The organism is Streptomyces justiciae, from assembly GCF_015163075.1.
GTDB lineage: Bacteria > Actinomycetota > Actinomycetes > Streptomycetales > Streptomycetaceae > Streptomyces > Streptomyces justiciae.
On record NZ_JADDXU010000002.1, the window covers coordinates 170,371 to 400,439 of the forward strand.

Sequence of the window (230,069 nt, forward strand, 5' to 3'; positions counted from 1 at the left end):
CCCATTGGTCCGGACCATTAGCTCGGGAGGCGGACTCGTGCGACGCCTTGCCGCCCTCTGCGCGGCGCTCCTGCTGCTCGCGGGCTGCGGCTGGGGCGGCGCCGAGGCCGACGAGGGCAGGCTCCCCGGCGCGCCGACGGGCGTCACGGCCGCGGCCGGCAGCGCGACCAGCGTGCATGTGATGTGGAGCGCGGTGTCGGCGGCGGACGGCATCGACGGCTACGAGGTGTATCGCGGCACCACGAAGGTGCGGGACGTGCCGGGTTCCGAGCACATGGTGGACGTCTCCAGGCTCAGGCCGTCCACCAGCTATGTGTTCACCGTGCGGGCCCGGGACACCGCCGGACGGCTCGGCCCGCCCAGCCGCGAGGTCCGGGCCACGACCCCGGCGGCCACCCGGGCGGACGCCTCGGCACCGACCCGTCCGGGCCAGGTGACGGGCCGGGTGGTCGGCGGCCGGGCGGTGCAGCTGTCCTGGTCCGCGGCCTCGGACGACGTGGGTGTGGTGTCGTACGACATCCATCAGGGCGGCACGAAGATCCACAGTGTGGGCGGGAACCAGACGGCGACCGTGGTGACGGGGCTGCGCCCCGGCGTCCGCTACTCCTTCACCGTGCGGGCCCGCGACGCGGCCGACAACGTCTCCCCCGCGAGCGCCGTCGTCCGCCTCACCACCGCCCCTGGCACCGACGACGGGCGGGGCACGGCCCCCACCGACTTCCGCGCGGCGACCCGGCGGGCCGACGACGGGGCGTACTACTTCGACCTCTCCTGGGTGCCGCCGCGCGCGGACGGTGTGATCACCGAGTACCAGATCCGGCTGGACGGACGTCCGGCGACCTCGCTGGTGTACGGCGGGACGGCGCCCACCGGGCGGGCGACGTACAGCTTCTACGCGGGGCGGGACGCGGGTGCCCTCCACCGGTTGCGGGTGCGGGCCAGGCTGCCCGACGGCACCTGGGGCGGCTGGTCGCCGGAGCGGTCGGTCACCACCGGCGCCGGGCCCTGACGAGACGGCGTGCTTGCGCCGGACGAAGTAATCCGTCACCTGCCCGGGGGCGGTCCGCATGCGGGGCGGGCCGGGGGGACGTTGGCTGCCCCTGAGGCGCACGGGCCTTTTCCGATCCTCGGCGGCGCATGGGACGTACCGCCAACCGTGCCGCCGGAGGGCAGTCCATGCGTACAAGTCAGTTTCTCCTCCGCTCCGGCCCGATCGCGGCTGCCGTCGCGGCGCTGGCCGCCACGCCGGCGGTCGCGGCCTCGGGCATCTCCGTGAGCACCACCGGGTCCACGGTCTCGGTGACGACCAGTGCCTGCACCCAGGTCAACGGCAGCTGGGGCACCGCCTCGCTGCTCAACAGCAGCCAGGCGAACTTCGCCCAGGGCCGTCAGGTGACGCTGTCGGGGACGAACTCCCTGCAGTCGGCCGCCTGGTCGAACGTGAGCCCCGGGACCTACACGGTCGTCGTCATGTGCTCCAACAACGCCACCGCGGGCACCCAGTCGGTCATCGTCTCGACGGCCTCCACGCCGACCATCTCCGCGACCGCCTCACCCTCCCGGGGCGTGATGGGCGGCCTCGGCGGCGGCATCAAGGACTACGGTCCGCTCACCCTGGGCGCCGGTGCCGCGCTCGTCGGGATCGGCGGTATCGCGGCGGCCTGGTTCCTGCGCCGCCGTTCCAAGCCCTACCGGCTCTGATCGGGGAGTTCCGCGAACTCCTCCAGCGCGTGGGTGAGCCACCGCGTCCAGAAGGTCTCCAGATCGATCCCCGCCCGCAGGATCAGGTGCTGCAACCGGTCCTGCGGGCTGTCCTTGCCCGGCGGGAAGTCACGCTGCTCGATCTCCTCGTACTCCGACAGCTGCCGCCGGTGCAGCTCCAGATGGCGGCGCAGATCGGCCTCGATGCCCGCGACGCCCTCGGTGCCGATGGCGGCCGCCGCCCGCAGCCGCAGGAACAGCGTCTCGCGGTACGGCTTGGGGTCCTGGGAGGCGGCCGTCCAGCGGGCCAGTTCGGCGCGGCCCGCGGGCAGGACCTCGTAGCTCTTCTTCTGCCCGCGCGCCGGCTGCTGTGACGGCAGCGCCCTGATGTGTCCCTCGGCCTCCAGTTTTCCCAGCTCGCGATAGATCTGCTGGTGCGTCGCCGACCAGAAGTAGCCGATCGACTTGTCGAAACGCCGGGTCAGCTCGAGGCCGGAGGACGGCTTTTCCAGCAGGGCGGTCAGGATCGCGTGCGGGAGTGACATGGGGTCATCCTAGGGACGCCCCTACAGGGCGGCCGCGACCTCGGTGCCCTGCTTGATCGCCCGCTTCGCGTCCAGTTCGGCGGCCACGTCGGCGCCACCGATCAGGTGGGCCTTCACACCCGCGGCGACCAGCTCCTCGTACAGGTCGCGGCGCGGCTCCTGCCCGGTGCACAGCACGACGGTGTCGACCTCCAGGACCGTGCTCTCCTCCCCGACCGTGACATGCAGACCGGCGTCGTCGATCCGGTCGTAGCGCACGCCCGGGACCATGGTGACGCCGCGGTGCTTGAGCTCGGTGCGGTGGATCCAGCCGGTGGTCTTGCCGAGCCCGGCGCCGACCTTGCTGGTCTTGCGCTGGAGCAGGTGGACGGTACGGGGCGGGGCGGGACGCTCGGGGGCGGCGAGACCGCCGGGGCCGGCGTACTCCATGTCGACGCCCCAGTGGCGGAAGTACGTCGCGGGGTCCTCGTTGGCCTTGTCGCCGGTGTCGGTGAGGAACTCGGCGACGTCGAAGCCGATGCCGCCGGCGCCGAGGATGGCGACGCGGTCACCGACGGGGACCTTGTCGCGCAGGACGTCGAGGTAGCCGACGACGCTCGGGTGGTCGACGCCGGGGATGTCGGGGGTGCGCGGGGTGACGCCGGTGGCGACGACGACCTCGTCGTAGCCGTCCAGGTCGGCCGCCGTCACGGGGGTGTTGAGGCGTACGTCGACGTCGTGGGCGTCGAGCTGGTGGCGGAAGTAGCGCAGGGTCTCGTCGAACTCCTGCTTGCCGGGGACCTGGCGGGCGACGTTGAGCTGGCCGCCGATCTCGCTCGCGGCGTCGAAGAGGGTGACGTCATGGCCGCGTTCGGCGGCGGAGACGGAGCAGGCGAGGCCCGCCGGGCCCGCGCCGACGACCGCGACGCGCTTCTTCAGGCGGGTCGGGGACAGCACCAGCTCGGTCTCATGGCAGGCGCGCGGGTTCACCAGGCAGGAGGTGATCTTGCCGCTGAAGGTGTGGTCGAGGCAGGCCTGGTTGCAGCCGATGCAGGTGTTGATGGCCTCGGGGGTGCCGGCCGCGGCCTTGTTCACGAAGTCGGGGTCGGCGAGCATCGGGCGGGCCATGGAGACCATGTCCGCGTAGCCCTCGGCGAGCAACTCCTCCGCGACCTCCGGGGTGTTGATGCGGTTGGTGGTGACGAGGGGGATGCCGACCGCGCCCATGAGCTTCTTGGTGACCCAGGTGTACGCGCCGCGCGGCACCGAGGTGGCGATGGTGGGGATACGGGCCTCGTGCCAGCCGATGCCGGTGTTGATGATGGTGGCGCCGGCCGCCTCGACGGCCTTGGCGAGGGTGACCACCTCGTCGTGCGTGGAGCCGCCGGGGACCAGGTCCAGCATGGACAGCCGGTAGATGATGATGAAGTCCTCGCCGACCGCCTCGCGGACGCGCTTCACGATCTCCACCGGGAACCGCATCCGGTTCTCGTACGACCCGCCCCAGCGGTCGGTCCGCCGGTTGGTCTGGGCGGCGATGAACTCGTTGATCAGGTAGCCCTCGGAGCCCATGATCTCCACGCCGTCGTAGCCGGCCCGCCGGGCGAGGCGGGCGGCGCGGGCGTAGTCGTCGATGGTCTGCTCGACCTCGGCGTCGGTGAGCTCGCGGGGCGGGAAGGGGCTGATCGGCGCCTGGAGGGGGCTCGGGGCGACGAGGTCCTGGTGGTAGGCGTACCGGCCGAAGTGCAGGATCTGCATCGCGATCCGGCCGCCCTCGCGGTGCACGGCCTCGGTGATGGCCCGGTGCTGGTCGGCCTCCGCCTCGGTGGTGAGCTTCGCGCCGCCTTCGTAGGGCCGCCCGGCGTCGTTGGGCGCGATGCCGCCGGTGACGATGAGGCCCACTCCCCCGCGGGCGCGCTCGGCGTAGAAGGCCGCCATGCGCTCGAAGCCGCGCTCGGCCTCCTCCAGGCCGACGTGCATGGAGCCCATCAGGACGCGGTTGGGCAGCATGGTGAAGCCCAGGTCCAGCGGGCTCAGCAGATGGGGGTAACGGCTCATGGCAGGCCTCCGTGCGCGGTGTCGTCCCTCCTGTTGTAGAGGACCGCGCACGGTTTATGCAACTAGTTGCAGAACCAGGCCGGGGGTGATGTGCCGCAGGTCACCTGCTCTCGAGCAGAACGTGCAGTTCCCGCTCCTGGTCCCCGGAGGCCGAGGAGAGGTCGCGGACCGCGAACAGGGAGTCGAGGGTGGAGCGCAGCCGTTCGATGGCCCAGTAGCCGCCCTGCGCGTCGGCCTCGACGGAGGACGAGAGCCGGGGCGGGGCCGCGCACTCGTGGGCGTCGGTGACCTCGAAGGTGCCGAGCCACACCATGGGACGAGTCTCGTGGAGCTGCTGGGGCACGTCCTCGGCGGACCGGTCGGACTCGAAGCACTGGCAGAGCACGTCGAACACGATCCGGGCGTCCTCCTTGCTGCACCCGCTGATCTCCAAGGAGACGGGTTCCTCGTGCATGCGCACACGATCCATCGTGATCGCTCCTCTCATGGCGACGGCGCGGTCGCACGAGTTCCCCCGTGCACCGCGCCACACCTTCAGAAAAGCACCACTGCCGGGCCGCGACCAGTGGCGGCCTCAGCTCTTGGTGAACCGGTACGTCTTGCTGTCGGTCAGCACGCAGAACCCGGGCGAGACGACGATCACCCGCAGGGTGCCGGTGCGCCGGTCGTAGTCGATGCCCTCGGCCTCGAAGGTGCCCGAGCAGGAGCTGCGCAGCGGGAGCTGGCGGAGCGCCGTGACATGGCCGGTGACATTGCTCGCGCCCGGCTCGGCGGACAGGTCGATCTGGAGCAGCGGCTTGGTGATGCCGAATAGGGTGCCCGCCGGGTCGTCGGAGGAGCAGAGCAGCCGCGTCGCGGTGACGAAGTCGCAGCCCTGTACGTCGCGTACGGCGTGGTCGAGGGTGACGGTGGACGCCTGCGGGAGGTTCGCCGAGGGCGAGGTGCTCGCGTTGACGCCGGGGGTCGGGAAGACCAGGAAGCGGGTCATGGTGCCGTACTCGCCGGACAGCATCCACTGGCCCGACGGGGCGATGGCGACCCAGGAGTTGTTGAGCGCCTCCCCGCTGCTGAGCGTGTGGACGTACTCCGACCACGCGCCGCTCGGGGACTGCACCCGGTACATCTTCGCGGTGCCCGAGTCCGCCTGGTAGGGCTCGATGTAGTGGCCGTCGTAGGAGGCGTCGGGATCGCCGACGTGGTTCCAGCCGCGGCTGGACACGCTCACCGGGATGGTGCCGATGCCCGTGTAGCGGTTGGCGCTGTTCGCCGGGACCTCGACCGAGGTCAGGCCCTGGCTCTCGGTGAGCGGGTCGGCGCGGTCGGAGCCGACCTCGCTCCAGGTGTCGGCGGCGGTCGCGGGCGTGGCGGTCGACAGGACGGCGGCGGCGGCGAGGGCGACGAGTCCAGTCAGGGCGGCTCGACAACGTTGCCGGGTGTGCAGGGGCATGGCGGGCGGCTCCTCGGAGGGGGGTGGGTGCGCTCGGCGGACAGTGTGGCGTTCCTGAGTGGTCATGTACAGACCAATAGAGGAAAGGAGAATCGAACTTCTGGCCTCGCAGGACGCGCTCCCCCGTGTTGAGGGATGGTGGAGGAGGACGCCGATGGCGCCCCAGAGACGGTTGGACGCGGTAGAACAGGGGAGTCGGCACGGGGGACGACGTGCCGTGTGGACGGTCGAAGGCGGTGCGTGCGATGAGTGCAGCCCGGTCTCCCGTCGCCGAGGGCGACGAACCGGTGCGCGGGGCGGTACGGCCCAGCGGGCTGCTCGATGTGCTGGGTGTGGCGTCGGTGGTGCTGGACGCCCAGGGCCGCATCGTGCTGTGGAGCCCGCAGGCGGAGGAGCTGTTCGGTTACTCGGCCCGGGAGGCGCTCGGCCAGTTCGCCGCCAGGATCATGGTCCACGAGCGCTACCTCGACCTCGTCGTGAAGCTGTTCGCCGACGTCATGGCCACCGGGCAGAGCTGGGCGGGCGCCTTCCCGATCCGGCGCAAGGACGGCACCACGCGCCTGGTGGAGTTCCGCAACATGCGGCTCCTCGACGACCACGGGGACGTGTTCGCCCTGGGCCTGGCGGCCGACCAGTCCACCGTGCGCAGCCTGGAGCGGGACGTGGCGCTGTCGACCCGGGTGGTGGCGCACTCCCCCATCGGCCTGGCCGTCCTGGACACCGATCTGCGGTACGTCTCCGTCAACCCGGCACTCGAACGGCTCAACGGCGTCCCGGCCGAGGACCACCTCGGCCGGACGATCCACGAGGTGCTGCCCCACATAGACGCCGGCGCCCTGGAGGCCGCGGCGCGGGACGTGCTCAAGACCGGCCGCCCGCTCGTCGACCGCGAGACCGTCGGGCACACCCCCGCCGACCCGGACGAGGAGCACGCCTGGTCGATCTCGCTGTACCGGCTGGAGGACGCCTTCGGCACCGTTCTCGGGGTGGCCGCCTCGGTCGTGGACGTCACCGAGGAGCACCGGGCGGCCGTCGAGGCGGAGTCCGCGCGGCGCCGGCTCGCCGTCATCGCGGACGCCTCCGCCCGGATCGGCACCACCCTGGAACTGGACCGCACGGCCCGCGAGCTGGCCGACGTGGCCGTGCCCGAGCTCGCCGACATAGCGGCCGTGGATCTGCTGGAGGCGGTGGTGGACGGCAGACGCAGCAGCCTCGGCCCCACCGAGCCGGCCGTGATCCGCGCCCTGGCCGTCAAGGCGGACGACGAGACCTCGGCGGCGCTCGGCGCGGCCGACCCGCCCGGGCAGGTCGCGCGGTACGGACCCGACCGCCTCGTCACCGAGTGCGTGCGCACCGGCGATCCGGTGCTGGTGGCCGAGGTCGAGGAGGGCGACCTGCCGCGCATCGCCCGTTCCCCTGAGGCGGCGGAGCTGCTGGCCCGGGCGGGCGTGCACTCGTATCTGGCGGTGCCGTTGATCGCGCGCGGGGAAGTGCTGGGCGCCCTCGACCTCAAACGCACCCGCAATCCGCTGCCGTTCAGCGCGGACGACCTGCTGCTGGCCCGGGAGCTGGCGGCGCGGGCTGCCGTGCAGATCGACAACGCCCGCTGGTACCAGAACGCCCGCGACACCGCGCTGACCCTCCAGCGCAGTCTGCTGCCCAGCCATCCGCCGGTCACGGGCGGCCTGGAGGTCGCCTCCCGCTACCAGCCGGCCGGGGCCACGGCGGAGGTCGGCGGCGACTGGTTCGACGTGATCCCGCTCGACGGGTGCAAGACCGCGCTCGTCGTCGGCGACGTGATGGGCAGCGGCATCAACGCCGCGGCCACCATGGGCCGGTTGCGCACCGCGACCAACACCCTGGCCTCCCTGGACCTCGAACCGGCCCGGCTGCTGGAGCACCTCGACCGGATCACGCAGGACCTGGACCACTCCATCGCGACCTGTGTCTACGCCGTCCACGACCCGCATCTGCGGCAGTGCCGGATCGCCAACGCCGGTCATCTGCCGCCGGTCCGGCTGCGCGCCGGACGCAAGCCGGAGCTTCTCGAACTGCCCACCGGGGCGCCGCTGGGCGTGGGCGGGGTGGCGTTCTCCACCACGACCGTCGACCTCGACCCCGGCGACCGGCTGGTCTTCTACACGGACGGCCTCGTCGAGACCCGCCAGCACCCGCTGGACGAACGCCTCGACGCGCTCCTGGAACTCCTCGACGGCCCCGACCGCGCCCTGGAGGAGGTCTGCGACCTGCTCGTCCGCACCCTGCACCAGCCGGACAACTCCGACGACGTGGCGCTGCTCATCGCCCGTGCGCAGGCGCCGAGTTGATCTTCGCGGACGCGCGCGAGGATTCACAGGCAGGCATTACCCGCTTCTTATCGGCCGCCCACGACAATCACAGCAAGGCAGGGTATGGGGCCAGAACGCCGGTGGGAGCGAGCCATGACGGACGATCCGGATCAGGAAGCGACGCGGCCCGAGGTGCTCGTCGGCCCCGGCGGGGCCGAGGAACCCACTCCGCTGCGGGACCGGTGGCGGCGCCAGTCCGTCCGCGCGCGGGCGGTGACGGCCGCGGCCGCGGCGGCCGCCCTCACGCTCGGCGGCGCGGCCCTCGCGTACGCGGCGACCTCGTCGGGCTCGGACGGCGGGGCGACACCCTCCGCGTCGGGTTCGGCGTCACCGTCACTGGGCGAGCGCGGGCCCGGGCACCCGCACGGCTGGTGGCTGGGCGGCGAGGGGGTGCACGGGGAGTCGACGGTGAAGGACCGCGACACCGGCAAGTGGGTCGTACGGGTGTGGCAGCGCGGCACCGTCGAGAAGGTGGACGGCGACCAGGTGACCGTCAAGAGCGAGGACGGTGCCCGGTGGACGTGGACCGTGCCGTCCGACGCCACGGTGCTGCGGGACGGCGACAAGGGTTCAGGGGCGGGCACCCTCACGAACGGCGACACGGTCTACGTCTCCGGCACCCGCTCCGGCGACGGCACCAGGACCGCCGACCACGCCTTCGCGGGCACCTGGGAGAAGCCCGACCCCGGCAAGTGGCGGGACAGGATGCCGGGCCCGGAGAACTGGCGTGACGGTTTCCCGGGACACGGCCGCGGCGGCATGCCGACACCGTCGCCCTCGGAGAGCGGCGCCACCACCTGACGCCGCAACCCCGCCCGCCGCCTGTGCACCGCCGACCGGTTGTCTAGGTCCTGACGCCGATCACGACGTTGGCGTACAGCTCCTCCGACCCGAGCAGACGGGTCGTCAGACCGCTGCGGGTGAAGGCGTCGACGGCCGCCGGCGCCTGGCGTTCGCTGGTCTCGACGAGCAGGCAGCCGCCGGGGGCGAGCCAGTCGGGCGCCCCGGCGGCCACCCGGCGCAGCACGTCGAGGCCGTCCGAACCGCCGTCCAGGGCGACCAGCGGCTCGTGGTCGCGGGCCTCCGCGGGCAGCAGTCCGACCTCTTCGGTGGGGACGTACGGCACGTTCGCCGCGAGGATGTCCACGCGCCCCCGGAGCCGCTCGGGCAGTGCCTCGAAGAGGTCGCCCGCGTGGACGTGACCGCCGTAGGCGGCGACATTGCGGCGGGCGCAGCGCACGGCCGCCGGGTCGATGTCGGCGGCGTGCAGTTCGGCTCCGCCGAGCGCGTCGGCCAGGGCCGCGCCGACCGCGCCCGAGCCACAGCACAGGTCCACGACCACCGACGCGGCCGGGGCGTGGGCGAGGGCCCGCTCGACCAGGAACTCGGTGCGGCGCCGGGGCACGAACACGCCGGGTTCGACGGTGATGCGCAGACCGCGGAACTCGGCCCAGCCGACGACGAGTTCGAGGGGGGCGCCGGTCGCGCGGCGCTCCACCATGGCCGCCAGCTCGTCCGGGGTGCGGGCGGCGGCGAGGATCAACTCCGCCTCGTCCTCGGCGAAGACACAGCCGGCGGAGCGCAGCGCGGCCACGACGGAGTCACGGGACGCGGAAGCGGAGGAGGAAGAGGGAGAAAAGGGAGGCATGGAAGCCGAGGGCCTTTCGGTAGCCGAAGGGCGCTCTCGCGGTCACCTACTGCCGGTGATCCGCGCCGACTCGGGGAGAGAGCACCCGACCTGACACAGCGGTAATGGGTCTCACCTCCTCGGTCCTGCGGCCGGGACCATCCTCGACCGGACGGCCACCTTACCCGAAGGATCACACCCCGACCGTCTCCTCGATCTCTTCCTCCGTCTCCTCCACCTCACGGGCCTCCTGGACCACCGGCTCGGGCTCCTTGTTCCGCTCGTAGGCGGCGGCGACCGCCGTGATGGCGAGCCCGAGCAGCAGCCAGATCACCAGCGTCCAGATGTCGCGGGCCAGACCGTCGCCGCCGAAGTACAGGAGGCTGCGGGCGCCCTCGACGAATCCGGCGCCGTTCCAGAAGGCGTGCAGGGTGCCGAAGAAGCCGTTCTGGAGCTCGGGGCGGTACAGGCCGCCAGAACTGGTGAAGTTGAGCATCACGAACAGGACCATCATCGCGAGAGTGGTCCAGCGCCTGAGGAAGGTGTGCAGGCCGACGCCGATCAGCAGGATGCCCGCGGAGTAGAGCCACGCCATGCCCCACAGACCGGCGAGGTCGTGGTGGGCGAGGTGGAAGACGGGTCCGGCGAGCAGCGCGCCGATGCCGCTGACGACCGCGGAGACGCCGACCGCGAGCAGTGCCCGCACCTTCAGGGGCAGCGTGGCGCCCGCGGCGCCGAGCGCGGCGACCGAGGCGTACGAGCCGATGCTCAGCGCGATCAGCAGGAAGAACAGGCCCTGTCCGGTGGGGTCGTCGTCGACGGGTGCGGCCACGTCGGTCACCTTCAGCGGCACGCCCTGCCCGGCGGCGACGGGCGTGAAGACCTTCTCCACGGCCAGCGCGTCCATGTCGGAGGCGGCACTGGCGATCACGAGCTCGGGCGTCCTCGCGCTCGGCACGTAGGCGCCGGTTATGTCGCGGGACGTGAGCAGATCGACGGCCTCGGCACGTGTCGCCACCGTACGGACGTCGAGGGCCTCCCCCGCCTTGTCCTTGACGGTCTGGGCGAACACCTTCGCCTCCGGCCCGGAGCCGACGACGGCAACCGGCAGATGGTGGGGCTCCGGGGTCACGAACGCCCCCATGTACGCGAGCCCCATGCCGATGCACATCAGCAGCGGGGTGACAAGGTGGGTGAGCACATGGCGCAGCGCGGGCGGCCTCATCGTGCGCGACCTCCGAGTTCAACGGTTGGCCAAGAAACGGGTTGGCCAATAGATGGTTGGCTTATACAACTCTCACTTCAAGTTGTACTATACAACCAGAACTGGAAGAGGGTCCGGAGGAGGGTTTCCGTGGACGCCATCGAGGCCGTCGAGAGCATCCAGCGCGAGATGACGGCCTTCGCCCGTCGCGCCCGGGCCTCAGCGGGGCGCATGCACCCCGAGCTGTCGCTGGTCTCGTACACCCTGCTCGGGCATCTGGAGGAGCGCGACGGCTGCCGGGCGACCGACCTGGCCGCGCACTACGCCCTCGACAAGTCCACGGTCAGCCGGCAGGTGGCCGCCCTGGAGCGGGCCGCGCTGGTCGAGCGGCGGGTGGACCCGGACGACCACCGTGTGCAGGTGCTGCATCTGACGGAGGCCGGCCGGGAGATCCTCGCCCAGGTCACGGAGAGCCGCCGGGCCGCCTTCCAGGAGCGGCTGGCGGACTGGCCGGAGGAGGATCTCGTGCGGTTCGCCGGTTATCTCGTGCGGTACAACTCCCCCGGCACGGACCGCCCCTAGGACACCGCCACCAGCCGTTGCGGGGCGCGGGCCGCCGCGAACGCGGTCGTGCGGCGCAGCCGGAAGCCAAGGGCCTCGTAGAGCCGGATGGCATTGGTGTTCTGGGCGCTCGTGTGCAGGAACGGGGTCTCGCCGCGCTCCCTGATGCCGTGCGCGACGGCGAGGATCAGCCGGGTCGCCAGGCCCTCGCCACGGAAGGCGGGGTCGGTGCAGACCGCGCTGATCTCGGTCCACCCGGGCGGGTGCAGCCGCTCCCCCGCCATGGCGACGAGGGCGCCGTCCCGTCGTATGCCCAGGTAGGTGCCCAGCTCGATGGTGCGGGGCAGGAAGGGGCCGGGGCGGGTGCGGGCGATCAGGTCGAGGATCTCGGGGACGTCGGCGGGCCCGAGGCGGACCGCCTCCGGTTCGGGGGCGGCGGCGAGGCCGTCGTCCACGAACTGCACGCCCTCCATCCGGAACGTGACCTCCCAGCCCTCCGGCACCTCGCCGCGGAAGCCCGGCAGCGGCACTTCGGCGCCGGGCCCGGCGAGCGCCGCGAGGTCCGCCCAGTCGTCCGGGGTCGGGTCCTCGGGGAGGGCCAGCCACGGGGAGACGTCGACGGGGTAGCGCAGGACGCGGCCCCGTCGTTCGGCGAAGTGGGCGTGCGGGCCGGTGAGGGCGGCGAGGGCGGGGTTGTCGAGGACGTGAGGCGCGTCCACTCGCGGGATGCCGAGCTCGCTCATCGGGCGACCTCGATGACGACCTTGCCGCGGGCGTGACCTTCCTCGACGGTGCGCAGGGCCTCGCCGGCCTCGTCGAGGGGGAAGCGCAGGATGACGTGCGGGTCGAGGCCGCCGTTCACCACGAGCCGCGCGACCGCGTCCAGGACGGCCGCCGTGCGGGCCCGGGCCACGCGTGCGCCGCCGAGTTCGGCCACCACCTCGGGCGGCGCCCCCGCGGTGATGAGCTTCGTCCGGTCGGTGAGCAGTTCGGCCGCCTCGGTCAGCACCTCGCCGCCGACCAGGTCGTAGACCCCGTCGACGCCGTCCGGCGCGGCCGCCGCGGCGCGCTCGGTCCAGCCCGGTCCGGAGGGGACGTGCACGGCCCCGAGCGACTCGACGAAGTCCTTCTTGCCCTCGCTCGCGAGCGCGAGCACCCGCATGCCGTCCGCCCGGGCGATCTGCGCGGCGGCCGAACCGACCCCGCCGCCCGCGCCGGTGACCAGCAGCGTCGACCCGCTCGGCAGGTCGAGCTGGCGGACCCCGTCGTACGCGGTAGCGGCGGCGACGGGCAGGGTCGCGGCGTCGGCGAAGGACAGCCCGGCGGGCTTGTGCGCGGTGAGCGCGGCGGGCAGCAGCGCGTACTCGGCGTAGCCACCGGCCGCGGTGTTGCCGAACACCTCGTCGCCCACGGCGAACCCGTCGACGTCCGCGCCGATCTCCTCGACGACGCCCGAGACCTCGCTGCCGAGAACGGCCGGGAAGACAGGCTCGCCGGAGTCCGTGGGACGGCGATAGCCGGTGCGGAGCTTCCAGTCGACGGGGTTCACGCCCGCGACGCGCACCGCGACCAGGATCTGACCGGGGCCGGGGACAGGCCGGTCGACCTCGACGAGGGCCTCCGTCTCCGGTCCGCCGTACCGCGTGAACACGTACGCCTTGGGCATGGCTCCCACTCTCCTTCGCTCGCGCCGGGCATCAGACGGCAAGGAAGATCGGCGGACGGCTATTCCCAGGGCGATGGAGAGTTCATACGCGCTTAATGAACGCCGCGGTGTTCATGCTGCCGCCATGATCAGGCCCGCTGACCAGGGGCGGAGCACGGGTGACGACAGCGTACGGTTGAACCATGAACGTCACCCGAGGCTTCACCGGACGTGCCCGCGTCCACAACGCCGGGCTGCCACCCGGCCAGTACGACGCGGGCGACGACTGGCCCGTGCTGTCCGCGGAGGTCACGCCGGAGCTGTCGCCGGCCGACTGGACCTTCCGCGTCGACGGGCTGGTCGAGGAACCCCGCACCTGGGACTGGAAGGAGGCGCACGCGCTGCCCGGCTCGGTGTACGAGGGTGACATCCACTGCGTGACGAGCTGGTCGAAGTTCGGCGTCCGGTTCGGAGGCGTGTCCCTGGACGCGTTTCTGGACGTCGTACGCCCGCAGGCGGCCGCCACCCATGTCGTCGCGTACTCGCACACCGGGTACACCACGAACCTGCCGCTGGCGGACCTGACCGGTGGACGGGCGTGGATCGCCTGGGAGTTCGACGGGAAGCCGCTGTCTTCCGAGCACGGCGGCCCGGCGCGGCTGCTGGTGCCGCATCTGTACTTCTGGAAGAGCGCCAAGTGGATCGCGGGGCTGCGCATCCTCGACCACGACGAGCCCGGGTTCTGGGAGCAGAACGGCTATCACGCGCGGGGCAACCCGTGGGAGGAGCAGCGGTACTCCGGTGACTGACACCCTCGCGACCTTCACTCCGCCCACGCGGTTCGCCGTGCCCGGGCGCATCGCCGTGAGCAACCGGGCCGCCGCGCTGTGGCAGACGGCGACGCTCACCGAGATCCGCCGGGAGACCCCGCACGCCGCCACCTACCGGTTCGCGGTGCCCGCCTGGGCCGGTCATCTGCCCGGCCAGCACCTGATGCTGCGGCTCACGGCCGAGGACGGCTATGTGGCCCAGCGCCACTACTCGATCGCCTCCGCGCCCGACGACGAGGGGTACATCGAACTGACCCTGGACCATGTCGAGGGCGGTGAGGTGTCGGGCTGGTTCCACACCGTGGCCAGGCCCGGCGACCAGGTCGAGGTGCGCGGCCCGCTGAGCGGCTTCTTCGCCTGGCCCGGCGACCGGCCCGCCCTGCTGATCGGCGCCGGCTCCGGCGTCGTACCGCTGATGTCGATGGTGCGGCACCACCGGGCGCGGCGGTCGGACGTCCCGCTGCGGCTCCTGGTGTCCGCGCGCAGCCCCGAGGAGCTCATCTACGCGAGCGAGTTGGGTGCCGAGACGACGCCCGTGTTCACGCGGAGCGCGCCCCCGGGGGTACCGGTGGGACGTATGGCCGCCGCACATGTGGCGCCGCTCCTGGCCGAGCAGCCCGAGGGTGGGTGGGAGGCCTATGTGTGCGGGTCCAACGCCTTCGCCGAGCACGCGTCGCGGCTGCTGGTGGCGGCCGGGCAGCCGGTGGACCGGATCCGGATCGAGCGCTTCGGCTGACCCCTCCCGAGGCCGTGCGCAGCCACGGCCTCCGGGTGGACAATGTCCTGCATACGGGGTATCGGAGAACGATGTGGGCACTCGCACAAGTGCGAGGAGGTCGACATGCGAACCCGGGTCCGCGGCTGGCGCTGGCGGCACAATCCGCTGCGGCGCCGGTCGGACGTCGTCGAGGCGTGGACAACGCTGGTCGTCGTCCTGCTGCTGCTCCTGCTCGCGCCCCTCGCCGGGGCCCTGACGGCCCGGTGGGCGCACTCCGAGGCGCAGGCGGCTGCGGTGTCCCAGCGCGCCGACCGCCACAGCGTGCGCGCCGAGGTCGTCGGCAAGATTCCGGACGAACTGCCCACGGTGCAGGGCAGCCGGGCGCACACCTTCCGTACGACGGTCACCTGGACCGAGCCGGGCGAGGGACGCAAGACGGCGACGGCCCGGGTGCCGGCCGGGTCGCGCCACGGTGACATGGTCACGGTGTGGTTCGACAGCCGGGGCCGCAATGTCGCCGAACCGACGGACGCCGTCTCCGTGTGGCAGCACACCGTCACCATGGGCGTCTGCGCGACCGCCGGGACGGTCGGCGTGATCCTCCTCGGCCGGGTCGCCGTACGCCATGTCGCCACCCGCCACCGCCTCGCCGAGTGGGAGGCGGAGTGGGCCCGCACGGAACCGGAGTGGACGCGCCGCCGGCCGGCGTGACGAAACCGGAGTGGAAGCGCCGCCGACCGGCGTGACGAAACCGGAGTGGAAGCGCCGCCGGCCGGCGTGAACGACTCCCCAGCTCCCGCCTGCTACCCGCCGACGCCCTGCATCCGCCGCGCCACCCGCCCATGGTCGCGCAACGCGCCCCGCAGTCCCGGCAACACCGGTTCGCCCCGGTCCACCAGCACCCGGCCCGCGACCACCGTCGTCCACGCGCGAGCCGGTCCGCAGCGCAGCCACGCCTCCACGGGGTCGGTCAACGCGCCCGCGAGGGCGATCTCATGGAGGTCCCAGACGACCAGGTCGGCGCAGGCGCCGGGGCGGAGGTGGCCGATCTCGTCGGCGCGGCCGAGGCAGCGGGCCGAACCGCGGGTGGCCATGTCGAGGGCGTCCCGGGCGGTCATGGCGCCGGGGCCGCCCCGGTAGCGGCCGAGCAGCAGGGCGTTGCGGGTCTCCATCCAGAGGGAGGCGTGGTCGGTGGAGGCGGAGCCGTCGCAGCCGATGCCGACAGGCAGGCCGAGTTCGCGCATCTCCCGCACCCGGGCCGTGCCGCCGCCGATCAGCATGTTGGAGCTGGGGCAGTGGGCCACCCCGACGCCCGCGTCCGCCAGGCGGCGCAACTCGGTGTCGTTCGGGTAGATGCAGTGCGCCACCCAGGTGCGGTCGCTCATCCAGCCGCAGTCCTCGAAGTACTCGACAGGCCGGCAGCCGTACGTCTCCAGACAGTACGTGTCCTCGTCGTGGTCCTCGGCGAGGTGGGTGTGGAGGCGGACGTCGTACCGCTCGGCGAGTTCGGCGGTGGCCGTCATGACCTCCTTGGTCACCGAGAACGGCGAGCAGGGCGCGAGCGCGACCCGGATCAGGGCGCCCGGTTCGGGGTCGTGATGGGCCTTGATCAGGCGCTCGCTGTCGGCGAGCACCTCGTCCGTCGACTGTGTGACGCTCCTCGGCGGCAGTCCCCCGTCCTCGACGGACCGCGTCATCGAGCCGCGGGTGGCGTGGAAGCGGAAGCCGATGTCGCGGGCGGCGCGGATCTCGGCGTCGACCAGGCGCGGGCGCGGGTGGACATAGAGGTGGTCGGAGGACGTGGTGCAGCCGCCCATGAGGAGTTCGGCCATGCCGACGTACGCCGACACGTATGCGGCCTCCTCGTCGAGGCCGGCCCACAGCGGATACAGCGTGGTCAGCCAGTCGAAGAGGGAGCCGTTCACGGCGGGGGCGTAGGAGCGGGTGAGGTTCTGGTAGATGTGGTGGTGGGTGTTGACCAGGCCGGGCGTGACCAGCCGTCCGGCGGCCGACACCGTCGTGTCGGCCTCGGGTTCGCTCCCCGCCGTACCGACTCCGGTGACCCGACCACCTGCGATGGCCACCCAGCCGCCCCGGATCTCCCGCTCCCCGTCGACGACGAGCAGGTCGGCATCCCTGACCAGCAGTTCGGCATTCCGAACAGGCACTTCGGAGGCAGCTGACATGGCGCCATCGTAGGCCCGTGACCGGGCAAAGGCCTGGCGATTCGTCGGACCACCGACGTACGGTGTGATCATCCGCACCCGTCATGCGCACTCCACATCCGCACCTCATCCCAAAGGCGGTCCTACATGGCCCTGTTCGACCTTCCCCTCGATGAGCTCCGCACGTACCGCAGCACTTCGCCGGAGCCCGAGGACTTCGACGCGTTCTGGTCGAAGACGCTCCAGGAGGCCCGGGAGCACGAGCTGGACGCCCGTTTCGAGCCCGTGGACACGGGGCTGTCCACGGTGCGGGTGTACGACGTGACGTTCGCCGGGTTCGGCGGCCACCCGGTGAAGGGCTGGCTGACCCTGCCCGCCGGAGCGGAGGAACCCCTCCCGGTCATAGTGGAGTTCATGGGGTACGGCCTCGGCCGCGGGCTGCCGCACGAGCACCTGCTGTGGGCCTCCACGGGCCGGGCGCACTTCGTGATGGACACCCGCGGTCAGGGCAGCGGCAACGGCGGTGGCGGCGCCACGGCCGATCCGGTCGGTGCGGGGCCCGCCTACCCCGGTTACATGACCCGGGGCATCGAGTCGCCCGAGACCTACTACTACCGCCGTCTGTTCACCGACGCCGTGCGTGCCGTCGAGGCGGCCCGTTCGCATCCGCTCGTCGACCCCGCGCGGACCGCCGTCACCGGCATCAGCCAGGGCGGCGGCATCACGCTCGCGGTGGGCGGGCTGGTGCCGGACCTGGTGGCGGTCGCGCCGGACGTGCCGTTCCTGTGCCACTTCCCGCGCGCGGCGACCGTGACGGACCGTCACCCGTACCGCGAGATCCGCCTGTTCCTCAGGACGCACCGCGGCCGCGCCGAGGACACCCTGCGCACCCTCTCCTACTTCGACGGCGTCCACTTCGCCGCCCGCGGCAGCGCCCCGGCCCTCTTCTCGACGGCCCTGGAGGACCTGACCTGCCCGCCCTCCACCGTCTTCGCCGCCTTCAACAACTGGGCGCACGACGACCGGGAGATCGAGGTGTACGACTTCAACGACCATGAGGGCGGCGGCCCTTACCAGGAGGCGGTCAAGCTGCGCTGGCTGCGCTCGCGCCTCTGACGGACGTCGCACACCTTCCCTCCAGTCCGACCAGTCGGTACGTTCAAGGGGCCCGGGTCGCGGCGTCGCGGCCCGGTTTCCGGTGTGCGACACGGAGGCGGCCCATGTCCGAGCACGACCCCTTGATCCAAGGCCACTGCGACGCGCGGTTCGCGGCCGTCCGCACGGCGTTCGAGGAGAACTTCCGCGACCGGGGCGAACTCGGCGCCGCCGTGACCGTGACGGTCGACGGCCGGACCGTGGTGGATCTGTGGGGCGGCTGGGCCGACGCGGCACGCACCCGTCCGTGGCAGCGGGACACGCTGGTCAACGTGTGGTCGACGTCGAAGGGGCCGACGGCCCTGTGCGCCCACATCCTCGCCGACCGGGGACTGCTCGACCTCGACGCGCCGGTGGCCGCGTACTGGCCGGAGTTCGCGGCGGCGGGCAAGGAGAAGGTGCTCGTACGGCATCTGCTGTCGCACCGGGCCGGACTGTCCGGGCTGCGGGAGCCGCACTCCCTCCAGGAGCTCTACGACTGGGAGTTCACCACGCGCCGACTCGCGGCGAGCGAGCCCTGGTGGGAGCCCGGGACACAGTCGGGGTACCACGCTCTGACGTACGGCTTCCTGGTCGGGGAAGTGGTGCGGCGGGTGTCGGGACTGCTGCCGGGGGCCTTCCTGCGCCGGGAGGTGACCGGGCCGCTGGGCATCGACTTCAGCATCGGCCTGCCGGAGAAGGAGTACGGCCGGGCGGCGGAGCTGGAGCACCTGGCACCCGCGGCGAACAGTCAACAGGGCGCGGCGGCCGTGCAGTTGCCGCCCCTGGCGCTGGCCGCGCTGGCCAACCCGCTGATGGGCGCTGCGGACGCCAACTCGCCCGGGTGGCGGGCCGCGGAGATTCCCGCCGCCAACGGACACGGCACCGCGCGTGCGGTGGCCCAGCTGTACGGGATCTTCGCGGGCCGAGGGATGTGGGACGGCCGTCGCGTCCTGTCCCCCGAGGCGGCCGAGCGGGTGCGCGAGGGACAGGGCGGCTGCCGTGACCTGGTGCTGGGCGCCGGCCTCGGCCGGGACACCGAGGTGGCGCTCGGGCTGTGGCTGAGCGGGGACGGCGGGTCGTACGGGCCGAACCCGCGCGCTTTCGGACACGACGGCTTCGGAGGTTCCTGCGGCCTCGCGGACCCCGAGGCGGGGGTGTCGCTCGGGTACGTCATGAACCGCATGGGGCCTCAGATCGCCGACGATCCGCGGAAGATGACCCTCGTCGACGCCCTGTACAGCGCCCTGTGACGGGCGGTCCGGTTTCGGCCGAACCGGCGGGCCGCTCTTCCCAGGTGGTTTAGACCAATGCTAGATCTGGTGGCGCAATGAGCCCGCACGGCTACGGCACGTCACTACAGGAGGCGCGGCATGGCCCGCACCACCCCGCACCAGGTCCAGGACCCACCGCTGTACCGGAGGATCGCCACGCAACTCCTCGGGGAACTGCGCGACGGCACCGTCCCGCCCGGTGAACGGCTGCCGGGCGAGCGGCGGTTGGCCGAGCACTACGGCGTCAGCAGGGAGACCGTACGGCAGGCTTTGGAGGTGCTGCGCCGCGAGGGCATGGTCGCCACCGACCGGCGCGGCAGCCATGCCGCCCTGCCCGGGGAGCCGGTCCGGGCCCCGTCCGGGCTCGCGTTCCCGGTCGGCGCCGCCACCGCCGTCGCCGCCGACCGGGCCACCGTCGCCTGGGAGACTCCCCCGCCGGAGCACGCCGAGGCGCTCGGACTCGCCCCGCACCGGCCGACGCTGGTGCACCGCTACGAGTCGGCGGGCGCGGGAGGCGGCCGTACGGCCGTGACGTCCTTCTCGGCGGTGGCGCTCGCCGAGGTCGAGGAGCTGGCCCGGTACCGGGACCGGGCCGACGGAACCGCCTCGGCGCAGCTGTGGCGGGCGTACGACTGGATGCGCAGGGCGGGCCTGACCCTGCACCACCGCGACTCCATCACCCCGCTCGCGGACTCGCCGGCGGTACGGGTGACCCGGCGGGTGCACGACCAGTACGCCCGGCCGCTGGAGATCACCGACCTGGTGCTCGACGACCAACAGGGGGCTCTGGTCTACGAGTTCACGCTGCCGGCCGACGGAAGTACAGCCGCACCACGGAGCCCGCGGGATCCAGCCGCTCCGTGACGAGGTCGGTCAACTGCCGTACCAGCCACAGGCCGTGGCCGTTCGGAGCGCGCGGCTCGGGCGGCAGATGGCCGGGGAAGTCCGGGAGCGGCGACGAGGTGTGCGCTCCCTCGTCACTGATCTCGCAGATCAGGTGATCCTGGTCGCCGTGCAGGCGTACGACACCCCGTCCGCCGCCGTGCCGCAGCACGTTGACCACGGTCTCGTGGGCCGCGGCCACCAGGTCGTACGTCCGCTGCTCGGGCAGGCCCGCCCGGCGGGCGTACGCGGCGACGGCTCGACGCACGGCGGCAGAGCCGTCCCGGGTGATCGGGATGCGGTCCGCGGCCCCGGGTACTTGGTCGGGGCAGTGCGCGTCGCATTCCGCGTAGAAGTGGGCCGGGTCGGCATAGACCGAGCTGATGCTGCCGTCGTCGAGTTCGGGATGGGTGCGGGCCGCGGTCTCCACGACCAGAGCGGGCAGTCGGCGGGTGTCGTACGGGCACAGGATCCAGTGCGGGCTGTCGGCGAAGGCGACGTTCAGGAGGGACTCGTAGCGCATCCACTCCCGGGTCTCGAAACCGCTGCGGCCCGCCCAGACGGGTTCGCCGATCACCCGCACCCTGCGGTTCGGGCCGTGGCGGTCGCAGTAGGCGTGGTAGCGGCCCAGGGTGCGGGAGGGGTAGTCGTACCAGTCGTCGGCCGCTACGAACTCCACCTGGCGGGAGCGGTCGCCGAGCGCCTCGCGCAGCAGCGGGATGTTGCGGGCGGCTACGACGGCGAGGACCGCGTCCCCCGCGGCGAGGCCGTCGGTGGCGAAGTCGACGGTCCCGCCGAGGAGTTCGACGTCGGAGCCGTAGCGCAGGGCCTGGTGGACGAAGCCGGTGCGGCTCATGAGGTCGGCCTGTCTGGCTGAAGGTGCCGGTTCATGGCGTCGGCCCGGCCGGTTCGAGGCGCAGGCCGGGGACGCGGTCCCAGCCGGCCACCCGCATCACCCGCTGGACGTGCGGGGCCACGCCGCACAGCACGAGGGTGCCGCCGGCGGCGGACAGGGCGAGCGCGGAGAAGACCAGCAGGCGCAGGGCGCCGACGTCGATGAAGAGCAGGTCGCGCAGGTCGAGGCGGGTGCGCGGGCCGTCCGGGGTGCGGGAGTGCGGGCGGGCCCGTTCGGCGTGCAGAGCGCGGGCGACGGCGGTGACGTTGGTGTCGTCGACCTCGCCGGCGAGCGCGAGGCCCGGGGGCGCGAAGGTGCGGGTGATGGAGAGCAGGTCGTCGTGCCACACCTGGTCGGCGCCGACCCGGCCGTGGTGGAGTCCGGCGAGGGGCGCCAGTTCGGACTCGTCGAAGACCCGGCGGTCGTACTGGCAGATGCCGAGCACGGGCAGGGACGCGAAGACGGGATCGAGGAGCAGTTCGCTGTCGTGGAGGCTCTTCAGACCCCGGCCGGCCTGGGCGCGCAGCACCTCCGTGGCCACGCGCAGACCGAGGTAGCCGTCGCCGACCGCGCGGCGGGCCTCGCGGCGGATCACCTCGTCGAGGTCCCAGAGGCCTTCGGGCTGCGCGAGATGGGCGTCCACGCAGAGCCGGCCGGCCGCGAGCTCCTCGTCGACCCGGCAGCCGTACGCCTCCAGGAAGGACAGGGCGACACCGGCCGGGATGTCCGCAGGCGGCAGCAGGAGCCCGCGGTGGCCGCAGGCCAGGCCGTCGAGCAGGAACGCGGCGAGTACGGTCTCCCGCTCCTCGTCGGTGTCGTAGCCGAGGAGCAGATGGTCGCCCTGGCGCATCCGTCCCACAGTGGTCCGGGTGGGTGATACAGCCATTCCCGCACCTCCGTCGGTGTGGTGGAGCACATCCACGCTACGCCGGAATCGGGCCTGCCGTGAGGGGTTAGGGTGACCTCCCGTCGGAACCGGTGAGGGGGGACGATGGCGGCTTCTGTGCACGGTGGCAGGATCGGCAACCTTCCCGCCGAGGCGAACGCGTTCATCGGACGTGGCCTTGAACTCGCCGAGATCGCGGGCCTGTTGGGGACGTCGAGACTGGTGACGCTGACGGGGCCGGGGGGTGTCGGGAAGTCCCGCCTCGCGCTGCGCGCCGCGCATGCCGCGAAGGCCGGGTTCCGCGGCGGGGTCTGGCTGGTGGAGCTGTCGGAGTTGCGGGACCCCGACCTGCTGACGAACGCGGTGGCGCAGGCGACCCGGCTCACCGAGCAGACGCTGCGGCCGCTCCTGGAGGCCGTCTGCGAGCATCTCGCGGGGGCGCCGCTGCTGCTCGTGCTCGACACCTGCGAGCATGTGCTCGGCGAGTGCGCGCGGGTCGTCCGGGAACTCCTCGCGAACGTACCGGAGTTGCGGGTGCTAGCCACCAGTCGGCAGGCCCTGGGGGTGCCGGGCGAGCAGTTGCTGACGGTGGTGCCGCTGCCGTTGGGCGAACACGACGACGCGGTGCAGCTGTTCGCCGCGCGGGCCGCGGCCGCGGTGCCGTCGTTCGCGCTCACGGAGGACAACCGGGCGCGGGTCGCCGCCGTTTGCACCCGCCTGGACGGGATACCGCTGGCCCTGGAGCTCGCCGCCGTACGCCTGCGGGGCCTGCCGCTGGAGCGGCTCCTCGAAGGGCTCGACTCCCGCTTCGATCTGCTGGTCTCCCCGGCCCGGCCGCGCACCGCCCGGCATCAGACCCTGCGGACGGCCATCGGCTGGAGCCACGAACTGTGCACGCCGCTGGAGCGGTTGCTGTGGGCACGGCTGTCCGTGTTCGCGGGCGGCTGGGACGTCGAGGCGGCCGAATTCGTGTGCCACGGCGGCCCGTTGGACCCGGAGCAGGTCTTCCCGCTGCTCGTCTCGCTCACCGAGAAGTCCATCGTGACCCGGGACGTCGAGGGACTGGTGGTCCGGTACCGGATGCTCGACACCGTGCGCTCCTTCGGGGCCGAGTGGCTCGCGGGGCTCGGTGAGGCGGCGGCGGTACGGCGGCGGCACCGGGACTACTTCCGGTGGATCGCCCGCCAGGGTGAGGCGGAGTGGCTGGGGCCGGGCCAGCGGATGTGGGCCGAGCGGCTCACCGCGGAGCACGCGAATCTGCGGCTGGCGGTGGAGGAGTGCCTGGCGGCTCCCGAGCCGGAGACGGCGCTCGAACTCACCGGCAGCCTCTGGTTCTTCTGGTTCGCCTGCGGATTCGCGGAGGAGGGGCGGGGATATCTGGAGCGGGCGTTGGGGCGCGCCCCCGCCGACGGCGGCCCGGAGCACGGCCTCGCGGTGTGGGCGCACCGGTTGGTCACCGTCGTAGCCGAGGATCTGGAGGCCGCCGAGTCGGTGAGCGCCGCCTATGTGTGGCTGGCCGAGGAGCGTCGACTGCCGGTGCCCGCGCTGCCGTTGACCGGGGCGAGTCTCGCGGTGCGGGGTGAGTCGGCGCGCTCGGCCGTGCTGTACGGGCCCGGTGGGCAGGCTCCGGTGGGGGACGGAGGTGCCGAGTTCTTCCAGCTGATGACGCTCGCCCTCCAGGCGTATCTCCTCGCCGGGCAGGCCGCGTTCGAGCGCTGCGCGGCGGTCGCCGAGCGGCTGCGTCAGGACTGCGCCAAGCGGGGCGAGGTGTGGATGCGGGCCTGGGGCGACTTCTTCGTGGCGCTGGCCGGGATCGGGCTGGGGCACGCCGACGAGGCCGTGGCGTCGGCGCGGGAGGCGCTGACCGCGAAGTGGCGGGTGCACGACCGGATCGGCGCCGCCGCGGTCGCCGACCTCCTGGTGGCGGCGCAGGCGGCACGGGGCGAGGACGAGCCGGCCGCCCGCCTCATGGGCATCAGCAGACACCTGTGGCGCACGGCGGGCCTGCCGCAACTGGGCAGACCCGACACCACGGTCTTCCACCGCGAGTACGAACGCCGCCTACGCGCCTCCCTGGGTGACGCCCGCTTCACGGAGGCGGTGCGCGAGGGAGGGGAGCTGGGGGTGGAGGCGGGGATCGGGGTGGCGCTGGGTGGGGAGGGCGGCAGTGCGTAGCCGCGGGAGGCGGCTGTTCAGGTGGGCGGGGAGGCGGCACTGCGTAGCGGCAGGAAAGGGCCGTTCAGCTGGGCGGGGAGGGCGGCACTCCGTAGCCGCAGGAGACGGCCGTTCAGTCGGGCGGGAGGGCGACGCACCGTAGTCACCGGAAGCGAGGCCTCAGCCGGGCGGAGGACGGCACACCCAAGACACAGGAGGCGGCCCTTCAGTCGGGCGGGAGGGCGACGCGCCGTAGTCACCGGAAGCGGTGCTTCAGCCGGACAGGCGGGCGGTACGCCGTTGGCGCAGGAGGCGGACTTCAGCCGGGGTGGTGGGCGGCACTCCGTAGCCGCCGGAGGGGCTGTTCAGCCGGGCAGGCTCGCCACGATCATGCGTACCCGTGGGCTGCCGTCGTCGCGCCGGCCGAACTCGGGGAGGGCTTCGAGGTCGACGTGGAAGCCCGCGGCCTCCAGTTGCCGGTGGACGTCTGTCAGCCGGAAGGCCCGGTAGTACATGACGAACGGTGGGCGCCAGACGGCGTTCCGTACCCGCATGACCAGGTCGAAGCCGAGGAGCATCCAGTAGCCGAGGGACCCCGGGCGGGGCGGCGCGACGACGGGGAACGCGAAGCAGCCGCCCGGTCGCAGCACGGAGCGGACCTGGCCGAACAGCCCGGGCAGCTCGCACGGCAGGAAGTGCCCGAACGCCCCGAAGCTGACGACGAGGTCGAAGGCGGGGCCGAACGGCAGGGCCCGGGCGTCGGCGCGGACCCAGTCCACGCGTGGCCCGGCGGGTCGTACCTGCTCTCGGGCCACGGCGAGCATGCCTTGGCTGAAGTCCACGCCGGTGACGCTCCCCCGGCACACCCGCGCGAGCACCCCGGCTCCGGCACCGGTCCCGCAGCACAGGTCCAGGCCGGCTTCGAAGGGCCCCCTGCGGGCCAGTGCCCGGCCTACGGAGTTCAGCACGGAGTCGGGGGTACGGAAGGGCGTGTGGTCGAACTTCGGGGCGAGCAGGTCGTAGCCGCGCTCCACGGACGACAGGGCCTGGACGGCGAGTTCGCGGAGGCTCGGGCCTTCGGGGCTGAACATCGCGTCAGCTTAGGGGAGCACCCGCCCACCCCCGTGGACATCCGGTCACCCACGGTCTACCCTCAAACGCACTTACTCAACTAATTGACTATGAGGTGAGGTCGGATGCGTGCTTTCCGCGAGGCCGTCGAGGCCTGGGACTTCGACGCCGTCGAGGCGCTGCTGGCGCAGGACGTCGTCTTCACCAGCCCGGTCGTCTTCAAGCCGTACCCCGGAAAGGCGATCACTGCCGCGATCCTGCGCGGCGTGTCCCGGGTCTTCGAGGACTTCCGCTATGTGCGGGAGATCGAGGGCACGGACGGCGAGAACCACGCCCTGGTCTTCGAGGCGCGGGTGGGCGACCGCAAGATCACCGGCTGCGATTTCCTGCACGTCAACGGCGACGGTCTGATCGACGAGTTCATGGTCATGGTCCGCCCGCTGTCGGGCGCCCAGGCCCTGGCGGAGGCGATGGGCGCCCAGTTCGCGCGGATCGAGGAGGACGCGCGGGCGCGGCTCGCGTGAGACAGCCGCGCCCGCACCCGCCTACGCGACGGTCAGCGTGATCGCCCCGGTGTAGCTCTGGCCCGGCGTGACGGTCGTCTCGGTGCCGTCGACGGTCACGGTCAGGGTCTTGCCGCGCGGCGCCTTGACCGCGGCGTCGTCGGCGAGGGCGAGCGAGGTGACGTACGACGTCCCCGTGACCGTCCAGGAGGAGCCGCTGCCGAGCGACACCACGACGCCGTTGTTGACGGCGGCCTGCACGGTGTTGGTCACGATGCCCAGCTCGTAGAAGGTGGACGCGTCGATGGTCGACACCCGGTGCTTGGCCTGCGTGGCGGAGATGACGCCCTCGACGGTGGCGTCCTCGAAGGTGAGGACCATGTTCTTGCCCTTGCGCATGCCGTTGTAGAAGTCGCCCTTCAGCTTGATGGAGGTGAAGGTGGCGGCGCCGTCGGTGGTGTGGGCGGTGGTGACGTCGAAGGTGGCGTCCTTGGTGGGGTCGCCGGTCGGCTCGGTGTAGACACCCGTGTTGAGCATCTTGCCGTCGACGTTGACCGGTCCCGGGTCGTCCAGCTCGATCATCTGGAGGATGATCCCGTCCCGCGGGTTGAGCCGGGCGCCCTGCGAGCCGTCGACGGTGATCGCGGTCTGCTGGCCCTTGTTGAGGAAGGTGGCCCGCTCGGAGTTGATCACCGTGCCGCCGTCGAGGGTCAGGGTGCCGGCGCCGAAGAACATGTAGCCGAAGTGGCCGGAGTTCACGACGGTGTTGCGGACCGGCAGCGCCTTCAACTCGGTGTCGGTCAGGCCGAGTTCCAGCTCGGTGTTGAGTGCGGCCACGGCGGCCCTGGTGCTGTCGCCGTAGTGCACGACCGCGGCCGGGCCCGCGATGATGGTGGCGTAGCTGCCGACGTCGAACCGGGAGCCGAGGACACGGACGGTGGCGTCGCCGATGGCGTAGGTGCCGTAGCCGTACGTGCCGGTGTTGCCGACGTGACTGTTGACGGCCGTGAGCTTCAGCCCGCTGCCGCCCTCGACGGACAGCGCGCCCCAAGTCTCCGAGAAGACGGTCGAGTTCAGGTAGGTCGCCTTCGTGTTCTTGCCGATGAGGTTGGTGGCGCGGACGTTGCCGTCGAGGCCGAGCATCCAGGGTACGGACTCCATGTACGGAGTCTCGACGGTGGCCTGGTAGTCGTCGGGCAGGACCCCGTTGCGGGCGCGCAGCACGGAGTTCTTGACGACGACGTTCGCGCCGTCGTTCGCGATGACGGTCGTACGGACGACGCCCTTGGTGGCGATGCGGGCGCCGTCGACCACCAGCTTGGTGGCCGAGCCGTCGCCGACGACCGCGGCGCCGTAGCCGGCGAAGTCGCAACGGCCGTTGCCCGTCAGGGAGATGGTGGGCTTCTCCAGCGTGTAGGTGGCGTCCTGCACGAACACGCCGTCGAAGCACTCGCCCGTCGAGGTGATCGAGACGTTCCGGGCGAGGGTGTCGGTGAGCTTGCCGCCGAGCACCGCCGTCAGGACGGACTTGTCGCGGTCGACGCCGTCGGCGTCCACGTACACCGCCTGCCGGAAGGGGAAGGTGAGGGTCTCGTAGGTCACCGCGTTGGCCTCGGCGACCGTGAGGACGACGTCGCCCCGGTAGGTGCCGGCCTGGATCAGGGTGGCGGTGCCGCCCGTCTCGGTCAGCAGCTGGCCGGTCTCCACGCCGTCGACGGTGAGGGAGAGGCTGTAGCCGTCGGGGGCGGCGATGATGCCGCCCTCGGCGATGGACAGCTCGCTGACGCGGGTGGTGCTGGAGAGTTCGTACGTCTCCCCCGCGGCGACCGCGATCTTCTTGCCGGTCGTCCGCGTACCGGCCGTGGCGGTGGCCGCCGGGAGGAGGACGGCGCCGGCGGTGGCCGTACCTGCGATCAGGACCGAGCGTCGGGTGATCAGCGTCATTGCTTGCCTTCCGAGGGTTCGAGTGCGCCGTCGCGCAGCGTGATGGCCCACCGTCGGCAGATGGTCACGACGGCCCGGGCGAGGGCACCTTGCGGTGCGCTGGAAGGAGTGAAGCAGCCTGCCCCAACAGGCAATAGGGGCCGTGCGGAGACATCCTGGAACCCGATGCCTCGGATCGCACGGCCCACTTCATGGCGATCACACAGGGTGGCGACAGACGTCGGCTAGGCGGGTGCGACCATCCCCGCCGACAGGTCGATGTCGGCTCCGCAGAGGCCGGGCATGGCCAGCATCGCCACCAGGGCCTGCGCGACCTCGTGCTCCTCCACCAGTCGGCCGAGCGCGGCACGGGAGGCGAAGTCGCGTTCGGCCTCCTCGACCGTGCAGCCGGTGAGTTCGGCGGTGAGGCGGAAGTTGCGGTCCATGCGCGGGCCCCGAACCGGCCCCGGGGACAGGGAGTTGACGGCGACGCCGAGCGGGCCGACCTCCCCGGCCAGGGTTCGGGTGAGACCGAGCAGCGCCATCTTGGAGGCGGTGTACGGGGTGCGGTTGAGGAGGGGCCGTTTTCCGCTGACCGAGGCGACGTTGACGATGTCGCCCCGGCCTGCCTCGATCATCGGTGGCAGGAAGGCGCGGCACATGAGGTAGACGCCGCGGACGTTGGCGGCGAACACGTCGTCCCACTCACCTGGTTCGATGTCGACGAGCGGTTTGACCGGGCCCGCGACGCCGGCGTTGTTGACGAGCAACGACACGTTCTCGTCGGCGAGTTCGACGGCCAGGTCGCGCACGGATTCCGGGTCGGAGACATCGCACACGGCCGTCCGCACGGAATCCGGGGCAGGGTCGTCGTCAGACACGGCGGTCCGCGCGGCCTCGCCCACCTGTTCCGCCGCCTCCTTCAGCGCCCGTTGGTTGCGCCCGACCAGCACGACCCGGGCCCCTTCCGCCGCGAGGGCGCGCGCGAACGCCCGCCCCAACGGCCCTCCCCCGCCCGTGACGAGGGCGGTGCGCCCGTGCAGGCTCACTCGGTGTTCCACGGCAGCGCGTCACCGGCGGCCTTCGCGGCCCGTACGTCGCCGGAGCGGGCGTGCCCCTCGAACAGCTCCACGCGGGAGGCGCGCCCGCACAGCCGCCCGAGCAGCGCCTGCGACTCGGTGTCGGTGACCTCCTGGTACGTCACCGTCTTGAGGTACTTCCCCACCCACAGCCCACCGGTGTATCGGGCGGCGCCCCGGGTGGGCAGGACGTGGTTCGTGCCGATGACCTTGTCGCCGAAGGAGACGCAGGTGCCCTCGCCGAGGAACAGGGCGCCGTACTGGGTCATGCGCGCCAAAGCCTCGCGCGGCTCGGCCGTCAGCACCTCGACGTGCTCGAACGCGAACTCGTCGGCCAGCGCGTACATTTCGTCGACCGAGTCGACGACGTGCACCTGCCCGTGGTCGCGCCAGGCCGGCTCGGCGTAGTCGCGGGTCGGCATGCCGGGCAGGATGCGTTCGACCTCGGCGATCGTCCGCTCGGCGACCTCGCGGGAGGTGGTGATGAGGACGGCCGGGGAGTCGGGGCCGTGCTCGGCCTGGGAGAGCAGGTCGACCGCGCAGACGAACGGGTCGGCGTCGTCGTCCGCGAGCACGAGGATCTCGGTGGGCCCGGCGAACAGGTCGATGCCGATCTCCCCGAACAACTGACGCTTGGCCTCCGCGACATAGGCGTTGCCGGGCCCGGCGATCAGGCTCACGGGCTGCATGGAGTCGGTCCCGACGGCCATCGCGGCGACGGCCTGGACCCCGCCGAGGAGCCAGATCTCGTCCGCGCCGGCGAGATGCATCGCGGCGACCGTGGCGGCCGGTATCTCCCCGCGGATCGGCGGCGTACAGGCGACGACCCGGGGCACGCCCGCGACCTTGGCGGTGACGATGGTCATGTGGGCGGAAGCAGTGAGCGGGTAGCGGCCGCCCGGGATGTAGGCACCGGCCGCCTGCACGGGGATGTGCTTCTGCCCGAGCCGCACGCCCGGCAGCGTCTCCACCTCGAACTCCCCCATGGAGTCGAGCTGATGACGGGCGAAGGCGCGCACCTGGTCCTGCACGAACCGGATGTCGGCGATGACCTGTTCCGGCACCGACGCGACGATCTTCTCCACCCCCTCGGCTGAGAGGCGGAAGGAGCCGGGGCTCCAGTTGTCGAACTTCTCGGAGTACTCCCGCACGGCCTCGTCACCGCGCTCGCGGATGTCGGCGATGACGCCGGCGACGGTCTCGCGCACCTGGTCGAGGGAGGCGGTCACCTCGGCCTTGGGGACGGCGTGCTTCAGGATCTCTGCCACAACTGCGGCCTTTCTGCTGTCGGTTGCTCAGACGGGCGGGGCCACGAAGAGCACGTCGGGGTCGTTGAACTGCTCCTTGGCCACCGACTCGCTCATCGGGTCGGCGGTGCCCCACTGGTCCTGGGTGATCGGGTCGTCGACGTCATGGCGGCCGGGGTGCCACAGGTCCTCTTCGAGGACGGCCAGTTCGGTGGTGTACTCCACGGTGTTGCCGTGCGGGTCGTGGAAGTACGAGAAGGTGTTGTCGCCCGCGAGATGCCGCCCCGGCCCCCACGTGAGCCGGGTCCCGGCGCGCAGCGCGCGTCCGGTGCCGCGCATGTACTCCTCGACGCCGCGCATCTCGAACGAGGCGTGGTGCAGGGAGACATGGGGGCCGCGGGCGATGGCGAAGGAGTGGTGCAGGGGGCTGCACCGCAGGAAGTACATGAGGTCGCCCATGTGCGTGGAGTACAGGGTGTCCGTCAACCGGAAGCCCAGGTGCGTCACATAGAAGTCCCTGAGCCCTTCCGGGTCCTGGGAGTTGACCACGCAGTGCGAGAGCCGGACGGGGATCGCCTCGCGCTCCTCGATCTTGCGGTGGGTGCGAGTGGCGACGTCGGCCGACACCTCGACGACGCGGCCGTCCGGGTCGAAGAAGCGGAAGCCGTAGCCGCCGCCGGGTGTGTCCAACGCCCCCGGTTCGCTGATGAGTTGGACGTCAGCCCGGCCGAGCCGCACATGAAGCTCGTCCACGGCGGCAGGTGACACGGCCCCGAAGGCGACCAGGTCCATCCGCTTCCGCTCGTCCTCGCGGATGCGGACGATGTACTGCTCGGGGCTGCCCTCGGCGGCGAAGAAGGCGATGCCGCTGTCGTTGGCGACCTCGGTCAGCCCCCAGGTGCCGCCGTAGAAGGCACGCTGTTTCTCGAAGTCCGGTACGGCCAGGTCGACATGGCGCAGATGGGTGATGGGCTGGAAGCTCATGCGTGGCTCCTGACGGTGTTGCGCTGGTGGCCGAGGCCGGTGATCTCCGCCTCGACCACGTCCCCTGGTGCGAGGAAGACGCCCCAGTGCGCGCCGTTGCCGGCCGGGGAGCCGGTGAGCAGCAGGTCGCCGGGGCGCAGGGTGGTGGTCGTGGAGACGTAGGCGATCAGCCGGGGGACGTCGAAGATCATGTCCTTGGTCGACTCGTCCTGCCGGACGACTCCGTTGTGCCGGAGGGTGATCCGCAGATCGCCCGGGTCGCCGACGAAGGCGGCCGGGACCAGGAAGGGGCCGGTCGGCAGGAAGGTGTCGGCGTTCTTGGCGGTGAACCAGTCGGTGCCGATGGCCTTGAGGTCGGGCCGGTAGAGGCGGTCACGGGTGGTGAGGTCGTTGCAGATGGTGTACGCGGCGACGTACGACATGGCCTCGTCCGCGGGAATGTTCCGGCCCGACTTGCCGAAGACGAGGGCGAGTTCGAGCTCCCAGTCGTGCTGCTCGCCGAGTTCGGGCAGGACGATGTCGTCGTACGGGCCGCACATCGCGCGCGGCGAGCCGAGGAAGACGTACGGCACACCGTTGCGTATCCGCTCGTCCATCATCTTCTCGGCGTCGGCGCGGGCCTCGTCGGGCGTCGCGCCGTGCACGCTCTCCTTCTCGGCGGCGACCAGATCCACCACGTGCTTGCGGTAGTTGGCGCCGCTCTGCAGGATCTGGCCGGGCTCGATCGGGGCGAGCACCTCTAGGTCGGCGAGGTCGTGCCAGATGCCGTCGGTGAGCGAGTCGAGCCTCGGGAACCACCGGTCCCAGTCCTCGACCAGCGCCCGGACGGAAGGCACCAGGTCGGACAGGTCGCGCACTCGGGCGCCGGTGACCAGGCCGGGAAAGGGCTCGGCATCGAAGCGGAACGTGCCGAGGGCGAACGGTCCGGCGTGGGTGGGCAGGGGATCGGGCACGGGCGCTCTCCTGGTCGGGACGGGAGCCGTGGGAACGGTGACGGCTCGGCTTCGACGCTAGGCATGTCGCAGGCGGGGCGGAAATGGCCGTTCACGATGCCTGCCATCACCGGCCCGCCTCCGCGCTGAGCTGCGCCTCCATCGCCGTACGACATGCATGACGTCCCCCTTGCCGATGCCTCGATCCGTTGACCGCGCACACCCCGCCGACCAGGCTCGGAGCACCCCCGAAGCAAGGAGATCGCCGTGGTCGTCGAGCATGCCCAACTCACCGTCGAGGCCGGTCGGGAGGAGGAGTTCCAGGAGGTCTTCGGCAAGGCGCGGCAGGTGCTCGCCGAGGCCGACGGCTTCCAATGGGCCGAGCTGCTGCGCTGCGAGGAGCGCCCGCGGGTGTTCCTGCTGCTCGTCGGCTGGGAGTCCGTCGAGGCCCATATGACGGGCTTCCGGGAGTCCGAGCGGTTCCAGCGGTGGCGGGCCCTGGTCGGCCCGTTCTTCGCCGAGCCACCGGCGGTCGAGCACTACCACCAAGTCAGCCCGCGCTGACGCCGTTCTTCCGGCGCCGAGTCGTCCCGCGCCGGGCCCCTGGCTTCTCCGTCCCTTCCTACGTTCGCAAGGATCCCCCATGCCCGTACACAAGGTGCTCGTCGTCGGCGGCGGCATCACCGGAAGCGTGCTGTCCCTGGCGCTCGCCCAGCGCGGCGCCGACGTCGAGCTCGTCGAGATCTCGCCCCAGTGGTTCGGGGTGGGACACGGCATCACCGTGCAGGGCAACGCGCTCAAGGCGCTGCGCTCGGTGGGGGTGCTGGACCGGGTGCTGCGGCGGGCGGTGCCGTTCGACATCATGCGGCTGCGCCGCGCCGACGGCGGGCTGATCGTCGAGCTGGACACCCCGCACACAGGCGGCCCGGACCTGCCGTCGACGGCGGGCGCCCTGCGCTCCGACCTCCAGAACGCGCTGTGCGACGCCGTGTACGACCATGGCGTCACCGTCCGCCTGGGCCTGAGCGTCGAGCGCCTCGACCAGTCCGCCGACCACGTGGACGTCACCTTCACGGACGGCTCCACCGGGCGCTACGACCTGGTGGTGGGCGCCGACGGCATCAACTCGGCGATGCGCGGCCTCATCGGCATCGCGACGAAGCCGCATCCCGTCGGGATGTCGATCTTCCGGGTCGTCGGTCACCGCCCGCCGGAGATGGACTGCGCCGAGGTCTACTACGGCGGCCCCCGCTTCAAGGCCGGCTACAGCCCCATCTCCCCCGACCAGTGCTACGCCTACCTCCTCGACGAGAACCTGGACGCCTCCCTGGTCGGCCCGCGCGCCCCGCTGGCGCTGCTGCGCGAGCGCGGTGCCGGGTACGGCGGCCTGTGGGGCGAGGTCATCGCCTCGCTGCCCGCCGACACGGCGGTGGACTACCGCTGGATTGAGGCCGTCCTCGTCGACGAGCCCTGGCACCGCGGCCGCGTGATGGTCGTCGGCGACGCCGCCCACGCCTGCCCGCCGTTGATCGCGCAGGGCGCGGCGATGTGCATGGAGGACGCGGTGCTGCTGGCGGAGCTGGTCACCGGGGACGAGCCGGTGGAGAAGGCGCTCGGCGACTTCATGACCCGGCGGCTGCCGCGGGTGCGGATGGTGCTGGAGAACTCGCTGCGCCTCGCCGAGTGGGAGATCCACCCGGGCACACCGGGCGCCGACCCCGCCCGCATCATGTCGGAGACCCTCCAGTCGCTGACGGCGGCCGCATGAGCGCCCCGGTCGTCGACTTCCACGGCCATCTCGCGGCCCCCGCGGCCGACGCCCTGGTCGCCGGCACACCGGGCCTGGCCGCAGAGCTGGCGGCGGAGCAGCGCGCCCACTCCCCCGAGTCACTGGCCGTGAACCGGGCCCAACTCCAGGGCCTCGCAAGCCGGTTGACGGGCGTCGGGGCCCGCCTCGCCGACCTCGACGCGATGGGCGTCGACGTCCAGGTGGTCGGCCCGATGCCCATGCACCACTACTGGGCCGACCCGGACCTGGCCCTGGACCTCGCCCGCACCACCAACGAGGCCGTAGCCGCGCACTGCGCGCAGGCCCCCGACCGCCTCTACGGACTCGGCACCATCCCCCTGCAACACCCGGACCTCGCGGTCGCCCTCCTAGACCGGGCCGTCACCGAGCACGGCCTGTACGGCGTCAGCGTCTCCACGACCGTCGACGGCCGCGAACTCGCCGACCCGGTCCACGATCCCGTGTGGCACAAGGCCGAGGAACTCGGCGCGATCGTCTTCGTGCACCCGTGGGGCTGCTCCCTCGGCGCCCGGCTCGCCACCCGCTACCTGGGCAACACGGTCGGCCAGCCGGTCGAGACCGCGGTCGCCCTCTCCCATCTGATCTTCACCGGCGTCCTGGACCGCTTCCCCCGGCTGAAGCTGGTCGCCGCGCACGGCGGCGGCTATCTGCCGACGTACATCGGCCGCTCCGACCACGCCTGGCGGGTACGGCAGGACGCGCGCGGCTGTGCCGAGCCGCCCAGCGCGTATCTGCGCCGCATCTGGTTCGACGCCCTCGTCTACACCCCGCGCGCCCTGCGCCACCTCGTCGAGGAGGTGGGCGCCGACCGGGTCGTCCTCGGCACCGACCACCCCTTCGACATGGGCGTCGACGATCCGGTGGCCCGCCTGGACGCCGCCGGACTCGCCCCGGCCGACCGTGCCGCCGTCGCCGGGGGCAACGCCCTCGATCTGCTGCTGAAAGGACGTACACGATGACCCTGGGACCGATCGAGGAGGAGCTCGCCAAAGCCCGTTCCGCTTACCGGAATTGGGGGCGCTGGGGCGAGGACGACGTGCTCGGCACGCTCAACTTCATCGACGACGCGATCCGCGCCCACGCGGCCGGTCTGGTCCGGCGCGGTCGGCCCTTCTCCCTGTCGCTGGAGTTCAACGAGGACGGTCCGCAGCGCGGTTTCCGCGGCCGGATCAACCCGGTCCACTACATGAAGGACACCGGCTCCGACGCGGCGGCCGGGACGCAGGGCTTCCCGCACGGCTTCGGCGGCGCCGACGACCACGTCGTGATGCCCCTTCAGGCCTCCACGCAGTGGGACGGGTTGGGCCACATCTACGACAACAAACAGGCCTGGAACGGCCGTCCGTGCACGATCGTCAACGGCAACGGCGACTCGGTCACCGGCATCGAGCACATGCGGGACGCCTTCACCGGACGCGGTGTCCTGCTCGACGTGGGCCGCGCGGTCGGCGACGCGAACGGTGAACTCCCGGACGGTTTCCCCATCTTGGAGGAGCATCTGCGGGCCACCATCGAGGCGCAGGGCGCCACTTCCACCGTCCGCCGCGGCGACCTGGTCCTCGTGCGCACGGGTCAGATCGGCCGGGTACGGCGACAGGGCGGCTGGGGCACGTACGCGGCCGGTGACGCGCCCGGCCTGTCCTTCACCACGCTCGGCTGGCTGCACCGCACCGAGATCGCCGCGATCGCCTCCGACACCTGGGGCCTCGAGGTACGTCCGTACGAGTTCGCCGAGCCGGCGATGTCCCCGCTGCACCAGATCGCCATCCCCAACATGGGCCTGCCGCTGGGCGAGATGTGGGACCTGGAGGCGCTCGCCGAGGACTGCGCGGCCGACGGCGTCTACGAGTTCCTGCTGGTCGCCGCCCCGCTGCCGGTGACCGGCGCGGTCGGCGCGCCCGTCAACCCGATCGCCGTGAAGTGAGGACGAACATGTTCACCGGGACGCTCCACCTCCCCGACGACCCCGACTTCGAGGAGGCCTGCCTAGGCCGCGTCTTCAACGCCCGCCGCCCCGCCGACCGGCTGCCCGCCGCCGTCCTCGAAGCCCACACCGAGCAGGATGTCGTCGAGGGCGTACGACTCGCCCTGGAACGCGGCTGGCAGGTCGCCGTCCGCTCCGGCGGCCACAGCTGGGCCGCATGGTCGGTGCGCCGGGACGCCCTGCTCATCGACCTCGGGCACTTCCGCGAGATGGCGTACGACCCCCACACCGGGATCGTGACCGCGACGCCCAGCATCAAGGGCGGCGACGAACTCAACCCGTACCTGGGCGAGTTCGGCCGCTTCTTCAACGGCGGGCACTGCCCCTCCGTCGGCATCGGCGGCTTCCTGCTCCAGGGCGGGCAGGGCTGGAACGCGCGCGGCTGGGGCTGGGCGGCGGAGAACATCGTCGCGATCGACGTCGTCACCGCCGAGGGCGAGCTGGTACGCGCCGACGAGACGCGGAACAGCGACCTGTACTGGGCGGCACGCGGCGCCGGGCCGGGCTTCTTCGGCGTGGTGACCCGCTTCCATCTGCGCACCCGACCCCTGCCAAGGCATCTGGCCCATACCGTGCACGCCTACTCCCTGGACCTCTTCGACGAGGTCATGACCTGGCTGCACGGCATGCACCACACGGTCTCCGACCTGGTCGAGATCGTCGCCCTCACCCAGACCCCGCCCGACCTGGACGAGCCGGTGCTGCTGGTGACGGGCGTGTCGATGACCGACACCCCGGAGGAGGCCGCCGAGACGCTCGCCCCGCTGCACGCCAACCCGTACGCGGACCGCGCACTGTTCCGCGTCGAGGCTCAACCCACCACACTCGCCGAGCAGTTGGACGGCCAGCGCACCGCCAACCCCGAGGGCCACCGCTACCTCGTCGACAACGCCTGGCTGACCGGACCGGCGGAGGACGTCGTCCCGGCGATCCGCAAGGCCTTCACCGAGCACCCCACCCGACAGACCTTCACCATCTGGTTCTCCATGGCCCCGCTCCGCCAACTCCCCGACATGGCCTTCTCGTTGCAGTCGGAGATCTACTGCGCCACCTACGTCGTCCACGACGAGCCCGAGCGCGACGCAGAACTGCGTAGCTGGCTGGACGAGGCGATGGCGGCCATGCAGCCGGTGACCGCGGGCCAGTATCTCGGCGACTCCGACTTCACCGTGCGGCAGTTGAGGTTCATGGGCGACGCCCAGTGGCGGCGGCTCCAGGAGATCCGGGCCATCCGCGACCCGAAGGGCCTTTTCGCCGGCTACCTCAGCGCCGGGACCGTCACCAACACCAACCACTGGGAGCAGTGAGCGATGCGTTTCGCGACATACGAGTACGAGGGCGTGGAGCACGCCGGTGTGGTGCGGGACGGGGTCGTGCATCCGCTGCCGGTGAGCGTGCTGGAGCTGATCGAGGGCGAGGCCCTGCACAGCGCGGGCGCTGAAGCCCTGCGAGGAACAAGTGATTTGACGGTGGATCAGGTGAGGCTGCTGCCTCCGCTCAAGCCCCCGTCCATCCGTGACTTCGTCGGCTTCGAGGCGCACATCGAGGGTGTGTCGAAGTCGCTGGACGGGCTTGAGCACGTGCCCGAGGAGTGGTACCGGGCACCCGCGTTCTACTTCACCAACCCGCACGCCGGTTACGGTCCGAACGACGACGTGCCGATCCCTGCCGGGTGCTCGGTGCTCGACTTCGAGCTGGAGGTCGGCGCGGTGATCGGCCGCGGTGGGCGTGATCTCACGCCGGAGCAGGCCCGGGAGCACATCGTGGGCTACCTGGTCTTCAACGACTGGTCGGCGCGGGATCTCCAGAAGCCGGAGAAGAACCTGGGGCTGGGCTTCTCCAAGGGCAAGGACTTCGCCAACACGCTCGGCCCGTACCTGGTCACGGCCGACGAGGTGGCGGACCGGCGGGACGCCGACGGGTTCCTCGACCTGGAGATGACGGTCACCCTCAACGGGGAGCTCATCGGCCGGGACACCCTCGCCAACATGTCCTGGACCTTCGAGGAGATGGTCGCCTACGCCTCCCGGGACGCCTGGGTGCGCCCCGGGGACGTTCTCGGGTCCGGCACCTGCGGCTGGGGCGCGCTCGCGGAGTTCTGGGGGCGCCTCGGGGAGCGGACTCCGCCACCTTTGAAGCCGGGCGACGAGGTGACGCTGACCGTGGAGCGGCTGGGCACGCTCAGCAACCGGATCGTGCCCGGCCGCTGTGACGTGTATCTGCCGCGGGCCCGCAAGCGCGGCCGGACGCCTCGCCCCTAGCTGTTGGCTGACCTGCACGTATTCACCGCTCACATGGTTCTTATCGCATCCCTGTGAGTTCGCCCCCGAGCTCTTCCTCGGGGGCGGAGCGTTGTTTACGCTCCGGAAACCAGGCTTCAAAGACGCGGCCGGAAGGGGCATCCGTGGGACTCGGAGCGATCGATCTCAATCTTCTGGTGGCACTGGAAGCACTCCTGGAGGAGAAGAACGTCACGCACGCCGGTGTACGCCTGTCGACCAGCCAGTCCGCGATGAGCGGCTCGCTGGCCCGGCTGCGCCGGCACTTCAACGACGAGCTGCTGGTGCGGGTGGGCCGTGAGTACGAGCTGACCCCGCTGGCGGAGCGGCTGCTGCCCGTCGTGCAGTCCTCCCTGCACAAGGCGGAGGAGGCCCTGTCGCTGACCAGGCACTTCGACCCGACCCGCAGCCGTCAGCGGTTCTCGGTGGTGATGTCCGACTACGTGATGACGGTGCTCGTCGAGCCGCTGCTGCGGGTGATCGCGGAGGAGGCGCCGGGGGTCCGTATCGACTTCCATCCGATCGTCGTCGGGCAGCTGGAGACCGAGACGCATCTGCGCTGCCACGACCTGATGATCGTGCCGCTCGGCTACCAGCTGCCGGGGGTCAGCGAGACCGTGATGCACGACCGGTTCGTGTGTCTGGTGGACCCGGACAATCCGCGGCTCGTGGACGGCCGACTCACCCTGCGCGACCTGGCGGAGATGCCGCACGCGGCCTGCGCCATCGGCAAGCTCACGCCCGCCGACCGCCAGCTGGAGACCCTCGGCATCACGCCGAAGGTGCAGGTCAGCACACCCGGCTTCAATGTGCTGCCGTTCCTGGTCGGCGGCACCGACCTGGTCACCCTCGTACCCGAGCGGCTGGCACGGCGCTACGAGTCCTTCGCCCGCTGTGCCGTCGTACCGACGCCGTTCCCGGACGTACCCTTGGTGGAGGCCATGTACTGGCACCACAACCGGCACTCCGACCCGGCCCATCGCTGGCTGCGGGAGACGGTCCGGCGGATCGGCGCCTCGCTCGGGGAGGAGATCGCCGGCGCGGATGACAGCCATGGCGAAGACGCGTTTCCGGAGCTGACCGTGGCTTCCTAGCGTGGACGGGAGACATCCCGCACCCACTCCCAGGAGGAGCCGTGAGCCGTACGCGTCTTCAGGGCCGTACCGTCGTCGTCACCGGAGCCGCGCAGGGCCAAGGAGCCGCGGAGGTGGCGGCGGCCGCCCGTGAGGGCGCGACGGTGATCGCGACCGACGTCCTGGACGAGCCGGGCGAGAAGCTCGCCGCTGCCCTGCGCGCCGACGGCCTAGACGTCCGCTACCGGCGTCTGGACGTGTCCTCGCCGGACGACTGGGCCGCCCTCGCGGGCGGGCTGGAGGTCGTGCACGGCCTCGTCAACAACGCGGGCATCCCGATGCGGGCCCGCCTGGGCGAGGTCGAACTCGCCGACTGGAACCGGGCGTTCGCGGTCAACACGACCGGTGCCCTGCTCGGCATCCAGGCCCTCGCACCGCTGATGCCGCCGGGTTCGTCGATCGTCAACGTCGGTTCCGTGGCGGGCCTCACCGCTCATCACGCGGTCGCCTACACGACCAGCAAGTGGGCGCTGCGGGGCCTGTCGAAGGTGGCCGCGCTGGAGCTGGCGCCGCGCGGCATCCGTACGAACGTGATCCATCCCGGGTACATCGAGACGCCGCTGATGGCGTCCGCGAACCCGGTGTTCGTCGGGGCCCATCTCGCGCTGACGCCCCAGGGCCGGGCGGGGACGGTCGACGAGGTGGCGCCACTGGTGGTGTATCTGCTGTCGGACGAGGCGTCGTACGTGAACGGCGCCGAGATCACCGTCGACGGCGGGTACGCGGCACACGGCGGGGTGAAGGCGATCACCAACGCCCTCGATCAGCCCGCCACCGGCCAGAACTGAAGCAGGAACCGCTCGACGCCGTGCGGGACCGCCTCCGGGTCGTCCCGCAGCAGCGCGTCGACCTGCTCGCCGCCGGTGCGGTGGGCCCGTACCGCGTACCGGCCGGGCGGCCCCACCACCAGCGGCTCCCCGGCGACCTCGCCGCCGCCGAACGGCAGGATGCCGACGGTTCCACCGCTCAGCCGCAGCACGGCCTCACCCGTGTTGGTCCAGCCCTCGTCCGCCGCCGGTGCGCGGTCCCACGCCTCCACCCGCACGGCCGGGTACTGCAACAGCGCGTCCGAGGCGCTGACCAGGATCACGATGTCGTCCGCGGTCAGCAGCCAGGGCGCCCCGGCCGAGGGCCCGGCGGCGACGGCCCAGCCGCCCGCCAGGTCCTCGACCGTGAGCCGGCCCTCGTCGATGACGACCTCGGCCTCGGTGGAACGCGGGTGGGTCACGGCACGATGTTGACGTAGAACTCGTCGTGGTCGCCCATCAGGATGCGGTCCCTCTTGTAGAAGTCCTTCAGCTGGTTCCCGCCGGCGATGTTCTGCGCCGAGTCGACCCAGGCGACCGAGCCGTTGCCGAGGAGGTTGCCCTGGGCGTCCTTGGCGCCGAGTCCCTCGCGGGTGGAGGCGAAGGGGAACTCGTCGGCCTGGACGTCGGCCGGCGGCTTCACCGGCAGGTCGTCGGGGCCGTTGTACGGGGCGCTGCGGTCCCTGATCCTGCGTTGCTCGGCGCGGTTCGCCACGTACTCCGGCGAGCCGACGGCGATGCGGTGCAGGCCGGGGTCGTCCGGGTTCCCTGTGTACTTGCCGGGGATGGTCTTCGGGGTGCCCCGGTTGGGATAGGTGTCGGCGGGCCGGTTCAGCGCCGTCTCGATGTGCTGGGCGACGCCGGCCGCCGGCCCTGACTTGCTGTAGGTGATGTACGGCAGCACGTCGTCGTTGATGCACGCCTTGGCGGTCCAGCCGCCGTAGCCGGGCACGGTCCCGGCGGAGTCGCAGCGGATGTGGTGGTCGAGGCCGACACCGGGGACGGTCGCCTGGCCGTACGAGGTGACGAGCTGGCCGGAGAAGTTCCAGCGGTGCCGGGCGATGCGTTCGGCGCCCACGCCGTCGTCCTGCGAGGTGATGTCCCAGGAGACGAAGCCGGTGAAGTCCCGCCAGGTGAGCAGCATGTTGTCCTTGTCGCTGTCGTCGTTGCCGCTGACGTCGCACAAGGCCTGGCAGCCCACGCTGATGCGCATGTCGGTGAAGGAGTTGATGACTCCGTAGTTGGTGTCGAAGTCGTCGACCTGGAAGAAGATCCGCACCTTCCGGTCGGCCTGGTCGGCGTAGGCGAGGGCGGTGTAGGTGATGTCCGCTCTGCTGGTCTGGCCGTTGACGATGATCTCGCCGTAGCTGGTGGTGTGCTGGCACCAGGTGGTGCGGTCCCAGACCCTGCCCTGTTCGCTGTTCGACTCGGGGTCGTTCTGGCACTGTTCGACGAAGTCGTCGTCCGGTTCGTCCGGGAGGGCGGCGACCGCCGTGGGTGCGGGTGTCTCGGCGGCCGTGGCGGGTGGGCCGGTGGGCAGTGTCAGTAACGCTGCTGCAAGGACGGCGAGTAAGCCTGAGGTGCGTCGCATGGTTCCCCCTTGGAATCCATCGCGTGCTGTGGTGGCCTTCCTGTCGCCCGACCCTGGTGCGAACTCCCTCTCGCCTCCTGTGCTTTCGCATCCCTTTCACGACAGCGTTGCGGTGTGGTCATGGGTGCGCACAAAGGGCCGGGACTCGTGAGTCCCGGCCCTTTTCTGGGGTGGTGTCGGTCAGACGGACGCCGGCTGCACCGCCGCCTCGACCGTCGCGCGGGCGGTGTTCTTGCGGACCAGCAGCAGCGTGACCACCGCGCCGAGCAGGGAGGCGCAGCCGCAGATGACCACGCCGACGGCCATGCCGTGGGCGAGGGCGTCCTGGGCGGCGGCGCGGGCGCTGTCGCTGCCGGCGTTGACGACGGCGAGCGGACCGGCCGCCGCCTCCATGCCCGCGTCGGCGCCCGACAGCTTGCCGACCAGGGCGGAGGACGCGAGGCTCATCGCGACCGTGCTGATCACGGCCGGGCCGAGGCCCTGCCCGAACTCGCGGACCAGGCTGGTGGCGCCCGAGGCCATGCCGGTCATGTTGAGCGGTACGGCGTTGACGGCGGCGGAGGTCAGTGAGGACACCACGCAGATGAAGCCGACGCCGAGCAGCAGCACCGGGCCGATGAAGGCGGCCAGGGAGGTGGTGGTGATGGGCAGGGCGGCGATCCAGAACTGCCCGGCGGCCATCGGCAGCAGTCCGCCGACCAGCAGCCATCGCGGCTCGACGCGGGTGAGCATCTTGCTCAGCACGGGCGCCAGGAGCAGCGGGATGAGCTGAAGGATCACGAACGGCATGCCGGCCTTGAGCGCGCTGAGGTGCATGACGGCGCCGAGGCGGATGGAGACGCAGTAGGCGGTGCCGATGAAGCCGAACATGCCGGCCAGTGCGACGACGGCCGCCGCGGCGAAGGACGGGATCTTCAGCAGGTCCAGGTTGAACATCGGGGACGCGGCGCGCTTCTCGGCGACGACGAAGGCGGCCAGGGCCACGGCGGCGAGGGAGAGGGTGCCGACGATCGCCGGGCTGCCCCAGCCGCGCTCGCCGCCCTCGATGATGCCCCAGAGCAGGGCGGTGAGGCCGACGGCGACGGTGATCTGGCCGGGCCAGTCGAGGGCGCGGCCCTCGGGGGCCTTGGAGTCGGTGACCAGGAACCAGCTGGCGACGCCGACGACCAGACCGAGGACGATCGGCGGCACGAACGCCCAGCGGAAGTCGGCGACGGTGGCGAGCACGCCGGAGGACAGCGGGCCCACGGCCGAGGCGAGGGAAATGCTCAGCGCCCAGGTGGAGACGGCCTTCGCCCGGTCCTTCTCGTCCGGGGTGGCGGCCGCGATCACCGCGAGGGAGCTCGGGAAGAGGGCGGCGGCGCCGATACCGGCGAGTGCCTGGCCGATCCACAGCATTTCGATGTTCTGCGAGGTCGCGTTCAGCAGTTCACCGAGCGCGAGGACGAATCCGCCGAGCACCAGCAGCCTTTTACGGCCGAACAGATCACCCACCACACCGAAATTCAGCTCGAGAATGGCGGTGGGCAGAATGAAGGCGGACGTCACCCACGCCACCTGAGATCCGGAGGCGCCGAATGCGGCCTGGATCTCGCCGTTGATGGGCGAGGGCACGGTAATGCACAGCTGCGCGGCGGCCACGGCCAGACAGCAGGCTATGAGGGTTCCCCTGTCGAGTCTTTTCAGCACGCTTGTCATTCCGTACTCCGTCGCTCTATGAGTTCGATGAGATTTCCCTCGGGGTCGGTGACCCAGGCCATGCGCACACCGGGTTCGGGGGACGGTCCCGGTGCTACGGCCTCGCCCGCTCCATGGGCCACCAGGGCCGCGTGGACGGGGTCGAGTTCAGGGGTGGTGACCGCGAAGTGGCCGTATCCCTCGGTGCGGGCGGCGGTGATCGGGTCGGGGGCCTTCAGGCCCGGGGTGGAGCCGGGGCGGGCCAGCAGTTCGAGGCGCCAGCCGTGCGGATGCTCCAGCACGACGCCGCGCAGGCCGGGTTCTTCTAGGTGGAACTCGAAGACGGTCCGCAGCCCGAACGCGGCTCGGTACCAGGTGGTTTGGGCGTCGAGATCGCGTACGTTGACGCCGACGTGGTCGAGTCGCAGGTCCACGTCAGCCCGCCATGGCGCTGTCGCCGCCGTCGACCATGAGGTTCGCGCCGTTGACGAAGGCCGCCTCGTCGGAACAGAGGAAGGCGGCGGCCCGCGCGATGTCCTCCGGCTCGCCGACCCGCCCGACCGGGATGCGCGCCTCCAGCTGGGCCTTCGGGCCGTCGGGGTCGTCGAGGAAGGGGGCGGTGGCCGAGGTGCGGGTCATGCCGGGAGCGATGGTGTTGACGCGGATGCGGTGCGGGGCGCCAGCCGCGCACAGGTGCTTGCTCATCGCCAGGACCCCGCCCTTGGCGGCACCGTGCGGCACCATCGGCAGGAACGGGGCACCGCGTACGGCGGCCACCGAGGCCACGTTGAGGACGGCGCCGCCGCCGCGGGCGATCAGGTGCGGCCAGGCGGCCTGCGTGCAGAAGTACGGGATGTCGAGCTCGTTCTTGATGGTGAAGTACCAGTCGTCGGCCGGCATCGTCTCGAACGGCCCGTTCCGCAGCGCGGAGGCGTTGTTGTAGAGGATGTCGATTCCGCCGAAGGCCGCGATCCCGGCGTCGATCCATTCGCGCGCCCCGGCCTGCGTGGAAAGGTCGACGGGGGCGAGGGAGCGCATGACTCCCCCGGCCTTCTCGACCATTTCCACGGTTTCGGCCGCGCTGTCCTCGTCAATGTCACAGCCGAATACCAGCGCACCCTCAGCCGCGAATACCTGAGCGGCCGCGCGGCCGATTCCGGCTCCCGTCCCACTGATGAAGGCGATTTTTCCCGCCAGTCGACCCATGATTGTCCAAGCCCCTTGTTCCGTCCCGCCGAAGTGCGGTGGTGGCAGCGTAGGGAGGGGATTTGGCCAGAACAAGAAATGCGTCGGCGAACCGCCATCGGGGGTTCGTATGGCTGGTATGCGGCACAGCCGGCCGGGCCGCGTTGCCGGGCGGCTCAGCTGACGTCCAGCACCGCCTTCCCCCGCAGCCGGCGCTCGCTCAACGCCGCGACGGCGTCCGCGATCTTGTCCCACGGGCCTCGCCAGCCGACCGGCACCCGCAGCTTCCCGGCGGCGACCAGGGCGAGCAGACGATCCAACTGCGCGCGGCGGTCGGTGACTCCGCCACCGTTGTACACCGAGACGATCGACCGGGGTGCGGGGCTGCCCAGTGTGGAGCCGACCGGCAGCACCGCGTCCCCGCCGGACGCCCAGCCGACGCTCTGCAGGTTGCCGCCGGACGCCAACAGGCCGTATGCGGCGACGAGTTGGGCGCCACCCACGTTGTCGATGACGACGTCGACCGGCTTCGTCACCTGCTCGGGTCCGGACACCACCTCGTCGGCCCCGAGTTCCCCGACCCACCGGCGCCCGTCCTCGGAACCGGCCACGCCGATGACGTACGCCCCGCCGAGCGCCGCGAGCTGCACCGCGAAGCCGCCCACCCCGCCGGACGCCCCGGTGACCAGGACCCGCCGGCCGAGCAGCGGTCCCGCCTGTTCCAGCGCGCGCAGGGCGGTGCCCGCGGCGACGGGCAGGGCAGCGGCCTCGCCGAGGTCGACGCCGTCCGGGACCACAGCCAGGTCGGCCACGTCCAGGGCACGCGACGCGGCGAATCCGCCGCCCTCCCCGAACCCCACGACCCGGGTGCCCACCGCGGGCCCCGTGCCGTCGGCGGCGGCACGCACGACGACGCCGGACGAGTCGAAGCCGATCACCTCGCCCGGTGCGCCGCGCTCCGCGAAGTACAGTTCGGCAGCGTTCAGGGAGCTGTGCCGTACTTCCACCAGGACCTGCCCCGGCCCGGGTGCCGGTTCCGGCGCCTCCCCCGGGCTCAGTCGTCCGGGTGCCTCCGGGTCCACGATCAATGCGCGCATTGCCTGTCCCTCCGGTCGCCATCGGCCATTCGCCGACCCCAACCGTGGCCGATCCGGGCTTCTTCCCACCACCCCACCGCCGTTGCCGCTTGGATGGCCTCATGACCACCGACGAGCACGCGCGGTTCATGCGGGCCAACCAGGCGAACTGGGACGCCCGCACGCCCGTCCACCTCGCCAGCCGCTTCTACGGGCTCGACGAGGACCTGGACCCGGCCCGCTGGTTCGCCGGCTTCGAGTGGGACGACCTCGGCGATCTGTCCGGCCGCGACGTGCTCCACCTCCAGTGCCATCTGGGCACGGAGACCATCGCCTTCGCCCACCGCGGCGCCCGCGCGACCGGCCTCGACTTCTCGGCGGCCTCGGTGGCGGCGGCGCGGGACATCGCGGCGAAGGCGGGCGTCGACGTCGACTACGTCCAGGCCAATGTGTACGACGCCGAAGCGGCCCTGGGCGGGCGGCGGTTCGACGTCGTCTACACGGGCAAGGGCGCGCTGTGCTACCTGCCCGACCTGGAGCGATGGGCGGGCGTCGTCGCTCAACTCCTCCGCCCGGGCGGACAGTTGTACGTCGTGGAGTTCCATCCGCTCCTCAACTCCCTCGGCCCCAAGCCCGCCCCGGGAGAGGGGCCGGAACTGCTGCTGCGCCACGACTACCTCGGCGGCGCGGGGGCCGTGCGCCGGGACGCGACCCACACGTACACCGACGGGCCGGCCGTCGAGGGGGCCACGGACAGTTACGAGTGGATGCACGGAATAAGCGAGGTCCTCAACGCGTTGGTGCAGGCAGGACTGACCGTCCGGCGCCTCACCGAGAGCGACGAGCTGCCGTGGCCGCGCTGGCCGCACATGGTCCGCACCCCGTCCGGCTGGTGGCGGCTCCCCGAGCCGCGCATCCCGCTCCTCTACGGACTCCTCGCCACCCGCTGAACCGGCGTGGTACGGTCCTGCTAGCACTTGTGTACGCCCAGTCGTGGGCGCCGGTGCCAGTTCTCTCCACAGTTCGCCGATCGGCGTACAAGCCGTACCGGCTTCTTCTCACCACCTCGTGACCAACGGGTCCGATGGCTGGTTTCCCGCCGCTCGAAGGCGCTGTGTCCGCCTTCCCTCTCGTTCGCGGCCTCCCTCCCTTCCGCATGCCTCATGCCGTACGTCCGTGAAAGGACCCACCACCATGACCACCACACTCGAACACCCCCCGATCCAGCAGGAACCCCCGGTCCGCGCCGTCACCGGCGTCCTCGACATCGACGCCGGCGGCAAGGGCCACCTGCGCTCCGCCGACCTGCTGCCGCAGCCCACCGACCTCCAGGTCTCCCCCGCGCTGATCCGCCGCCACGGCCTGCGCAAGGGCGACCTCGTCGACGGTGTCCGCGGCACCCAGCGCGCCCTCACCGAGGTCGCCCGGGTCAACGGCCGCACCCCCGACAGGAACCGTCGCCGCTTCGGCGACCTGACCCCGCTCCACCCGCGGGAGCGCATCCGCCTCGAACACCCCGCGTCCGGTCTGACCGGCCGCGTCACCGACCTCCTCGCCCCCGTCGGCAAGGGGCAGCGCGGGCTGATCGTGGCCCCGCCCAAGACCGGCAAGACGGTGCTGCTCCAGCAGATCGCGGCGGCCGTCGCCGGCAACCACCCCGAGTGCCGCCTGATGGTGGTGCTGCTCGACGAGCGGCCGGAGGAGGTCACCGACATGCGGCGCTCCGTGCGCGGCGAGGTGTACGCCTCCACGTTCGACCGCACGCCCAAGCAGCACATCGCGCTCGCCGAGCTCGTCATCGAGCGGGCCAAGCGGCTCGTCGAGGCCGGCGAGGACGTCGTGATCCTGCTCGACTCGCTCACCCGGCTGTGCCGGGCCCACAACAACGCGGCCGCCGCGGGTGGCCGCACGCTCAGCGGTGGCGTGGACGCGACCGCGCTGATCGGCCCCAAGCGCTTCTTCGGCGCCGCCCGACTGGCCGAGGAGGGCGGCTCGCTCACCATCCTCGCCACCGCGCTGGTGGAGACCGGCTCCCGTGCCGACGACTTCTTCTTCGAGGAGCTCAAGAGCACCGGCAACATGGAACTCCGCCTCGACCGCGAACTCGCCGCCCGCCGCGTCTTCCCGGCCGTCTCCCTCAACCCCTCCGGCACCCGCCGCGAGGAACTCCTCCTGCCCCCGGCCGAGTTGACGGCCTCAAGGGGGCTGCGCCGGGCCCTCCGCGACAAGGATGGCCTGGAAACCCTCCTGGAGCGCATGCGCGAAACCCCGGACAACGCGACGTTCGTACGCCGCATCCAGCCGACGCTGCCCACGACCTGACGCGCCGTCGACTCATCCCGGCCGAGGCCGCCCCTGATCCGCCGGCCCATCCCCCGTCCGGGTGCTCGCGCGTCCCGTACGGCCCGGGCAGCACCGCGTAGAGCAGGTCCGTTTCTAGTTTTGCGGTATGACCATCGGATTTCCTTCCCGGGCTGTCGCGTCGGCCTGTGGGCTGTGCACGGCGGGTCTGCTCGTGCTCGCCCCCGCCGCGGCCGTCGCGTCCACCGGCTCCGACCCCGACGCGCCCGGCGGGCCGCAGGCCTCCGCCCCGCAGCCGCGGCTGCTGTACCGGTCCGGCACCCAGGTGCGGCCGCTCACGAAGGCACCGCGTCTCCCGGACGTCTCCGCGCTGTCGTGGGTCGTGGCGGACGCGGACAGCGGGGAGGTGCTCGCCGCGCACGACGCGCATCGCAAGCTGCCGCCGGCCAGCACGCTCAAGACGTTGTTCGCGCTGACCGTGCTGCCGCTCCTGCCCGCCGGCATCCGGCATCGGGTCGGGGACGACGAACTGGCCGACGTCGGTGACGGCAGCAGTCTGGTCGGGGTGCGGGAAGGACAGACGTACAAGGTCGCCGATCTGTGGCGCGGCGTCTTCCTCAACTCCGGCAACGACGCCGTGCACGTCCTCGCCGGGCTCAGCGGCGGCTGGCGCTCCACGGCCGTCCGGATGCAGGCCAAGGCCCGGGCGCTCGGCGCCCTCGACACCCATGTGCGGTCCCCGGACGGATACGACACGCCGGGTCAGGTCTCGTCTGCCTACGACCTCGCCGTCTTCGGGCGGGCGGGGCTGCGCAACCCCGACTTCGCGCGGTACTGCGGCACGGCCGAGGCACAGTTCCCCGGGGGCGGCGGCTGGTCGTACGGCATCCAGAACACCAACCGGCTGCTCACCGGCGCCGACGGCGTCGAGCCGTACGACGGGCTGGTCGGCATCAAGAACGGCTACACCAGCCACGCCGGCAACACCCTCGTCGCCGCCGCGAAGCGGGGCGGGCGCACCCTCGTCGTCACCGTCATGAACCCTCAGGCGGGCGGCGGTTTCGCCGTGTACGAGGAGGCGCGGGAGCTGCTCGACTGGGGGTTCGGCGCGGCCGGTCGCGTCGCGGCCGTGGGCTCGCTGGACGCGCTGCGCGGCCGACCGCGGCCGGGCCCGGCCGCGGTGCCCGTGGCCGCCGCGACCGTGTCGGAACGCGGGCCCGACTGGACCCGGGCCGGGGTGATCGTCGGCGTGTCCGCACTCGGCGCGGGCGCGGTCGCCTTCGCCCTGCGCGCCAGGAACGGGCGGGCCGGGCGCGGCTGACCGGTCGGCAGCCACAGCAGCAGGCCGAGCGTGATCCAGGTGTACGTGTTGCTGCCGAGGAACCCGTCGACGCCGGACGCGTCGTCGAACCACAGCCACACCACGCTGGTGCACAGCACCGCGTACAGGGCGCCCGCCACGCGCGCGTGCCCGGCGCGCACCAGCACGGCGAAGGCCGGCAGCAGCCACACCAGATGGTGCACCCAGGTGATCGGGCTGATCAGACAGGCGGTCAGCCCGGTCAGCGCGAACGCCGCCGTCCAGTCACCCGCGGCGGCCGCCGCACGCGCGCGGACCGCCCAGACGCCGAGGGCCAGCAGGACCGCCACCGCCCAGGCCGCTCGGTCCGTCTCCCCCAGCCGCGCCAGAATCCCTTGCAGCGACTGGTTCGAGACGTAGTCCAGGCGCCCCACCCTCGTCGTGTCCCACATCGCCTGGGTCCAGTAGAAGCGGGAGGCCTCCGGGGCCACCCACACGGCCAGGGCAGTGGCCCCAGCGGCCACGGCCGTCGCGACGGCGGCGGCCCGGCGGCGCCCGGCCAGCAGCAGAAGGCCGATGAAGAGGGCGGGCGTGAGTTTGACGGCCGCCGCCAGACCGATGCCCCAACCCGCCCACCGGCCCCGGCCGCCCGCGAGCAGCCAGGCGTCCGTCAGCACCAGGGCCAGCAGCAGGAGGTTCACCTGGCCGAAGCTGAACGTGTCCCGCAGCGGTTCGAACAGGGCCAGCGCGCAGACGGCGAGGGCACAGCCGTACCAGCCGAAGCGCCTGAGCGGCCGTCCGCTCAGCACCCGCGCGACGACAGCCGTCGCCGTCGCGTTCAGCAGCACGGAACCCGCGATCGCGGCGGACAGCGGCAGCAACGCCATCGGCAGCATGGCGACGGCGGCGAAGGGCGGGTAGGTGAAGCCGTACGTCGTGCCGGGCATCCGGTAGTCGTAGATCCGCCCGCCGTGATGGACCCAGCTGTCCACGGTCCCGTAGTAGACGCGCAGGTCGAACCAGTCGCGCAGCAGCGGCACGGTCGCGGTGAACACGGTGACGGCGGTGGCGAGCGCGAGGAGCAGCAGCAGTCGGCCGCGGTCCGTGCGGGGCGGGTTCATGCCGTACGACCCCACGCCGGCGCCCGGTCCGTCTGGTGGGCCTGCCACAGGACGACCACGGCCAGGACGCCCCCGGAGACGGCCAGCACCAACTGGCCGGCGTCGGCGGGACCGCCGCTGGGCAGGGTGGCGAGCGCGAGGACACCGGTCACGGCCGCCACCCGGTGCCGTACCGAGGCGGTGGGTGCCGCGGCGGCGATGAGGAACAGGCCCCACAGGGCGTACCAGGGGCGTATCGCGGGGCCGAGGGCGGCCACGGTGGCGAGGCTCAGGCCGAGCGCGTACACCGGGCGTGGGCGCAGCCGCCACCATATGGCCGCCACGAGACCCGCGGTGAGGGCGATGCCGAGCGCGTGCCAGGCGGGGACGGCCAGAGGTGCCAGGTCGCTGCCGAGGTGTTCCAGGAGGGCGCCGGTGGCGCGGCCGAGGAGGCTGGTGAGGGCCCAGTTCTGGGGCGACACCGGTGTGCTGAGGGCGCGTATCCAGCCGTAGCCCGTCCCGGCGGCCGCCGTCGCGACGACCGTGGTGGCCGCCGCGGCGAGAGCGGTGGTCAGGACGGCCTTCGCCGGTCGGCGGCCGGCCCGGGTCTGGAGGACGACGACCGCGACCAGCCCGAGCACGGCGGGCGCCTTGACCAGCGCGGCGAGGGTGACGAGCACGGCGCCCACGACCGGCCACCGGCCCAGCGCCGCGACCAGGCCCGCGCCGAGCAGTCCGAGCATGATCGCGTCGTTGTGGGCGCCGGCGACCAGATGGAGCAGGACGAGCGGGTTGAGGGCGCCGAGCCAGAGCGCCGCGGCCGGGTCGGCGCCGCTGTGCCGGGCGAGCCGGGGCAGTGCCGCCGCCATCAGGGCCACGCCGGACAGCGCGACGAGCCGCATGCCGAAGAGGCCGGCGGGGAGTTCGCCGCGGGTGAGGCCGGCCAGCGCGGAGGCGACGGCGAGGAAGACCGGGCCGTACGGCGCCCCGGTGTGCCGCCAGATCGGGGCGACCTCGTCGGCGAGCGGACCGCCGAGCTGCGCGGGGCCGTGGGCGTACACGTCCATGTGGGCGTCGACCATGGCGCCCTGGGCGAGGTAGCTGTAGACGTCGCGGCTGAAGAGGGGCGGGGCGAGGAGGAGGGGTGCCGCCCAGAGCGCCAGGACGAGGAGCAGTTCGCGCGGAGTGGGCGACTCGGGGGTCCTGATCAGCCGGCCCAGCAAGGCCCAGGCCGCGATGAGCAGGACGACGCCGAAGTAGACGCCGATGAGGCCGACGGCGGCGTGTACGGAGGCCGGGCTGAGGAGGTCCCGCACGGGGAGGGCGCCGGCCGTTTCACCGCCTGCCGCGAGGACGGTGGTTCCGGCCAGGCCGAGTATTTGGCAGCGGCGTAGGTCGACCACGCTGGGAGCGTTTCGCTGCCAGGTGGCCGGAAATTGACGGGGGTGTGGCACACCTGTGTCAAGAAGACGCCCTAGAACACCGACAGGCCCGTCAGCGTCGTGAACCGGTCCAGCGCCGCCACTCCCGCCACCGAGTTGCCGCGTTCGTCGAGCCCCGGACTCCACACGCACAGCGTGCACCGCCCCGGCACCACCGCGATGATGCCGCCGCCGACTCCGCTCTTGCCCGGCAGGCCGACGCGGTAGGCGAAGTCGCCCGCCGCGTCGTACGTCCCGCAGGTCAGCATCACCGCGTTGACCTGCTTGGCCTGGCTGCGGGTGAGCAGCCGGGTGCCGTCGGCACGGATGCCGTGCCGGGCCAGGAAGCTGGTCGCCAGGGCCAGGTCGGCGCAGGAGGCCAGGAGGGAGCACTGCCGGAAGTACTGGTCGAGCAGGCCGGGCACGGGGTTGTCGATGTTGCCGTACGACGCCATGAAGTGGGCGAGGGCGGCGTTGCGGTCGCCGTGGGCCGACTCGGAGGCGGCGACCTCCTCGTCGAACTCCAGCCCGGGGTTGCCGCTCTCCGCGCGGAGGAACGCCAGCAGTTCGCCCGCCGCGTCTCCGGTACGGGTCAGCAGCCGGTCGGTGACGACGAGGGCGCCCGCGTTGATGAACGGGTTGCGCGGGATGCCGTTCTCGTACTCCAGCTGGACCAGGGAGTTGAAGGGGTTGCCGGAGGGCTCGCGGCCCACGTGCTCCCAGAGTTCGTCGCCCTCGCGGGCCAGGTCGAGGGCGAGGGTGAAGACCTTGGTGATGGACTGCGTGGAGAACGGCTGCCGCCAGTCCCCCACGCCGTACACCGTGCCGTCGAGCTCCGCGACGGCCATGCCGAAGCTGCGCGGGTCGCAGGCCGCGAGCGCCGGGATGTAGTCGGCGGGGCGGCCTCGTCCCGGGGTGCGCTCGATCTCCTCGGCGATGCGCTCCAGGACCGGCTCGAAGGTCAGGGACGAACTCATGATCACCATTGTGCCTCCGGGCCGGTCGGGACGCGCATCCGCACTGTTGTGGCTGATCAGGCCAGGGCCTGCCCGCTGCCCGCGACGACCTCGGGCCGCAGCAGATCGGCAAGGGTCTCGGCGGGCAACAGCCCCTTCTCCAGCACCAGTTCGGCCACGCCGCGGCCGGTGACGAGGGCCTCCTTGGCGATGTCGGTGGCGGCCTCGTACCCGATGTGCGGGTTGAGGGCGGTGACCAGACCGATGGAGTTCTCGACGCTCGCGCGCAGTTTCTCGGTGTTGGCGGTGATCCCGTCGACGCAGCGCTCGGCGAGGGTGCGGCAGGCGGCGCCCAGGTGCGTGATGCTCTCCGACAGGGAGTGCAGGATGATCGGCTCGAAGGCGTTGAGCTGGAGCTGTCCCGCCTCGGCGGCCATGGTGATGGCCACGTCGTTGCCGATCACCTCGAAGGCGACCTGGTTGACGACCTCGGGGATCACCGGGTTGACCTTGCCGGGCATGATCGACGAACCGGCCTGCACGGGCGGCAGGTTGATCTCCCCGAGCCCCGCACGCGGCCCCGACGACAGCAGCCGCAGATCATTGCAGCTCTTGCTCAGCTTGACGGCGATCCGCTTGAGTACACCGGACATCTGGACGAACGCCCCGCAGTCCTGGGTGGCTTCGACCAGGTTGGCGGCGGTGACGAGGGGCAGCCCGGTGAGGGCGGAGAGATGCCGCCGCGCGGCCTCGGCGTACCCGGCGGGAGCATTGAGCCCGGTCCCGATGGCAGTGGCACCCAAGTTGATCTCATGGATCAACTGGACGGCCTCGTCAAGACGGTTGCGATCCTCGTCAATCATGACGGCATACGCGGAGAACTCTTGACCGAGCGTCATGGGCACCGCGTCCTGCAACTGTGTACGGCCCATCTTGAGCACGTCACGGAACTCGACCGCCTTACGGGCGAACGAGTCCTGCAGTACAGCCATCGACTTGAGCAGTCCACGCACCGCGAAGACCGTCGCGATCTTGACTGCGGTCGGGTAGACGTCATTGGTGGACTGCCCCAGGTTGACGTCCTCGTTGGGGTGCAGGTGCTGGTACTCGCCCTTCGCGTACCCCAGCAGCTCCAACGCCCGGTTGGCCACGACCTCGTTGGCGTTCATGTTGGTCGAGGTCCCGGCCCCGCCCTGGATCACGTCGACGACGAACTGGTCGTGCAGCTTCCCGTCCCGGATCTCCCGGCAGGCCTCGACAATGGCAGCGGCCTTGCGCGGCTCCAGCAGCCCCAGCTCCTCATTGGCAAGAGCGGCGGCCTCCTTGACGGCGGCGAGGGCGTCGATGAGATGCGGGTAGCTGGAGATGGGCGTCCCGGTGATGGGAAAGTTCTCGGTGGCCCGCAGGGTGTGCACACCCCAGTAGGCATCGGCGGGGATGTCCCGGTACCCGAGGAGATCGTGCTCGGTGCGGGCGACGACGGAGGTCATGAGGTTCGGTTCCTCTTTCTGAGAGGGGTGAGGGTGAGTGTCTTGGGGGCGCGGGGAACTGCGCGACCAGCCACAACCGGCCCGCAGTCGCGATTCAACGAACGAGGCACATCCCTAGGCGCAGGCCGAAACCACAACGGGCTCCAGCGACCGAACCGGCCGCACACACCCCACCGGCTCCCCGCCCCCAAGAAGCGCCTCGCCCTGAAACTCGGTGAGCAGCTCCGGAGACACCCCGGCCCACGCCAACGCCGCCGCCGCCACAGGAACCCGCGCCCGATTCGCCCCGTCCGCGATCTTCACGGCAACCGCCCGCCCATCAGGCAACGCGGCAACCTGAACACCCTCGAACCCGTCCTTGGCGAGCAGCCCCGGCACGGCCCGCATCAGCGCGGCGACATCCCGCCCGGCCCCGGACGCCATCTCCGGATGCGCACGCATCGCCTCGGCGACCCGCGCCTCCGGCGTACCGGGCACGGCGGAGGCGATCCGCGAGACGGCACGGGCCAGCCCGTTCAGGGACACGGAGAACAGCGGAGCCCCGCACCCGTCCACCGTCACGCGTGCGATCCGCTGCCCGGTGAGGTCCTCGACGATCTCGGCGATGGCCTGCTGCAGCGGATGGGAGGGGTCGAGGTACCCGTCGAGCGGCCACCCGTTCAGCACGCAGGTGTACAGCATCGCCGCGTGCTTGCCGGAGCAGTTCTGGGCGAGCCGCGAGGCCGTACGCCCTTCCCGCACCCATGCGTCCCGCACGGCGGGACCGAAGGGCATGTCGGGAACGTTGCGCAGGGCGTCCTCGCCGACACCGGCCAGTTCGAGAATCCGCCGCGTCCCGGCGAGGTGCCGCTCCTCGCCGGAGTGGCTCGCGGCGGCCAGTGACAGCAGTTCGCCGTCGAGCGGCAGCCCCGCCCGCACCATGGCGACCGCCTGCACCGGCTTGAGCGCCGAGCGCGGATAGAACGCGGCCTCGATGTCGCCGAGCTGGAACTCGACGCGGCCGTCGGCACCGAGGACGACGACGGAACCGTAGTGGATGCCCTCCACGACCCCGCCGCGTATGAGGTGGGCGACGGGAGCGTGGAGGGGCTCGCGGATCAGGGGTGCGTCCGCGACGGAACTGCTGAACATAACTGCCTTCTCGGGAAGCGCCCCGCGGATCACGCGTGGCCGCCGGTGGAGGGGATGTCGCCGCTCACGTGAGGGGTCACGTGGCCGCGCGGGTGAGGTGGGTCTCGGCGCTCACGTGCGTGGTCACGCGTCGGCGCCTGCGGATTCGGATGTGGTCGCCGTACGGGCGACCCGGCCGCGGACGGCGAACCAGCCGGCGACCAGCGCCCCGACGATCAGCGGCAGACACAGCACGGTGGTGCGTCCGGCGCCGCCGTCGGCGTACATGAGGACCAGGACGGAGGCGAGGAAGGCCAGCGTCACGAGTTCGGTCCAGGGCGAGCCCGGCAGTCGGTAGCCGGGGCGGGACAGGTCGCCGCGCTGGGTCTTCTGCCAGAACACCAGGTGACAGATCATGATCATGCCCCAGGTGGCGAGGATGCCGATCGCGGCGAAGTTCAGCACGATCTCGAACGCGTCGGCGGGGACCACGAAGTTGAGGCCGACGCCGAGGACGCAGATGCCGCTGGTGAGCAGGATGCCGCCGTAGGGAACCTGGGTGCGGCTCATCACGCCGGTGAACTTGGGCGCGGAGCCGGACTTGGCCATGGAGCGCAGGATGCGGCCGGTGGAGTACAGGCCGGAGTTGAGCGAGGACATGGCCGCGGTGAGGACGACGAGGTTCATCACGCCGCCGGCCGCCGGGACGCCGATGTTGGAGAGCACGGTCACGAAAGGGCTCTCGCCGGAGGTGTACTTGTTCCACGGCAGCAGCATCGACAGCAGGACCACCGAGCCGACGTAGAACAGGCCGACGCGCCACATGATCGAGTTGATCGCCTTCGGCATGATCTTCTCGGGGTTCTCGGTCTCACCCGCGGCGACGCCGACGAGTTCGACGGAGGCGTAGGCGAAGACGACGCCCTGGATGATCAGCAGCATGGGCAGCAGGCCGTTGGGGAAGACGCCGCCGTTGTCGGTGATCAGGGACGGGCCGGGGGTGGAGCCGGCGACGTCGTGCTGGGTGACCAGCAGGAAGATGCCGATGCACATGAAGATCACCAGCGCGCTGACCTTGACGATCGCGAACCAGAACTCCAGCTCGCCGAAGATCTTGACGGAGATCAGGTTGACGGTCAGCACGACCGCCAGGGCGATCAACGCGATCACCCATTGCGGGATGTCGGAGAACATCCCCCAGTAGTGGGTGTAAGTAGCAACCGCGGTGATGTCGGCGATGCCGGTGGTGGCCCAGTTCAGGAAGTACATCCAGCCCGCGGTGTACGCGCCCTTCTCGCCCAGGAACTCCCTGGCGTACGACACGAAGGCGCCGGAGGACGGGCGGTACAGGACGAGTTCGCCGAGGGCGCGGACCACCAGGAAGGCGAAGATGCCGCAGACCGCGTAGGCGATGAACAGGGAGGGGCCGGCGTCGGCGAGGCGGCCGCCGGCGCCGAGGAAGAGGCCGGTGCCGATGGCACCGCCGATGGCGATCATGTTGACGTGCCGGTGCTTGAGGGACTTGCTGTATCCCTCGTCTCCCGCGTCGACATGGCCGGAACGTTTCTGCACACCATCGTGCAGGATCTGCTCGCTCACGCCTGGGGGTCGCCTTCCGTGGGGGTGTCCGTGCCCTTGCCAGGGGGACGCACGATGTCGGTGAGGGTGGTCTCGACGCGGTCGAGGTGGTGGGACATGGCCTCCACCGCGTCGTGTTCGGAACCGTCCAGCAGCGCTTCGACGATCGCCCGGTGCTCGCGGTTGGACTGCTCGCGGCGCCCGCCCAGCTCGTTGAGGAAGGCCGACTGACGCGCCAGTGCGTCCCGGATCTCCTCGATGACCCGGCGGAACACCGGATTCTGGGCGGCCTCGGCGACGGCCAGATGGAACAGTGTGTCCATCGCGACCCACGCGGTGGTGTCCGTCTCCCGCTCCATGCGGTCGAGCAGGTGCGCGAGGTGGTCGAGGTTCTCCGGGGTACGGCGCAGGGCCGCGTACCCGGCGACGGGGATCTCGACGTGCCGGCGCACCTCCAGCAGGTCGCTGGCCGCGTAGTCGCCGAAGGTGGGGTCCTCCACGGCGCTGGCGACCACGAAGGTGCCCTTGCCGGTCTTGGAGACGGTCAGCCCCATGGTCTGCAGCGCCCGCAGGGCTTCGCGCAGCACGGGGCGACTGATCTCCAGGGTGCGGCAGAGCTCGGCCTCGGAGGGGAGCTTGTCGCCGATGGCGTAGTCACCGCGCTCGATGGCGGCGCGCAGATGCGCCAGCACCGCTTCCATGGCGCTGACGCGCCGCGGGGGCTGTCCGGCTGTCCGGCTGTCTGACAGGTTCACGGGAGAGATACTCCGGGCGGCGGGAGGGTGCTGTCAAGGCGCCTGAAAGGAGATTTTCACGGGGCGTGTGAGGTGAATGCCCTCTCACGCCCCGTCGGGGCCGGTCAGCTGTCGAGAACGCCCGTGGCCAGCAGGCCGAAGAGCAGCACGCCGACGACGATCCGGTAGATCACGAACGCGTTGAAGGAGTGCTTCGCCACGAACTTCAGCAGCCAGGCGATGGAGGCGTAGGCGACGACGAAGGAGACGGCCGTGCCGACGGCCAGCGGGGCGGCGCCCGCGCCGGTGCCGAGGGCGTCCTTGAGCTCGTAGATGCCGGCGCCGGTCAGGGCGGGAATGCCGAGGAAGAAGGAGAGGCGGGTAGCGGCCACGCGGTCCAGGTCGAGCATGAGCGCGGTGGACATGGTGGCGCCGGAGCGGGAGAAGCCGGGGAAGAGCAGGGCGAGGATCTGGGAGCTGCCGACGAGCATCGCGTCCTTGAGCGTGGTGTCGTCCTCCCCACGCTTGTGGCGGCCCATCTGATCCGCCGCCCACATCACACCGCTGCCGACGAGCAGGGAGCCGGCGACCACCCACAGCGAGGCGAGCGGCCCCTCGATGAGCGGCTTGGCGGCGAGTCCCACCGCGACGATCGGGATGGTCGCGTAGATCACCCACCAGGCGAACTTGTAGTCGTGGTGGTACCGCTCCTCCTTGTCGCGCAGTCCGCGGAACCAGGCGGAGACGATCCGCACGATGTCCTTGCGGAAGTACACGAGCACCGCGGCGATCGCGCCGACCTGGATGACGGCCGAGAACCCGACGACGGCGTCGTCGTCGACGGGGATGTTCATGAGCCCCTCGGTGATCTTCAGATGACCGGTGGAGGAGACGGGCAGGAACTCGGTCACCCCCTCGACGGCTCCGAGGACGACGGCCTGACCGACGCTGATGACGCTCATGGGATCCAGTTCTTCCGGCGGGGAGGACGAGACAAGGCGGGCACAGTTTTACACCGCCTGGGCAAGCTCCACGCCCACGTAAGCCGCCCCCAGACCGGCGACCAGACTCGCGCCGACATTGGCGAGGGCGTACAGCCCCGCCCCGGTCTCGGCCAGCCGCAGGGTCTCGTACGAGAAGGTCGAGTACGTCGTCAGCGCCCCGCACAGTCCCGTGCCGAGCAGCAGCTGCACGTGCGCCCCCGCCGCTCCGGTGATCAGGCCCAGCAGCAGACAGCCGGTGACGTTGACGGCGAAGGTGCCCCAGGGGAAGACCGAGTCGTGGCGGGACTGGACCGCGCGGTCGGTGAGATAGCGCAGCGGGGCGCCGACCATGGCACCCGCGACGACCAGCAGCCAGTTCACAACGACCTCTTACCCTTCGTGCCCGTTTTGCCGGATTCTGGGCCCGGGTCGGCGCCGGCGTCGCGGCCGACGTACCGGATGACCTCGCAGTCGTCGAGGATGACCAGGCCCTCGGTGACGAGTTCGTCGAGCTGGGGCAGGAAGGCGCGGACCCGGTCCTCGGTGTCGACGATGACGACCGCGACGGGCAGGTCCTCGCTCAGGGACAGCAGCCGCGAGGTGTGGATCAGGGACGAGGCGCCGAAGCCCTCGATGCCGCGGAAGACGCTGGCGCCCGCGAGGCCCGCGGTGTGGGCGCGGTGCACGATCTCGCTGTAGAGGGGCTTGCGGTGCCAGGTGTCGTTCTCGCCGACGAACACGGTCACACGCAGGGCACTTCCGGTCAGCCTCGTCATGGCTGCCTCCGCTTCAGGACGCGGCGGGTGGCGGTCGCGGCGAGCCACACCGCGGTGAGGGCCGCGAGGAGGGTCGCGGCGAGGTAGGCCAGCCCCGTGCCGGGGTGGCCGGAGTCGACCAGTTTCCGGATGTCGACGGCGTACGTGGAGAAGGTCGTGAAGCCGCCGAGGACGCCGGTGCCGAAGAACGGGCGGACCAGCTTGCGGGCGGCCCATATGTCGGTGATGACGACCATGAACACGCCTATGACCGCGCAGCCGATCACATTGGTCCAGAAGGTCGCCCAGGGGAACCCGCCCGGCTGGTGGGGCCACCACAGGGAGAGCGCGTAGCGGGCCGTGGCGCCGAGGGCGCCGCCGAGCGCGACCACGGCCACGACGGACGCCTGGCCGCGCAGCACCGGCGGTCGTCGCGGGGTGGGAACGCGGAGGCTGTCGGTCTCCGGGGCTGTCATGGTCGTACGTCTCCCTGCCTGGCCGGCCTGATCATGGCCGGTCAACAGGGTAACGCCGGGGTCACTTACCGCTGGGCGGCTCGCACAGGGCGATGCCCCGCTCCCAGAGGCTGCCCAGGACCAGGTGGCCGGCCGCCTCGCAGACGCTGGTGACCATGCGGAAGCCGGAGTGGCGGCGGGCGAGGTGGTGGACGATCCCGCCGTGTTCGTCGACGGCGAGGACGCCGATCGTGCCGGAGGGGCGGAAAGGGGCGTGGACCGCCAGGCGGGCGGCGGAGCGGCGGGCGGCCGGGCCGGCGCGGTGCAGGAGGTCGAGCGGGGGGACGCGGGGGCCGGCCAGGGAGACCCAGATCGGTCCGTCGGGGCCGGCGCGCCAGAGGTTGTCGGGCATACCGGGGAGGTTCTCGGCGAAGGGTTCGGTGCGCCCCGCGTGCGGTCCGGTGAGCCAGTGGCGGGTGAGGCGGCGGGCGCCGGTCTCGGCGACGACGAGAAACGATTCGTCGGCGCTCAGGGCCAGTCCGTTGGCGAACTGGAGTCCCTCCGCGAGGACTTCGGGCCTTTCGCTGCCGGGCCCGAGGCGCAGCAGCCGGCCCGTGGCGGTGTGCTCGACGATGTCGCCGATCCACTGGTCGAGGGGGTAGCGGCGGCTGGAGACGGTGAAGCAGATGCTGCCGTCGGACAGGGCGACGGTGTTGCTGCAGAACCGCAGCCGCTCCCCCGCCACCGAGTCGGCGAGGATGCGTACGAGGCCGTCGGTGAGGTCGACGCGGAGCAGGCCGAGTTCGGCGTCGCACACCAACAGGTCGTCGTCGGCGAGGAGTTCGAGGCCGAGCGGCCTGCCGCCGGTCTCGGCGAGCACCTCGACGCGGGTCGTGGCCGGATCGGCGAGGCCGTCCAGGCGCAGGATGCGGCCGTCCGCCACACCGGTCAGCACGCGGCCCCGGCTGTCGGCGACGACGTCCTCGGGGCCCTGGCCGCCGATGGCGACGTACCGGTGCGGGACCAGCTTCTGTGCACGCTCCACGAACTACCGCCTCTCTCGCGCTGCTCTGTCTACCAGCCTTTCTCGAACATGCGGGCCACCTCGGCTATCCGCACCTCGTCGCGCCGGTAGTAGACCCGGCGGCGGATCCGCTTGGTGCGCAGCAGGCCGATGTCGGCGAGCAACTCCAGGTGGGTGTCGGCGACTTGGCGGCGCACGCCGAGTTTGGCGGCGACGGCCTCCGCGGTGACGCCGTCCTCGGCCGGGCAGCCGTGGTGCCGGCCCGGGAAGTGCGCGACCGGGTCCTTCAGCCACTCCAGGATGTCCAGCCGCCGCTGACTGACGGGAGTCCTCAGCATGTCGTCCCCCTCCGTTCGACCTCCTCGTACCGCGTGTTCCCACTGTCCCGCAGTCGACGCCGTCATGGATGGACTTCTCACACCTTGTCCGGTACCGAACGCACTTGCGAGAAAAGGCAGTTCGGAACTCACACAGCACAACACAGGGGCCCGGCCGCGTCTGCGCGGCCGGGCCCCTGTCGTACGGGGGACTACCGGTGGCTGAACCACGCCATCGCGGGCTGCGCCTTGTTGTCGTAGTCGAACAGGGCCTGGTTCTCCCAGCCGTTGCCGGAGGAGGAGTCGGTCGGGTCCCAGCCGTTGCCGGTGACCGCGGTCCAGGTCGACTCCCAGTAGAAGACGCCGAGGCCACGGCCGTTGGGGACGGCCTCCACGATGCTGGCGACGTCGTTCATCCAGCGGGTCTGGCCGGCGGTGGTGGCGGGGTAGCCGGAGACCAGCTCGCTGGAGAGGTCGATGATGTTCTCGTAGGAGTCGTCGCTGTCGAGACGGAAGGGGTAGGCCGTCTCGGCGACGAAGACCGGCTTGCCGTAGCGGGAGGCCGCGTCGTCCAGGGTCGTCTGGAAGTCGTAGAGCGAGCCGTGCCAGTAGCCGTAGTAGGACAGGCCGATGACGTCGAAGTTGACGCCGTTGGCGACCGCGTTGTCGAACCACCAGCGGGTGCCGGTCAGGTCGCCGCCCTTGGCGAGGTGCAGCGCCACCTGGGTGGAGGAGCTGACCGCCTTGACCGCGCTGTAGCCGGAGTTGAGCAGCCCGGCGAGCTGCGACCAGTTGTCGGTGGAGCCCGCGGACCACAGCATGCCGCCGTTGATCTCGTTGCCCACCTGGACCATGTCGGCCGTGGTGCCCTGCGCCTTCAGCGCGTTGAGGACGTCGTAGGTGTGGTTGTAGACGTCCGTCTTCAACTGGCTGTAGCTGTGGCCCGACCAGGCGGACGGCACGGTCTGGGCGCCCGGGTCGGCCCAGGTGTCTGAGTAGTGGAAGTCGACCAGCAGCTTCATGCCCTGCGCCTTGATGCGCTTGGCCATCGCCAGGACCTGGGTCTTGCCGTTGTAGCCGTCGGCCGCGTTGACCCAGACCTTGACGCGCGCGTAGTTCTGTCCGGCGGACTTGAGGATGGCGAGCGCGTCTCCGGTGGTGCCGGAGCTGGTCTTGTAGATGCCGCCCTTGGCCTCGCTCTTGGCGAGGGAGGAGACGTCTGAACCCTTGATCGACGTACTGGACGTACCGGACGCGAAGGTCAGGTCGTCAACATTGATCCAGTTGCCGGCGTTCGCGTCACTGTTGATGCTGATCGTGCACTGGTTGTTGGTCACGTTGACCGGCACGACGATGTGGAGCCAGCCGCTCGGGGAGACCGGCAGGTCGGTGCGCTGGTCGGTGCCGCCGCAGTTCTTCAGGGCTATGTAGGCGGAGTTCTGGCCGCCGCCGGAGCGGACCCACGCGGTGAGCTTGTAGTTCCCGTTGGTCAGCCCGGACAGGTACTGGTAGGTCTCCACCTTGTAGGCGGAGGACGAGTAGTGGGTGAGGCGGTAACTGCCGCCGTGGCCGCCGGACTCGGTGTAGGAGGCGGCGGTCGTGCCGTACTCGGACCAGCCGGTGGGGGCCGCCACGCCCGCGCCGTCGGACTCGAACCCGCCGTTGGTCAGCGTGCTCGCCGCCTGGGCGGTCTGTGCGGGCAGGGCGGTGAGGGCGAGCCCCGCGGTGAGCGGGAGGAGCAGGGCTCGCAGGGTGCGTCTGGGATGGAACATCTTCGTCCGTCGTCCCTTCGACATATGGGGTTGGGGGTGCCTTCGCCGGGGCGACGAAGGGGCCCCTCCACCCGCGGCTCGCGGCTCGCACGGGCGGAGGGGAGTCGATGGGGCCCCAGGGGCCCGCGCTCAGCCGTCGAGTCGTACGACCCGCACGGCGCCCGCCGGGACCTCGAGGCGGCCCGCGGCGCGTTCACCGGTCAGCAGCTCGGTGCCGGAGACCTCCAGCGGCACCTTGGCGTCCGCCCCGGTGTGGTTGATCGCGAAGACGTACGTGCCCGTCTCGCCGGTGCGGCGCACCACTTCGACGTCGCGGGGCAGGTCGGCGCGCGGCGCGATCCGGGCGTCCTCGGTGGCCCAGCCCAGCAGGGCGTCGAGGCCCTCGGCGCCGAGGCGGGTGGAGACGTACCAGGCGGAGCCCTGGCCGTAGCGGTGCCGGGTGACAGCCGGGTGGCCGGCGGTGAGGCCGTCGGCGTAGGTCCAGACGGTCTCGGCGCCGCGGGGGACGACGAACTCCGTCCAGACGTCGCCGCTGAGCTCGGAGCCGTCGGGGCCGGTGAGCCGCACCGACTGGTCCTTCAGCAGCGGCGAGAACTCCTCGATCGTCAGGCCGAGGACGTCGCGCAGCGGGCCGGGGTAGGCGCCCTCGTGCACGGCGTCGTGCTCGTCGACGATGCCGGAGAAGTACGACACGACGAGGGTGCCGCCGTTCTCGACGTACTCCCGGACGTTGTTCCCGGCCGCCTCGGTCATCAGGTAGAGGGCCGGTACGACGACAAGGGGATACCTCGACAAGTCGGCTTCGGGGTGGGCGAAGTCGACCGTGAGGTGGCGGTCGTAGAGCGTCTCGTAGAAGGCGTCGGCGCGTTCGCGGGCGTCGTGGTCCTCGCTGGGGCGCCAGTCCAGGCTCTGCGCCCACCAGGAGTGCCAGTCCCACAGGACGGCGACGTCGGCCTCGGTGCGGGTGCCGCGGATCGTGCTCAACGAGTCGAGGGAGGCGCCGAGTTCGACGACCTCGCGCCACACGCGCGTGTCGGTGCCGCCGTGCGGGAGCATCGAGGAGTGGAACTTCTCGGCGCCGCGCCGGGACTGGCGCCACTGGAAGAACATGGCTCCCTCGGAGCCGCGGGCCACGTGGGCGAGGGAGTTGCGGGCCATCTGGCCGGGTGCCTTGGCGGGGTTGCGGGCCTGCCAGTTGACGCCCGAGGTGGAGTGCTCCAGGAGGATCCAGTGCGCTCCCCCGGCGACCGAGCGGGTGAGGTCGGCGGCCATCGCGAGGTTGACGTGGGTGCGGCGGCCGTCGGTGATCAGGTAGTGGTCGTTGGTGACGATGTCGACCTCGCGGCCCCAGGCCCAGTAGTCGACGGAGTCGCACTGGCTGAGGGCGGTCATGAAGTTGGTCGTCACCGGGATGCCGGGGGCGAGGCGGTGCAGGATGTCCCGCTCCATACGGAAGTTCTCGCGCATGGTGGCGTCGGCGAAGCGCTTGTAGTCCAGTGCCTGGGCCGGGTTGCCGACGGTGGGGCTCAGGCGCGGCGGGTTGATGTCCTCGAAACCGCCGTAGCGCTGGCCCCAGAACGCCGTGCCCCAGGCCTCGTTGACGGCGTCGACCGTGCCGTACGTCGACTCCAGCCAGCGGCGGAAGTGGGCGGCGCAGGAGTCGCAGTAGCAGGCCGAGACGGGGACGCCGTACTCGTTGTGGACGTGCCACATCGCGAGCGCCGGGTGGTCGGCGTACCGCTCGGCGAGCCGGGTGGTGATGTTCGCGGCGGCGGCGCGGTAGTCGGCGTTGCTGTGGCAGATCGCGCCCCGGGAGCCGAACTCGTAGCGCACGCCCTCCGCGGTCACCGGCAGCGCGTCGGGGTGGGCCCGGTAGAACCAGACCGGGGGCACCACGGTGGGGGTGCCGAGGTCGACGCGGATGCCGTTCTCGTGCAGCAGATCGAACAGGCGATCGAGCCAGCCGAAGTCGTACACCCCGGGTGAGGGCTCCAGGAGCGCCCAGGAGAAAATTCCGGCACTCACCATGGTGACGCCGGCCTCGCGCATCAGGCGGACGTCCTCCTGCCAGACGCTTTCCGGCCACTGCTCGGGGTTGTAGTCCCCACCGAAGGCGAGCCTGGCGAGGCCCTTGGGGCTGGTCTCCGGCATGGATCTCTCCCGTTAAATCGATCATTTGGGAACGTGCACACACTTGATCAGTGGTGCGAGCCCAACATAACCGCACAGCAACAACCATTGACAAGTGTCCGGGATGTTTCTCTACTGTGAACGCTCACAGAAGCACCGCGAGCGAGCCGAAGGGGCGCGCCGCGAAAAAGAAGGTGCAGGTTCTCGCACCAGGCGGGAACCCAGGTCAGGGGAGAGATCCATGCCCATCACGAAGCGCAGCCGGCTCAGCAGAGTGGCAGCATCCACCGTCGCCGTCGCCCTCGGCGCCACCGCGCTCGCCGCCTGTGGTTCGGACGACGACGACGCGAAGACCGAATCAGGGCCGGTCTCGCTGACGTACTGGACCTGGACCCCCGGTATGGACAAGGTCGTCGACCTCTGGAACAAGGGCCAGGGCAAGAAGGACCAGATCACCGTCACGGTGAAGAAGCAGGCGTCCGGCGACACGCTGGTCACCAAGATCCTCACCGCGCACAAGGCCGGCAAGGCGCCCGACCTGGTCCAGGCCGAGTACCAGGCGCTGCCCACGCTGGTCAGCAACGACGCCCTCGCCGACATCTCGAAGAACGTCGGCGACGCGAAGGGCAAGTTCGCCGAGGGCGTCTGGCAGCAGACCACGCTCGGCACGGACGCCGTGTACGCGGTCCCGCAGGACATCGGCCCGATGATGTTCTACTACCGCGAGGACCTCTTCAAGAAGTACGGCCTGACCGTCCCGACCACCTGGGACGAGTTCGCCGAGACGGCCCGCGCGCTGAAGAAGAAGTCCCCCGACACGGACCTCACGACCTTCTCCGCCAACGACTCCGGCCTCTTCGCGGGCCTGGCCCAGCAGGCCGGCGCCAAGTGGTGGACCACCGAGGGCGACAAGTGGAAGGTCGGCATCAACGACGCGGCCACCAAGAAGGTCGCCGACTTCTGGGGCGGCCTCGTCAAGGAGGGCGCCGTCGACAACCAGCCGATGTACACGCCGGCCTGGAACAAGGCGCTCAACACCGGCAAGCAGATCGCCTGGGTCTCCGCCGTGTGGGCGCCGGGCACGCTGACCACGGCCGCGCCCGACACCAAGGGCAAGTGGGCCATGGCCCCGCTCCCCCAGTGGACCGCGGGTGAGAACAAGACCGGCAGCTGGGGCGGCTCCTCCACCGGCGTCACCACGGACTCCAAGCACCAGGAGGCCGCCGCGAAGTTCGCCGCCTGGCTGAACACCGACGACCAGGCCCTGACCGCGCTGGCCAAGGAGAGCGGCATCTACCCGGCCGCCACCAACGCCCAGACCTCGGGCGCCTTCGCGCAGGCCCCGGAGTACTTCTCGAACCAGGCCGACTTCTACACCAAGGCCGCCGAGATCGCGAAGACCACGGCGCCCTCCGCCTGGGGCCCGAACGTGAACGTGGCCTACACGGCCTTCAACGACGCCTTCGGTGCCGCCGCCAAGAACAAGTCGGACTTCGCCGCCGCCCTGGACAAGATGCAGGACGCCACCGTCGCCGACCTCAAGAAGCAGGGCTTCGGGGTCTCCGAGTGACGAGCGCACGCCGGAAGTCGTACGGGGTCAAGGGGGCCCCGTACGCTTTCCTCATCCCCGCCACGGTCCTGTTCCTCGTCTTCTTCGCGCTGCCCATCGGATACGCGGTCTGGCTCAGCTTCCGCAAGGTGCACGTCTCCGGCCTCGGCCTCGGGAAGGGCGCCCGCGAGGAGGTCTGGGCCGGCCTGTCCAACTACACGGCCGCCCTCCAGGACAGCGAGTTGCTGCACGGCGCCCTGCGCGTCCTCGGCTACGGCTGCATCGTCGTCCCCGTGATGCTGGGCCTCGCCCTGCTCTTCGCGCTGATGCTCGACAGCGACAAGGTCCGGTTCACCCCCTTCACCCGCCTCGCGATCTTCCTGCCGTACGCCATCCCCGGCGTCGTGGCGGCCATGCTGTGGGGCTTCCTGTACCTGCCGGACGTCAGCCCGTTCTACTACGTGCTGGACAAGCTCGGTCTGCCGCAGCCGGACCTGCTCAGCGGCGGTCCGCTCTACCTCGCCCTGTCGAACATCGCGGTGTGGGGCGGCACCGGCTTCAACATGATCGTCATCTACACCGCGCTCCAGGCCATCCCGGCCGAGGTGTACGAGGCGGCGAAGCTGGACGGGGCCACCCCGAGCCAGATCGCACTGAGGATCAAGATCCCGATGGTGGCGCCCTCGCTGGTGCTGACCTTCTTCTTCTCGATCATCGCCACGCTCCAGGTGTACAACGAGCCGACCACCCTCAAGCCCCTCACCAACTCGGTGTCCACGACGTGGAGCCCGTTGATGAAGGTCTACCGGGACGCGTTCGGCACCAACGACATCTACGCGGCGGCCGCCCAGGCCGTGATCATCGCGCTCGCCACACTGCTGCTGTCCTTCGGGTTCCTGCGGGCCGCGAACCGTCGTCAGAAGCAGGAGGCAGCACGATGAGTTCTCTTGCCGTCCGCAAGACCGAGCCGGCGGCGGGCACCACGCCCGGCGCCGCCCAGGGCCCGCCCCTGCGCCGCCGGATCGCGCTCGTCCCGACGCTCACCCTGCTGATCGGCGCGCTGTACACGCTGCTGCCGGTCGCCTGGGTGGTCATCGCGTCGACCAAGTCCGGCGAGGAGCTGTTCTCGACCTTCACCTTCCTGCCGGGCTCGGGCTTCGTCGACAACCTCAAGGACCTCAACGCCTACCGCGACGGCGTCTACTGGCAGTGGATGGGCAACTCCGCCTTCTACGCCGGGCTGGGCGCGCTGCTGTCCACGGTGGTGTCGGCGTTCAGCGGCTACGCGTTGGCGATCTACCGCTTCCGCGGCCGCGAGACGATGTTCAACGTGCTGCTCGCGGGTGTGCTGATGCCGCCGGTCATCCTGGCCGTGCCGCAGTATCTGCTGCTGGCGCAGGCCGACTTGACGGACTCGTACCTGTCCGTGCTGCTGCCGCAGATCCTCTCGCCGTACGGCGTCTACCTCGCCCGTATCTACGCCCAGGCCGCGGTGCCCGCGGACGTGGTGGAGGCCGGGCGGATGGACGGGGCGAGCGAGTGGCGGATCTTCAGCCGGGTCGCGCTGCCGATGATGGTCCCGGGCATGGTCACGGTGTTCCTGTTCCAGTTCGTGGCGATCTGGAACAACTTCCTTCTGCCGTACATCATGCTGAGCGACGACGAGAAGTTCCCGATCACGCTCGGTCTGTACACGCTCCTGGAGCAGGGCGCCAACACCCCGGCCCTGTACACCCTGGTGATCACCGGAGCGTTCCTCGCGGTGTTCCCGCTGATCGCGCTCTTCCTGGTCATCCAGCGGTTCTGGAGCCTCGATCTGCTGTCCGGGGCCGTAAAGTCATGACCATGAACAATGCGGGGGGTCGGCGCAAACCGCCGACGATCCACGACGTGGCGCGCGAGGCGGGGGTCTCACGAGGCACCGTCTCGCGGGTGCTCAACGGCGGGCACTACGTCAGCCCGGCCGCCCAGGAAGCGGTCAACGCCGCGATCCGCAAGACGGGTTACGTCGTCAACCGCCACGCCCGCTCGCTGATCACCGGACGCTCGGACTCCATCGGCTTCCTGCTGACGGAGCCTCAGGAGCGGTTCTTCGAGGACCCGAACTTCAACGTCCTGCTCAGCAGCTGCACCCAGGCGCTGGCGGCGCACGACATCCCGCTGCTGCTGATGCTGGCGGGCACGAAAGACGAACGGCGGCGCATAACGCGGTACATCACCGCCGGTCACGTCGACGGGGTGCTGCTGGTCTCCAGCCACTCCGGCGACCCGGTCGCCGAGGAGCTGCGCGAGGCGGGCGTACCGCTCGTGCAGTGCGGCAAGCCGATGGGGCCCGGCGCCAGGGTGAGTTACGTGGCCGCGGACGACCGGGACGGTGCCCGTGACATGGTGCGCCATCTGCTGTCGCTGGGGCGGCGCCGGATCGCCATGGTCAGCGGCCCGCTGGACACCCCGGGCGGTGTGGACCGGCTCGCCGGGTACAAGGAGGTGCTCACGGACGCGGGGATCGCGATCGACGAGCGGCTCATCGTCTCCGGCGACTACAGCCGGGCGAGCGGTGAGGCGGGGGCCGAGCGGCTGCTGGCGCAGGCCCCCGACCTGGACGCCGTGTTCGTGGCCTCCGACCTGATGGCCCAGGGCGCGCTGGCCGCGCTGGCCAGGGCGGGCCGCCGGGTCCCCGAGGACGTGTCCGTGGGCGGCTTCGACGACTCCGTCGCCGCGCTGGAGGCCACCCCGGCCCTCACCACGATCCGCCAGCCCTACGACCGGATCAGCGCCGAGATGGTGCGGGTGCTGTTGGCGCAGATCAACGGCGAGGACCCGATGGCGGTGATCCTTCCGACCGAGCTGGTGAAGCGCGACTCGACCTGAGGGTGTTCGCCTCGGGCACGGGCGCGTCGCCGGCTTTCGGCCGGGGGCGCGCCCTTCGTCGTACGGCCGCCCGTGCCGTCCCGGGAAGCGGTCAGGATCGGAGAAGCGGTTCCCCCTCCCCCGCCCTACGGTGAAACCACCGACGAGAACCCAACGGAGGAGCACACCATGACCGCCGGACTGAAGACCATCATCTACCCCGTCAAGGACGTCGCCCGCGCCAAGGCTGTGTTCAGCGCCCTGCTCCAGACCGAGCCGTATGCCGACGAGGCGTACTACGTCGGCTTCAAGGACGCCGGTCAGGACGTGGGCCTCGACCCCAACGGGCACGCGCGGGGCATGACCGGCCCGGTCCCGTACTGGCACGTGGACGACATCCGGGCCCGGCTCGCGGCGCTGCTCGACGCGGGCGCCGAGCTGCTCCAGGACGTCACCGACGTCGGCGGCGGCAAGCTGATCGCCTCCGTGAAGGACCCGGACGGCAACCTCGTCGGGATCACCCAGGACAGCTGAGAGCACCCCCGCCCCGATATGGATGCATGCGCATTAACATGGGGTCATGGCAGTGAACGCGGCCGGCGCCCGGCTCGAGGAACAGTGGCGGGACATCCTTGCGGTCCACGCCCGCACGATGTGCGAGATCGACCGGGTGCTGCACCCGCACGGGCTGGGCGCGAGCGACTTCGAGGTGCTCGACCTCCTCGCCGCCGAGGCCCCGGCGGAGGGTGACCTGTGCCGGGTGCAGAACCTGGTCGGGCGGGTCCATCTCAGCCAGAGCGCGCTCTCCCGGCTGATCGGCCGGCTGGAGAAGGACGGTCTGGTGGAGCGCTCCGTGTGCGTGGAGGACCGGCGTGGCGTGTGGGTGGCGCTGACCCGCAAGGGGCGCGAGCTGCATGCCGAGGTCCTGCCGCTTCAGCGGGAGGCCCTGGGGCGGACGCTGGGCGGCTGAGGCTCAGCTCCGGGCGCGGATGCGGAAGACCGGGTGGTCGGCCGGGTCGGGGAGCGCCGCGAGGACATCCTTGACCGTCGGCATCCCGCCGTACTGCTCCTGGTAGGCCGCCATCAGGGGTGGGCGCTCGGACTCGGGCACCTCCTCCGCGGTGATCTCCTCGGTGCGGCCGCGGACGGTCAGCCTGCAGTCGGGCGCCGCCCGCAGGTTCAGGGCCCAGTCGCTCAGCCCCCGGTAGGACACGAGGTAGCGCTCGCCCTCGTGGTCCAGGACGGCGACGGGCACCGTACGCCACTGTCCGCTCCGGCGCCCGCGCACCGACAGCCGGGACACGACGGACCTGCCGAACAGCGGCGCCAGCCGGTTGCCGACGTGCCGCTGCATCCACGGGGGTTTCAGGTAGGTGCGGTTCGTCATGGACGACTCCCAGGTCATGGCCAGTCGAACGCTCACGGAATGCTAGGGTAACCCTAATTTTCTGGTCACCCCAAACAGGAGTGGTGCGTGAGCCTGCGGGAGCTGAAGAAGCAGCAGACGCGCGAGCGGATCGGCGACACCGCGTGGCGGCTGTTCGCCGAGCGCGGCTTCGACCGGGTCACGGTCGTGGAGGTGGCCCGCGCCGCGCAGGTCTCCGAGGCCACGGTGTTCAACTACTTCCCGGCCAAGGAGGACCTCTTCTTCTCCCGCTTCGAGGCCTTCGGGGAGCGCCTCGTCGAGGCCGTGCGCACCCGCCCGCCCGGCGAGTCGGTCCTCTCCGCCTTCCGGCGCCGGCTCCTGCGGCCGGAAGGGCTGCTGGCGCAGATGGAGGCAGGCGACACGGAGGCGCTGCAACAGCTGCGCACGGTCAACCGGCTGATCGCCGACAGTCCCGCACTGCGCGCCCGCGAGCAGCGGGCCCACGCCGCGTGCGTCGACGCCCTCGCCGCCGCGCTCGACGACGACGTCACCGCCCGGGTGACCGCGAGCGCCCTCTTCGGCGTGCACCGCGCCCTCGTCGATCATGTCCGGCACCGGGTCCTGACGGACGACACCCCGACCGCGCTCCCCGCCGAGGTGCGCCGGCTCGCCACCGAGGCCTTCGCCCTGCTGGAGAACGGCATGCGCGACTACGGCGCCGTCGCCGCATCGGCAGCTGCCGAGTCCCCGGAAGGGCGCTGAATCCCCGCGTAATCCCCGATGCTGAGAAGAGGCTGTGAAAACCGGAAACGGGCGGGGTGTATCCGGTCACGCGCGTGGCCATGCTGAACGGAGTACTGCGCGCGCAGATCGGAGAATCGGCAGTGACCGTGGTACCGGGCCGGGCGGCCGACTTCAGCTCGTACGCGACGCGCTCCGTGGCGGAGGCGCACGATGTGATCGCCGCCCACTACTACGACATGGACCTGCAGGTCGTGGGCCCCACCGAGGACTTCGCGACCAGGCTGAGCGTGCTCGGCCTCGGCTCGCTCACGGTCGGCGACATCTGTTTCGGCACCGAGATCCGCAGCGGTTTCGCCGCGCCCGGCGCCTATCACGTGGCCGTTCCGGTGCGGGGCTGCTTCAGCATCCAACAGGGGCGCGGCGACGTCGTGTTCGCGACGACGGGCAGCGCCGTCTTCTTCGATCCGTCCCGGCACATCCGGATCGACGCCTGGTCGCCGGACTGCCAGGCGCTCACCGTGAAGATCGACAAACAGGCCCTCCACGACTCCTTGGAGTCCCTGCTCGACCGGCCGTTGTCCCGCCCGCCGGTCTTCGGGCCGTCGGTCGACGTGCGGGACGGACCCGGCCGCAGCTGGGCGCAGTTGGCCACCTGGGCCCTGCTGGAGAAGGACACCTCGCTCGGGCTGCTGGAGCGGCCGCTGATCCGGTCGCGTATCGAACAGACCCTGCTCGAAGGGGTGTTGCTGGCGGCCGAGCACAGCTACCGGGAGGAACTGGAGGCTCCCTCGCCGCCGATGCGGCCCGCCTCGGTCAAGCGGGTGATGGACGCCGTGCAGGAGCGGCCGGCCGAGGCGTACGACGCCGCCCGGCTGGCGCGGATCGCACAGGTCAGTGTGCGCACGCTCCAGGAGGCGTTCCGCAGGCACGTCGGGATGTCGCCGATGGCGTACGTGTACGACGTGCGCCTGCAGCGGGTGTGCGCCGAGCTGCGGGCCTCCGGGCCGGGGGCGACGACCGTGTCGGACGTGGCGCACCGGTGGGGGTTCGTGCATCTGGGCCGGTTCGCGTCGCGCTACCGGGAGCGGTTCGGTGAGACGCCCTCGCACACGCTGCGCGGCGCGTGACCTGTCTGCCGTAATCCGCCGCGTTTTGCGGACAGGGGCCGCGCATCCCGGAGCGACGCCACCACCGCCGTGGTCATATCGTCACATCACGTCGATCGTGGGCGTCCGGGGAGGAGCGGAGTCGGCGCCGTTCCTCCCCCAGCGGTGCCTCACCGTCGTCCGGAGCGCGGCAGCGGGAGGCGGCCGTGCTCCGTCCACCGGGCCCGGCCGCTCCCCCTCCGTCACCGGTGGCCGGGCCCCTCACCGGGTCAGCCGTGCGAGCGGCCCAGCAGGGTGCGCACGCCCTCCGAGGTGAGCGTCAGCGGATGCGCGGACGCGGCGTCGATGGTCAGGGCCAGATCGTCCGTCGGCCATTCCGCGGCCAGCGCGCCCAGTGGGACCAGCCGGTAGCGGGAGACGAAGGGCAGCAGCCCGGCCATCTCGTCCTCCGAGGTGAACACCGGCACCACCGGGTCGCCACCGGGCTGCTCGATGACCGGCAGGGCCACCGCCGAGGGGTTGTCGACGTCCTCCTCACTGGCGTCGTCCGGCACGGGCACGAGGACATCACTGCTCACGAGCGTGTCCAGCGCCACCGTGTCCTCGGTGTTCTCGGCCAGCGCGTCCAGCGCCCGCCGGGCCGGTGTGGTGTGGTCGTGCGCGGGTGTGTCCATGGTGAATCCCCTGGTAGCGGTGGTCGTACGGCTCGCCCGGGGCGCTCGGCCCCGGGCGCGGTCCTGCTCACGTACCCGATCCGGACTGCGGCATTCCCCCGCGGATCAGGGAATCAGCGGGATGTGGTCCGAGGGCAGGCCGAGGCGGTCGCAGCCGACCCTGCGGAAGAGGGGTTCGGCCATGCTGGGGCCGACGTGCGTCCAGTACGTGGCGGCGTTCCGGAAGTAGCGCTGCATGCGCTCGCCGTCCCGGGCGTGCCGGGAGCCGGCCGTGCGGAAGAGGATGTTCTGCAGGGCGTCCCAGGCCAGGCGGCCTGCGTTGAGGAACATCAGGGCGAGCCGGTTGTCCTCCGCCATGGTGAAGGGTGCCTCGCCCGCGACACCTCGGCGGCAGGTCTCCATCCAGTCGGCGGCCGTGTGCTGGAGCGCCGCCTCGGCCGTGCGGATCAGCCCGAGTGCCTCGCCGAGGTGACGCTGGTAGTCGTGCAGGTCGGCGCGGGTGCGGTCGGGCTCCAGGTGGAGGGGGCGGCCGGACAGGACGCGCACGTATTCGTCCGCCGCCGCGTATCCGATGCCGGTCATGATCGCGGCCAGTTCGCCGTGGTAGAAACTCGGCGCCCGGTGGGCGTACATCGGGTTGCCGTGCAGTTTCGAGCCGACGCTGCCGCCTTCGATGGGCAGGTCGAGGAGGCTGGCCTCGCGGGTGAAGTACGCGGGGATGCGGGCGTTCTCCATGTGGACGCTGTGGGAACCGCTGCCGCGCAGGCCGAGGACGCCGTGCCAGTCGTCGAGCACGGTGAACTCCGAGCGCGGAACGACGAACAGCAGCACGGGGCCGGGAGGATCGCCGGCCGCCAGGGTCTGGCCGAGGTAGTGGGTGGAGTAGGGGGCACCGGAGGAGTACGGCCAGGTGCCGTCGAGGACGAGATGGCCCTCGCCGTCGGGACGGGCGACGCCGACGGGGGCGACGGTCGAGGCCGCCCTGAAGTCGCCGTCGGCGCCGAAGATCTCGTCCTGGGCCCGCTCCTCGAAGAACCCGGCGACCTGGAGGACGTGGGCCGAGGTGAGCGACAGGGCCCAGCCGGTGGAGGGGCAGCCGCGGGCGATCTCGGTGACCACGCGGTAGAAGACGGGCAGGCCGAACTCGTAGCCGCCGTACCGGCGTGGCTGGAGCATCCGGTAGAACCCGGCCCGCAGGAAGTCGTCGTGGGTGTCCTTCGGATAGTGCGTCAGCCGCTCTGTCTCCGGCTGGCGTTCGAGCAGCACGGGCCGCAGCCGCACGGCCCGTTCGATGACGTCTTCCGCGGTGAGTTCCGGTTCGGGAGCGGCGATCACGGTGCCTCCTGACGTGTGGGGACGTCCGAACCTGTCGCGACAGGAATGATTGAACACGGCAACCGCCGCTCCTGTACCCACCGGATAACGCCAACTACTTCAGGTACGGACCGTCCGTCCCGATCTTGCCGGGTCCGTTGAGGACGTACACCCGCAGGTTGCCCTTGCCCGGTGCCGACACGGCGAGGGTGCCGTTGGTGACGGTCTTCGTGTCACCTGTGACGGCGTCCTTGTAGGTGCCGTTCGGGATGCCGGTGTAGGTCGCTTCGCCGGTGACGGTGACGAGCGCGAAGCTGTCCGTGCTGCCGCTGGTGTAGCGGCGCTTGAAGGCCATCGAGCCGCTGATGCCGTCGGTGGAGTACTGGCCCATCTGGAGGGCCGGGACGGCCCGGCGGATCTGGTTGAGCCGCTGGAGGTGCTTGACGAGCGGCTGGGACAGGGTGGTGGCGACCTCGCCGCTCGCCGAGTCCGCCTTGCCGAACTCCGAGGCGGTGACGGTGCCTTCGAGGTGGTCGCCGTAGTACGCCCGGCCCGTGGACGCCAGCGGGCAGGTGGGCCCGCAGTCGATCTGCTTGCCCTTCTGGAACTCGATCTCCGAGCCGTAGTACAGGGTCGGGATGCCACGGAAGGTCCACATCAGCGACATGTTCTCGGCCCAGGCGTCGGTGCCGCCGCTGTAGCGGGTGCTCGACTTGTTGGGGCCGTAGTCGTGGCTGTCCACGTAGACGACGTTGTACGTCGCGTCGTTGACGCTGTCGTCGGAGTCCTTGCCGTTGCTGTAGGCGTTCTGCGCATCACTGAAGTTCATGTGCATGCGCATGTCGATGATGTTCATGCCGCTGAACTGGCTGTGATCCGGGGTGTGGTAACTGTTGCCGTTCAGGAAGGCGTTGGTCGAGGTCGGCTGGTTGCCGGTGCCGAGGTTGTTCTCGTAGTTGAACTGCTCCATGGCGGCGGTCTCGTCGTCGGCGCTGTACTCCTTGCGCTCCTTCCACGTGAAGAACTGCGCGGAGTGGTTCACCGAGCCGCGGTTCCACTTGTCGTTGACGAAGGCACCGACCTCGCCGAAGACATAGAAGTTCTGGGCAGCGGTGGTGCCGAACTTCTGGGTGACGCGGTCGTAGATCGCCGGCAGGAAACGGCGGTTCCAGGTGACGCGCGGGATGTGGACGGCCGTGTCGATGCGAAAACCGTCGACGCCCATGTCGATGTACTTGTTGTAAGCGCCGATCAGGTAGTTCTGCACGGGTGTCGACTCTGTGTTGAAGTCGGCCAGGTCCTCGTGCAGCCAGCAGGAACGGGAGTCCTCGCCCTCCCAGTTGCCGATCCAGCACTGGTGGTAGTACGCCTTCGGAAACATGCCCGAAGTGGGGCTCGGCCACTGGCAGTTGTAGAGGGTGTAGCCCTCGGCGCTCTTGCCGCCGGTGGGCTTGCCCCAGTTGACGCAGGTGTTGCCGGTGGGTTCGGCGGTCGACCACAGGTCGCCGTTGTAGTACGACTTCCCGGACTTGGGCTCGACGGTGAGGCCGTCGTACTCGAAGCCCTCGTTCTTCTCGTCGTAGTACCAGCTCCACTGGGAGTCACGGACGCCGTACACGGTGGGTGTGTACAGGCCCTTGGCGCCCCAGCGGGAGCTGTGGTTGTAGACGACGTCCTGGTAGATCTTCATGCCCTTGGCATGGGCGGCGTTGATCAGGTCCTGGTAGGTGGCGCCGGCCGACTCCAGGCGCGGGTCGACCTTGTAGAAGTCGTAGCCGTGGTAGCCGTGGTAGTCGTAGTCCGAGCGGTTGAGGACGACCGGGGTGATCCAGACCGCGGAGAAGCCGAGCGCCTTGATGTAGTCGAGCTTGTTCACCAGGCCCTTGAAGTCGCCCCGGAACATGGGGTCGTTGTTGGCCGCGTTTCCGGACTTGGTGTGCTGGCTGCCGCCGCGGTCATTGGAGGTGTCGCCGTCGTAGAAGCGGGCGGTGAGGACGAAGTAGATGGGGTCCTTGCGGGGGTCGGTGCCGAGCGGGGTGCCGGCGGCGGGAGCGGGGGCCGCGGTGCCGGTCGTCGCGGTCGCCTCGGCGGAGGCGGGCGAGGTGTTGCCGGCCGCGTCGACCGCCTTCACGGTGTAGGTGTAGGCGGTCTTCTCCTCAAGTCCCGTGTCGGAGGAGACGGTTGAGCCGACGTCGGTGACGACCGTGCCCTTCGAGCCGCCGGCGCGCATGACCTGATACTTCGTCACCGCCTTGTTGTCGGTGGCGGCTTCCCAACTCACCACGACGGAGGTGTCGGTGGCGCTGGCGGTGACCTTGGTGGGGGCGGTGGGAGCCTCGGTGTCGGGGGCCTCGGTGGCACACGGGTCGGCGGCGGACGTGGTGACCGTCCTGTCCTTCACGGTCGTCGTACCGGTCGGGATCGTGTAGTCGGAGCTGTTGTTGTTGTCCCAGACGCCGTTGCCGTTGTTGAACGCCGCCTTCAGGGAGGTGGCGGTGCCGATGTCGAGGGTCTTCTTCCACCAGCCCGTGCACGCGGATTCCATGCCGAGGCCGGGGACGGCCGTCCACGAACCGCCGCTCGGCGCGTAGTGGATGTTGGCGATGGTCCAGCCGGAGGTGGCGGTGGAGTAGTAGACGGTGGCCTGGTTGCCGCTGCCGGTGCCGGTGTCGGCGCACGGGTCGCTGTGGGCTATGACGCCGTCCTTGACGGTGATGGTGCCGGTGCCCAGCGCGTAGTTGTTGCCGCCGTTGTTGTCCCAGGTGCCGCTGCCGTTGTTGAAGGTGGCCTGGAGGCCGGCGGCGGAGCCGAGGTCGACGGTCTTCTTCACCCAGTCCGTGCAGGCGCTCTCCATCTGCACGCCGGGGACGGTGGTCCAGGAGCCGCCGTCCGGGGCGTAGTGCAGATAGGTCGACGACCAGTTCTTGGTCTTCGTGTAGTAGAAGACGGTCGCCGTGTTGGTGCTGTCTGCAACGGTTTGCAAGGGGATCGAGGTGCTCGTGTCCGGTACCGCGGACAGCAGTCCGAGCAGCCCGGACGCCGCCACGAACGCCACCAGGGGGCGTCGCGGCAGGCGTGGGGGTGCGGATCTCATGGCGGCTCCCATAAGGGTCGAGGCCCCACCGGTTCGCCTCCGCCCCGCAAGAAGCACCGGCAAGTTCCTGAAAGTTCTTGCGACGCTCGGGAAGCTACAGGGACATGACAGCCGCGTAAAGGGTCGTGCACAGGCAGATCACTGAGGGCGGAGGCGCTGCCAGGTGGGAGTGAAGGTGAAGGACTCCTGGAAGGGGCGGTCACCCAACCGGACGGCCCACAGGACGGGTTGCTCGTACGACGGCTTCCACGCGGGGGACGCCTCGTCCAGGTCACCGTTCCAGAGGTGGAAGAAGACCAACGGGTGCCCGGGGTCCTCGCTGACGTAGGCGAGGGTCTTGCCGTACCTGGGGTTGGTGCCGCCGAACAGGATCGAGGGTTCGCCGAACTCGGCGACGACGTCGGGCCATTGCCTGTCCTGGCCGGCCCACTCGGGGGCTCGGTCCATGAGGGACTCGTGGGTACGGGCGTCGAGGAGCCGGTCTGCGTGGAGCCAGCGGCGCTGGTGGGCGAACTCGGCGTACACCGAGGCCACGTCATGCTCGTCGCGGCCCCGGATCAGCTCGCGGAACACGCCCTTGACCCCGATGGCCGTGGACGCGCCCCGTTCACGGAAAGGTTCTCTCACCGCCTCCCACCGGCACTCGGGCTGCCCCTCCATGAACAGGAGGTGGTCGAGCAGCATCAGGATGGCGATCTCTCCGCCGAACATCCCGGGACGTCTCAGTGCTTGGTTCAACTGGTCGACGAGGTACGCGTGCATCTCGTCGGCGGACACGACAGGTCGGCCTTGGGCCTCGCTCACGCCCCCGCCCCCTTCAGCACGTCCGCGACCGTGCTCACCCGCACCAACGGTCGGTACAGGTCCAGCAGTTGCAACGCCTTGGCGTGGGAGTCGTCGTCCGCTCCCGCGCACGCGTCCGCGATGACCACCACCTCCACGCCGGCGTCCGCCGCCGGGAGGGCCGTGGAGAGCACGCAGCAGTCGGTGCTGACGCCGGCGAGGTACAGGGGGCCTTGCGGGCCTACCCGTTCGGCCAGTTGTGGGGTCCACTTGCCGAACGTCGGGGCGTCGATGACGTGTTGGGCCATGGGAGCGAAGTCGTCCGTGAGGTGCCACAGGGGGGCGTCCGGGGGTTGCAGGGCGAACGGCCACTGTGCGTAGTAGGCCTGCCACGCGCCGGTCGGGTGTTCCGGGGCCACGAAGCGGGTGAACGTCACCCGGTCGCCGAAGGCCGGCAGCAGGCGTCGTACGCCCTCCTCGGCCTCGGCGAAACGTGGGGTGGCCCAGGGGCTGTCCTGGTCGGCGAAGACGCGCTGCATGTCGATGACCGTCAGGTGGCCGGTGGTCATACGGCACCCACCTCCGCCTCCTGCTCACGTACCCTTCCTCGGCGCAGGGTGAGCGTGCCGAGGAAGCCGAGCGCCAGTGCCGCGAGGACGCCCAGGTTGGCGTAGGCCCAGGCGCCCGACTTGCCGCCCAGGCCCAGCGGTTCGAGGAGATAGCCCTGCCATGTGAGCCAGTCTGCCGTCGAGTTGGTGACCAGGCCCCAGCCGACGGCGGTCGCGACGAGTGTGAGGAGCAGGGGCGTCAGGGGGACGTCGCCGTAGCGGCCGTCAGGGCGGTAGAGGTCGGGCTCGGCGTAGTCGCGGCGGCGGAGCAGGATGTCCGCGAGCATGATGCCGCACCACGCGGCGATCGGGACGCCGAGGGTGGTCAGGAAGCCCATGAACGGTCCCAGGAAGTCGTCGGCGAAGAAGACGATGTAGACGGCGCCCGCGATCATCAGGACGCCGTCGACGAGGGCGGCCAGCGGGCGCGGGATGCGGATGCCCGCCGACAGCAGCGCCAGGCCGGACGAGTAGATGTCCAGGACGGCGCCGCCGACCAGGCCCAGCACCGCCACCACGGCGAACGGGACCAGGAACCACGTCGGCAGGATCGTGGTCAGCGCGCCGATGGGGTCGGCGGCCACGGCCGCATTCAGACCGGTCGACGAACCCGCGAGGAGCAGCCCGAACACCAGCAGGAGCAGCGGCGCCACCGACGCGCCGAACGTCGTCCAGCCGATCACGCCCCGGCTCGACGAGGTGCGCGGCAGATAGCGGGAGTAGTCCGCGGCGGCGTTGACCCAGCCGAGGCCGAACCCGGTCATCATGAACACCAGCGCACCGATGAACTCCTGCGCGGAGCCCGCCGGGATGTCGCTGACGGCGCTCCAGTGGATGTGGTCGGCGACGAGACACACGTACACGACCGTCAGCACGCCCGTGACCACGGTGATCAGGGTCTGCAACCGCATGATCACGTCGAAGCCCATGACCCCGCCGACGACGGTGAGCCCGGCGACGACGATCAGGGCGACCACCTGGGTGCCGGTGCCGCCGCCCCAGCCGAGCCGGTCGAAGACGGTCGCGGTGGCCAGGGTGGCGAGGGCGCACAGGACCGTCTCCCAGCCGACCGTGAGGACCCAGGAGATCACCGACGGCAGCCGGTTGCCGCGGACGCCGTACGCGGCCCGGCTGAGCACCATCGTCGGGGCGGAGCCGCGTTTGCCCGCGACCGCGACGAAGCCGCACAGCAGGAAGGAGAAGACGATGCCGATGACGCCGGCGATCAGGGCCTGCCAGAAGGAGATGCCGAAGCCGAGCGCGAAGGCGCCGTAGCTCAGTCCCAGGATGGAGACATTGGCGCCGAACCACGGCCAGAACAGCGTCCGCGGGGTGCCCTTGCGTTCGGCGTCGCCGATCACGTCGAGGCCGTGCGTCTCCACCTGGAGCTGTCTCGGGCTGTTGTCGAGGGAATCCCGGGCGTCCGTCATCAGCGACCTACCTGTCCACTTGAGGCTGAGTGGACCTTACCCAGCTGACTCAGTCCCCCGCGGTCGCCGCCTTCTTGATCGCCTCCCGGATACGGGAGTACGTCCCGCAGCGGCACACGTTCTCGATCTTGTCGATGTCGGCGTCCGTCGGCTCGGGCGTCGTCTTCAGCAGGGCGACCGCGGCCATGATCTGGCCCGGCTGACAGAACCCGCACTGGGAGACGTCGCAGTCGAGCCAGGCCTGCTGCACGGGGTGCAGGGTGTCGCCGTCGGCGAGGCCCTCGATGGTGGTGACCTCGCGCCGCGCGCAGTCGGCGACGGGGACGACACAGGGCTGTATCTCGGCGCCGTCGAGATGGCTCGTACAGGCGCGGCAAACGCCCACGCCGCAGCCGTACTTGGGGCCGGTGACGTCCAGCAGGTCGCGCAGCACCCACAGCAGCGGCATGTCGTCAGGGGCGTCGACAGTGACCGGTTTGCCGTTGAGGACGAAGGTGTGACGGGGCATCAGAGGCCTTCCGGGGGTCAGAAGTTGAGGGGGAAGCGGCGGGGCTTGGTGCCGGTGGCGCGGGCGTAGGCGTTGGCGACGGCTCCGGCCGCTGCCGGGACGCCGAGCTCGCCGGCGCCGCCCGGCTCTCCGCCCGTGGGAAGGATGTGCGCCTCGAAGTGGAGGGGGGCGTGGCGCTGGCGGGCCCACCGGAAGTCGGCGTAGCTGCCCTCGCGGACGGCGCCCCGGTCGATGTGGAGGCCGGCCCGCAGGATCGTGGAGATGCCGTCGACCGCCGTGCCCATGAGCTGGGCCTCCAGTCCGCGCGGGTTGACGGCCGTACCGACGTCGGCCGCCATCACGACCTTGGTCACCCGGGGGTTCTTCGGGTCGGCGGCGTCGATCTCGACCAGGCAGGCCACGCAGGACCCGTACTCCTCGTGGACGGCGACGCCCTGGGCCTGCCCCGCGGGCATCGTCCGGCCCCACTGTCCGGCGGTGGCGACCTTGTCGAGGACGGCTCTGACGGACTTGCCACGCAGGGTCGTACGGCGGAACGCCACCGGGTCCTTGCCCAGGGTCCGGGCGATCTCGTCGACGACGATCTCCTCGGCCGTCCGCACGGTCCCGGAGTCGACCGACCGCCAGGCGCCGAGCGGCATCGCCAGCTCGACGGAGCCCGAATCCCCGGACAGTTTCCCGAAGTTGTAGAGACCGCTGTCGCTGGGCAGCGGGGATGACGCGGCCGAGGCGGCGATCCCACCTTGGGCAGCGGCCCCCTCCCACGCCTCGCTCACCGAGGCCGTCGCGATGGCGAAGGCGACGACCCGACCCTGGGCGTGACTGACCCGTATGCGGTGCTGGAAGGCGGGGCGCATCCGGCCGTGCTTGATGTCGTCGGCGCGGCTCCACATCAGCTTCACCGGGAGGCGTGCCTTCTTGGAGATGAGGGCCGCCTCCATGGCCGCGTCGTGGTTCAGCCGGCGCCCGAACGAACCGCCGCCGCGCACGACATGGACGCGTACGGCGGACGACGGCAGCCCGACCGCCGAGGCGATGTCCTCCCGCGCGCCCATCGGCGACTGGGAGGAGAACCAGATCTCGGCACGCCGGGCGCGTACGTCCGCGACGGCGGTGAGGACCTCCATCGGGGCGTGGCCGACGAAGGCGAACTCGAACCGCTCCTCCAACTGGGCCGATCCGCGCGGCGGTCGGCCGAGCGCCGGGACCGCGGCCCGCAGCCGTGAGCGGATGGCCGCGTCGGACAGCTCCGCCAGCGGTCCCGGCGACCAGGTGATCTTCAGGGCGTCCCGTGCCTCGAAGGCGTAGTGGAAGGACTCGGCGACGACGGCAACTCCCCCGGGAATCCTGACCACTTCCAGCACGCCGGGCAGGGCTCGGGCCGCACGGTCGTCCACCGAGGCGACCTTGCCGCCGAGCGTGGGCGGGCGGGCCACCACGGTCGGCTTCGCCGCGGCCGCCGACAGGTCACCGGTGTAGCGCACGCGGCCGGTGACGATGTCGCGGGCGTCGATGCGGGTCGTCGGGTGGCCGATCACCTGATGCCTGGACGCCGGTTTGGGCTTGCTGGACACGCGGGGGCGACGGACCCGGGCGGCGGTCTCGGTGAGGGAGCCGAAGGTGGCGGTGCGGCCGTCCGGGGCGACGACCATGGTGTCCCGGGTGCGCAGCACGCGCGCGGGCAGCCGCCAGCGCTGCGCCGCGGCGGTGACGAGACGGGCGCGGGCCGTCGCGGCGAGGTTGCGGGCCGGGCCGTACAGCGAACTGACCGAGTTGGAGCCGCCGGTGAACTGGTTGCCCCTGGTCCGGGCCTCGGCCAGCGGGATGTCGACGTCGGTGAGCCGGGCGTCGAGTTCCTCGGCGATCATCATGGCGACGGCGGTGGTGACGCCCTGGCCGACCTCGACGCGCGGCAGTCGTACGACGACCTTGTTGTCCCGGGTGATCTCCAGGACCAGCATCTCGTCGTCGGTGCCGGTCACGACGACGTCGGACCGCCGGGCGGTCGCGCCCTCGGCCGCCGGCGCGTCGCAGCCGAGCGGGGCCGCGACGGTCAGCGTGGACGCCGCCAGCGTGTAGACCACGAACTGGCGACGGGACAGCTCTGGCACGGCGCACTCCCCCTGTGAACGTCCTGTGTCTGCGGTTGGTTCAGCAGATAGGAGGGTTCTCAACGGGCGCGGGTTGCGTCACGGGCCGATCTCCCTCTCCCGACCAGCCGGGAAAGCGCTTACCGTGCTGATCATGACTCATGAACACCACCCGTCCGACCGGCACTTCGACCACTGTCCGTGGCTGTTCGCGGCGGAGGCCTCCGCGGAACAACGAGCGGCGCAGGACGAGCGGCGGGCGGCGATCGGCGGGGACAGCGAGTTCGGCGAGCGGTGTTTCGTCGCCGGGTCGGCCGCGGTGTTCCCGGACCGGCTGCGGCTCGGCGACGACTCGTACATCGCCGCGCACGCCTATGTGACCGGGGAGTTGACGACCGGAGCGGACTGCACGCTGAACCCGTACACCACCGTGCGGGGTACGGTCGCGCTCGGTGACGGGGTGCGGATCGGCGCGCACACCTCGCTGCTCGGCTTCAACCACGCCATGGCCCCCGACCGGCCGGTCTTCCGCCAGCCGCTCACCAGCCGGGGGATCACGGTGGGCGACGACGTGTGGATCGGCTCGCATGTGGTCGTGGTGGACGGCGTCACCATCGGGGACCACTGTGTGATCGGTGCCGGGGCGGTGGTCACGCGGGATCTGCCGGCTTGGACGGTGGCGGCGGGGAATCCGGCGCGGGCGGTGCGGGATCGGCGGGATGTCGGGGGGTCGTCGTCGGGCCGGCGGGATGCCGGGGGGTCGTCATCGGGCCGGCGGGACGCCGGGAGGTCGTCATCGGACCGGCGGGACGCCGGGAGGTCGTCATCGGACCGGCGGGACGCCGGGAGGTCGTCATCGGACCGGCGGGACGCCGGGAGGTCGTCATCGGACCGGCGGGCCGCCGAGGGGGGTTCGGTGTCTCTCGTACGGTTCACCGAGACCGTACGGGCGCAGGCCGCGGGGTTGCTCGCGCGGTGCTGGGACGGAGAACGGTACGTCGACCGTCCCGGCGCGGCGCCGACCGTGCGGGCACATTGCGATGCCGTGGAGATCGCCGACCTGGTGCTCGGGGCCGTGCCGGAGCAGTTGACCGCCGACGCGCACGTCGAGCGGCTCGCGTCGGCGCAGGACGCGGCGAGCGGTCTGGTGCCGGAGGTGGGTGAGCCGGTTCCGGAGGCGGAGGCGGACGGTTCATCGGGGAGGGGGCCGCGCTCTACCACGTCCTGTCGGTGGGCTACGCGCTCGACCTGCTGGGCGCCTCCTTCCCTCATCCGGTGCGCGGGGTAAGGGACATGACGGCGAATCAACTCATCGCGCGGCTCAACGGGTTGCCGTGGCGGTCGGGGGCGTGGGAGGCCGGTGCGTGGATCGACGCGTGGGCGACGGCCGCGCACTGGAACGGGGTGCGGGAGCACGGTTCCGTCGAGGCGTTGTTCGGCTGGTTGCTGACCCGGGCCGACCCGTGGACGGGTATGTGGGGCGAACCGTCCCCGGAACAGGGGCGGTTGCAGGTGGTCAACGGCTACTACCGGCTGACGCGCGGCTCGTTCGCCCAGTACGGGGTGCCGGTGCCGCATCCGGAACGGGTGGTGGACGCCGTACTGGACCATGCTCGCGATGGCCGGTACTTCGGTTCGGGGCAGGAGAACGCCTGCAATGTGCTGGACGTCGCCCATCCGCTGTGGCTGTGCGGGCGGCAGTTGGGGGCGGGGACGGGCGGTGACGGATACCGGGCAGCCGAGATCCGCGCCTGGGCGGAACGCCAACTGTCGGCCGCCCTCCCCCGCTGGCGAAACGGCGAGGGCTTCACCTTCGGCCCGGGCACACCGGCCGGCCTCCAGGGCACGGAAATGTGGCTGGCGATCATCTGGTACCTCGCCGATCTGACGGGTCGGTCGGGGGAACTGGGGTATCGGCCGCGGGGGGTGCATCGGCCGGAGGCGGCGGGGGCACGGTGAGGAGACCGAGGGCGCGCGTGGTTTGCCGGGCGTCCGGCACGGGGGCTTGGCGCGGGTGAGTGTCGTCCACCCGCGCCGGCGGGGTGCCGCTTCATTGGGGCGGGTGCCGCCCGAGCGGTACGACTACCCGCAGCGGGGGCGGGTGACGGGGCTCAGGGTAGGTGGCGGGTGAACGGGGGCTCGGCGTGGGCAGCCGGCCTAGTGCCACCACCGCCCGCAACGGACGCGGGTGAACGGGGGCTCGGCGTGGGCAGCCGGCCTAGTGCCACCACCGCCCGCAACGGACGCGGGTGAACGAGGCTCGGGGCGGGCGGGTGAACAAGGGCTCCGCGTGGCAGCCGGCCTGGCGCCACAACCGCCCGCAGCGGACGCGGGTGAACGAGGCTCGAGGCGGGCGGGTGAACAAGGGCTAGGCATGCGCAGCCGACCTGGCGCCACCACCGCCCGCAGCGGACGCGAGTGTACGAGGCTCGGGGCGGGCGGGTGAACGAGGGCTCGGCATGCGCAGCCGGCCTGGTGCCACCACCGCCCGTAGCGGACGCGATGGACGAGGGCTCGGCGTGGGCAGTCGGCCTGGTGCCGCCCCTGCCCGCAGCGGACGCGGGTGAACAAGGGCTCGGGGCGGGCGGGTGAACGAGGGCTCGGCATGCGCAGCCGGCCTGGTGCCACCACCGCCCGCAGCGGACGCGGGTGAACGAGGCTCGGGGCGGACAGCCGCTCCGGCCGCCACCCCGCCCGCAGCGGACGCGGCGGACGAGGGCTCGGGGCGGGCGGCCGCCCTGGCGCCGCAACCGCCCGCAGCGGCGGCGGATGCGCAGAGGACGCTGATGGGGTGGCCGGGCGGGCCGGGCGGGTGGTGTTCGGGCTGCGTTGGCCTGCGTCGAAGTGCGGCAGGGGTTGTCGTCAGTTCGTCGTCTCCGGGCGGCCCGGTGCGGCCCAGTGGGTGTGGAATGTGCCCGGGCGGTCCACGCGCGCGTAGGTGTGGGCGCCGAAGTAGTCGCGTTGGGCCTGGAGGAGGGCGGCGGGGAGGCGTTCGGCGCGCAGGGTGTCGTAGTGGGCCAGGGCCGCGGAGATGGCCGATACGGGGATGCCTCGGCGGGCCGCGGAGGCGACCGTCTCCCGCCAGGGGACCTGGGCGTCGGTGATCTCCATGGCGAACTCCATCTCGCCGAGCAGGCTGACCAGGTCCCGGTCGGCGGCGTAGGCCGCGCGGATGCGGTCCAGGAAGGCGGCCCGGATGATGCAGCCGCCGCGCCAGATGCGGGCGACGGTGCCGAGGTCGATCTTCCAGCCGTACTCCGCGGCGGCGTCCTGGATCATCGTCCAGCCCTGGTCGTAGGCGATGACCTTGGAGGCGTACAGGGCGTGTTCCACCTGGGAGGTGAAGCGCTCGGCCTCGGTGCGGCTCAGCGGCGGGGTGGTGCCGCCCGGCAGACCCCGGTACGCGGCGCGCAGGTCGGCCTGTCCGGAGGCCGCGCGGGCGAAGGTGGCCTGGGCCACCGCGGTGACCGGGGAGGCGAGGTCGAGGGCCGTCTGGACCGTCCAGCGGCCGGTGCCCTTCTGGCCCGCGGCGTCCGCGACGACGTCGACGAAGGGCGCGCCGGTGGCCTGGTCGGTGTGGGCGAGGACCTCGGCGGTGATCTCGACCAGGTACGAGCCGAGGCGGCCCGCGTTCCAGCGGCGGAAGACGGCAGCGATCTCGGCCGGCGTGTATCCGGCGACCTGGCGCAGCAGGTCGTACGCCTCGGCGATGAGCTGCATGTCGGCGTACTCGATGCCGTTGTGGACCATCTTGACGAAGTGCCCGGCGCCGTCGGTGCCGATGTGGGCGGCGCAGGGCTCGCCGTCGACGTGCGCGCTGATGCTCTCGAAGAGGGGGCCGAGTACGGCGTACGACTCCGTGGACCCGCCGACCATCACGGACGGACCGTTGAGCGCGCCCTCCTCGCCGCCGGAGATGCCGGTGCCGACGAAGTGCAGGCCGCGCTCCCGCAGCGCGGCCTCGCGACGGCGGGTGTCGGCGAAGTGGGCGTTGCCGCCGTCGACGACGATGTCGCCGGCGTCGAGGAGCGGGACGAACTCCTCGATGACCGCGTCGGTGGCGGGACCGGCCTGCACCATGATGATCAGCTTCCGGGGGCGTTCGAGCGCGGCGACGAACTCCTCGGCCGACTCCGCGGCCACGAACGTGCCCTCGTGCCCGAACTCCTCGACCAGCGCGCGGGTCCGTCCGGCCGAGCGGTTGTGGACGGCGACCGTGGCCCCGTGGCGGGCGAAGTTCCGCGCCAGGTTGCGGCCCATCACGCCCAGTCCGGTGACGCCGATGGTTGCGCTTGCGTTCATGTGGTCCGTCCCTTGGATCGGTGGCGTGGTCTGGCCGGGCACGCGGCCCTGTGCCCGCTGGTACGGGCGGCGGGCCGGTTCTTCTCGATGCCCTGCGAGGAAACCGCCGGCCGCTCGCGGGACCTTCGACCCCACCCCGTTCGAGGGGCCAAACGAACATGTGGTTAACATATGAGCGCTGCCTAGCTCGAAAGATGGATCTTGTGACTGTCAACGAGGACTCGTTCACCAACTGGAAGACCCGCGAGGAGATCGCGGAGTCGATGATCCCGATCATCGGGAAGCTGCACCGCGAGCGGGACGTCACCGTCCTGCTGCACAGCCGCTCCCTGGTGAACAAGTCGGTGGTCAGCATCCTCAAGACCCACCGCTTCGCCCGCCAGATCGCCGGCGAGGAGCTGTCGGTCACCGAGACGCTGCCCTTCCTCGAGGCGCTCACCACCCTGGACCTCGGCCCGTCCCAGATCGACATCGGCATGCTCGCCGCGACCTACCGCGCCGACGACCGCGGCCTGACGGTCGAGGCCTTCACCGCCGAGGCCGTCGCCGGTGCCACCGGCGCTAACAAGATCGAGCGCGGCGAGGGCCGCGACGTCGTCCTGTACGGCTTCGGCCGCATCGGCCGCCTCGTCGCCCGCCTGCTGATCGAGAAGTCCGGCTCGGGCAACGGTCTGCGGCTGCGCGCCATCGTCGTCCGCGGCGGTGGCGACCAGGACCTCGTCAAGCGCGCCTCGCTGCTGCGCCGCGACTCGATCCACGGCCAGTTCCAGGGCACGATCACCGTCGACGAGGCGAACGACACGATCACCGCCAACGGCAACGCGATCAAGGTGATCTACGCCAACGACCCGTCCGAGGTCGACTACACGGCGTACGGCATCAAGAACGCGATCCTCATCGACAACACCGGCAAGTGGCGCGACCGCGAGGGCCTCTCGCAGCACCTGCGTCCCGGCATCGACAAGGTCGTGCTCACCGCGCCCGGCAAGGGCGACGTCCCGAACATCGTGCACGGCGTCAACCACGACACCGTCAAGCCGGACGAGCAGATCCTGTCCTGCGCGTCCTGCACCACCAACGCGATCGTGCCGCCGCTGAAGGCGATGGACGACGAGTACGGCGTGCTGCGCGGCCATGTCGAGACGGTCCACTCGTTCACCAACGACCAGAACCTGCTGGACAACTACCACAAGGCCGACCGCCGCGGCCGTTCCGCGCCGCTCAACATGGTGATCACCGAGACGGGTGCCGCGTCGGCCGTCGCCAAGGCGCTGCCCGACCTCAAGGCCCCGATCACCGGCAGCTCCATCCGCGTGCCGGTGCCGGACGTGTCGATCGCCATCCTCAGCCTGCGCCTGGGCCGCGAGACCACCCGCGAGGAGGTCCTCGGTTACCTGCGCGACGTCTCGCTGAACTCGCCGCTGAAGCGCCAGATCGACTTCACCACCGCCCCCGACGCCGTCTCCATGGACTTCGTCGGCTCGCGCCACGCGTCGATCGTCGACGCCGGCGCGACGAAGGTCGACGGTGACAACGCGATCCTCTACCTCTGGTACGACAACGAGTTCGGCTACTCCTGCCAGGTGATCCGGGTCGTCCAGCACGTCTCCGGGGTGGAGTACCCGACGTTCCCGTCGACGGCGGTCTGATCCACGTTCCTCGCGAAGCGGCCTCAGGTTTTCCTGGGGCCGCTTTCGTGTGCCTCAACTCGCTGTCAGCGCGCATCCGTTGACCGGGGCGAGAGGTGACAGCAGAATGAGCGCGCCATCTGAGAGCGCTCTCAATCGCGAGGAGACCCATGACCGGCACGCTCAGTCGTCGCGCACTCATCGGGACCGGACTCGGCGCGGGCGCCGCGGTCCTCACCGCGGCCGGCGGGGGTACGGCGGGAGCGGCGCCGCAGCGCCCGGCCGCCGCCCGGCATCGCGCGCAGGCCTTCCTCGCCGCCGCCATGGACGCCTATCCGGAGCACGGCACGATCCGGCTGGCGCAGAGCTACACCGATCAAGCCGGCCTGTTCAGCACGGCGTTCACCTACGACAACGCGCTGACGATCCTGGCGCTGCTCGCGAGCCGGTCAGCGGACGGCACGTCCCGGGCCACGGTGCTCGGCGACGCGCTCCTGTACGCGCAGGCCAATGACCCCGACCACGACGACGGTCGGCTGCGGCAGGCGTACAACGTGGGCCCGTACACCTTCTACGACGGCTCCCCGCAGCCGGACGGGTTCGTCCGGGCGGACGGCAAGGCCAACGTCGGTTGGCAGTTCGGCTTCACGGGTACGGCCGTGGGCGACATGGCCTGGGCCGGGATCGCGCTGGCCGCGCTGGCCCGGTGCACCGGGGAGCGCCGGTTCCTGGCGGGCGCGGTCCGGATCGGCGAGTGGATCGACCGGGTGGGCCGCACCGACGAGCCGCTCGGCGGCTTCAAGTTCGGCGTCGACGGGGCGAACGCGAGGCTGCCGTTCACCTCGACCGAGCACAACACCGACCTGGTCGGTCTGTTCGGGCAGCTCGCGCGGCTGACCGGGGACCGGGTGTGGCGGGAACGGCGGGCGGTGGCGCGGGAGTTCGTGGCGAGGATGTGGGAGCCGGACGGCGGTTTCTTCTACACCGGCACCAACGACGGGGTGACGATCAACAAGTCCCCGATTCCCGAGGACACCCAGACCTGGACGCACCTGGCCCTCAACACACCGGGGTATTCGGGGTCGTTGGACTGGGCCGCGCGTGAACTCGCCGTCCTGGACTCGGCCGACCGCCCCAACAGCACGGTGCCCGCGGGTCAGTCGTACGCGGGAGTGACCTTCAGCTCCGCCAGTCTGCTGGCGAACGAGGACGCCCCGATCGCCTCCGGCCAGCCCAAGCCGGACCGCAACGGCGTGTGGTTCGAGGGGACGGCCCACCTGGCTCTCGCCCTGCGCGACCGCCGCGCCGCCGGGGACGAGAAGCGCGCCCGGAGTCTGCTCGCCTCCATCGAGCGGGCGCAGGAACTGCTGGGCGGCGGGCAGACGTTGGGCTCACGTCCCGTGGCCGCCGGGTCCGGTGTCGTCTCGGCGAGCAGCCCGCTCGACACCGGTTTCGGGTTCGGCTACTACCCGTACCGGCACACGGGCGCGACCGCCTGGTACCTGCTGGCGGCGACCGGGACGAACCCGCTGCGCGCCTAGGCGGAGACCAGCCCGGCGATATGAGCGGTGACGGTGTCGAGGATGTCGGTCCAGGCGTCCTCGTCACCGAGGACCAGGTAGTTGAGGGTCAGGCCGTCGGTCATGGCGGCGAGATAGCGGGCCAACGCCGGGACGGGTATGGCGAGTTGGAAGCCCATGGTCTTGGACAGCTGCTCGATGATGTCGGTGTAGAGCTCGCCGTAGAGCTCGTACTGACGTCGTGCCAGATGCTCGAACCCCGGTTGCCGCAGGGCGTACTGGGTGAGTTCGTAGGTGAGCATGTGCTCGTCGGGGTGGGCGCGCACATGGTCCCAGTACGCCTGGAAGCCGGCCCGGACGGTCTCCTCCAGGGAGGCCCTGGGTTTCAGGGCCTCCTTCACTATGCCGACGTAGTGGTCGGTGATGGTCGTGATGACCGACTCGACCAGCTCCTGCTTGGAGTCGAAGCAGTAGTGGAAGACGCTCAGGGAGACGCCCGCCTCGGCGGCGATGGACCGGGTCGTGGTCCGGGCCACGCCGTCCCGGGCCATCGCCCTGATCGCCGCCTCGGTGAGCTGCCGACGCCGTTCTGCCGACGGCATGCGTGCCATGTGCGCGTCCCCTGTCCCCCGTGGTCGTGTCAGGCGCTGTGGACGCCGACTTCGTAGAGCGAGTATCCCCAGTCGGTGCCGCGGTCGAGTCCGTGGACGCGGACGTAACGGGCGGGCGTCCCGGTGAACTTCGCGGTGTCCAGGCCGCCGTCGCCGGAGGTGGTGGACCAGGCGGTCGTCCAGTTCGTGCCGTCGGTGGACAGTTCGATGCGGTACGACTTGCCGTACGCCCGCTCCCAGTCGAGCGTGACGCGGGAGACCAGGTGGGTGGCGCCCAGGTCCACCTGCCACGACTGGTCGTCGCTCCAGTCGCTGGCCCAGCGGGTGTCGTCGTCGCCGTCGACAGCGCGGCCCGGCTGGTAGCTGGTGAACGGGTTGGACTCCGAGGAACTGGCCGTGGCGGTACGCCCCTTGGCGAGGTTGACGCCGGCCTGATGCTGTTCGGTGGCGCCCCAGGTGTCGAGGTAGGACTCGGCACCGCGGAAGAGGTCGTTGACGACGTCCTGGCCGCCGACCTGCCGGATGTCCTCGATCCAGTCCGGGATCATGCCGACGTGGGCGCCGCCGTCGGTGTTGTAGTCGAAGGTGCGTTGGCCGGTGGTCTGTTTGTCGATGACGGAGCCGCCGTCGACGCTCTTGAACGGGTACTTCACGGGGTTGGAGGTGTTCGCGCCGCGCGGCGCGGGGTGGTCTCCGACGCCGTTGAAGTCGGTGCCGAAGCCGTAGCCGACGCCGTACTTCTCGCGCAGTGCGTCGGTGCGGGCGGCCTCGGCGACGAAGCCCTCGGAGCCGTGCATGTACTGGGCGACGAACCCGCCGAGGGAGTAGACGCGTTCGGTCCAGTCGATGTCCATCCAGCTGTGCGAGGAGAGCACGCCGGGGTAGTCGGCGGCCTCGAAGAGGTCGAGGGCCTGGCCGGTGGCCTTGACGCTCATGTGGTCGATCTCGAGCATCATCTTGCGCTGCATCATGCCCTTCACGGCGTACTCACCGAGGTCGGTGAGGCCGCGGACGTTGCACTGCGCGTCGTCGTCGTACGTCGGCACCTCGGTGCCTGCGGGCAGGTCCGCCTCCGCGGCGGAGGAGGCGGTGCCGATGGGGTTGTCGTGTTGGGGGCCGGTGCACTTCTCGGTCTTCCAGAAGGTGCCGGTGGAGAGGAACTGCCCGACGTTGATGGCGGTTCCGAGCCCGCCCTCGTCGAAGCGGACGCCGCACAGCGCGTTGTCGAACTTGTGGCACAGGAACATGCTGCGCACGCCGAGGTCGTAGAGCTCGTCTAGTCCCTTGTCGATGTCCGCCTTGCTGCACTGCGGGATGTCGAGGATCTGCTTGCAGCCGAAGGGCTCGGAGGTCTCGACGCCGAGGATGACGGCGAGCTTGCCCTCCTTGATCACCTGCCGGGCCTGGGCGGTGCCGGTGACGATCCGGAACCAGCCCTTGCCGGTGCCGCCGTACATCGCGTCGATGTAGTCCTGGAGCTGGTACGTCAACTTGGCCTGGAGCCGGATCGAGGTCATCTCGTCACAACTGCGGTCCTTGAAGGGGTAGACCGAGCAGATCACGCCGTTGGTGACGAGGTCGTTGACGAGCACCCGCTGCCCGCCGCGCCAGGCGCGCTCGATCCAGGCGTAGTAGTTGGCCTGGTGCGTCATCGAGTCGTACGCCGGCCAGTCCTTGAACGTCGGCCAGCCGACCGGGTCGTGCCGGCCGTCCCCGCCGTGGGTGATGTAGTCGAAGATCGCGAGGGTGCCGTCGGGGTAGTGCTCGGGACAGTCCTTGAGCGCGTCGGCGACGCCCTGTGTGGAGAAGACCTTGCCGCAGATGAGCCGGCCGCCGAAGGCCTCGTTGGAGAAGAGGTGGTTGTGCGCGTCGACGAACCCCCGTACCTCTCCTGCCGAGTTGGTGCCGGTGAACGGCTCGCCGGTGACGTTGATCTGCGAGTCCGGCGCGGGGCGTGCGGTCGGGTTCCACCAGTCGCTCGCCGCCGCGGAGCTCGGGGTGGGGCCGAGGATCACGGCGAGTGCGAGGAGGAGGAGCGACACGACGGTGACGTGTTTCCGTCTGCCGTACGGGCGTCGAGGCTTGGTCATGACCCACGTCCCTCGGTCGGCGGCCATGCATCTTTGTCATGACCGGCGCAAATCGGTGGGACGAGGATGGCTACTGGCGAGTTATGAGTCAAGGGTCCGGGACAGTTGACCTGATGAGCGGGCAGGAGCATCGACTGTTCACGCTGTCTTGACGTGTTCACTTCCGTCGCTAAGCATGCTGGAGAACTGATCGCTTCTGGTCGATTCTGTGTCTCCCCGTGCCTCGTGTCCCTTGCCCCGGAAGGGAGTTCCATGCCCCCGCGTCGACGCCGCACCGTCCGAGCGCTGGCCCCCACGATCCCTCTCGCACTCGCCACAGCCCTCCTCGCCACCCCCACCCCCGCCACAGCCGAGACCGCGCCCCTCCCCTCGGTGACCGTCCACATCGACCCCTCCTACCAGCAACAGAAGTTCGAGGGCTGGGGCACCAGCCTCGTCTGGTTCGCCAACGCCACCGGCGGCTACCCGGAGCCCATCCGAAGACGGCTCGTCGACATGCTGTTCGGTGAGGACGGGCTGAACCTCAACATCGCGCGCTACAACATCGGCGGCGGCAACGCCCCGGACGTCCGCAAGGACTACATGAAGGCCGGCGCGACGATGGAGGGCTTCTGGAAGGCGCCCGAGGGGATCACCCAGAAGGACATGGACTGGTGGAACCCGGATGATCCCGAGCACTGGGACTGGGACGCCGACGCGAATCAGCGCTGGTGGGTGGACCAGATCAAGGACAAGGTCACCACGTGGGAGGCGTTCAGCAACTCGCCGCCCTGGTTCCAGACGGTGAGCGGCTACGTCTCCGGCGGATTCAACTCCAGTGCCGACCAGATCCGCACCGACACCGTCGACGACTTCGCCACCTACCTCGTGCGCGTCGCCGAGCGGATCGAGCAGGAGCACGGGATCGACTTCGACACCATCGACCCGCTCAACGAACCCAACACCTCCTACTGGGGCACCCAGTTGGGTGCCGACGGACAGCCCACCGGGGGTCGGCAGGAAGGGGCCCACGCCGGGCCCGGACTCCAGCAGAAGGTCGTCCTCGCGCTCGACAAGACCCTGCAAGGGGCGACCACCGACGCCCGCGTGTCCGCCATGGACGAGACCAACCCCGGTATCTTCACCACCAATTGGAACGCCTACGGTGCCGACGCCCGCGCCGCCGTCGACCAGCTCAACGTGCACACGTACGGCACCGGCCAGCGCACCAGCGCCCGTGACATCGCCAAAGGCTCGGACAAACCCCTCTGGATGAGTGAGGTCGAGGGCACCTGGGGCACCGGTACCGACTTCACCGGCATGGAGCCGGGGCTCGGCATCGCCACCCGCATGGTCGACGACATGCGTGAACTGGAGCCCTCCGCCTGGGTGTTCTGGCAGCCGATCGAGGACTCCGTCCCGCAGGCCGCCGCCGGGAAGAACTGGGGCAGCATCCACGTCCCGTTCAACTGCACCGCCGACGACACCCTGGAGACCTGCCCGATCAAGGCCAACTCCAAGTTCCACACGATCCGAAACTTCACGCACTACATCCGGCCCGGCGACCACTTCGTCAAGGTCGACGACACGTCGAGTGTCGCCGCCGTCGCGGCCTCCGGCCGCTCCGCGACCGTCGTGCACGTCAACAGCGGTACGACCGCCCGCTCCGTGACCCTCGATCTCTCCCGATTCGGCAAGGTGAAGCCCGGAGCCACCGTCACGCCCGTCGTGACCAGCGCCGACGGCGCCCTCGTCGAAGGCGACCCCGTCCGTGTCACCGAGCGCTCCGCCACCCTCACCGTTCCCGCCAAGTCCGTCACCTCCTTCCTGATCGGAGGCGTCAGCGGTGTCGCCAAGGACGCGGCACTCGTGCAGCCGGACCACGTCTACCGGCTCCAGGGCGCCCAGAGCGGCAAGTCGCTCACCCCGGCGGACGACGGCAGCGGGGTCGTGCTCCGTACCACCGACGCAGGCAGTGCCCAACAGCTCTGGTCCGCCGAGAAGTTGACGCCCGGCACCGGCAACCGCACGCGCTACGCCCTCACCAGCCCCACCAACGGAAAGCAACTCGCCGTACGCGACAACCAGGCCGTCCTGGAGGAGCCGTCCGAAGACGACGCCGCCGCGCAGTGGATCATGTCGACCACCGGCGACGGCACCTGGACCTTCGTCAACGCCGCCACCGGCCGACTCCTCGACGTCACCGGGCAGTCGACGGCGGACGGCGCCAAGGTGTCGACGTACACGCCGACTTCGGCGGCGAACCAACGGTGGAACGTGACAGACGAAACCGTGCTGCGCACTGACAAGGCGAAGGTCTTCACCGTGCCGGGGCTTGCGCCGGTGCTTCCGGAGACTGTGACGCCCGTGTACCGGGACGGCAGCCGTGGATCGCTCCCGGTGGTGTGGGACGTACCCTCCGAGCGGGCCTGGCGGCATCCCGGCACCGTACGGGTGAGCGGTACCGCCACCGACCCGCTCGGCCGCGAGATCCCCGCCAAGGCGGTCGTCACCGTCGACACCATCGCCGCCACCCTTCCCGGACGCGCCAAGACCTACGTCGGCGGCAGCCCCACACTGCCGGACACCGTCGTCGGTGTCGGAACCCACGGCGGGCGGACCGATCTCCCGGTGGACTGGGACCCGGCGTCCGAAGGGGCGTACGACGCGACCGGCGTCGTCACTCTCCACGGCACCGCACACATCGTGGACGGCAGTACCGCGGCCGCCACCGTGCGCGTACAGGTCACCGAGCCGACGCGGGTCGACATCGCACCCGACGCCGATGTCTCGGCCACCTACACCGAGAGCGGCTACTCACCCGAACGGCTGCGCAACGGCGACACCACCGACAAGGCCTGGTCCAACTGGAGGTCGGGCACCAAGAACCCGTCCGACACGATCACTTTCACGCTGCCCGCGGCACGCGACCTGGACCGGGTCGTGGCGCACTTCTACAAGGACGGAGCCAACATCTCGTTCCCGGCGAGCCTCAAGGCTCAGGTGCGTGGCGCGGCAGACGGGACGTGGAGCGACGCGAGCGAAGAGATCGCCGTGGGGAGCGAGGGCACTCCGGTGGTCGAGGTGCCACTCCGGGCCGGTCCGGCCACCGGGGTGCGGCTGGTGATGACCGCCCGCTCCGGCGGCTACATCACGATGAGCGAGGTCGAGGTGTACGCCAAGGCTCCCGGCGTCTCCTCGGACGCCGCCGCCACGTCCGTGAAGGTCGGCGGGGTGCCGGTCGCCTCCTTCGATCCCGGCACGACCGACTACCGAGTGGTGACGGACGATCCCGCCCGGGCCGCTGTGACCGTGACCGCCCGCGATCCCTATGCGCGCGTGACGGTCGAGCGGGTCCGGGAGGGGCACCGGTACGTCGCGCTCGCCACCGTGACCAGTGAGGACGGGACGCGGACGACGACGTACCGGATCGAACTCGTGCGGCGCGGCTAGTCGAGCGTCGGCAGCCACACCCGCATCGTCGAAGGTCCGCGGTTCGCCCAGGAGTGGTACGGGACCAGCACGATGCGGGTGGGGTCACCGCCGGTCGCCCGGGCGCCGTCGAGTGGGTGGTACGGCCAGGGCGCGTCGGGCTGCGCGGTGATCTCGCCGGCGACCGCCACGGACCCGTCCTCGCCGTCCTCCGGGGCGGCCGACGGGTCCACCCGTATCGCGTCGACCTCTTGCTCGCCCGGGAGGTCCGTGGACTCGGCGCAGTACACCAGCGGGCCGCGTTGGACGGCGACCGTGCCCCGGATCGCGTCGATGCGCGGATCGGGGGTCAACCAGCGGGCCAAGACGGGGAGTTCGAGCCGGACCTCGTCGCCGGGGCGGAAGACACGAGTCACTTCGGCCGTGCCCGGCGCGACGGCCCGTCGGCTCCCGTCCGGGGCGGTCAGCCAGGTCTCCGTGCCCTGTGCCCACGCGGGGACTCGCAGCGAGAGGGTCCAGGGGTGGGCGGGCGCGCGGTCGATCCGGATCGTCACCCGTCCGTCGTACGGGTAGTCGGTGATGACGCGGAGCGCGATGCCGCCTGTGGTGATCTCCGCGTCGGCGTACTGGTGCAGTTGGATGCCGGAGCCGTCCGTCGTCGCCAGGTACGCGGGCAGCACCGCGAGCGTGCGCGCCACGTTGGTCGGGCAGCAGGACACCGCGAACCAGGGTGCGCGCAGGCTCGATTCGGCGCGCGGGCTGTCCGTGTCCGGCGGCGGGACGGTGCCGCGGCGCCGTCGGTGGAGGGTGTTGGCGTAGAAGAAGGAACGGCCGTCCTCGGACGGGGAGGCGGCGACGACGTTGAAGAGGGTGCGCTCGGCGAGGTCGGCGAAGCGGGGCTCGCCGGTGGCGAGGAGCAGGCGCCAGCTGAGCATCACGGAGGCGACACCGGCGCAGGTCTCCGAGTAGGCGCGGTCGGGCGGGAGGACGAAGTCGTCGCCGAAGGACTCGTCGCGGTGGTGCGAGCCCATGCCTCCCGTGAGATACGTGCGGCGGGCGACGGTGCTCTCCCACTGGCGTACGACCGCCGCGAGCAGTTCCTCGTCCCCGTTCTCCACGGCTACGTCGACGGCTCCCGAGGCGAGGTAGAGGGCGCGTACGGCGTGGCCGCGCAGGACCGTCGCGTCGCGTACGGGGATGTCGTCCTGGTAGTAGGCGCGGCCGAACTCGCCATCCGCCAGGGTGCCTTGGCCGCGACGGGCGATGAACAGGGCCGCCTGGTCCAGGTAGCGCTGCTCCCCCGTCAGCCGGGCGAGTTCGACCAGGGCCGTCTCGATCACCGGGTGTCCGCAGACGCTCTCGATGCCGCCCTTGCCGAACATCGCGCAGACGTGGTCGGCGGCCCGGCGGGCGGTCTTCGCCAGTTCGGCCTCGCCGCGGGCGCGGGCCTGGGCCACGCCCGCCTGGATCAAGTGGCCGTAGCAGTACAGCTCGTGGCCCCATTCGAGGTCGCTGTAGCGGGGCTGCTGACCGGGGCGGCCGTAGGCGGTGTTCAGGTAGCCGTCGGGTTCCTGGGCCGCGGCGATGGTGTCCTCGAGGGCCGGGTCAGCGGGGTGCCCGCGCTCCCAGGCCATCGCCTCCAGCAGCTTGTAGACGTCGGAGTCGGCGAACTCCCGTCCCCGCCGGTCGTGTTGGATGCGACCCTCGACGGCGGCCTTGAAGTTGCCGGTCCAGCCGACGCGTTCCTCCCAGTCTCGGCAGTGGTCGAGGGTGGCGGTGGCGTTCACGTGCCGGCGCCGGGCCCAGAAGCCGCCGCTGATCCTGACCTCGCCGAGGCCGAGCGGCCGCAGGCGTCCCCGGGTCGGTGCCACCGGCAGTACCGATGACGCCGTGGTGTTCTCCTTCACCCCATCATCCCTTCAGCGCACCCGACATGAACCCTCGTACGTAGTGCCGTTGCAGGAGCAGGAACACGAGGAGACAGGGCACGGCGAGGACCACCACGCCCGCCTCGGTGGCCCCGTAGTCGACGGCGCCCATGCTCTGTTGCCGCAGGTTGGCGACGGCGAGGGGCAGGGGCGCCTTCTCGCTGTCGGAGATGAGGATCAGGGGCGCGATGAAGTCGTTCCACGCGGCGAGGAAGGCGAACAGCCCGACCGTGATCAGCCCCGGCCGTACCGCCGGGAGCAGGACCCGGCGGAGCGCGCCCGCCGTGCCGCAGCCGTCGACGAGCGCCGACTCCTCCAGTTCGCGCGGGACCGCCTCGAAGGAGATCCGCATCATGAAGGTGGCGAAGGGGAGTTGGAACATGGCGAGGACGAGGCTCAGCCCGATCAGCGAGTTCTGCAGGTGCAGCCGCCCCAGCAGCACGTAGAGCGGGATGAGGAGGGTGGCGTACGGGACCATGAGGATGGCCAGCGTCAGCAGGAACAGGGCGTTCCTGCCGGGGAACCGGAAGCGGGCGAAGGCGTAGCCGCCGAGGAGGGAGACGCCGAGGGTCAGGGCTACGGTGAGGCCCGAGACGACGGTGCTGTTGAGGAGGTACCGCCACAGGCCGGCGTCGTAGTCCAGCAGGGTGCGGTAGTTGCCGAGACCGTAGCCGGAGTCCTGGGCAGTGCCGGGCTGTTCGCTGACCGAGGCCCAGGTGTTCCACAGCAAGGGGAACAGGAAGATGACGGCCAGGCCACCCGCGACGACGTGATAGGGGGTGCGGCCGAGCGTGGTGCGCATGCTGGAGTCCCTCCTCATGACTCGTCGGCGCGGTGAAGTCCGCGGAACTGGAGGACGTTGAGCAGGAGCAGCGCGGCCAGGACGAGGATGGACAGGGCCGCCGCGGTGCCGAGGTTCAGCCGCTGGAACGCCTCGCGGTAGATCAACTGCACGACGGTGACGGTGCTGTTGTCCGGTCCGCCCTTGGTGAGGACGAAGAACTGGTCGAAGGCGAGCAGCGATCCGGTCACGCACAGCAGCAACGACAGCGCCAGGGAGGGGCGGAGGAGCGGCAGCGTGATGCCGCGGAAGATCTGGCCCCGGCTCGCTCCGTCCATGCGGGCGGCCTCGTACAGCTCGTGCGGGACGCGTTGCAGGCCGACCAGCAGGATCAGCATGTAGAAGCCGGCGAACTTCCAGACGACCAGGAACACCGTGGAGAGCAGGGCGGAGGTCGGCGTGCCGAGGAAGGACACCGGGTCGTCGACCAGGCCGAGCTTTTCGAGGGTGCGGCTGAGCGGGCCGGTGGTGGGGCTGTAGAGGCCCCAGAAGAGCAGGGACGCGGAGGCCAGTCCGAGGGCGCCGGGCAGGAAGTAGACCGTGCGGAAGAACCCGGCGCCCGGGCGCGACTCCTGCACCAACAGGGCCAGCAGGAGCGCGAGTCCGAGGAGTACGACCGTGACGATCGCGGTGTAGAGGAGCGTGAAGCGGACGGCAGGCCAGAACAGCGTGCTGTCGGTGACATCGGTGAAGTTCTCGGGGGCGTTGCGGCCCTGGTCGCCCGCTATCAACGGCCAGTCGCTCAGGGACATCTGACCGACCAGCAGCAACGGCAGGACGAAGAAGACGGCTACGTACACGGCGGTCGGGGCCGCGTATCCGATCCCCTGGAGCGTGCGGGAGCGCCACAGGGGTCCGGTCGTACGAGGTCGGCGGGCCGGGCGGTCCTCCGGCCCGGCCCGGTGTGCGGCGGCCGTGCGGTCGGGCGCCTTCACCTGCATGGCTCTCCTTTCGGTAAGCCCGTCTGGTGTGCCCAGCTGGGCAGTTCGGTCGGCAAGCCCGTCAGCGGCGCTCAGTCGGCGAGTGACGCGCTGACCGCCTCGTTGTCCTTCTTCACGTTCGCCCCGTCGCCGAAGACGGCGTCGCGCATCAGCGTCAGCCAGGGCCCGTTGGGGTCGTTGAAGGTCTGGCCGAACTTCAGGGCGTACGGTGTGTGTCCGTCGGACACGAGCTGGTTGATGGTGACCAGGCGCGGGTCGGCGTCGGAGTACTTGTTGGACGCGAGGTCGGTGCGCGCCACCACGTCCTTGTGCGCGGCGACCACGTCGACCTGGGCCTTGTCGCCCACGGACCAGGCGAGGAAGTTCCAGGCCTGGTCGGTCTTCTTGCTGGTGGCGGCGATGCCGATGGAGTCCCCGCCGACGAAGGTTGCCTTGCCGCCGTCCGGTCCGGGGATCGGCGCCACCCCGAGGTCGAGGTCCTTGGGCATCAGGCCGAGGGTGGTGGACGGCATGGGCATCACGCCGACCTTGCCCTTGGGGAAGACGCCGGTCCAGGTCGCGCCGGTCTCGTCGCGGGCGCCGGGGGCGACGATGTCGTCGTCGACCCAGCGTCGGTAGGTGTCGTAGACCTTCCGCGCGGTGGGCGAGTCGAGGGTCGCCGCGGTGCCGTCCTTGTTCAGTACGTCCTCGCCCGCGGCCCAGATGGACGGCCACCAGGTGAAGACCCCGCAGCCGCCGCAATTGCCGCCGAAGAAGGTGCCGTTGACGTCCCCGCCGAGCGCGTCCACGGCCCGCGCCTGCCGGTCCCACTCGGCGAGGGTGGTGGGCGGCTTCTCGGGGTCGAGTTCCGCCTTGCGGTACAGGTCCTTGTTGTAGAACAGCACCGACAGATCGAGGGTGTGCGGGACGACGTACTTCTTGCCCTCGTACGTACCGGCCTTGATGTGCGACTGGGCCAGCTTGTCGGCGAAGGGGAGGCCGTCGATACGGTCGGTGAGGTCGGCGAAGAGCCCGCTGGAGGTGTAGTTCGGCACGAACACGACGTCCGAGGCGAACAGGTCCGGCAGGTCGCGGGAGCCGGCCGCGGCGCCGACCTTGGCCTGGTAGTCGTCGGTGGGGATGACGGTGAGTTCGACCTTGTTCTTGTGGCTGTCGTTGTATGCCTTGACCAGCGCCTCGCTCTGCGGACGGGTCGCCGCCCGGGTCCACATGGTGAGCGTGGACCCGTCGTCGACGCCGTTCGCGTTCGCGGCGGAGCCGCCGCCCCCTCCCCCGTCGTCCTTGCCGTCCTCCCCCGACCCGCAGGCGGTCAGCAGGCCGGCCGTGGCCAGCAACGCGACGGCCGTGGTGACGAGGCGGCGAACGGGCCCGTGCGATCCAGTCGGGCTCCCCATGACGATCTCCCTCCGTGACACGCACCGGGAAGAAACAGGCCGAAAAGGCTTTCGTCAAGCTAGAGCCGAGCTGAAAGCCCGTCAATCCCCCGCGCAGGAACAGAGTTTCAGGTGTGCACCGAAAGTTGTCGCGTACGGTTTAGGGACGCGACGTGAGACAGGAGACCCTCATGACACCTGCCCCCGGCCCGGCCCGCTCGCACACCGCCACGCTCTCCGACGTCGCCCGGCTGGCAGGCGTGTCCGTCGCCACCGCCTCCAAGGCCCTCAACGGGCGCAGCCAGGTGCGCGCCGAGACCCGGCAGCGGGTGATCGAGGCGGCCGAGCGGCTGTCGTTCCGCCCCAACCAGCTGGCCCGGGGCCTGCTCGCGGGGCGGACCGGCACGGTCGGGCTGCTCACCAGCGACCTGGAGGGCCGGTTCAGCATCCCGATCCTCATGGGCGCCGAGGACGCGTTCGGCGCGGGCGAGGTGGCGGTGTTCCTGTGTGACGCCCGCGGTGACGCGATCCGTGAACAGCACCATGTGCGGGCCCTGTTGGGGCGCCGGGTAGACGGTCTGATCGTGGTGGGCAGCCGGACCGATCCGCGGCCGTCGCTGGGCCGGGGCCTGGGGGTGCCGGTCGTGTACGCCTACGCGCCGTCGGACGATCCGGAGGATCTGTCGATCGTGCCGGACAACGTGGACGCCGGGCGGATCGCGGTGGAGCATCTGCTGGCCTGCGGCCGGACGCGGATCGCGCACATCACCGGCGACCCCGGGTACGCGGCGGCGCACGACCGGGTCACGGGGGCGCGGGCCGCGCTCGCCGACGACGGGCTCTCCCTGGTCGGCGAACCCCGGTTCGGGGACTGGTCGGAGGGGTGGGGGCGGGCCGCGGTCACGCTGCTGCTCGACCAGCACCCCGAGGTCGACGCCGTGCTGTGCGGCAACGACCAGATCGCCCGGGGCGCGGTGGACGTGCTGCGCGAACGCGGACTGCGGGTGCCGGAGGACGTGGCGGTCATGGGCTTCGACAACTGGCAGGTGATGACGTCCGGTTGCCGGCCACTGCTCACCAGCGTGGACATGAATCTGGAGCAGGTGGGGCGGGCCGCGGCGAAGGCCCTGTTCGGCGCGATCGCCGGCGCCCCGCGCCCGGCGGTGGAGGCGCTGCCCTGCCGGGTGGTGATCCGGGGGTCCACGGCCCACCTGTCGTGAATCGCCCGCTGCGCGAACTCACCTCCCATCCACCGCCCTTGACACCCCATCAGCTCGCTCCTACGTTGCGAAAACCTTTTAGGTTCGTTTCAGAGCCGTCGTTTCAGCAAAGGGGAGCCCGATGCGAAGACGAACAGAGTCCGGCTTACAGCGCCTCCTGGTGGTCCTGGCCCTCCTGATCGGTTCCGTCCTCACCGCGACGCCGGCGGCGCAGGCCGCGCAGACCATCGGTTTCCCCACCTTCAGCGGCCCCGCGATCCCCGCGCCGCCGGTCGCGCAGACGCCGGGCGACATGATGCGCGCGATCTACGACGCCGAGAGCTCGGGCACCGACTTCTGGATGGACCGTCTGCTCGCCCGCACCGGCAACGACCCGGCCGGCAGCTGGTTGATGAGCCGTGGGCGGGCGTTGTTCATGAAGACCCATGACCCGGCGGTGCTCGGCTTCGGCGGCCATGTCGCCTACTCGGAGAGCGTCAACGACAACAACGCCTACACGGTGGCGATCTCCCCGGGCACCTTCACCGAACAGGTCGCCCAGCGGCGGCAGACGCCCAGCCACTGGAAGAGCGTCCACACCAGCGGCATCATCTCGGTCGAGCAGACCAAGTTCATCACCGACAACAACGTGGCGGTCACCAACCTGGCGATCAAGAACAACGGCAGCAGCTCGACCACCCTGCAACTCCGGGCCACTTCGCCGTACGCCACGACCGGCAGCGGCAGCGAGCTGACCGGCCAGGTGAACGCGTACAACAACCTCACCACCCTCCGCCCCCGGCTCACCGGCGACGGCTTCTCGGTCACCAACGGCGGCCTGAACCGGTCCGTGACCATCGCGGCCGGAGCGACCGTGACGACCAAGGTGGTGATGGGCTTCGTCACCAACGAGATCCCCGCGTCGCTCACCGAGTACAACGCCTACGCCGGCTACTCCCCCGCGACCGCGTTCGCCACCCACGTGCGGGCGTACAACCTGTGGTGGGCGCAGAACGTGCCCTACATCGACGTGCCCGAGCCGGCGATCAAGAAGAACATCTACTACCGCTGGTGGCTGATGCGCTTCAACAACCTCGACGCGGACATCCCGGGGCAGACCTTCCAGTTCCCGACCTCCGTCGAGGGCGCCCTCGGCTACAACAACGCGATCGCGCTGACCCAGCCGATGCACATCGACGACCTCAAGTACCTGCGCAACCCGGCCTACGCGTACGGCGACTGGCTGAGCGTCGGCCAGACGTCCAAGGGTGCCCGGTTCCTCGACAACCCCGGCGATCCGGAGAACTGGTCCAACAGCTACACCCAGTACATCGCCGAGGCGGCCTGGAGGAGCTACCAGATCCACGGCGGCCAACCCGCCATCGCCGGCCAGCTGGCGCACTACGCCGAGGGCGATGTGAAGGGCCAACTCGCCTACTACGACCACGACAACAACAAGCTCATCGAGTACGACTGGGGCGCGCTGACCGGCAACGACGCCGACGCCGTCTCCTTCCACTGGAAACCCGGCACCATGGACCGCGCCGAGTCCGCCTACCAGTACAGCGGCGCGCTCGCCGCCGCGCAGGCCTACGAGGCGACCGGCAACACCGCCAAGGCCACGGAGATGCGCACGCTGGCGACACAGATCAAGGACGCCATCGTCAACGTCCTGTGGAACCCGAACCGGCAGTTGTTCGAGCACCGGCTCAAGTCGACCAACGAATGGGTGCCTTGGAAGGAGATCAACAACTACTACCCGTTCTCGGTCGGCGCGATCCCCGACACCGACACCTACAAGCAGGCGTTGCGGCTGTACGACGACCCGGCGCAGTACCCGGTGTTCCCGTTCTACACCGCCAACCAGGTCGACAAGCAGGCGGCGGCCGACGCCGGGAACCCCGGCTCCAACAACTTCTCGACCATCAACTCCACGGTCCAGTTCCGGCTGTACTCCTCGGTGCTGCGCAACTACCCCAACTCCTGGATGAGCGCGACCGACTACAAGAAGCTCCTGTACTGGAACACCTGGGCGCAGTACATCGGCGGCAACACGCAGTGGCCGGACGCCAACGAGTTCTGGGCGGACTGGAACGGCAGCTCGATCGATTACCGCTCCTGGATCCACCACAACATCCTGGGCAGCAGCAACTGGACGGTCATCGAGGACGTGGCGGGGCTCAGGCCGCGCAACGACGCCAAGGTGGAGCTCTCCCCGATCAACATCGGCTGGGACCACTTCACCGTCAACAACCTGCGCTACCGGGGCGCCGACCTGTCGATCGTCTGGGACGACCCGGCCGACGGCGTGGTCCGCTACCCGGGCATCCCCGAGGGCTACTCGATCTACGTCAACGGCAACCGCGTCGCCACCGTCAACTCGCTGGTCCCCCTGACCTGGGACCCGGCCACGGGTGACGTCACCACCAGCGGCACGGTCACGCACCACATCGCGGTGCCCGGCCTCAAGGCCCCCAACCAGGTCGTGCAGGACAGTCCCCGCATGGTCGACATGCTCGCGAAGGCCGGCGTCGACCTGACCGCCGACCTGACCGACCTGGCCGCCGGCGCGACCGTGTCCGCGTCCTACACCGGCTCCGGCAGCAGCGCGGCCGGAGCGGTCGACGGCTATCCCACCAACGAACCGTTCTGGGGTGCGGGCGGCTCCGCCAACAGCCAGGACTGGTACGAGCTGAACCTCGGCAGTGCCCGGACACTCAACGAGGTGCGCCTGTACTTCAAGGACAGCCGCCCCGCGAGCACCACCTACCGGGCCCCTTCCTCATACACCATCCAGTACTACAACGGCAGTTCATGGGTGAGCGTGCCGAGCCAGACCAAGAGTCCGGCCGTGCCGCGCGCCAACTACAACCTGGTGCAGTTCCCGGCGATCAGCGCGCAGCGGGTCCGGGTCCTCGCCACCAACGCCTCCGGCGCCAAGACGGGCCTGACCGAGGTGAAGATCTACAACCGGGGCGGGGTGCAGCCACCGGCCAACCAGGCGACGTCCGCGACGCCGTCCGCCTCGTACACCTCCCCCTGGGAGGCCGTCACCGCGATCAACGACGGCATCGATCCGCCCTCGTCCAACGACACCGTCAACCCGCGCTGGGGCACCTGGCCGGAAACGGGCCAGCAGTGGGCGGAGTTGACCTGGCCGACCGCCAGGACGCTGAACAAGGCCGACGTCTACTTCTTCGACGACGACCAGGGCATCGACATGCCGTCCGCCTGGAAACTCCAGTACTGGAACGGCAGTTCCTACGTCGACGTCCCGGGCGCGAGCGCGTACTCGCTCACCAAGAACCAGTACAACAGCGTCACGTTCACCGCGACGAGCACCACCCGGCTACGGGTGCTGCTCACCAGCAACGGCTCGAACTCCGTCGGCCTCCTGGAAGCAAAGGTGTACGGCCCGTGACCCGTTCCCGCTGTCTCTCCGCGCTCATCGCCCTGCTCACGCTCGCGGTCGCCTTCCTGGTGGCGCCGCCGACCGCTGCCGCCGCCGTCGCGTTCACGTCGACCGGGGTGAACCAGAACGGCGGCAACTGCCTGGACCTGCCCGGCGGTTCGACCACGGCCGGGGCACAGCTCCGCGCCTTCACCTGCGGTTCCGGCGCCAACCAGAGCTTCGGCTTCACGCCGGTCTCCGGGACGACCGACGTCTACACGATCACCACCCAGTCCGGCCAGTGCGTCGACGTGTACGGCGCCTCGACCGCCGACAACGCCGCGATCATCCAGTGGCCCTGCCACGGCGGCACCAACCAGCAGTGGCGGCTGGCGCCGGTCTCGGTGAGCGGCACCGACAGGACCTTCAACCTGGTCGCCGTCAGCTCGGGCAAGTGCGCGACGCCGAGCGGGGGTTCGTCGGCGTCGAACACCAACCTGGTGCAGCTGCCGTGCAGTTCGACGAACGGCAGGGTGTGGCGGCTGCCCGCGTTCACCGGCGACGCGGCGAAGACGTACACCAACCCACTCTCCCAGCACGGCCCCGACCCCTGGCTGACGTACTACGACGGCTACTACTACCTCGCCACGACCACCTGGAACTCCACGATCACCATGCGCAAGTCGAGCACCCTCGCCGGGCTCGCGACCGCCACCGACCAGGTGATCTTCAACCTGACCCGGCCCAACGGGGCGGGCACCATGTGGGCGCCGGAATTCCATCTGCTGGACGGGCCGAACGGCAAGCGGTGGTACTTCTACTACACGGCCGGGCGGGAGCCGTACGACCTCGGCACCCAGCGCATCCACGTGCTGGAGAGCGCGGGCCTGGACCCGATGGGCCCCTACAGCTTCAAGGCCGACCTGCTCGACCCGACGCAGGACAACACCTGGGAGCTGGACCCGAGCATCCTCCAGATCAACGGGCAGCTGTATCTGCTGGGCACCTTCTACAACGGCTCGCAGCCGATGTTCATCCGTCCGCTGTCCAACCCGTGGACCGCGAGCGGCACCCGGCGCGTCCTGTCCACGCCGACGTACAGCTGGGAGACGGTGGGCGGCGCGGTCAACGAGGGGGCGGAGGTGCTCCAGCGCAACGGGAAGACGTTCATCGTCTACTCGGCCAGCCACTGCTCCACGCCCGACTACAAGCTGGGCATGCTCACCTACAACGGCGGTGACCCGCTCAGCTCCTCGTCCTGGGTGAAGTCGCCGAACCCGGTGTTCCAGCGGTCCAACGCCAACGGCGTGTACGGGCCCGGCCACAACGGCTTCTTCAAGTCGCCGGACGGAACGGAGGACTGGATCGTCTACCACGCCAACAACTCCACCAGCGGCGGCTGCGACATGAACCGGACGACCAGGGCGCAGAAGTTCACCTGGAACGCGGACGGCACGCCGAACTTCGGCACACCGGTGGCCCTGGGCGTCCCGTTGGCCGCGCCGTCCGGGGAGTAGGTTCGGGCGGACTCCTGAACGCGCTCACCGAGGGACGTGATGTCAGCCATGACCACCACGCCGGAACAGCCAGTTGTCGTCACCGGCGCCACAGGTCGCCTCGGTGGGCGCGTCGCCCGCCTCCTGGCCGAGCGGGGCACGGCCCAGCGGCTCCTGGTGCGCAGCCCGGACCGGGCACCCGCGCTCCCCGGTGCCACCGCGGTCCGGGCCGAGTACGCCGATCACGACGCGGTCGTCCGCGGGCTCGACGGTGCCGGCACCGTGTTCATGGTGTCGGCGTCGGAGAGCGCGGACCGGCTCGCACAGCACAAGGCGTTCGTGGACGCCGCCGTCGCGGCCGGAGTACGGCACCTGGTCTACGTCTCCTTCTTCGGCGCGGCCCCCGACGCCACGTTCACGCTGGCCCGCGACCACTTCCACACCGAGGAGCACATCCGCACGACCGGGCTGGCGTACACGTTCCTGCGGGACAACATGTACGCCGACTTCGTGCCGGCCCTGGTCGGCGAGGACGGCGTCATCCGGGGCCCGGCCGGTGACGGGCGGGCGGCGTTCGTCTCCCAGGACGACATCGCGGAGGCCGCCGCGGCGATCCTGGCCCGGCCGGACGACCACGCCGGTGCCGTGTACGACCTCACGGGTCCGGAGTCCCTGTCGCTGGCGGAGGCCGCGGCGATCCTCACCGAGGTCCGGGGCCGCGCGGTCACCTATCACCCCGAGACGGTCGAGGAGGCGTACGCCTCCCGCGCCTCCTACGGCGCCCCGCCCTGGCAGCTCGACGCCTGGGTGTCGACGTACACGGCGATCGCGGCCGGTGAACTCGACGGGGTCGGCGACGCCGTGCCCCGCCTCACCGGCCGGCCCGCCACGACTCTCGCGGACGTCGTCCGGTCGGCGGAGGGCTGAACTCCGCCGCTGGCGGGAAATGGCCGGATCTGCCGTCGTGACGCGACGGAACCCTTCAACCCGTAGCCAGAGCGCGATCGGTGATCGATGATGAGCGCTCCGTGCGACTTGAAGAAGGGTTCCGCCCGATGAACGTCAGAATCCAGCCCACCGCCCAGGTCGACGAGACGGCCACGATCGGCGACGGGACGACGGTCTGGGACCTGGCCCAGATCCGGGAGGACGCCCGGCTGGGCGGCGGATGCATCGTGGGCCGGGGCGCGTACGTCGGCCCGGGCGTACGGATCGGCGACAACGTCAAGCTGCAGAACTACGCGTTGGTGTACGAACCGGCGGTGCTCGCGGACGGGGTGTTCGTCGGCCCGGCGGCCGTGTTCACCAACGACTACTTCCCCCGTTCCGTGGACACCGAGGGGAAGCTGAAGCGCGGCGGTGACTGGGAGGCCGTGGCAGTCACCGTGGCCGAAGGGGCGTCCATCGGGGCGCGTTCGGTCTGTGTCGCACCGGTCCACATCGGTCGTTGGGCGTTGGTCGCGGCGGGGGCCGTGGTGACCAAGGACGTCCCCGACTTCGCACTCGTGGCGGGTGTGCCGGCGCGCCGGATCGGCTGGGTCGGGCGGGCCGGCGTACGCCTGGCGGAGCGCGAACCGGGCACGTGGGAGTGCCCGGAGACGGGCTCGCTGTACGACGAGAAGGACGGCGAACTCGTCGAGCGCGCATGACTCCTGTTTCCAGCCGTTCCCAACTGTTTCCCTCAAAGGCCAAATCCTCGAACATCTACAGGCATAACATGTGTGCGAAGTGTGCAGACCATGCACAATGACCGCACAAGCCAGTAGTGCCCAGGGGGGGTTACGGGGTGGTGGGGACACCTGTGTCCGCGTCCAGGAGTGACAGCCGCTCCGGCGCCTGACGTCTGCCTTCCGTCGTAGGCCGATTTTGGCCCGACGTTTCACCAGTCTGTCCACAACAGGGCCCACAGGGGGGTTGGTGTGTCCCAAAGATGACCATGTCACGTCTGGCCGCGCTCGGTCGTGAGGAACCGTCGCTGCTCGCACTCGCCCAACGGCTGCTCACCGTGGCGGAGTTGGGCCTGCCGGCGATGCTGCTGCCCGGCAAGGAGGCCTTCGCCTTCACCATGGCCGGGCGACGGGCACCGGACGGTTCCTGGGCCCTGGACCGGCGCGGGACCAGCACCCGGTACGCGGCCATCACCGCGCTCGGCGTGCGATTCCTGCCCGAGGACCGGCAGCGGGCGGCGCTCGGCGGGCGCACCGCCCAGGAGTTCACGGGCCTGCTCGTGGAGTCCCTGCCCGGGGTGACCAACCTCGGGGACGCGGCGCTCATCGCCTGGGCCGCCGCCGAGACCGGGCACCCGAAGCTGTCCGACGCGCTCGCGCGGGTCGAGGCGCTGGACGCGTACGACAAGCCGCAGTACACCGTCGAGGCGGCCTGGGTGCTCTCCGCCTACGCGGCGGCCCGTGACACGGTCGATGTGGAGAGACGTTTCACCTCCGCGCGTGACCGGCTGCTGAAGGCCCGCATCGGCACCGGTCCGCTGTTCCCGCACGCGACCGCGCCAGGGCTGCTGCCCTGGTACCGGGCGCATGTCAGCTGCTTCGCCGACCAGACGTATCCGCTCCAGGCCCTGGCCCTCGCGCACGCGAGCGGCGACGGGGACGCCGAGGCGCTCGCCGCGTCCGAGGCCTGTGCGCAGCGGATCTGCGCACTGCAGGGTGACGGCGGGCAGTGGTGGTGGCACTACGACGCGCGCACCGGCGGTGTCATCGAGGGCTACCCGGTCTACAGCGTCCACCAGCACGCGATGGCGCCGACCGCGCTGTTCGATCTCACCGACGCGGGCGGCAGCGACTTCGGCGCGGCGATCCGCAAGGGTCTGCGCTGGATGACGGAGGTGTCCGAGTTCTCCGAACACCCGGACGTCCGCGAGCCGTTGATCCTCGACGAGCTCGGTGTGACCTGGCGCAAGGTCTACCGGGGTGATCCGAAGAAGGCCGTCCGTGCCGTCCGGGGACTGACCACCCGGGCCCTTCCCGGGCTGCGGCTCGCGTCCCTGGACCGGGTGTACCGGCCGCTGTCGGTGGACCGCGAGTGCCGGCCGTACGAGTTCGGCTGGATGCTCCACGCCTGGCAGGGGGGCCGGATATGAGCGGGCGTCAGACGCTGTTCGGGGTCGAGCTGGACCCGTTGACCATGGACCAGACCGTCGAGCGCTGCCTCGAAGCGGTGCGGGACGGCAGGCAGTTGGAGATCGGCGTGGTCAACGCCGCGAAGCTGGTCAACATGCGGCGGGACGAGCGGCTCGCCACGGCGGTGTCCGGCTGCGATCTGGTCCTCGCCGACGGACAGGCCGTGGTCTGGGCCGGGCGGGTGCTGAAGGCCCCGCTGCCGGAGCGGGTGGCGGGGATCGACCTGTTCCTGCGGCTGCTGGCCGAGGCGGAGACGGCGGGCATGTCGGTGTACTTCCTCGGCGCCAAGGAGGAGGTGCTGGAGGAGATGGTGCGCCGGGTGGCCGCACGTTTCCCCGGCCTGAAGGTGGCCGGCCGGCGCAACGGCTACTTCGACGACTCCGAGCAGGCGGCGATCGCCGATGCGATCGCCGAGAGCGGCGCCCAGATGCTCTTCCTTGGCATGACCTCGCCGAAGAAGGAGATCTTCACCGCCGCGTACGGCGAACGCACCGGCGCCCGTGTGGTGCACGGCGTCGGCGGCTCCTTCGACATCCTGGCCGGGATCACCAAGCGGGCCCCGGCCGCCTGGCAGCGCTGGGGCCTGGAATGGCTCTACCGCGTGCTGCAAGAGCCGCGTCGTCTGGGCCGGCGCTACCTCACCACCAATGCTGCCTTCCTTCTCATGACGGCGCGCGAGCGTTTCCGGCTCACCCCGTCGACCGCTCCCGCGAACAGGAGTCACTGATGCGTGTCGTCGTGGTGGGACAGGGATACGTCGGACTGCCGCTGGCCATCCGGGCCGCCGAGGTCGGACACGAGGTGATCGGGTACGACGTCGACGCGCGCCGGATCAAGAGCCTTGCCGCCGGTGAGTCCTTCGTGGAGGACGTCTCCTCCGAGCGCATCCGCGCGGCGCTGGACAACGGCACCTACCGCGCGAGCGAGTCGGCCCGCGACTGCGGCGGTTTCGACGTCGCCGTCGTGACGGTGCCGACCCCGCTGCACGAGGGCACCCCCGACCTGCGGTACATCAAGGAGTCGGCGGTCACCCTCGGCCGCTATCTGCGCCCCGGCGCCACGGTGATCCTGGAGTCGACCACCTATCCCGGCACCACCCAGGAGCTGTTCGCGCCGCTCCTGGAGGAGGGTTCGGGCCTCGCCGCGGGCACCGACTTCCATCTGGGGTACAGCCCGGAGCGGATCGACCCGGGCAACACGGTGTGGGGCTTCAAGGAGACGCCGAAGGTCGTCTCCGGCGTGAACGAGGCCTCCCTGAAGGCGGTCGAGGGCTTCTACGCCCAACTCGTCGACACCACCGTGCCGGTGAGCTCGCCGAAGGAGGCCGAGCTCGCCAAGCTCCTTGAGAACACCTTCCGGCATGTGAACATCGCGCTGGTCAACGAGATCGCGATGTTCGCGCACCATCTGGACATCGACGTGTGGCAGGCCATCGAGGCCGCGTCCAGCAAGCCGTTCGGCTTCATGAAGTTCACGCCGGGACCGGGAGTCGGCGGGCACTGCCTGCCCATCGACCCGTCCTATCTGTCCTGGCGGGTGCAGCGCGAACTCGGCCAGAGCTTCCGGTTCGTGGAGCTGGCCAACGACATCAACAGCCACATGCCGGAGTACGTGACCCGGCGCATCACCGACCTGTTCAACGCCAGACGAAGATCCGTCAACGGCTCGCGCATCCTGCTGCTCGGTCTGGCCTACAAGAAGAACACCGGTGACGCCCGCGAGTCGCCCGCCCTGCGCATCTCCCAACTCCTCCTCGACATGGGGGCCCAGGTCCGAGCCGCCGACCCGCATGTCGTCGAGAGCCTCCCGGTGGACGCCCGGCTGGTCCGGGTCGAACCGGACGCGGAGGAGCTGGCCGCCGCCGACGTGGTGGTCCTGCTCACCGACCACGACGGCTTCGACTACGAACTCGTCGCCGAACAGGCCCCGTTCGTCCTCGACTGCCGTCGCCGCCTGACCCCCGGACCCACGATCGAGGTGCTCTGAACCATGCCGCGGATCGTCTGCGTCGCCGGGGCCCGCCCCAACTACATGAAGATCAAACCGGTGATGGACGCCCTGGAGCGCCGCGGCGCCGAGGTGCTCCTCGTCCACACCGGCCAGCACTACGACCCGGCCATGAACGACGTGTTCTTCGCCGACCTCGGCATCCGGCCGCCCGACCGCTTCCTCGGCGTCGGCTCCGGCAGCCACGCCGAGCAGACCGGACGCGTGATGACCGCGTTCGAGCCGCTGCTGGAGGAGGTCTCCCCGGACATCGTCGTCGTGGTCGGCGACATCAACTCCACGCTCGCCTGCGCCCTGGTCACCGCCAAGGCGGGACCGCTGCTCGCGCATGTCGAGTCCGGGCTGCGCAGCCGGGACTGGAGCATGCCGGAGGAGGTCAACCGGGTCGCCACCGACCGGGTCAGCGACTATCTGCTGGCCCCCTCCCCCGACGCCGTAGACAACCTGCGGGCGGAGGGGTACCGGGAGGACCAGATCCATCTCGTCGGCAACGTCATGATCGACACGCTGCTGGCCAACCTGGAGCGGGCCCGCGCCTCCGACGTCCTGGACCGATTCGGCCTGACCCGGGGCGAGTTCGGCCTGGTGACCCTGCACCGCCCGGCCAACGTGGACGACCCCGAAGTGCTCGCGGGGCTCCTCAAGGCTCTCGGCGAGATCGCCGGCCGCTGCCCGCTGGTGCTGCCCGTGCATCCCCGCGCGGCCGGCAAGCTGGCCGAGCTCGGTGTTCCCGGTGGCATCCAACTCGTACCGCCTGCCGGGTACTTGGACTTCATCGCGTTGCAGGACGCGGCCCGTGTCGTACTCACGGACTCGGGCGGTGTGCAGGAGGAGACCACCGCACTCGGGGTGCCGTGTGTGACGCTGCGGGACAACACCGAGCGGCCCATCACCGTCGAGCAGGGCACCAATGTGCTGGCCGGGCGCGATCCCGCGCGGATCGTGGCCACCGTGAACGGCGTCCTGGACGCCCCGCCCGCACCGCGCCGGCCCGAACTCTGGGACGGCAGGGCCAGCGAACGCATCGCCGAGGTGCTGGTGAAGGGAGGCTCCTCGAGCACCCGGCCGAGACCCACCGATCAACCGAGACCCACGGACCGAACGCTCCCCATATGATCCGCTTGCAACATATGCTCGTCGAACATCTGGTCACTAGGGGGGACCATGGATCTCGCGGAGATCTTCCGTGTCATGCGCAGGCGTTGGTACGTCCTGCTGCCGGGGCTGTTGCTGACCGCAGGCCTGGTCTTCGGTGTGACCCGGGTGGTTCACGTGACCTACCAGTCGCAGAGCACGGTGGTGCTGCTGAACTCGCAGAAGGCGACGCTGGCTTACGACGGCAACCCCTTCCTCAGCACCCAGACCTCGCTCACCGGCATGGCCGACAGTCTGGCGCGCAACCTCAACTCCGACGACTCGCTCCGGGAGCTCAAGTCCCGTGGCGCGAAGGGGACGTTCGAGGCGAAGCTCGCCGACAACGCGCAGGGGCCGCTGCTCTGGCTGACCGTCACCGGCACCGACAAGGCGTCCGTCCTGTCCTCGGACAAGATCCTCACGGCCTACGCCAAGGAGCGGCTGGAGGAGTTCCAGCAGGACCAGTCGGTCGCCTCGAAGGCCATGATCCGCATGACGACGATCGTGGCCCCGCAGACCCCGGTGGCGCAGACCAAGACCCGGCTCGAGTACATGATCATGGCGGGCGGCGCGGGGCTGGTGCTCAGCCTGGTCGCCGTCTTCTACGTGGAGGCGCGCAGGCGGCCGCGGCAGCCCGACGCACCGGCGGAAGAAGAGCCGGAGTCCGCGATCGACGTGCCGGTCGTGGAGGAGACGCTCGCCATCCGCAGGCCGCCGAGCTGGTCGCAGTCCACCGGGAACGAGCGGACCGCCGCCCAGCCCGAAGAACCACGGCCCGTGATGGCCGGTGCATCCGCCGCAGAGCCGCGCGACGAGGAGTCGACCCATGGACATCGCCCGCGCACCGGACAGCGCGACCGGTGAGACGAGCGACGCGCCGGCTCCCCCAGCTCCCTCCCTCGGCCGCAAGGTCCGTTCGGCGGCCCGCTGGAGCCTGATCAACACCGTCGTCCTGCGGCTGGGCAACTTCGCGACCGGTATCGTCCTGGCCCGCTTCGCCCTCGGCCCCGCCGAGTGGGGCGTGTACGGCATCGCCCAGACTGTGCTGCTGGTCCTGCTGTCCGCGAACGAACTGGGCGTGGGCCTGGCCATCGTGCGCTGGGAGGGCGACGCGCGCCGGTTCGCGCCGACCGTGCTGACCCTGAGCACCCTCTCCAGCGGTCTGCTGTACGTGGCCCTGTTCGCGTCCGCACCCACGGTGGCCGGTCTGCTGGACTCGCCGGACGCGACGGGCGTGCTGCGGGTGATGTGCCTGTGCGTGCTCATCGACGGCGTGGCCCAGGTGCCGGGCGGCTTCCTCACCCGTGAGTTCGCCCAGGGCAAGCGGATGATCATCGACGGCCTCAACTTCGTCGTCGCCACCGGCGTGACCCTGGCCCTGGCCTTCGCGGACTGGGGCGCGATGAGCTTCGCCGTGGGGGCCGTCGCCGGGAACGTGGTGACGCTCATCGGCTGCGCGCTGGCCGCGCCGGGCACCCTGAAGTACGGCTGGAACCCCGAACAGGCCCGGGCGCTCCTGCGGTTCGGGCTGCCGCTCGCCGGGGCGAGCATGCTGGCGCTCGCGGTCGTCAACGTCGACACCATGGTGGTCGGCGCGACACTGGGCAACATCTCGCTGGGTTTCTACGTGCTCGCCTTCAACATCTCCGGCTGGCCCGTGCGGATCATCTCCGAGGCCGCCCGCCGGGTCTCCTTCGCCGGCTTCTCCCGCCTCGCCGACTCACCACAGGCCCTCGCCCAGGGCTTCAGCCGCGCCCTCGGCGTCCTGATGACCGGCACCGTCCCGCTGTGCGTCCTGCTGGCCGGCCTCGCGGAACCCGTCATCCGGCTGATCTACGGCGACCAGTGGGCGCCCGCCGCCGCGGCCCTGCCGTGGCTGATGGCCCTCGGCCTGATCCGCATCGGCAGCGAACTCGCCTACGACTGTCTCGTCGCGGTCGGCCAGCGCCGCTCGCTCTTCCTGGTGCAGGGCCTGTGGCTGGTCGCCCTCATCCCCGTACTGCTCGTCGCCGCCCGTCTGAACGGCACCGCCGGGGTCGCCCAGGGCCATGTCCTGGTCGCCGGCGGCCTGGTGGCGCCCGTGTTCCTGATCGCCCTCGGCCGGGGCGGCATCGGCGTCGCCCTGATCGCCCGGGCCTGCGCGTGGCCCTTCCTCGGCGGGGCCGTCATGGCGGCGGTCATCCTCGGCCTGGAGCCCCGGCTCGGGGACGGCCGGCTCGCCCTTCTCGCCATCGGCACGATCGCCCTGGCCGGCTACACGGTGTGCGTCCTGCCCAGCCGCGGCTTCCTGCGCGGCGTCGACCCCGGCGACCGGCCCCACCGCGGCCGGCACCGGGCGACCGCACCGGTCCGGTCTCCCCAACAGGACTTGAGGTGACCCGGATGTCACGGCCCACCAGCCGACGCTCACTCCAGGGGCTGCTGCTCGCGGCCTTACTGACGGTCGCGAGCGCGGCCTGCTCGGGATCGGACGAGCCCACGTCGGCGGGCTGCCCGAAAGACAGTCCGTCCTGCCGTACGAGCGCCTCCCCCACGGCGTCGAGCGCCACGCCCTCGGCCGAGATCGGCGAGGCGACGGGAACCCCGGCCGCCTCGTCGCCGCCGTCCTCCGCTTCCGCCTCCACCTCCGCGACACCCTCGGAGACAGGCTCCGGGACCGGCACGCCCGCGGCGCGGACCGGCTGCGCCTCCCCCGGCGCCTGCGGCTTCCCCGACGCCCGCACCACCGGCCCCCGCACCCGCCTGACCCCCAAGAAGACCGGCTACAAGACCATCCGCACCGACGGCACGGTCATCCGGGGCCAGGACATCACCGGCTCCCTCGACATCTACGCGAACAACGTCACCATCATCGACACCAAGATCACCTCGGACAGCTGGTGGGGCATCAACCTGCGCCCGGGCTTCAGCGGGCTGCGGGTCCTGCACTCCACCATCACCGCCGTACCCGGCACCGGCCCGGACAACGGGGGTGTGGACTACGCGGTGTCGAACATGGGCGGCAGCTCCATCGAGGTCGGCTGGTGCAACATATCGGTGTTCGGGGACGCCCTGTCCATGGGGCAGGGCAACATCCATGACAACTACGTCCACGACATCGAGCCGTTCGTGAACCTCGGCGGCGAGTGGCAGCACACCAACGCGGTGATCAGCGGCGGCGGCAACACCGGGCACCTCACCATCCGCCACAACACGCTGCTGAACGAGACCAGCCTCAAGCAGGGCGCCTCGGGCAGCATCGGCCTGTTCGCGGACGTCGGCGTGGTCCGCAACGTCACCGTCGACGACAACTGGATCGCCGGCGGCGCGTACGCCCTCTACGGCGGTTCCACGGGCGCCACGGGGATCAAGGTCACCGACAACATCTTCTCGACGGAGTTCCATCCCGCCTCGGGCGGCTACGGCGTCGTCGCGCACTGGAACGAGAAGGGTGCGGGGAACGTGTGGCGCAACAACCGGCTGTCCGACGGCCGTCTGGTCACCCCGGAGCCCGCCTCGTGAGGCGCGTCGCGCGGATGCCGTGGACGCTGCTCAAGGCGGTGTTCGGCTGGCTGGTGCTCTTCGAGGCCAGGAACAAGGTCCTGCTGGCGCCTTCCGCGGTGCGGCTGCGCCGGATCGAGGACGCCGAGGTGCGGCGGCTGTCGGCCGACCTGCCGTCACCGCCCTCCGCGCTGGTCGCCACCGTGATCGCCACCCACCGGCGCCCCGACGCCCTGCGCGCCGCCGTCCGCTCCGCCCTGGACCAGACCGTGCGCGACCACGTCGTGATCGTGGTCGACGACGGCGCCGGACTCCCCGAACTCCCGGACGACCCACGGCTGTTCGCCGTCTCCCTGTCCCGCAACACGGGCGTGGCCGGCGTCGTGCGCAACGTCGGCATCCGGCTCACGCGTTCGCGGTACGTCGCCTTCCTCGACGACGACAACCTGTGGGAACCCGACCATCTGGAACGCGCGTTGGCGGCCCTGGAGTCCGCCGACGCGCCCGCCGGCGTCTACACGGCACTGCGCCGCGTCCTGCCGGACGGCAGCGAGAAGGACATCCTGTCGGTCCCGTACGACCGACACCGCGCCGCCCGCGAATCCTTCCTCGACACCAACGCCTTCGTCGCCCGCCGCACCCGCTCCCTGCACTTCAGCCGCCTGCGCCGCACCCCGGAGGTGCTGCCCCGGGAGGACTGGGAGCTCATCCACCGGTACGCCCGACGACACCGGGTGCGCCATGTGCCGCACCCGACCGTGCGGTACCTCGTGAACCCCGCCAGCTTCTACACGGACTGGTGACGGCCCGTGCCCTCCACTCCTCCTACCGTTCCGCTCCGACCTCAGGTGGTTGCCCCGATGCCCCGATCCCGCGCCCTCAGAAACAAGTTCGTCGACGCACCCGGCTCGCTGGGCGAACGGATGCGTGTCGCCCGCTGGGAGCGGTTCCGGCGCTGCTTCCCCGGCATCGAGGGCATGCGGGTCGTGGATCTCGGCGGCACGGCCGAGATGTGGCTGCGGGCGCCGGTGCGGGCCAAGCACGTCCACCTGATCAACCTGGAGGCACATCCCGCCGACCTGCCCGGCTGGATCACCGCGGAGAACGCCGACGTCACCGACCCGGAGGTCGCCGCCGAGCTGAGCGCCCAGGGCGGCTACGACCTGGTGTTCTCCAACTCGACCATCGAGCACGTCGGCGGCCACAGCCAGCGGCAGAAGTTCGTCGCCGCGGTCGAGCAACTCGCCCCGCTGCACTGGATCCAGACGCCGTACCGCTACTTCCCCGTCGAGCCGCACTTCGTGGCACCCGGCTTCCAGTTCCTGCCGCTGGCCGCCCGGGCCCGCCTCGTCCGGCGCTGGCCGCTGGTCCACAGCCGCCCCGACAGCCCCGAGTCGGCCATGAACGCCGTGATCAACATCGAGCTGCTGACCCGCACCGAGATGCGCTACCTGTTCCCCCGGTCGGTGCTGCTCAGCGAGCGGGTGCTCGGCGCCCCCAAGTCGCTCATCGCCGTGAGAACGGAGACCGCATGCTGAACAACCTGGTCAACAGACATGACGCGGACCGGCTCCTGCGCAAGGTGCGCAAACTCGAACTCAACCCCGTACTGGCCAAATTGCGGGTACGGGGCGGAGCCCGGGTCGTCCAGCACTGGTCCCAGGTCGACCCGTCACTGACCGAGTGGTGGGCGATCCCCTCGGTGATCAAGCGGTGGAACCTGCTGATGACCGGGGACGCGGAGGTGCCCTTCCCGCAGTACGTCGCCGCCAAGCACTTCGCGCCGCGCACCGATCTGCGGGGGCTGTCGCTGGGCTGCGGGACCGGCGGCAACGAGCTGCTGTGGGCGAAGACCGGCGCGTTCTCCCTGCTGGAGGGGGTGGACGTGGCGCCGGAACGGATCGGGTTCGCGACCCGGACCGCCGCGGAGGAGGGGCTGGCCGACGTCCTGCGCTTCCGGGTCACCGACGTCAATCAGATGACCGCGGACGGCGAACGCTTCGACGTGCTGCTCGGGTTGCAGTCCCTGCACCACTTCGACAACCTCGACGAGACGCTGCCCCGTCTTGCTCAGCTCATCGAGCCGGACGGGCTGTTCGTGATCGACGAGTTCGTGGGACCGACGCGCTTCCAGTGGACCGACGCGCAGCTCGACGCGGCGAACGCGCTTCTCGCGCGCCTTCCCGAGGAGCGGCGGCGGTTGGCGGACGGGCGGATCAAGCGGCGGGTCGTGCGGCCCAGTCGGATGTCGATGGTGCTGGACGATCCGTCGGAGGCGGTGGACGCGGCGGCGTTGCTGCCGGGGTTGCGGCGGGAGTTCGAGGTCGTGGAGGAACGGCCGTACGGGGGGACGGTGTTGCACATCGCGTTCTCCGGGATCGCCCACAACTTCCGGGATGGGGCGCCGGAGACGTTGGAGTTGCTGGAGCGGTGTTTTGCTGCGGAGGACGCTGCGCTTCCTGAGGTGGGGCATGACTTCGTTGCGATGGTGTGCCGACGTCGGCCGTAGTCGTCTGCGGGTGGGTGGGGGCTGGTCGCGCAGTTCCCCGCGCCCCTTACCGGCGTCACGGTCCTGGTGTCTTGTGCAGTGCACCCCGCCGGACCAAGGCTGCGGCCGCCGCTCTGCTCGCGGGACGGCCCAGTACCGCGCGGGAAGTTTCCCTGAGGAGGACCGCCGTACGGAAGGCTGTCGTCGACACGCGGCCGTGTCTACGACCGTACAGGCGGACCCGGTTCAGGGTGAGCAGTGTCCAGAGGCGAGGTGATACCTGGGAGTCGCCTCCCAGGTGTACCGCCTCTGCGCTGGGTTCCAGCTGGGTCACGTACCCCAAGCCCCTTGCCCGGAGGCAGAATTCCGTCTCCTCCGAGTAGAGGAAGAAGGACTCGTCCCACTTGCCGCACGCGGCCATGCACTCCCCGGAGATGGCCATCAGCGCGCCCGTCGCCCAATCCGCGCGCGTGGGACGCTCGTACGCGGCCGGGTCCGTGACCAGCTCGCTCAGGGCCGGGAAGCGGCCCGCGCGGGTGTTGCCGATGACCGCCTCGCCGAGTGCCCGGAGCACGGTCGACTCGCGGCGCAGGGAGCGATGAGGCGTGTCCCTGCCTTCCTCGTACAGCAGAGGTACGGCGATCCCGACACCGCCCCCGAGACTGTCCACCAGGCGTTTGGCGCAGCCCTGCCGCATCCGGACGTCGGGGTTGCAGATGAGGGCGACCCCGTACTCCCCCGCCGCGTCCAGCGCCGCGTTGATCCCGGCCGCGTACCCGGCGTTGCGGCCCGTCTGGACCACCGTCGCCTCGGGGGCGAGGGTCCGGAGCACCTCCACCGTGTCGTCGGCCGAGTCGTTGTCGGCGACCACCAGCCGCCAGTCGAGCCCCGCCATGCCGTCGGGCAGTGCGGCGAGGAACCCGGGGAGCACCGCGGCGCTGTTCCAGGTGACGACGATGACGGCGACGGTGCTCATCGGGACTCCACGAGTTGGGGGAGCTTGGTTTCGGTCGGCGTACGCGGGACGGGCACTTCGAGGACCGCCTTCGCCTCGCGGCGCACGAAGCCCAGATAGCTGCCGCCCGCCCCCAGGACCAGGAAGAACATCCCCGCGTACATCGGGAAGCTCAGCGCGTCGAAGGTGGCGCTGATGACCAGGGCGACCAGGGCCGAGGCGAGGAAGGCCTGGCCGAGTTCGCGGTCGGACTCGGTGCGGGCGAGGCGGCGGATGGCGCCGCCGGTGTGCATCCCGGTGATGAAGAGGGCGAACAGAGCGATCAGGCCCAGGATGCCCATCTCGGCGAGGGTGAGCATGTACTGGTTGTCCGTGAAGAAGTAGAGGTCCGGGGTGAAGGTGCCGAAGCCCCTGCCGAACCAAGGGTGTTCGTCGAAGTACGGCACGATCGCGCTGTACTTCACCGTGCGGGCCTGCGTGCTGCTGTCGGAGTTGGACAGGAAGCTGGCGAACAGGTTGGTGATCGTTCCGATGAGGCCCGGGATGATCACCTTGAAGCCGGCCACCGAGCCCAGGATCAGCCCGATCGCGGCCCAGCGACGCTGCGGCTTCCAGCGGGGCACCATCACCAGGATGACGATGAAGGCACCGATGATGGACGTCCGCGACACCGTCAGCGGAAGGGCGCCCGCCATGATGGCCACCGGCGCCCAGCGGCGCCACGCGCGCACGTGTCGTCGTACCGGATCGAAGGCCTGGTGCACGGCGAAGGGGACCAGGATGGCCAGCATGCCGCCGAACTCCAGGGGGTGGGCGGTGGTGGAGCGGGGCCGGGTGAAGGAGCCGCGGTCCATCGCACTGATCCCGGCGGTGCTGGACTGGAGGCCGGGGATGTGGATGGAGTCGGCGATGTTGGTGGCGGCGAAGAAGTCGTAGTAGCCGATCAGCGCGACGACCGTGCCCATGACGACGAGGCGGCGCATCAGGGTCTCCAGGCGGCTGCGTTCCTGGATGCCTGCCGAGGCCAGCACCACCAGCGCCACCCAGACCCCGAGTCCGATGAGTCCGCGGTCGGCGCCGAGGACCTCCTCGTGGGTGCTCTCCCGGGTCGCGTTCGCGAGGTAGGAGAGGAGTACGGCCGCGGCGAGCAGGCACATCACCACACGCACCAGCCTCGTGCCCCGGGCGGGCAGGATGCGGCCGCCGAGCCAGGTCGCGAGGTACCAGAGGAGGCCGAGGAGGGCGAAGACGTTGGCCGGCGTACCGACGCCGCCCAGCGCGGGCAGGGTGAGGTTCGAGGGGACGAAGAAGGCCAGGGCCAGATAGCCGGTGAGGATCGTCGTGGCGTCCAGGCGCCGGGCCAGCAGGCCCTTGGGGCGCTCGGGGGGACTGGCCCGGTGGCGCCGGGGGACGTATCCAGGCTGGGCGCGGCCTCGGCGGCGTACCACCGCGACGCCCTCGGCCAGGATGGACAGCAGGAACGCCGCGACCATGCCGACGATGACGACCGCCGCGATGTTCTGGTAGCGGCTCTTGGGCTGCGAGACCGGCGTCTGGGGCAGCACGACCGGCGCGGTCTGCACCGCGTACACCGACGGCACCTTGGAGGCGGCCTGCAGGGCCTTCAGCTGCTCGCCGGTGAACTTGGTGAGGGTGGTGGTCTCACGGAGCACCTTGGCCCGGTCGGTGCCGGTGACGCTCAGGGTGAGCAGCGGGCTGTCGGCGTTGGGGGCGAAGCCGACGGTGTAGCGGTCCGTGACGCCGCGGGAGTGCAGTTCCTTGGCCGAGTCGCTCGACTGCAACGTCCTGATCAGCACGTCGGCGGTGACGACCAGTGAACCTCCGGCGTTCGACAGGGGGTTGCCGAAGGTGGGTGCCAGTTCGGCGATCGCCGAGGAGTCGAGCAGGGTGACGGAGCTCTGCGACTCGTAGGACACCGGGACGGTTCGGAAGAGGTAGCCGCCGGCGAGGATGCTGAGCAGGGTCAGTGGCACCATGCAGTACCAGCGCCTGCGCATGATCGCCAGGATGTCACCGAGGCTCATGATCCCTCCCTCCGCGGCAACCCATGTGATTCGGTGGCGACTTGCCCCGGTTGATGCGAGTATCGCTGGCGACGGAAGGAATCCCCGCTGTGTCGCCTCGTGAGGTCGCCGAAGCGCTGCTGCGCCGCTGGTACGTGCTGGTGTTCGCGCTCGTGCTGACGGCCGCCGGAGCGTACCAAGTGCTGCATCCCGCCCCGCAGTTCCTCAGTTCGGCGGTGGTCGTCCTCAAGCCGCCGGTCACGGGGAACCAGCCGAACCAGCTGACGAACCTCCAACCGCCGCTCGCCACCCTGTCGTACGGCGTCGTCCAGCAGCTGGAGTCGCCCGCCGGGCGCAGGGAGCTTCAGGCCGCCGGTGTCCACGGGTCGTACCAGCTGATCCCGCGCAACAGCGGCACCAGCGCCACGCCCCGCTATCTCATCCCCTCGCTCCAGGTGCAGGTGAAGGGCGCGAGCGCCGAGGCGGCGAACACCGCGGTCAGCCGGGTCATCGACGTCTACTCCCGGCATGTCACCGAGTTGCAGGACGCCGAGGGCATCGCGGCCGGGTCGCGGATCAACGCGTCCGTCCTGGTGGCGCCCAGCGCGGCCCCGGTGCAGGGCACACGGACCCGCGCCCTGGCGGGTACGGCGCTGCTCGGGGGCATCGGCGGCATGCTGGCCACGCTGTGGTTCGACCAGTACGCGCTGCGCCGCAGGAGCCGGAAGGACGGCTCCCCGGAGCCGCAGCGGCCCGTCGAGGAGCTTGCGGTGGCGGGCTGAGTGGTTCACGGGCATCAGATTCCGCGGCGCTTCCAGGACTCCCACCACAGCCACTCCCGCCCGCGTTCGGCCACGGCCGACCACACCAGCGGCTGGAGGTACGGCATCGCCTTCGGCCCGATCCTTCTGCGCAGCCGCAGGGCGCGGTACTCGGGCAGCGCCTGGTAGCCCGGCAGGCACTCCGCGGCGAACGACACGCACTCGTCGACCGGTACGACACCGGTGCGGCCCCGGTCGTAGGCGCGGTAGGCGCGGCGCAGCGCGTAGCGGGCGAGGCGGGTGTGGACCTGGTCGGCGAGTCGGTCGGCGTGCGGGAGCCGGTCGCCGCACTTGGCGAGCACCGAGTCGTAGGCGATCAGGCGCTGGCGCAGGTCGTCGAGCTGGCCGCCGAAGTCGGTCGTCGACATGTTGTTGCCGTGGACGCGGTAGAAGGCCTGGTCGGCGCCGCGGATGTAGCCGACGTCGGCGTGGGCGGCGAGCCGCATCCACATCTCGATGTCGCCGGCGTGCGGAAGGGCCGGGTCGTAGCCGCCGACCTTGCGCTGGAGGTCGGTGCGGACGACAACCTCGGGCGAGGTGATGCAGCCGGTGCCCTCCCTGAAGCGCCGCTCCAGCCACCACTGGCCGGGATAGACGACCGAACCCGTGCTCTGGGTACGGGCCTTGGGCAGCGGGCCGCCGTGCTGGAAGCGCAGCGGGCGCCCGTAGGCGAAGCCGGCCTCGGGGTGGGCGTCCAGGAGCGCGGCGGCCCGGGCCAGGGCGCCCGGGACGAGCCGGTCGTCGGCGGAGAGCAGGGCCACGTAGTCGCTGTCGGCCCACTCCAGCAGGCCCTCGTTGTACGTGGCGATGTGGCCCTTGTTCGTCTCGTGGACGTGCACCTCGATCCGCGGGTCGGAGGCGGCCAGCCTGCGGGCGGCCTCCGCCGAGTCGTCCGGCGAGGCGTCGTCGATGATGAGCACCCGGAGGTCGACGCCGGGGTTCTCGTCCAGGACGCTGCTCACGCAGTCGGCGAGGAAATGGCCGTACTTGAAGCACGGGATGACAACACTCACGCTGCTCATCGGTGGGGGTAGCCAATCCCCGGTGGCGGCCTCCCCGTCGGGCGCGGGAGACCACCACCGGTGGGTTCTCGTCGGTCAGTTCTTCTTCTTGCGGACGGTCTTGCTGGTCAGGGTCCAACTGTGGGACTTCACCTTCGTGTGGTGCTTGTCCTCAGCAATGACCCTGACCTTGAACCTCGTTCCGTCCGGCAAAGGACCGGTCAGATGGACGGACACCTTGTGCGTGGCACGGTTGTAGGAGACGACCGCCGTGACATGCAGCTTCTTGGCGGCCTTGGTGCCCTTGACGATGGTGAGGTCCGCGTCGACGTCCGTCACCTTGAGCTTGTCGGAGACGGTCATGACGAGGGGGTGCTTCGCGTCGGCGGTGTAGGTCACCGTGGACGCGCCCGCCTCCGAGGCCGTCTCCGCCGCCAGGGACCCGCTGGGGTCGGTGGCGGTGAAGACCGGGCCGACCCAGTAGTTCGCCGAGCCGTAGGAGCCGGTCGGGAAGGCCGAGTCCGCGCCGTACTTGTAGAGCCCGTTGTGGTGGGCCGTGGTGTCGGCGGTGCCGGTCAGCGGATAGGACTGATGGGCCGAGGCGAAGTAGCCGCCGTCGACCGCGTAGTGGCCGTTGGGTGCGTGGTAGGAGACGACGTACGCCGTGTCAGCGGTGACCGCCACCGGGGTGGCGAAGGTCAGCGTCTGCCAGCCGGTCGCCGTCTCGTTGGTGAAGGTGCCGCTGGCCAGCAGCGTCCCGGAGTCGGTCCACAGGCTGCCGGTGTGGGTGCCGGTGTTGCCGGTGCCCTTGTAGAAGGTGACGCCGGTGATCCAGCCGGCCGCCGAGGACGTGAACCGGGTGCCCAGCTCCACGGAGTTGGGGTCGGCGGTCATGTCGGTGGTGGCCGGCACCGCGGAGGAACTCCACAGCGTGCAGGGGCAGGTGACCGCGGGCGGGGTGGCGCTGGTGGTGAAGGACCAGGTCACCGGGTCCGCCATGGCGTTGCCCCACACGTCGGAGGCCTGGACCGTGGCCGTGTACTTGGTGTGCAGCGACAGCTCGGTCGACGGGGTGAACGTCGCCTTGTTCGCCGCGGGCAGTGTCACCGCTCCCGGCACGGTGTTGCCGTCCGGGTCCTTCAGCGTGAACGTCAGGTTGTCGGAGTCGACGGACGCGCTGAACACGGCCGACACCGACGCGGTGATCGCGGTGTCGGTCGCCCCGGAGGTCGGGGAGGTGGAGGTGACGGTGGGCGGGGTGGTGCTGGCCGTCGAGGTGTCCAGGACCACGTCGACCCAGTAGTTGCTGCCGGAGGCCGCCGAGGTCGGGAAGGCGCTCGTCGAGGTGTAGCGGTAGACGCCGTTGCCGCCGTCGGTGCCGGACTTCAGTGCCGTCAGCGGCGCGAGACCGGCGTCGCTGCCCGCGAAGGTCGTGTCGTAGGAGTAGCCGCCGTTGGGCGCGAAGTACGAGGCGACATAGGTGGTGTTGGCCTTCACGGTGACCGGGGTGGCGAAGTTCAGCTGCTGCCAGCCGGACGCCGACTCGCCCGTGAAGGTGCCCGTGGCGAGCAGTTTGCCGTCCTTCGTCCACAGGTTGCCCGTGTGGGTGCCGGTGTTGTAGGGCGACTTGTAGAAGCGGACGCCGGTGATCGAACCGGCCACCGTGGTACGGAACTTGACGCCGAGCTCGACCGAGCCGCCGTCGCCCGCGTTGACGGTGCCGGGCACGGCCGTGGCCGGCCAGACGGTGCACGGGCAGGCCTGCGGCCCGACCGTGATCGGGATCGTGGTGACGGCACCGATGTTGACGCTGTCGTCGACCGCGCGGACCTTGATGGAGGCCGAGCCCGGGGTCGTCGGGGTCCAGCTGTAACTCCAGGAGCCGAGCCCGGTCGCGGCTTGCCAGGTCGTGCCGCCGTCCGTGGACACCTCCACGCGGGCGACCACACCACCGGAGTCGGTGGCGGTGCCCTTGACGGTGACCGGCTTCAGCGCGGGCACGGTGACCCCTGAGGCGGGGCTGGACACGGTGATCGTGGGGCCGGTGGTGTCGGTGGACTTGGTCGCGGCGACGAGATTGCTCTGCCGCGTCAGCGGCTGGACGCCCATGTCCGCGAAGAGGTTCACCGTCGCCTGCTGCATGCGGACGTCCTCGGTGACGACCTGGTCCTCCGGGTTGTACGTCGGCAGGTTCGTCAGACCCCACGACCACTGCACGGTCCCCGCGCCGAAGACCAGGGCGCCGGAGTCCTGGTCACGGAAGGCCACGAGGCTGTGCTTCGCGGTGCCGTTGCCGTAGGTGTTGCCCCAGTCCATGCGCAGCTTGCCGTCGTTGATGTCCACGGTCGTGGACGACAGGTCGATCGCGCCCGCGGGTCTGGTGGCGTTGTCGATGTCGCTGTCCCACTCGTAGCCGAGGGTGCCCTCCGGGAAGGTCGCCGTCTGGCTGGAGGTGAGGTTGGCGATGGAGGTGTTGCGCCACAGCCGGTTCTTGCCGTACGAGCCGGGGACGGTGATCGCGTCGGCGCGGTAGCCGTTCACCGTGAACATGGAGCCGGTGAGGATGTTCGGCGGCTGGTAGGACTGCCCGTACTGGGTGCTGGTCGGGTCCATCCAGGTGCCGGTCCACTGGCCGCTGGGGTCGGCGACGCCGTTGTTCTGCGCCATCTTGGTCATCTTGTAGCAGACCAGGGTGCGGTTGGCGGTGTTCGCGCCGTCGATGCTCGGCGTCAGGCGGGTCTTCCAGAAGACCTCGTTGCCGCTGAAGTAGCCCTGCTGCACACCGGCCTTCCGGGCGGCGAGGACCTTGGAGTACTGGTCCTGCGTCCAGTACTCGTCATGCCCGGAGGACAGGTACACCTTGTGGTTCGTCAGCAGGGTCTCGCCGCGGGTCGACACGTCCACGCCGGACAGGTAGCTGACGTCGTAGCCGTTGCGCTCCAGCCAGGCCAGCATCATGTACTCGGAGCCGTAGATGCCGTTGTCGCCGCCGATGTCCAGCGGCCGGTTGTAACTGACCTCGTAGGCACGGCCGTCGGGCGCGGGCCCGGCACCGCCGTACAGGTCCTGGCCGCCGTAGTCGTTGTACGCCTGCCAGGTCTGGTCGCTGGTCTGGACGACGATGTCGGAGGTGCTGGAGTCCTTGCGGACGACGAACGGGTAGGGCATCAGACCGTCGCCGTCGGTCTGGGTGAGGTTGGCGATGTACAGCCCGGACACGGCGTCGCTGGGCACGGTCCAGCTCGCGGTCACGGGCCAGTTGCCGCAGTCGACCAGGCCGGTGCTGGCCTTGGTGGTGCAACCCGCCGGGTTGGACGTGTAGTTGGCGGGATAGGTCGTCGCTGCCTGCGCCGCCGTCGACATCAGACGGGCGCCGTCACCGCCGTACCAGCCGAGCCGGTAGATCTCGATGCGGTACGAGGTCTTCGACTGGATCTTGAACTGGACGGTGTCCCCGGCCTGGACGCTCTCCTTGGTGGTGAACCCCTTGATGTCACCGTAGGAGTTGGGCGAGTACCAGTCCGTCGACGGGCTGCCCGCCTTGGAGTTCTCGCAGACGATCGGATTCGAGCCCGACCCGCACGGATCGGCTGCCGCCTGGGCGGTTCCGGCCTGTGGGAGCACCGCCCATATCAATGCTGCTGCGACGGCCAGGCGCACGCCCTGGAGCCGTCTGCTCCATCTGTTCATGTGTACCTCTCAGCGGTGCTGTGCAGGACCGACCCGTGCGGTCGGGGCGAAGCGGGGACCAGTCAGCCGGCGAGCGCGTCGGTGAGCGTGTCGACGACGCGTTGCTGCTGGTCGGGGGTGATCTGCGGGTACAGCGGCAGCGACAGGATGCGATCCGCCGCCTTCTCTGCGTTGGGGAAGTCGCCGCGCTCGTGGCCGAGTTGGGCGTATGCCGGGGTGAGGTGGACGGGGGCCGGGTAGTGCACCCCGGCGCCGATGCCCTCGGCGTTGAGCTTGCCGACGAGGGCATCGCGGTCGGCGTCGGTGACCTGGACGACGTACAGGTGCCAGACGTGGACGTTGCCGGGTGCCGTCACCGGCCGCACGATCCGACCGGCGGTCGCCAGGTCGGCGAGCAGTTCGTCGTAGCGGGCCGCGGCCGCCCGGCGGGCCGCGTTGCCGTCCGCGAGCCGCTTGAGCTTGGCGCGCAGGACGACGGCCTGGAGTCCGTCGAGGCGGCTGTTGAACCCGGGTACGTCGTGGCGGTACTTGGCGACGCCGCCGTGGTTGGCGATGGCCCGCACCAGGTCTGCGGCCGCCTCGTCGTCGGTGAGCACGGCGCCCGCGTCGCCGTAGGCGCCCAGGTTCTTGCCGGGGTAGAAGCTGGTGGCCGCGATGCCGCCGCTGCCGGGTGTACGGCCGTCGCGGCTGGCGCCCTGGCACTGGGCGGCGTCCTCCACGACCTTCACGTGGTCGGGCAGTTGCGCCCTGAGGGCCGCCACCTCGGCCATCTGGCCGTACAGATGGACCGGCACGACGGCCCGGGTCGCGGGACCGACGGCGGACAACGCGGCCTGGGGGTCGAGGAGATGACTGTCGGGCAGGCAGTCCGCGAGGACGGGACGGGCGCCGATCCTGGCGACCGCGCCGGCGGTGGCGATGAAGGTGTTGGCGGGCACGACGACCTCGTCGCCGGGCCGTACCCCGCCGGCGCGCAGGGCGAGTTCGACGGCGTCGGTGCCGTTGGCGACGCCCACGACATGGCCGACCCGGCCGAAGTCGGCGTACTCCCGCTCGAACCGGCGCACCTCGTCGCCGCCGACGAACGCGGTCTGGGCGAGGACCCGTTCGAAGCCGGCCCGCACCTCCTCGGCGACCTCTTCGTGGGCCGCCTTCAGGTCCACGAGCGGAATCTGGTTGTTCACGTGGCCGGTCCCCCCATAGTTCGCGTCACAAGTTCTGCCAGCGCCGGAGCGCCCGCCTCGCGCAGCCGCCGGGCCGGGCTCCCCACCCAGACCTCGCCCGGCGGTACGTCGCCGAGCACGCCGCTGCCCATCCCGATCTGCGACCAGGCGCCGATCGTGGTGCCTTCCCTGACCAGGGCGCCGGAGCCGACATAGGCGCCGCGCTCCAGCCGTACTCCCCCACCGAGCCGGACGCCCGCGGTGAGCGTCGCGAAGTCCTCGATCACGTCGTCGTGGGTGAGGACGACGTGCGGCATCACCGAGACATGCGCGCCGACCCGCACCGCGGCGGTCAGGACGCAGTGCGCGAGGAGCACCGAACCGGGGCCGATCACCGAGCTGCCGGACACCACGGCCGTCGGGTGGACGACGGTGGCGTACCGCTCCTCGGGCAGGTCGAACCGGCGGACCAGTCGGGCGCGGGCCGCGTAGTCCCGCGGGTTGCCGATGCACACCACGACCCGGGCCTCGGACAGGTCGTGGACCAGGTCGCTCCCGCCCAGCACGGGGACACCGTCCACCTCGGTGCCGTGCAGGGCCGGGTTGTCGTCGAGGTGTCCGAGCAGCTCGAACTCGCCCGCGTCCCGCACGGCCTGTGCGGTCTCCCGGGCGAAGCCACCGGCGCCGACGATCACAAGTCCGGTCATCTACGGCCCTGTTCGCGCAGAGTGGCGACCACCCGGTCCTGCTGGGCCTCGGTCATCGTGTGGAACAGCGGCAGGATCAGCGAGTCGCGGGTGATCCGCTCGGTGACCGGCAGCGGGGCGTGCGGGTGGTCCGCGTAAGCGGGTTCGAGGTGCGCGGCCATGATCCCGCGCCGGGCGGAGACCCCGGCGTCGGCGAGCGCGCCGAGCAGCTCGTCCCGGCCGACAGGGAAGTCCTCGTCCAGCAGCACCCAGTAGGACTGGAAGTTGGACTGGCCGTGCCCGGGATCGCGTACGACGGTCAGGCCGGGGACGTCACCCAGCAACGCGTCGTAGCGGGCCGCCAGTTCACGGCGGCGGGCGATCATCGCGTCGAGCTTGCCGAGCTGGACCATGCCGATCGCGGCCTGGACGTCGGTCATCCGGTAGTTGAAGCCGACTTCCAGGTACTGCTCCAACACCGGCTTGTTGCTGGCGTGACGCTCGGCCGCCGAGGCGTTCATGCCGTGCTCGCGCAGCCGGCGCAGCCGGGCGGCCCACTCGGCGTCGTCGGTGGTGAGCATCCCGCCCTCGCCGGTGGTGACGAGCTTGCGGGGGTGGAAGGACCAGGCGGCGAGCAGCGCCCCGTGCCCGACCGGCTTGCCGCCGACCGTGGAACCGATCGCGCAGGCCGCGTCCTCGACCAGGGGCAGGTCCCAGTCGGCGCAGGCGGCGCGCAGGGCGGTCACGTCGGCAGGGACGCCGCCCTGGTGAACGGCCAGTACCGCCTTGGTATTTGGCGTCCGAACTGCGTCCACCGTGGCCGGGGTCAGGTTGCCCGTGGCCAGGTCGACGTCGGCGAACACCGGCTCCGCGCCGACGTACCGTACGGCGTTCGCGGTGGCGATGAAGGACAGCGAGGGCACCACGACCTCGTCACCGGGTCCCAGCCCCAGGGCGACGAGGGACAGGTGCAGGGCGGTGGTGCAGGAGCTGACGGCGATGCCGTGCTCGGCGCCGACGCGTTCGGCGAAGGCCTTCTCGAAGGCGGCGACGCGCGGGCCCTGGGCCACCCAGCCCGACAGCACGGCGTCGGAGGCGGCCTTGGCCTCCTCCTCGCCGAGCCACGGGATCATCACCGGGATACGGTCGGTGCTCACTTGGCGGCCTCCCGCTCCGCGCGCCACCACTCGACGAGGTCCTTGAGGCCGGTCCGCAGGTCGATCTGTGCCGTGAACCCGAGCCGTTCGGCCGCGTGCGAGGTGTCGGCGAGCCGCCGGCTCACGCCGTTCACCGCGCGGGCGGGCCCGTGCACCGGCTCAAGTCCCGTCGCCCCCATGGCCTCCAGCAGACCCTCGGCGAGCTCCTTCAGCGAAGTCTCCGTGCCGCTCGCCACGTTGAACACCTCGTCGGTGACCTCCGACTCGGCGGCCAGCACATTGGCCCTCGCGATGTCACGGACGTCGACGAAGTCCATGGTCTGCGTGCCGTCGCCGAGGATCAGCGGCGGCTCACCCGCCTCGATGCGCTCCATCCAACGGATGAGCACCTCGGTGTACAGGCCGTGGATGTCCATGCGGGGGCCGTAGACGTTGAAGTAGCGCAGGGCCACGTAGTCCAGGTCGTACATGGCGTGAAAGCTGCGCAGCATGCCCTCGTTGAAGGCCTTCGCGGCACCGTAGAAGGTGTCGTTGTTGTACGGGTGGTGCCGCTCGGTCGTCGGGAAGTCCTCGGCCATGCCGTAGACGGACGCCGAGGACGAGGCGATCACCTTGGACACGCCCGCCGCGGCCGCCGCCTCCAGGACGTTGAACGTCCCGTCGACCAGCACCTCGTTGGCGAGCCGCGGCTCCTCCGCGCACTGGGTGATCCGGATCGCGGCGAGGTGGAACACCAGGTCGGCGCCGTCGGTCACCTTCTTCACGGTGTCGATGTCACGGACGTCGCCCTCGACGACCTCCACCACCCCGCTCGGCATCGCCTGCGCGAGGTTGGCGCGCCGCCCGCGCACGAAGTTGTCGAGTACGACGATCTCGCGGGCGCCGCCTTCGGCGAGGAGGTCGACGAGGTTGGAGCCGATGGTGCCGGCTCCCCCGGTGACCAGGATCTTCTTGCCACGAACGCTGCTCAACTGCTGTGCCCTCTCACGAATGGTGACTTGGTTCATCGCCCGGCGCGCAGGCCGACGACCGCGCCCTTGAACTCGAGGCTGCGGGACGCCGCTTCGAGGATGTCCAGCACCCGCAGACCCGCCCGGCCGTCGGTCAGCGGCGCTCGGCGCTCGCGGATGGCGTCGCCGAACTCGTCGACCATGCTGCGCAGCGCCTCCTTCTCACCGATGGCGGGCGCGACCATGTCGCCGGAGCGGTACGAGACGAGCATGTCCCGGCGTTCGTCCGCGCCGATCTCCTGCGGCGAGGCCAGATCCACGCCCCGGTCGTAAACGGCCACCCGCTGAAGGGGGTTGAGGTCGTCCCAGACGAGGGTGCGCTTGGCGCCGCCGACCATCGTGGTGCGCACCTTGGTCGGGGAGAGCCAGTTGACGTGCACGTGGGCGATGGCCCCGGTGTTGAGCGTCAGCGTCAGATAGGCCACGCAGGCCTGTCCGGCACCGATCGGGTCGGCCCCGTGGGCGGCGACGGCGACCGGTTCGACGCCCGCGGGGAGGATGAAGTCCAGGATCGACAGGTCGTGCGGGGCGAGGTCCCACATGACGTCGATGTCCTTCTGGACCAGCCCGAGGTTGATCCGCACGGAGTCGACGAAGTGGATCTCGCCGAGTTCCCCGGAGTGGACCATGTCCCTGATCCGGCCCACGGCGGGCGTGTAGCAGTAGGTGTGGTCGCACATCAGGGTGAGGCCGCGTTCCTCCGCCTCGGTCACCAGGCGCATCCCGTCGGCGTAGGTCGCCGCGAGCGGCTTCTCGACGAGGACGTGCTTTCCGGCGCGCAGGGCGGCCAGGGCGATGTCGAGGTGGGTGCCGGCGGGCGTGGCCACGGCGACGGCGGCCACGTCGGGGTCGGCGAGGACGGCCGCGTAGTCGGCGGTGGCCTGGACGGTGGAGTAGCCGCCGAGGACCCGCTGGGCGCGGTCCACGTCGAGGTCGCACAGCCAGCGCAGCCGGAACCGTTCGCTGGCCTGGAAGTTGCGGACGAGGTTGGGCCCCCAGTAGCCGGCCCCGACGACCGCGACCCCCATCGGCTCCTGCGTCACAGCGCTCCTCTTTCCTCGGTTCTTCGACAGGTCCCGGCTCATCAGTAGGCCCCCGTTCCGCGCACCACCGCGGACCCGGTGCGCAGGAGGATGGTCAGGTCGAGGCCCATCGACCAGTTGTCCACGTATCCGAGATCGAGCCGGACGGCCTCGTCCCAGGGCAGGTCGGAGCGGCCGCTGACCTGCCAGAGCCCGGTGAGTCCCGGCTTGACGAGCAGGCGCCGTTTGATGTCCGCGGTGTACTCCTCGACCTCCGCCGGCAGCGGTGGGCGGGGGCCGACGAGCGACATGTGGCCGCGCACCACGTTGAGCAGCTGGGGCAGTTCGTCGAGCGAGCTGCGGCGCAGGAACGAGCCGACCCGGGTGATGCGCGGGTCCTTCTTCACCTTGAACAGCAGGCCGTCGCTGTTCTCGTTGAGGTGCTCCAGCTCCGCCTTGAGGGCCTCCGAATCGGGCCGCATGGTCCGGAACTTGAGCATGGTGAAGTGGTCGCCGTACCGGCCCACCCGCTGCTGGCGGAAGAGTGCGGGGCCGGAGCTGTCCAGCCGTACGACCAGAGCGACGACCAGCATGGGCAGCGCCAGGAGAAGCAGCAGCACAGCGGCGAGGGAACGATCCAGCAGTTCCTTGGGCAGCCGGGAGAACCGGGAGAGGTTCGGCGACTGGATCCGCACCAGCGGCACGCCGTTGGTGGGGCGGACCGCGAGCCGGGCGGCGGACACGTCGGCCAGCGTCGGGGCCAGCAGGAAGTCGACGCCCTGCGCGGCCGCCGTCCAGGACATCCGGCGCAGGACGAAGGCGTCGAGCTCGGGCGCCGGGAGCACCACCATGGCGTTGACGCCCATGGCCCGCACGACGTCGTTCATGTCGTCGACGCCGCCGAGGACCGGAATCCCCAACTGGCGGATGTCCGTGGCGTTCTCGGGATCGGTCAGGCACACTCCGGCCAGTTGCAGCTCCTGTGCGCCGCCGCGGCGCAGCACGCCGACCAGCTCCAGGATGCCGCGCGAGGGCCCGACCAGAAGCGTCGAGCTGCGGTCCCGGCCGCGGGCCCAGCGCCTGAGCAGTCTGCGACGCAGCAGGTGCCGGACCGGCAGGGCGAACAGGACGGCGGGCACCGAGGCCATGGTCATGTCATGGAGAAGGGCCGAATCGTGCGTGAACAGCCAGTACGCGGCCGCGGCCAGCGCCGGCAGAGCGACGGCGCCACGCAGCACCCTGCGGTACTCCTCGGTACCCTGCCCCAGGGCACCGCGGTCGTAGGTGCGATGCGCGAGCATCGCCAGGATCCACGTCGGAGGCAGCGCGAGGGCCACCGCCCAGCGGCCGTAGGCTCCGTGGATCAGCAACGCCGCGGCAACGGCCGCGAGGCCGTCCGCGACCAGCAGAACGGTCCGGTACTTACGGTCCCAGGGTCTTCGTCGAGCAGCCGGACGTCTAAGTTCCACATCCAATTGCTCATGCGTGACCTCAATGGTCATGGCCCCCCACCACAGGCGCAGCTACCCCTGGCCGCAAGAGATCAGGACATACCGTCGCACGTCCGCGGCAGGGCTGGATCAGTGCCGTCGTGTCTCCTCCACACCACGACACCGGAATCAAGAAAGCAGAGCCAGAAAAGCAATCAAGAAGGCCTGCGACGGTTCCCCAACCGCCTCATGCCCTTTGCAAGTTGGTCAATGAGAGTTTCCCATCCGGTTACCAAGGCCGTGCCTTGACATGCCTTCAGAGGCAAGTTCCCCTCCCTCACCGGCCCGGCGGACCTCAATCTAGAGCATTGACCGCAGTCACGGGAACAGTTGGACGAAACACACATCGCAATCGCGACACCGACGTCATACTGCCCAGGTGACGAGCATTGTGATACCGGCGCACAACGAGGAGCGCGTCATCGGCCGGCTCCTCGATTCGCTGCTGGACGACCCCGCGGACGACCGGACGGACATCGTCGTCGTGTGCAACGGCTGCACCGACGACACCGCCCGGATCGCATCCGAACGCGGCCCGCGGGTAACGGTGGTGGAGATCCCGGTCCCCTCCAAGCACGCGGCACTGCGCGCGGGCGACGATCACGCGCTCGGCTTCCCCAGGATCTACGTGGACGCCGACGTCGTCCTCACGGGCGCGGACGTACGGGCCCTCGCCGAGCCCCTGGCCGACGGCGCCTCGGGCATCCTCGCCACCGCCCCCGAACGCCACCTCCCGCTGGCCGGCTGCGCCTGGCGGGTGCGCGCCTACTACCAAGTGTGGCAACGCCTCCCGGCGGTGCGCGAGGGCCTGTTCGGCCGGGGTGTCATCGCGGTCTCCAAGGAGGGGCACGCCCGGATCGCCGCGCTGCCTCCGCTGATGGCGGACGACCTGGCGGCGTCCCTGGCGTTCACCGCCGAGGAGCGGCGCGTGGTCGGCGGGGCGCGGGTCGTGGTCCATCCGCCGCGCACCTGGCGGGACTTGATCAAACGGCGGATCCGGGCCATGGTCTCCACGGCACAGGTCGAGGAGCATCGCGGTCCGGAGGAGGCGTCGGCCCGCACCAGCACGGCGGACCTCAAGGCCATGCTCCGCGGCGAGCCGAAGCTGATCACGAGTGTCGTCGTCTTCGCCGCGGCGGCGGTCGTCTCCCGGCGGCGGGCCCAGAAGGCCATCCGGGCAAGGGACTTCGACACCTGGCTGCGGGACGACAGCAGTCGGCAGAACTGATCGCAGCGCACCTGGAGTCCTGTTCATGTACCTCACCGACCGCTCCGCCACGCCGGAGGCGGACACCGCCCCGGGCCGAAGACGCGGCCCGGGGCCCAAGGTCGCCCCGGTCGTGCTCGTGCTGGGCACGGTCAGCCTGATCACCGACGTCTCCGCGGAGATGGTCACCGCCGTCCTCCCGCTCTACCTCGTCACCACGCTCGGCTTCAGCCCCCTGGGCTTCGGCGCCCTCGACGGCGTCTACAACGGCGTCAGCGCACTGGTCCAGCTCACCGGCGGCCACCTCGCCGACCGGGTCCGCAACCACAAGCTGCTGGCCGGGCTCGGCTACGGCCTGTCCGCGCTGTGCAAGCCGCTGCTCCTGCTCGCCGGCAGTATCGGCGCCCTCGGCACCGTCCTGGCCCTGGACCGCACCGGCAAGGGGCTGCGCACCGCCCCGCGCGACGCGATGATCTCCCTGTCCACGCCGGTCGAGCGGCAGGGCCGGGCCTTCGGTGTGCACCGGGCGATGGACACCACCGGCGCGATGCTCGGCCCGCTGGCCGCCTTCTTCATCCTGCGCGCCGCGGCCGACGGCTACGACGCCGTGTTCGGCGTGAGCGCGTGCGTCGCCGTGCTGGGCGTGGTCGTACTCCTGCTGTTCGTGCCCGGCAAGAAGCGCGATGTACCGGAGGAAGGAGCGGAGGCCAGGCCGCCCGTGCGGGTCGGGGAGGCCCTCGCCCTGCTGCGGTTGCCCCGGCTGCGGGCGCTCGCGGGCTGTGCCGCGCTGCTCGGTCTGACCACCGTCAGCGACGCGTTCGTCTATCTGCTGCTCCAGCGCCGGGCGGGGGTCGGCGAGGAGTGGTTCACACTGCTGCCGCTGGGCACCGCGGTGGTGTTCCTGCTGCTGGCCGTGCCGCTCGGCGCGCTGGCCGACCGGATCGGGCGGCGCACGGTGTTCCTCGCCGGGCATGTCGGCCTGCTCACCGCGTACGCCCTGCTGCTGTGGGCGCCGGACACCCCGCTGCTGGTGCCCGCCGTGCTCGCCCTGCACGGCTCGTTCTACGCGGCCACCGACGGGGTCCTGCCGGCCGCGCTGGCCGGGGTCGTGCCCGAGCATCTGCGCGCCAGCGGCCTCGCCATCGTCGGCACCAGCCAGGCGCTGGCCCGGTTCTGCTGCTCGCTCGCCTTCGGCGCCGCCTGGACCATGTGGGGCGACGGCACGGCCCTCGCCGGCTCGGCGATCGGCCTGCTGTGCTGCGCGGCGGTCGCGGGCGTGGTGCTACGGCCGTCCGGCGGGCCGCGATGACCGGCGCACCACCCTCCGGCATCACCACGGAACCGACAACCGCCTCGAGGAACCCCATGACTTCGCTCCGCCGCCGCCTGCTCGTACTCGTCGCGGCGGTCGTCCTGCTCGCCGGTCTGGCGACCGGCATGGTCCTGCGCGCAGCCGACCGCGCCGACGAGGCGAACCGACCGCAGGCCGGCGGACCCGCCGTCAGCTCAGGGAAGTTGACGCTGGACCGCAAGAACCTCCTGACCTTCGTCAACGCGGCCGCCGGCCCGCACCGCACCGCCGTCGCCTCGGTGCCGTCCGCCGACCCGGGCGCCGGCCGGACCGCGTCCGACCTGAAGTGCGCGCGCTTCTACGCGGCGGCGGGCACCGGCGTCTGCCTCCAGTCCGACACCGGCGTCCTCAAGCAGAGCAACCGCGCCCTGCTCCTGGACGCCGAGCTGCGCACCGTACGGACCTTCCCGCTCGCGGGCATCCCGAGCCGGGCCCGGGTCTCGCCGAGCGGCCGCTTCGTCGCCTGGACGGTGTTCGTGTCCGGCGAGTCGTACGCGTCGGCCTTCTTCTCCACCCGCACCTCGATCCTCGACACCCGCACGATGAAGCTGATCCCGAGCCTGGAGACCTTCGCGATCACCCTGGACGGGAAGCCGTACAAGGCGGCGGACGTCAACTTCTGGGGCGTCACCTTCGCCTCCGACGACGACACCTTCTACGCCACCCTGAACACCGCCAACAAGACGTATCTGGTGCGGGGTTCGATCTCGGGGAAGTCGGTGACCACGCTCGTCGAGAACGTCGAGTGCCCTTCCCTCTCCCCCGACGGGACCCGGGTCGCCTTCAAGAAGCGGGTGCTCTCGCGCACCGACCTTTGGCGTGAATACGTCCTCGATCTGCGCACCCTGCGCGAGACCCCGCTAGCCGAACGCCACAGCGTCGACGACCAGGCCACCTGGCTCGACGACGACACCGTCGCCTACGCCCTGCCCACCGAGGGCAAGGTCGGCAGCACCGACCTGTGGAGCGTGCCCGCGAACGGCAAGGGAAAGCCACGCCTGTTGATCGCGGGTGCGTCGTCCCCGGCCCCGCTGTAGACGCGTCACAGCTGTGGGAGCACCTCAGCGGCGATGAGTTGCAGATGGTCGAGGTCGTCGAGGTCGATGAGTCGCAGATGGACGCGGCTCGTGCCGATCGCGGCGAACTCGCCGAGCCGCTCCACCAGTTGGTCCGGTGAGCCGATCACCGGGTCCTCCGGCGGCAGTGCGGTCTTGGCGTGCAGCGGGGCGGCCCGCCTTCGCGCCTCCGCGTCGGTGCGGCCGATGGCGACGACAACTCCGGCCGAGAGCACCAGCGGTAACCGTCCGGCGTCGGCCCGCCCGGTCCGCTCGCACGCCTCGGCGACCCGCCGGTACGCCCGGGCGGTCTCCGCCACCGACTTGAACGGCATGTTGAACTCGTCGGCGTACCGGGCCGCCAGCTCCGGGGTGCGCTTGGGGCCCCGGCCCCCGACGACGATCGGCGGCCCGGGCACCTGCACGGGCTTCGGCAGACCGGGCGCGTCGACCAGCTGATAGTGCTCGCCGCGGAAACTGAACCTCTCGCCGACCGGTGTCCGCCACAGACCGGTGATCACCGCCAACTGCTCCTCCAGCCGGTCGAAGCGCTCCGGGGCGGGCGGGAACGGGATGCCGTACGAGGTGTGCTCGCGCGCGTACCAGCCCGCGCCGAGCCCCAGTTCGACCCGTCCCCTGCTCATCCGGTCGACCTGCGCCACCGTCACGGCGAGCGGACCCGGGAGCCGGAAGGTGGCCGGGGTGACCAGGGTGCCGAGCCTGATCCGGGAGGTCTCCCGGGCGAGCGCGCCGAGCGTCACCCAGGCGTCGGTGGGGCCGGGCAGTCCGGGATCGGTGCCCATCGTCTGATAGTGATCGGCCCGGAAGAACCCCTCGAAACCGCAGGCCTCGACGCCTTGCGCGAAGCGCAGCTGGTCCTCGTGGTCGGCGCCGCGGTGCGGCTCGGTGAAGACGCAGACCCGCAGGCTCATCGGCCCTCCGCTTCGACCGGCGTGGACATGTCCCGTTCCATGAGCAGCTCGTGCAGATCCGCGCTGCACCGGGCCACTTCGCCCAGGTGCTCGGTGCGGCCCAGCGTGCGCGGCCGGGGGACGGCGATGTCAATGATCTTGCGGATGCGGCCCGGGCGCGGGGTGAGGACCACCACCCGGTCGGCGAGCAGCACGGCCTCGTCTATGGAGTGGGTGACGAAGACGACGGTGGAGGAGTTCGCGAGATGGATGCGCTGCAACTCCTGCGCGAGGTCCGCGCGGGTCAGCGCGTCCAGCGCGGAGAACGGCTCGTCCATGAGCAGCACCCGCGGCTCCCCCATCAGCGACCGGCACAGCGCGACCCGCTGCTGCATGCCGCCGGACAGCTCGTGCGGCCGGTGCCTCTCGAAGCCGCCCAGTCCGGCCGTTTCCAGCAGCCGGTACGCCCGTTCGCGGTGCTCGGCCCTGTTCCAGCCGAAGATCTCCACGGGCAGCAGGACGTTGTCCAGAACGGATCGCCAGGGCAGCAGGGCCGGCCGCTGGAACAGCAGGGCGACATCCCGCCGGGCCCCGGTGACCCGCTCGCCGCCGACCGTGATCTCCCCCTCGGTGACCGGCAGCAGTCCGGCGATCAGCCGGAGCAGGGTGGACTTTCCGCACCCGGACCGGCCCACCACCGCCACGAACTCGCCCTCGGCGATGTGCAGTCCGATGTCCCGCAGCGCCGGCGTCGCCCCGGACCGGCCGACGAAGCTCCGTGACACACCCGTGAGTCTGATCATCCAGCGGTCTCCCCTCCTTACACCTGGCTCACAACTACCCGTCCCTCGTACCCTGTTGACCGCTACAAGTGTCATGCCCTCGACGGTTCCGTCCCACCGTTCGGAAAGGACAACACTGTGCGCATGACCAGGTTCGCCCGTACGGTCGCCGCGGTAGCCCTGACGACAGCGCTGGCGCTGACGGCCGGGTGCGGCGACTCGGATTCCGACGCCGACGCCGGGAGCGACGGCAAGGCGCTGAAGAAGGTGACCTATCTGACCTCCTTCGGCAACTTCGGCCGGGACGCCTACGCCTGGGTCGCCAAGGACAAGGGATTCTTCAAGGACGCCGGCTTCGACGTCACGATCAGGCCGGGTCAGGGCACCGGCGGCGTGATCCCGGCCATCGTGGGCGGGCAGGCCCAGTTCGGCCCCATCGACCTGACAGGCGGGCTGCTGAACATGGGCAACGGCCAGGCGAAGGACTTCGTCGCGGTGGCCGCTGTCCAGCAGCACACCATGGCCGCGATCGCCACCACCGAGGGCAACGGCATCAGCAAGCCGAAGGACCTGGAGGGCAAGCGCCTCGCCGACACGCCCGGCTCCGTCGTCCGCAACCTCTTCCCGACGTACGCCCGGCTGGCCGGCGTCGACGCCACCAAGGTGAAGTGGGTCAACGGTGAGGCACAGACCCTGATGGGCACGCTCGCCGGCGGTTCGGTGGACGGCATCGGCCAGTTCGTGGTGGGCAAGCCGACCGTCGAGGCGGTGACGAAGAAGAAGGCCGTGCTGCTGCCGTACAGCGACGTGATCCCCGATCTGTACGGGAACGTGCTGATCACGTCGAAGAAGACCGCCGAACAGGAGCCGGAGTCGGTACGGCGGTTCACCGCCGCGCTCCTCAAGGGCCTGGAGTACAGCCTCGCCCACACGAACGAGGCCGCCGAGATCCTGAAGCGGAACGTGGACACCACGAACCCGGCCGCCGCGGCAGCCGAGTTGGAGCTGATGGCCGGGTACGTCACCCCGAAGGACGGTTCCGGCGCGGTGATCGGGTCGCTGGACTCCGGACGGGTCGCGAAGAGCATCAGCATTCTGGAGGACGCGGGCACGCTGCCGAAGGGAATGACCCCTGACCAGATCATCGACTTCGACCTGGTACCGAAGGGCTGACCGCGTCGGGCGCGGCACGGGGATCGGTGTCGTGCTGCTGCCCCTGGCCGGGCTGCTGGTCGCGTTCGGCGTGTGGTGGCTTCTCACCTCGGGGCTCGAGTTGATCCACCCGGCGGTGCTGCCTCCGCCGGGTGCCGTGCTCTCGGCGTTCACCGCGGCCCCGGACCGGTTCCTGGAACACACCGGCCGCACCACGGTGGAGACGGTCGCCGGGTTCGTCCTCTCCAGCGCCTGCGGCGTGCTGATCGGCCTGTCACTGGCCGCCTCGCGCGTCCTGGAGCGGATGTTCACGCCCCTGCTGGTCGCCGTCAACGCGGTTCCGAAGATCGCGCTCGGGCCGCTGCTGGTGGGGGCGCTCGGCTGGGGGCAGAAGCCGGTCCTGACCATGGTCTTCCTGCTCTGCTTCTTCCCGATCGTGCTGTCCACGGCGACCGGTCTCACCTCGACCCCGGCGGACCTGGCCGAGTTGGCGCGCTCACTGGACGCCTCCCGCTGGCAGGCGTTCCGCAAGGTGCGGCTGCCCGCCGCGCTGCCGCAGATCTTCGTCGGGCTGAAGGTGGCCATGCCGCTCGCCGCGATCGGCGCGGTCATCGGCGAGTTCCAGGCCGGCGAGTCCGGCCTCGGCTATCTGATCGTGCAGGCCGGCGGGGTGGGCGACACCGCCACCGCCTGGGCCGCGATCATCCTGATCGGCCTGATGAGCATCGTCCTCTACTTCGCCCTCGTGCTGCTGGAACGCTGGGCACTCCCCTGGGTCAGGGACACCACCTCCCCCCACTGACCCGCCGCTCCACGCCCGAGCATGGTGGTCTGACGCATAGCCGTGGACCGAACTATGTTGTCCCGCCACATGTGCGCCTGACCTGCGTGTTTCTACGGTGTGCGACACGTACCCGTCCCCACAGCACACGAGGAAGTGGCGCTCATGGCCTCCGCAGCATCCGCTCCACCCACGCCCACCACCCCGGGCAACCTGAAGCGCATCGTCGCCGCCAGCCTCATCGGCACGACCATCGAGTGGTACGACTTCTTCCTCTACGGCTCCGCCGCCGCCCTCGTCTTCAACAAGCTGTTCTTCCCGGACTCCGACCCCCTGGTCGGCACCCTGCTGTCGTTCCTCACGTACGCCGTCGGTTTCGCCGCCCGGCCGCTCGGTGCCCTCGTCTTCGGGCACTACGGCGACCGCCTCGGCCGCAAGAAGCTGCTGGTGCTGAGCCTGCTGCTGATGGGCGGGGCGACCTTCGCGATCGGTCTGCTGCCGACGCACGCGACGGTCGGCTCGGCCGCTCCCGTGCTGCTCACCGCGCTGCGCCTGGTCCAGGGCTTCGCGCTCGGCGGTGAGTGGGGCGGGGCCGTCCTGCTGGTGTCCGAGCACGGCGACGCCAAGCGGCGCGGATTCTGGGCCTCCTGGCCTCAGACCGGCGCACCCGCCGGCCAGCTCCTGGCCACCGGCGTGCTGTCCCTGCTCACCGCGGTCCTCTCGGACAGCGCCTTCACCAGCTGGGGCTGGCGGATACCGTTCCTGCTCTCCGGCGTCCTCGTGATGGTCGGTCTGTGGATTCGTCTCTCTGTCGATGAATCGCCCGTGTTCAAGCAGGCGTTGGCGCAGGCCGAGGCCCGCAAGGCCGAGCAGGACACCGCCGCGGAGAAGCTGCCCCTTGTCTCCGTGCTGCGCCACCACTGGCGGGACGTCCTGGTCGCGATGGGCGCGCGCATGGCCGAGAACATCAGCTACTACGTCATCACCGCCTTCATCCTCGTCTACGCCACCACCGCGGCGGACGTCTCCAAGCAGACCGCGCTCAACGCGGTCCTGATCGCCTCGGCCGTGCACTTCGCGGTGATCCCGCTGTGGGGAGCGCTGTCGGACCGCATCGGACGGCGTCCGGTGTATCTGCTGGGCGCGGCCGGCATCGGCCTGTGGATGTTCCCGTTCTTCTCCCTCATCGACACCGGCGACTTCGCCAATCTGATCCTCGCCATCACCGTGGGCCTGGTGCTGCACGGCGCGATGTACGCGCCCCAGGCCGCGTTCTTCGCCGAGATGTTCGCGACCCGGATGCGCTACTCGGGTGCCTCGATCGGCGCCCAGTTCGCCTCGGTCGCGGCGGGCGCCCCGGCCCCGCTCATCGCCACCGCCCTGCTGGACGACTACGACAGCTCCACCCCGATCGCCCTGTACGTCATCGCCGCGGCGGTGCTGACGCTGATCGCGGTGGGCGTGGCCAAGGAGACCCGCAACCGGGATCTGGCGGACGTGGACTCCGCGGCCGACACGGCGCCCACGACGACGGCGCCGGCGGACGCCCGCACCGTCTGACCTCGTGCGCGACCGGCCCCCGTACGCCTCGGTGTACGGGGGTCAGTGCTGTACGGGGGCCACATGACACCGTCAGTGCTGTGCCGACGCGGACAGCACGTGCAGCCGCAGCGCCAGCTGGATCTCCAGGGCGCGGGCGGGGCTCTGCCAGTCGTCGCCGAGGAGGCGGCCGATGCGCTCCAGGCGCTGGGCGACGGTGTTCACATGGACGTGCAGTGCGTCCTTGGTGCGGGCCGGGCTCATGCCGCAGGCGAAGTAGGCGTCGAGGGTGCGCAGCAGATCCGTGCCGCGTCGCTCGTCGTACGAGACGACCTGGCCGATCGTGCGGTCGACGAAGCCGGTGATGTCCCGGTCGCCGGCCAGCAGCAGGCCCAGGAACCCGAAGTCCTCGGCGGCCGCCCCGTCCCCGGCGCGGCCGAGGAGCCGCAGCGCGTCGAGGCAGCGCCGGCCCTCCTCGTAGGCGGCGGTCACCGTGTCCGGGCGGGTGGCCAGGTCCTCGACGGGGGCGGAGGCGCCGACGGTGACGGCCTCGTGGACGGCCGTGCCGAGGTGGCGGGCGGTGCGGCGGGCCAGGGCGGTCGCGGTGTCGCCGGGTTTCAGGGGGAGCAGCAGGACGGTGCCGCCGTCGCGGGCTGCGGCCAGGCCGTGCCGGGTGGCGGCGAGGTGGGAGGCGGCGGACCACAGGCGTCTGCGGGCGTCGGCCTCCTGCTCGGCGTCGGCGGTGGTGCTGTCGAGACGGGCGGCGAGGACCACGTGGGTGGCGTCCAGGTCGGCGTGCAAGCGGGAGGCGCGCTCGCGCAGGAGGCGGGGGTCGCGGTCGCGGGCGTCGAGGAGGTCGTCGAGGAGCTCGCCGCGGACGCGCTGTTCGGCCTCGGCGGCGGAGCGTCTGGCGAGCAGGAGCAGCGAGGTGACCATCGCCGCGCGCTCCAGGGTGAGCTGGTCGACGGGGTCGAGCCCCGGGTGGCCGTGCAGGACGAGCGCGCCGAGGAGTTCACCGCCCGCGGCGACGGCCGCGATCCAGTCGTCGCCGTGCCGTACCGCGTGTCCTTCGGCGCGGGAGGTCTCCAGGGCGTCGGCCGGTGCGGCGCCGGCGTCCAGGAACTCGACCGTGCCGTGCAGGACCTCGGCGACGGCCGCCGCCACGTCTTGCACCCCGCCGCCGCGCAGCACGAGTTCGGCGAGCCGGTCGTGGACGTCGGAGGCGCGCTCGATGACACCGCTGCGGTCGCGGATGATCTCGTTGGCCCGCTCCAGGTCGGCGAGGGCGGAGCGGGTCTCGGTGAGGAGGTTCGCGGTGTCGATGGCGGCCGCGGCCAGCGCGGCGAAGGAGCCGAGCAGCGCGATCTGCTCCCGCTCGAAGACCCGGGCGCGCCGGTCGGCGGCGAACAGCACCCCGATGACGTGGTGCCCCAGCGTCAGCGGCACGCCGAGGATCGCCACGAGGCCTTCGTCGCGCACCCCGGCGTCGATGGTGCGGGTGTGCTGGAAGCGGTCGTCCTTGAAGTAGTCGTCGGTGACATAGGGGCGGGCGGTCTGGGCGACGAGGCCGCCGAGCCCCTCCCCCATGCCGAGCCGCAACTGCTGGAAGCGGGCGGCGACGGAGCCCTCGGTGACCCGCATGTAGGTGTCGCCCCGGGCGGGGTCGTTGAGGCTGAGATAGGCGACGTCCGTGTTGAGCAGCGACCGGGCGCGCTGCACGATCGCCCGCAGGACGGCGTCCAGGTCGCGCAGGCCCGCCAGGTCGTGCGCGGTCTCGAAGAGCGCGGACAGCTCGGCCTCGCGGCGGCGCCTGCCCTCCAGCTCCGAGCGCACGCGCAGCGCGACCAGCTTGGCCTCCTCGAGCGCGGCGATCCGCTCGGCGGGGTGTCCCTCGGCGCGGGCGAGCAGCACCGGCTGCTCGTAGGCGTCGGCGGACGCGCCCCGGGCCAGCAGCTCGAGGAACGGGGCCTCGGCGCTGCCGGTCGGGCGTTCGGCGGACTGCACGTGATCGCGGGACATGCTCACAGGATTCCTCATCGCACGCTCACCTCGTCAGCCCTGTGGAAAACCCCGGCGGGCGGCACCACTCAGTGCGCCGTCCAGCCCCCGTCCAGCACCAGGGACGTGCCGGTCACGAACGAGGCCTGCGGGCTGCACAGATACGCGACGGCGTCGGCGACCTCCTCCGGCTCGATGAGCCGCTTGACCGCGCTGTCCTGGAGGAGCACCTCGGTCAGGACGCGCTCCTCGGGGATGCCGTGCGCCCGCGCCTGGTCGACGAGCTGCTTCTCGACCAGGGGGGTGCGCACATAGGCGGGGTTCACGCAGTTGGAGGTGACCCCGTGCGGGGCGCCTTCCAGGGCGGCCGTCTTGGACAGGCCCTCCAGGCCGTGCTTGGCGGCGACGTACGCCGACTTGAAGGCGGAGGCGCGCAGCCCGTGCACGGAGGAGATGTTGACGATGCGGCCCCAGCCCTGCCCGTACATGTGCGGCAGGGCACCCCTGACGAGCCGGAACGGGGCCTCCAGCATCACGGTCAGCACCGTGTGGAAGACGTCGGGCGGGAACTCCTCGATGGGGCGCACCAGTTGCAGCCCGGCGTTGTTGACGAGGACGTCGGTCCCGGCGGCGGCGAGTTCGGCGGCGTCCAGGTCGGTGAGGTCGAGGACATGCGGTTCGACGGCGCCTGCGAGTTCGCGGGCCGCGTCGACGAGTTCCTCCAGCCCGGCGGCGTCCCGGTCCACCGCTCTCACCTTCGCGCCGGCCGCGGCGAGCCGCAGCACGCAGGCGCGCCCGATGCCGCCGGCGGCGCCGGTGACGAGGGCGGTGCGGCCGCCGAGGTCGAGCGTGGGGGCGTGGGGGGCCGGGAGGGCGCGCGCAGCTGTCATGGCACGACCCTAGGCAGCCGCCGCACCTCACCCCATGTGGCCGTAACCCATACTTCAGCCGGTTCCAGTGGGGTCGAACCATGTGGGTGCGTCCGCCAGGGCCTGCTTGATGCGGAACTTCCCGAACTCGTTCAGCTCCGGCAGGGCGTCCACGTCGAACCAGCCCACCTCGAGCGACTCGTCGTCGTTGACCTGGGCCTCGCCGTCGACGGCCCGGCAGCGCACGGTGATGTCCATGTACTGGCAGACGTCACCGTTGGGGTAGGTGATCGGCTCCAGGGCCTGGACGAGGACCACACGCTCGGCGACGCAGCGCACCGCCGTCTCCTCGAACACCTCGCGCACCGCGCAGGCGGCGGGCTGCTCCCCCGGCTCCGGGATACCGCCGATCAGCGACCACCGACGGGTGTCGGAGCGCCGGTTGAGCAGCACTCTGCCCTCGTCGTCGAAGACGACGGCGGCGACTCCGGGGAGCCACAGCAGCTGATGACCGACGGAGGCACGGAGATCACGAATGAAGTCGGGAGTAGCCATGCCCCCGACCCTAACCGTCCGCTCCTACCCGCCTGTTGCGTACGTGCGCCGAGATCGCCCAGCCCAGTCCGCCCGCGGCGACCAGGACCAGCAGCATCTCGGGCAGGGTGCCGAGCTTGGTGGCCGGGGTCTCGGAGGACCGCAGCGGCACCTTCTGCACGAGGGAGTCGGCGACGAACATGCCGGTCTTCTGGGTGATCCGCCCGTCCGGCATGATGATCGCGCTGACCCCGCTGGTGACCGGCACCGTCACCGTCCGGCTGTGCTCGACGGCGCGGACGCGGGACATGGCGAGCTGCTGGTAGGTCATCTCGCTGCGGTCGAAGGTGGCGTTGTTGCTGGGTACGGAGATCAGCTGGGCGCCGTCGGTGACCTCGGAGCGCACGGCCCAGTCGAAGGCCGCCTCGTAGCAGGTGACCAGGCCGACCTTGGCGCCCGCCATGGTGAAGACGCCCGGTTCGGTGCCGCGGCTGAAGTCCTGGCGGACCATCGAGGTCCAGTCGCTGTTGATCGCGCCGATGAGCGAGCGCAGCGGGAGGTACTCGCCGAAGGGCTGGATCTGCCGCTTGTCGTAGGTGTCGGTCGGACCCTTCACCGGGTCCCACAGGATCTGCTCATTGTAGAGCTTGCCGTCGCGCTCGACGACGCCGCCGACCGAGATCGGCACGCCGATCGCCTTGGCGGCACCGTCGATGACGGCGCGGGCGTCGGAGTTGGCGAACGGGTCGACGTCGGAGGAGTTCTCCGGCCACAGCACGAAGTCGGGCTTGGGCACCTTGCCGGCCTTCACCTTCGCGGCCAGCCGCTCGGTCTCCCGCGCGTGGTAGTCGAGGACGGCACGCCGCTGGGCGTTGAAGTCGAGGCCCGCACGGGGCACGTTGCCCTGGATGAGGGCGACGGTCACGGTGCCGTTCTCGGCCTTGTCGCTGACCAGCGGGCGGGCGGCCAGCGCGCCGAGGACGGGGACGACGAGGCTCAGCAGGGCGACCGCGGCGGCCGACCTGCGTATCTCCTGGCCGCGGCGCTTGGCGACGGCGACGCGGACGACGTCGTAGAGCCCGAAACCGCACAGGACGACCGCGAAGCCGAGCACCGGGGTACCGCCCACCGCGGCGAGCGGCAGGAAGACGCCGTCTGCCTGGCCGAAGGCGATCTTGCCCCAGGGGAAGCCGTTGAACGGCACGCGCGCGCGTGCCGCCTCGCCGGCGATCCAGAGGGCCGCCGACCAGAGGGGCGCGCCGGGCAGCTTCGACACCGTGGCGATGCCCGCGCCGACCAGCGCGACGAAGATCGCCTCGATGGCCACCAGCGCGATCCACGGCCCGGGGCCGACCTCCACGCCGGTCCACACCAGCAGCGGCAGCAGGAAGCCGAGGCCGAAGAGGTAGCCGAGGCCCAGGCCCGCCTTCCAGCTGCGCCCGCGCAGCACCCAACCGAGGACGGCGAAGGCGGGCAGCGCGAGCCACCACAGGGTGCGGGGCGGGAAGCTGACGTAGAGCAGCACTCCGGAGAGCGCGGCGGCGAGGGCCGGGACGAAGCGCACGAGGCGGGCCCCGCGCGGGGCGGCGGCGAGCGGCTGAGCCTGGTCCGACTCGTCCACGGATGTTGCGGTGACGGTCACTCCGGGAGTGTACGGCGGGTGACCTTGGCACCGACAGCGCGGTCCACATGGCAGCACGCCTGTCGCCCCGCTCCGCTGCCCCCCTGCCGCATCCGTCCTGCACAACTCGTCCACAAACCGCCCATCAGCGGTTACGGTGTGCCGGAGCCTTTGTCGCGCGGCCGGTCAGGCGGCGGTGCGATGGCGTACGGCCGGTCAGGCGGCCGTACGAGCGGGCCCGGCACAGGTCGTGGGGCGACCGGTTCGGGGGGTCGGGTGGGATCCACGGGGATGACGTCTGCGTCCGGTCCTGGGGAGGACGGCGACAGACGAAACGTTTCTGACGCGGCGGGTGTCGTGGTGCTGGGGGCCTGCGCCGTGTGGGCCCTGGTCACGGCGGCGGTGCACGACGGCCGCCCCGAGGGCGTACTGCTGGCGGTCCTCGCGGTGGCCGCCGGGTACGCGGCGGGGCGGATCTGCGGCGCGCTCCTGCCGGTCGCGGCGCTGTGTGCGGCGGCGGCGACCGGGGTCGGCCTGGTGGTGGCCACCCCACGGCTGTCCCCCGGGCCCGAGATCGTCGCGCCGCTCGGTCATGCCGGCGGCACCGCGGCCGTGCTGACCCTGTCCACGGGCGCGGCGTGCTGCGCCGCATGGGCCGCGCGCACCCCGGCATGGCGGCTCGCGCTGCGCGTTCCGGCCGTCGGGATCGTCGTGACGGCCGGAGTGCTCGGCTCGGTCGGCGGCTGTGTCGCGAGCGGCGCGGTGCTGCTGGCCTCGCTCGCCGCCGGCCGGATGCGCGACCACCGGGGCGCGGGTTTCGCCGGGCTGGCGCTGACGGCGGCTGTCACCACCGGGCTGCCGTGGGCGGTCGCCGGGAAGGCGCTTCCGGAAGGGCTCACCGTGTCGTTGGAGGGCCAGCTGACCCGGCACCGGATCGACCTGTGGCACGACGCCCTGCACCTGGCGCACCACGACGCCGCGCTGGGCGTCGGCCCCGGCCGCTTCGGGGAGCTCAGCACCACCGCGACCCGCACCCTGCTGTCCGACGGCAAACCGCACTCGGCTCCCCTGCAACAGGCGGCGGAACAGGGAGTCGTCGGCGTGCTCCTGCTGGCCGCGGCGTTCTGCTGGATGCTCTACACGCTGTGGCGCTCCCCGCGCCCGACCCCGGTCGTGCTCACCGCCGGGGCGGCGCTGACGGCGCTCGCGGCGATCGCCTCGGTGGGCAACGCCCTCAGCTTCACGACGGTGTCCGTGGGTGCCGGACTGCTGGCGGGACTGGCCACAGCCCGCCCGCTCACGGACGAGTCACCGCTCCGGGCGGCGGAGGCACGCCCCGCGGGCGACCGACTGGCTCCGTGACCTCAGTGCGCCGCACCGGGCGTCCGCGGCCGCAGCCGGTCCCGGATGATCTGTACGGCGGCCTCCGCGTCGTCCACGGTGATCGTGAACGTGTGTCCGTCCCACAGGCTCAGCCGGACGCCCTCACCACGGCGGACGACGACGGCGGTGCCCTTCTCGGGCCGCCAGCGGTAGCCCCAGCCGCCCCAGTGCCGCGGGGTGACATGCGGGTCGACCTCGGCGCCGGCCACCGACGACAGGGGGATGCGGCGGCGCGGCACACCGATGTGGCCGCAGCGCACCTCGAGGGAGTCCTCGTCGACCTTCAGGGCGACATGCACGAAAGCGAGCGTGCCGAACAGGACCAGCAGCCCGGCCGCGATGCAGCCGACGACGGCCATCGCGAGCGGGGCGATGCCGGAGGTCCAGGCCGAGTCGACGGCCAGCTCGATGCCGAGCGCCAGGCACGCGGCGCCGACGAGCGCCAGCAGCCACTGGAACCGGTTGGTGGCCCGGCCGGTCCAGACAGCGGGATGCGGCACGTTCGCGCCGTGGGGGTGGTCCCTCATGCCTATGAGGTTACTCAGGTTTCGCCGCGCGGGTAGCGCGTCGCGGAGAGTGACCGGTCCGGACGGGTCCCTTCGTTGCCCTCGGTCACCGGGCGGGGGTGACCGCCTGGAGGAACCTTCCCTCTTCGTACGTCAGGGCGGTCCCGGGGAGGGCCTCCTGCCGTCCGCTGAGCAGGACCGTGAGCGTGCCCTCCGCGGCGGCGTCCGGCGCGGGGGCCGCGCCGACGCGGCGCAGGGCCTGGGCCGCCACGGCCCCGGCCGTGCCGTGCAGGATCAGCGGCGGGCGGCCGGGCTTCTGGACGGCCGCCCGGATGCGTTCGGCGACCAGTTCGTAGTTGGTGCAGCCGAGGACGACGGTCGTCACGTCCTCGGGCGTGAGCGCGGCCGCGGCGGCGACCGCGACGTCGACGGCCGCCTCGTCGGCGTGGTGCACGGCGTCCGCGAGCCCGGGGCAGGGCACCTCGGTGACGTCCACGCCGACGGCGAACTGCTCGATCAGACCGCGCTGGTAGGCGCTCCCGGTCGTGGCCGGGGTCGCCCAGATGGCGACGTGGCCGCCCCCGGCCGCGGCCGGCTTGATCGCCGGAACGGTGCCGATGACCGGCAGGTCCGGCTCGAAGCGGGCGCGCAGGGCGGGCAGGGAGTGCACCGAGGCGGTGTTGCAGGCGACGATCAGGACATCCGGGTCGTGCTCGGCGGCGGCCGCGGCGACGGCCAGGGCCCGCTCGGTGATGTCCTCGGGGGTGCGCGGTCCCCACGGCATGCCGTCGGGGTCCCAGGACAGGACGAGATCCGCGTCGGGCCGCAGCCGGCGTACCGCGGCGGCGGCGGGGAGGAGGCCGAGTCCGGAGTCCATGAGCGCGATCTTCACCCGGCCACGATAGACGATGAGCCCTTCCGGGCCGCCGCCGTGGGGCAGACTGCGGCCGTGAGCGCCATCGCGTGGACCGCCGCCGTATCCCTCACCGCCTGGCTGTGGCTGTTGCTCTGCCAGGGCTTCTTCTGGCGCACGGACGTCAGACTCCCCGCACGGCGGGAGCCGGACGACTGGCCGGCGGTCTGTGTCGTCGTCCCCGCGCGCGACGAGGCCGAGGTACTGCCCGCGAGCCTGCCCTCGCTGCTGGCCCAGGACTATCCGGGACGGGCGGAGATCTTCCTCGTCGACGACGGCAGCTCGGACGGCACGGGTGAGCTGGCCCGGGAACTGGCCCGCCGCCACGGCGGCCTGCCCCTCACCGTCCTCTCGCCGGGTGAGCCGCCCGCGGGCTGGACCGGCAAGCTGTGGGCGGTGCGCCACGGCATCGGCCTGGCACGCGCGCGTGACCCCGAGTACCTGCTCCTCACGGACGCGGACATCGCCCACGCCCCCGACAGCCTGCGCGGTCTGGTCGCGGCGGCACGCACGGGCGGGTTCGACGCCGTCTCCCAGATGGCCCGGCTCCGGGTGGAGAGCACCTGGGAGCGCCTGGTCGTGCCGGCCTTCGTCTACTTCTTCGCCCAGCTGTACCCGTTCCGCCGGATCGGGAAGAAGGGGTCGCGTACGGCGGCCGCGGCGGGCGGCTGTGTGCTGCTGCGCGCCGACGCCGCCGAGCGGGCGCGCATCCCGGACGCGATCCGGCACGCCGTCATCGACGACGTGGCGCTGGCGCGGGCGGTCAAGGGCGGGGGCGGGCACATCTGGCTGGGGCTGGCGGAGCGGGTGGACAGCGTCCGGCCGTATCCGCGGCTGCACGACCTGTGGCGCATGGTGTCGCGCAGTGCGTACGCGCAGCTGCGGCACAGCCTCCTGCTGCTGACCGGCACGGTGGCGGGGCTTGCCCTGGTCTATCTCGTGCCGCCCGTGGCGCTGCTCGCGGGGCTCATGGTGGGAGACGCGACGGCCGCCGTCCTCGGCGGTGCGGCGTGGCTGGTGATGACGGGGACGTACGTGCCGATGCTCCGTTACTACCAGCAGCCGCTGTGGCTCGCTCCGCTGCTGCCGTTCACGGCGTTCCTCTATCTGCTGATGACCGTCGACTCCGCGGTGCAGCACTACCGAGGGCGCGGTGCGGCCTGGAAGGGCCGCACCTACGCACGTCCGGACACCGTCCCCGAGGAGGGGTGAGCGTGGGCTACTTGCGGCCGGGGGTCCAGTTCATGCCCCAGCCGTAGGCGTAGTCGACGGTCCGCTGCGGGCTCACGCCGCGCTCGGGCACCAGGTAGCGGGCCTCGCGCTGGACGACGAGGTCGGAGCCGGTGTTGGTGATGAGCGCGAGCGCGCACACCGTCGAGGGGACCGTGCACTCGTCGAGCGAGAAGTCGATCGGGGCGCCGTACTGCGGCTGGAGGGTCACGGTGGCGTGCAGGTCGGCGAAGGAGCGCGCGCCCTCGTAGATGGTGACGAAGACCAGGACGCGGCGGAAGAGCTGCTTGTGGTCGAGGTTGATCGTGAGGTTCTCGCCGCTCGCGACGGCGCCGGTGCGGTCGTCGCCGTCGAGGTGGATGAACGGCGGCTGGTGCAGGGAGCCGAAGGCGTTGCCGAGGGCCTGGACGACGCCCTTGCTGCCGTCGGTGAGTTCGTACAGGGCGCACAGGTCGAGGTCGAGGTCGTTGTGCATGGCGACCGGACGGCCGAGCTTGCTCGCCCACCCCGAGAACTGCTTGCGCACCTCCCAGTTGAGGTTCACGCGCATCGCGCCGGAGGTGCCGCCCTGCTTGGTCAGCGAGACCGAGGGGGAGGCCTTGGTGAGCGTGACCTTGGTGAGGCGGACCGGCTGGGCCGCGGCTGCCGGGGGTGCCGCCGGCGGCGCGGCGGGCGGCGGTGGCATGGTCACCGGGGGCATGGGCGGGGGTGCGGTGACCGGGGGTGCCACGGGGGCGCGCGGCGCTGCCGGCGCCGGGGCGGCCTGCTGGGGTTCGTCCACCGTGATGCCGAAGTCGGTGGCCAGGCCCTCGAGTCCGCTGCTGTAGCCCTGGCCGACGGCGCGGAACTTCCAGGCGCCCTGACGGCGGTAGAACTCGCCCAGCACGAAAGCCGTTTCGACGGTCGCGCCGGTGCTGTCGAAGCGGGCGACGGAGGTCCCCTGGGCGGCGTCCTTGACCTCGATGTGGAGGCCCGGCACCTGCCCGAACGCGCCGCCGTCCGCGGAGGCGGCCAGCACGATCGTCTCGATCGCGGGCTCCACGCGCGCGAGGTCGACGAGCAGACTGTCGATCACCTGACCGCCGGCATTGCGCTTGCCCTCGTGCCGGACCGCGCCGGAGGAGTGCGCGGGCTGGTTGTAGAAGACGAAGTCGCCGTCGGATCGGACCTTCCCGCCGACCAGGAGCAGCGCCGACGCATCGGCGTCGGGCACCCCCGGCCCGGTGCTCCAGCCCAATTCGACCCGCAGCGCCGTGGCCGGCACCGGAGTATTGGATCCTTTCGGCATTGACATGTCCGCCCCCATCACGTGTCACCGCGCCAGGCATGTCCCGGCAGCCCATTGGTTCTCTACAGGGTCAACCTATTCCCCGCGACAGCGAACTCCCATGACACGCACGGAAAGATCGTTGTCCAACCGCCGGTAACCCGCCCGGAACTCGGCCTTTACAGGATCCGAACGCAGGTCGCGGTCCCTTTTTGCCGAGTTCGCTCGCATTGGGGATCCCAGGTCACTGCCGACACGGAAAACAACCCTCTTATCGGTCTCCCCAACCAGCACATCGTGGGCTTAACTTATGTGCCATGACCTCCCCCCGCTCCACTTATGGCGGCGGCTACTACTCCGCCTCCTTCCCGGACACTCCGATCTACGACTCGCTCGTGGCCGAGCGGGGCACCCCGCAGATCGCCCCGATCCGGGTCCCGGCCGAGTACGCCATGCCGAGCAGCAGCAACCTGCCCGCGCTGCCGTCCGCGCTGCCCGCCCTCCCGGCGGGACCGTCCCAGCCCTCCTACGGCTATCCGCAGGCGCAGCAGCCCTCGCCGCTGCAGCAGGCGCCCGCCGCCTACATCCCGCAGCAGGCGTCCGCGCCCCGCGGTTACCCCGGGCCGCAGCAGCAGCCGCGTCCGATGAACCAGGGCATGGGCTACGAGGCGATGCGCCCCGCGGCTCCCCGGCCCGCTCCGGCGCCGTACCAGGAGCCGTACAACAACCAGCAGTACCGCGGCTACTGAGCCGACCCCGGAACCGGCCGTGCCTGCTGGCACGATGGGTCCATGGGGAAAGCGCAGCTGCAGTCGATTCACGTACATCCGGTCAAGGCGTTCCGGGGCCTGGCGCCCCGGGAGGCCGTCGTGGAGCCCTGGGGGCTGGCCGGAGACCGGCGCTGGGCGCTGATCGACGACGGGGGAAAGGTCGTCACGCAACGCCAGCAACCGCGCATCGCGCTCGCCGCCGCCGAGCTTCTGCCCGGCGGCGGCGTTCGCCTGTCCGCACCCGGCATGGAGCCGCTGACGGTGCCCGTGCCGCGACCGGTCGACACCGTGCCGATGCAGATCTTCCGGGACAAGGTGGAGGCGGTACCCGCCGAGGACCCGGCCGTGCACGCCTGGTGCAGCGCCTATCTGGGCGCGGACGTCCGGCTGGTGCACATGGACGATCCGGCGACGCGCCGGCCGGTCGACCCGGAGTACGCGCGCGAGGGCGAGACCGTCAGCTTCGCCGACGGCTATCCGCTGCTCGTCACCACGACCGCCTCCCTCGACGCCCTCAACTCCCTGATCGCGCAGGGTGATCACGCGGCCGAGGGTCCGCTGCCGATGAACCGGTTCCGGCCCAACGTGGTCGTGTCCGGCACCGAGGCCTGGGCCGAGGACCACTGGTCACGCCTCGCGATCGGCGAGGTCGTCTTCCGCGTCGCCAAGACCTGCGGACGCTGCGTGGTGACCACCACGGACCAGGCCAGCGCCGAGCGCGGCCGGGAGCCCCTGCTCACGCTGGGTCGTCATCGGCGTCTGGGCGGCAAGCTGGTCTTCGGGCAGAACCTCGTCCCCCTGTCACCGGGCGTGATCCGCGTCGGCGACCCGGTGACGGTCCTGGAGTAGCAGAGATCCGTTCGAGGGCCGCTCGCGGGAACTGGCGCCGGGGGGCGTGGCGTTGGCATGTGTGAGAAGTTCATAAGAAGGGCCCGGCGCGGGTGATTTCGCTCTCTCTTTGACCGGGCCCGCGGGTGTTCTGCCGTCCCGAGGGTTATCACGGAGCGGGAAGGGGGTGCGGACGGTGCGAGCGATCAGCGGACTCTGGCGCTGGCGGCACAATCCGCTGCGCCGTGCGACCGACCTCGCCGAGGCCTGGATCGCACTCGCGGCGCTGCTGCTGGTCCTGGTCGTCACACCACTGGCCGGCGCTCTCGTCGGCGGCGTGGCCCAGGACGCCCTGCAGAAGTCCGTCCGGCAGCAGCAGATGTCCCGGCATGAGGTCACGGCCACCGTGACCCGCGCCCTGGGCCGTTCCCCGCTGGACGCCGATCCCGAGACGACCACCGGCAGGGATCTGCGCAGCCGCGTCCTCGCCGACTGGACCGCGCCGGACGGCACCGCGCAGCACGGCCCGGCGATGGCGAACCTCAAACACCCGCACAGCGGCGACCACTTCCCGATATGGACGGACGACCACGGCCGCATAGTGGCCCGCCCGCTGGACTCCGCGACCGCCACCACGCACGCCGTCCTCGCCGGAGTCGGCGCGGCCCTGCTCGGCATCGGTCTCGTCGAGGGCAGTCGGCGGCTGATCGTCTGGCGCATGGTCCGTCGCCGGTACGCCCGTTGGGACCAGGCGTGGGCCAAGGCTGGCCCGGACTGGGGCAGGACCGGGACCGGCAGCTGACAGCCTTCCCACTCTGGTCAACCCACCACCCGCACGCACGCTACGGTGGACCGGCCGAGGCATTCGGCAATCCAGACCCGCGTACCACGAGGTGGGGGCACAGCAACGCCATGGCACAGGGCACGGTCCAGGTGACGCACACCGGCACATCGCGGTGGCGGCGCCGCACGGGTGAGTACGCGTCGCTCGCCGCCGCCCTGGAGGCCGCGGCCGAGGGCGACGTCCTCACCATCGCCCCCGGCACCTACCGGGAGAACCTCGTCGTGCAGCGGGCGGTGACCCTGCGCGGTCCCGAGGGCTCGCCCGGCTCGGTGCGGATCGCGCCGGTGGACGGGGTGCCGCTCACCGTGCGGGCCTCGGCCGTGGTGCAGGACCTGCATGTGGAGGGCCAGGACGCGGCGGCGCCGGCGCTGCTCGTCGAGGAGGGCACTCCGGAGCTGACGGACATCCGGATCGTCACCCGGTCCGCGGCCGGCATCGAGGTCCGCGGCGGCGCCCGCCCGACGGTGCGGCGGTGCACGGTCGACAACCCGGCCGGGGTCGGCATCGCCGTACTCGACGGCGGGGGCGGGGTGTTCGAGGAGTGCGAGGTCGTCGCCGCCGGTCAGGCCGGTGTCGCGGTCCGCGGCGGCGCCCACCCGCGCCTGGAGCGCTGCCGGGTGCACCACGCCTCGGGTGTGGGTCTTTCGGCGACCGGCGAGAACTCCGCGCTGGAAGCGGTGGGTTGCGAGGTCTACGAGGTGCGGGGCAGCGGCGTCCAGGTCACGGGCCGGGCCACCGCGCATCTCACCGACTGCGATGTGCACCGCACCACCGCCGACGGGGTCACCCTCGACACGGACGCCGTGCTGACCCTGGCCGACTGCCGCATCCACGACATCCCGGAGAACGCGGTGGACCTGCGCTCGCGCTCGGTCCTGACGCTGACGCGCACGACGGTGCGTCAGTTCGGGCGCAACGGCCTGTCGGTGTGGGACCCGGGCACCCGCGTGGACGCCAACCAGTGCGAGATCTTCGACAGCACCGGCGACTACCCGGCGGTGTGGGTCAGCGACGGCGCGACCGCGGTCCTGGACTCCTGCCGGGTGCACGACGTGCCGGACGCGCTGTTCGTCCTCGACCGCGGCTCCCGCGCGGACGTCGTCGACAGCGACATCTCCCAGGTGCGCAACACGGCCGTGTCGGTGAGCGACGGCGCCACCGCCCAGCTCGACGACTGCCGTATCCGCGACGCCGCGACCGGCGCCTGGTTCCGTGACCACGGCAGCGGCGGCACGCTCAACAACTGCACGGTGGACGGCACCCAGACCGGCGTGATCGTCACCAAGGGCGCCGACCCCACGATCGAGCGCTGCACGGTCGACTCCCCCGCCGAGGCCGGCTTCTACGTCTCCGCGGGCGGCCGGGGCAGCTTCCTCAACTGCCGGGTCACGGGCAGTTCCGGCTACGGCTTCCATGTCATAGACGGCTGTCGCACGACGTTGCGCAAGTGCCGTACGGAGCGCTGCTCGCGCGGCGGCTACGAGTTCGCGGACGCGGGGCCCGACGCGGGCTCCGGGACCGGTCCGGTCGTCGAGGACTGCACGAGCGACGAGAGCGCGGGCCTGCGGCCCCCCGCCGCCCGCGAGACCGCCGTGCAGACGGCGAGCCAGTCCCCCGGCCTGCTCGGCGCCATCCCTGGGCAGCGCACCACCGAACAGGAACCGCTGGTCACCCCCGCCGAGCCGGAGCAGCCCTCGCGCACCTCGAAGGCCGTCCTCGGTGAACTCGACGCGCTGGTGGGCCTGGACAGCGTCAAGCGCGAGGTGCGCGCCCTCACCGACATGATCGAGGTCGGCCGCCGCCGCCAACAGGCGGGCCTGAAGGCGGCGTCCGTCAAACGGCACCTGGTCTTCACCGGCTCCCCCGGCACCGGCAAGACCACCGTCGCGCGGCTCTACGGCGAGATCCTCGCCTCCCTCGGTGTGCTGGAGAAGGGCCATCTCGTCGAGGTGTCCCGCGTCGACCTGGTCGGCGAGCACATCGGCTCGACGGCGATCCGCACGCAGGAGGCCTTCGACAAGGCGCGCGGCGGCGTGCTGTTCATCGACGAGGCGTACGCGCTGTCACCGGAGGACTCGGGCCGTGACTTCGGCAAGGAGGCCATCGACACGCTCGTGAAGCTGATGGAGGACCACCGGGACGCGGTCGTGGTGATCGTCGCGGGCTACACGGCCGAGATGGAGCGCTTCCTGTCGGTCAACCCCGGTGTGGCGTCCCGCTTCTCACGGACCATCACCTTCGGCGACTACGCGCCCGACGAACTGCTGAGGATCGTCGAGCAGCAGGCGGACGAGCACGAGTACCGGCTGGCGCCGGGCGCGCCGGAGGCCCTGCTGAAGTACTTCACGGCGATCCCGAAGGGCCCCGCGTTCGGCAACGGCCGTACCGCCCGCCAGACCTTCGAGGCGATGGTGGAACGGCACGCGAGCCGGGTCGCCCAGGTCGAGGAGCCGAGCAAGGACGACCTGACGCTACTGTTCGCGGAGGACCTGCCGGAGCTCCCCTGACCTGGCGGTGCTGTTCGCGGAGGACCTGCCGGAGCTCCCCTGACCTGGCGCTACCGCTGCGCCGGTACGTCCGGTCGCAGCCTCGCCAGCAGTTTCGCTCGCTCCTGCGCGAAGGCGGGGTCGGCTTGGTAGTCGGAGTGCCCCAGGATCGGCGCGGGCAGCGGGTGTTGGTCGGTGCGGCCGTAGGCGAGGGGGTCCTTGAGGGGTTCGTGATCGACCTCGGGGCCGCACTCGCCGGACAGGCGCATCGGGCCGCCGATGGGGTCGGTGGGCCGGTAGAGGTTGCGCCAGCAGGCGACGTCGTGGTGGAGGGCGCTGAGCGCGGCCGGTCCGAAGTGGGCGGGGAACCAGCGGCCGTAGAGGCGTTCCAGCGGTGAGCCGTAGGTGAGCAGGGCGACCCGCCTACGGTCGGCGGGGGTGAGCTGCCAGGCCGCGGCGGCGGCGAGGACGCTGCCCTGGGAGTGTCCGGAGATGACCAGGCGGCCGCCGGTGGCGCGGGTCCAGGTGGCCATCCGCCAGGTGAGGTCGGGGACCGCGCGCTCCGCGTAGCAGGGCGGCGCGAAGGGGTGGGCGGCGCGCGGCCAGAAGGTGCCGACGTCCCACAGGATGCCGATGGTGCGGCGGGCGGAGGGGTCCTTGTAGGCGCGCCTGCCCCAGGTGACGAAGAGTATGAAGCCGAACCCGATCAGCCAGGAGCCGAGCGCCTGCGCGGTGTCGGCGGCGCCCTGGAGGAAGGCGTACGAGTCTCCCGCCGCCTCGGCCGGCACCTTCTTGGTCGTCATCGCGCCGACCAGCGCGCCCGCGCCCAGGAGCAGGGTGACGGCGGAGGTGACGCCAAGGATGCGCGGGGCCCGGTCGGTGAGGGTGGCCAGGGCGCGGGCGGTGGCGATGCTGCGGGTGCGGGCCCGGTCTGTGGGCTCTCCCGGGTAGTCGGTGTCGACGGCGGTCAGCTCGGCCCGGCGCAGCTGCCAGGCCCGGCGGCCCAGCCAGGCGCCGAGCAGCAGCAGGACCACGAGGAGCGGCGGGATCACGGATGCCTGCCAGGTCAGCAGGACCGGCGGGCCGGGGATCGAGGTGCCCGTGCCGTCCAGCCAGTCGGACACCCGCTGGGCGACCCCGCCGGACATCACCCCGCCGAGCGCGCAGGCCAGCATCGCGACCGCGGGGCCGCCGAGGCCGCGCATCGCGGCGCGCGGGTCGGGGTGCGTACGGTGCAGGACGTGGGCGACGACGGCCATGACGATCACGATCAGCCCCTGGACCAGGGCGATGCCGCCGAAGGTCGCGTCCCCCGGCAGTCGCCCCCGCGACTCCCACCCTGGCCGCTCCCAGCCCGCGTACACCAGGGTGAGCAGGAGCAGGACGAGCGCGGCGAGCGGCAGTCGTCGTACGAGATGCTCGTCGAGCTCCCGGTCGAGGCGGTTCTCGCTGCGGCCGCGGCGGCAGACCACCCATACGACGACCACCGCACCGGCGGCGATGGCCAGGAGCAGCAGCCGGCCGAGCGTGTCGAGCGGGGCGGGGCCGCCCGTGCGGTGGTCGAAGCCGGCCGCCGCCGAGGCGACGGCCGCGGCGACGGTGAGCAGGGCCGCGGCGGTGTGGGCGGCGCGCAGCCGGGCCACCAGGCGGCGGCCGTACCAGAAGCCGGGGCGGCCGAGGGCGGTGCGGGCGGTGTCCTCGTCGTGCTCGGCGGGGTGAGTCAGGGGCTGCTGGGACTCGTACGCGTTCCAGGTGCGGTGGGACAGGTACCACAGCAGGCCCGTCAGCGCGGCGGGCAGCAGGGCGGCGAGGGCGAGGCGGCGGCCGGGGCGGCTCCACCAGCCGCCGTCGGAGACGGTCGGGGACAGGAAGCCCAGCCAGGAGTGCCGGTCGGCGCACGCGCGCGTGCCCGCGCACTGCCAGGCGGTCAGGTCGAGGGCGACCTCGCAGACCGCCGCGACCAGCAGCACGGTCAGGGTGAGGGCGGCGAGCCGCACCAGCAGTCCGTACAGGCGGACCGTCCGCGTACGGCCGCGGGCGCTGGGGCGCATCCAGTGGGCGAGGTTGACCACCATGAACGGCAGCAGCAACAGCCACAGCGCGCGGGAGGAGTTGCCGGAGGTCAGATTGCACCAGACGTACGCCTCGGGCACCGGCTCCTCGCGGCGCCCCTCCGGTCGTCGTCCCGCGTCGGCGTCGACGTCCTCGGCGCGCCGGAACACGGCCGCCGTGTCGTCGCCAGTGATCCGCACGGTCCGCGGATCGTCGAGCATCTTCTCGGGCGTCGTCCCGCCCACCCCGTGGACCAGCAGCTCCAGGGCGGAGCCGGTCGTCGAGGCACGTTCCTGCGCACGTTCCACTGTTCGCACTTCCCCCGTGACGCGCCGTCGGCATGTGTCGGTGCGGGCTCAAGGATCTCCGCTGCGGCGGCCTCGTACACCCCTCGTCACGGAATCTCCCCGATCCGTGTGACACGCGGGAGAACGATGGGGTGAAGGTGACATGCGCGCGTCGTGACAGTCGGTGCCGCGACCCGTACCGTGACGTGCGAGGATGGGACGTCCGCGGGCTGGTGGGAGCCGGTGCGCCGGGCGTGTCGAACGGATTGCGGCGAAAGGACCGGAGCGTACGTGAGTGAGAATCAGAACCTCCTCGCGGAGCAGCGGCGCGCCCTCATCCTGGACGAAGTGCGGCGCCGCGGCGGCGTCCGGGTCAACGAGCTGACACGAAAGCTCGGCGTGTCGGACATGACGGTGCGCCGCGATCTCGACGCGCTGGCCCGGCAGGGCGTCCTGGAGAAGGTGCACGGCGGCGCGGTGCCGGTGGTCGAGGCAAGCACCCACGAGCCGGGCTTCGAAGCGAAGTCGGGCCTGGAGCTGACCGCCAAGGAGGACATCGCGCGCGCGGCGGCCGAACTGGTCGCGCCGGGCAGCGCGATCGCCCTGTCGGGCGGTACGACGACATACGCGCTGGCCCACCATCTGCTGGACGTGCCGGATCTCACGGTCGTCACCAACTCGGTGCGGGTGGCCGACGTGTTCCACGCGGCGCAGCGCACCTCGGGCCCGCGACAGGGCGCGGCCACGGTCGTGCTGACCGGCGGTGTGCGCACCCCGTCCGACTCCCTGGTGGGCCCGGTCGCCGACCAGGCCATCGCGGCGCTCCACTTCGACGTGCTCTTCCTCGGTGTCCACGGCATATCGGTCGAGGCTGGCCTGTCCACGCCGAACCTCGCGGAGGCGGAGACCAACCGCCGGCTGGTGCAGTCGGCGCGCCGGGTCGTGGTGGTCGCCGACCACACCAAGTGGGGCACGGTGGGCCTGAGTTCGTTCGCCGCGCTGGAGCAGGTCGACACGCTGGTGACGGACGCGGGGCTGCCGACGGCGGCGCGCGAGGAGGTCGCCGAGCATCTGCGGCGGCTGGTCGTGGCCGGCGAGGCCTGAGCCGGTACAGACAGTTGATGGTGCGTCAGCTACCGTGACACCCTCCGTTCGTCACGAGGAGGGTGTCGGCCATGGCGCACCAACTGCGCGCGGTGGGGCTCGAGTTCGTCGACTCCGCACCCGTACGGCTGGTCTTCGCACGGGAGATGTCCGCCCCGCCGGAGCAGGTCTTCCACGCGCTCGTCGATGACGTGCCGGGCTGGACGGAGTGGTTCGCCGCGGTGACCCTGGCCCGGCCCACCGGTGACGGCACCACGCGCGAGATACGCCTCAGGGGCGGCGGGCGCTTCCAGGAGACGATCATCGCGGCGAAGGAGCCGGAGGTGTACGCCTACCGCGTGGACGTCGCCAACGTGCCTGGCGTCCGGGCCCTCGTCGAGGAGTGGCGGCTCACCCCTTCGGGGGCGGGCACCCGGGTGCGGTGGACGTTCGCCACGGACGGCACGGCCGCGTTCCGCGCCGTCGCGAGGCTCGCCACACCGGGGCTGGGGCGGGCGTTCAGGGATGCGGTCGGCGCGCTCGACCGGCGGTTGGCCTCCTGACACGGGCGCCGGGCGCTCCGCGCGCGTCGGCCGTCGGTCGGGTGCGGCGCCGTCGTGGCTGGTCGCGCCCACGCGGCGGAGCCGCATATCGATGCAGCCTCGCGCCCCTTGCGGGGCGCTGCCGGGCCCGGGGGCGACATCACCCGCCTGCTCAGCTCGGCCAGGCCCCCGTCTCCAGGAATGCATCGATCGCCGCGCTGTACGGCGCGATGTCCAGGCCCTGTTCGGCGAGCCAGGCGTCCGAGTAGTACTTGTCGAGGTAGCGGTCGCCCGGGTCGCACAGCAGGGTCACGACACTCCCCTGCCGTCCTTCGGCCACCATCTCGGCGACGATCTTCAGTGCGCTCCACAGCCCGGTCCCGGTCGAACCGCCCGCCTTGCGGCCGATGGCCCGCTCCAGGGCGCGGACAGCGGCGACGCTGGCCGCGTCCGGGACCTTCATCATCCGGTCGACGGCTCCCGGCACGAAGCTCGGTTCCATGCGCGGCCGGCCGATGCCCTCGATGCGGGAGCCGCAGTCGCAGGTGACGTCCGGATCGCCGGTGGTCCAGCCCTCGAAGAAACAGGAGTTCTCCGGGTCGGCGACACAGATGCGGGTGTCCCGCTGCGTGTAGTGGACGTACCGGGCGATGGTCGCCGAGGTGCCGCCGGTGCCGGCCGTGGCGACGATCCACGCGGGCTCCGGGAACCGCTCCAACTCCAGCTGGCGGAAGACGGATTCGGCGATGTTGTTGTTGCCGCGCCAGTCCGTGGCCCGTTCCGCGTAGGTGAACTGGTCCATGTAGTGGCCGCCGGTGTCGACCGCGAGGCGGGCCGACTCCTCGTACATCTTGCGCGGGTCGTCCACGAAGTGGCACTGCCCGCCGTGGAACTCGATCAGGCGGATCTTCTCGGCGCTCGTCGTGCGCGGCATGACGGCGATGAAGGGCACCCCGATCAGCCCGGCGAAGTAGGCCTCGGAGACCGCCGTCGAGCCGCTGGACGCCTCGATCACCGGGCGGTCCGGCCGGATCCAGCCATTGCACAGGGCGTAGAGGAAGAGCGAGCGGGCCAGTCGGTGCTTGAGGCTGCCGGTCGGGTGGGTCGACTCGTCCTTCAGATACAGGTCGATGCCCCACCGCTCGGGCAGCGGGAAGCGCAGGAGGTGGGTGTCGGCCGAGCGGTTGGCGTCGGCCTGGACCTTGCGGACGGCCTCTTTCAGCCAGTCGCGGTAGGTGGCGTCGCTGCGGTCGACGTCGAGGGTGTCGAGGGTCTCGCCCGTCCGGGACTGCTGGGGAGTGCTCACAGCGGGGCTCCTAAGGGGGTGGCGTCGACGGCGGATCGCGCTGTCGACGCACCGATCATAAACACCTTCCGCACGCTTCTCACCTGCATAAACACACCTTTGAGCACCTCAAAGACCACCCTGTAGGGCGTGCTTCGCAGGGCCATGGGGGCGCATTCGGACGAGTGCTCCGGGCGCTCGGGGCGAGCGCGTCATGCGTACTGGTGCTCGACGCCTGGTGCGGGCAGACTTCACCGGACGGGACGCAGGTCCCCACGGGGGCGCACACTGGATCATGCAGACAGCCGGTTCACGACCCGCGCGGGATCAGGAGCCGGCCCGACGAGGGCGCACTAGGGGGCGGGGAGGCATGGCGGAACCGGAGTTCACGGCCACGGGCGTGCGGATCGGGAAGCGGCTGCGCTCCCTCACCCGGGCCGGTCAGGTCCGGATCAGCGACGGCAGACTGGAACTGCTCACCAGCTACGGCAGCGAGATCGACAGCGCTCCGGTGCAGGCGGTGCGCGCCTCCAAGCCCTGGTTCGCCGCCGACGACCGGGCGCTCGCCGACCTCAACGGCAAGCGGTACCTGCTCACGCTCGGCGACCACGACCCCGCTCCGGGCGAGCCGGGGCCACCGGCGGCGCGGCGGTTCATCGAGGCGGTACGGAAGGCTGCGGGACGTAACAGGTGAGGCACCGCGAGTTGCGGCACCTCACCCCTTGAGCCACGCTGTTCTCACGTCACTCTGGGTTTACCGGCGATAACGCTGCGAACCAGCCCGCCGGGCATGGCAGCAGGTGGCCGTTTCACCAGGCGCCCTGCTGGATCGATCCCAACTCCGTGTTCTTCCGGACCTCTTCAGTCGGGGAGTCGCAGCCGTGATCAGTCACCCAAGCAGGCACTGCACGGTGGAGCTGCAAGCCCTGCCGTCGCGGATCGGCCAGGTCCGCAGAATCGTCTCTGCGCAGTTGCGCTACTGGCATCTGGACCCCCTCATAGACCGGGCGGCGCTCGGTGTGACGGAGTTGCTCACCAACGTCCACCGGCACGCCCAGCCCGACAAGATGTGCACCGTGGAGATCGAGCTGCTGCTCGACCGGCTCACCGTGTCGGTGCACGACCACGACCCGCGTCTGCCGGCCGTGGACACCATGACGGACGACGACTCGCTCGCCACGTGTGGACGTGGGCTCGCGATGGTGGCCGCCGTCAGCGAGAGCTGGGGGGTGCGTGCGGAGGGCGACGAGGGAAAGGTCGTCTGGTTCGCGCTGTCCGCGCCCGCCGTCGTGGGCGCCGGTACGTCGCGGCCGTCGCGGCGCGCGGGTGGGGAGAAGAGCGGGCGGGTGTTCGCCGAGGTCGAGCACGCCGTCGACGGCCGCAGGGCCGAACATGCTCCCGCCCGGTCGGCCGTTGTCGGCTGACCGGGCGGTGACAGGCTCCGGTCGGCTGTTGCCGACTGACCCGGCGGTGACAGGCTCCGGTCGGCTGTTGTCGGCTGACCCGGCGGTGACGGACTCCGGTCGGCTGTTGTCGCCTGACCCGGCGGTGACGGACTCCGGTCGGCTGTTGCCGACTGACCCGGCGGTGACAGGCTCCGCCGCGCTCAGGGCACCGGCTGGAGTCGGCGTGCGCGCAGTGCCGCCGTGTACACGTCCGCCGTGGCCGTCGCGGCCGCGTCCCAGCCGAAGGCCCGGGCATGCCGGACGGCGGCCTCGCCCATCCGGGCGGAGCGCGCCGGGTCGTCGGCGAAGCCGCGCAGGGCCCGCGTGTAGTCCACCGGGTCGTGTCCCGGTACGAGAACGCCGCTCACCCCGTCGCGCACCGCCACCGGCAGACCGCCGACCGCGGCCGCTATGACCGGGGTGCCGCAGGCCTGTGCCTCGACGGCGACCAGGCCGAAGGACTCGCTGTGGGACGGCATGACCAGGACGGACGCCGCCCGGTACCAGTCGGCGAGCCGGTCCTGGCCGACCGGCGGCATGAACCGCACGACGTCGGCGATGCCGAGCCGGGCCGCCAGTTTCTGCAGTCCTTCCGGCTCGGCCAGGCCGCTGCCGCTCGGTCCGCCCACGACCGGCACCACGATCCGTTCCCGCAGCCCGGGCCGCTCCGCCAGCAGCCGGGCCACCGCGCGCAGCAGCACGTCCGGCGCCTTCAGCGGCTGTATGCGGCCCACGAAGAGCGGGATCAGCGCGTCCCGTGGGAGGCCCAGTCGGGCGCGGGCCACGGCCCGGCCGGCCTCGACCCCGCGGGCGTCCGGCCGGAAGCGTTCCAGGTCGACGCCGGGATGGACGACGGCGACCCGGGCGGGGTCGGCGTCGTAGTGGCACAGCAGTTCGGCCGCTTCCTTCGCGGTGTTCGCGATCAGACGGTCGGCGGCCCGTACGACATGCGTCTCGCCGCTCACGCGCGCCGGGGGCTCGGGGGTGTCGCCGCGGGCCAGGGAGGCGTTCTTGACCTTGGCCATGGTGTGCATGGTGTGGACGAGCGGGACACCCCAGCGCTCCGCGACGAGTCGGCCGACGTGCCCGGAGAGCCAGTAGTGGGAGTGGACGAGGTCGTAGTGGCCGGGACGGTGGCCGGCCCAGGCACGTGTCAAGCCGTGAGTGAAGGCGCAGAGCTGCGCGGGGAGGTCCTCCTTGGCCAGGCCCTCGTACGGTCCGGCGGGGACGTGGCGTACCAGGACGCCGGGGGTGAGTTCGACCGTGGGCAGGAGCGCGGCGGAGCCGGCGCGGGTGAAGATCTCCACCTCGATGCCGAGGGCGGCGAGCCGCCGGGCGAGTTCGACGATGTAGACGTTCATCCCGCCGGCGTCACCGGTGCCGGGCTGGTGCAGCGGTGAGGTGTGCACGCTGAGCACGGCGACGCGGCGGATCACGTGCGCGCTCCCGCCGTCGTCGCCTCGGTGCGCAGGTCGAGGCGGTGCTCGCCCGCGTACACGTTCATGGAGCCGCCGCGCAGGAAGCCCACGAGCGTGAGGCCGGTCTCGGCGGCCAGGTCGACGGCGAGGGAGGACGGTGCGGAGACCGCCGCGAGCAGCGGGATGCCCGCCATGACCGCTTTCTGCGCCAGCTCGAAGGAGGCCCGGCCGGACACCAGCAACACACTGCGGGAGAGCGGCAGTTGGCCGGACCGCAGCGCACGGCCGATCAGTTTGTCGACGGCGTTGTGCCGGCCGACGTCCTCGCGCAGGTCGAGCAACTCGCCCTCGGGCGAGAACAGTCCGGCGGCGTGCAGCCCGCCGGTCCGGTCGAACACCCGCTGCGCGGCCCGCAGTCGGTCGGGCAGGGCGGCCAGCAGTTCGGGGGTCGTCCGGAGCGGGGGCGAGTCGGCGATCGGCCAGCGGGCCGTGGTGCGTACGGCGTCCAGGCTCGCTTTTCCGCACAGACCGCACGACGACGTGGTGTACACGTTCCGTTCGAGGGTGATGTCGGGCAGCGGGACGCCGTCGGCGAGTCGGACGTCGACGACGTTGTACGTGTTCGAGCCGTCCTGTGTAGCGCCCGCGCAGTACACGATGTTCGCCACGTCCTCGGCCCGGCTCACGACGCCCTCGCTGACCAGGAACCCGGCGGCGAGGGCGAAGTCGTCGCCCGGGGTGCGCATGGTGATGGCGAGCGGCTTGCCGCCCAGCCGGATCTCCAGCGGTTCCTCCGCGACCAGCGTGTCGGGTCGGGTGCTCACGGCACCGTCCCTGATCCGCAGCACCGGCCGTCGCTCGGTGACCCGTCCCATGCCCGGCCTCAGCACTCGATGACGTTGACGGCGAGGCCGCCGCGGGCGGTCTCCTTGTACTTGATCTTCATGTCGGCGCCGGTCTCCTTCATGGTCTTGATGACCTTGTCGAGGGAGACGTGGTGCCGTCCGTCGCCGCGCAGGGCCATCCGCGCGGCGGTCACGGCCTTCACCGCGGCCATGCCGTTGCGTTCGATGCACGGGATCTGGACCAGGCCGCCGACCGGGTCGCAGGTGAGGCCGAGGTTGTGTTCCATGCCGATCTCGGCGGCGTTCTCGACCTGTTCGGGTGAGCCGCCGAGCACCTCGGCCAGTCCTCCCGCGGCCATCGAGCAGGCGGAGCCGACCTCGCCCTGGCAGCCGACCTCGGCGCCCGAGATGGAGGCGTTCTCCTTGAAGAGCATGCCGATCGCGCCGGCGGCGAGCAGGAAGCGGACGATGCCGTCCTCGTCGGCGCCCGGCACGAAGTTGATGAAGTAGTGCAGGACGGCGGGGATGATGCCCGCGGCTCCGTTGGTGGGCGCGGTGACGACCCGGCCGCCGGCCGCGTTCTCCTCGTTCACAGCCATCGCGTAGAGCGTCACCCACTCCATCGCGCCGGCCAACGGGTCGCCCTCGCCGCGCAGTTGGCGGGCGGCCGCGGCGGCCCGCCGGCGGACCTTCAGCCCGCCCGGGAGGATGCCCTCGCGCCCCAGACCGCGGGCGACGCAGGCCTCCATGACCCGCCAGATCTCCAGCAGTCCCGCACGGATCTCCTCCTCCGTGCGCCAGGCCTTCTCGTTCTCCAGCATCAACGCGGAGATCGACAGACCGGTCTCCTTCGTCAGACGCAGCAGCTCGTCGCCGGTACTGAACGGATGGGCGAGCACGGTGTCGTCGAGCTTGATGCGGTCCGCGCCGATCGCGTCCTCGTCGACGACGAAGCCGCCGCCCACCGAGTAGTACGTCTTCTCCAGCAGCGGCACCCCGTCGGCGTCGTACGCGAAGAGGATCATGCCGTTGGCGTGGTAGGGCAGCGAGCGCCGCCGGTGCAGGACCAGTTGGGTCGAGGCGTCGAAGTCGATCTCGTGGGCCGGACCGATCTCGGCGCCGAGCAGGCGGATGCGCCCGGTGTCGCGGATGCGTTCGACGTCCAGGTCGGCCTGGGCGACGTCGACCGTGTGCGGCTCGTTGCCCTCCAGGCCGAGTAGTACCGCCTTGGGCGTGCCGTGGCCGTGGCCGGTGGCGCCGAGGGAGCCGAAGAGCTCCGCGCGGACCGCGACGGTCTGGGCGAGCAGGCCGTCCGTCTTCAGCCGGGCGGCGAACATCGCGGCGGCGCGCATGGGTCCGACGGTGTGTGAACTGGACGGTCCGATGCCTATGGAGAACAGGTCGAAGACGCTGATTGCCACGCCATGCTCCGTGGGATTGGAGGGGCGTGCCGGTGGGTCACGGGCACGCCCCTGCGGGAGGGGTGTCGGTTACAGGGCGGGGTAGAGCGGGTGTTTGTCGGCCAGGGCCTTGACCCGGGTCTTGAGCGCCTCGGCGTCGTACGACGGCTTGAGCGTCTCGGCGATGACGTCGGCGACCTCGGTGAAGTCCTCGGCCGTGAAGCCGCGGGTGGCCAGCGCCGGGGTGCCGATGCGCAGACCCGACGTCACCATGGGCGGGCGCGGGTCGTCGGGGACGGCGTTGCGGTTGACCGTGATGCCGACCTCGTGGAGACGGTCCTCGGCCTGCTGCCCGTCCAGCTCCGACTCACGCAGGTCTACGAGGAGCAGGTGCACGTCGGTGCCGCCGGACAGGACGTTGACGCCGGCCTCGCGAGCGTCCGCGGCGGTCAGGCGCTCCGCCAGGATGCGGGCGCCGTCGAGCGTGCGCTGCTGCCGCTCCTTGAACTCCTCCGAGGCGGCGACCTTGAAGGACACCGCCTTCGCCGCGATCACATGCTCCAGCGGGCCGCCCTGGAAGCCGGGGAAGACCGCCGAGTTGAGCTTCTTCGCGAAGTCCTTGTTGCGGGCGAGGATGATGCCGCCGCGCGGGCCGCCCAGGGTCTTGTGAGTCGTGGAGGTGACCACGTCCGCGTACTCGACCGGGTTCGGGTGCAGTCCCGCCGCGACCAGGCCCGCGAAGTGGGCCATGTCGACCCACAGGTAGGCCTCGACCTCGTCGGCGATCCGCCGGAACTCCGCGAAGTCCAGTTGCCGCGGGTACGCCGACCACCCGGCGATGATCACCTTCGGACGATGCTCCTTGGCGAGCTGCTCCACCTCGGCCATGTCCACGAGACCGGCGTCGTCCACGTGGTACGGGACCACGTTGAACTGCTTGCCCGAGAAGTTGATCTTCATGCCGTGGGTGAGGTGGCCGCCGTGCGCCAGGTCCAGGCCGAGGATCGTGTCCCCAGGGGAGGCCAGCGCGAACAGGGCCGCCTGGTTGGCTGAAGCACCCGAGTGGGGCTGGACGTTGGCGTACTCGGCGCCGAACAGCTCCTTGACCCGGTCGATGGCGATCTGCTCGGCGACGTCGACATGCTCACAGCCGCCGTAGTAGCGACGGCCCGGATAGCCCTCGGCGTACTTGTTCGTCAGCACCGAGCCCTGCGCCTCCATCACCGCGACCGGCGCGAAGTTCTCCGAGGCGATCATCTCCAGGGTGGACTGCTGCCGGTTCAGCTCGGCGTCGACCGCGGCGGCGACCTCGGGGTCGAGCGCGTGGAGGGAGGTGTTGAACAGGGTCATCGGCGGTCTCCTTCGGTGTGGGCGCAGTGGGCGGCGTAGGCGTCGGCGGACAGCGCGCCGGCGATGTTCTCGACCCGCAGCCGGAACAGCCAACCGCCGGTGTAGGGGGCGGCGTTGACGACGCCGGGGTCGTCGGCCAGCGCGGAGTTGACTTGCAGGACCCGGCCCGAGGCGGGGGCGTACAGCTCGCTGACGGCGGACTGCGAGGTGATGCGTCCGCAGCTCTCCCCCGCCTCGACCCAGGTGCCGACCTCGGGCAGGCGGAGGTGGACGACGTCACCGAGGGCCCGGGCCGCGTACGCGGTGATGCCGACGGTCGCGTCGCCCTGGTCCACGGCCAGCCACTCGTGGTCCCAGGTGTAGCGCAGGTGCCGCGGAATGCCCGGGGCGGTCTCCTGCGTCGGGTGCGGGGGCGGCGGGGTCATGAGAGGGCGGCCGCCGTGGCGGGGACGAGGGTGCGGCGCAGGCGGTTGAAGAACTTCGGCTGGTTGAGGGAGAGCACGGCGACGGGGGTGCCCTCGTGCCGGTAGACGGCCGTGAAGGCACGGGTGTCGACGGCGCCCTCGACGACTTCGGGTGCGGCGCCGGGCGTGATGTGGCCGGCGACCTGGATGCGGACGCCGTACTGGTCGGACCAGAAGTACGGCGGGGTGGCCGGGGCCGCGGCGGAGACGCCGGTCAGCAGGGTGCGGGCGGCGGTCCTCGCCTGTTCGGTGGCGTTGCTCCAGTGCTCGATGCGGGTGTGCCGGCCGGTGAAGGGGTGGGGGCAGCGGGCGACGTCGCCGACGGCGACCACGCCCGGGACGCCGGTGGCGCAGCCGCTGTCGCAGACCACGCCGTCGTCCACCTGGACGCCGGAACCGGCGAGCCAGTCGGTGTTGGGGCGCACGCCCACGCCGACCACGACGATGTCGGCGGGCAGCAGGCGGCCGTCCGCCAGCCGCACCCCGGTGACCCGGTCGTCGCCGACGAGTTCCGCGACCCCGGTGCCGCACAGCAGGCGCACGCCGTGATCGGTGTGGAGCGAGGAGCACACCAGGCCCATCTCGCGGCCGAGTTGGCGTTCCAGCGGGACGTCGAGCGCCTCCACCACGGTGACGTCGAGGCCGAGCAGGCGTGCGGTGGAGGCCACCTCGGCGCCGATGAACCCGGCGCCGATGACGACGACCGTGGGCCGGCCGTCCAGCAGTTCGGCGCGCAGGGCCTGGGCGTCGTCCAGGGTGCGCAGGGTGTGGACACCGCGCAGCCCGTCCGTGCCGGGGAGCATGCGGGGGCTGGCGCCGGTCGCGATGACGACGCCGTTGGTGCGGACCTGGCGGCCGCCGGTCAGGGTGACGGTGCGGGCGACGGGGTCGAGCCGTACCGCGCGCTCGCCGAGCAGCCACTGGACGTCCAGGTCGTCGTACTCGGCGGGGTCGCCGAGCGCGAGGGCGTCGGCGCCGATGTCGCCCTTGAGGAAGTCCTTGGACAGGGGCGGGCGGTCGTAGGGAGTGTGCCGCTCCTCCCCCACGACGACGAGCTCGCCGTCGTAGCCCTCTGTACGCAGCGCGCGGACCGTGCTCAGGCCTGCCAGCGACGCTCCGACGACGGTGATGCTCCTCATGCGGGCTCCTGACGGGAGTTGTCTCACATAACACAACGACGATCGCTATACGCAACATGCTTTCCGCGCAGTGCGGGGATTGTCAAGGGAGCGGTCGCACATCAATTTCCGATGACGCTTTATGTTGCGCGCCTCGCAACGAGGGTCGGTCAGAGCGGTGGCTCGTCCCACTGGTCGAGGAGGGCGTCGCCGGTCATCTCGTCGAGCCCGGACTCGGCGCCGTCCAGGGACTGTTCGCTCCAGATGACCTTGCCGCGATCGGTGTAGCGGGTGCCCCAGCGCCGGGCGAACTGGGCGACGAGGAACAGTCCTCGGCCGCCTTCGTCGGTGGTGGCGGCGTGGCGCAGATGCGGGGAGGTGCTGCTGCCGTCGGAGACCTCGCAGATGAGGCTGTCGCGGTCGTACAGCAGACGCAGGCGGATGGGTTCGCCGCCGTAGCGGATGGCGTTGGTGACCAGTTCGCTGAGGATGAGTTCGGTGGTGAAGGCGATCTCGTCCAGGCCCCAGTCCGAGAGGCGGCGGATGCAGGCGGCGCGGAGCGGACCCAGGGCGGCGGGGTCCGGGGGGACGTCCCAGTCGGCGACCCGGTCCGGGGCGAGCCGCAGGGTGCGGGCGACGAGGAGGGCGACGTCGTCGCGCGGGCGGTCGGGCAACAGGGCGTCGAGGACCGCCCGGCAGGACTCCTCCGGGGTCTGGTCGGGGTGGGCCAGGGCTCCGGCGAGGAGGGCGAGGCCGACGTCGATGTCCCGGTCGCGGTCCTCGACGAGTCCGTCGGTGTACAGGGCGAGCCGGGAGCCCTCGGGCAGCCGCAGGTCGGCGGTCTCGACGGGGAGTCCGGCACCGAGGCCGAGCGGGGGCGAGACCGGGACGTCGGGGAAGGTGACGGTGCCGTCGGGGTGGACCAGGGCGGGCCCTGGATGGCCGGCCCGGGCGATGGTGCACTGCCCGGAGACCGGTTCGTAGATCGCGAACAGGCAGGTGGCCCCGGTGACGGGCGCGCTGTCCGCCGTGTCGGCCTCGCTGTCGTCGATGCGGGCGACCAACTCGTCCAGGTGGCTCAGGAGTTCGTCCGGGGCGAGGTCCAGGGAGCAGAAGTTGTGGACCGCGGTGCGCAGCCGTCCCATGGTGGCGGCGGCGTGCAGTCCGTGGCCGACGACGTCGCCGACGACCAGGGCGACGCGGGCGCCGGGCAGCGGGATGACGTCGAACCAGTCGCCGCTCACCCCGGCCTGGGCGGGCAGATACCGGTAGGCGACCTCCAGGGCGGACTGCTCGGGCAGGGCGTGCGGCAGCAGGCTGCGCTGGAGGGTGACCGCGGTGGTGTGCTCGCGGGTGTAGCGGCGGGCGTTGTCGATCGCGACCGCCGCCCGGGCGGCCAGCTCCTCGGCGAAGGCGAGGTCGTCCTCGGTGAACGGCTTCTGCTCCGAGCGCCAGAAGTCGACCATGCCCAGCACCATGCCCCGCGCCCGCAACGGCACGGTGATCAGGGAGTGGATGCCGAAGTCCAGGACGCGCCCGGTCCGCTCGGGGTCCTGGGCCCGCCAGCCCGGCTCGCCGCTCGGCTCGGACACCAGCACGGCGTGGCCACTGTGCAGTCCCTGCGCCTGCGGCATCGACGGCAGGAACGTGATGCGCTCCCCCGCCGGATACAGCGGCGGGTCGTCCCGGATGCCGCTGACGGCGATGCGGTCCATGGCCGGGCTCGCGCCGTCGGGTTCCTCACCCTGGCGGACCGCTTCCAGCAGCTCGACGGTGACGTAGTCGGCGAACCGGGGTACGGCGATCTCGGCGAGTTCCTCGGCGGTGCGCACGACGTCCAGCGTGGTACCGACGCGGACCCCGGCGTCGTAGAGGAGTTGCAGGCGCTCGCGGGCGACCTGGGCCCGGCCCGCCAGGGCGCGCAGCTCCGTGGTGTCGCGCAGGGTGGCGACGCTCCCGGCCGGGGCGGTGGGCCGGAGGTTGACGGCCAGCAGGCGCTCCCCGGCCAGGATCACCTCGTCGGTGACCACCCGGCCCGAGGTGAGCAGCGCGGTGGCGGGCGCGGGGAGGCCGAGTTCGCGGACCGGTCGCCCTTCGCCGTCGCCGGGCAGGTCCAGCAGCCGGCGTGCCTCGTCGTTGGCGAGGAGCAGCCGGCCCTCGCCGCTGACGACGACCACGCCCTCGCGGACCGAGTGCAGGACGGCGTCGTGGTGCTCGTACATCCGGGTCATCTCGGCCGGATCGAGGCCGTGGGTCTGCCGGCGCAGCCGCCGGCTCACCAGACCCGCGCCCGCCGTGACCAGGGCGACGCCGCCGACGGCGGAGCCGATCAGCAGGGGCAGCTGGTCGGTCACGCGCTGGTCGATGCTCTTCAGCGTGATGCCGACGGACACCAGTCCGACGACCTTCCCGTCCTTGTCGAAGACGGGGACCATCGCGTCCACGGCACGGCCGACGCCGGGCGTGTCGTACGTCTCCTGGTGCACATGTCCGCCGAGCGCCTCGGCGTAGGAGCCGACGACGTGCTTGCCGATGAGGTCGGGGTCGGGATGGGTCCAGCGGATCCCCTTGGTGTCGAACGCGATGATGTAGGCCACCCCGGAGGCCTTCCGGGCTGCCTCCGCCTGCGGCTGGAGCAGGGCGCTGGGGTCGGCGGACTGCATGGCGGCCAGCGTCCCGGGCGCGTGCGCGAAGGTCTCGGCGCCGACCAGCGAGCGTTCCTGGGCCTCCCGCAGACTCGCGTTGCGGGCCTGGAGCACGAGGGCCGTCAGCGCCGCTGCCACGAGCAGCAGCACGACGGCCACCTGCAGGAAGAAGACCTGGCCCGCGACGCTGTGGGCGCTCAGCACGGAGGGCAGACGTACCGAGGATCGCCGTGCTCTGGACCTCTCCATGCCTCAAGTATTGGCCGTCACCGGTCCGGCGGGGCTTCCCGTGGCCCGTCCACCTGCCGGAGGGGCCGCAACAGCAGGTGGACGGGCGGTTCTGGGGTGGGGTCAGTGCGCGGGCCTGACCTCCAGCTTGTTCTGCAGCCAGGTGTGGAACTCGCCGATGTGGTGCTCGCTGGGCACCAGGACGCCGCCCTTGGCGTACGCCTTCGAGCTCATCGCCGGCTGGGTGCGCTCGCAGGCGTCGAAGTCCTGCTGGTTGACGCGGTGGAAGAGTTCCACTGAGCGGCTGACGTCCTTGCCGCTCTCCACGACGTGCGGCAGGTACAGCCAGTCGCACTCGACGATCGTGCGGTCCGCGGCCATCGGGTACATGCGGTGGAAGATCACATGGTCGGGGACGAGGTTGATGAACACCTGCGGGCGGACGGTGATGGCGTAGTAGCGGCGGTCCTGGTCGTCGGCGACACCCGGGATGCGGTCCAGGCCCTCGGAGCCGTCGACGGTGAAGCCCTGCACCTCCTCACCGAACTCCGCGCCGTGGCCCACGTAGTACTGGGCTGCGTAACCGTCCGCGAACTCCGGGAGCACCTCGGTCAGTTCGGGGTGGATCGTGGCGCAGTGGTAGCACTCCATGAAGTTCTCGATGATGAGCTTCCAGTTGGCCTTCACGTCGTAGGTGATACGACGGCCCAGCTGGAGGTTGTCGATGTCGTAGCGCTCGATGGACTCCAGGTCGCCGAGCCGCTCGACGACCGCGCCCTGCACGTCGGCCTCGAACGACGGCGGCTCGTCGGCCAGGGACACCCACACATAGCCGAGCCATTCGCGGACGTGGACGTTGATCAGGCCGTACTCGACCCGGTCGATGTCCGGCATCGACGTCAGGTTGGGCGCGGCGACGAGCTTGCCGTCCAGGCCGTAGGTCCAGGCGTGGTACGGGCACTGGAAGGCGCGCTTGACCTCGCCGGACTCCTCGGTGCAGAGCTTGGCGCCGCGGTGCCGGCAGATGTTGAGGAACGCCTTGACCGACCCGTCCCGGGAGCGGGAGACGAGCACGCTCTCGCGGCCCACCTGGTAGGTGCGGAAGGCGCCGGGCTTGGCGAGGTCGGCGGCGCGGGCCACGCAGAACCACATGGTCTCGAAGACCCGCTCCTGCTCCTGGGCGAACACCTCGGGGGCGGTGTAGTACTCACCGGACAGGGTGGGGATCAGGCTGGGCGGCAGGTTCGTGATGGTCATCGTGTCACCTTCGGAAAAGATGCGGACTCGGAAGATTCAGACCCGCACGCGGCGAGGGTCGAACAGGGCGATGGGGTGCTCGGTGGCGCCGTCGAGGGCGAGGTCGGCGATGATCTCGCCGATCACGGGCACGAACTTGAATCCGTGTCCGGAGAACCCGCAGGCCACCGTCACCTGCGGATGGTCGGGGTGGCGAGCGAGGACGAAGTGCTCGTCCGGGGTGTTGGCGTACATGCAGGCTGCGCCCTTGAGGAAACGGCCGGGCAGGGCGGGCAGGCGGGAGCGCAGATGGTCGGCCATGGCCGCGATCTCGTCCGGGTGGATCTCGCGGTCGAGGGTGTCGGGGTCGCTGGGGACGCCCTTGCGGAAGAAGGCGACCTTGGCGCCGCCCTCGGGGCCGTCGAGGGCGGGAAAGCCGTAGATCTGGGTGCCGTCCGGGTCCTCCCAGATGTAGACGGGGTGCCGGTCGGGGGTGAAGGGGGCGGTGCCGCCCTCGGGCTGGAACCAGTACATGACCTGGCGTTCCACCATGACCCGCACCCCGAGGTCGGACAGCAGCTTCGGCGCCCACGCCCCGGGGGCGATGACCAGCCGGTCGGCGAGGTAGGCGCCGCGGTCGGTGACCACCCAGGCCTTGCCGCCGGGGCCGTCGGCCTCCCAGCCGAGGACCATCTCCGCGAAGTGCAGTTCGGCGCCGTGGGCGCGGGCCAGGTCGAGGTGGGCCGTGACGGTCTCCTCGGGGCGGGCGATGCCGGCCTTGCGCTCGTAGAACGCGATGTCCTCGGCGGCCGGGTTGAACGTGGGGAAGCGGCGCCGGATGTCGGCGGCGCCCAGCACTTCGTGGTCGAGGCCCCACTGGTGGGCGCTGGCCAGGGTGCCCGCGAAGGCCTCGCTGTGCTTGCGGCCGATCATGAGGCCGCCGGTCTCGGTGAAGACCTCGCGGCCGGAGTCGGTGGCCAGCTTCTCCCACAGTTCGCGGGCGCGCAGCAGTAGCGGCACGTATGCGGGGTCCTCGAAGTAGGCCTGTCGGTAGATGCGGGAACCGCCGTGGCTGGAGCCGAGGTTGTGGGCCGGGGCGAAGCGGTCGATGCCGAGGACGCGTTGACCGCGTTCGGCCAGGTGGTAGGCGGCTGCGCTGCCCATGCCGCCCAGGCCGACGACGATCACGTCGTAGGAAGTGGCCATGTGTCCGTCTCCTGGAAGCTTGCCGGTGTTGGAGTGATTCGTCTGCGGGCCGGTGGCGGCTTGTCGCGCCCACGCGGCGGAGCCGCAAATCGATACAGCCCCGCGCCCCTTCGGGGCACTTCGCCCGAGCCTGGTTCAGCGGCGGATGCGGGACATCTCCGGGTCGAACAGCGGCTCTGCCGCGGTGACCGCCGGGACCCTCGTGCCGAAGTACTCGATCTCCACCCGCGTTCCGGGGGTCGCGTGTTCGGCCGGGAGCCAGGCGTAGGCGATGGGGGCGTCGATCGTGTAGCCGTAGGCGGCGCTGGTGACGTAGCCGGCCGGGGTGCCGTTCACGTAGACCGGTTCGTGGCCCAGCACCACGGACTGCCGGTCCTGGAGGACCAGCGGGGTGAGGCGGCGGGTGACCGTCTCGTCGGTGATGCCCTCCAGGGCGGACTTGCCCGTGAAGCGCTCCTTGGTGCGGCGGACGGCGAAGCCGAGGCCGGCCTCGTACGGGTTGTGCTCGGTGGTCATGTCATGACCCCAGGAGCGGTAACCCTTCTCCAGGCGCAGGCTGTTGAAGGCGCTGCGGCCCGCGGCGATGATGCCGAGCTCCTGTCCGGCCTCCCACAGGGTGTCCCACAGGCGGGCGCCGAGGTCGGCGGTCGTGTAGATCTCCCAGCCGAGTTCGCCGACGTAGCTCAGCCGCATCGCGGTGACCGGGACGTCGCCGAGGTAGGCCTGCTTGGCCTTGAAGTAGCCGAAGCCTTTGTGCGAGAAGTCGGTGTCGGTGAGCGGCTGGACGAGGTCGCGGGCGCGCGGGCCCCAGACGCCGAGGCAGCAGGTGCCGGCGGTGATGTCCCGTACCTGCACGGAACCGTCGCCGGGCAGGCGGCGGCGCAGCCAGTCCAGGTCGAGGTTGCCGTTGGCGCCGAGCTGGAAGCGTTCGGTTTCCAGACGGGCGATGGTCAGGTCGCTGCGGATGCCGCCGGCGGCGTCGAGGAGGAGGGTGTAGGTGACCGAGCCGACCGGCTTGTCCAGCTGGTTGGTGGTCAACTCCTGGAGGAACGCGAGCGCTTCGGGGCCGGTGACCTCCAGCCGCTTCAGCGGTGTCATGTCGTACAGGGCCACGCGCTCGCGGGTGACGAGGGCCTCGGCGCCGACGATCGGCGACCAGTAGCGGGACGCCCAGGCGCCGCGGCCGGGGACCCGGGCCACCTCGGGCAGGTCGGCGTTGGCCTCGTACCAGTGCGGGCGTTCCCAGCCGCCGCCCTCCAGGAAGACCGCGCCGAGCGCCTCCTGACGGGCGTGGAAGGGGCTGGTGCGCAGCGGGCGCGGGCGTTCGGCGGGTTGCAGCGGGTGCAGGATGTCGTACACCTCGGCGAAGTTCTGGCAGCTGCGTTCCATGACGTACGACGGCGCCAGCTGGACTTCCTCGAAGCGGTTGATGTCGCATCCGTGGACGTCGGTCGTGGGGCGGCCGTCGACCAGCCACTCGGCCAGGGCCTTGGCGACGCCGGCAGAGTGGGTGACCCACACGGCCTCGGCGAGCCAGAAGCCCTGGACCTTCGGCGACTCGCCCATGAGCGGCATGCCGTCGGAGGTGAAGGAGAAGATGCCGTTGAAGCCCTCCTCGATCTTCGTGTCCGCCAGCGACGGGAGCAGGGCGACGGAGTCGGTCCAGGCGCCCTCGAAGTCGGCCTCGGTGAACTCCAGGGAGGACGGCATCGCGGTGTCGCGCGGGTGGGCGACCTCGTCCAGGGAGACCGGCATGGGGCGGTGGGCGTAGGAGCCGATGCCCATGCGGTCGACGAGTTCGCGGTAGTAGAGGCCGGCGTCCTGGTTGCGCAGGATCGGCAGGGAGGCCTCGGTGCGCTCGTCGTTGCGTCCGGCGAGGAGCGGGAGTCCGGTGGTGCGGGCGTACTGGTGGGCGAGCGGGATCAGCGGGACCGGCTGGTCGACCATGCGGCCGATCCGCGGGCCCCAGAAGCCGGCGCAGGAGACCACGATGTCCGCCGGGAAGGTGCCCTGATCGGTGACGACCACGCTGACCCGGTCGCCGGTCGTCTCGATGCCGGTCACGGTGTGGTGGGGCAGGAAGCGGGCGCCGCGGGCCATGGCGAGGCGGGCCTGGGCCTCGCCGGCGCGCAGGGCCTTGGCCAGGCCGTCGGTGGGGATGTGGAAGCCGCCGAGGATGCGCTCGGGGTCGAGCAGTGGGTGCAGTGCGGCGGACTCGGCGGGGGTCAGCAGGCGGCTGTCGACGCCCCAGGAGCTGAGCCAGCCGTGCCGGCGCTGGATCTCCGCGAGGCGCTCGGGGCTGGTGGCCACCTCCAGGCCGCCGACCTGGTTGAAGCACCACTGTCCGTCGAGGGTCAGCGCGCTGTACTTCTCGACGGTGTACCGGGCGAACTCGGTCATCGTCTTCGCCCCGTTGGTCTGGAACACCAGACCGGGGGCGTGGGAGGTGGAGCCGCCCGTGGCGAAGAGCGGGCCCTGCTCCAGGACGGTGACGTCCGTCCAGCCGCGGGCGGTCAGTTCGTCGCTGAGGGCGCAGCCGACGATGCCGGCGCCGATGACGACGACCTTCGGCTGGGCCGCGTTGTTCGTCCGCGCGGTCACAGGACCACCACCGAGCGCAGGACCTCGCCGTGGTGCATCTTGGCGAACGCCTCCTCGACGTCGTCCAGGCCGATCGTCTCGCTGACGAAGTCGCCCAGGTCGAAGCGGCCCTGGAGGTAGAGGTCGATGAGGGCGGGGAAGTCCCGGGAGGGCAGACAGTCGCCGTACCAGGAGGACTTCAGGGCGCCGCCGCGGCCGAAGACGTCCAGCAGCGGCAGGTCGAGGGTGAGCTCCGGGGTGGGGACGCCGACGAGGACGGTGGTGCCGGCCAGGTCGCGGGCGTAGAAGGCCTGCCGGAAGGTCTCGGGGCGGCCGACCGCGTCCACGACGACGTCGGCGCCGAAGCCGCCGGTCAGCTCGCGGATCGCGGTGACGGCGTCGGTGCGGGAGGAGTCGACGGTGTCGGTGGCGCCGAACTGCTCGGCCCACTTGAGCTTCCGCTCGTCGACGTCGACGGCGATGATCCGGGAGGCGCCCGCCACCTTGGCACCGGCGATGGCGGCCATGCCGACGCCGCCGCAGCCGATCACCGCGATCGAGTCGCCGCGGCCCACGCCGCCGGTGTTGACGGCGGCGCCGAACCCGGCCATCACCCCGCAGCCGAGCAGTCCGGCCGCCGCGGGCGCTGCGGTCGAGTCCACCTTGGTGCACTGGCCCGCGGCGACCAGGGTCTTCTCGGCGAAGGCGCCGATACCGAGGGCCGGGGCGAGCGGGGTCCCGTCGGCCAGGGTCATCGGCTGCGTCGCGTTGTGGGTGGCGAAGCAGTACCAGGGCCTGCCCTTGCTGCACGCCCGACAGGTGCCGCAGACCGCACGCCAGTTGAGGACGACGAAGTCGCCGGGCGCGACCTCGGTGACGCCCTCGCCGACCGCCTCGACGACGCCCGCGGCCTCGTGACCGAGCAGGAACGGGAACGCGTCGTTGATGCCGCCCTCGCGGTAGTGGAGGTCGGTGTGGCAGACGCCGCAGGCCTGCACCTGGACCAGCGCCTCGCCCGGACCGGGGTCCGGCACCAGGATCGTCTCCACCGAGACGGGCGCGCCTTTCTGCCGGGCGACGACGGCGCGTACCTCGTGTGTCACTGTCGATCTCCTCGCTGGGGGGACGGCCGCGTGCGGGGGTTCGGCCGGATGTTCTGGAGGGCGGGGCGTCAGGGCCGCTGCGCGTGATGTGCGCTCCGCTTATCGCTTGTTGCGTACTACGCAATCATCTTCGCCATAAGCAACGACGCCCAAACTGTCTCCTTGCGGACACCCACTGTCAAGGGGTTCGCCGGGCGTAGTTGTCGGCGGTCGTGGACCGCGGGGCCGCGCCGGGCCGGGCGCTGGTCTCCGCGAGGGTGCGGCCTCGCGTCTCCTCGGCCCAGGCGAAGGAGACGAGCCAGCCCACGCCGGTGATCGCGGCGCCGATGAGCATGGTCGTGCCGATGCCCAGCCGGTCGAGGGAGATCGGCAACAGATAGGTGCCGGCAGCGGCGCCGACACGGCTGATCGAGGTCGCCACGCCGCCCGCGGTGGCGCGGATGCTCGTGGGGAACAGTTCGTTGGGGTACGTCCACTCCAACACCGTGGGGCCGCCGGAGAAGAGGGCGTAGGCGCAGAAGCACGCGATGACGACGGCGACGGGGAGCGCGGAGCCCCCGCCGAGCATCGCGAGCGGGACCACCATCAGCGCGAACGACCACACGATGACCGGGCGGCGCCCCACGCGGTCCACGAGGCGGAGCGCCGGGACACAGCCCAGGACGAACACGCAACTGATGAGCGCGGAGCCCAAGTAGCTGTCGTTGCCCTCCCCGAGGCCGAAGGAGCCGAGGATGGTCGGGCCGAAGGTGTACAGGGCGAACATCGGCGTGATCTGACACATGTAGAAGAGCCCGCAGAACAGGGTGCGCCTGAGGTAGACGCCCTGGAAGAGATCGCGGAACCGGCTCTGTCCCACGGCCTGTTCGGCGGCCGAGGCCGCGAGCAGTTCCTCGACCGGGACGGTGCGGTCGAGGGCCTGCTTGATCGCCTTCCGGGCGTCGGCGGTACGGCCCTTGCCGACCAGCCACAGGGGTGACTCGGGCGTTCCGACGCGCAGCAGCAGGATCACCGCGCTCAGCACGGCACCCGAGGCGAGCATCCACCGCCAGGCGCCCTGGCCCCCGATCTCGGCCATCACATAGCCCACCGCGTAGGCGGCCGCCGCGCCGACGTACCAGGCCAGGATGAGCACGCCGAGCAGCCGTCCCCGGTGCTTGTTGGGCACCCATTCGGCCAGCAGGGACGTCGCGATCGGGTAGTCGGCGCCGATGGCCATGCCGAGCACGAAGCGCAGCACGACGAACTGCCAGGTCTCGGTGGCGAACACCGACAGCACCGATCCGGCGACCAGGACCGCGAGGTCGCTGGTGTACATCGCCTCCCGGCCGAGCTTGTCGGTGACGGGGCCGAAGAACAGCCCTCCGGCGAAGATGCCGATCAGGGCGGCGGCGCCGATGAGGCTCTCGTCCCCGGTGCTCAGGTTCAGCTTCGGTGGAATCGGTTCAGTGGCGCCTCGTCGACGGCACGGATGGACATCTGACCTCCCGGGGCGGGGGACTGGGGACCATGAGCGGTGCTGCGCGGCGTCGCGCAGCGTTGCGCAGTGTTGCGCAGTGTTGCGCATTCAAGAACGCGTCTCTCCATACGCAACCGAACACAGAGCTGGCGCAGCCGTCAAGAAGGCGTACGGAATCTCTTGAGGCAGCCGTCTTCCGTCGCGGGGGCGGGCACGCCTAGTGTGCGCGGAGAAGGCCGACGCCAAGCCCCCGACCGGCCTCACGTGAAGGCGTCGCGACCCCTCGCCGACGGTCGTCGATCGCGTACAGTTGCGCTATGAGCAACTCCAACGCAGATAGCGAAACAATGGCTCCGGCGTCGACCGGGGTGCAGTCCGTCGACCGTGCCGTCAGCGTCCTGGAGATCCTCGCCCAGCGCGGCGAGGCGGGCGTCAGCGAGGTGGCCGCCGAGATCGACGTCCACAAGTCGACCGCCTTCCGGCTGCTCGGTGCACTGGAGGCGCGCGGCCTGGTGGAGCAGACCGCCGAGCGGGGCAAGTACCGGCTGGGCTTCGGGATCGTACGGCTGGCCGGTGCGGTCACGGGCCGGCTCGACGTCACCCAGCAGGGCCGGCAGGTGTGCGAACGGCTCAGCGAGGAGATCGGCGAGACCGTCAACATCGCCGTACTGCAGGAGCACTTCGCGGTCAACCTGCACCAGGTGCGCGGCCCCGGCGCGGTCGGCACCCACAACTGGGTCGGCCAGCTCACCCCGGTGCACGCCACGTCGAGCGGCAAGATCCTGCTGGCCCATCTGTCGGAGCAGGAGCGCGCCCAGGTGCTCGCGGCGTCCGGGACGAAGAAGCTGACGCCTCACACGCTGACCGCCAGGACGAAGCTGGAGAAGGACCTCGCCGAGGCGCGCGAACGCGGATACGCCGTGACGCTGGAGGAGCTCGAGATCGGACTGCACGCCGTGGCGGCCCCGATCCGGGCCCGGGACGGCGAGGTCGTCGCCGCCCTCAGCGCCTCAGGACCGGCGTACCGCTTCACCGAGGAACGCATCCACGAACTGGCGCCGCTGCTGATGAAGGGCGCGCAGGAGATCAGCCACCGGATGGGCTATCTCGGCGGATGACCGGCTGGGCTGAGCCCAGGGGATCAGCCGGCGGATGAGCTACCTGGGCTGAGCCGCCCTCCCCCGGATCGCCTCGGCGCCCCAACGGGCCGTCACCCGTACCGCGTCCAGCGTCGAGGCGACGTCGTGCACCCGCAGACACCACACGCCCTGCGCGGCGGCGAGCACGGACACGGCGGTGGTCGCCGCGTCCCGCTGCGGTGCCGGCCGGGGCCGGCCCGTCGTGCGGTCCGCCAGCAGCGCGCCCAGGAACGACTTGCGTGACGCACCCACGAGCACGGGATGGCCGAGCGCACCCACCTCCCCGAGGCGGCCCAGCAACTCCCAGTTGTGCTCGGGCTCCTTGGCGAAGCCCAGCCCCGGGTCGACGATCAGCGAGCCGGGCGCGATCCCGGCCTCCAGCGCGGCCTCGATCCTCAGGCGCAGTTCGTCGAGGACATCGGCGACCACGTCGTCGTAGCGGGCGTTCGCCTGCATGCCGGCGGAGTGGCCCCGCCAGTGCATCAGGACGTACGGCAGGCCCGCCCGGGCCATCAGCGGCAGCATCGCCGGGTCGGCGAGGCCGCCGGAGACGTCGTTGACCAGCCGCGCGCCGGCGTCCAGCGCGCGGGCGGCGACCTCGGCCCGCATGGTGTCGATGCTGACGACCGCGCCCGCCGCCGCGAGTTCCCGGACGACGGGCAGCACCCGGCGCAGCTCCTCCTCGACCGAGGGGCGGGCCGCGCCGGGGCGGGTCGACTCGCCGCCGACGTCCACGATGTCCGCGCCCTGCTCCAGCAGCGCGAGCCCGTGTGCGACGGCGGCGTCCGCCGCGAACGCCAGTCCGCCGTCGGAGAACGAGTCGGGCGTGACGTTGAGGACGCCCATGACCAGCGTCCGGCCGGGCCGGGGCAGCCCGGGCGGATGGACGTCCGGCCTGCCCGGGTGCGGGAGGCCGGCGTGGATGTCCGGCGTTCCCGGGTGCGGGAGGCCGGCGTGGGTCGTGACGGTCACAGGGATCGACTTTCCGTGCGGATGACGGCAGCGGCCGCTCAGACGTATTCGGTCGCCGCGTCGAGCAGCCAGTCCGCCAGATAGCCGGCGAACGACGAGCGGACCAGGACCCAGAATCCGGCCCGGGGTTCGTCGCGGGCGACCAGCACCACCTGCGTGCGCCCGAGGGTGGTCTGGGCGCAGCGGCCCGGGCCGAAGGCCCGCGGATGCAGGTCCAGGGCGCAGCCGTGGGCCAGCAGGTCGACGGCGCGGGGGCCGGTGACCAGGAGGGTGGTGCGCTGGGCGGAGACGTCGGTGACGGAGACCGGCTCGGCGCCCGCGGCCTCCCTGATCCGGCTCTCCAACTCCCGTTCGCTGCCCGGCTGTGCGACGAGCAGCCATTCGTCGGGGCCGAGCCAGAGCGCGGTCAACTCCCCCGCGCGGACGACGGTGTTGGGCTGGAGGGGCAGCTGGAGGCCCAGCGCCAGCCCGACGGCCTCCGCCGCCGGGCCCTTGGCGTCGAAGCGCACGTTCAGCTGGGTCAGAAAGGGGAGTTCGGCCAGCCGGATCGCGCCGCCGGAGCCGCGGGTGGCGGCGGCCAGACGACCGGCGGCGTGGGCCAGGGGGCTGGTGAGTGCGGTGTCAGCCATCGCGGCGGGCTCCCTCGGGGTCGTAGAGGACGGGGCTGGCGACGGTCACCGGGACCAGCTGGTCGCCGACGGGGGCGTAGAGCCGCTCGCCGATGCGGTCCCGGCCGCCCTTGATCAGGGCGAGCGCGAAGGTCCGGCCGAGGGCGGCGCTGCGGTAGCTGGAGGTGACGTGGCCGAGCATCGGCACGGGCGGGGCGGGCAGCACACTGTCGGCGACCAGGTGGGTGCCCTCCGGGAGGAAGGTGCCGGGGTCCTCGGGGAGCAGGCCGACCAGGTGCTTGCGGTCGGGGCGGACGGTGTCGGCGCGGGCGTAGGAGCGCTTGCCGATGAAGTCGGGCTTCTTCTTCGAGACCGCCCAGCTCATGCCGAGGTCCTGCGGGGTGACGGTGCCGTCGGTGTCCTGGCCGATGATCGGGTAGCCCTTCTCGGCGCGCAGGACGTGCATGGTCTCGGTGCCGTACGGGGTGATGCCGTACGGGGCGCCGGCCTCGTACAGCGCCTCCCAGAGGGCGCGCGCCCGCCAGGGCGACACGTTGATCTCGTAGGCGAGTTCACCGGAGAAGCTGATCCGGCAGACCCGGGCCTCGATGCCGGCGACGGTCGTCTCACGCCAGGCCATGAACGGGAAGTCGTCGTTGGCGACGGCGAGTTCGGGCGCGAGCGAGCCGAGCACCGCGCGGGACTTCGGGCCGACCAGGGCGACCGTGGCCCACTGCTCCGTCACGGAGGTGCAGTGGACCTTCAGGTCCGGCCACTCCGTCTGGAGCCACTCCTCCATCCAGTCCAGTACGGTCGCGGCGTTGCCGGTCGTCGTGGTGACCAGGAAGCGGTCCTGGGCGACGCGGATGACGGTGCCGTCGTCGAAGACCATGCCGTCCGGACGGCACATGACGCCGTAGCGGACCATGCCGACCTTCAGGGTGCTCATCATGTTGGTGTAGAGCAGGTCCAGGAAGGCTCCGGCGTCCGGGCCCTGGACGTCGATCTTGCCGAGCGTGGAGGCGTCCATGAAGCCCACGCTCTCGCGGGTCGCGGCGCATTCGCGCAGGACGGCCGCCTCCATGTCCTCGCCGTCCTGGGGGTAGTACCAGGGGCGCTTCCACTGGCCGACGTTCTCGAACAGGGCGCCGTGCGCGACATGCCACTCGTGGATGGCCGTCGTGCGGACCGGGTCGCTCAGGACGCCCCGGTCGCGGCCCGCGAGGGCGGCGAAGGAGACCGGGGTGTACGGCGGACGGAAGGTCGTCGTGCCGAGCGCCGAGATGTCCACACCGAGCAGTTCGGCGACGACGCCGCTGGCCAGGACCCCGGAGGTCTTGCCCTGGTCGTTGGCGGTGCCGGCCGTCGTGTAGCGCTTGGTGTGCTCCACCGAGCGCATGCCGGCGCCGGTCGCGCGGGTCAGGTCGGCGACGGTGACGTCACGCTGGAGGTCGACGAAACGGGAGGCGTCCGCGTCCGAGGGGCCCGGGACGACGTACACGTGCAGGGGCGGGGTGTACGGCTGGGCGGCGACGGCCGGAAGGCGGGGGGCCTTGGCGGTGTAGCCCTCGGCCTCGATCGCGCGGGTGCCCGCGGCGGCGCCCTGGGCGAGGGCTCCGGCGAGGGTGAACACGCCGCTCGCGGCGCCCGCGACCTCGACCGCCTGGCGGCCGGAGTCCGGGACGAAGGAGCCGAGTTCGTCGTCGTAGCGGAGCTTGCCGCCGGACTGGCTGAACAGGTGGGCGACCGGGTTCCAGCCGCCGGAGACCAGGAGGAGGTCGACGGCGAATTGCTGCTGGCCCGCGGACTCGCCGTACGGCGCGACGGTCACGGAGGTGATCCGCGGGTCGCCCTCCGTGCCGACGACGGCGTGGCCGGGGAGGACCTCGATGCCGGCCTCGCGGGCGCGGTCGGCCCACTCCCCCGGTTCGGGGCGGGCGTCGACGATCGCGGTGATCTCGATGCCGGCCGCCTTGATGTCCAACGCCGCCGCGTACGCACTGTCGTTGGTGGTGAAGACGACCGCGCGACGGCCCGGCAGGGCGCCGTGCCGGTTGATGTGCGTACGGGCCGAGGAGGCCAGCATCACGCCGGGGCGGTCGTTGTCCGGGAAGGCGAGGGAGCGTTCGTGGGCACCGGTGGCGAGGACGACCCGGCGGGCGCGGATGCGCCACACGCGTTCGCGGGAGGTGTTCGCGGGGGCCGCCGCGCCTAGGTGGTTGGTGCGGCGTTCGACGGCCAGGAGGTGGTTGTCGTCGTAGTAGCCGAAGACCGTGGTGCGGGGCAGGACGCGGACCTCGGGGGCGGTGGCCAGGAGGGCGGTGGTCTGCCTCACCCAGTCGAGGTGTTCGGCGGTGCCGAGGAGGCTGCCGCCGGGTTCCGGCTGGTCGTCGGCGAGGATGACGCGGGCGCCGCTGCGGGCGGCTGCGGCGGCTGCGGCGAGGCCGGCGGGGCCTGCGCCGACGACCAGGAGGTCGCAGTGGGCGTGTACGGCGTCGTAGCGGGCCGGGTCGGGGGTGGTGGCGAGGCGGCCCTGGCCGGGGAGGCTGGTGGCGACGAGGCCGTCGTAGAGCTCGACCGTTGTCGCGGGGAGCATCGGCTCGGGGAAGGGCTCCTCGATCTGGATGACCGCGTTGGGTTCTTCGACGCCGGCGGAGAAGATGCCTCGGGGGCGGCCGAGTTTGATGCTGGTGCCGGTCTGGATGATGCCGTTGGCGAGGAGGGCGGAGGCGAGGGTGTCGCCCTGGTAGCCCTGGTATTCGGTGCCGTCGAAGGTGAAGGTGAGGGGGGTGGTGCGGGTGATTCGGCCTCGGGTGGGGTGGCGGAACGGTTGGGTTTCCTCGCCCCCGCCGCCCCTACCCGTCCCATCCTGAAGGGGCTCCGCCCCTTCGACCCCGTCAGGGGGCTCCGCCCCCTGGCCCCCCGTCGGCCCCGAAAGGGCCTCGTCCTCAAACGCCGGACGGGCTGGGATACCCGGACCGGCATCAGAAGGCGAAGCCCCCTGCGGGTGGGTGGGGGTTCGGGACGGCAATGCCTCGTCCTCGGACGCCGGACGAGCTGAGGGATGCGGGGTGGCGTTCAAAAGTGCCGCCTCGTCCTCGGACGCCGGACGGGCCGGGATGACGGGCTTGGGTTTCACAGGTGCCGGGCGTTCCTCTCCTGGCCTGTACACCGTCAGGATCTCGTTCGTCGAGGTGTCGCGTATCGCGTTGAACCAGCGGCGGCAGCCCGCCGCGTGGCTCCAGCGTTCCGCGAACGGGCCCTTCGGGTTGTCGCGGAAGAAGAGGTAGCGGGCCCATTCCTCGTCGGTGAGGGTCGACGGGGTCTCCGGGTAGGGCACGTGGGCCTGGCCGCCGTAGTGGAACTCGGCCTCGTCGCGGGGCCCGCACCACGGGCAGGGGATCAGCAGCATGTCGTTCGGCTCCCTTGAGGATCCCTTAGTGGGCCACCGCGGCAGCGCCGTGCTCGTCGACGAGCGCGCCGGTGGTGAAACGGTCGAGCGAGAAGGGGGCGTTGAGGGGGTGGGGGGCGTCGTTGGCGATCGTGTGGGCGTAGACCCAGCCCACTCCGGGCGTGGCCTTGAAGCCGCCCGTTCCCCAGCCGCAGTTCAGGTAGAGGTTCTGCACCGGGCTGAGGCCCACGATCGGTGAGGCGTCCGGGCTCACGTCGACGATGCCGCCCCAGGTGCGCAGGACGTGGGCGCGGGCGAAGACCGGGAAGAGCTCCAGGGCCGCCGCCATCTGTTCCTCGATGATGTGGAAGGCGCCGCGCTGGGTGTAGGAGTTGTACGCGTCGATGCCCGCGCCCATCACCAACTCGCCCTTGTGCGCCTGCGATACGTACACGTGGACGGCGTTGGACATGACCACCGTGGGGTGGACCGGTTCCAGGAGTTCCGAGACCAGGGCCTGCAACGGGTGGCTCTGGACCGGGAGTTCGATGCCCGCCATGGCCGCCAGGACGGAGGTGTGGCCCGCCGAGCACAGGGCCACCTTGCCCGCCGCTATCGGGCCCAGGTTCGTCTGGACTCCGACGACCCGGTTGCCGACCACGTCCAGGCCGGTGACCTCGCAGTTCTGGATGATGTCGATGCCGGCCGCGTCCGCCGAGCGGGCCAGGCCCCAGGCGACGTGGTCGTGCTTCGCTATGCCCGCGCGGGGCTGGTACGTCGCGCCGAGGACCGGGTAGCGCACGTCAGGGGAGATGTTGACGATCGGGCAGACGTCCTTGACGCCGTCCGCGTCGAGCCACTCCGCGTCCACGCCGTTGAGGCGGTTCGCCTCCACTCGGCGCACGCTGTCGCGGACGTCCTGGAGGCTGTGGGCGAGGTTCAGCACGCCGCGCTGGGAGAAGAGGATCGGGTAGTCGAGTTCGTCCGCCAGGCCCTCCCAGAGCTTGAGGGCGTGCTCGTAGATGCCCGCGCTCTCGTCCCACAGGTAGTTGGAGCGGATGATCGTGGTGTTGCGGGCCATGTTGCCGCCCGCCAGCCAGCCCTTCTCCAGGACGGCGACGTTGGTGATGCCGTGGTTCTTGGCGAGGTAGTGGGCGGTCGCGAGGCCGTGGCCGCCGCCGCCGACGATGACGACGTCGTACGACCGCTTCGGCTCGGGCGTGCGCCACAGCCAGTCGGGGTGTTCCGGCAGCTCGGCGCCGGGGGTTCGGGGGCTCATACGGTGTTCGCGTTCCTCTCGGCGGCCTCGACGACGTTGGCGAGCAACATCGCGCGGGTCATGGGGCCCACTCCGCCCGGCATCGGCGCCAGCCAGCCGGCGACCTGGGCGGCGTCCGGGTGGATGTCGCCGACCAGGCCCTGGTCGGTGCGGGTGATACCCACGTCCAGGACGGCCGCGCCCGGGCGGAGGATGTCGGGGGTGATCAGGGCGGGTGAGCCCGCGGCGGCGATGACGATGTCCGCCTCGCGGACGTGCCAGGCCAGGCCCTTGGTGCCGGTGTGGCAGAGCGTGACCGTGGCGTTCTCGGAGCGGCGGGTCAGCAGCAGGCCGATGGGGCGGCCGACCGTGATGCCGCGGCCGATCACACAGACGCGGGCTCCGGCCAGGGGGACGTCATAACGGCGCAGGAGTTCGACGATGCCGCGCGGGGTGCACGGCAGCGGGGCCTCGACGCCGAGGGTGAGGCGGCCGAGATTGACGGGGTGCAGGCCGTCGGCGTCCTTGGCCGGGTCCATGCGTTCCAGTACGGCGTTGGCGTCCAGGTGCTTGGGGAGCGGGAGTTGGACGATGTAGCCGGTGCAGGCCGGGTCGGCGTTGAGTTCGTCGATGACGTCCTCGACCTGCCGCTGGGTCGCGTCGGCGGGCAGGTCGCGGCGGATCGAGGCGATGCCGACCTGGGCGCAGTCGCGGTGCTTGCCGCCGACGTAGGCACGGCTGCCGGGGTCGTCGCCGACCAGGACGGTGCCGAGGCCCGGCGGGCGGCCCGTGAGGGCGGTCAACTTGGCCACGCGCTCGGTGAGTTCGCGGCGGATCGCGGCGGCGGTCGCCTTGCCGTCGAGGAGTTGGGCGGTCATCGTCTTCCCTCGGTCAGCCACGGAGGCGGGACATGGTCGGGTCGAACAGGGGCTCCTCGGCGACGGTCGCCTCCACGCGCTGGTCGAAGTAGCCGATGTGCAGAGCCGTGCCGGGGGTGGTGAGTTCCGTCGGGAGCCAGGCGTAGGCGATGCCCTTGCCGATCGTGTAGCCGTAGGCGGCGCTGGTGACGTAGCCGACGGCGCGGTCACCGTCGTAGACCGGTTCCTTGCCCAGGACGACCGAGTGCGGGTCGGCGATGGTGAGGCAGGTGAGCTTGCGCCGTACGTCGGACTTGCGGCGTTCCAGCGCGGCCTTGCCGATGAAGTCGCCCTTGTCGAGCTTGACGGCGAAGCCGACGCCGGCCTCGTAGGGGTCGTGCTCGTAGGTCATGTCGGTGCCGAAGGAGCGGTAACCCTTCTCCAGGCGGAGGCTGTTGAAGGCGCCGCGGCCGGCGATGACGCCGCCGAGGGGCTGCGCCGCCTGCCACAGGGTGTCCCAGAGTTTCTGGCCCTGGTCGGCGGTGGTGTAGAGCTCCCAGCCGAGTTCACCGACGTAGGACAGGCGCATCGCCGTGACCGGGACGCTGCCGATGTAGGCGCGCTTGGCGCGGAAGTACTTCAGGCCGTCGTTGCTGAAGTCCTCCTCCGTCAGGGGCTGGAGGACCTTGCGGGCGAGCGGTCCCCACAGGCCGATGCAGCAGGTGCCGGGCGTGATGTCGCGGACCTGGACGGTGCCGTCGGCCGGGAGGTGGCGGGTGAACCAGTCGAGGTCGAGGTTGCCGTTGGCGCCGACCTGGAAGAGGTCGCGGGCGAGGCGGGCGACGGTGATGTCGCTGCGGATGCCGCCGTCGTGGTCGAGGAGCAGGGTGTACGTCACCGAGCCGACGGACTTGGCGACCTTGCCGGTGCACAGCCGCTCCAGGAGGTCGGCGGCGCCGGGGCCGCTCACCTCGAGGCGCTTGAGGGCCGTCATGTCGTACAGGGCGACGGTCTCGCGGGTGGCCTGGGCCTCGGCGCCGACGATCGGCGACCAGAACTGGGCGGCCCAGTCGTTGGGGGTGGGGATGGTGCGGCCCTCGACCAGCGGAGCGTTGGCCTCGTACCACTGCGGGCGCTCCCAGCCGTTCGCCTCCAGGAAGAAGGCGCCGTGCTCCTGCTGGCGAGCGTGGAAGGGGCTGGTGCGGATCGGGCGCGGGTCCCCGGACGGCTGGAGGGGGTGGAGGATGTCGTAGACCTCCTCGAAGTTCCGGCAGTCGCGGGCCAGGACGTACTCCGGGGAGAGCTGGTGCGGCTCGAAGCGGTTGACGTCGCACTCGTGCAGGTCGAAGGACGAGCAGTGGCCGTCGACCAGCCATTCGGCCATGGCCCGGCCGACGCCCGCGGAGTGGGTGACCCACACGGCCTCGGCGACCCAGAAGCCCTTGACGTCCTGGGACTCGCCGAGGAGCGGGAAGTTGTCGGTGGTGAAGGAGAACAGGCCGTTGATGCCCTCCTCGATCTTCGCCTCGCGGGTCGAGGGGAGCAGCGACTGGGTCTCGGCCCAGGCGGGCTCGAAGTCCTCCTCGGTGAACTTCAGGACCGACGGCATCTCGGCGTTGTCGTCGAAGGCGCGGATGTCATCGGCGGAGATCGGCATCGGGCGGTGGCCGTAGTACCCGATGCCTATGCCGTCGTAGCGGTCGCGGTAGTAGAGGTCGGCGTCCTGGTGGCGCAGGATCGGGCGGACCGCCTCCTCGGTCTGGCCGGCCAGCGCGGGGACCGGGCCGGTCCAGGCGAGCTGGTGGGCCAGCGGGGTCAGCGGCAGGTTCATCCCGGCCATGCGGGCGATCTTCGGGCCCCAGATGCCGGCACAGCACACCACGATGTCGGCCGGGATCTCGCCCTGGTCGGTCAGGACGCCGGTGACCTCGCCGTCGGCCTTGAGGACGTCGAGGACCTCGTGGCGGGCGAGGAAGCGGACGCCGCGCTCGCCGGCCCGGCGGATCTGCGCCTCGACGGCGAGGACGGCCTTCGCGAGGCCGTCGGTCGGGACCAGCAGACCGCCGAGGACCTTGTCGCGGTCGACCAGCGGGTGCTGCTCCACGCACTCGTCGGCGGTCAGCAGCCGGGACTCGATGCCCCAGGCGGTGATCCAGCCGTGCCGGCGGTGCAGTTCCGCCAGTCGCTCGGGGGTGGTCGCCACTTCCAGACCGCCGACCTGGAGGAAGCAGGGCTTGCCGTCGACGTCGAGGGAGCAGAACTTCTCGACGGTGTAGCGGGCCAGTTCGGTCATGGTCTTGGACGAGTTCGTCTGGAAGACCAGGCCCGGGGCGTGTGAGGTCGAGCCCCCGGTGGCCGGGAGCGGGCCCTGGTCGACCACGGTCACTTCGGTCCAGCCGCGCGCGGAGATCTCGTCCGCGAGTGCCGCGCCCACGACTCCCGCTCCGATGATGACCACTCGGGGTCCCGCCATCGCCGCACCTCCGGTTGAGTTGCTTTCTGCGCAACGTGATTCAGGTTGCGCAACTCAATGTGCCTGCCGTGCAGGTGGGTGTCAAGAGGTCCGGTGACGTCGGCGAACAGCCGGGAAACAGGAACGCCCGGTGGGCGGCGCGCAGGGAGTGCGCGCCGCCCACCGGGCGTGTTCGACCGGTCTGTGACCTGCGGGTCACTTGATCCAGGCGTCGACCTTGGAGCGGTTGGCCTCGACCCACTTCTTCGCGGCCGCCTCGGGCTTCATCTTGTCCACCGCGATGTACTTGGCGACCGTGTTCTGGTCGTCGTTCGTCCAGTTGAAGTTCTTCACCAGGTCATAGGCGGGGCTCCCCGACTTGGCGAACTTCGCGCTGACGATCTTGTCCAGCTTGTACACGGGGTAGTCGCAGGCGACCTTCTCGGCGTTCGCGTCGCAACCCGACGTGTACGCGGGGAGCTTGACCTTCTTCAGCGGCACCTCGGACATGAACCACTGGGGCTCGTAGAAGTAGCCGATCACCCATTCCTTGTCCTTCTCCGCCTTGCGGAAGGCCTGGATGAGGGCGGTCTCGCTGCCCGCGTACACCACCTTGAAGTCCAGCTTGAGGTTCTTCACCAGCGCCTCGTCGTTGGTGACGTACGACGGGTCGCCGTCGAGGAGCTGGCCCTTGCCGCCGGACTCGGAGGTCTTGAAGTTGGCCGCGTACTTGTTGAGGTTCTTGTAGTCGAGGATGTCGGGGTGCGCCTTGGCCAGCCACGGCGGCACGTACCAGCCGATGAGGCCTTCGTTGCCGGTCGTGCCGGCCTCGACGGCGGTCTTCTGGTCGGTGATGTACTTCTTCTTCAGGTCGTCGTGGCCCCAGTTCTCCACGACGGCGTCGACCTCGCCGGTGCCGAAGCCCTGCCAGGCGATCTCCTCCTTCAGGTCCTTCTGGTTGACCTTGCAGTGGAGGTCGTTCTCGGCGACGTAGGCGAGGACCGCCGCGTTGGCCTCGTAGCCGACCCACGGGTTGACCGCGAGGTTGAAGGTGCCGCACTTGCCGGACTCGCCCGAGCCGCCGGCGCTGTCGTCGCCGACCTTCGCGCCGCCGCAGGCGGTCAGGGTGAGGCCGAGTATCGCCATGCCGGCCGCGCCGGCCCGCCAGTGTCTTGCCATGGTGTGGTGCTCCTTAAGCGCCGGCGCGGCGAGCCGCTGCCTGAGTGATCCGGTCGAACATGACTCCGAGAAGGACGATGGCGAGCCCCGCGGCGAGCCCCTTCCCGTACAGCTGGCCCTGCGAGAAGCCGGCCACGACGTCGTAGCCGAGGGCGCCCGCGCCCACCAGGCCGCCCACCACGACCATCGACAGCACGTAGATCAGGCCCTGGTTGGTGGCGAGGGTCAGGGCGCTGCGGGCCATCGGCAGCTGGACCTTGGTGATGATCTGCCAGGTGTTGCACCCGGCCGAGGTGGCCGCCTCCACGGTGGTGGCGGGCACGTTCCGGACCCCGTCCGCGACGATCTTCATGGCGACGGGCGCGGCATAGACGACGGCCGCGACGATCGCCGTGAAGCGGGTGGCGCCGAACAGCGCGAGGAACGGTACGAGGTAGACGAACGGCGGCATGACCTGCGCCGCGTCGAGGGTGGGCCGCAGGAGCCGGTCGACCAGGGCGCTGCGTCCCATCCAGACCCCGAAGCCGATGCCGAGCACCATCACGAGGACGGTGGCGACGACGGTGGAGGCGAGCGTCGTCATGCTGTCCGACCAGACGCCGGTGCCGACGAGCAGGCCCACGCAGACCGCGGTGGTGATGCCCGCGGTCCGGCCGCCGAGGACGACGCCGAGTGCGACGAGGGCGGCGCCGACGAGCCACCACGGGGAGTCGGTGAGCAGGGTCTGGAACGGGTTGAGCAGACCGTTGGTGATCGCGTCCCGGAAGCCGTTGGTGAGGCCCGACAGGTTGTCCTGCGCCCAGTTGGTCGCGGTGTCGGCGGCGCTGGCGATGTTGCTGCCGATGCCGCCCTCGCCGGGGAACTCCGCCGCCCACACATAGGTGTGCGACATGTAGATCAGCACGACCGTGACCACCCCGCCCGCCCCCAGCAGGGGCCGGCGCCAGGCGAGGAACCAGCTGCCGGAACCGCGGGACGCCTCCTCACGCGCGCTCGCGGCGGTGGTGACCCGGTCCAGCACGATCGCCATGACGACGATGGCGAGACCCGCGTTGAAGGCGGTGCCGACGTCGAGCGACTGGAGGGCCTGGACGACGGTCTTGCCGAGGCCGGGCGCGTCGATCAGGGCGGCGATGGTCACCATGGCCAGCGCGGCCATGATGGTCTGGTTGACGCCCATCACCACGGTCCGCTTGGACATCGGCAGCAGGACCTTGAGGAGGGACTGCCGCCGGGTGGCGCCGAGCGAGTCGGCCGCCTCGACCGTCGTCTCCGGTACGGAGCGGATGGCGTGCGCGGTGATGCGGATCGTCGGCGGGGCCGCGTAGATCAGGGTGGCGATCGTGGCGGAGGCGGGGCCGATCTGGAAGAACAGGGTCAGCGGGACCAGGTAGACCATGGTCGGCATCGTCTGCATGAGGTCCAGGAAGGGCGTCACGATCGCGTTGAACCGGTCGGACAGTCCCGCCCACACGCCGAGCGGGATCGCGAACAGCAGGGCCACGAGGACGGCGGACGCGGTGAGCGCCAGGGTGTCCATGCTCTCCTGCCACAGGCCCTGGAGACCGAGGAAGGTGAAGCCGGCCACCGCGAGCAGCGCGACCCGCCAGTTGCCCACGGCCCAGGAGACATAGCCGGCGATGCCGACGACCCCGAGCCAGCCGATCTGCGGGACCGGGCGGTCGCCGGTGGGCTGCGAGATCAGTTCCTGGACGAAGGTCACCACGTTGTCGATGACCAGGCGGATCTCGTTGAAGAAGTACAGGAAGAGCGGGTTGGAGTTGCGGTTCGCGCCGATGGAGTCGTTGACGTCGTTCAACCAGCGGTGCAGGTCGGTCAGGTCGGCCGCGGCCAGCGCGAGGGTCTGCTTGCCGCGCAGCACGACGAAGAGGACCAGCCAGACGACGAAGATCGCCGCCACCACCATGGACCGGTTGACCTTGCGCTCGGGCTTCGCGGGAGCGGCCTGTTTCCCGACGCTCTCGGTCTGCTCGGGTTTCTCTATCGCGACGGTCATCAGTGGCCGCCTTCCTGCCCGGCGACCACTGCGAGGATCTCCTCGTCGCCGACGATGCCGAGCAGCTTGCCGTTCTCGACGACCTTGACCGGCCGGTCCGCCGCGAGGACCGCGCGGGTGGCCTCCTTGACCACCACGTCCGGACCGAGCTCGGGGCCGTCCAGTTCGTCGCCGTCGGCCGGCGGGCGCATGATCCAGCGCAGGGTGAGGACGTCACCGCGCGGCACGTCCTTCACGAACTCCCGTACGTAGTCGTCCGCGGGGGCGCCGACGAGTTCGTCGCCGGTGCCGCACTGGACCATCTTGCCGTCGCGCATGATGAGGATGCGGTCGCCGAGCTTGAGGGCCTCGGAGAGGTCGTGGGTGATGAACACCATGGTCTTGCCGACCTCGTGGTGCAGCCGGATGACCTCGTTCTGCATGTCCCGGCGGATCAGCGGGTCGAGCGCGGAGAACGGTTCGTCGAAGAAGAGGACGTCCGGGTCGCCGGCCAACGCCCGGGCGAGGCCGACGCGTTGCTGCATACCGCCGGAGAGCTGGGCGGGGTAGGAGTTCTCGTAGCCGGCGAGGCCGACGAGTTCGACGACCTCCTGGGCGCGCCTGGTGCGTTCGGACCGGCTCATCCCCCGGATCTCCAGTCCGAACGCCACGTTGTCGACGACGCGACGGTGGGGCAGCAGACCGAAGTGCTGGAAGACCATGGAGAACTTGCGGCGGCGCAGGTCGCGCAGGCGCGCCGCGTCGGCCTGGCGGATGTCCTCGCCCTCGAAGACGACCTCGCCGGCGGTGGGTTCGATCAGCCGGGTGAGACATCGCACCAGGGTGGACTTGCCGGAGCCGGACAGGCCCATGACGACGAAGACCTCGCCGGGCGAGACGTCGAAGTGGACGTCTCGCACGGCGGCGGTACAGCCGGTGCGGTCCATGAGCTCGCGGCGGGTCAGGCCGCACAGCTCCTCGGAGTCCGGCACCTGGTCGGCCTTCGGCCCGAACACCTTCCACAGCCTGCGCACGGAGATGACCGGGGTCGCGCCCGAGTCCTGAGGGGTGCTGCCCCGCTGCGGCACCTCGGTCTGTGTGGTCACGTTCGACCTTCTTTCGGCGTTCAGCCGCGGAACCAGTGCTGCGGCCGGGGTTGGATGTTCTGCCAGATGTGTTTGGGCTCTCGGTACTCCGCGAGGCCGGTCGGTCCCAGTTCCCGGCCCACACCCGAATGCCCGAAGCCACCCCATTCCGCTTGCGGCACATAGGGGTGGTAGTCGTTGATCCACACCGTGCCGTGCCGCAGCCGCCGGGCGACCCGCTGGGCCTTCCCGGCGTCCTGCGTCCACACGGCTCCGGCGAGTCCGTACTCGGTGTCGTTGGCGATGCGTACGGCGTCGTCCTCGTCGGTGAAGCGCTCCACGGTGAGGACGGGGCCGAAGGACTCCTCGTGCACCACGCGCATGTCCTGCCGGCACTCGTCGAGGACGGTCGGCGGGTAGTAGTGGCCTTCCGCGAGCGCTGGGTCGGCGGGGCGTTCTCCGCCGCAGCGCAGTACGGCGCCCTCGGCGATCCCGGCGGCCACGTAGGCCTCGACCTTGTCCCGGTGCTGGGCGGAGATCAGCGCCCCGGTGTCGGCCTCGGTGTCGAAGGGCCCGCCGAGCCGGATCAGCCGGGCCCGGCGGACGACCTCGTCGACGAAGCGGTCGTGCAGCGAGTCCTCGACGATCAGCCGGGCGCCGGCCGAGCAGACCTGGCCCGAGTGCAGGAAGACGGCCGTGAGGGCGAAGTCCACGGCCGTCTCGAAGTCGGCGTCGGCGAACACGACGTTGGGGTTCTTGCCGCCGAGTTCGAGCGCCACCTTCTTCACGCTCGCCGCGGCGGTCGCCATGATCCGCTTGCCGGTCTCCAGGCCGCCGGTGAAGGAGACCATGTCGACGTCCCCGTGCTCGGAGAGCGGGGCGCCCACCTCGGGGCCCGTGCCCAGCACGAGGTTGGCGGCACCGGCCGGAAGCCCGGCCTCCTCCAGCGCCCGCATCAGCAGGACGGAGGTGGAGGGGGTGAGCTCACTGGGCTTGAGGACGATCGTGTTGCCGGCCAGGAGGGCCGGGGCGACCTTCCAACTGGCTTGCAGCAGCGGGTAGTTCCACGGGGTGATCAGTCCGCAGACGCCGATCGGCTCGTACACGACGCGGCTGACGGCGTCGTCCCGGCCGGTGTCGATGACCCGCCCGGTGTCGGTGCCGCCGAGGCCGCCGTAGTAGCGGAAGCAGGAGACGACGTCGGCGATGTCGTACTCGCTCTCCACCAGCCGCTTGCCGGTGTCCAGCGACTCGGCGCGGGCGAATTCCTTGGCGTCGCGCTCGATCAGGTCGGCGGTGCGCAGCAGCAGCGCGCCGCGCTCCCGCTCGGGGGTGCCCGGCCAGGGCCCTTCGTCGAAGGCGCGACGGGCCGCGGCGATCGCCGCCTCCGCGTCCGGGCGGGTTCCCTCCGAGACGGTCGCCACGACCGTGCCGTCTGCGGGGCAGCGGATCTCCCGGTGGCCGCCGGCCACCGCGTCCCGCCATTGTCCATCCACGTACAGGTCTGCCACGCGCCGAGCCTTTCCAGGGAAGCCGTTGCGCATTGTGCACCCGATTGCTTGTGATGGAACACCCTGGCGAATGTCCAGACAGGCGTCAAGAGGTTGGCGGATGACGATTTCGCAAGGTGCTCATCGGCCCCTCTCTCTTGACCGAGGGCCCCATCCAGGCCAACCATGTTGCGTATCGCTCACTGTGTTGTGCAATACGCACCGACGGAGGCTCAGATGTCCCCTCGACCGCAACCTGGCCGCGAATACGTCCTCACCGTCTCCTGTCCCGACAGCGCCGGGCTGGTCCACGCCGTGAGCGGCTTTCTCGTCAGGAACTCCGGAAACATCCTGGAAAGCCAGCAGTTCGACGAACGACTTCAGGGCCGCTTCTTCATGCGGGTCCACTTCGACGTCTCCGACCCCGACACCGGTCTGGAGCAACTGCGGTACCGGTTCGGCCCGGTGGCGCAGGCCTACAACATCACCTGGACGCTCAGCGACGCGTCGACGCCGACCCGGACGCTGATCATGGTGTCCAAGTTCGGGCACTGCCTGAACGACCTGCTCTTCCGGCAGCGCACCGGCGCCCTCAACATCGAGATCCCCGCGATCGTCTCCAACCACCGGGACTTCGAGGGGCTCGCGGAGACCTACGGCATCCCCTTCCACCATGTCCCGGTCACCCGGGACACCAAGCCGGAGGCGGAGGCGCGGCTGCTGGAACTCGTCCGGGACCTGGACATCGACCTGGTGGTCCTTGCCCGCTACATGCAGATCCTCTCCGACGACCTGTGCAAGCAGCTGGAGGGCAAGGCCATCAACATCCACCACTCCTTCCTCCCCAGCTTCAAGGGCGCCAAGCCCTACGACCAGGCCTACCAGCGCGGCGTGAAGCTGATCGGCGCGACGGCGCACTATGTGACGAGTGACCTCGACGAGGGCCAGATCATCGAGCAGGACGTGGTCCGCGTGGACCACTCGCTCGACCCCGGCGACCTGGTCACGGTGGGCCGGGACGTCGAGGCGCAGGTGCTCGCGCACGCGGTGAAGTGGCACAGCGAGAGCCGGGTGATGGTGGACGACAACCGCACGGTGGTCTTCCGCTGAGTCGTGCACGACGAGGGGCGGGTCCGGACTCCGGACCCGCCCCCCCCTTTTTCTTTGTATACGGCTTCAGGCGCCGAGCCGGTCCAGCAGCGCGCGCCGCCACTTCTCCGTCTCGGCGATCTGGTTGAACGTGAACAGGTGCAGGCCCGCCACCCCGGCCGAGGGCGCGGTGAGGGCCGCCTCGGTGCGGCCGAGCAGCCGCTCGGGGGCGTAGCCACCGGGCGCCGCGAACCGCACGAACCACGAGGCGTGCTTCGTCAGGAACCGCGTCGACTCCCCCACCCCGATCTTCGTGGCCATCGCCAGCAGCTTCGCCCGCTGCACGGGCCCGGCGACGCCCACGTGGACGGGCAGGGTGACGTCCCGGCGCCGTATACGACTCAGCCACTCCCCCAGCACCCTGGGGTCGAAGCAGAGGTTGCTGACGATGTACGTGGCGTGCTCGCGCTTGTCCCACATCGCCTGGATGGTGATGTCGTCGTGGATGAGCGGATGGCTCTCGGGGTAGCCGGTGACGCCGACGCGGGCGAAGGGGCTGCCCAGCTCACCGAGCCTGCGCAGCACCGGCAGTGCCCCGTCGTAGCCGCCCGCGGGCGGGTCGGCGTCGCCGGCCGGGACGAAGACGTCGGCCACGCCCGCCTCGGCCAGCCGGTCCACGACGTCCTTCAGATGGGCGTCGTCCCGCAGCAGCCGCGCGGGCACGTGCGGGACGACCCGGTAGCCGTGCGCGGCGAGCCGGCCGACGAGATCGAGGGTCGGTTCCAGGCCCTTGACCGGCGACGCCGTCACGGTGACGACGACGTCGCGCGGGACATGGGCGAGGACCTTGTCCTCGGTGGCCTTCGCGGGCAGCACCTCGTAGCGGACGTTCTCCAGCAGCGGCCTCAGTCCTGCGGCGCCCAAGGTCTACCCCGCCTGCTTCTGGGCGTCGCGGTGGCGGTAGTACGCGGCCTTCGACGGCGCCTCCGGCTCCTTGCCGAGGATCAGGTCGGCGGCCTTCTCGGCGACCATCATGACCGGGGCGTAGATGTTGCCGTTGGTGACGTACGGCATGACAGAGGCGTCGACCACGCGCAGCCCGTCGACGCCGTGCACCCGCATGCTCAGGGGGTCGACCACGGACATCTCGTCGGAGGAGGGGCCCATCTTGCAGGTGCAGGACGGGTGCAGCGCGGTCTCGCCGTCCTTGGCGACCCAGGCGAGGATCTCCTCGTCCGTCTCGACGGAGGGTCCGGGCGAGATCTCGCCGCCGTTGTAGGGGGCGAGCGCGGGCTGGTTGAGGAGCTTGCGGGCGACTCTGATCGCCTCCACCCACTCGCGGCGGTCCTGCTCGGTGGAGAGGTAGTTGAAGCGCAGGGCGGGGTGTTCGCGCGGGTCCTTGCTCTTGATCTTCACCGAGCCGATGGCGTCGGAGTACATGGGTCCGACGTGCACCTGGTAGCCGTGGCCGCCGGCGGGCACGGAGCCGTCGTAGCGGACCGCGATCGGCAGGAAGTGGAACATCAGGTTGGGGTAGTCCACGTCCTCGTTGCTGCGCGCGAAGCCGCCGGCCTCGAAGTGATTGGTGGCGGCGGGGCCCTTCCTGAACAGCCACTGAAGGCCGATGAAGGGGGCGCGCCACTTCGCCAGGTACGGCTGCATGGAGACGGGCTGCTTGCAGGCGTACTGGATGTAGACCTCCAGGTGGTCCTGCATGTTCTCGCCGACGCCCGGCAGGTCGTGGACGACGTCGATGCCGAGGGCGCGCAGTTCGTCGGCGTTGCCGACGCCGGAGAGCTGGAGCAGCTGCGGGGAGTTGATGGCGCCGCCGCAGAGGATGACCTCCTTGGCCCGCACCTGCTGGGGCGCGCCCTTGCCGCGCTGATACTCGACGCCGACGGCCTTCTTGCCCTCGAAGAGGACGCGGGTGACGAAGGCGCGGGTCTTCACGGTGAGGTTCGGGCGCTTCCGCGCGGGCTTGAGGTACGCCTTCGAGGCCGACAGCCGACGTCCTCGGTGGACGTTGCGGTCGAACTTGGCGAAACCTTCCTGCCGGTAGCCGTTGACGTCGTCGGTCGGCGCGTAGCCCGCCTCCTCGGTGGCCTTGAGGAAGGCGTCGAAGAGGGGGTTGGTGGCCGGGCCGCGTTCGAGCACCAGCGGGCCGTCGTGGCCGCGGAACTCGTCGTCGGGGTCGGCGGCGAGACAGTTCTCCATGCGCTTGAAGTACGGCAGACAGTGCGCGTAGTCCCAGGTCTCCATGCCCGGGTCGGCGGCCCAGCGCTCGTAGTCCATGGGGTTGCCGCGCTGGAAGATCATGCCGTTGATGCTGCTGGAACCGCCGAGCACCTTGCCGCGGGCGTGGTAGACGCGCCGGCCGCCCATGTGGGGCTCGGGCTCGGACTCGTACTTCCAGTCGTAGAAGCGGCTGCCGATCGGGTAGGTCAGCGCCGCGGGCATGTGGATGAAGACGTCCCACGGATAGTCGGACCGGCCCGCCTCCAGCACCAGCACCTGGTTGGCCGGGTCCGCGGAGAGCCGGTTCGCCAGGGCGCTGCCGGCGGAACCGCCACCGACGATGACGAAGTCGTACTGCACAGGAGCCATGGTGCCTCGTCTCGCTCGCGCCGTAGATATGCGAGGCATGCTAGCGCCGGTCGCGCTATACGCACCAGGTTGCGAACCGCGCAACTTCAAACGACTTGGTTTCAGGGTCGTTACTTGCAGGCGCGTTGTTTACTGCGCGTATAGTTTCACTGTGAGCAACTACAGCACTGATACGGAAACGTCGAATTCACACGCCGGCGGCGTGCAGTCGGTGGACCGGGCCATCAGCGTCCTGGAGATCCTCGCGCAGCGTGGCGAGGCGGGCGTCAGTGAGGTCGCCGGTGAGATCGACGTCCACAAGTCCACCGCCTTCCGCCTGCTCGGCGCCCTGGAGGCCCGGGGTCTGGTCGAGCAGGCCGGAGAGCGGGGCAAGTACCGGCTCGGCTTCGGGATCGTGCGGCTGGCCGGCGCGGTCACGGGGCGTATCGACATCACCCAGCAAGGCCGCCCCGTCTGCGAGCGGCTCGCCGAGGAGATCGGTGAGACGGTCAACATCGCCGTCATGCAGGAGCACTACGCGATCAACCTGTATCAGGTGCGCGGGCCGGGAGCGATCACCGCGCACAACTGGGTCGGCCAGCTGACCCCGCTGCACGCCACCTCCAGCGGCAAGATCCTGCTGGCCCACCTGCCCGCGAAGGAGCGCGCCGCGCTGCTCGCCGAGGCCGGTATGAAGAAGGTCACCCCGGCCACCATCACCGCCAAGACGAAGCTCGAGAAGAACCTCGCCGAGGCGCGGGAGCGCGGCTACGCCTTCACGCTCGAAGAGCTGGAGGTCGGCCTGCACGCCATGGCCGCCCCGGTCCGCAACCGGGACGGCGAGGTCATCGCGGCGCTCAGCGCCTCGGGACCGGCCTACCGGTTCACCGAGGAGCGGCTGCACGAGCTCTCCCCGGTGCTGGTCAAGGGCGCCGAGGAGATCAGCCACCGCATGGGCTACCTGGGCTGAGGTCAGCCCTGGGACAGGCCCAGGCGCTCGTTCACCCAGTCGTGGAAGGCACCGATGTGGTGCTCGCTGGGTACCAGCACACCGCCCTTGGCGTACATACGGGAGCTCATGCCGGGCTGGGTGCGCTCGCAGGCGTCGAAGTCCTGCTGGTTGACCCGGTGGAACAGCTCCACCGACCGGCTCACGTCCTTCCCGCTCTCCACCACATGCGGCAGATACAACCAGTCGCACTCCACGATCGTGCGGTCGACGGCCACCGGGTACATCCGGTGGAGGATCACATGGTCGGGCACGAGGTTGATGAACACCTGCGGCTTGACCGTGATCGCGTAGTAGCGGCGATCCTGGTCGTCCGCGACACCCGGGATACGGTCCAGGCCCTCGGAGCCGTCGACGGTGAAGCCCTGCACCTCCTCACCGAACTCCGCGCCGTGGCCCACGTAGTACTGGGCTGCGTAACCGTCCGCGAACTCCGGGAGCACCTCGGTCAGTTCGGGGTGAATGGTCGCGCAGTGGTAGCACTCCATGAAGTTCTCGATGATGAGCTTCCAGTTCGACTTCACGTCGTACGTGATGCGCCTGCCGACGGACAGGTTGTCGATGTCGTAGCGCTCGATCGACTCGACGTCGCCGAGGCGGGAGACGACCTCGCCGATGACGTCCTCCTCGAAGGAGGGCGGGTTCTCCGCGAGGCACACCCAGACATAGCCGAGCCACTCCCGCACGGCCACGCTCACCAGGCCGTACTCGGTGCGGCCGACGTCGGGCATCTTGGTGAGGTTGGGGGCCGCGACCAGCTTGCCGTTCAGGTCGTAGGTCCAGGCGTGGTAGGGGCACTGGAAGGCCCGCTTGACCTCGCCGGACTCCTCGGTGCACAGCTTGGCTCCGCGGTGCCGGCAGACGTTGAAGTAGGCACGGATCGAGTTGTCACGCGCGCGGGTGACGAGGATGCTCTCGCGGCCCACGTCGACGGTGCGGAAGGCGCCGGGCTTGGCCAGTTCGGAGGCGCGCGCGACGCAGAACCACATGGTCTCGAATATGCGCTCCTGCTCCTGGGCGAAGATCGCCGGATCCGTGTAGGAGGAGCCGGGAAGGGTGGCGATCAGACTGTCCGGCAGGCTGGTCGAGGTCACGGTGCACTCCTCGGGAACGTCGTGGTGAGGGCGCCCCATAGGGGCGCGGGGCGGTGCTTTCTTGCGGCTCCGCCGCGGGGCGCGACCAGCCACAACGGCGGCGCGGGCGACATACGACCCATCTCGCTGCTCACCGCGGAGCGCCCAGCTGCTTGCGCCAGCGTGTGAACAGCTTCGGCTGGTTCATCCCGAGCACGGCGACCGGGTCGCCGGCCCGCCGGTAGACGGCCAGCACGTCACGGCCGTCCGCGCTGCCCGCCTCGACGGTCACGCTGTCGGCAGCGGCGGCATGACCGGCGAACTGGATCTTCACGCCGTACTGGTCGGACCAGAAGTACGGCGGCCGGGGCACCCCCGGTTCCACCGCGCCCTGCGCCAGCAGCGTGGCGATCGCGGCGTCGGGGCGCTCCAGGGCGCCGGTCCAGTGCTCGACCCGGCGGTGGTGGCCCGCGCGCGGGTCGTACCAGTTGGCGCAGTCGCCGACCGCGACCACTGCGGCCAGGCTGGTGCGGCCGTCGGCGCCGCACTTGACGCCGTTGTCGAGGGCGATGCCGGAGCCTTCCAGCCACTCGACGTTGGGGCGGGCGCCCACGCCGACGACCACGATGTCGGCGGGGAGGCTGCAGCCGTCCTCCAGCAGGACGGCGTCGACGCGGCTCTCGCCGCTCAGCCCCTTCACACCGACGCCGCACACCAGGCGTACGCCGTGGTCGGCGTGGAGACCGGAGACGACGGCGCCCATGGTCTCGCCGAGCGGGCCGGCGAGCGGGGTCGGGGCCGCCTCGACGACGGTCACCTCCAGGCCGAGGGCGTACGCGGTGGAGGCGACCTCGGCGCCGATGAAGCCGCCGCCGATCACCACCAGCCGTCCGCCGCGGGCCAGTTCGTCGCGCAGGGCGCGGGCGTCGTCCAGGGTGCGCAGCGTGTGCACCCCGGCGAGGCCCTCGGAGCCGGGCAGCGTGCGGGCCGCGGCGCCGGTCGCGAGGACGAAGCCGTCGGCGCGGACCTCCCGTCCGTCGGCGAGCCGGACCGTGCGGCCGCGGTGGTCGAGGCCGACGGCGCGGGTGCCGAGCAGCCATTCCGCCGCCAGGTCCTCGTCGTCGGTCTCCAGGGCGAGTTCGGCCTCACCGAGGGTGCCGGCCAGGAACTCCTTGGACAGCGGGGGCCGGTCGTAGGGGCGGTGCGGTTCGTCCCCGACGACGACCAGCCGGCCGTCGTAGCCCTGCTTCCGCAGTGAGCGCGCCGCCGACAGTCCGGCCAGCGACGCGCCGACCACGGCGACGGTCCTCACGCGGGACCTCCGGCGAGCCGGGCCGAGATGCAGGGCGGCAGGTTGGGGGCCGCCGTGGACAACTGGACGTAGACCATGCCGTCCTCGACGACGACCTCGTGGGTCCGGACCGGGAGCTTGGCCGGCGGGGCGTCCACCGCGCCGGTGCGCAGGTCGAACTTCGAGGCGTGCAGCGGGCATTCCACCTCGCAGCCCTCCAGCCAGCCGTCGGCGAGCGACGCGTCCTGGTGGGTGCAGGTGTCGTCGATGGCGAAGAGCTCGCCGTCGTCGGTGTGGAACACCGAGACCGGCGGATCGATGTCGAGCCGGTGGGCCTCACCTCGCGGGAGATCCGCGAGACGGCACGCGGGAATCATCATGACACCTCGGTGCGTATAGCGAAACGGATTGCGATTGACGCAACGCCAGTCTGCGGGCCGCTCCGAACCGTTGTCAAGGCATCACCACGCCCTGTTCGAACGGTTCTGCGGGCGGGTCTCCGGGCAGCTCGAAGCGCCCGGCCCACCTGCGGAAACAGGCGGAACGGGCGCCGTACGAAAGCCCCGTGGGAGCGGTCAGAAGCCGCGGTCGATCCACTCCTTCAGGTGCGGGGCCTCCGCGCCGAGGGTGGTCGTCTCCCCGTGCCCGGTGTGGACGACGGTGTCGCCGGGCAGCGTCAGCAGCCGGTCCCGGATCGAGTCGATGATGGTCGGGAAGTGGCTGTACGACCGTCCCGTCGCCCCCGGCCCGCCACAGAACAGCGTGTCACCGCTGAACAGGGCGGTCAGGGCCGGCGCGTACAGGCAGACCGCTCCGGGCGCATGGCCGGGCGTGTGCAGCACGGTGAGCTCGATGCCGGCCACCGAGATGCCCTGCCCGTCGGCGAGTTCGGCGTCCGGCGCCCGGTCGGGGTGGGCCTGTTTCCACAGCGGGAGGTCCTCCGGGTGGAGCAGGACCGGGGCGCCGGTGCGTTCGGCGAGCGCGGGCGCGGCGTCGATGTGGTCGTTGTGGGCGTGGGTGCACACGATGGCCCGCAGGGTGCGCCCGCCGACGGCCGCCGCGATCGCCTCGGCGTCGTGGGCGGCGTCGATGACGATCGCCTCGGTGTCGTCGCCGACGATCCACACGTTGTTGTCGACGTCCCAGGTGCCGCCGTCCAGGGAGAACGTGCCCGAGGTGACGAGGTGTTCGATGCGGGCGGCCATCAGAGGACCACCACCGAGCGCAGGACGTCGCCGTCGTGCATCCGCTCGAAGGCCTTCTCAACCTCGTCCAGGGCGATGGTCTCGGTGACGAAGGCGTCGAGGTCGAGCCGGCCCTGGAGGTAGAGGTCGATGAGCATCGGGAAGTCCCGGCTCGGGAGGCAGTCGCCGTACCAGGAGGACTTCAGCGCGCCGCCCCGGCCGAAGACGTCGAGCAGGGGCAGTTCGAGCTTCATCTCCGGGGTGGGCACGCCGACGAGGACGACGGTGCCGGCGAGGTCGCGGGCGTAGAACGCCTGCTGGTACGTCTCGGGGCGGCCGACCGCCTCGACGACGACGTCGGCGCCGAAGCCGCCGGTCAGCTCACGGATGGCCTCGACGGCGTCAGTCGCCTTGGAGTTGACGGTGTGCGTGGCGCCCAGCTTCTTAGCGGTCTCCAGCTTGCGGTCGTCGATGTCGACGGCGATGACCTTCGCCGCGCCTGCCAGGCTCGACCCGGCGATCGCCGCGGCACCGACACCGCCGCAGCCGATGACGGCGACCGAGTCGCCGCGTCCGACGCCGCCGGTGTTGATGGCCGCACCGATGCCGGCCATCACGCCGCAGCCCAGCAGGCCGGCGGCGGCCGCCGAGGCCGACCGGTCGACCTTGGTGCACTGCCCCGCCGCCACCAGCGTCTTCTCCGCGAAGGCCCCGATGCCCAGCGCGGGCGAGAGTTCCTCGCCGGTGGAGGCCAGGGTCATCTTCTGCTTGGCGTTGTGGGTGTTGAAGCAGTACTGGGGGCGGCCGCGCAGACAGGCCCGGCACTGTCCGCACACCGCACGCCAGTTGAGGATCACGAAGTCACCGGGGGCGACGTCGGTGACGCCCTCCCCCACCGACTCCACGACACCGGCGGCCTCATGGCCGAGCAGGAAGGGGAAGTCGTCGTTGATGCCGCCCTCGCGGTAGTGCAGATCGGTGTGGCAGACCCCGCAGGCCTCGATCTTCACCAGCGCCTCGCCCGGTCCCGGGTCGGGCACGATGATCGTCTCCAGGCTGACGGGGGCGCCCTTGCCCCGCGCGACGACAGCACGGACCTGGTGCGTCATGGCCACTCCTCGGGTGATCGAGACTTGTATCTGATGTTGCTCATTACGGCACACATTTCATGTGCCGCAACACAGCATCATGGAGCGCGGACCGGGGGTCAAGGAACTCGACAGGGTTCCTCGACCCCCGGAAGCAGCGCGAGGTTCAGTGGACGGGGGAGGTGGAGTCGGTGGGCGGGGTGACCGACTCGGACTCCGCGGCCTCCGCGCCGTCGTTGCACGCCACGGGGCCGATACGGAGCTCGAAGTCGCCGTCGTACTTCTCGTGCCCGGTCAGGACGGCCGTCTCGATGGCCTCCTTGCCCCTCCGCCCGCGGATGATGAGCGGATCGTGGCGCAGATCCCGGGTCAGCGCGACGCACAGGCCGACCATCACCAGGGTGAAGGGGGCGGCCGCGAGGATCGTGAGGTTCTGCAGGCCGGTGAGCGCGTCGCCCTTGCCGCCGCCGATGAGCAGCATGACCGCGGCGACCGCGCCGGTCAGCACGCCCCAGAACACCACGACACCCCGGGTCGGCTCCAGGGAGCCGCGCTGCGAGAGCGTCCCCATCACGATGGACGCGGCGTCGGCGCCGGAGACGAAGAAGATGCCGACCAGGATCATCACGACGATGCTCGTGACCGTGGCGATCGGGTACTGCTGGAGCACGTCGAAGAGCTGGCCCTGGGCGGTGGAGGCGTCGCCGAGGCGCTTCTCGTCCTGCAGATGCATCGCCGAGCCGCCGAAGATCGCGAACCACAGGAGGCTGACGCTGCTGGGCACCAGGATCACGCCGCCGACGAACTGCCGGATGGTGCGGCCGCGGCTGATGCGGGCGATGAACATGCCGACGAAGGGCGTCCAGGAGATCCACCAGGCCCAGTAGAAGACCGTCCAGCCGGCCAGCCAGTCCGCGACGCCCTCACCGCTGGACGCCTCGGTGCGCCCGGCCATCTGGGTCAGGTCGCCCAGGAAGGCGCCGATGGAAGTGGGCAGCAGGTCGAGGATGAAGATGGTCGGGCCGACGACGAACACGAAGACCGCCAGGGTCACCGCCAGCACCATGTTGATGTTGGACAGCCACTGGATGCCCTTCTCGATCCCGGACACCGCCGAGGCGACGAACGCCACGGTGAGCACCGCGATGACGACGACCAGCAGTCCGGTGCCGACGGAGCCCAGCCAGCCGAGGCCGGTGAAGCCGCTGCCGATCTGGAGGGCGCCGAGTCCGAGCGAGGCGGCGGAGCCGAAGAGGGTGGCGAAGATGGCGAGGATGTCGATGATCCGGCCGCCCCAGCCGTTCGCGCGCCGCTCACCGATCAGCGGCGTGAACACGGCACTGATCAGCTGCCGGCGGCCGCGCCGGAAGGTGCTGTAGGCGATGGCCAGGCCGACGACCGCGTACATCGCCCAGGGGTGCAGCGTCCAGTGGAAGAGGGTGGTGGCCATGGCGGTCTCCATGGCCTCGGCGGCGTCCGCCGGGTCGGTGCCCGGTGGTGGCGTGACGAAGTGGGAGAGCGGTTCGCTCACCCCGTAGAACATCAGGCCGATGCCCATGCCCGCGCTGAACATCATGGCGATCCAGGACACCGTGCGGAACTCGGGCTGCTCGCCCTCCTTGCCCAGCGTGATCCGCCCGTACTTGCTCATCGCCAGCCAGAGGGCGAAGACGACGAAGCCCGAGGCGGCGAGGACGAAGGCCCAGCCGCCGTTGCGGATGGTCCCGTCGAGCAGCTTCCCGGACACGCTCTCCAGCGAGTCGGTCGCCACGGCGCCCCACACGACGAAGGCGAGGGTGAGGACCGCGGCGACGCCGAAGACGACCAGGTCGGTGCGCGGGCGGTCGGATGCCGCCGGGCTTCCTGGCAGGTCCGCTGGGACGGGATGGCTGCGGCTCCCGTTCCTGTCGCGGGTTTTGTTCATCGACGCGTCCTTTCCACCGGTGGGAAATCGTCGGCGCGGGGAGGTGCGGGGCGTCCACCATCGCCACAGAGTTGCGAATGACAGAATGCGGAGTTGCGGATGGCGCATTCTCATTCGCTATGAGCAACAACCATCTGGAGCGTCGGGAGGCCTGTCAAGGGGTGACGCACGACGAGTCGGAAAGGGCGGGCAGGAGACCGCCCGAGGCCAGGGCGAGCAGCCGGCGGGCTTTCAGCTCCGTCTCGGCCCATTCGCGCTCGGGGTCGGAGTCCCAGGTGATCCCGGCGCCGGTGCCGAAGCGCAGTGACGGTCCGTCAATGCCGGTGTCTATCCAGAACGTGCGGATGCCGACGGCGAGTTGGCCGGTGCCGCGGTCGGCGTCGACCCAGCCGACGCCCCCGCAGTAGGGGCCGCGGGGCGCGGTCTCCAGGGCCGCGATGACGCGCAGCGCGCTGGACTTGGGGGCGCCGGTGACGGAGCCGGGCGGGAAGGTCCCGGCGAGCAGCTCGGGCCATCCGGCGCCTTCGGCGAGCTCGCCGCGCACGGTCGACACCAGGTGCACCAGACCGGGGTGTTCCTCGACCGCGCACAGGTCGGGCACGGTGACGGAGCCGGTGGCGCAGACGCGTCCCAGGTCGTTGCGGACCAGGTCGACGATCATCACGTTCTCGGCGTGATCCTTCTCCAGGAGGTCGGCGGCGGTCCGGCCGGTGCCCTTGATGGGGCCGGACGTCACCGTGCGGCCGACGCGGCGCAGGAAGAGCTCGGGCGAGGCCGTGGCGATCTGGACGCCGTGCGCGGGGAGGCGCACGGTGCCCGCGTACGGGGCCGGATTGCCGTGCGCCAGCAGGGCGGTGAGGGCGTCGACGTCGGCGCGCTCCGGGTCGGGCAGCGGCGCGGACAGGACCCGGCAGAGGTTGGCCTGGTAGACCTCGCCGGCCGCGATGTGAGCGCGGATGCGTCGCACTCCGGCGGTGTAGGCCGCGCGGTCGAGGGAGGAAGTCCAGCTGTCCGGGTCCGGTCCGCGCCACGCGGCGGCCCGGGCGGCGGGCACGGGCGCATACCGAACGTCCCCGAAGCGCGCACACACCAGACGGCCCTCGAAGTCGGCGACCACGGCCCAGAACCCGGTGGATTCCAGGGCCGCTGGGTCGCCGGTCACGTCCCGGAGGTCGGTGGCGAGGAGGCCGCCGAAGCGGGCGAGCGGGGCGAGGCCGTACGACGGGGTCATCGGTAGCGCTACTCCGCGACGCAGGGAACCGAGGAATGTTGCTTATTGAGCAACAGTATCTTTATACGCAACATCCTTAGAGAAGCTCCCTTGCCCGCGCCTGTCAAGGCTCGGGAACGGATGCGCCCGCAGGAAGCGCCGGTTCGGCGCCCTGCGGGCGGTGGTCGGCGAGGGGTGCTCGCCGTCGTCATTCCGTGGCGATGGCTCGCAGTACGTCCAGACGGGCGGCCCGACCGGCCGGGCGCAGGCCCGCCAGGGCGCCTGCCGCGAGGCCGACCAGGGCCACGATCGCCAGTTGCGTCGGCGGCATCGCGAAGGCGAAGGCGCTGTCGCTCGCGCCGTCGGAGGCCTTGACCAGGACCCAGCCCAGGAAGGCGCCGAGGCCGAGGCCGCCGACGGTGCCGAACGCGGCGACCAGGACCGCCTCCCAGCGGACCATGGCCCGCAGTTGGGAGCGGGTCTGCCCGACCGCCCGCAACAGGCCCAGTTCGCGGGTGCGTTCGTGGATCGCCAGGGTCAGCGTGTTGGCGATGCCGAGCAGCGCGATGAGGACGGCGAGTGCCAGCAGCGCGTAGACGAGGGTCAACATCATGTCGATGCCGCCCGCCGACGACTGCGCGTACTCGTCCCGGGTCTGCACCTCGGGGCTGCCGTACCGCTCTGCCACCTTCTCCACGGCGGCCTTGCCGGTGTCTGTGCTGACGCCGTCCTTGAACGACACGGCGAGCAGGGTGTCGGAGTCCTGTGTGCGGTGCGGTGCCCAGGCGGCGCGGGTGATGACGTAGTCCCCGGCCAGCTCGGACCGTCCGTAGACGGCACGGACCGTGAAGGTCTTCGTCTCGCCGTCGGTGAAGGTGAGTCGGGCCTTGTCGCCGGTCTTCAGACCCAGCTTGTCGGCTTCGCTCTCGGTGACGGCGATGCCGTCGGTGCCGAGGCCGGCCAGGGAGCCCCGGACGTCGCCCAGGTCGAAGGTGCGCTCCAGGGCGAGCGGGTCGGTGACGGTCAACGCCCGTCCCTTGCCGTCGACTTCGGCGACTCCGCGCCCGAGACCCACGGCGGTGTCCACCTCGGGCAGCTCGGCCACGGCACCCGCCAGCCGGGGGCTCAGTCCGCTGCCGCCGGCGCCGAACGACGGGGTGCTCACGGCCACGTCGCCCGCGAAGGAGCGCGAGACCGTCTGGTCCATGGTCGCCTTCAGCGAGGCGGCGAAGACGGTGAACAGGGCCACGACGGCGACGCCGATCATCAGTGCGCTCGCGGTCGCGGCCGTCCGCCGGGGGCTGCGCAGGGCGTTGCGGCGGGCGAGGCCGCCGGTGACGCCCCGCAGCCGGTCGAGGGGGCCGCCGAGGACACGTACCGCCGTGGTGGAGGCGACCGGGCCGAGCACCACGAACGCCGCCAGGGCGAGCACGGCTCCGGCGCCGGCGAGCCACAGCGACGGGGTGACCAGGACGCCGCCGATCGTCAGGCCCAGGGCGAGGGCGCCGAGACCCAGACCGGTGACGGCGCGGACGCGGGAGGCGGCGGAGGTGTCGACCGCCGTCTCGCGCAGGGCCGCCATCGGTGCCGTACGGCCCGCGCGGACGGCGGGCAGCAGCGCGGAGCCGAGGCAGACGACGGTGCCCACGGCGAGCGGCAGCAGCAGGGACAGCGCGCTGACCACCAAGTCACCCTCGGGGAAGGGGAATCCGATCGCCGGGAACAGGGCCTGGAGACCCGCGGCGATGCCGATGCCGCCCGCCAGCCCCGCGAGCGAGGCCGTCACCGCGACCGCGGTGGCCTCCACGAGGGTCGACGCCGTGACCTGGCGCCGGGAGGCGCCGAGGGCGCGCAACAGGGCGTTCTCGCGGGTGCGTTGGGCGACGACGATCGCGAAGGTGTTGTGGATGGAGAACGTCGCGACCAGCAGGGCGACGCCCGAGAAGACGAGGAGGAAGAGGGTGAAGACGGTCAGGAACTGGCTGGAGATCATCTCGGTGTTCTCCTCGGCCGACTCCTGGCCGGTGATGGCCTCGACTCCCTTGGGGAGCACGGGAGTCAGCCGGTCCACCAGCTCCTGCTGGCTCACCCCGGGGGCGGCCCGGACCTTGATGGTCGACGCCTCGCCCGGGCGGGCCGTCAGGTACTTCTCGGCGTCCGCCCGGGTCATGCCGGTGAAGGTCACCTGGGCCATGCCGTCCTCACCGCCGAAGGTGGCCAGGCCGACGACGGTCACCTTCACGGGGTCGGGGGTCCGCAGGGTCGTCGTGTCGCCGAGGTGCAGGCCGCCCCGCTCGGCGGTGCCCCGGTCGATGACGACTTCGCCGGACTTGGCGGGGGCTCGGCCCTCGGCCAGTTGGTAGGCGTTGAGTTCGGGGTCCGTGATCCAGTTGCCCGCGAGGGTGGGCGGGCCCTTGCCGCCGATGGGCTCTCCGTCCGCGCCGACGAGCTGGCCGGCGCCCTGGATGTCGGGGGCGGCCGCGGCCACGCCGGGGACCTTCTCGACGGCGTCCACGAGATCCACCGGGACCGGCGCCCGTACGCCCTGGCTCTCGCCGGGCGTGGTGATGGCGTCGGCGCTGCGGACCACGGCGTCCGTGCCGCTGGTGGCCCGCCCGAACATCGTGTCGAAGCTGGCGCGCAGGGTGTCGCCCATGACGAGGGTGCCCGCCAGGAAGGCGACGCCGAGGAACACGGCCAGGAAGGTCCCGGCGAAACGCCGCTTGTGGGCGCGCAGGGAGGAGGCGCTCAGACGTACGGCGGCGTTCATGACGACACCTCCGAGGCCGGGGAGGTCCCGCCGCCAAAGGACTTGGCCGGCGAGGCCTGGGAGGTCCCCGCGTCGAAGGCCTTGGCCTGGGAGGTCCCCGCGTCGAAGGCCTTCATGCGGTCCAGGACCCGTTCGGCGGTCGGTGCGGTCATACGGTCCACCAGGCGCCCGTCCGCGAGGAAGACGACCTCGTCGGCGTGGGCGGCGGCCACCGGGTCGTGGGTGACCATGACGACCGTGCGGGCCGTGTGGCGCACCGTGCGGCCGAGGAGGCCGAGGACCTCCGCGCCGGAGCGGGAGTCGAGGTTGCCGGTGGGTTCGTCGGCGAACACCACGTCCGGCTGCCCGGCGAACGCCCTGGCCACGGCGACGCGTTGCTGCTGCCCGCCGGAGAGCTCGGAGGGGCGGTGGTGCAGGCGGTCGCGCAGACCGACGACGTCGATCAGGGCCTCGACCCACTCCTGGTCGCCCTTGCGGCCGGCCAGGTCGAGCGGGAGCGTGATGTTCTCCCTCACGGTCAGCGTCGGCACCAGGTTGAACGCCTGGAAGACGAAACCGACCCGGTCGCGGCGCAGGAGGGTGAGGCGGCGGTCGTCCAGGGAGCCCAGTTCGGTGTCGCCTATGTAGGCGGCGCCCGCGCTGAGGGTGTCGAGACCGGCCGCACAGTGCATGAGGGTCGACTTGCCGGAACCCGAGGGCCCCATGATCGCGGTGAAGCGGCCGGCGGGGAAGGCGACGCTGACGCCGTCCAGGGCGCGTACGGCGGTGTCGCCACCGCCGTACACCTTGACCGCGTCGACGACGCGTGCGGCGGTGCGCACCTCGGTCGTGACGGTCATGCCGCACCGCCCTTGCCGGACCGGCGGCCGAACTGCTCGTCCAGGACGGAGAGCCGACGCCAGTACTCGTCCTCGTCGATCTCGCCGGAGGCGAAGCGGTGGCCGAGCACGGTGAGGGGCGAATTGTCGTCGACGGCGAACCGGCGGGGGCCGCCGCGGCCGCGCCACACCGTGCGGCGCAGGACGGTGACGGCGCCGACGACGACGGCCGCCCAGATCAGCGGGAAGAGAAGGATCCACGGGCCGGGCCCGCCGTCCCAGTGCGCCAGGGTCTGCATCTCGGGTCATCTCCCTAGTGGTGTTTCCGGTGATGTCTCGAGAGTGGCTTCGACCTGGGGTCCGGGTCGTCGTACAGCCAGCGGCAGTGCGGGTACCTCCCGGGGAGTACGGCAGGACGCTCCAGGCTGCTTCCTGGACCCCTAGCCTTGTGTAACTACTAGTATGTACAGTGAGCTCATGAGCACCCCGGAGCGACTGATCGAGTCCACCCGCGAGCTGCTGTGGGAACGCGGCTACGTCGGCACGAGCCCCAAGGCCATCCTGGAGCGCTCGGGCGCCGGGCAGGGCAGCATGTACCACCACTTCAAGGGCAAGCCCGACCTCGCGCTGGCCGCGATCCGGCGGACGGCCGAGGAGATGCGGGCTACCGCGGAGGGAGTACTGGGCGGGCCGGGGACGCCGTACGAGCGCATCGAGGCGTATCTGCTGCGCGAGCGCGAGGTCCTGCGCGGCTGCCCGGTCGGCCGGCTGACCATGGATCCGGACGTCGTCGCGAGCGAGGAGCTGCGCGCGCCGGTCGACGAGACGCTCGACTGGCTCCGGGAACGGATCGCCGGGATCGTCGAAGAGGGCAAGGAACAGGGTCAGTTCGCGCCCTCGTTGGACGGCGAGGCCATCGCGGCCACCGTCGTCGCCACCGTCCAGGGCGGCTACGTCCTGGCCCGCGCGTCCGGGTCGCCGGGAGCGTTCGACGCGGGTGTCAGGGGGCTGCTGTCGCTCCTCGCACCTCGACAGCGATAGCCGGGAGGCATTCTTCATGCACGCCATGCAGTACGAGCTGACGCTGCCCGCCGCCTACGACATGGACGTCATCCGGGCCCGCGTCGCCGCCAAGGGACATCTGCTCGACGACTGGAAGGGCCTGGGCCTGAAGGCGTATCTGATGCGGGAGCGCGGCGTTCACGGCTCGCCCGTGAACCAGTACGCGCCGTTCTACCTCTGGAACACCGTCGAGGGCATGAACTCCTTCCTCTGGGGCGGTGGTTTCCAGGGGCTGAGCGACGACTTCGGGCGGCCCTCGGTGCGGCAGTGGACCGGTCTGGCGTACGAGGAGGGCGGCGCCGTCGGCTCCCCCGCGCGAGTCGCGGTGCGGCGGCGCCGCCCCGTGCCGGACGGCGTGGAGCTGGGCGCGTTCACGGCGGACGCGGCGGATGAGGCGAGGCGGCTGGCGGGCGAGGACGGGGCGCTGCTCGCGGCGGCCGTCGTCGACACCTCCCGCTGGGAGCTCGTCCACTTCTCGCTGTGGGCGCACGAGACGCCCAAGGCGGACGGCGATGTCTTCCAGGTCCTGCACCTGTCGGCGCCGGGCCTGGGACGATTGGCCCGGGGACGCCAGTGGTGAGCGCGGTCCGCACGGTCCTCGGCGACGTGGACCCCGCGGGTCTCGGGGTGTGCGACGCGCACGACCACCTGTTCTTCGGCAGCCCTCAACTCCCCGGCCAGGAGCTGCGGGACGTGTCCGCGGCACGGGCCGAGCTGGTCGCGTTCCGGACCGAGGGCGGCCGAGCGGTGGTGCAGTGGACGCCGTACGGCCTGGGGCGGCGGGCCGCCGATCTCCCGCCGCTGGCCCGGGAGACGGGGGTCGCCGTGGTCGCCGCGACCGGGCTCCATCAGGCCGTCCACTACGACGAGCGGGTCCTGGCGGAGCTGCGGGGTGCCCGGCTCGCGGAGCTCTTCGTCGCCGAACTCACCGGCGGTATCGGCACGTCGGGGGTGCGGGCCGGGCTGATCAAGGTGGCGGGCGGTTTCCACGCGCTCGACGCGCACGCGCGCTGGACGATGTCGGCGGCGGCCGAGGCGCACCACGCGACGGGGGCGCCGATCGCGGTGCACCTGGAACTGGGCACCGGCGCACTGGACGTACTGGACCTCCTGTGCGGGGAGTCGGGCGTGCCGCCGCACCGGGTGATCCTGGGGCACCTCAACCGCTCCCCCGACCCCGTCACGCAGCTCCAGGCCGCGGCTTCCGGCTGCTGGCTCGCCTTCGACGGGCCGTCGCGCGCCCACCACGCCACCGACTGGCGGATGCCGGACGCGGTGCGGGCCCTGGCGGAGGCGGGGTACGGCGACCGGCTGCTGCTGGGCGGCGACACGACGACCGCGGCGGCCCGCTCGGTCGACGGCGGGCCGGGGATGCCGTATCTGCTGCGCCGGGTGCGGCCGCGGCTGGTGGCGGCCGTCGGTGCCGAGGTGGTGGAGCGCATGATGACGGTGAATCCCGGCCGGGCCTTCGCCGTCGACTGGCGGTGAATGAGCATGATCGGCACGGACCGACGCCGAGAGGAAGCACATGGCACTGGAAATGCGCGACCGCTGCGAACGCTGCGAGACGGCCGCACTGCCGCCGGACGCCGCCGCGCGCATCTGCGTCTACGAGTGCACGTTCTGCGTCGCGTGCAGCGAGGCCATGGGCAACATCTGCCCGAACTGCGGCGGCGAACTGGTCCCGAGACCACGCCCCGCCCGAAAGGACAGTGCCTGACATGCCGTTCGTCCGGATCGACGCCCTGAACGCCGGCCCCGAGCGACTCGACGCGCTCGGCCGGTCCGTGCACGAGGCCCTGGTGGAGACACTCGGCATCCCGCCGGAGGACCACTTCCAGGTGCTCACCGGCCATGACGGGGCCAACAGCACACTGCGCTACGGCGATTACCTCGGGGTGCGCCGCGACGAGGGCATCGTGTACGTCGCGATCACGATGCGCGCCGGGCGCACCCCGGACCGGAACCGCGCCCTGTACCGCCGTATCGCCGAACTCGCCCACGCCTACGCGGGCACCGAGCCACGGAACGTGTTCGTGACCGTGACCGAGAACGCGTCGATCGACTGGTCCCTCGGGCACGGGGTGGCGCAGTACGCGCCCGGCGACTGAGCCGGGCGTCGGCTAGGCCACCGAGATGTCCACCGGCGGACGCAGCTTCGCCGCTGCGGCCAGGGCCTCGTGGGCGGGGTGCGTGTCGAAGGCGTCCAACAGGGCCTTGTCCGCCGGGTGTTCGGCTGCCGGGTAGGCGATCTGCTCGTACGCGGCCTGGAAGCGGGGGCCCCAGCGGCGGGCGCCGAGGCGGGCCGTGCGGGAGCAGTTGTCGACCATGTGGGCCACGTCGCGGGCGTGCATGTAGGGCAGCAGGGAGTCGACGGCCTCGATGACGGACTCGTTGACGATCTCGGACCAGGGGTGGCCGCGGTCGGCGAACTCGTCGATCTGGGCGGTCATGGTGGCGACGAAGACACCTGCCGTGAACGGGTCGACGGGCAGCTCACGCGTTCCGCGCCGCGCCCGCACCCGCTCCGCGACGGACCACATAGGGGAGCCGCCGATCTCGCTCATCGGGCGGGCGCCCAGGCGGCGTTCGGCGAGGATCACGCTGCGCAGCTCGGTACCGTCGGCGACCTCGTCGTAGATCTCGGCGACGATCTCGCGGGCGGGGGCGTATGTCGCGGTGTACGCGCGGTCGAAGACGTCCCGCGCGGACGGGGTGAGACCCTCGCGGACCGCCCTCATCCCGGACCGGGAGATCGTGCGGGCGATCGGGCCGGTCACGTTCTCGCAGGAGCGTTCGTACGCCGTCACCTCGTCGTCCCCGGCGAGGCGGTAGCGCGTGAACAGGGTCTCGACGATGCCGTGGACGGCGCCGAGCAGGATCGCGCGTTCGCCCACGATGTCCGAGCGGTACTCGCTGTCGAGGGTGGTGCGGAAGGTGTACGGCGACCCGAGCCCGACCGACCAGCCCAGGGCGAGGTCGGCGGCCCGGCCGTCCGGGTCGGCGTGGACCGCGTAACTGCTGTTGATCCCGGCACCATTGATCTCCGCGCCCTGCCGGTACAGCCGTCGTACGGAGTCGCCCATGCCCTTGGGGCAGACGGCGATCACCGGGTGCCCGGGCGGGAAGTCGCCGCCGGTCTCCCGGAGGTGCCCGAGCAGGAAGCCGTGCGAGAGGCCGATGGCGGCTCCCGGCTTCAACACCGCGAAGATCTCGGTGTGATGGGCGGCCAGTGCCGCGTCGGCGATCAGCAGGATCACCAGGTCACTGTCGGCGGCGACGGCGAGCCAGTCGCCGAGCGTGCCGTCCTCCTCGGTGAAGCCGTGGGTACGGGCGTCGGCGACCGACGCCGATCCGGGGCGCAGTCCCACAGCCACGGTGATGTCGGTGCCGGCGAGGGAGTCACGCAGGTTGAGGGCCTGGGCGCGGCCCTGCGGGCCCCAGCCGAGGACACCGATGCGGCGCACGCCGGCGAAGGCCTGCGGCAGCAGCGGGAACAGATGCCGGCCGCCGCGCAGGATGGTCTCCGTGCCGCCGGGCACGTCCATCGTCTCGAGGCTGAAGACACGGGAGGTGTGCGTGGTCGAGGTCATGGTCGAGTTGTAGGCTCGGGGCGAGCGTTGCGGCAAGCGCAACCTGTGCAGCGCCCTCTTGCGGGATATGAAAGGTGCAGGTGAGCTGGTGCGTGATGACCATCGGGAGCTGCGTCTTTTTCTGCATCTGGCGCAGTCGCTGAACTTCGGGCGGACGAGTCTGGATTGCCATGTCAGTCCGGCGACGCTGACGCGGACCGTGCAGCGGCTTGAGGCGGATCTGGGGCACCGGCTGTTCGAACGGGGGCCGCGCGGGGTGTCGCTGACGGCCGAAGGGCACCGGTTCCGTGAATACGCCGTCCAGGCACTGGAGTTGTGGCGCTCCTACCGCGAGGAGCATCCCGACCCGGCCGAACTGACCGGCCGGCTGGCCGTGTTCGCCACGGTGACGGCCTGCCAGGCGCTGCTCCCCGACCTGTTGGCCCCGTTCCGGGTCGCCCACCCCCAGGTACGGCTCGACCTGCGCACCGGCGACGCGGCGGCGGCGCTGGCCCGGCTCGACGAGGGCGAGGTCGACGTCGCCGTGGCGGGCATCCCGGCGCGGCTGCCGGAGCCGCTGGTCGGGCGGACGGTCGCGGTGACCGAGCTGGTCCTGGTCACCGCCCGGGACCGGCCCGACCCCGGCCTCGACGGGCCCTTCGTCCTCCCCCACCGCGGGCTCGTCCGGGACGCCGCCGACCGCTGGTTCCGCGCCCGCGGCACCACGCCCGAGGTCGCCTGCGAACCGGACGGCCACGAAGGACTGTTGACGCTGGTCGCGCTCGGCTGCGGTACGGGGGTGGTGCCGCGGCTGGTGCTGGAGCACAGTGCGGTGCGGGAACGGCTGGCGGTGGTGCCGGCGGACCCGCCGCCCGAGGCGTTCCCGATCGGGTTGTGCGTACGGCGGGCCGATCTGCGCAGGACGCTGGTGGCGGCGCTGTGGAGCCTCACGGCGCCTTGAAGGTCACCGGTCCGTGAGGTCAACCGAGGCTCACGACTCCTTGTAGGTCACCGGTCCCTGAGGTCCAGGCGCCCGATGTGGGCCACGTTCTCCCGGTCCTCCGCGTCCTCACTCGCCTCGGCCGCGAACCACGCGTCGAGGATCTCCTTCATCAACGGCTCGGACGTCAGGCGCAGGCCGAGGGCGAGGACGTTGGCGTCGTTCCAGCGGCGGGCGCCGTCCGCGGTGTAGGCGTCGGTGCACAGGGCGGCCCGCACGCCGGGGACCTTGTTCGCGGCGATCGACGCGCCCGTGCCGGTCCAGCAGCACACGACCGCCTGGTCCGCCGTCCCGGCGGCGACCTCCCGGGCCGCCGCCTCCGAGCACGCGGCCCACTGGGGGTCGGCGCCCGGTTCGAGGGCGCCGTGGGTCGTCACCTCGTGACCGCGGCTTCGCAGCTCGGCGACGAGGGCGCGCGCCACGGGTTCGTCCATGTCGGAGGAGACTGAGATCCGCATGGTCGCGAGCCTACGCGGCTCACCAGGGCAGGGAGCCCTTGGCGTCGAAGTAGCCGCCGGTCGGGCCGTCCGGGGGTGTCTGGGCCATGCGGACGATGATCTCGGCGCCTTCCTCGACGCTCTGGGTGCCGGTGCGGCCGTTGAGGTCCGTCGCGGTGAAGCCCGGTTCGACGGCGTTGATCCGCATCCCGGGGAACGCCTTCGCGTACTGCACGGTGACCATGTTGACCGCGGTCTTGGAGGACGGGTAGGCGATGGCCGGGTAGAAGTGGGCCGGCGAGTCCGGGTCCGACAGTCCGGTCAGGGAGGCCAGGCCGCTGCTCACGTTCACCACGACGGGCGCCGTGGACCGCTGGAGCAGCGGGAGGAAGGCGTGGGTGACGCGGACGACGCCGAAGACGTTGGTCTCGAACACCGTGCGCATCTCGTCGGCGGTGGTGTCGGCGGCGGTCGGGATGGCGTTGTCCGGGCCGCGTACCTCGATGCCGGCGTTGTTGACCAGGACGTCCAGGCCGCCCTCGGCCTCGACGGTCTTCGCGGCGGCCTGGACTGAGGCGTCGTCGGTGACGTCGAGCTGGACGAAGCGGGCGCCGAGCTGTTCGGCGGCACGGCGGCCGCGTTCGGTGTCGCGGGCGCCGATGTAGACGGTGTGACCTGCGGCGATGAGCTGTCGGGCGGTCTCGAGGCCGAGACCCTTGTTGGCTCCGGTGATGAGTGTGGTGGTCATGGCTCCACGGTCCCGCCGGGGCTGCGGGACAGCCAGAAGACCCTTCTTCCTGGGACTCGCAGTACCAGGCACGGGCCTGACCCAAGCGGTTCACTGGAGGAATGACGACGACGGAACTGGGGCAGGCGCTGCGCCGCTGGCGGGACCGGGTCGCGCCGCAGACCGCGGGGCTGCCGGCCGGCGGTCAGCGGCGGGCGGCGGGGCTGCGACGCGAGGAGCTGGCGCTGCTGGCGGGGATCTCGGTCGACTACGTCACCCGGCTCGAACAGGGCCGGGCGGCGAACCCGTCCGGGCAGGTCGTCGAGGCACTGGCCCGGGCGCTGCGCCTGTCGGGGGACGAGCGGGCGTATCTGTTCCGGCTGGCGGGGCTGGTGCCGCCGGGGCCGGAGACGGTGCCCGGGTATCTCACGCCGAGCGTGCAGCGGCTGCTGGACCGGCTGGTGGACACGCCGGTCGGGGTGTCCGACGCGGCGATGACGCTGCTGATGGCCAACCCGATGTACGCGGCGCTGATGGGCGATCAGTCGGGCTTGCGCGGCTTCGAGCGCAACGGGGTGTGGCGCAACTTCATGGGTGCGCCGACCCGGGTCCGGCACACCCCGGAGGAGCGGCGCGCCTTCGAGGTCGGAATGGTCGCGGAGCTGCGGGCGACGTACGGCCGGTATCCCGCCGACCGGCAACTGCGGCGGCTGGTCGCGGAGTTGAAGGCGGGCAGTGAGCGGTTCGGCGAACTGTGGGACGCGGGGGTCGTCGGCCGGCTGGAGGGTTCGCGCAAGACGATCGAGCATCCCCACGTGGGGCTGCTGACGTTGGACTGCGATCTGCTCCGGGTGGAGGGCAACGACCTGCACATCTTGGTGTATTCGGCGGAGCCGGGCACCGAAGAGGCCGAGAAGCTGGCGCTGCTCTCCGTCCTCGGTACGCAGTCACTGGTGGGCTAGGGCCTGTCTGGCGTCGCGGGGCAGACGGGAATTGTCAGGCAGGCCCCAGGGCCCTGAGCGGGTCGTCCAGCACCGGCTGCCATGCCAGCTCGGCCGCGCCGACCAGGCTGTTGTGGTCCAGGGTGCACGCGAGGATCGGGACTCCGCCGCTCTGCCCCCACAGGCTGCGGTCGGCGACTACCGCGCGCAGCCGGTCGGGGTCGGCGGCGAGGAGGGTGCGGTGCAGGCCGCCGAGGATGATGCGGTCGGGGTTGAGGATGTTCACCAGCCCGGCCAGGCCCAGTCCCAGGCGGTCGATGAGGGTCTCGGCGGCGGTGCGGACGGTGGGGTCGTCGTAGTGGTCGCGGATCAGTTCGTTGGCCTGCTGGAGCAGCGACACCACGGGGCCCGGCTCGCGCCCGGCGGCCGTGAGGAGGGCGAGCGGGTCGGCCTCGACGTCGAGGCAGCCGCGGCTGCCGCAGTGGCAGGGGCGGCCCTCGGGGTTGACGGTGAGGTGGCCGACCTCCAGGGCTAGGCCCGAACTGCCCGTGTGCAGACGGCCGTCGAGGACGAGCGCGCCGCCGACGCCCCGGTGTCCGGTGGCCACGCAGAGCAGGTCGCGGGCGCCGCGTCCGGCGCCGTGCCGGTGCTCGGCGAGTGCGGCGAGGTTGACGTCGTTGCCCGCGAACGCCGGTCCGGTGATGCCGGCGGCGCGCACGCACTCGGCGAAGATCCGGCGGACGGGGGCGCCGACGGGCCAGGCCAGATGGAGCGGGTTGAGGGCGGTGCCGTCGGGTTCGGCGACCGCGGACGGCACGGCGAGACCGGCGCCGACGCAGTGGCGGCCGGTGGTGCGCAGCAGCTCGGCGCCTGCCTCGACGACCGAGCCGATGATCTTCGCCGGGTCGGCGTCGACGGTCTCGCGGGCGGGCGCGGTCGCGGCGATACGGCCACCGAGCCCGACCAGCGCCGCGCGGAACCCGTCGGCGTGCACCTGGGCGGCGAGGACGACGGGCCCGTCCTCGGCGACCGCGAGCCGGTGCGAGGGCCGGCCCTGGGAACCCGCGGCGGCGCCGGGCCGGGCGTCCACCCTGATCAGGCCGAGCGCCTCCAGCTCGGCGGCGACGGCTCCGGCCGTGGCCCGTGTCACGCCGAGTTCGGCGGTGAGCACGGCCCGGGTCGGGGCGCGTCCGGTGTGCACGAGCTCCAGTGCGGGCCCGAGCGCGCCGCGCCCCCGGTCCAACCGCGTCCTCGAGGTGGTCCCTTCCCCCGCCGGCCGGGGGTCCGCGTTGCCGCTCATGAGGGCGAGTCTCCCATGATCCGCAGTGCGGGCGACCTAGCGGCCACTGACTCTGAGCGTGATGTTCAGCCGCCCGGTCAGCCCCAACTCCGGCGGCGCCGTGCCCGGGTACACCTTCGGCACGCCATGGTAGGCGAGCCGCGCGGGCCCTCCGAACACGAACAGGTCGCCACTGCGCAGTTCGACGTCCGTATAGGGCCGGGCCCGGGTCTCGGTGTTGCCGAACCGGAAGACACACGTGTCGCCGAGGCTGAAGGACACGACCGGCGCGTCCGACTCCTCGTCGCTGTCCCGGTGCATGCCCATGCGGGCGTCGCCGTCGTAGAAGTTGATCAGTGCGATGTCGTACGGCGGGGGTGTCGCCCCGAGTGCCTCCCGCGCCGCGTCACGTCCCAGCTCCCCGAGCCACGCCGGGAACGGCTTCACCGGGGAACCGTCGCCGTCGACGACGGTGCGGGCATAGCCGTACGGGTACCAGTGCCACCCCAGACACACCTGCCGCGCGGTCATCGTGCCGCCCCCGGGTGTCCGCACCGTCCGCAGCCCGGCCGGCGGACGGGCCCACCCCCGGCAGGCCTCCAGCAGCTCCCGCTGCCGCCCGGCGTCGAGCCAGTCCGGCACGTGCACCGCGCCCGGCACCACCTCGGCACGGGACCTGGGGAACAGCTCGGCATCCATGGACACCATCGTGCCAAGAAGCCCTTGGCTGCGGCTCCGCCGGCGAGAGTGCGTGCCGGGCGGCGTGGGGGCGTGCCTGGGCCTTTCCCGGGGTCGCTTAGCCTGGACGCACGATGAACGACCGTATGACGACGCCCTGGGGCGAGCTGACGCTGGCCCGTTTTCCTGAGGACCCGCGTGACCGGCTGCGTGCCTGGGACGCCTCCGACGAGTATCTGCTGCGGCACCTCCAGGAGGTCCCCCTGTCCGGCACGGTCGTGGTCCTGGGCGACCGGTGGGGCGCGCTGGTCACGGCGCTGGCCGCGCACGGGCCGACGCAGATCACGGACTCGTACCTGAGCCAGGAGGCGACCCGGGCGAATCTCGTCCGCAACGGTGTCGAGACCGGCGCTGTGCGACTGCTCACGACGCAGGACCCGCCGCCGGGGCGGATCGACGTGCTGCTGGTGCGGGTGCCGAAGAGCCTGGCGCTGCTGGAGGACCAGCTGCTGCGCCTCGCGCCCGGGGTGCACGAGGGCACGGTCGTCGTCGGCACCGGCATGGTGAAGGAGATCCACACCTCGACGCTGAAGCTCTTCGAGCGGATCATCGGCCCGACGCGGACCTCCCTCGCCGAGAAGAAGGCGCGGCTGATCTTCAGCACCCCGGACGGGTCCGGCGGGAACGCCGCCAACCCGTGGCCGTACCGCTACGCCCTGCCCGAGGGCGTCGGGCCGGTCTCCGGGCGCACCGTCGTCAACCACGCGGGCGTCTTCTGTGCCGACCGGCTCGACATCGGCACCCGGTTCTTCCTGGGCCATCTGCCGGACAGCAGGGGCAACCGGCGCGTCGTGGACCTCGGCTGCGGCAACGGAGTCGTCGGTACGGCGGTGGCGCTGGCCAATCCCGAGGCCGAGGTGCTGTTCGTCGACGAGTCGTTCCAGGCGGTGGCCTCCGCGGAGGCGACGTACAAGGCGAACGGCGTGCCGGGGCATGCCGAGTTCCGGGTCGGGGACGGGCTGAGCGGGGTGCCGGACGGGAGTGTGGACCTCGTGCTCAACAATCCGCCGTTCCACTCCCACCAGGCCACGACCGACACCACCGCGCGCCGGATGTTCGCGGACGCCCGGCGCGCGTTGCGGCCGGGCGGCGAGCTGTGGGTGATCGGCAACCGTCATCTGGGGTACCACGTGACGCTGCGGCGGCTGTTCGGGAACAGCGAACTGGTCGCCAGCGACCCGAAGTTCGTGGTGCTCAGGACCGTCAGGAAGTAGCGCGGCCGAGCAGGCGGACGGTGCGCGCCACCTCCCTCGCCATCGCCTCCCGTCCCACGCCCAGGTGCTTGCGGGCGTCGACCGCCTGGGGGTGGGCGTCGAGGTACTCCCGTACGGCGCCGGTCAGGGCGATGTTGAGGGCGGTGCCGATGTTGACCTTGGTGATGCCGCCGGTGACGGCCGCAGTGAGTTCGTCGTCGGGCACGCCGGACGAGCCGTGCAGGACGAGCGGTACGTCGAGCGCCGCGGCCAGGCGTTTGATGAGGTCGTGGTCGAGGCTCGCGGTGCGGGTCGTCATGGCGTGCGTGCTGCCGACGGCGACCGCGAGGGCGTCCACGCCGGAGTCCGCGACGAAGGCGCGGGCCTCGGCGGGGTCGGTGCGGGCGCCGGGGGCGTGGGCGTCCAGCGGCGGTGCGCCGTTCTTGCCGCCGACCTGCCCCAACTCGGCTTCGATCCACAGGCCTTGGGCGTGCGCCCAGTCGGCCGCGGCGCGGGTGGCGGCGAGGTTCTCGGCGTAGGGCAGCCGGGCGGCGTCGTACATCACGGAGCTGAATCCGGCGTCCGCCGCCTGCCGCAGCAGGTCGTCGCTCTGGACGTGGTCGAGGTGCAACCCGACGGGTACGGCGGCGCGTTCGGCGACCGCGGCGGCGGCGCGGGCGAGGGGGTGCAGTCGCCCGAGCCTGAACTTGACGGCGTTCTCGCTGACTTGGAGGACGACGGGGGCGTCCGCCGACTCGGCGCCGGCGACGACCGCCTCGACGTGTTCGAGGGTGACGACGTTGAAGGCGGCGACGGCGGAGTGCGCGGCGGCGGCTGCGGCGACCAGTTCGCCGGTGGTGACGAGAGGCACGGCTACTCCTGCGCGCCGGCGAGGATCACCGAGCGGGTGAGGTGGCGCGGCCGGTCCGGATCGAGGCCCCGGGCGGCGGCGACGGCCACGGCGAGCCGCTGGGCGCGGACCAGTTCGGCGAGCGGGTCGCGGCCGCCGTCCACCCACAGCGCTCCGGTGCCCCGCACCTGTTCGGCCAGCCCCTCGGGCGCTTCGCCGAACATCCAGGTCGCGGTGCCCTGGGTGGAGATGCTGATGGGGCCGTGCCGGTACTCCATCGCCGGGTAGGCCTCGGTCCAGGACAGTGCGGCCTCGCGCATCTTCAGCCCGGCCTCGTTGGCCAGGCCCACGGTCCAGCCGCGACCGAGGAAGGTGAACTGCGTGCATTCCACGAGGCCTTGGGGCAGCGGGTCGGCGAGCGCTGTGCGGGCGTCGGCGACGGCTGCCTCGGTGTGCAGTCCGAGGTGGGCGCGGAGCAGGGTCAGCGCGGTCGTCGCGAACCTCGTCTGCACGACGGACCGTTCGTCCGCGTAGTCCAGCACGACGACGTCGTCCGCGGCCGCCATGACAGGCGTGTGCGGGTCGGCGGTGATCGCCGTGGTGCGTATCCGCCCCTTCAACTGCCCGAGCAGCTCCAGGACTTCGGTGGTGGTGCCGGACCGGGTCAGCGCGACGACCCGGTCGTACGACCGCCCCTGCGGGAACTCCGACGCGGCGAAGGCGTCGGTCTCGCCCTGCCCCGCGCCCTCGCGCAGCGCGGCCGCGGACTGCGCCATGAAGTACGACGTGCCGCACCCCACGATCGCGACCCGCTCCCCCGGCACCGGCAGCACCCCGCCGTGTCCGCCCGCCTCGGCCGCCGCGCGGGTCCAGCACTCGGGCTGGCTCGTCAGCTCGTCCTCGACATGCGTCATGGCGTTGCCCCTCCCTATGCTTCGATGATTGTTTATGCAAGATATAGCGAGCTTTCGAGCAGAATCAAGCATTCGGACGGGTGCGGGGTGCGCTAGGGTCGCCGGGTGATCGAGGATGGGAGGGTGCGGATGTCCCGTGACGCCCGCTGGAAGGCGCTGCTGGAACTGCTCGTGGAGCGCGGCCGGCTGGAGGTCGAGGAGGCCGCCGCCGAGCTGGAGGTCTCGGCCGCGACGATCCGGCGCGACTTCGACCAGCTGGCCGAGCAGCAGATGCTCGTGCGCACGCGGGGCGGGGCGGTCGTGCACGGGGTGTCGTACGAGCTGCCGCTGCGGTACAAGACCGCCCGGCACGCCTCCGAGAAGCAGCGCATCGCCAAGGCGGTCGCGGATCTCCTCGCACCCGGCGAGGCGGTGGGGCTGACCGGCGGGACGACCACCACGGAGGTGGCGCGCGCCCTGGCCGTGCGCAGCGACCTCGCGTCCGGCTCGCCCGCTCTGACGGTCGTGACCAACGCGCTCAACATCGCCAACGAGCTGGCCGTGCGCCCCCAGTTCAAGATCGTGGTGACCGGTGGGGTCGCGCGGGCGCAGTCGTACGAGCTCATCGGGCCGCTCGCGGACGGGGTGCTGAGCCAGATCACCCTCGATGTCGCGGTGCTCGGTGTGGTCGCCTTCGACGTCACGCACGGGGCCGCCGCGGCCGACGAGGCGGAGGCGGCGATCAACCGGCTGCTGTGCGAGCGGGCCGAGCGGGTGGTCGTGGCCGCCGACTCCAGCAAGCTGGGGCAGCGGGCGTTCGCCCGGATCTGCGCGGTCGAGACGGTGGACACTCTGGTCACGGACACGGCCGTGGGCACGGAGACGGTGCGGCGGTTCGAGGAGGCGGGTGTCAGGGTGCTCGCGGTCTGACAGGGCCGGCGAAGATCCCGGACCGCCGCCGTCCGACTCGTTCTCGACACCGGCGCTACCGGAGCGACCTAGGCTGGGTTCCATGGAGGCTGCCATGAGCGGACCATCGACCAACCAGCCGAACCAGCCGTACCTGCCGATCGCCGAGCACGGTCTCATCGGCGATCTGCGCAGCGTGGCCCTGGTGGGCACGGACGGCACCATCGACTGGTACTGCTGCCCGTCCTTCGACGCGCCGAGCGTCTTCGCGGCGATCCTGGACTCGGAACGGGGCGGCGCGTTCGAGCTGGCGGCGTCGGTGCCGGCCCGGACCAAGCAGTTCTACTTCCCCGACACCAACGTCCTGATCACCCGCTTCTTCACCGAGGACGGGGTCGGCGAGGTCCAGGACTTCATGCCCGTCGACGGTGAGAAGGCCGAGGTGGAGCGGCACCGGCTGATCCGCCGGGTGGTGTGCGTACGGGGTTCGATCCCGTTCCGGACCCGGGTCGCCCCGCGCTTCGACTACGGCCGGCAGCAGCACCGGCTGCGCATGGTCGGCGACGTGGCGGTCTTCGAGTCCGACAAGCTGTCGCTGGGCCTGACCGCTACCGTGCCGCTGGAGACGGACGGCCTGGACGCGCGCGCCGACTTCAAGCTCGCGGAGGGCGAGTCGGCGGTGTTCGCGCTGGACCAGGTCGGCGGGGACGTGTCGCCGCGCCGGTGCGCGCGGACCGAGGCCGAGGAGCAGTTCGCGACCACGGTCGCCTACTGGCGGCGCTGGCTGTCGCAGTCCAAGTACCGGGGCCGCTGGCGGGAGATGGTGCACCGCTCGGCCCTCACCCTCAAGCTCCTCACCTACGCGCCGACCGGCGCGATCGTCGCCGCGCCCACCACGAGCCTGCCCGAGCAGCTGGGCGGCGAACGCAACTGGGACTACCGGTACGTGTGGGTGCGCGACGCCGCCTTCTGCGTCTACGCCCTGCTGCGCCTCGGCTTCACCGAGGAGGCCGAGGCGTTCATGAACTTCGTGACCAAGCACGTCAGTCCGGGCGACGGCAAGCCGTCCGGACCGCTTCAGATCATGTACGGCATCGACGGCCGCACCGACCTCACCGAGTCCGAACTCCCGCACCTGGAAGGGCATCAGGGCTCCGCGCCGGTCCGGATCGGCAACGCGGCCTCGGACCAGCTCCAACTCGACATCTACGGCGCCCTGATCGACTCCATCTACCTCTACGACAAGTGGGCCAAGCCGATCTCCAGCGCCCAGTGGGACGACGTCTGTTCGCTGGTGGAGTGGGTGTGCGCGCACTGGGACCAGCCCGACGAGGGCATCTGGGAGACCCGCGGCGGCC

Annotated in this window: 194 protein-coding genes and 3 pseudogenes (1 of these 197 running past the window's edge); 81 read left to right on the forward strand and 116 right to left on the reverse strand. The window is 71.2% G+C overall.

Translation table 11 applies throughout. From position 1 onward, the window contains the following. The first annotated feature begins 37 nt into the window (after positions 1-37). Both IQ210_RS04930 and IQ210_RS04935 read left to right on the forward strand, forming a co-directional pair. Positions 38-1,009 carry a fibronectin type III domain-containing protein gene (locus IQ210_RS04930; RefSeq protein ID WP_194077382.1) on the forward strand — a complete coding sequence of 324 codons (972 nt, stop codon included), beginning with the start codon at positions 38-40 and terminating at the stop codon, positions 1,007-1,009. Between the two features lie 167 nt (positions 1,010-1,176). Further along, positions 1,177-1,701 (forward strand): hypothetical protein, encoded by a 525-nt coding sequence (locus IQ210_RS04935; RefSeq protein ID WP_194077384.1) that lies wholly within the window; start codon positions 1,177-1,179, stop codon positions 1,699-1,701. On the opposite strand, the gene IQ210_RS04940 is transcribed toward IQ210_RS04935, so the two are convergent. The 4 genes from IQ210_RS04940 to IQ210_RS04955 all read right to left on the reverse strand — a co-directional run bounded on the left by IQ210_RS04940 (position 1,689) and on the right by IQ210_RS04955 (position 5,730). After that, entirely contained in the window at positions 1,689-2,246 is a 558-nt protein-coding gene (locus IQ210_RS04940; protein WP_194077386.1) for a PadR family transcriptional regulator, read from the reverse strand. The genes IQ210_RS04935 and IQ210_RS04940 overlap by 13 nt on opposite strands. A 21-nt stretch (positions 2,247-2,267) precedes the next feature. Then, positions 2,268-4,283: an NADPH-dependent 2,4-dienoyl-CoA reductase gene (locus tag IQ210_RS04945; RefSeq protein ID WP_194077388.1), complete on the reverse strand. Its 2,016-nt coding sequence runs from the start codon at positions 4,281-4,283 to the stop codon at positions 2,268-2,270. Positions 4,284-4,383: 100 nt separating this feature from the next. Further along, positions 4,384-4,752, reverse strand: coding sequence for a hypothetical protein (locus IQ210_RS04950; RefSeq protein WP_126270160.1), 369 nt, complete (start codon positions 4,750-4,752; stop codon positions 4,384-4,386). A 105-nt stretch (positions 4,753-4,857) separates the two neighbouring features. Beyond that, positions 4,858-5,730 (reverse strand): hypothetical protein, encoded by an 873-nt coding sequence (locus IQ210_RS04955; RefSeq protein ID WP_194077390.1) that lies wholly within the window; start codon positions 5,728-5,730, stop codon positions 4,858-4,860. A 245-nt stretch (positions 5,731-5,975) separates the two neighbouring features. Between IQ210_RS04955 and IQ210_RS04960 the strand changes: the two genes are divergently transcribed. After that, positions 5,976-8,057 (forward strand): SpoIIE family protein phosphatase, encoded by a 2,082-nt coding sequence (locus IQ210_RS04960; protein ID WP_194077392.1) that lies wholly within the window; start codon positions 5,976-5,978, stop codon positions 8,055-8,057. 114 nt (positions 8,058-8,171) lie between these two features. Further along, a complete protein-coding gene (locus IQ210_RS04965) occupies positions 8,172-8,879 on the forward strand; it encodes a DUF5666 domain-containing protein (RefSeq protein ID WP_194077395.1) in 708 nt (235 codons plus the stop codon). Between the two features lie 43 nt (positions 8,880-8,922). Here IQ210_RS04965 and IQ210_RS04970 read toward each other — a convergent pair whose 3' ends face one another. Both IQ210_RS04970 and IQ210_RS04975 read right to left on the reverse strand, forming a co-directional pair. Continuing rightward, complete coding sequence (locus IQ210_RS04970; protein ID WP_194077397.1) at positions 8,923-9,726, reverse strand: putative protein N(5)-glutamine methyltransferase; 804 nt, start codon at positions 9,724-9,726, stop codon at positions 8,923-8,925. A 172-nt stretch (positions 9,727-9,898) separates the two neighbouring features. Further along, the gene (locus IQ210_RS04975) at positions 9,899-10,930 is read right to left on the reverse strand and encodes an ABC-2 transporter permease (protein WP_194077399.1); all 1,032 of its coding nucleotides are present in this window, start codon (positions 10,928-10,930) and stop codon (positions 9,899-9,901) included. Between the two features lie 129 nt (positions 10,931-11,059). Between IQ210_RS04975 and IQ210_RS04980 the strand changes: the two genes are divergently transcribed. Continuing rightward, entirely contained in the window at positions 11,060-11,491 is a 432-nt protein-coding gene (locus IQ210_RS04980; RefSeq protein WP_322656311.1) for a MarR family winged helix-turn-helix transcriptional regulator, read from the forward strand. Here IQ210_RS04980 and IQ210_RS04985 read toward each other — a convergent pair. Together IQ210_RS04985 and IQ210_RS04990 are read right to left on the reverse strand one after the other, a co-directional pair. After that, positions 11,488-12,213 (reverse strand): GNAT family N-acetyltransferase, encoded by a 726-nt coding sequence (locus tag IQ210_RS04985; RefSeq protein WP_194077403.1) that lies wholly within the window; start codon positions 12,211-12,213, stop codon positions 11,488-11,490. The genes IQ210_RS04980 and IQ210_RS04985 overlap by 4 nt on opposite strands. Next, positions 12,210-13,136: an NADP-dependent oxidoreductase gene (locus IQ210_RS04990; protein ID WP_194077405.1), complete on the reverse strand. Its 927-nt coding sequence runs from the start codon at positions 13,134-13,136 to the stop codon at positions 12,210-12,212. Before IQ210_RS04990 ends, IQ210_RS04985 begins: the two co-directional genes overlap by 4 nt. Positions 13,137-13,318: 182 nt before the next feature. Between IQ210_RS04990 and IQ210_RS04995 the strand changes: the two genes are divergently transcribed. The 3 genes from IQ210_RS04995 (at position 13,319) to IQ210_RS05005 (ending at position 15,374) form a co-directional block, all read left to right on the forward strand. Beyond that, positions 13,319-13,924 carry a sulfite oxidase-like oxidoreductase gene (locus tag IQ210_RS04995; RefSeq protein ID WP_194077407.1) on the forward strand — a complete coding sequence of 202 codons (606 nt, stop codon included), beginning with the start codon at positions 13,319-13,321 and terminating at the stop codon, positions 13,922-13,924. After that, entirely contained in the window at positions 13,917-14,681 is a 765-nt protein-coding gene (locus IQ210_RS05000; protein WP_194077409.1) for a ferredoxin reductase, read from the forward strand. The genes IQ210_RS04995 and IQ210_RS05000 overlap by 8 nt, the downstream gene beginning before the upstream one ends. A gap of 105 nt (positions 14,682-14,786) precedes the next feature. After that, positions 14,787-15,374: an Rv1733c family protein gene (locus tag IQ210_RS05005; protein ID WP_194077411.1), complete on the forward strand. Its 588-nt coding sequence runs from the start codon at positions 14,787-14,789 to the stop codon at positions 15,372-15,374. A 92-nt stretch (positions 15,375-15,466) separates the two neighbouring features. Here IQ210_RS05005 and IQ210_RS05010 read toward each other — a convergent pair whose 3' ends face one another. Further along, positions 15,467-16,849, reverse strand: a complete 1,383-nt coding sequence (locus tag IQ210_RS05010; protein WP_194077414.1) for an 8-oxoguanine deaminase — start codon at positions 16,847-16,849, stop codon at positions 15,467-15,469. Positions 16,850-16,975: 126 nt separating this feature from the next. Between IQ210_RS05010 and IQ210_RS05015 the strand changes: the two genes are divergently transcribed. The 3 genes from IQ210_RS05015 to IQ210_RS05025 all read left to right on the forward strand — a co-directional run bounded on the left by IQ210_RS05015 (position 16,976) and on the right by IQ210_RS05025 (position 20,100). After that, the gene (locus IQ210_RS05015; protein ID WP_194077416.1) at positions 16,976-17,944 is read left to right on the forward strand and encodes an acetylxylan esterase; all 969 of its coding nucleotides are present in this window, start codon (positions 16,976-16,978) and stop codon (positions 17,942-17,944) included. Positions 17,945-18,048: 104 nt separating this feature from the next. Beyond that, positions 18,049-19,215 (forward strand): serine hydrolase domain-containing protein, encoded by a 1,167-nt coding sequence (locus tag IQ210_RS05020; protein ID WP_194077418.1) that lies wholly within the window; start codon positions 18,049-18,051, stop codon positions 19,213-19,215. Between the two features lie 120 nt (positions 19,216-19,335). Beyond that, positions 19,336-20,100, forward strand: a complete 765-nt coding sequence (locus IQ210_RS05025; RefSeq protein ID WP_194077420.1) for a GntR family transcriptional regulator — start codon at positions 19,336-19,338, stop codon at positions 20,098-20,100. On the opposite strand, the gene IQ210_RS05030 is transcribed toward IQ210_RS05025, so the two are convergent. Beyond that, on the reverse strand, positions 20,036-20,974 hold the full coding sequence (locus IQ210_RS05030) for a sensor histidine kinase (protein ID WP_194077422.1): 939 nt from the start codon (positions 20,972-20,974) through the stop codon (positions 20,036-20,038). The genes IQ210_RS05025 and IQ210_RS05030 overlap by 65 nt on opposite strands. Positions 20,975-21,005: 31 nt before the next feature. Further along, positions 21,006-21,899, reverse strand: coding sequence for an MEDS domain-containing protein (locus IQ210_RS05035; RefSeq protein WP_194077424.1), 894 nt, complete (start codon positions 21,897-21,899; stop codon positions 21,006-21,008). A gap of 105 nt (positions 21,900-22,004) precedes the next feature. Between IQ210_RS05035 and IQ210_RS05040 the strand changes: the two genes are divergently transcribed. Continuing rightward, positions 22,005-24,074 (forward strand): ATP-binding protein, encoded by a 2,070-nt coding sequence (locus tag IQ210_RS05040; protein WP_194077426.1) that lies wholly within the window; start codon positions 22,005-22,007, stop codon positions 24,072-24,074. A gap of 344 nt (positions 24,075-24,418) precedes the next feature. Here IQ210_RS05040 and IQ210_RS05045 read toward each other — a convergent pair whose 3' ends face one another. Continuing rightward, positions 24,419-25,144 carry a class I SAM-dependent methyltransferase gene (locus tag IQ210_RS05045; protein ID WP_194077428.1) on the reverse strand — a complete coding sequence of 242 codons (726 nt, stop codon included), beginning with the start codon at positions 25,142-25,144 and terminating at the stop codon, positions 24,419-24,421. Between the two features lie 105 nt (positions 25,145-25,249). Between IQ210_RS05045 and IQ210_RS05050 the strand changes: the two genes are divergently transcribed. Continuing rightward, a complete protein-coding gene (locus IQ210_RS05050; RefSeq protein WP_194077430.1) occupies positions 25,250-25,648 on the forward strand; it encodes a nuclear transport factor 2 family protein in 399 nt (132 codons plus the stop codon). Positions 25,649-25,669: 21 nt separating this feature from the next. Here the strand turns inward: IQ210_RS05050 and IQ210_RS05055 are convergent, their stop codons facing one another. The 5 genes from IQ210_RS05055 to IQ210_RS05075 all read right to left on the reverse strand — a co-directional run bounded on the left by IQ210_RS05055 (position 25,670) and on the right by IQ210_RS05075 (position 31,813). After that, entirely contained in the window at positions 25,670-27,571 is a 1,902-nt protein-coding gene (locus IQ210_RS05055) for a hypothetical protein (protein WP_194077432.1), read from the reverse strand. Positions 27,572-27,795: 224 nt separating this feature from the next. Beyond that, positions 27,796-28,599: an SDR family NAD(P)-dependent oxidoreductase gene (locus tag IQ210_RS05060; RefSeq protein WP_194077434.1), complete on the reverse strand. Its 804-nt coding sequence runs from the start codon at positions 28,597-28,599 to the stop codon at positions 27,796-27,798. Then, positions 28,596-29,897 carry a histidinol dehydrogenase gene (hisD, locus tag IQ210_RS05065; RefSeq protein WP_194077445.1) on the reverse strand — a complete coding sequence of 434 codons (1,302 nt, stop codon included), beginning with the start codon at positions 29,895-29,897 and terminating at the stop codon, positions 28,596-28,598. Before hisD ends, IQ210_RS05060 begins: the two co-directional genes overlap by 4 nt. Before the next feature lie 27 nt (positions 29,898-29,924). Next, complete coding sequence (locus tag IQ210_RS05070; RefSeq protein ID WP_194077447.1) at positions 29,925-30,860, reverse strand: VOC family protein; 936 nt, start codon at positions 30,858-30,860, stop codon at positions 29,925-29,927. Next, a complete protein-coding gene (locus IQ210_RS05075) occupies positions 30,857-31,813 on the reverse strand; it encodes a fumarylacetoacetate hydrolase family protein (protein WP_194077459.1) in 957 nt (318 codons plus the stop codon). Before IQ210_RS05075 ends, IQ210_RS05070 begins: the two co-directional genes overlap by 4 nt. A 246-nt stretch (positions 31,814-32,059) precedes the next feature. Between IQ210_RS05075 and IQ210_RS05080 the strand changes: the two genes are divergently transcribed. The 8 genes from IQ210_RS05080 (at position 32,060) to IQ210_RS05115 (ending at position 39,786) form a co-directional block, all read left to right on the forward strand. Further along, positions 32,060-32,356: an antibiotic biosynthesis monooxygenase family protein gene (locus IQ210_RS05080; RefSeq protein WP_194077461.1), complete on the forward strand. Its 297-nt coding sequence runs from the start codon at positions 32,060-32,062 to the stop codon at positions 32,354-32,356. Between the two features lie 79 nt (positions 32,357-32,435). After that, positions 32,436-33,560, forward strand: a complete 1,125-nt coding sequence (locus IQ210_RS05085; protein ID WP_194077463.1) for an FAD-dependent monooxygenase — start codon at positions 32,436-32,438, stop codon at positions 33,558-33,560. Then, positions 33,557-34,561: an amidohydrolase family protein gene (locus IQ210_RS05090; protein WP_194077465.1), complete on the forward strand. Its 1,005-nt coding sequence runs from the start codon at positions 33,557-33,559 to the stop codon at positions 34,559-34,561. The genes IQ210_RS05085 and IQ210_RS05090 overlap by 4 nt, the downstream gene beginning before the upstream one ends. Next, on the forward strand, positions 34,558-35,526 hold the full coding sequence (locus tag IQ210_RS05095; protein WP_194077467.1) for a cyclase family protein: 969 nt from the start codon (positions 34,558-34,560) through the stop codon (positions 35,524-35,526). The genes IQ210_RS05090 and IQ210_RS05095 overlap by 4 nt, the downstream gene beginning before the upstream one ends. Positions 35,527-35,534: 8 nt before the next feature. Continuing rightward, positions 35,535-36,893 (forward strand): FAD-binding oxidoreductase, encoded by a 1,359-nt coding sequence (locus tag IQ210_RS05100; protein WP_228047046.1) that lies wholly within the window; start codon positions 35,535-35,537, stop codon positions 36,891-36,893. A 3-nt stretch (positions 36,894-36,896) separates the two neighbouring features. Next, positions 36,897-37,847: a fumarylacetoacetate hydrolase family protein gene (locus IQ210_RS05105; RefSeq protein WP_194077471.1), complete on the forward strand. Its 951-nt coding sequence runs from the start codon at positions 36,897-36,899 to the stop codon at positions 37,845-37,847. A 143-nt stretch (positions 37,848-37,990) separates the two neighbouring features. Beyond that, positions 37,991-38,959, forward strand: coding sequence for a LysR family transcriptional regulator (locus tag IQ210_RS05110; protein ID WP_194077473.1), 969 nt, complete (start codon positions 37,991-37,993; stop codon positions 38,957-38,959). Between the two features lie 41 nt (positions 38,960-39,000). Next, complete coding sequence (locus IQ210_RS05115; RefSeq protein ID WP_194077475.1) at positions 39,001-39,786, forward strand: SDR family NAD(P)-dependent oxidoreductase; 786 nt, start codon at positions 39,001-39,003, stop codon at positions 39,784-39,786. Here IQ210_RS05115 and IQ210_RS05120 read toward each other — a convergent pair. The 6 genes from IQ210_RS05120 to IQ210_RS05145 form a co-directional block, all read right to left on the reverse strand. Continuing rightward, positions 39,762-40,226, reverse strand: coding sequence for a hypothetical protein (locus tag IQ210_RS05120; RefSeq protein ID WP_194077477.1), 465 nt, complete (start codon positions 40,224-40,226; stop codon positions 39,762-39,764). The genes IQ210_RS05115 and IQ210_RS05120 overlap by 25 nt on opposite strands. Continuing rightward, positions 40,223-41,395 (reverse strand): NucA/NucB deoxyribonuclease domain-containing protein, encoded by a 1,173-nt coding sequence (locus tag IQ210_RS05125; protein ID WP_194077479.1) that lies wholly within the window; start codon positions 41,393-41,395, stop codon positions 40,223-40,225. The genes IQ210_RS05120 and IQ210_RS05125 overlap by 4 nt, the downstream gene beginning before the upstream one ends. 180 nt (positions 41,396-41,575) lie before the next feature. Then, entirely contained in the window at positions 41,576-43,084 is a 1,509-nt protein-coding gene (locus IQ210_RS05130; protein ID WP_256780467.1) for an MFS transporter, read from the reverse strand. Positions 43,085-43,089: 5 nt separating this feature from the next. Further along, positions 43,090-43,506 carry a VOC family protein gene (locus tag IQ210_RS05135; protein WP_194077484.1) on the reverse strand — a complete coding sequence of 139 codons (417 nt, stop codon included), beginning with the start codon at positions 43,504-43,506 and terminating at the stop codon, positions 43,090-43,092. A gap of 1 nt (position 43,507) precedes the next feature. After that, positions 43,508-44,278, reverse strand: a complete 771-nt coding sequence (locus IQ210_RS05140; RefSeq protein ID WP_194077486.1) for an SDR family NAD(P)-dependent oxidoreductase — start codon at positions 44,276-44,278, stop codon at positions 43,508-43,510. 155 nt (positions 44,279-44,433) lie between these two features. Then, positions 44,434-45,354: a zinc-binding dehydrogenase gene (locus IQ210_RS05145; RefSeq protein WP_194077488.1), complete on the reverse strand. Its 921-nt coding sequence runs from the start codon at positions 45,352-45,354 to the stop codon at positions 44,434-44,436. Positions 45,355-45,455: 101 nt separating this feature from the next. Between IQ210_RS05145 and IQ210_RS05150 the strand changes: the two genes are divergently transcribed. From IQ210_RS05150 to IQ210_RS47110, 3 genes and pseudogenes are all read left to right on the forward strand, one after another. Next, on the forward strand, positions 45,456-46,283 hold the full coding sequence (locus tag IQ210_RS05150) for a class I SAM-dependent methyltransferase (RefSeq protein ID WP_194077490.1): 828 nt from the start codon (positions 45,456-45,458) through the stop codon (positions 46,281-46,283). Positions 46,284-46,527: 244 nt separating this feature from the next. Continuing rightward, the gene (rho, locus tag IQ210_RS05155; RefSeq protein WP_228047047.1) at positions 46,528-47,655 is read left to right on the forward strand and encodes a transcription termination factor Rho; all 1,128 of its coding nucleotides are present in this window, start codon (positions 46,528-46,530) and stop codon (positions 47,653-47,655) included. Positions 47,656-47,782: 127 nt separating this feature from the next. Beyond that, positions 47,783-48,619 (forward strand): annotated as a pseudogene (locus tag IQ210_RS47110) (D-alanyl-D-alanine carboxypeptidase family protein); the annotation flags it as partial. 59 nt (positions 48,620-48,678) lie between these two features. Here the strand turns inward: IQ210_RS47110 and IQ210_RS05160 are convergent. The 15 genes from IQ210_RS05160 to IQ210_RS05230 all read right to left on the reverse strand — a co-directional run bounded on the left by IQ210_RS05160 (position 48,679) and on the right by IQ210_RS05230 (position 64,780). Beyond that, entirely contained in the window at positions 48,679-50,055 is a 1,377-nt protein-coding gene (locus IQ210_RS05160) for a glycosyltransferase 87 family protein (protein WP_194077494.1), read from the reverse strand. Next, a complete protein-coding gene (gene mptB / locus IQ210_RS05165) occupies positions 50,052-51,437 on the reverse strand; it encodes a polyprenol phosphomannose-dependent alpha 1,6 mannosyltransferase MptB (RefSeq protein WP_194077497.1) in 1,386 nt (461 codons plus the stop codon). The genes IQ210_RS05160 and mptB overlap by 4 nt, the downstream gene beginning before the upstream one ends. Before the next feature lie 71 nt (positions 51,438-51,508). Then, positions 51,509-52,441, reverse strand: coding sequence for a glutaminase (locus IQ210_RS05170; protein ID WP_194077499.1), 933 nt, complete (start codon positions 52,439-52,441; stop codon positions 51,509-51,511). Positions 52,442-52,488: 47 nt separating this feature from the next. Next, a complete protein-coding gene (gene aspA / locus IQ210_RS05175; RefSeq protein ID WP_194077501.1) occupies positions 52,489-53,901 on the reverse strand; it encodes an aspartate ammonia-lyase in 1,413 nt (470 codons plus the stop codon). A gap of 114 nt (positions 53,902-54,015) precedes the next feature. Further along, on the reverse strand, positions 54,016-55,032 hold the full coding sequence (locus IQ210_RS05180) for an asparaginase (RefSeq protein ID WP_194077502.1): 1,017 nt from the start codon (positions 55,030-55,032) through the stop codon (positions 54,016-54,018). A gap of 123 nt (positions 55,033-55,155) precedes the next feature. Further along, positions 55,156-56,610 (reverse strand): amino acid permease, encoded by a 1,455-nt coding sequence (locus IQ210_RS05185; RefSeq protein WP_194077503.1) that lies wholly within the window; start codon positions 56,608-56,610, stop codon positions 55,156-55,158. Further along, entirely contained in the window at positions 56,607-57,290 is a 684-nt protein-coding gene (locus IQ210_RS05190; protein WP_194078178.1) for a FadR/GntR family transcriptional regulator, read from the reverse strand. Before IQ210_RS05190 ends, IQ210_RS05185 begins: the two co-directional genes overlap by 4 nt. Positions 57,291-57,448: 158 nt before the next feature. Further along, positions 57,449-58,285: an undecaprenyl-diphosphate phosphatase gene (locus tag IQ210_RS05195; protein ID WP_194077504.1), complete on the reverse strand. Its 837-nt coding sequence runs from the start codon at positions 58,283-58,285 to the stop codon at positions 57,449-57,451. A 48-nt stretch (positions 58,286-58,333) separates the two neighbouring features. Then, positions 58,334-58,687, reverse strand: coding sequence for a fluoride efflux transporter FluC (locus IQ210_RS05200; RefSeq protein WP_194077505.1), 354 nt, complete (start codon positions 58,685-58,687; stop codon positions 58,334-58,336). Beyond that, entirely contained in the window at positions 58,684-59,082 is a 399-nt protein-coding gene (locus IQ210_RS05205) for a DUF190 domain-containing protein (protein ID WP_194077506.1), read from the reverse strand. Before IQ210_RS05205 ends, IQ210_RS05200 begins: the two co-directional genes overlap by 4 nt. Then, positions 59,079-59,537, reverse strand: a complete 459-nt coding sequence (crcB, locus tag IQ210_RS05210; RefSeq protein ID WP_194077507.1) for a fluoride efflux transporter CrcB — start codon at positions 59,535-59,537, stop codon at positions 59,079-59,081. Before crcB ends, IQ210_RS05205 begins: the two co-directional genes overlap by 4 nt. A gap of 61 nt (positions 59,538-59,598) precedes the next feature. After that, on the reverse strand, positions 59,599-60,561 hold the full coding sequence (locus tag IQ210_RS05215) for an SMP-30/gluconolactonase/LRE family protein (protein WP_194077509.1): 963 nt from the start codon (positions 60,559-60,561) through the stop codon (positions 59,599-59,601). Positions 60,562-60,590: 29 nt separating this feature from the next. Continuing rightward, positions 60,591-60,878, reverse strand: coding sequence for a helix-turn-helix domain-containing protein (locus IQ210_RS05220; protein WP_194077511.1), 288 nt, complete (start codon positions 60,876-60,878; stop codon positions 60,591-60,593). A 191-nt stretch (positions 60,879-61,069) separates the two neighbouring features. Next, positions 61,070-62,629 carry a glycosyl hydrolase 53 family protein gene (locus IQ210_RS05225; RefSeq protein ID WP_194077513.1) on the reverse strand — a complete coding sequence of 520 codons (1,560 nt, stop codon included), beginning with the start codon at positions 62,627-62,629 and terminating at the stop codon, positions 61,070-61,072. A 129-nt stretch (positions 62,630-62,758) separates the two neighbouring features. After that, positions 62,759-64,780 carry a beta-galactosidase gene (locus IQ210_RS05230; protein ID WP_194077515.1) on the reverse strand — a complete coding sequence of 674 codons (2,022 nt, stop codon included), beginning with the start codon at positions 64,778-64,780 and terminating at the stop codon, positions 62,759-62,761. 220 nt (positions 64,781-65,000) lie between these two features. Between IQ210_RS05230 and IQ210_RS05235 the strand changes: the two genes are divergently transcribed. The 6 genes from IQ210_RS05235 to IQ210_RS05260 all read left to right on the forward strand — a co-directional run bounded on the left by IQ210_RS05235 (position 65,001) and on the right by IQ210_RS05260 (position 70,128). Next, positions 65,001-66,329: an ABC transporter substrate-binding protein gene (locus tag IQ210_RS05235; RefSeq protein WP_194077525.1), complete on the forward strand. Its 1,329-nt coding sequence runs from the start codon at positions 65,001-65,003 to the stop codon at positions 66,327-66,329. Then, positions 66,326-67,249 (forward strand): carbohydrate ABC transporter permease, encoded by a 924-nt coding sequence (locus IQ210_RS05240; RefSeq protein ID WP_194077527.1) that lies wholly within the window; start codon positions 66,326-66,328, stop codon positions 67,247-67,249. The genes IQ210_RS05235 and IQ210_RS05240 overlap by 4 nt, the downstream gene beginning before the upstream one ends. Further along, positions 67,246-68,151 (forward strand): carbohydrate ABC transporter permease, encoded by a 906-nt coding sequence (locus IQ210_RS05245; RefSeq protein WP_194077529.1) that lies wholly within the window; start codon positions 67,246-67,248, stop codon positions 68,149-68,151. The genes IQ210_RS05240 and IQ210_RS05245 overlap by 4 nt, the downstream gene beginning before the upstream one ends. Beyond that, positions 68,148-69,179, forward strand: a complete 1,032-nt coding sequence (locus IQ210_RS05250; RefSeq protein ID WP_194077531.1) for a LacI family DNA-binding transcriptional regulator — start codon at positions 68,148-68,150, stop codon at positions 69,177-69,179. Before IQ210_RS05245 ends, IQ210_RS05250 begins: the two co-directional genes overlap by 4 nt. Before the next feature lie 168 nt (positions 69,180-69,347). Further along, positions 69,348-69,692, forward strand: coding sequence for a VOC family protein (locus IQ210_RS05255; protein WP_079311236.1), 345 nt, complete (start codon positions 69,348-69,350; stop codon positions 69,690-69,692). Between the two features lie 46 nt (positions 69,693-69,738). Then, positions 69,739-70,128 carry a MarR family winged helix-turn-helix transcriptional regulator gene (locus tag IQ210_RS05260; RefSeq protein ID WP_194077533.1) on the forward strand — a complete coding sequence of 130 codons (390 nt, stop codon included), beginning with the start codon at positions 69,739-69,741 and terminating at the stop codon, positions 70,126-70,128. A gap of 3 nt (positions 70,129-70,131) precedes the next feature. On the opposite strand, the gene IQ210_RS05265 is transcribed toward IQ210_RS05260, so the two are convergent. Then, complete coding sequence (locus IQ210_RS05265; RefSeq protein ID WP_256780483.1) at positions 70,132-70,581, reverse strand: nitroreductase family deazaflavin-dependent oxidoreductase; 450 nt, start codon at positions 70,579-70,581, stop codon at positions 70,132-70,134. Between the two features lie 51 nt (positions 70,582-70,632). On the opposite strand from IQ210_RS05265, the gene IQ210_RS05270 reads away from it, so the two are divergent. Together IQ210_RS05270 and IQ210_RS05275 are read left to right on the forward strand one after the other, a co-directional pair. Next, the gene (locus tag IQ210_RS05270; RefSeq protein WP_194077535.1) at positions 70,633-71,286 is read left to right on the forward strand and encodes a TetR family transcriptional regulator; all 654 of its coding nucleotides are present in this window, start codon (positions 70,633-70,635) and stop codon (positions 71,284-71,286) included. An 80-nt stretch (positions 71,287-71,366) separates the two neighbouring features. Then, on the forward strand, positions 71,367-72,395 hold the full coding sequence (locus IQ210_RS05275; RefSeq protein ID WP_194078180.1) for an AraC family transcriptional regulator: 1,029 nt from the start codon (positions 71,367-71,369) through the stop codon (positions 72,393-72,395). 248 nt (positions 72,396-72,643) lie between these two features. Here IQ210_RS05275 and IQ210_RS05280 read toward each other — a convergent pair whose 3' ends face one another. The 8 genes from IQ210_RS05280 to IQ210_RS05315 form a co-directional block, all read right to left on the reverse strand. Continuing rightward, on the reverse strand, positions 72,644-73,048 hold the full coding sequence (locus IQ210_RS05280) for an SseB family protein (protein WP_194077537.1): 405 nt from the start codon (positions 73,046-73,048) through the stop codon (positions 72,644-72,646). A 105-nt stretch (positions 73,049-73,153) separates the two neighbouring features. Further along, complete coding sequence (locus IQ210_RS05285; RefSeq protein ID WP_194077540.1) at positions 73,154-74,383, reverse strand: acyl-CoA dehydrogenase family protein; 1,230 nt, start codon at positions 74,381-74,383, stop codon at positions 73,154-73,156. A 94-nt stretch (positions 74,384-74,477) separates the two neighbouring features. Continuing rightward, positions 74,478-77,456 carry a carbohydrate binding domain-containing protein gene (locus tag IQ210_RS05290; RefSeq protein ID WP_194077542.1) on the reverse strand — a complete coding sequence of 993 codons (2,979 nt, stop codon included), beginning with the start codon at positions 77,454-77,456 and terminating at the stop codon, positions 74,478-74,480. Positions 77,457-77,594: 138 nt separating this feature from the next. Beyond that, positions 77,595-78,260 carry a hypothetical protein gene (locus tag IQ210_RS05295; RefSeq protein ID WP_322656312.1) on the reverse strand — a complete coding sequence of 222 codons (666 nt, stop codon included), beginning with the start codon at positions 78,258-78,260 and terminating at the stop codon, positions 77,595-77,597. Then, on the reverse strand, positions 78,257-78,808 hold the full coding sequence (locus IQ210_RS05300; RefSeq protein WP_194077544.1) for a cysteine hydrolase family protein: 552 nt from the start codon (positions 78,806-78,808) through the stop codon (positions 78,257-78,259). Before IQ210_RS05300 ends, IQ210_RS05295 begins: the two co-directional genes overlap by 4 nt. Continuing rightward, a complete protein-coding gene (locus IQ210_RS05305) occupies positions 78,805-80,277 on the reverse strand; it encodes a purine-cytosine permease family protein (protein ID WP_194077546.1) in 1,473 nt (490 codons plus the stop codon). Before IQ210_RS05305 ends, IQ210_RS05300 begins: the two co-directional genes overlap by 4 nt. Positions 80,278-80,326: 49 nt before the next feature. Then, entirely contained in the window at positions 80,327-80,785 is a 459-nt protein-coding gene (locus IQ210_RS05310; protein WP_194077548.1) for a (2Fe-2S)-binding protein, read from the reverse strand. Positions 80,786-80,802: 17 nt separating this feature from the next. Further along, positions 80,803-82,896 carry a xanthine dehydrogenase family protein molybdopterin-binding subunit gene (locus IQ210_RS05315; protein WP_407699680.1) on the reverse strand — a complete coding sequence of 698 codons (2,094 nt, stop codon included), beginning with the start codon at positions 82,894-82,896 and terminating at the stop codon, positions 80,803-80,805. A gap of 133 nt (positions 82,897-83,029) precedes the next feature. Between IQ210_RS05315 and IQ210_RS05320 the strand changes: the two are divergent. Next, positions 83,030-84,834 (forward strand): annotated as a pseudogene (locus tag IQ210_RS05320) (DapH/DapD/GlmU-related protein). Positions 84,835-85,737: 903 nt separating this feature from the next. On the opposite strand, the gene gndA reads toward IQ210_RS05320, so the two are convergent. After that, positions 85,738-87,177 (reverse strand): NADP-dependent phosphogluconate dehydrogenase, encoded by a 1,440-nt coding sequence (gene gndA, locus IQ210_RS05325; protein ID WP_194077551.1) that lies wholly within the window; start codon positions 87,175-87,177, stop codon positions 85,738-85,740. A gap of 203 nt (positions 87,178-87,380) precedes the next feature. Here gndA and IQ210_RS05330 point away from each other — a divergent pair, with 203 nt between their 5' ends. Both IQ210_RS05330 and IQ210_RS05335 read left to right on the forward strand, forming a co-directional pair. Further along, a complete protein-coding gene (locus IQ210_RS05330; RefSeq protein WP_194078183.1) occupies positions 87,381-88,826 on the forward strand; it encodes a glyceraldehyde-3-phosphate dehydrogenase in 1,446 nt (481 codons plus the stop codon). A 149-nt stretch (positions 88,827-88,975) separates the two neighbouring features. Further along, a complete protein-coding gene (locus IQ210_RS05335; RefSeq protein ID WP_194077553.1) occupies positions 88,976-90,346 on the forward strand; it encodes an AGE family epimerase/isomerase in 1,371 nt (456 codons plus the stop codon). Here the strand turns inward: IQ210_RS05335 and IQ210_RS05340 are convergent. Beyond that, positions 90,343-90,936, reverse strand: coding sequence for a TetR/AcrR family transcriptional regulator (locus IQ210_RS05340; RefSeq protein ID WP_194077555.1), 594 nt, complete (start codon positions 90,934-90,936; stop codon positions 90,343-90,345). The two genes, IQ210_RS05335 and IQ210_RS05340, sit on opposite strands and share 4 nt — an antisense overlap. A gap of 29 nt (positions 90,937-90,965) precedes the next feature. Then, positions 90,966-93,026: a galactose-binding domain-containing protein gene (locus IQ210_RS05345; RefSeq protein WP_194077557.1), complete on the reverse strand. Its 2,061-nt coding sequence runs from the start codon at positions 93,024-93,026 to the stop codon at positions 90,966-90,968. Positions 93,027-93,278: 252 nt separating this feature from the next. On the opposite strand from IQ210_RS05345, the gene IQ210_RS05350 reads away from it, so the two are divergent. Continuing rightward, the gene (locus IQ210_RS05350; protein ID WP_194077560.1) at positions 93,279-96,458 is read left to right on the forward strand and encodes an RICIN domain-containing protein; all 3,180 of its coding nucleotides are present in this window, start codon (positions 93,279-93,281) and stop codon (positions 96,456-96,458) included. On the opposite strand, the gene IQ210_RS05355 is transcribed toward IQ210_RS05350, so the two are convergent. From IQ210_RS05355 to IQ210_RS05370, 4 genes are all read right to left on the reverse strand, one after another. Further along, entirely contained in the window at positions 96,455-98,344 is a 1,890-nt protein-coding gene (locus IQ210_RS05355; RefSeq protein WP_194077562.1) for a glycoside hydrolase family 127 protein, read from the reverse strand. The genes IQ210_RS05350 and IQ210_RS05355 overlap by 4 nt on opposite strands. Before the next feature lie 4 nt (positions 98,345-98,348). Next, entirely contained in the window at positions 98,349-99,167 is an 819-nt protein-coding gene (locus IQ210_RS05360) for a carbohydrate ABC transporter permease (RefSeq protein WP_194077565.1), read from the reverse strand. Between the two features lie 14 nt (positions 99,168-99,181). Continuing rightward, a complete protein-coding gene (locus IQ210_RS05365; RefSeq protein WP_194077567.1) occupies positions 99,182-100,147 on the reverse strand; it encodes a carbohydrate ABC transporter permease in 966 nt (321 codons plus the stop codon). 71 nt (positions 100,148-100,218) lie between these two features. Further along, on the reverse strand, positions 100,219-101,541 hold the full coding sequence (locus IQ210_RS05370) for an ABC transporter substrate-binding protein (protein WP_194077569.1): 1,323 nt from the start codon (positions 101,539-101,541) through the stop codon (positions 100,219-100,221). A gap of 170 nt (positions 101,542-101,711) precedes the next feature. Between IQ210_RS05370 and IQ210_RS05375 the strand changes: the two genes are divergently transcribed. The 15 genes from IQ210_RS05375 to IQ210_RS05445 all read left to right on the forward strand — a co-directional run bounded on the left by IQ210_RS05375 (position 101,712) and on the right by IQ210_RS05445 (position 119,873). Beyond that, positions 101,712-102,740, forward strand: a complete 1,029-nt coding sequence (locus IQ210_RS05375) for a LacI family DNA-binding transcriptional regulator (RefSeq protein WP_194077571.1) — start codon at positions 101,712-101,714, stop codon at positions 102,738-102,740. Positions 102,741-102,861: 121 nt separating this feature from the next. Then, positions 102,862-106,140: a discoidin domain-containing protein gene (locus IQ210_RS05380; protein ID WP_194077572.1), complete on the forward strand. Its 3,279-nt coding sequence runs from the start codon at positions 102,862-102,864 to the stop codon at positions 106,138-106,140. Then, a complete protein-coding gene (locus tag IQ210_RS05385) occupies positions 106,137-107,627 on the forward strand; it encodes a family 43 glycosylhydrolase (RefSeq protein ID WP_194077573.1) in 1,491 nt (496 codons plus the stop codon). Before IQ210_RS05380 ends, IQ210_RS05385 begins: the two co-directional genes overlap by 4 nt. Positions 107,628-107,666: 39 nt before the next feature. Then, the gene (locus tag IQ210_RS05390; protein WP_194077574.1) at positions 107,667-108,533 is read left to right on the forward strand and encodes an SDR family oxidoreductase; all 867 of its coding nucleotides are present in this window, start codon (positions 107,667-107,669) and stop codon (positions 108,531-108,533) included. Between the two features lie 128 nt (positions 108,534-108,661). Next, positions 108,662-109,255 carry an acyltransferase gene (locus tag IQ210_RS05395; RefSeq protein WP_194077575.1) on the forward strand — a complete coding sequence of 198 codons (594 nt, stop codon included), beginning with the start codon at positions 108,662-108,664 and terminating at the stop codon, positions 109,253-109,255. A gap of 281 nt (positions 109,256-109,536) precedes the next feature. Continuing rightward, a complete protein-coding gene (locus IQ210_RS05400; protein ID WP_194077576.1) occupies positions 109,537-110,703 on the forward strand; it encodes a hypothetical protein in 1,167 nt (388 codons plus the stop codon). After that, positions 110,700-111,470, forward strand: coding sequence for a WecB/TagA/CpsF family glycosyltransferase (locus IQ210_RS05405; protein WP_194077579.1), 771 nt, complete (start codon positions 110,700-110,702; stop codon positions 111,468-111,470). The genes IQ210_RS05400 and IQ210_RS05405 overlap by 4 nt, the downstream gene beginning before the upstream one ends. Further along, entirely contained in the window at positions 111,470-112,729 is a 1,260-nt protein-coding gene (locus IQ210_RS05410) for a nucleotide sugar dehydrogenase (RefSeq protein ID WP_194077589.1), read from the forward strand. The genes IQ210_RS05405 and IQ210_RS05410 overlap by 1 nt, the downstream gene beginning before the upstream one ends. A 3-nt stretch (positions 112,730-112,732) precedes the next feature. Then, on the forward strand, positions 112,733-113,866 hold the full coding sequence (wecB, locus tag IQ210_RS05415) for a non-hydrolyzing UDP-N-acetylglucosamine 2-epimerase (RefSeq protein WP_194077591.1): 1,134 nt from the start codon (positions 112,733-112,735) through the stop codon (positions 113,864-113,866). Positions 113,867-113,914: 48 nt separating this feature from the next. Next, positions 113,915-114,748, forward strand: coding sequence for a YveK family protein (locus tag IQ210_RS05420; RefSeq protein WP_194077593.1), 834 nt, complete (start codon positions 113,915-113,917; stop codon positions 114,746-114,748). Beyond that, the gene (locus IQ210_RS05425; RefSeq protein ID WP_194077595.1) at positions 114,711-116,261 is read left to right on the forward strand and encodes an oligosaccharide flippase family protein; all 1,551 of its coding nucleotides are present in this window, start codon (positions 114,711-114,713) and stop codon (positions 116,259-116,261) included. Before IQ210_RS05420 ends, IQ210_RS05425 begins: the two co-directional genes overlap by 38 nt. Before the next feature lie 5 nt (positions 116,262-116,266). Further along, entirely contained in the window at positions 116,267-117,385 is a 1,119-nt protein-coding gene (locus IQ210_RS05430) for a right-handed parallel beta-helix repeat-containing protein (RefSeq protein ID WP_228047049.1), read from the forward strand. Then, positions 117,382-118,167: a glycosyltransferase family 2 protein gene (locus IQ210_RS05435; protein ID WP_322656313.1), complete on the forward strand. Its 786-nt coding sequence runs from the start codon at positions 117,382-117,384 to the stop codon at positions 118,165-118,167. The genes IQ210_RS05430 and IQ210_RS05435 overlap by 4 nt, the downstream gene beginning before the upstream one ends. A 57-nt stretch (positions 118,168-118,224) precedes the next feature. After that, positions 118,225-118,902 carry a class I SAM-dependent methyltransferase gene (locus IQ210_RS05440; protein ID WP_194077600.1) on the forward strand — a complete coding sequence of 226 codons (678 nt, stop codon included), beginning with the start codon at positions 118,225-118,227 and terminating at the stop codon, positions 118,900-118,902. Beyond that, positions 118,896-119,873, forward strand: coding sequence for an SAM-dependent methyltransferase (locus IQ210_RS05445; RefSeq protein WP_194077602.1), 978 nt, complete (start codon positions 118,896-118,898; stop codon positions 119,871-119,873). The genes IQ210_RS05440 and IQ210_RS05445 overlap by 7 nt, the downstream gene beginning before the upstream one ends. A 55-nt stretch (positions 119,874-119,928) precedes the next feature. Here the strand turns inward: IQ210_RS05445 and IQ210_RS05450 are convergent, their stop codons facing one another. After that, positions 119,929-120,828 carry a glycosyltransferase family 2 protein gene (locus IQ210_RS05450; RefSeq protein ID WP_194077604.1) on the reverse strand — a complete coding sequence of 300 codons (900 nt, stop codon included), beginning with the start codon at positions 120,826-120,828 and terminating at the stop codon, positions 119,929-119,931. Beyond that, positions 120,825-122,852: an O-antigen ligase family protein gene (locus IQ210_RS05455; RefSeq protein WP_194077606.1), complete on the reverse strand. Its 2,028-nt coding sequence runs from the start codon at positions 122,850-122,852 to the stop codon at positions 120,825-120,827. The genes IQ210_RS05450 and IQ210_RS05455 overlap by 4 nt, the downstream gene beginning before the upstream one ends. A gap of 89 nt (positions 122,853-122,941) precedes the next feature. On the opposite strand from IQ210_RS05455, the gene IQ210_RS05460 reads away from it, so the two are divergent. Continuing rightward, entirely contained in the window at positions 122,942-123,613 is a 672-nt protein-coding gene (locus IQ210_RS05460; RefSeq protein WP_194077608.1) for a hypothetical protein, read from the forward strand. Between the two features lie 14 nt (positions 123,614-123,627). On the opposite strand, the gene IQ210_RS05465 is transcribed toward IQ210_RS05460, so the two are convergent. The 8 genes from IQ210_RS05465 to IQ210_RS05500 all read right to left on the reverse strand — a co-directional run bounded on the left by IQ210_RS05465 (position 123,628) and on the right by IQ210_RS05500 (position 134,883). Beyond that, a complete protein-coding gene (locus IQ210_RS05465; protein ID WP_194077610.1) occupies positions 123,628-124,674 on the reverse strand; it encodes a glycosyltransferase family 2 protein in 1,047 nt (348 codons plus the stop codon). A gap of 75 nt (positions 124,675-124,749) precedes the next feature. Beyond that, positions 124,750-128,343: a DUF4082 domain-containing protein gene (locus IQ210_RS05470; protein ID WP_194077612.1), complete on the reverse strand. Its 3,594-nt coding sequence runs from the start codon at positions 128,341-128,343 to the stop codon at positions 124,750-124,752. Between the two features lie 62 nt (positions 128,344-128,405). Continuing rightward, a complete protein-coding gene (locus tag IQ210_RS05475; protein WP_194077614.1) occupies positions 128,406-129,527 on the reverse strand; it encodes a DegT/DnrJ/EryC1/StrS family aminotransferase in 1,122 nt (373 codons plus the stop codon). Beyond that, complete coding sequence (locus IQ210_RS05480) at positions 129,524-130,213, reverse strand: acetyltransferase (RefSeq protein ID WP_194077616.1); 690 nt, start codon at positions 130,211-130,213, stop codon at positions 129,524-129,526. Before IQ210_RS05480 ends, IQ210_RS05475 begins: the two co-directional genes overlap by 4 nt. Further along, positions 130,210-131,349: a DegT/DnrJ/EryC1/StrS family aminotransferase gene (locus tag IQ210_RS05485; RefSeq protein ID WP_322656314.1), complete on the reverse strand. Its 1,140-nt coding sequence runs from the start codon at positions 131,347-131,349 to the stop codon at positions 130,210-130,212. Before IQ210_RS05485 ends, IQ210_RS05480 begins: the two co-directional genes overlap by 4 nt. Next, entirely contained in the window at positions 131,346-132,320 is a 975-nt protein-coding gene (locus IQ210_RS05490; protein WP_228047051.1) for an SDR family NAD(P)-dependent oxidoreductase, read from the reverse strand. Before IQ210_RS05490 ends, IQ210_RS05485 begins: the two co-directional genes overlap by 4 nt. A 32-nt stretch (positions 132,321-132,352) precedes the next feature. Further along, a complete protein-coding gene (locus IQ210_RS05495) occupies positions 132,353-133,402 on the reverse strand; it encodes a Gfo/Idh/MocA family protein (protein ID WP_256780508.1) in 1,050 nt (349 codons plus the stop codon). Between the two features lie 41 nt (positions 133,403-133,443). Continuing rightward, complete coding sequence (locus IQ210_RS05500) at positions 133,444-134,883, reverse strand: sugar transferase (protein WP_194077623.1); 1,440 nt, start codon at positions 134,881-134,883, stop codon at positions 133,444-133,446. Between the two features lie 367 nt (positions 134,884-135,250). Here IQ210_RS05500 and IQ210_RS05505 point away from each other — a divergent pair, with 367 nt between their 5' ends. Genes IQ210_RS05505 through IQ210_RS05515 form a run of 3 tightly spaced genes read left to right on the forward strand, consistent with a single transcriptional unit; the run spans position 135,251 to position 138,466 of the window. Then, complete coding sequence (locus IQ210_RS05505; protein ID WP_194077625.1) at positions 135,251-136,099, forward strand: glycosyltransferase; 849 nt, start codon at positions 135,251-135,253, stop codon at positions 136,097-136,099. A 25-nt stretch (positions 136,100-136,124) separates the two neighbouring features. Then, entirely contained in the window at positions 136,125-137,387 is a 1,263-nt protein-coding gene (locus IQ210_RS05510; RefSeq protein WP_194077627.1) for an MFS transporter, read from the forward strand. Between the two features lie 56 nt (positions 137,388-137,443). Next, on the forward strand, positions 137,444-138,466 hold the full coding sequence (locus IQ210_RS05515) for a TolB-like translocation protein (protein WP_194077629.1): 1,023 nt from the start codon (positions 137,444-137,446) through the stop codon (positions 138,464-138,466). A 5-nt stretch (positions 138,467-138,471) separates the two neighbouring features. On the opposite strand, the gene IQ210_RS05520 is transcribed toward IQ210_RS05515, so the two are convergent. Both IQ210_RS05520 and IQ210_RS05525 read right to left on the reverse strand, forming a co-directional pair. Then, positions 138,472-139,416 carry an LLM class F420-dependent oxidoreductase gene (locus IQ210_RS05520; protein WP_228047052.1) on the reverse strand — a complete coding sequence of 315 codons (945 nt, stop codon included), beginning with the start codon at positions 139,414-139,416 and terminating at the stop codon, positions 138,472-138,474. Continuing rightward, the gene (locus IQ210_RS05525) at positions 139,413-140,198 is read right to left on the reverse strand and encodes an ABC transporter ATP-binding protein (RefSeq protein ID WP_194077631.1); all 786 of its coding nucleotides are present in this window, start codon (positions 140,196-140,198) and stop codon (positions 139,413-139,415) included. Before IQ210_RS05525 ends, IQ210_RS05520 begins: the two co-directional genes overlap by 4 nt. Positions 140,199-140,321: 123 nt before the next feature. Here IQ210_RS05525 and IQ210_RS05530 point away from each other — a divergent pair, with 123 nt between their 5' ends. From IQ210_RS05530 to IQ210_RS05540, 3 genes are all read left to right on the forward strand, one after another. Then, the gene (locus IQ210_RS05530) at positions 140,322-141,350 is read left to right on the forward strand and encodes an ABC transporter substrate-binding protein (protein ID WP_194077633.1); all 1,029 of its coding nucleotides are present in this window, start codon (positions 140,322-140,324) and stop codon (positions 141,348-141,350) included. Positions 141,351-141,381: 31 nt separating this feature from the next. Next, positions 141,382-142,131, forward strand: a complete 750-nt coding sequence (locus tag IQ210_RS05535; protein WP_322656315.1) for an ABC transporter permease — start codon at positions 141,382-141,384, stop codon at positions 142,129-142,131. A 144-nt stretch (positions 142,132-142,275) separates the two neighbouring features. After that, positions 142,276-143,670, forward strand: a complete 1,395-nt coding sequence (locus tag IQ210_RS05540) for an MFS transporter (RefSeq protein WP_194077635.1) — start codon at positions 142,276-142,278, stop codon at positions 143,668-143,670. A gap of 72 nt (positions 143,671-143,742) precedes the next feature. On the opposite strand, the gene IQ210_RS05545 is transcribed toward IQ210_RS05540, so the two are convergent. The 4 genes from IQ210_RS05545 to lnt form a co-directional block, all read right to left on the reverse strand. Continuing rightward, the gene (locus IQ210_RS05545) at positions 143,743-145,668 is read right to left on the reverse strand and encodes a helix-turn-helix domain-containing protein (protein WP_194077637.1); all 1,926 of its coding nucleotides are present in this window, start codon (positions 145,666-145,668) and stop codon (positions 143,743-143,745) included. A gap of 68 nt (positions 145,669-145,736) precedes the next feature. Further along, positions 145,737-146,537, reverse strand: coding sequence for a 3-hydroxybutyrate dehydrogenase (locus IQ210_RS05550; protein ID WP_194077639.1), 801 nt, complete (start codon positions 146,535-146,537; stop codon positions 145,737-145,739). Positions 146,538-146,591: 54 nt separating this feature from the next. Continuing rightward, complete coding sequence (locus IQ210_RS05555) at positions 146,592-147,071, reverse strand: NUDIX hydrolase (RefSeq protein WP_194077641.1); 480 nt, start codon at positions 147,069-147,071, stop codon at positions 146,592-146,594. Between the two features lie 10 nt (positions 147,072-147,081). Continuing rightward, positions 147,082-148,692 carry an apolipoprotein N-acyltransferase gene (gene lnt, locus IQ210_RS05560; RefSeq protein ID WP_194077643.1) on the reverse strand — a complete coding sequence of 537 codons (1,611 nt, stop codon included), beginning with the start codon at positions 148,690-148,692 and terminating at the stop codon, positions 147,082-147,084. A gap of 270 nt (positions 148,693-148,962) precedes the next feature. On the opposite strand from lnt, the gene IQ210_RS05565 reads away from it, so the two are divergent. Continuing rightward, complete coding sequence (locus IQ210_RS05565) at positions 148,963-150,033, forward strand: O-antigen ligase family protein (RefSeq protein WP_194077646.1); 1,071 nt, start codon at positions 148,963-148,965, stop codon at positions 150,031-150,033. A 2-nt stretch (positions 150,034-150,035) separates the two neighbouring features. Here the strand turns inward: IQ210_RS05565 and IQ210_RS05570 are convergent, their stop codons facing one another. After that, positions 150,036-150,581 carry a hypothetical protein gene (locus tag IQ210_RS05570; RefSeq protein WP_194077648.1) on the reverse strand — a complete coding sequence of 182 codons (546 nt, stop codon included), beginning with the start codon at positions 150,579-150,581 and terminating at the stop codon, positions 150,036-150,038. An 85-nt stretch (positions 150,582-150,666) separates the two neighbouring features. Further along, positions 150,667-151,452 carry a glutamate racemase gene (locus IQ210_RS05575; RefSeq protein ID WP_194077650.1) on the reverse strand — a complete coding sequence of 262 codons (786 nt, stop codon included), beginning with the start codon at positions 151,450-151,452 and terminating at the stop codon, positions 150,667-150,669. Positions 151,453-151,509: 57 nt separating this feature from the next. On the opposite strand from IQ210_RS05575, the gene IQ210_RS05580 reads away from it, so the two are divergent. Continuing rightward, positions 151,510-152,685, forward strand: a complete 1,176-nt coding sequence (locus IQ210_RS05580) for a glycosyltransferase (RefSeq protein WP_322656316.1) — start codon at positions 151,510-151,512, stop codon at positions 152,683-152,685. A 7-nt stretch (positions 152,686-152,692) separates the two neighbouring features. Here the strand turns inward: IQ210_RS05580 and IQ210_RS05585 are convergent, their stop codons facing one another. Further along, a complete protein-coding gene (locus IQ210_RS05585) occupies positions 152,693-153,991 on the reverse strand; it encodes a TerD family protein (RefSeq protein WP_194077654.1) in 1,299 nt (432 codons plus the stop codon). A gap of 296 nt (positions 153,992-154,287) precedes the next feature. On the opposite strand from IQ210_RS05585, the gene IQ210_RS05590 reads away from it, so the two are divergent. The 4 genes from IQ210_RS05590 (at position 154,288) to IQ210_RS05605 (ending at position 158,919) form a co-directional block, all read left to right on the forward strand. Beyond that, positions 154,288-154,719, forward strand: coding sequence for a DUF6643 family protein (locus IQ210_RS05590; protein ID WP_194077656.1), 432 nt, complete (start codon positions 154,288-154,290; stop codon positions 154,717-154,719). A gap of 42 nt (positions 154,720-154,761) precedes the next feature. Beyond that, positions 154,762-155,589: an MOSC domain-containing protein gene (locus IQ210_RS05595; RefSeq protein ID WP_194077658.1), complete on the forward strand. Its 828-nt coding sequence runs from the start codon at positions 154,762-154,764 to the stop codon at positions 155,587-155,589. Positions 155,590-155,764: 175 nt separating this feature from the next. Then, the gene (locus tag IQ210_RS05600) at positions 155,765-156,370 is read left to right on the forward strand and encodes an Rv1733c family protein (protein WP_194077660.1); all 606 of its coding nucleotides are present in this window, start codon (positions 155,765-155,767) and stop codon (positions 156,368-156,370) included. Between the two features lie 110 nt (positions 156,371-156,480). Continuing rightward, positions 156,481-158,919, forward strand: coding sequence for a right-handed parallel beta-helix repeat-containing protein (locus IQ210_RS05605; protein ID WP_194077662.1), 2,439 nt, complete (start codon positions 156,481-156,483; stop codon positions 158,917-158,919). Between the two features lie 50 nt (positions 158,920-158,969). On the opposite strand, the gene IQ210_RS05610 is transcribed toward IQ210_RS05605, so the two are convergent. After that, positions 158,970-161,258, reverse strand: coding sequence for a hypothetical protein (locus IQ210_RS05610; RefSeq protein ID WP_194077664.1), 2,289 nt, complete (start codon positions 161,256-161,258; stop codon positions 158,970-158,972). Between the two features lie 270 nt (positions 161,259-161,528). On the opposite strand from IQ210_RS05610, the gene IQ210_RS05615 reads away from it, so the two are divergent. Both IQ210_RS05615 and IQ210_RS05620 read left to right on the forward strand, forming a co-directional pair. Next, positions 161,529-162,341 (forward strand): DeoR/GlpR family DNA-binding transcription regulator, encoded by an 813-nt coding sequence (locus IQ210_RS05615; RefSeq protein WP_059196874.1) that lies wholly within the window; start codon positions 161,529-161,531, stop codon positions 162,339-162,341. A gap of 71 nt (positions 162,342-162,412) precedes the next feature. Beyond that, positions 162,413-162,883, forward strand: a complete 471-nt coding sequence (locus IQ210_RS05620) for an SRPBCC family protein (protein ID WP_194077666.1) — start codon at positions 162,413-162,415, stop codon at positions 162,881-162,883. A gap of 151 nt (positions 162,884-163,034) precedes the next feature. Here the strand turns inward: IQ210_RS05620 and cds1 are convergent, their stop codons facing one another. Then, positions 163,035-164,168, reverse strand: coding sequence for an L-cysteine desulfhydrase Cds1 (cds1, locus tag IQ210_RS05625; protein ID WP_194077668.1), 1,134 nt, complete (start codon positions 164,166-164,168; stop codon positions 163,035-163,037). Between the two features lie 349 nt (positions 164,169-164,517). On the opposite strand from cds1, the gene IQ210_RS05630 reads away from it, so the two are divergent. Both IQ210_RS05630 and IQ210_RS05635 read left to right on the forward strand, forming a co-directional pair. After that, positions 164,518-164,841: a hypothetical protein gene (locus tag IQ210_RS05630; RefSeq protein WP_194077671.1), complete on the forward strand. Its 324-nt coding sequence runs from the start codon at positions 164,518-164,520 to the stop codon at positions 164,839-164,841. A 187-nt stretch (positions 164,842-165,028) separates the two neighbouring features. Beyond that, entirely contained in the window at positions 165,029-165,571 is a 543-nt protein-coding gene (locus tag IQ210_RS05635) for an ATP-binding protein (RefSeq protein WP_194077673.1), read from the forward strand. A 182-nt stretch (positions 165,572-165,753) separates the two neighbouring features. Here IQ210_RS05635 and mshA read toward each other — a convergent pair. From mshA to IQ210_RS05695, 12 genes and pseudogenes are all read right to left on the reverse strand, one after another. Beyond that, positions 165,754-167,022, reverse strand: a pseudogene (gene mshA, locus IQ210_RS05640) (D-inositol-3-phosphate glycosyltransferase); the annotation flags it as partial. A 2-nt stretch (positions 167,023-167,024) separates the two neighbouring features. Beyond that, the gene (fdhD, locus tag IQ210_RS05645; RefSeq protein WP_194077678.1) at positions 167,025-167,885 is read right to left on the reverse strand and encodes a formate dehydrogenase accessory sulfurtransferase FdhD; all 861 of its coding nucleotides are present in this window, start codon (positions 167,883-167,885) and stop codon (positions 167,025-167,027) included. A gap of 8 nt (positions 167,886-167,893) precedes the next feature. Beyond that, positions 167,894-169,276: an L-serine ammonia-lyase gene (locus IQ210_RS05650; RefSeq protein WP_194077680.1), complete on the reverse strand. Its 1,383-nt coding sequence runs from the start codon at positions 169,274-169,276 to the stop codon at positions 167,894-167,896. Between the two features lie 69 nt (positions 169,277-169,345). Next, positions 169,346-170,605, reverse strand: coding sequence for a serine hydroxymethyltransferase (gene glyA / locus IQ210_RS05655; protein ID WP_194077682.1), 1,260 nt, complete (start codon positions 170,603-170,605; stop codon positions 169,346-169,348). Beyond that, the gene (gene gcvH, locus IQ210_RS05660) at positions 170,602-171,030 is read right to left on the reverse strand and encodes a glycine cleavage system protein GcvH (RefSeq protein WP_194077683.1); all 429 of its coding nucleotides are present in this window, start codon (positions 171,028-171,030) and stop codon (positions 170,602-170,604) included. Before gcvH ends, glyA begins: the two co-directional genes overlap by 4 nt. Next, on the reverse strand, positions 171,027-172,208 hold the full coding sequence (locus tag IQ210_RS05665) for an NAD(P)/FAD-dependent oxidoreductase (protein ID WP_194077684.1): 1,182 nt from the start codon (positions 172,206-172,208) through the stop codon (positions 171,027-171,029). The genes gcvH and IQ210_RS05665 overlap by 4 nt, the downstream gene beginning before the upstream one ends. 149 nt (positions 172,209-172,357) lie before the next feature. Then, positions 172,358-175,081, reverse strand: a complete 2,724-nt coding sequence (locus IQ210_RS05670; protein WP_194077685.1) for a SpoIIE family protein phosphatase — start codon at positions 175,079-175,081, stop codon at positions 172,358-172,360. Positions 175,082-175,183: 102 nt separating this feature from the next. Next, positions 175,184-176,317: an aromatic ring-hydroxylating oxygenase subunit alpha gene (locus IQ210_RS05675; RefSeq protein WP_194077686.1), complete on the reverse strand. Its 1,134-nt coding sequence runs from the start codon at positions 176,315-176,317 to the stop codon at positions 175,184-175,186. Positions 176,318-176,353: 36 nt separating this feature from the next. After that, the gene (gene solA / locus IQ210_RS05680) at positions 176,354-177,502 is read right to left on the reverse strand and encodes an N-methyl-L-tryptophan oxidase (RefSeq protein ID WP_194077687.1); all 1,149 of its coding nucleotides are present in this window, start codon (positions 177,500-177,502) and stop codon (positions 176,354-176,356) included. 135 nt (positions 177,503-177,637) lie between these two features. After that, entirely contained in the window at positions 177,638-180,103 is a 2,466-nt protein-coding gene (locus IQ210_RS05685) for a GcvT family protein (RefSeq protein ID WP_194077688.1), read from the reverse strand. Continuing rightward, the gene (locus IQ210_RS05690) at positions 180,100-181,185 is read right to left on the reverse strand and encodes an S-(hydroxymethyl)mycothiol dehydrogenase (RefSeq protein ID WP_194077690.1); all 1,086 of its coding nucleotides are present in this window, start codon (positions 181,183-181,185) and stop codon (positions 180,100-180,102) included. Before IQ210_RS05690 ends, IQ210_RS05685 begins: the two co-directional genes overlap by 4 nt. Positions 181,186-181,363: 178 nt before the next feature. Next, positions 181,364-182,752, reverse strand: a complete 1,389-nt coding sequence (locus tag IQ210_RS05695) for an MFS transporter (protein WP_228047053.1) — start codon at positions 182,750-182,752, stop codon at positions 181,364-181,366. A 209-nt stretch (positions 182,753-182,961) separates the two neighbouring features. Here IQ210_RS05695 and IQ210_RS05700 point away from each other — a divergent pair, with 209 nt between their 5' ends. Continuing rightward, complete coding sequence (locus IQ210_RS05700) at positions 182,962-183,762, forward strand: IclR family transcriptional regulator (protein ID WP_194077692.1); 801 nt, start codon at positions 182,962-182,964, stop codon at positions 183,760-183,762. A gap of 39 nt (positions 183,763-183,801) precedes the next feature. Here IQ210_RS05700 and folP read toward each other — a convergent pair whose 3' ends face one another. The 10 genes from folP to IQ210_RS05750 all read right to left on the reverse strand — a co-directional run bounded on the left by folP (position 183,802) and on the right by IQ210_RS05750 (position 199,092). Next, positions 183,802-184,755, reverse strand: coding sequence for a dihydropteroate synthase (gene folP / locus IQ210_RS05705; protein ID WP_456115051.1), 954 nt, complete (start codon positions 184,753-184,755; stop codon positions 183,802-183,804). 38 nt (positions 184,756-184,793) lie between these two features. Next, positions 184,794-185,384 carry a sarcosine oxidase subunit gamma gene (locus tag IQ210_RS05710; protein ID WP_194077694.1) on the reverse strand — a complete coding sequence of 197 codons (591 nt, stop codon included), beginning with the start codon at positions 185,382-185,384 and terminating at the stop codon, positions 184,794-184,796. Further along, positions 185,377-188,775: a sarcosine oxidase subunit alpha family protein gene (locus tag IQ210_RS05715; protein WP_194077696.1), complete on the reverse strand. Its 3,399-nt coding sequence runs from the start codon at positions 188,773-188,775 to the stop codon at positions 185,377-185,379. The genes IQ210_RS05710 and IQ210_RS05715 overlap by 8 nt, the downstream gene beginning before the upstream one ends. Positions 188,776-188,800: 25 nt before the next feature. Continuing rightward, on the reverse strand, positions 188,801-190,033 hold the full coding sequence (locus tag IQ210_RS05720; RefSeq protein ID WP_194077699.1) for a sarcosine oxidase subunit beta family protein: 1,233 nt from the start codon (positions 190,031-190,033) through the stop codon (positions 188,801-188,803). Beyond that, the gene (locus tag IQ210_RS05725; RefSeq protein WP_194077701.1) at positions 190,030-190,890 is read right to left on the reverse strand and encodes a bifunctional methylenetetrahydrofolate dehydrogenase/methenyltetrahydrofolate cyclohydrolase; all 861 of its coding nucleotides are present in this window, start codon (positions 190,888-190,890) and stop codon (positions 190,030-190,032) included. Before IQ210_RS05725 ends, IQ210_RS05720 begins: the two co-directional genes overlap by 4 nt. Before the next feature lie 13 nt (positions 190,891-190,903). Continuing rightward, positions 190,904-193,342, reverse strand: a complete 2,439-nt coding sequence (locus IQ210_RS05730) for a GcvT family protein (protein WP_194077703.1) — start codon at positions 193,340-193,342, stop codon at positions 190,904-190,906. Positions 193,343-193,537: 195 nt separating this feature from the next. Beyond that, the gene (locus tag IQ210_RS05735) at positions 193,538-194,500 is read right to left on the reverse strand and encodes an ABC transporter substrate-binding protein (protein WP_194077705.1); all 963 of its coding nucleotides are present in this window, start codon (positions 194,498-194,500) and stop codon (positions 193,538-193,540) included. A 13-nt stretch (positions 194,501-194,513) separates the two neighbouring features. Beyond that, positions 194,514-196,517, reverse strand: coding sequence for an ABC transporter permease (locus IQ210_RS05740; RefSeq protein WP_194077707.1), 2,004 nt, complete (start codon positions 196,515-196,517; stop codon positions 194,514-194,516). Continuing rightward, complete coding sequence (locus IQ210_RS05745; RefSeq protein ID WP_194077709.1) at positions 196,517-197,602, reverse strand: quaternary amine ABC transporter ATP-binding protein; 1,086 nt, start codon at positions 197,600-197,602, stop codon at positions 196,517-196,519. The genes IQ210_RS05740 and IQ210_RS05745 overlap by 1 nt, the downstream gene beginning before the upstream one ends. Before the next feature lie 20 nt (positions 197,603-197,622). Beyond that, positions 197,623-199,092 (reverse strand): aldehyde dehydrogenase family protein, encoded by a 1,470-nt coding sequence (locus IQ210_RS05750; RefSeq protein WP_194077711.1) that lies wholly within the window; start codon positions 199,090-199,092, stop codon positions 197,623-197,625. Between the two features lie 216 nt (positions 199,093-199,308). Between IQ210_RS05750 and purU the strand changes: the two genes are divergently transcribed. Continuing rightward, the gene (gene purU, locus IQ210_RS05755; protein WP_194077713.1) at positions 199,309-200,181 is read left to right on the forward strand and encodes a formyltetrahydrofolate deformylase; all 873 of its coding nucleotides are present in this window, start codon (positions 199,309-199,311) and stop codon (positions 200,179-200,181) included. 66 nt (positions 200,182-200,247) lie between these two features. On the opposite strand, the gene IQ210_RS05760 is transcribed toward purU, so the two are convergent. Next, the gene (locus IQ210_RS05760) at positions 200,248-201,084 is read right to left on the reverse strand and encodes a methylenetetrahydrofolate reductase (RefSeq protein ID WP_194077715.1); all 837 of its coding nucleotides are present in this window, start codon (positions 201,082-201,084) and stop codon (positions 200,248-200,250) included. A gap of 3 nt (positions 201,085-201,087) precedes the next feature. After that, complete coding sequence (gene betA / locus IQ210_RS05765; RefSeq protein ID WP_194077728.1) at positions 201,088-202,764, reverse strand: choline dehydrogenase; 1,677 nt, start codon at positions 202,762-202,764, stop codon at positions 201,088-201,090. A 202-nt stretch (positions 202,765-202,966) separates the two neighbouring features. On the opposite strand from betA, the gene IQ210_RS05770 reads away from it, so the two are divergent. Further along, positions 202,967-203,713 (forward strand): IclR family transcriptional regulator, encoded by a 747-nt coding sequence (locus IQ210_RS05770; RefSeq protein ID WP_194078189.1) that lies wholly within the window; start codon positions 202,967-202,969, stop codon positions 203,711-203,713. A 2-nt stretch (positions 203,714-203,715) separates the two neighbouring features. Here IQ210_RS05770 and IQ210_RS05775 read toward each other — a convergent pair whose 3' ends face one another. From IQ210_RS05775 to IQ210_RS05820, 10 genes are all read right to left on the reverse strand, one after another. Beyond that, a complete protein-coding gene (locus IQ210_RS05775; protein WP_194077730.1) occupies positions 203,716-204,846 on the reverse strand; it encodes an aromatic ring-hydroxylating oxygenase subunit alpha in 1,131 nt (376 codons plus the stop codon). Positions 204,847-204,976: 130 nt separating this feature from the next. Beyond that, positions 204,977-206,137: an NAD(P)/FAD-dependent oxidoreductase gene (locus tag IQ210_RS05780; RefSeq protein WP_194077732.1), complete on the reverse strand. Its 1,161-nt coding sequence runs from the start codon at positions 206,135-206,137 to the stop codon at positions 204,977-204,979. Further along, positions 206,134-206,496 (reverse strand): bifunctional 3-phenylpropionate/cinnamic acid dioxygenase ferredoxin subunit, encoded by a 363-nt coding sequence (locus IQ210_RS05785; RefSeq protein WP_194077734.1) that lies wholly within the window; start codon positions 206,494-206,496, stop codon positions 206,134-206,136. The genes IQ210_RS05780 and IQ210_RS05785 overlap by 4 nt, the downstream gene beginning before the upstream one ends. Positions 206,497-206,691: 195 nt before the next feature. Next, complete coding sequence (locus IQ210_RS05790) at positions 206,692-207,321, reverse strand: MBL fold metallo-hydrolase (RefSeq protein WP_194077736.1); 630 nt, start codon at positions 207,319-207,321, stop codon at positions 206,692-206,694. Next, entirely contained in the window at positions 207,321-208,409 is a 1,089-nt protein-coding gene (locus tag IQ210_RS05795) for an S-(hydroxymethyl)mycothiol dehydrogenase (protein WP_194077739.1), read from the reverse strand. The genes IQ210_RS05790 and IQ210_RS05795 overlap by 1 nt, the downstream gene beginning before the upstream one ends. Before the next feature lie 145 nt (positions 208,410-208,554). Beyond that, complete coding sequence (locus tag IQ210_RS05800; protein ID WP_228047055.1) at positions 208,555-210,312, reverse strand: BCCT family transporter; 1,758 nt, start codon at positions 210,310-210,312, stop codon at positions 208,555-208,557. Between the two features lie 154 nt (positions 210,313-210,466). Then, complete coding sequence (locus tag IQ210_RS05805) at positions 210,467-211,543, reverse strand: chorismate-binding protein (protein WP_194077750.1); 1,077 nt, start codon at positions 211,541-211,543, stop codon at positions 210,467-210,469. Positions 211,544-211,730: 187 nt separating this feature from the next. Then, a complete protein-coding gene (locus IQ210_RS05810) occupies positions 211,731-214,292 on the reverse strand; it encodes an ABC transporter permease (protein WP_194077754.1) in 2,562 nt (853 codons plus the stop codon). Continuing rightward, the gene (locus tag IQ210_RS05815; RefSeq protein WP_228047057.1) at positions 214,289-215,131 is read right to left on the reverse strand and encodes an ABC transporter ATP-binding protein; all 843 of its coding nucleotides are present in this window, start codon (positions 215,129-215,131) and stop codon (positions 214,289-214,291) included. Before IQ210_RS05815 ends, IQ210_RS05810 begins: the two co-directional genes overlap by 4 nt. After that, positions 215,128-215,409, reverse strand: a complete 282-nt coding sequence (locus tag IQ210_RS05820; RefSeq protein ID WP_194077755.1) for an SHOCT domain-containing protein — start codon at positions 215,407-215,409, stop codon at positions 215,128-215,130. Before IQ210_RS05820 ends, IQ210_RS05815 begins: the two co-directional genes overlap by 4 nt. A 178-nt stretch (positions 215,410-215,587) precedes the next feature. Between IQ210_RS05820 and IQ210_RS05825 the strand changes: the two genes are divergently transcribed. The 5 genes from IQ210_RS05825 to IQ210_RS05845 are packed head-to-tail and all read left to right on the forward strand — an operon-like array spanning position 215,588 to position 218,283. Continuing rightward, entirely contained in the window at positions 215,588-216,151 is a 564-nt protein-coding gene (locus IQ210_RS05825; RefSeq protein ID WP_228047059.1) for a TetR/AcrR family transcriptional regulator, read from the forward strand. Positions 216,152-216,167: 16 nt separating this feature from the next. After that, positions 216,168-216,752, forward strand: a complete 585-nt coding sequence (locus IQ210_RS05830) for a DUF4865 family protein (RefSeq protein ID WP_194077757.1) — start codon at positions 216,168-216,170, stop codon at positions 216,750-216,752. Further along, entirely contained in the window at positions 216,749-217,660 is a 912-nt protein-coding gene (locus tag IQ210_RS05835; RefSeq protein ID WP_194077758.1) for a phosphotriesterase family protein, read from the forward strand. Before IQ210_RS05830 ends, IQ210_RS05835 begins: the two co-directional genes overlap by 4 nt. A 40-nt stretch (positions 217,661-217,700) precedes the next feature. Further along, on the forward strand, positions 217,701-217,892 hold the full coding sequence (locus tag IQ210_RS05840) for a DUF1272 domain-containing protein (RefSeq protein ID WP_194077759.1): 192 nt from the start codon (positions 217,701-217,703) through the stop codon (positions 217,890-217,892). A gap of 1 nt (position 217,893) precedes the next feature. Beyond that, positions 217,894-218,283 (forward strand): tautomerase family protein, encoded by a 390-nt coding sequence (locus IQ210_RS05845; protein WP_194077760.1) that lies wholly within the window; start codon positions 217,894-217,896, stop codon positions 218,281-218,283. Positions 218,284-218,295: 12 nt separating this feature from the next. On the opposite strand, the gene IQ210_RS05850 is transcribed toward IQ210_RS05845, so the two are convergent. Beyond that, positions 218,296-219,765 carry a ketol-acid reductoisomerase gene (locus tag IQ210_RS05850; protein ID WP_194077761.1) on the reverse strand — a complete coding sequence of 490 codons (1,470 nt, stop codon included), beginning with the start codon at positions 219,763-219,765 and terminating at the stop codon, positions 218,296-218,298. A gap of 88 nt (positions 219,766-219,853) precedes the next feature. On the opposite strand from IQ210_RS05850, the gene ilvY reads away from it, so the two are divergent. Next, positions 219,854-220,705 carry an HTH-type transcriptional activator IlvY gene (gene ilvY / locus IQ210_RS05855; RefSeq protein WP_194077762.1) on the forward strand — a complete coding sequence of 284 codons (852 nt, stop codon included), beginning with the start codon at positions 219,854-219,856 and terminating at the stop codon, positions 220,703-220,705. 47 nt (positions 220,706-220,752) lie between these two features. Here the strand turns inward: ilvY and IQ210_RS05860 are convergent, their stop codons facing one another. After that, positions 220,753-221,202, reverse strand: coding sequence for an RpiB/LacA/LacB family sugar-phosphate isomerase (locus IQ210_RS05860; protein ID WP_194077763.1), 450 nt, complete (start codon positions 221,200-221,202; stop codon positions 220,753-220,755). 19 nt (positions 221,203-221,221) lie between these two features. Beyond that, positions 221,222-221,929, reverse strand: coding sequence for an SDR family oxidoreductase (locus IQ210_RS05865; RefSeq protein WP_194077764.1), 708 nt, complete (start codon positions 221,927-221,929; stop codon positions 221,222-221,224). Positions 221,930-222,030: 101 nt separating this feature from the next. Between IQ210_RS05865 and IQ210_RS05870 the strand changes: the two genes are divergently transcribed. Next, on the forward strand, positions 222,031-222,870 hold the full coding sequence (locus IQ210_RS05870; protein ID WP_194077765.1) for a helix-turn-helix transcriptional regulator: 840 nt from the start codon (positions 222,031-222,033) through the stop codon (positions 222,868-222,870). 34 nt (positions 222,871-222,904) lie between these two features. Here the strand turns inward: IQ210_RS05870 and IQ210_RS05875 are convergent, their stop codons facing one another. Continuing rightward, a complete protein-coding gene (locus IQ210_RS05875; RefSeq protein ID WP_194077766.1) occupies positions 222,905-224,149 on the reverse strand; it encodes an ROK family protein in 1,245 nt (414 codons plus the stop codon). A 36-nt stretch (positions 224,150-224,185) separates the two neighbouring features. Next, entirely contained in the window at positions 224,186-224,827 is a 642-nt protein-coding gene (locus IQ210_RS05880; RefSeq protein WP_194077767.1) for an alpha-ketoglutarate-dependent dioxygenase AlkB family protein, read from the reverse strand. Between the two features lie 125 nt (positions 224,828-224,952). On the opposite strand from IQ210_RS05880, the gene IQ210_RS05885 reads away from it, so the two are divergent. After that, positions 224,953-226,080, forward strand: a complete 1,128-nt coding sequence (locus IQ210_RS05885) for a methyltransferase (RefSeq protein WP_194078190.1) — start codon at positions 224,953-224,955, stop codon at positions 226,078-226,080. On the opposite strand, the gene IQ210_RS05890 is transcribed toward IQ210_RS05885, so the two are convergent. Continuing rightward, positions 226,070-226,930 (reverse strand): class II fructose-bisphosphate aldolase, encoded by an 861-nt coding sequence (locus IQ210_RS05890; RefSeq protein ID WP_194077768.1) that lies wholly within the window; start codon positions 226,928-226,930, stop codon positions 226,070-226,072. The genes IQ210_RS05885 and IQ210_RS05890 overlap by 11 nt on opposite strands. Before the next feature lie 2 nt (positions 226,931-226,932). Further along, positions 226,933-227,823 carry an SIS domain-containing protein gene (locus IQ210_RS05895; protein WP_194077769.1) on the reverse strand — a complete coding sequence of 297 codons (891 nt, stop codon included), beginning with the start codon at positions 227,821-227,823 and terminating at the stop codon, positions 226,933-226,935. Positions 227,824-227,952: 129 nt separating this feature from the next. Here IQ210_RS05895 and IQ210_RS05900 point away from each other — a divergent pair, with 129 nt between their 5' ends. Next, a complete protein-coding gene (locus IQ210_RS05900) occupies positions 227,953-228,732 on the forward strand; it encodes a DeoR/GlpR family DNA-binding transcription regulator (RefSeq protein WP_194077770.1) in 780 nt (259 codons plus the stop codon). 94 nt (positions 228,733-228,826) lie between these two features. After that, positions 228,827-230,069 carry the 5' portion of a glycoside hydrolase family 15 protein gene (locus IQ210_RS05905; RefSeq protein WP_194077771.1) on the forward strand. It continues 584 nt past the right edge of the window, so 1,243 of the gene's 1,827 nt are visible here — the first part of the coding sequence; its start codon is at positions 228,827-228,829; its stop codon lies off the right edge, out of view.

Excerpts from the sequence above, each read along its gene's own strand:
- IQ210_RS05045 (WP_194077428.1), bottom strand. The coding sequence starts at position 25,144 with ATGTTCAGCCCCGAAGGCCCGAGCCTCCGCGAACTCGCCGTCCAGGCC.
- IQ210_RS05030 (WP_194077422.1), bottom strand. The coding sequence starts at position 20,974 with ATGAGCCGCACCGGCTTCGTCCACCAGGCCCTGCGCTACGGCTCCGAC.
- IQ210_RS05810 (WP_194077754.1), bottom strand. The coding sequence starts at position 214,292 with ATGAACGCCGCCGTACGTCTGAGCGCCTCCTCCCTGCGCGCCCACAAG.
- IQ210_RS05275 (WP_194078180.1), top strand. The coding sequence starts at position 71,367 with ATGCTGAACGGAGTACTGCGCGCGCAGATCGGAGAATCGGCAGTGACC.
- IQ210_RS05040 (WP_194077426.1), top strand. The coding sequence starts at position 22,005 with ATGGCGGCTTCTGTGCACGGTGGCAGGATCGGCAACCTTCCCGCCGAG.
- IQ210_RS05850 (WP_194077761.1), bottom strand. The coding sequence starts at position 219,765 with ATGACCTCGACCACGCACACCTCCCGTGTCTTCAGCCTCGAGACGATG.
- IQ210_RS05145 (WP_194077488.1), bottom strand. The coding sequence starts at position 45,354 with ATGCGCGCATTGATCGTGGACCCGGAGGCACCCGGACGACTGAGCCCG.
- IQ210_RS05235 (WP_194077525.1), top strand. The coding sequence starts at position 65,001 with ATGCCCATCACGAAGCGCAGCCGGCTCAGCAGAGTGGCAGCATCCACC.
- IQ210_RS05050 (WP_194077430.1), top strand. The coding sequence starts at position 25,250 with ATGCGTGCTTTCCGCGAGGCCGTCGAGGCCTGGGACTTCGACGCCGTC.
- IQ210_RS04945 (WP_194077388.1), bottom strand. The coding sequence starts at position 4,283 with ATGAGCCGTTACCCCCATCTGCTGAGCCCGCTGGACCTGGGCTTCACC.
- IQ210_RS05290 (WP_194077542.1), bottom strand. The coding sequence starts at position 77,456 with ATGAGATCCGCACCCCCACGCCTGCCGCGACGCCCCCTGGTGGCGTTC.
- IQ210_RS05430 (WP_228047049.1), top strand. The coding sequence starts at position 116,267 with ATGTCACGGCCCACCAGCCGACGCTCACTCCAGGGGCTGCTGCTCGCG.
- IQ210_RS05530 (WP_194077633.1), top strand. The coding sequence starts at position 140,322 with ATGACCAGGTTCGCCCGTACGGTCGCCGCGGTAGCCCTGACGACAGCG.
- IQ210_RS04985 (WP_194077403.1), bottom strand. The coding sequence starts at position 12,213 with ATGAGCGAGCTCGGCATCCCGCGAGTGGACGCGCCTCACGTCCTCGAC.
- gcvH (WP_194077683.1), bottom strand. The coding sequence starts at position 171,030 with ATGACCCCGCCGCCCCCGCACCCGACGCAGGAGACCGCCCCGGGCATT.
- IQ210_RS05630 (WP_194077671.1), top strand. The coding sequence starts at position 164,518 with ATGGCGGAACCGGAGTTCACGGCCACGGGCGTGCGGATCGGGAAGCGG.
- IQ210_RS04970 (WP_194077397.1), bottom strand. The coding sequence starts at position 9,726 with ATGCCTCCCTTTTCTCCCTCTTCCTCCTCCGCTTCCGCGTCCCGTGAC.
- IQ210_RS05845 (WP_194077760.1), top strand. The coding sequence starts at position 217,894 with ATGCCGTTCGTCCGGATCGACGCCCTGAACGCCGGCCCCGAGCGACTC.
- IQ210_RS05710 (WP_194077694.1), bottom strand. The coding sequence starts at position 185,384 with ATGGCTGACACCGCACTCACCAGCCCCCTGGCCCACGCCGCCGGTCGT.
- IQ210_RS05035 (WP_194077424.1), bottom strand. The coding sequence starts at position 21,899 with ATGGCTGTATCACCCACCCGGACCACTGTGGGACGGATGCGCCAGGGC.
- IQ210_RS05465 (WP_194077610.1), bottom strand. The coding sequence starts at position 124,674 with ATGAGCAGCGTGAGTGTTGTCATCCCGTGCTTCAAGTACGGCCATTTC.
- IQ210_RS05055 (WP_194077432.1), bottom strand. The coding sequence starts at position 27,571 with ATGACGCTGATCACCCGACGCTCGGTCCTGATCGCAGGTACGGCCACC.
- IQ210_RS05885 (WP_194078190.1), top strand. The coding sequence starts at position 224,953 with ATGACGACGCCCTGGGGCGAGCTGACGCTGGCCCGTTTTCCTGAGGAC.
- IQ210_RS05350 (WP_194077560.1), top strand. The coding sequence starts at position 93,279 with ATGCCCCCGCGTCGACGCCGCACCGTCCGAGCGCTGGCCCCCACGATC.
- glyA (WP_194077682.1), bottom strand. The coding sequence starts at position 170,605 with ATGACCCTGTTCAACACCTCCCTCCACGCGCTCGACCCCGAGGTCGCC.
- IQ210_RS05555 (WP_194077641.1), bottom strand. The coding sequence starts at position 147,071 with ATGGCTACTCCCGACTTCATTCGTGATCTCCGTGCCTCCGTCGGTCAT.
- gndA (WP_194077551.1), bottom strand. The coding sequence starts at position 87,177 with ATGAACGCAAGCGCAACCATCGGCGTCACCGGACTGGGCGTGATGGGC.
- IQ210_RS05400 (WP_194077576.1), top strand. The coding sequence starts at position 109,537 with ATGACCATGTCACGTCTGGCCGCGCTCGGTCGTGAGGAACCGTCGCTG.
- IQ210_RS04995 (WP_194077407.1), top strand. The coding sequence starts at position 13,319 with ATGAACGTCACCCGAGGCTTCACCGGACGTGCCCGCGTCCACAACGCC.
- IQ210_RS05800 (WP_228047055.1), bottom strand. The coding sequence starts at position 210,312 with ATGAACAAAACCCGCGACAGGAACGGGAGCCGCAGCCATCCCGTCCCA.
- IQ210_RS05870 (WP_194077765.1), top strand. The coding sequence starts at position 222,031 with ATGACGACGACGGAACTGGGGCAGGCGCTGCGCCGCTGGCGGGACCGG.
- IQ210_RS05375 (WP_194077571.1), top strand. The coding sequence starts at position 101,712 with ATGACACCTGCCCCCGGCCCGGCCCGCTCGCACACCGCCACGCTCTCC.
- IQ210_RS05220 (WP_194077511.1), bottom strand. The coding sequence starts at position 60,878 with ATGCTGAGGACTCCCGTCAGTCAGCGGCGGCTGGACATCCTGGAGTGG.
- IQ210_RS05500 (WP_194077623.1), bottom strand. The coding sequence starts at position 134,883 with ATGACCATTGAGGTCACGCATGAGCAATTGGATGTGGAACTTAGACGT.
- IQ210_RS05095 (WP_194077467.1), top strand. The coding sequence starts at position 34,558 with ATGACCCTGGGACCGATCGAGGAGGAGCTCGCCAAAGCCCGTTCCGCT.
- IQ210_RS05195 (WP_194077504.1), bottom strand. The coding sequence starts at position 58,285 with ATGAGCGTCATCAGCGTCGGTCAGGCCGTCGTCCTCGGAGCCGTCGAG.
- IQ210_RS05255 (WP_079311236.1), top strand. The coding sequence starts at position 69,348 with ATGACCGCCGGACTGAAGACCATCATCTACCCCGTCAAGGACGTCGCC.
- IQ210_RS05100 (WP_228047046.1), top strand. The coding sequence starts at position 35,535 with ATGTTCACCGGGACGCTCCACCTCCCCGACGACCCCGACTTCGAGGAG.
- IQ210_RS05480 (WP_194077616.1), bottom strand. The coding sequence starts at position 130,213 with ATGACCGGACTTGTGATCGTCGGCGCCGGTGGCTTCGCCCGGGAGACC.
- IQ210_RS05470 (WP_194077612.1), bottom strand. The coding sequence starts at position 128,343 with ATGAACAGATGGAGCAGACGGCTCCAGGGCGTGCGCCTGGCCGTCGCA.
- IQ210_RS05410 (WP_194077589.1), top strand. The coding sequence starts at position 111,470 with ATGCGTGTCGTCGTGGTGGGACAGGGATACGTCGGACTGCCGCTGGCC.
- IQ210_RS05450 (WP_194077604.1), bottom strand. The coding sequence starts at position 120,828 with ATGAGCACCGTCGCCGTCATCGTCGTCACCTGGAACAGCGCCGCGGTG.
- IQ210_RS05670 (WP_194077685.1), bottom strand. The coding sequence starts at position 175,081 with ATGGAGAGGTCCAGAGCACGGCGATCCTCGGTACGTCTGCCCTCCGTG.
- IQ210_RS05335 (WP_194077553.1), top strand. The coding sequence starts at position 88,976 with ATGACCGGCACGCTCAGTCGTCGCGCACTCATCGGGACCGGACTCGGC.
- IQ210_RS05790 (WP_194077736.1), bottom strand. The coding sequence starts at position 207,321 with ATGGCCGCCCGCATCGAACACCTCGTCACCTCGGGCACGTTCTCCCTG.
- IQ210_RS05260 (WP_194077533.1), top strand. The coding sequence starts at position 69,739 with ATGGCAGTGAACGCGGCCGGCGCCCGGCTCGAGGAACAGTGGCGGGAC.
- IQ210_RS05860 (WP_194077763.1), bottom strand. The coding sequence starts at position 221,202 with ATGCGGATCTCAGTCTCCTCCGACATGGACGAACCCGTGGCGCGCGCC.
- IQ210_RS05015 (WP_194077416.1), top strand. The coding sequence starts at position 16,976 with ATGGCCCTGTTCGACCTTCCCCTCGATGAGCTCCGCACGTACCGCAGC.
- purU (WP_194077713.1), top strand. The coding sequence starts at position 199,309 with ATGTCCCCTCGACCGCAACCTGGCCGCGAATACGTCCTCACCGTCTCC.
- IQ210_RS05700 (WP_194077692.1), top strand. The coding sequence starts at position 182,962 with ATGAGCAACTCCAACGCAGATAGCGAAACAATGGCTCCGGCGTCGACC.
- IQ210_RS05695 (WP_228047053.1), bottom strand. The coding sequence starts at position 182,752 with ATGCGCAACACTGCGCAACACTGCGCAACGCTGCGCGACGCCGCGCAG.
- IQ210_RS05720 (WP_194077699.1), bottom strand. The coding sequence starts at position 190,033 with ATGAGCCCCCGAACCCCCGGCGCCGAGCTGCCGGAACACCCCGACTGG.
- IQ210_RS05180 (WP_194077502.1), bottom strand. The coding sequence starts at position 55,032 with ATGTTCAGCAGTTCCGTCGCGGACGCACCCCTGATCCGCGAGCCCCTC.
- IQ210_RS05825 (WP_228047059.1), top strand. The coding sequence starts at position 215,588 with ATGAGCACCCCGGAGCGACTGATCGAGTCCACCCGCGAGCTGCTGTGG.
- IQ210_RS04935 (WP_194077384.1), top strand. The coding sequence starts at position 1,177 with ATGCGTACAAGTCAGTTTCTCCTCCGCTCCGGCCCGATCGCGGCTGCC.
- IQ210_RS05795 (WP_194077739.1), bottom strand. The coding sequence starts at position 208,409 with ATGACGCACCAGGTCCGTGCTGTCGTCGCGCGGGGCAAGGGCGCCCCC.
- wecB (WP_194077591.1), top strand. The coding sequence starts at position 112,733 with ATGCCGCGGATCGTCTGCGTCGCCGGGGCCCGCCCCAACTACATGAAG.
- IQ210_RS05310 (WP_194077548.1), bottom strand. The coding sequence starts at position 80,785 with ATGCCCCGTCACACCTTCGTCCTCAACGGCAAACCGGTCACTGTCGAC.
- IQ210_RS05390 (WP_194077574.1), top strand. The coding sequence starts at position 107,667 with ATGTCAGCCATGACCACCACGCCGGAACAGCCAGTTGTCGTCACCGGC.
- IQ210_RS05785 (WP_194077734.1), bottom strand. The coding sequence starts at position 206,496 with ATGATGATTCCCGCGTGCCGTCTCGCGGATCTCCCGCGAGGTGAGGCC.
- IQ210_RS05160 (WP_194077494.1), bottom strand. The coding sequence starts at position 50,055 with ATGAACCCGCCCCGCACGGACCGCGGCCGACTGCTGCTGCTCCTCGCG.
- IQ210_RS05840 (WP_194077759.1), top strand. The coding sequence starts at position 217,701 with ATGGCACTGGAAATGCGCGACCGCTGCGAACGCTGCGAGACGGCCGCA.
- IQ210_RS04940 (WP_194077386.1), bottom strand. The coding sequence starts at position 2,246 with ATGTCACTCCCGCACGCGATCCTGACCGCCCTGCTGGAAAAGCCGTCC.
- IQ210_RS05440 (WP_194077600.1), top strand. The coding sequence starts at position 118,225 with ATGCCCCGATCCCGCGCCCTCAGAAACAAGTTCGTCGACGCACCCGGC.
- IQ210_RS05340 (WP_194077555.1), bottom strand. The coding sequence starts at position 90,936 with ATGGCACGCATGCCGTCGGCAGAACGGCGTCGGCAGCTCACCGAGGCG.
- IQ210_RS05420 (WP_194077593.1), top strand. The coding sequence starts at position 113,915 with ATGGATCTCGCGGAGATCTTCCGTGTCATGCGCAGGCGTTGGTACGTC.
- IQ210_RS05620 (WP_194077666.1), top strand. The coding sequence starts at position 162,413 with ATGGCGCACCAACTGCGCGCGGTGGGGCTCGAGTTCGTCGACTCCGCA.
- IQ210_RS05370 (WP_194077569.1), bottom strand. The coding sequence starts at position 101,541 with ATGGGGAGCCCGACTGGATCGCACGGGCCCGTTCGCCGCCTCGTCACC.
- IQ210_RS04955 (WP_194077390.1), bottom strand. The coding sequence starts at position 5,730 with ATGCCCCTGCACACCCGGCAACGTTGTCGAGCCGCCCTGACTGGACTC.
- IQ210_RS05300 (WP_194077544.1), bottom strand. The coding sequence starts at position 78,808 with ATGACCACCGGCCACCTGACGGTCATCGACATGCAGCGCGTCTTCGCC.
- solA (WP_194077687.1), bottom strand. The coding sequence starts at position 177,502 with ATGGCCACTTCCTACGACGTGATCGTCGTCGGCCTGGGCGGCATGGGC.
- IQ210_RS05150 (WP_194077490.1), top strand. The coding sequence starts at position 45,456 with ATGACCACCGACGAGCACGCGCGGTTCATGCGGGCCAACCAGGCGAAC.
- IQ210_RS05360 (WP_194077565.1), bottom strand. The coding sequence starts at position 99,167 with ATGCGCACCACGCTCGGCCGCACCCCCTATCACGTCGTCGCGGGTGGC.
- IQ210_RS05590 (WP_194077656.1), top strand. The coding sequence starts at position 154,288 with ATGACCTCCCCCCGCTCCACTTATGGCGGCGGCTACTACTCCGCCTCC.
- IQ210_RS05715 (WP_194077696.1), bottom strand. The coding sequence starts at position 188,775 with ATGCTGCTGATCCCCTGCCCGTGGTGCGGGCCCCGCGACGAGGCCGAG.
- IQ210_RS05025 (WP_194077420.1), top strand. The coding sequence starts at position 19,336 with ATGGCCCGCACCACCCCGCACCAGGTCCAGGACCCACCGCTGTACCGG.
- IQ210_RS05740 (WP_194077707.1), bottom strand. The coding sequence starts at position 196,517 with ATGACCGTCGCGATAGAGAAACCCGAGCAGACCGAGAGCGTCGGGAAA.
- IQ210_RS05225 (WP_194077513.1), bottom strand. The coding sequence starts at position 62,629 with ATGTTCCATCCCAGACGCACCCTGCGAGCCCTGCTCCTCCCGCTCACC.
- IQ210_RS05585 (WP_194077654.1), bottom strand. The coding sequence starts at position 153,991 with ATGCCGAAAGGATCCAATACTCCGGTGCCGGCCACGGCGCTGCGGGTC.
- IQ210_RS05665 (WP_194077684.1), bottom strand. The coding sequence starts at position 172,208 with ATGAGGAGCATCACCGTCGTCGGAGCGTCGCTGGCAGGCCTGAGCACG.
- IQ210_RS05735 (WP_194077705.1), bottom strand. The coding sequence starts at position 194,500 with ATGGCAAGACACTGGCGGGCCGGCGCGGCCGGCATGGCGATACTCGGC.
- IQ210_RS04960 (WP_194077392.1), top strand. The coding sequence starts at position 5,976 with ATGAGTGCAGCCCGGTCTCCCGTCGCCGAGGGCGACGAACCGGTGCGC.
- fdhD (WP_194077678.1), bottom strand. The coding sequence starts at position 167,885 with ATGGGACGGGTCACCGAGCGACGGCCGGTGCTGCGGATCAGGGACGGT.
- aspA (WP_194077501.1), bottom strand. The coding sequence starts at position 53,901 with ATGACCTCCGTCGTCGCCCGCACCGAGCACGATCTCCTCGGGTACCGG.
- IQ210_RS05565 (WP_194077646.1), top strand. The coding sequence starts at position 148,963 with ATGACGTCTGCGTCCGGTCCTGGGGAGGACGGCGACAGACGAAACGTT.
- IQ210_RS05085 (WP_194077463.1), top strand. The coding sequence starts at position 32,436 with ATGCCCGTACACAAGGTGCTCGTCGTCGGCGGCGGCATCACCGGAAGC.
- IQ210_RS05020 (WP_194077418.1), top strand. The coding sequence starts at position 18,049 with ATGTCCGAGCACGACCCCTTGATCCAAGGCCACTGCGACGCGCGGTTC.
- IQ210_RS05730 (WP_194077703.1), bottom strand. The coding sequence starts at position 193,342 with ATGGCGGGACCCCGAGTGGTCATCATCGGAGCGGGAGTCGTGGGCGCG.
- IQ210_RS05595 (WP_194077658.1), top strand. The coding sequence starts at position 154,762 with ATGGGGAAAGCGCAGCTGCAGTCGATTCACGTACATCCGGTCAAGGCG.
- IQ210_RS05005 (WP_194077411.1), top strand. The coding sequence starts at position 14,787 with ATGCGAACCCGGGTCCGCGGCTGGCGCTGGCGGCACAATCCGCTGCGG.
- IQ210_RS05250 (WP_194077531.1), top strand. The coding sequence starts at position 68,148 with ATGACCATGAACAATGCGGGGGGTCGGCGCAAACCGCCGACGATCCAC.
- IQ210_RS05280 (WP_194077537.1), bottom strand. The coding sequence starts at position 73,048 with ATGGACACACCCGCGCACGACCACACCACACCGGCCCGGCGGGCGCTG.
- IQ210_RS05725 (WP_194077701.1), bottom strand. The coding sequence starts at position 190,890 with ATGACCGCCCAACTCCTCGACGGCAAGGCGACCGCCGCCGCGATCCGC.
- IQ210_RS05170 (WP_194077499.1), bottom strand. The coding sequence starts at position 52,441 with ATGGTGATCATGAGTTCGTCCCTGACCTTCGAGCCGGTCCTGGAGCGC.
- IQ210_RS05880 (WP_194077767.1), bottom strand. The coding sequence starts at position 224,827 with ATGGATGCCGAGCTGTTCCCCAGGTCCCGTGCCGAGGTGGTGCCGGGC.
- IQ210_RS05520 (WP_228047052.1), bottom strand. The coding sequence starts at position 139,416 with ATGAGCCTGCGGGTCTGCGTCTTCACCGAGCCGCACCGCGGCGCCGAC.
- IQ210_RS05510 (WP_194077627.1), top strand. The coding sequence starts at position 136,125 with ATGTACCTCACCGACCGCTCCGCCACGCCGGAGGCGGACACCGCCCCG.
- IQ210_RS05205 (WP_194077506.1), bottom strand. The coding sequence starts at position 59,082 with ATGACGAGGCTGACCGGAAGTGCCCTGCGTGTGACCGTGTTCGTCGGC.
- IQ210_RS05875 (WP_194077766.1), bottom strand. The coding sequence starts at position 224,149 with ATGAGCGGCAACGCGGACCCCCGGCCGGCGGGGGAAGGGACCACCTCG.
- IQ210_RS05445 (WP_194077602.1), top strand. The coding sequence starts at position 118,896 with ATGCTGAACAACCTGGTCAACAGACATGACGCGGACCGGCTCCTGCGC.
- IQ210_RS05805 (WP_194077750.1), bottom strand. The coding sequence starts at position 211,543 with ATGACCCCGTCGTACGGCCTCGCCCCGCTCGCCCGCTTCGGCGGCCTC.
- IQ210_RS05865 (WP_194077764.1), bottom strand. The coding sequence starts at position 221,929 with ATGACCACCACACTCATCACCGGAGCCAACAAGGGTCTCGGCCTCGAG.
- IQ210_RS05090 (WP_194077465.1), top strand. The coding sequence starts at position 33,557 with ATGAGCGCCCCGGTCGTCGACTTCCACGGCCATCTCGCGGCCCCCGCG.
- IQ210_RS05525 (WP_194077631.1), bottom strand. The coding sequence starts at position 140,198 with ATGATCAGACTCACGGGTGTGTCACGGAGCTTCGTCGGCCGGTCCGGG.
- IQ210_RS05545 (WP_194077637.1), bottom strand. The coding sequence starts at position 145,668 with ATGTCCCGCGATCACGTGCAGTCCGCCGAACGCCCGACCGGCAGCGCC.
- IQ210_RS05345 (WP_194077557.1), bottom strand. The coding sequence starts at position 93,026 with ATGACCAAGCCTCGACGCCCGTACGGCAGACGGAAACACGTCACCGTC.
- IQ210_RS05365 (WP_194077567.1), bottom strand. The coding sequence starts at position 100,147 with ATGCAGGTGAAGGCGCCCGACCGCACGGCCGCCGCACACCGGGCCGGG.
- crcB (WP_194077507.1), bottom strand. The coding sequence starts at position 59,537 with ATGACAGCCCCGGAGACCGACAGCCTCCGCGTTCCCACCCCGCGACGA.
- rho (WP_228047047.1), top strand. The coding sequence starts at position 46,528 with ATGACCACCACACTCGAACACCCCCCGATCCAGCAGGAACCCCCGGTC.
- IQ210_RS05190 (WP_194078178.1), bottom strand. The coding sequence starts at position 57,290 with ATGGAAGCGGTGCTGGCGCATCTGCGCGCCGCCATCGAGCGCGGTGAC.
- IQ210_RS05900 (WP_194077770.1), top strand. The coding sequence starts at position 227,953 with ATGTCCCGTGACGCCCGCTGGAAGGCGCTGCTGGAACTGCTCGTGGAG.
- IQ210_RS04950 (WP_126270160.1), bottom strand. The coding sequence starts at position 4,752 with ATGGATCGTGTGCGCATGCACGAGGAACCCGTCTCCTTGGAGATCAGC.
- IQ210_RS05425 (WP_194077595.1), top strand. The coding sequence starts at position 114,711 with ATGGACATCGCCCGCGCACCGGACAGCGCGACCGGTGAGACGAGCGAC.
- IQ210_RS05455 (WP_194077606.1), bottom strand. The coding sequence starts at position 122,852 with ATGAGCCTCGGTGACATCCTGGCGATCATGCGCAGGCGCTGGTACTGC.
- IQ210_RS05895 (WP_194077769.1), bottom strand. The coding sequence starts at position 227,823 with ATGACGCATGTCGAGGACGAGCTGACGAGCCAGCCCGAGTGCTGGACC.
- IQ210_RS05070 (WP_194077447.1), bottom strand. The coding sequence starts at position 30,860 with ATGAGCTTCCAGCCCATCACCCATCTGCGCCATGTCGACCTGGCCGTA.
- IQ210_RS05820 (WP_194077755.1), bottom strand. The coding sequence starts at position 215,409 with ATGCAGACCCTGGCGCACTGGGACGGCGGGCCCGGCCCGTGGATCCTT.
- IQ210_RS05380 (WP_194077572.1), top strand. The coding sequence starts at position 102,862 with ATGCGAAGACGAACAGAGTCCGGCTTACAGCGCCTCCTGGTGGTCCTG.
- IQ210_RS05230 (WP_194077515.1), bottom strand. The coding sequence starts at position 64,780 with ATGCCGGAGACCAGCCCCAAGGGCCTCGCCAGGCTCGCCTTCGGTGGG.
- IQ210_RS05395 (WP_194077575.1), top strand. The coding sequence starts at position 108,662 with ATGAACGTCAGAATCCAGCCCACCGCCCAGGTCGACGAGACGGCCACG.
- IQ210_RS05125 (WP_194077479.1), bottom strand. The coding sequence starts at position 41,395 with ATGCGACGCACCTCAGGCTTACTCGCCGTCCTTGCAGCAGCGTTACTG.
- IQ210_RS05305 (WP_194077546.1), bottom strand. The coding sequence starts at position 80,277 with ATGACGGACGCCCGGGATTCCCTCGACAACAGCCCGAGACAGCTCCAG.
- IQ210_RS05405 (WP_194077579.1), top strand. The coding sequence starts at position 110,700 with ATGAGCGGGCGTCAGACGCTGTTCGGGGTCGAGCTGGACCCGTTGACC.
- IQ210_RS04990 (WP_194077405.1), bottom strand. The coding sequence starts at position 13,136 with ATGCCCAAGGCGTACGTGTTCACGCGGTACGGCGGACCGGAGACGGAG.
- IQ210_RS04965 (WP_194077395.1), top strand. The coding sequence starts at position 8,172 with ATGACGGACGATCCGGATCAGGAAGCGACGCGGCCCGAGGTGCTCGTC.
- IQ210_RS05515 (WP_194077629.1), top strand. The coding sequence starts at position 137,444 with ATGACTTCGCTCCGCCGCCGCCTGCTCGTACTCGTCGCGGCGGTCGTC.
- IQ210_RS05540 (WP_194077635.1), top strand. The coding sequence starts at position 142,276 with ATGGCCTCCGCAGCATCCGCTCCACCCACGCCCACCACCCCGGGCAAC.
- IQ210_RS05815 (WP_228047057.1), bottom strand. The coding sequence starts at position 215,131 with ATGACCGTCACGACCGAGGTGCGCACCGCCGCACGCGTCGTCGACGCG.
- IQ210_RS05570 (WP_194077648.1), bottom strand. The coding sequence starts at position 150,581 with ATGAGGGACCACCCCCACGGCGCGAACGTGCCGCATCCCGCTGTCTGG.
- IQ210_RS05105 (WP_194077471.1), top strand. The coding sequence starts at position 36,897 with ATGCGTTTCGCGACATACGAGTACGAGGGCGTGGAGCACGCCGGTGTG.
- IQ210_RS05830 (WP_194077757.1), top strand. The coding sequence starts at position 216,168 with ATGCACGCCATGCAGTACGAGCTGACGCTGCCCGCCGCCTACGACATG.
- betA (WP_194077728.1), bottom strand. The coding sequence starts at position 202,764 with ATGGCTCCTGTGCAGTACGACTTCGTCATCGTCGGTGGCGGTTCCGCC.
- IQ210_RS05245 (WP_194077529.1), top strand. The coding sequence starts at position 67,246 with ATGAGTTCTCTTGCCGTCCGCAAGACCGAGCCGGCGGCGGGCACCACG.
- IQ210_RS04975 (WP_194077399.1), bottom strand. The coding sequence starts at position 10,930 with ATGAGGCCGCCCGCGCTGCGCCATGTGCTCACCCACCTTGTCACCCCG.
- IQ210_RS05010 (WP_194077414.1), bottom strand. The coding sequence starts at position 16,849 with ATGTCAGCTGCCTCCGAAGTGCCTGTTCGGAATGCCGAACTGCTGGTC.
- IQ210_RS05140 (WP_194077486.1), bottom strand. The coding sequence starts at position 44,278 with ATGGGTCGACTGGCGGGAAAAATCGCCTTCATCAGTGGGACGGGAGCC.
- IQ210_RS05675 (WP_194077686.1), bottom strand. The coding sequence starts at position 176,317 with ATGACCATCACGAACCTGCCGCCCAGCCTGATCCCCACCCTGTCCGGT.
- IQ210_RS05550 (WP_194077639.1), bottom strand. The coding sequence starts at position 146,537 with ATGACAGCTGCGCGCGCCCTCCCGGCCCCCCACGCCCCCACGCTCGAC.
- IQ210_RS05605 (WP_194077662.1), top strand. The coding sequence starts at position 156,481 with ATGGCACAGGGCACGGTCCAGGTGACGCACACCGGCACATCGCGGTGG.